Genomic DNA, 223639 nt, shown 5'->3' on the forward strand with positions numbered 1-223639 from the left:
CGCTGCAGCGTCCCGCCGCCAAGATCCTCGTCGCCGGCGGCCTGACCCTGGCGGGCTGGCTGCTCAGCGGCGCGCTGTCGGGCAGCACCGCGGCAGCGGCCGAGGCGCCGGCGTGCCCCGGAGCGCCCGTGGTTTCCACTGTGGACCATGCCGCTGTGGACCATGCCGCTGCAAACCGTGCCGCGAAGCCGCTCTGGCACGCCAGGCACCGCAAGAGCCACCACGAGACCGGCGCCGCCGCGTGCGCGGTGCAGCCGAAGACCGACAGCGCCGAAGCGCCGCAGGCGGAGGACACGCAGGCGGACGTGCCTGCGGTGGCCGAGACCACAAAGGACACCTCGGCCGCCGGGGAGCAGGCCGCGACCACGCCGGACAGCCCGGCCACCGAAGCCACGCCGGACAGCCCGGCCGCCGACGAGCCCGTGGCCACCACGAAGGCCACCACGAAGGCCACCACGAAGGCCACCTCCTTCGCGGCGAGCTCGTCCGCCGAAGCGCCGAAAGCCACCTCCGCCGGCGGGAACCTGCTGGGCAACCTCGTCGGCGGCACGCTCGGAGCCGTCACCGGAGCGACCACAAAGGACACCGCCGCGGCGCCGGCCAAGACGACCTCGGCCGGCGGCGGCCTGATCGGCGGCCTCGTCGGTGGCGTTCTCGACGTGGTCGGCGGGACGCTCTCGACGGTCACGGGCACGCTGGGCACGGTCACGGGCACGCTGTCCCACACCGTGCTGGCGCCCCTGACCCAACCGCTCTCGGGCAACCCCGGTGCGCCGGCGCTGCTGCCCCTCGACGACGTCCTGAGCCCCGTGCTCGGCGGCAGCTCGAACGCCGGCGGCGGCATCACCACGGTCCCCGCGGCGGCGGCCGTCGTCACCCAGGCCCCGGCCACGGTTCTCGAGGCCGCCCCGGCCGCGGAGCCCACGACGGCGGACCAGCAGAGCACCCGGGTCGCCGTCGCGCGCCCGGTCTTCCGGCACGCGGAGACGCTGCCGGCGGTCCAAGAGCAGCCCCGCGACTCCGGCGCCCACGCCACGAACGGCGGCGGCGGCGATTCCCCGCCCGGCCTCCCCGGTGGCACCACCGCGCCGAGCGCGCCGGCCCCCACCGCGGCCCCGGGCCACGACGGCTCCGGCGGCGCCCGCCACGCGTTCGCCGTCCACACCGACGACGTCACCACCACGCAGCTCAAGCTGATCGGCACCAGCCGCGGCCACGATGCCGACGGCGCAGGCAGGGAAGCCGCCCTGCCCACCACCTCCCCAGACTGACCCCGGACCGGGCCGCCGGGGACAAGTGCGCCCGTTTCCAGCTCGTCCGAGCGCACCCGCACGCCGTTGATGCGTGACGAATCCCCTGCTCCAGCTGCAAATCCGTGGCTCTTTCACGTCTCGTGACGCCGCTTGCGCGCGTCCGGCGTACCCCAGGGGCGAAACCATGCGAACCCACGAACTTTCCGACCGGCCGACCGCGCCCGGCCGGGTCGGATCCCGGTCCCGGCGCCGCGCTGCCCCCGCGGCGCCGGGACCCACACCGGGTGCCCTCCGGGAGCCCTCGCTCACCGCGCCGAGCGAGGACTCGCAGTACCGCGAGCGCACCTGAGCCGCCGGCTTCCCGGCACGTCGAGGGGCTGTGCCGGGAAGCCGCGGCACCCGTGAACGGGGTCACGTCCGTGAACGGGTGTGTGGAACGACGGACCGGTGCGCTGGATGCACATGAACGCCGCCCATCCCTGGGAGCAGGCTCGCATCCAGCGCACCGGTCCGTTCTTTCTAGGCGATCGGCGCGTCCAGGGAAGCCGGGGTGCCGCGCACCGACGCTTCGGCCGCGCTCAGCCGCCGCACGGCTTCGTCGATCCGGTCCGGCGGCAGGGAAAACGGCAGCCGGATCCAGCGCTCCAGCCCGCCGTGGACGCCGAAGCGCGAGCCCGGGGCCACCTGGACGCCGTGGCTCGCCGCCGCCACCGCCAGCCGCGAGCTCACCGGCTCCGGCATCCGGCACCACAGCGACAGCCCGCCGTCCGGCAGCGTGAACGTCCAGTCCGGCAGGTACCGGTGCACCGCGCCGGCCAGCGCGTCCCGGTAGCCCCGCAGTTCCGCGCGCCGCCGGTCCAGCACGGTTTCGTCGGCCATCAGCTCGGTGAGCACGAGCTGCTCGAACACCGGCGACCCGAGGTCGACGGCGTAGCGGGCCGAGACCAGCCGGCCGAGCAGGTCCTCCGACGCGCGGATCCAGCCGAGCCGCAGCCCGCCCCAGTGCGTCTTCGACGCCGAGCCGACGCAGATGACCAGGTCACCGGCGAACGCGGCCAGCGGTGGCGGCCCGTGCCGCGGATCGCCCGCCAGGTCCAGCTCGACGAGCGTCTCGTCCACCACGACCGGCGTCCGGGCGCGGGCGAGGACGGTCCCGAGCCGGGCGCGGCCTTCGGCGTCCAGGCGCAGGCCGGTCGGGTTCTGGAAGTCGACGACGAGGTAGGCGAGCCGCGGGGACGCCTGGCGCAGTGCCGCGTCGACGCCGGCGATGTCCCAGCCGCGCGCCCCGCTGGGGTCGAGCGCCACCGGCACCGGGATGGCGTGCGCGGCCCGGATCGCCTCCAGGGCGTTCGGGTACGTCGGCTGCTCCACGAGCACGCGGTCGCCGGGACCGGCGAGCATCCGCAGGACCAGCACGAACGCGTGGTGTGCGCCGTTGGTGACCATGATCTGCGCCGGTGTCGTCGGCAGCCCGCGCTCGGTGTAGCGCTGCGCGATCTGCTCCCGCAGCGCGAGCAGGCCGCGCTCCTGGTAGCCGTGGTCACCGAGGTGCGCGGCGAGGCGGACACGGGCCGCGTCGACCGCCGCGGCCGTACCGGGCACCGCCGGCGAGGACGCGTGGGTGAAGTCGATCGAGCCCTCACTCGCCGGCGCCAGCGGCCCGCGGCGCCGCCGCCCCGGCGCGGCGATCCACGAGCCCGCGCCGCGGCGGCTCGCGACGAACCCGTTCTCCCGCAAGCGGTCCAGCGCCGCGCCGATCAGCGTCCGGCTGGCGCCGAGCGCGTCGGCCAGCTCGCGCTCGGCGGGCAGCCGGGTGCCGAGCGGGAGCTGGCCGTCCAGCACCTGCAGTTCGATGGCCGCGGCCAGGTCGGCCGCGCCCTGCCGGGAGCCGCCTTGCCGCCACGAACCCAGCATGACGGCCAATCGCGGTCCTGAGATGCGTCCACCTACTGGGAGTCCGGCGTCCATAAGGCCAATATCCTGGAATTGGCTATGGTTTACAAGGCCACTTTGCGTCGATAGTGGAGACGTGGCTCAGATCGATCTCCGGCCCGTCCGGATCACCCGTGACCCCGCCCGGCGCAGCGTCCAGTTGCTCGCGGGCCTCGCCCTCTACGGCACCAGCGTCGCCCTCGTCACCCGCGCCGGCCTCGGCCTCGAGCCGTGGAGCGTGCTCGCCGAAGGCGTGCTGAAGCACACCGGCCTGACGTTCGGCACGGTCACCGGCCTGATTTCGGTGGTCGTGCTGCTGCTGTGGATCCCGTTGCGCCAGCGGCCCGGCATCGGCACCATCGCGAACGTCGTGGTCATCTCGGTCATGGTCGATGTCGTCCGGGCGTTCCTCCCCGATCAGCACGACCTGGGCTGGCAGATCCTCCTGCTGGTCGGCGGGGTGGCGCTCAACGGCGTCGCCACCGCCACCTACGTCGGCGCCCGCTTGGGCCCCGGCCCCCGCGACGGCCTGATGACCGGCCTCGCCGGGCGCACCGGCCGGTCGGTCCGGCTGGTGCGCACCGCCATCGAGGTGACCGTGGTCGCGGCCGGGTTCCTGCTCGGCGGGACCGTCGGGGTCGGCACCGTGCTCTACGCCCTGGCCATCGGGCCGCTCACCCAGGCGCTGCTCCCCCTGACGACCTGGCGGGAAAAGCAGCAGCCGCAGGAGGGTCACTAACCCGCCTTGCGCTGCACCACCGTGCGGCGCAGCGTTTCGTAGTCGACGCCGCGCCGGGCGAGCAGCTCGTCCGTGCCTTGCTGCCGGGCCAGCGCGAGCAGGATGTGCTCCGCCCCCAGGAAGTCGTCCCCCAGCCCCTTGGCTTCCCCGAGGCTCAGCTCCAAGGTCTTCTTCGCCCGGTCGGAGAAGGGGATGTGCCCACGCCGGGGGCGCGCCCGGCCGACGGCGAGCGCCCCCTGGCCGTGGGTTTCCTCGATGCGTTCGACGATCCGGTCGACGTCGATCCCGAACTCGGTCAGCGCGGCCGCGTCCGCGTCGCTGACGCCGCCGCGGCGCCGGATCCGGTCGATGTCGGCGTCGATGTCGGCGAGCGTGACCCCGAGTTCGGTCAGCAAGCGGGCGCCCTCGCCGGGCGCGACGTTGGCGATCCCGGCCAGCAGGTGCGGGGTGTCGATCTCGTCGGCGTTGGTGGCGCGGGCCCGGATCTGGGCCTCGACGACGGCCATCCGGGCGTCCTGGGTGAACTTCTCGAACATCAGTGCCTCCCGTACTTCTTGTGCACGGCCTGCCGGCTGACCCCCAGCTCGGCGGCGATTTCCTGCCACGACCAGCCGTGCACCCGCGCGCTGCGGACCTGCACGGCCTCCAGTTGTTCCAGCAGCTGCCGGAGCGCAGCGACCGCGCGCAGCCCCACCCGGGGATCGCGATCACCCGCCCGGGCGGCCAGATCCGTTGCTTCCGTCATGCTTGTCAACCTACGTTGACGTCTCGCCGGTGTCAACTCGGGTTGACACGCTCAGCGCGAACACCCCGGACGGGCGACGTACAGTCGGGTGATGCCCGAGATCGCCATCGCCGAACGGGCCGGGGTGGGCGCCGACGGCCACCCACGCCCCACCGAGGACCACGTCGTCGTGCTGGACAACGCGGTGCTCGTCCTGGACGGCGCCACCTCGTCGGACCCCGCGCAGCCCCCGGGCGGCTGGTACGCGGAACGGCTGGCCCGGCGCCTCGCCGACGACCTCCGCGCGGCTCCCGAAGCCGACCTGGCCGCGGTCCTGACCAGCGCCATCGCCGCCGTCACGGCCGAACACCGCCTGCGGCCGCAGCGTTCGCCGTCGAGCACGGTCGCGGCCGTGCGCTGGCTCGACGACCGCGTTGACGCCCTCGTCCTGGCCGACAGCCCGGTGGTCGGCTTCGGTGACTTCGGCGTCGACGTCGTCTCGGACGACCGGCTCGCGCGGCTGCGGCGGCGCGGGCTGCTCCAGACCGGCGCCGACGTCCGGCGCCGGCGCAATGCCCACGACGGCTTCTGGGTCGCCGAAGCCGACCCGGGCGCCGCCGCGCACTCGGTCCGGCGCAGCTGGCCGCGGTCCGGCGTCGAGGCCGTGCTGCTCGCCAGCGACGGTGTGTCGATCGGTGTCGACCAGTACGAACTCTTCGACTGGCGCGAGGTGCTGGCGATCACCCGGGCCGACGGACCCGACGCCGTCCTGGCCGCCGTCCGCACCGCGGAGAAGCAGGATCCGGACGGCGAACGCTGGCCACGGCCGAAGCGGCACGACGACCAGGCCCTGGTCCTCGTGGACTTCGAATCGGGGATTGTTCAGGGTCTTCCCTGATCACTCCGGTCGCGTTTGCCGACACCCTGGTCCAATGGGGACGGAAACGGGGAAGCGCACGAGACCGTGGCGGCTCGTCGCGCTGGGGGCGATCGGGTGGGGCCTGTTCACCGCCGTGGTGCTGCACGTGATCAGTTCGCGGAACCCGGTGTACGACACGCTGTCGAGCTACACGGTGACCGACCGCGGCGAAGGGATGCTCGCGGCGAGCGTGCTGTCGCTGGCCATCGGGTCGCTGGCGGTGCTCGGCGCGCTGCAGGTCGCCGGGGTGCCGCTGTCGCGGACGACCCGGCTGCTGCTCGCGTTGTGGGCGCTCGGGCTGGCCGCGGCGGCGGTCTTCCCGGCGAGCTACCCCGAGGCGCCGGACCCGGTGAGCGGCGAAATCCACCTCTACGCGTGCCTGGTCGCGTTCTGCAGCCTCCCCGGCGCGGCGATCTCGCTGCTGGAGCCGCTGCGAGGCCGTCCGGAGCGCGTCGCGCTGGTCCGCGCGATCCGGCTGTCCGCGGGGGCGTTCGCGCTGTTCGCCCTGAGCTTCGTGTTCGTTCGGCTGAGCGAGGCCGGGATCGAGCCGTTCCGCGAGGTCTCCGACGCGTTCCCGATCGGCGTCATGCAGCGGCTGCTGCTGCTCGCCGACATCGCGTTGCTGGGCACGCTGCTGTGGCTCGCGAGCCGGCTGGAGTCAGCCTTCGACGGCCGCGGCGAATTCGGGCGCGTAGCCGTACAGGCCGGGCAGCCCGCCGGTGTGCAGGAACACCACGTGGTCGTCCGGGGCGAAGTGACCGGCCCATTCGACCAGCGCGGCGGCCACTTTGCCGGTGTAGACCGGATCGAGCACCACCCCCTCGGTGCGGCCGAAGAGCCGTAGGGCGTTCCAGACGGCGTCGGTCGGGATGCCGTAGCCGGGACCGAGCGTCGAATCGCCCAGCTTCGTGTGGGCGAGCGACGGCGGTTCGACGCCGAGGAGCCCGGCCGCACCGCCGACGAGGTCGCGGAGGTTCTCCGTGGCCTCGTCGAGCGGGTGGCTGACGCAGGCGATGCCGACCCCGAGGTTCCCCAGCAGCGCGGAGGCCAGGACCACCCCGGCCGCGGTGCCGCCGCTGGCGTGCGGGACGACGAGGTGGGCGCGCTCGATACCGCGTTCTTCCAGCTGCTGCGCGAGTTCGCGGGTGGCGCGGACGTAGCCGAGGGCGCCGAGGGCGTTCGAGCCGCCGACGGGGACGGTGAAGACCTGCCGGCCTTCCTTTTGTGCTTCGGCGACGAGGCGGTCGTAGGTGCGGCCGGTCTCCTCGCCGTCCGCGCAGACGTGGACGGTGGCGCCGAAGAGCTTGTCCAGCGGGACGTTGCCGCCGCGTTCGTAGGCGTCGCCGTCGCGCGGGACCTTCGCGGTGAGCACGAGTTCGCAGCGCAGGCCGAGCTTCGCGCACGCGGCGGCGGTCTGGCGGCCGTGGTTGGTCTGGAGCGCGCCGAAGGTGATCACGGTGTCGGCGCCGGCCGCCGCGGCCGCGCCGAGGTGGTATTCGAGCTTGCGGAGCTTGTTGCCGCCGGCACCGAGCGGGTGGACGTCGTCGCGCTTCAGCCAGAGGTTGCGCAGGCCGAGGGCTTCGCCGAGCCGGGGGGCCGCCTGCAGCGGGGTCGGCCAGCCGCCCAGGTCGACCCGGGGGATGGCGGCCAGCGCGGCGTCGGGGAATCCGGCGAAGTCGAACGTCATGGGCCCACTCTAAAGCGCCCCGAGGTGGCCTTGGAGCGCTCGGGAGCGCCGAAAACCGCCGGTATCCGGTATCGTTCGTCCGAACGAACGAGAACTCCGCGAGGTGCCATGACCGCCATGAGCCTGGACTTCACCGGTCTCGCCGCGCAGGCCGCGCAGCTCGCCGCGGGTGAGGTCACCTCCGCGGCGCTCACCGCGGCCGCGCTCGGCCGTGCGCACGCGAGCCAGCCGACGCTCAACGCCTTCCGCTCCCTGCGCGACGACGCGGCCCTCGGCGAAGCCGCGGAAGCGGACCGGCGCCTGGCCGCCGGCGACCGCGCGCCGCTGCTCGGCGTGCCGATCGCGATCAAGGACGACGTCGACCTCACCGGCCTCCCCACGGCGTTCGGCTGCTCCGGCGAGTTCCCGTGCGCGACGGCCGACGCACCCGCCGTCGCGCTGCTGCGCGAGGCCGGTGCGGTGATCATCGGCAAGACGAACACCCCCGAGCTGGGCCAGTGGCCGTTCACCGAAGGCCCGGCCTTCGGCGTGACGCGCAACCCGTGGCACCCCGGCCACACCCCCGGGGGTTCTTCGGGCGGGAGCGCGGCCGCGGTGGCGTCGGGGGTCATCGCGGCCGCGCTCGGGTCCGACGGCGCCGGTTCGGTGCGCATCCCGGCCGCGTGGACCGGGCTCGTCGGCATCAAGCCCCAGCGCGGCCGGATCCCGACCGAGGGCGAGCTGTTCCACGGCCTCACCGTGCTCGGCCCGCTGGCCCGCACGGTCACCGACGCCGCCCTCCTGCTCGACGCGGCCGCGGGGGCGTCCGGTGTGTTCCGGGCGGCCGCCGCGCGCGAGCCGGGAAAGCTGCGGATCGGCCTGTCCACCCGGATCCCGTTCACCGCCACCCGGACCCGGCTCGACCCGGTCGTCGAGGCGAACGTGCGGCGGCTCGCCGAGTCGCTGGCCGGGCTGGGCCACGAGATCGTCGAGGTCGAACCGGACTACGGGCTGATCGGGCTGACGTTCCTGCCGCGGTCGCTCACCGGCGTCCGCGACTGGACGCTGCGGGTGCCCGACCGGGCCGGGCTCGACCCGCGCACGCGCAGCAACGCCGGCCACGGCCGCCTGCTCGCCGGGCCGGCGCTGCGGCTGGCCCGCGCGCTGGAGCCGGGCCTGCACCGGCGGATCGGCTCGGTGTTCGGCCGCGTCGACGTCCTGCTGACCCCGACCACCGCGACCCCGCCGCCGCCGGTCGGCACGTTCGACGGGCTGTCCGGCTGGGAGACCGACCAGGCCATGATCGCCGCCTGCCCGTACGCTTGGCCGTGGAACGTGCTGGGCTGGCCGGGGGTCAACGTCCCGGCCGGGCAGACGGCGCAGGGACTGCCGCTGGGGGCGCAGCTGCTCGGCCCGTCGCACGCCGAGGAGCGGCTGATTTCCCTTGCCGCGCAACTGGAAGAGGTCGAACGGTGGCCGGAGCGGCATCCCGCGGCAAGCTGGTGAGCACCCGGGAGGCCATCCTGCGCGGCGCGCTGACCGTCGTCGGCGAGCACGGCGTGGGCGGGCTGACCAACCGCCGGATCGTCGCCGCCGCCGGCGTCTCGCTGGGCACGCTGACGTACCACTTCCCGAGCCAGACGGCGTTGCTGCGCGAGGCGATGCTGCTGTTCGTCGAGGAGGAGACGGCGAAGCTCGGCGCGATCGTCGACGGCTACCGGGCGGCGGGGCTGAGCGTGGAGCAGGCCGCGTCGGTCGTGGAGCACGTGATCGCGCAGCTGCCGTTCGGCGCCGACGAGCTGGGCGCGCACGAGCTGTACCTCCAGTCCGCCCGCGACCCGGAGCTGCACGAAGCTTCGTCCCGCTGCTTCGCGGCGTACGACGAGCTGGCGGTGACGATCCTGACCGCGTTGGGCGTCCCGGACCCGCAGCGGCTGGCGGGACCGGTGGTGGCGCTGATCGCCGGCCTGCAGCTGCGCCGGCTGGCGACGGGCGAGACGGACACGCCGGTGGCCGAGCCGTTGATGATGCTGATCCGCGGAGCTTGATGGCCCGCCCGATCGTCCGCGGAACGGCGGCGTGGAAGTACTTCGGCGACTTCCGCGACGCGCTGCTGGCCGAGCAGGTCCTGGTGCTGCAGGTGGCGCACCCGGTCGTCGCGGCGGGCGTGCGGGACCATTCGGACTACACGTCGGACCCGTGGACGCGCTTGCTGCGGACGGTGGGATCGCTGTCGATCTACGTGTACGGCGGCGCGGCGGGAGCCCAGGTGGAAGCGGCGCGGCTGTGGTCCCTGCACCGGACGTTCACGGGGGTGGCGGACGGACGCCGTTACAGCGCCCTGGATCCGGCGGCGTACGCGTGGGTGCACGCGACGCTGGTGAAGGCTCCGGTTGACGCGCAACGGTTTTTCGGTGTGCCGTTGTCCGAAGTGGAGCTCGCGGAGTACTACGCGCAGATGTGCGACGTCGGGCGTCTGCTCGGAGTCCGGGAGCGGGATCTGCCGCGGGATTGGGCGGCGTTCGAGCGGTATTACGCCGAGATGGTGGCCGGTTTCGGGCCGAACCAGGCGATCGGGACGTTGTTCGAGACGATCCGGACGGTGGCGAAACCGGGGCGGTGGCTGCCGGATGCGTGGTGGCGGGGGTTCGGCCGGGGGCAGATGTTCTTGGTGCGGGCCACGTTGCCGCCGTCGTTGCGGGAGTCGCTGGGTCTGGAGTGGACGGACGCGGACCAGCGGAAGTTCGATCGGTTCGCGACTTGCGTGAGATGGGTGAGCACACCGATCCCGGCGGCGCTGCGGACGGCCCCGATGCGCTGGGTCGGAAGGCTCAACGTGTGGTTCCGCGCGCACCCGAAGGTGTACCGGGCTTTGACCCGCGGCGACGGCCCGGGCGCGAAGCCGAGCCCCTGAGCGAGTTCGCGGGGTCGCACGCGTGATTGGAGAGGCATCTCGCGTGATCAGAGGGGCATCTCGCGTGATTGGAAGCGGATCTCGCGTGGCTGAAGGCGGATCTCGCGTGACTGGAGGGTCATCACGTGTGATTGGGGGGTCGACACGCGTGACTGGAGGGTCGACACGCGTGACTGGAGGGTCGACACGGGTGATTGGGGGGTCGACACGGGTGGTGGGTCAGTCTCGGGTGAGGGTTCGGGCGTAGTGGGCGCGGGCCTTGGCGCGGTTGCCGCACCGGGACATCGAGCACCATTGGCGGTTTCGCCGCGGTGAGGCGTCGCAGAACCGGAGGCCGCAGTCGTCCGCCGCGCAGATGCGGACCTCGGCGTCGCTCGTGGCCAGGTCGATCGCGTCCGCCGCCAGGGCCGCGAACGCCGCCGCCACCGGGTCCTTCGGGGCCGGGACCTCGCGCCGCAGCACGCCGTCCGCCAGCGCGAGCCGCGGCGGGGGCGCCGGTGCCGAGGCGGCCGCGTTGTTGACCAGGTCGACGTCCATCTTCGACAGCTCCTCCGGCGGCAGCAGCACGCGGTCGATCGCCTCCCGCAGCGCCTTCGCCGCCAGCACGTTCCCCGCCGTCACCGGCACCGGGCCCGTCGTGAACCCCGCCAGCGAAAGCCACTCGGCCAGCGCGTCCGGCCCCGTCAGCAGCTCCACTCCCTCGTCGTGCCGGCTGCGCAGCGTGTTGACGAGGTCGAGGCACGGCCGTCCGCCATCGAAGACCCACTCCATGTTCGTCATTCTAACCCTTGAAGACAGTTAGAAGCAGCGCTACCGTCTAACCCTATGAACCGGTTAGAGAACATGGCCACCGTGAACGGCATCCGCCTGCACTACCTCCGCGCCGGCGACGGCCCGCCGCTGTTCCTGCTGCACGGCTGGCCGCAGACGTCGCACTGCTGGCGCAAGGTCCTCGCCCCGCTCGCCGAGACGCACACCGTGATCGCCCCCGACCTGCGCGGCTACGGCCGCAGCGACAAACCGAAGAACGGCTACGACAAGCGCACGATGGCCGCCGACATCGCCGCACTGGCCGACCACCTGGGCTTCGCGAAGACCGCCGTCGCCGGGCACGACCGCGGCGGCCGCGTCGCCCACCGCTGGGCCCTCGACCGCCCGGACCAGGTCGACCGCCTGGCCGTGCTGGACATCGCCCCCACCCGCGCGATGTGGCAGCGCATGGACACCGGCATCGCCAAGGCGTACTGGCACTGGCTCTTCCACCTCCAGCCCGACCTGCCGGAACTGCTGGCCGGCCGGGACATCGCCGCCTACCTCGGCTACTTCTTCGAACGCTGGACCCACCAGCGCCACGCGCTCGACGCCGAGGCGCAGGCCGAGTACGTCCGCGCCTTCTCCCAGCCCGGCGCACTCCGGGCCGGCTTCGACGACTACCGCGCCTCCTTCCCGGACGACGCCGAACTCGACGACGCCGACTTCGCGGCCGGAAAGCGGCTCACCCGGCCCCTGCTCGCCCTCTGGGGCGCGAACGGCCTGCTCGGCACGCTCCCCACCCTCGAGATCTGGCGGGAGTACGCCGACGACGTCACCGGCGTAGCCCTCGCCGAGTGCGGCCACTTCCTCCCCGAAGAGCAGCCCGGCGAAGTGGTCGCCCACCTGGGGAAGTTCCTCGATCCCTGAGTCTCCCGGGGGTTCCGGTCCCCCGAACTGGGGACCGGAATTCCCTCGCCGCCGTGACGCCCGCCACCGGCCGCACCGGTTAGGTTCGGCCCACAATGGGGAGCAAACCGAAAGCGGCACTGCTGATGCTGCTGGTCGCACTGGGGATCGCGGCCGGCGGCGGGACCGCCCACGCCGACGGCGCACCGAGCGGCACCGACATCCAGATCGCCCAGACGCTCGGCGCGCGCGAGCTCACCGTGATCATCCGCCGCGTGGACACGACACCGTCGCCGCTGCGGGTCGACGTCGTGACGCACCAGGGCACCGCGCCCGGCACGCTGCACTTGGCCGTCGCCGCCGGCGGCGTCCCGAGTTCGCGCACCGACGTGGTCCTCGGCGCCGCACCCGGGGTCTACGCGGGAAATCTCCAAGTCGACAAACCGGGACCGTGGGAACTCTCGCTGAGCGACGGCACCGGCGCACCGGCGACGATCCCGTTCGTCGTGCCCGCGCGGGTGGTCCCGCCGTGGGAGCGGGCGACCTACGGCGGGTTCGTCGCCGCGGGCGCCTTCCTGCTCATCGCCCTCGTCGTGGGGGTCCGGGCCAAGCGGACGGCGTTCGCGCTGGTCCCGGCGGGTGGTGCGGTCGCGGCGATCGCCGTCGCCGTCACCGGCGCACTGCTGTCGGCGAGCACTCCCCCGCCACCGGCGCCCGGCAGCCAACTGGATCCGACGTTCGACAACGTCACCGACCCGTACGGAAGCGCTCCGCTGTCCACAGTGGATTACTCGCGGCCGCCGGTGAACCTCGCGGTCCGCCCGGCAACCGACGGCCTGGCGCTGGGCTTCACCGACGGCGCCACCGGCCGCCCGGTCGACGACCTGCTGGTCCACGACAACGCCCTGGTGCACCTGGTGCTGGTCTCGCCGTCCGGCCGGCTGAGCCACCTGCACCCGGTGCGCGTCGGGCCGGGGGACTACCGGGTGCACCTGGCCGACCCGGAGCCGGGCACGTACGCCGTCGCCGCGGAACTCGCCCGGCGCGGCGGCGGGGTCCAGCTGGCCCGGTCCACTGTGGACCTGCACGGCACCGCCGCGCCGGCACCCGAGCCCGCCGGCGCCGGGCCGCGGACGATCGACGGCACCCCGGTGGACCTGACCATCACCCCGGGCTCGCCGTCGACGATCACCGCGCACTTCCGCACCGCCGACCTCCAGCCGTGGCTGGGCATGCTGGGCCATCTGATCATCGCCGGGCCGATCACCGGGCCGGTCGGCGAAAGCGCCGCGAAGGCACCGACGTGGGCGCACGTCCACGCGATGCTCCCGCCCGTCGCGGGCCGGCTCGACCGTCCGGATGAGACGGTCGCCGCCTACGGCCCGGCCGTCGGCTTCACCTACACCTTCGCCGCGCCGGGCCGGTACCGGATCTGGCTGCAGGCCGAACGCGGCTATCGGGTGCTCACCGTCCCCGCCGTGGTCGACGTCCCGACGACCGGAGCCGGCCGGTGAACCGCCCGACGTTGCTGATCGCCGTGGTCGCCCTGGTCGTCGCGGCCGGCGCCGCGTGGCTGCTGTGGGGCGGCGGCACCGCGAAACCCTCGACGCAGCAGGCGGTTTCCGGGCCGTACACCGTCCAGTTCTCCGCGGACCGGCCCCGCATCGGCGGCAACACGTTCGCCGTCGCGGTGACCGGGCCCGCGCCCGAAGCCGTCACGGTCGCCCCGGTCATGGCCCAGATGGGGCACGCGCTCACGCCGGTGCCCGCCGGGCCGGACGGGCCCGGCCGCTTCCGCGCCGCGGACGTCGCCCTGCCGATGGCCGGGCAGTGGGAGATCACCGTGTCACTGCGCGGCCCCGGCGGGCCCGCGCAGGTCGTCTTTCCGTTGTTGGTCAAGTAGGAGGAGGGGGAATGGACCTCACCGCATCCGGCGTGCGCACCACGTCGGTCGCGAAACAGGCGCGCACGGGGTTGCTGCCGGCGAACGTCGTGCTCGGCGGTTCGCTGCTGTCGCTGGTCGGGCTGACCTGGGACATCCAGTGGCACGACGACGTCGGGCCGGACACGTTCTTCACGCTGCCGCACCTGTTCCTGTACGCGGGCAGCGCGGTCGTCGGCCTGGCGAGCCTCGCCGTCGTGCTGCTGACGACGGCGGCGCGGCGCGCGGGACGGCCGGTCGACCCGCGGGTCGGCGGGCGCGTGGTCAACGTGTTCGGCCGGACCTTCGCGGCCCCGCTCGGCTACCTGGTCTCCGGCGTCGGCGCCGCGATGTTCCTGCTCTACGGGCTGTGGGACCAGTGGTGGCACGGGCTGTACGGCTTCGACGCGGTCATCGACTCACCGCCGCACATCGGGCTGCTGCTGTCGGTCACGGTGTCGCTGATCGGCACGACCGCGGTGTTCGCCGCGGCGCGCGAGCACCGCTGGGGCCGGCTCGGGACGCTGGCGTCGCTGACCGTGCTGCTCACCTTCGGGCCGGTGCTGGCGCTCGGGCTGCAGCAGGTGCCGGACGACTACGCCGACGCCGTGGCGGTCGGGACGTCGATGATGGCGGTGCTGCTGGTCGCCGTCGGGGCCGGGTTCCTGCGCCGCCCGGGCGGGGCGGTCGGTACCGCCGCGCTGGTCGCGGCGGTGCAGGCGGTGTTCTGGTGGTTCTCGCCGTGGGCGGCGAGGGCCTACGCCGACCTGGTCGGCCTGCCGCTGCGCGACGCGGTCGCCGGTGTGCCGGCGATGCCGTCGCTGACGCCGATGGCCCTGCTCCCGGTGGCCGCGCTGATGGAGCTGGGGTACCTGGCCGCCCGGCGCCGCGGGTGGCGCGCGGGCCGCGTTTCGGTGGTCGTCGGCGGGCTCGCCGGGCTGCTGATCGGCCTCAGCCTGCCGCTGCAGCGGGCGCTGCTCTACACCGGCGCGCACGTGCCGCCGGCTTGGTACCTGGCGACGACGGCCGTGCTCAGCGGCCTGCTCGGACTGCTCGGCGGGTTCGCCGGCTGGCGGTTCGGCGGGATGCTCTGCCTGCTGGCGCCCGCGAAGAAGGGGGAAACCGCTGATGCGTAAGACGCTCTTGGCCCTGGCCGCCGTGGCCGGGCTGCTGTTCGGGACGGCGGCGCCGGCGAACGCCTACGAGCCGGTCAACATCGTGCACACCGAGCGGGTGCAGGCCGGGCCGTACGGGCTGACCATCGGGTTCAGCACGTGGCCGCTGAAAGCCATGCAGTCGCTGGACTTCACCTTCATCCCCGACGGCGGCATCGGCGACAAGACCGGCACGCTCGCCATGTTCGGCCCCGACGGCGCGCAACGGCGGGCCCAGCCGCTGGTGCGGCACCCGCGCAAGCGCGAGGTCTGGGGCCTGGACGTCCGGTCGATGCCCCGGGCCGGGGACTGGACGTTCCGCTTCACCGTCAACGGCCCCGCCGGCTCCGGCACCGGCGAGCTGCGCGCCCTGCCGGTCCTACCGCAGCCGGGGCCGCCGATGGCCGTGAGCTGGGCGATCAGCACGCTGCCGCTGATCGGGCTCGTGGTGCTCGTCGTGGTGGCCTGGCGCCGGACCCGCGGCCGGTTGCGCGGGGGCGAGCTTCCGGCAACCGGGTGAGATTCCCCTCACATTCGGCACCCGGACGTACTCGGGCCGTCGCGAAGGCCTCCTTCACCACAGAGGACGGGGAAGGAGGCCTTCGCCATTCGCTTTCCGGGGCACGGCGCTTCCGCGGCACGACCGGGCGCGGGACGGGGATCAGGCGGGCAGGTCGAACTGCCCGGCCTTGACGGCGACCAGGAACGCTTCCCACTCGGCGGTGTCGAACACGAAGACGGGGCTGGTCGCGAGCTTGGTGTCGCGGACGCCGATCAGGCCGTCCCGGCCCAGGTTGACCTCCACGCAGTTGCCGCCGTTGGGCTCACTGGCGAACGACTTCTCCCAGGCGGCCTCTTCGAACAGGGTCACGGCCGTGTTCGGATCGTAATCCGCGAACGACGGATAATCCGCCATGGGTCGTACCTCCGAGGATTGATGGGGTCGCGGCCGCGAACTGGTCCGATGGCACCTGCTCCCGGCTACTCAGTGTCTCAATGGCCCAACGCACAGGGCCAAGCGGGTGATCAACTAGTTCCGGCCTCGACATGAAGATTATTCCAGGAGTAGGATTAATCGCATCGGCCGGGGCGCTGGTGTCGGTGAACGACTCCCTGCCCGCGGCAGACGGTCGTCGGCGCGGGCCGAAGTGCCGGAGTGACCGGAACCGGTGTTGACAAACCGAGCCGCACGACCTCATGGGGGATGATCAGCGTGATCGTCGAGGACCGGCCTCCCGTCTTCCGGACGGGCAGCCGCCACGGCCACCACCGGCTGATCCGCACGCACGCGACCGGCGGCGAACCCGTCCGGTCACCGCGACGAGAGCAGGGGGTGTAGACGAATGGCCGTCCGGGTGAACTCGCTCTTCCGCCGCGAAGACGAAGCCCACCGTGGCCGCCGGGGCATCGGCGACGAGCTGCGGAACCGCTTCGGCTTCAGCCTGATCCAGGCGCCGCTGCGCAAGACGACGACGTGGGCGACGGACCAGGACCTCCCGCTGCGGCGCCACGCCGACGGGGTCCGCACCACCCGCCCGCTGGAAGCTTCGATCGACCTGGCGCCGCTGATGCGCGGTCGCATCGGCTCGCGCGCCTGAACCTGTCGTACCACCGCGAAAGAGCCCCGGTTTCCTGCGGAACCGGGGCTCTTGCCCTGCCGGGCTACGGTTTCCGCAGCAGCAGGCAGCCGTGCCGCATCGGGCGTTCCCCGGCGCCCGGCTCGCGATACATGCGCCCCACTTCGGTGAACCCCGCCGCGGCGGCGAGCCCGGCCAGTTCGTCCAGCGGCCAGCTGTAGGCCGTCGTCACCTTGTGGTCGAACGGCACCAGCGGGCCGCCGCCGGATTCGAAGCACCCCAACAGAACGTGACCGCCGGACGCCGACGTTCGGGCGAATTCGGCGAAGCAGCCCGGAATTTCCGCCGGCGGCGTGTGGATCAGCGAGTACCACGACAGGATCCCGGCGAGCGACGCGTCCGGCAGGTCCAGCGCGGCCATCGAGCCCACTTCGAACCGCAGGTCCGGGTGCGCGGCCCGGGCGAGGGCGATCATCGCCGGGGACAGGTCGACGCCGAAGCTGTCGAGGCCGAGGGACCGCAGGTGCGCCGTCAGGTGCCCGGGCCCGCAGCCGAGGTCGGCGACCGGGCCGCGGCCGCGCACGGAATCCGCGAACGCCGTCCACACCGCCCGTTCCAGCGGGTGCTTGTCCCAGGCCTCGGCGGCGAATTCGGCGTACTGGACGGCGATCGCGTCGTAGGCGGCGGCGGTCACGGCTTGCGGCCCAGGCCGCAGAGGTGGCCGACGAACGACGGGTCGTTCGCGAGCTTCTTCGTCGCCTTGGACTCGATTTCTTCGGGGTGCCACTCCGGCAGGTAGACGATGCCCGGCTCGACGAGTTCCAGCCCCTCGAAGAACGACGTGAACTCCGCCCGCGTGCGCAGGTGGATCGGCGTGCTGGACCGGTTGTACTGCTTCATGATCGTCTCGCGGCTGTCCGCGTCGGCCATCTCCTGCAGGCCGTCGCTGGTCAGGTGCGAGGACAGGAAGTACGAGCCGGACGGCAGCAGCGACAGGTACTTCCGGATGGTCTGGGCCACCGGCTCGTCGGCGCCGAGGAAGTACAGGACACCCACCATGATCAGGCCGATCGGGCGGTTCGGGTCGAGGACGCCGGTGTCGAGCGCGCGCTTCCAGATGTCGGCCGGGTCGCGCAGGTCGCCCTGCAGCACCGCGTGCCGCCCCGCGACGCCTTCCCGTTCCAGCAGGATCTGCGAGTGGGCGACGGCCACCGGTTCGTTGTCGACGTACACGCACCGGGCGTCCGGGTTCACCGCCGTCGCGACTTCGTGGACGTTGCCGACCGTCGGGACGCCGGAGCCGAGGTCGAGGAACTGGTCGACGCCGTTGCGCGCCAGGTAGCGGACGCCGCGGCCGAGGAAGTCGCGGCCGGCGCGCGCGACGGTCTTGATCATCGGGAAGGTCTTGACCGCCTGCTCGCCGAACTGGCGGTCGATGGCCCAGTTGGCGTCGCCGCCGAGGAACCAGTCGTAGATGCGCGCCGCGTTCGGCCGGTCCAGGTCCACGCCTTCAGGGGCTTCGGGGTCCTGCGTCGTCATTGCGTCCTCCAGGCTTGCGGCCGACACCGCCGACCACGCTCGCGAGGGGGACCGTGGCGGCGCCGGGCTCGGGGCGCCACTCTCCCACAGGCACGATCCCGGGCTCGACGACGTCGAAGGTACCGAAGAACGCGGCGATCTCGGCGAGAGACCGGGAGACCGCGGGCGAGTTGGAGCTTTCCGAGAGCTTCACGAGCCGCCGGATCTGCTCCAGCTCTTCGCCTTCGACGCCGGACTCGGTCGCGTGCGAAAGGACGTACGCCGAACCGGGCGCCAGGAGGGTCCGGTAGTCGCGGATGGCTTCGCGGACGCCGGTGGCGTCCGGCAGGAAGTGCAGCACCGCCACGGTGAGCAGGCAGATCGGCCGGTCCGGGTCGAGCACGCCGGTGGCCAGCGCGGCGTCCCACACCTCGCCGGCGTCCCGCAGGTCGGCGTGCAGCACGGCGTGCCGCTCGGGGTCGCCCGCCTCTTCGAGCAGCATCCGCCCGTGCGCGACCGCGACGGGCTCGCAGTCGACGTAGACGCACCGGCTGTCGTCGGCGTAGTCGTCGGCGACCTCGTGCACGTTGCCCGCGGTCGGGATGCCGGAGCCGAGGTCGAGGAACTGCGTGATGCCTTCGGCGAGGCAGTAGCGGACGGCCCGGCCGAGGAAGTCGCGGTTGGCGCGGGCCAGGGTCTTCGCCAGCGGGAACACTTTGAGCGCCTGCTCGCCGTACTGCCGGTCGATCGCCCAGTTCGCGGTGCCGCCCAGCGCCCAGTCGTAGATGCGCGCCACGTTCGGGCGGTCCAGATCGATGACATCGGGCAGGAAGTCGGGGTCCACGACGTCCCCTTCGAGCGGCAACTTCCGGTGGATTCGGGCGTAGTGGAGTGACTCTACCGAAAGTTGTTCACCGGCCGGGACAGTTCACGCGGCCATTCGCCCTATTGGAGCTGCTGCATCTGCGCGCGGTAACCCTCCGCGAGCTCCTTCAGGAACTGCCGGGTCTCCTGGCGCTCCAGGGCGGCTCCGCGCAGCCTGTCCCACGAGTCGACGAAGATGTTGAAGTCCTTGACGTCGTCGAGGTAGAGACCGCCCGCCGAGTGCTCGATGTAGACGAAGTCCCGCGTGCGGTCCGGGAACCGCATGATCGTGAAATCGTTGGGCACCGCGGCCAGCCGCGCGCCGAACGGCAGTACGTGCACGTAGACCCGCGGGTGCTTCTCGAGCGAGAGCAGGTGCTCGACCTGGTCGAGCATCACCGCGGGCGCGTACCCGCCGGGTGCCCGGCGCAGCGCGCCTTCGCTGATGATGAACCGGTAGTACGGCGGCTGCTGCTGCTCGAACACCGCCTTGCGGTCGAGGCGGTTGCGGACCAGCGACGTCACGTCCGTCGCGCCGGCCTCGGTGAACTGCTTGAGCATGTAGTGCTCGGACTGCAGCGGCCCCGGGATGCGCTCACCGTGCCAGGTGAGGATCTCCGCGGCCGCGGGCTCCAGGTCGGTGAAGGTGCGAAACCAGTGCGGTACCACCGACCGGTAGCCGGACCAGTGGCCGCGTTGCCCGGCGGCGGCCCGCGCCAGGTTCATCAGCGTGTCGGCTTCTTCGCCGTTGATCCCGAACGCGTTCAGCATGGATCGCACATCCCCGAGCTTCACCCCGACGGCACCGGACTCGATCTTGTTGACCTTGCCCTGGGTGCAGCCGAGAACCTCGGCGACCTGCTGCTGTGTCATCCGCGCCGCGGTGCGGGCATGCCGGAGCTCGTTCCCGAGCTGCTTCCGGCGCGAGGTGACGGTGCTGGCCATCGCCCTGCTCTCCCGGACCACTACCAAGCAACGGCGGCCACCGGCCGCCGTCGCACGCGAACTATCGAACCCACCCAGGCTAGTGCTTCACCTTGCGGATCTCGATGATGACATCGCGCAGCGTTCCAGGAAACGTCGCGGAACGCCAGTCACCTGCGCTATCACTCGGCTGGACCAGTGAAATTCGGAATTATTCCGCCAACCGGCGGAGCCCCGTCTCGGGCATAGTGACGCCGTGACCGATCGTTCCCCCTCCGCCGCCGCCGTCACCCGGCTGGCCGACCACGCCCACGGCTACGTCCAGCCGGACGGCTCCTGGTACATCAACAACTGCGGGCTGGTCGACGCCGGCGACCACACCGTGCTGATCGACACCTGCGCGACCGAGCGCCGCACGCGCGCCCTGCTCGCGGCGGTCGAGGGCGCCACCGGCCGCCCGGTGACCACGCTGGTCAACACCCACCACCACGGTGACCACACCAACGGCAACTACCTGGTCGAGGGCGCTACGGTCATCGGCCACCGCAGGACCCGCGAGCTGATCGCCGCCGAGGGCATCCAGACCTACGAGGGCGTCTTCGTCGGCAACGACTGGGGCGAGTTGCGACCGCGGCCGCCCGAGATCGTCTTCGACGACCGGCTCACGCTGTACGCGGGCGAGGTAGAGATCCAGCTGATCCACCCCGGCCACGCGGCCCACACGACCAACGACGTCCTGGTCTGGCTGCCGCAGCAGCGCGTGCTCTACGCCGGTGACCTGGTGTTCCACGGCGGCAGCCCGTTCGCGCTGATGGGTTCGGTCGCGGGGTGGCGCAAGGCGCTGGACGTGATCCGGGAGCTGTCTCCCGAGGTCATCTTGCCTGGCCACGGCGGTCCCTGTGGGCTGGACGTGGTGGACAAAGTGGACGAATACCTGGCCTTCGTCCAGCGGACGGCCGAGCGCGGGAAGGCCGCCGGGCTGTCGCCGCTGGAGGTGGCGAAGGAGACGGACCTGGGCGAGTTCTCGGCGCTCTCCGAGCAGGAGCGGCTGCCGGGCAACCTGCACCGCGCGTACGCCGAGCTCGACGGCGCCGAGTGGGGCGCCGACATCGACCTGGTCGCGGCGATCACCGACATGCTCGCCTACAACAAGGGCCCGATCCGCTGCTTCTCCTGAACTAGGTGAGCTCCTCCTCCGTGGCCTCCCTTAGTGGCTCGATCGGACTAGTCTCTGAATCGAGAGAGTCGTTGGAAGGATGCGGATGAGCAAGAAGGCGAGCATCGGGGTCACCGGCCTGGCGGTCATGGGCCGCAACCTGGCCCGCAACCTGGCCCGGCACGGGCACACGGTGGCCCTGCACAACCGGTCCGAGGAGCGGACCCGCGCGCTGGTGGAGCAGTTCGGCGACGAGGGCGACTTCATCCCGGCGTACTCCGCGCAGGAGTTCGTCGACGCGCTGGAGCGGCCCCGGCAGGTCGTGATCATGGTCAAGGCGGGCGGCCCGACGGACGCCGTCATCGAGGAGTTCGCGCCGCTGCTCGAAGAGGGCGACGTCATCATCGACGCCGGCAACGCGCACTTCGCCGACACGCGCCGCCGCGAGAAGGCGCTGCGCGAGCGCGGGTTGCACTTCGTCGGCAGCGGCGTCTCCGGCGGCGAGGAGGGCGCGCTGCACGGGCCGAGCATCATGCCCGGCGGCTCGAAGGAGTCGTACGAGTCGCTCGGCCCGCTGTTCGAGGACATCTCGGCGAAGGTCGACGGCGAACCGTGCTGCACGCACATCGGCGCGGACGGTGCCGGCCACTTCGTCAAGATGGTGCACAACGGCATCGAGTACGCCGACATGCAGCTGATCGCGGAGTCGTTCGACCTGCTCCGGCACGCGGGCGGCTACTCCCCCGCCGAGATCGCCGACGTGTTCCGCACCTGGAACACCGGGCGGCTCGACTCCTACCTGATCGAAATCACCGCCGAGGTGCTGGCGCACGTCGACGCTTCTTCGGGCAAGCCGTTCGTCGACGTCGTCGAGGACGCCGCCGAGCAGAAGGGCACCGGCCGCTGGACCGTGCAGATCGGCCTCGACCTGGGTGTGCCGATCTCGGGCATCGCCGAAGCCGTCTTCGCGCGTTCGCTGTCCGGGTCGAAGTCGCTGCGCGCGGCGGCCCGCGGGCTCGGCGGTCCGTCGGCCGCGCCGCTGTCCGGCTCGGCGCTGGAGCGCTTCGCCGACGACGTGGAGCAGGCCCTGTACGCGTCGAAGGTGGTCGCGTACGCGCAGGGCTTCAACCAGATCCAGGCCGGCGCGACCGAGTACGGCTGGGACATCGACCTGGGCAAGGTCGCCTCGATCTGGCGCGGCGGCTGCATCATCCGGGCGAAGTTCCTCAACGACATCACCGCGGCCTACGCCGACGAGCCGGAGCTGCCGACGCTGCTGACGTCGGGCGGCTTCCGCAAGGCGGTCGAGGACGCGCAGGACTCGTGGCGTTCGGTGATCTCGACCGCGGTCAAGCTCGGCATCCCCACGCCGGGCTTCTCGACGGCGCTGGCCTACTACGACGGCCTCCGCGCCGACCGCCTGCCGGCCGCGCTGGTGCAGGGTCAGCGGGACTTCTTCGGCGCCCACACCTACCGCCGCGTGGACCGCGAAGGCTCGTTCCACACGGCCTGGGCCGCCGACGGCCGCCCGGAGTCCGACGCCTGAGCCGGTGCTGCTCTGATCGGGAAGACCCCCTGGTCCCGCCCGGTCAGAGCAGCGTCACCAGCAGCACCGCGAGAAGCACGGCGGCCACGAGGAGTCTCACTGCCCCCGGGCGGCGAGGATCTCCGCCAGCACCTCCAGGATCTTCGCCTCGGCCTTGTCCTTCCTGACGCCGAGGCCGTCGAGCACCTCGAAGCCGGTGCCTTCGCCCTGTTCCAGCAGGGCCAGCAGGATGTGCTCGGTGCCGATGTAGTTGTGGCCCAGCCGCAGGCCTTCGCGCATGGTCAGCTCGAGGGCCTTCTTGCCCGCCGCGGAGAACGGGACCACGTTCGGCACCGGGTCCACCGGCTCGGGCAGCCGCGCTTCGGCGGCTTCGCGGACGGCGTCCAGCTGCACGCCCTGGGCGAGGATCGCCCCGGCCGCCAGTGCCGCGGGCTCGGTCAGCAGGCCCAGCACGATGTGCACGGTGTCGATCTCCGGGCTGGCGTGGTCGACGGCCGCCTTCTGCGCCTCGACGACGACGTGCCGCGCCCGGTCGGTGTAGCGGCCGTAGACGCGCTCGATGGCGCCGCTCGGGTCGCCGCCGGGATCGACCTTCGGCACGAACCGCTTCTGGGCGGCCTGTTTCGTGACGCCCATGCTGGCGCCGATCTCGGTCCAGGACGCCCCGGACCGGCGGGCCTGGTCGACGAAGTGGCCGATCAGGTGGTCGGCCACTTCGCCGAGGTGCTGGCCCACGTAGACCGCGTCGGTCAGCTGGGCCAGTGCGTCCGTCTCGTGGTTGCTCTTGATCGCGCTGATGAGGTCGTCGAGCTTGATGTTGGTCGGTAAGGTCATGCGTCAACTGTAGGTTGACGATCTTCTGCCGTCAACCATGAGTTGACGATCAGGCGGCGCGAGACTTCAGGTGTGCCTTGAGGTCGAATTCGCTGGCTTCGAGGTCGGCGTACGCGGGCTTCGGCTCGGCGGTGAACAGGCGGCGCGCGGCGATGTGGTCGGCCGGCTTGTTCACCGACTCGACCGCGATGAGGACGTCGTCGCGGAACGACAGCACCGAGAACTTGCCCGCTGCCTGGTCACCCGCGACCACCGTCCGGTCGGCCCCCGAAAGGATTCCGGCGATCTGCAGTTTCGCGCCCGCCTGGTCGGTCCAGAACCACGGCAGGCTCGCGTACGGCTCTTCGGTGCCGGTGATCGCCGCGGCCACGCACCGGGCCTGGTCGACGGCGTTCTGCACGGACTCCAGCCGGGTCGCCGCGCCCGCCTGCACGCACGGGAAGTTCGCGCAGTCGCCGATCGCGAAGATCCGCGGGTCGGCCGTCCTCAGGTGCTCGTCGACGACCACGCCGTTGTCCACCGGCAGCCCGGCTCCCTCGGCCAACGTCGTCTCCGGCACGACACCGACGGCCACGACGACCAGGTCGGCGGGCAGCCGCCGGCCGTCGGACAGTTCGGCCTCGCGCACCCGCGAGTCGCCGTGGAACGCCGTGACACCCTGGCCGAGCACTACCGTGTGCCCGGCTTCGCGGTGCAACGCGGCGAAGTAGGCGGAAATCTCGGGTGTCGCGACCCGGTTGAGGAGCCGGTCCTGCGCCTCGACGATCGTCACCGGACGACCGGCGTGCGAGGCGAACTCCAGCCCGATGAACCCGCCGCCGGCCACGACGACGTCCCGCGCCTCCGGAAGGGCCTCGCGCAGCCGGTCGGCGTCGTCGCGGGTCCGCAGGGTCAGCACGCCCGGCAGCTCGGCACCGGGCACGGGCAGCGTCCGGTTGCGCGCGCCGGTGGCCAGGACGAGGTGGTCGTAGGCGAGCTCGGTGCCGTCTTCGAGGCGGACGCGGGAGTTCGCGCGGTCGATCTTCGCGACCCGCCCGGCAAGCAGTTCGATGTCCTTCTCGGCGAAGAAGTCCTCGCCGCGCAAGTGCAGCTGCTCCAGCCCGGCCGTGCCGGCCAGGTAGGCCTTCGACAACGGCGGCCGCTGGTACGGCACGCCGGGCTCGTCCCCGATCAACACGACCCGGCCGGCGAACCCGCGGTCCCGCAGCGACGCGACGGCCTGGAACCCGCTCTGCCCCGCCCCGACGACGAGAGCCGTGTTCTGTGCACCCATGGCCGCCATCCGATCACAGAAGGCGCAAACCGTCGAGGAGCCCCGTCAGAGTTCGTCGTCCGGCAGCAGCGGGCGCATGAACGTGCGCCGGTACCGCACCACGCACCCGCTCTCGTCGCGGATCTTGTCGGCCTCGATGAAGTCCGGGTCGACGCCGAACAGCGTCCGGTAGCGCTCGTACGCGGCCAGGCTCTCGAAGCTGAACAGGGCCCGTGCTTCGTCGCTCGCCCCCTCCGCCGGCAGGAAATAGCCGTGGTGGATGCCTCCTTCGCGCTGTACCAGGCGCATCCACGCGGCGGCGAAACGTTCGAAGTCGGGCAGCTTCGCCGGGTCGATGACGTAGTCGACGACGCAGGTGATCATCAGTGGCCGCCCCAGACTCGGTCGGCCGTCGCGACGATCAGTTCCAGTTTGCGCAGCTGGTCGTCGGGGGTCAGGTCGTTGCCCTCCTCGGTCGAGGAGAACCCGCACTGCGGGGACAGGCAGAGGCGGTCGATGTCGACATAGCGCGAAGCCTCTTCGATCCGCCGCACCAGGACGTCCGGGTCCTCCAGCTCCGGCCGCTTGGTGGTGACCAGGCCGAGGACGACCTTCTTGTCCTTCGGCACGAACCGCAGCGGTTCGAACCCGCCGGAGCGTTCGTCGTCGTACTCCAGGAAGAACCCGTCGACGGCGAGCTCGCCGAAGAGCGCCTCGGCGACGAACTCGTAGCTGCCCTCGGCGGCCCAGGAGGACCGGAAGTTGCCGCGGCACAGGTGGGTCGTCACCGCGAGGTCCTCGGGACGGCCCTCGAGTGCCGCGTTCATCGTCGCGATGTTGCGCAGGTGCTGGGTGTCCGGGTCGCCGCCCATCCGTGCGACGAGCTCCCGCTGCGCCGGGTCGTTGAGGTAGGCGAGGCTCGTGTCGTCGAGCTGCAGGTACCGGCAGCCGAGCCCGTGCACCGCGCTGACCTGCTGCCGGTAGGCGGCGCTGAGGTCGGCGAAGAACTCCTCGAGGTCCGGGTAGACGCTCTCGCTGACCGCCGCCCGGCCGCCGCGGTAGTAGACCATGCTCGGCGACGGGATGGTCAGCTTCGGCGTCACGCCCGGGTCCACATGGGACTGCAGGAACCGGAAGTGGTCGGCGAAGATCGGCTCCTCGAGCCGCACCTTGCCGTCGACCTGCAGGCCCGGCGGGCTGAACTCGAGGTCGCCCGCCAGGTTGTGGAACTTGACGTGCAGCCGCTGGTCGCTCTGGGAGATGCCGCCGAGCGCGTAGATGAAGTCCATGTGCCACGACGCCCGGCGGAACTCGCCGTCGGTCGCCGAGCTCAGCCCGGCCGCCTTCTGCATCTTGATCACGTCGCGGATCGCGTCGTCCTCGACCGCGCGCAGCTGCTCCGCGCCGATCTCACCGCTTTCGTGCCGCCTCCGTGCGTCGCGCAGCACCGGGGGCCGCAGCAGGCTCCCCACGTGATCGGCGCGGAACGGCGGGCCCACCTGGGAAATGCCACCCGAAGTCATGCACCGATGGTCACACATTCCCGGCCTTCGCGCCGCCCCTCGAAACCTGATCATCACGCCCGGGACTTGCCACCGTCACCGCTACCGCGTTGGCTGTGGCACCGGCGCGTTCGACGAACGGGGGCACTCATGACGGAATCCGCGGTCCACCCGGTCGACCGGGGCCTGCCCGCCGGGCGGCTCGCCCTGCTCGGCCTCCAGCACATGGCGATCATGTACGCGGGCTCGGTCGCGGTGCCGCTGATCGTCGGCAGCGCGCTGAAGCTCGACCCGGCGACGATCGGGCTGCTCGTCAACGCGGATCTGCTGGTCGCGGGCATCGCGACGCTGGTGCAGGCGGTCGGGATCGGGAAGCTGCTGGGCATCCGGCTGCCGGTGGTCGCGGGCGCCACGTTCACCGTCGTCAACCCGATGATCCTGATCGCGTCCCAGTACGGCCTGCCCGCGGTCTACGGCGCGATGATCGCGTCCGGGGTGTTCGGGCTGCTCATCGCGCGGCCGTTCGCGAAGCTGATCCGGTTCTTCCCGCCGCTGGTCACCGGAACGCTGCTGCTGGTCATCGGCGTCTCGCTGCTCGGCCCGGGCGCGGCGATGATCGCCGGCCACGACAGCACGGCCCCGGACTACGCGGCGCCGTCGCACATCGGGCTGGCGTTCGGGGTGCTCGCGCTGCTCGTGCTCTTCACCCGGGTGCTGCGCGGGTTCGCCGGCCAGGTCGGGCCGCTGCTCGCGCTGGCCATCGGGCTGGTCGTGGCGATCCCGATGGGGCTGGTGCACTGGGACGGCCTGCGCGCGGCCGGCTGGTTCGGGCTGGCGTCGCCGTTCCACTTCGGCGCGCCGACGTTCCCGGTCGCGGCGATCCTGTCGATGTGCGTGGTCATGCTGGTGACGTTCACCGAGTCGACGGCGGACATGATCGCCGTCGGCGAGATCACCGGGCGCCCGCCGACCGACGCCGACCTCGCGCGCGGCCTGGCGACCGACGGCGTCTCGGCCGTGCTCGGCGGCGTGATGAACTCCTTCCCCGACACGGCGTTCGCGCAGAACGTCGGCCTGGTGCGGATGACCGGCGTGCGCAGCCGCTGGGTCGTCGCGGTGACCGGCGGGATCCTCGTGCTGATGGGCCTGGTGCCGAAGGTCGGCGCGTTCATCGCCGCCATCCCGGAGCCGGTGGTCGGCGGGGTCGCGGTCGTGATGTTCGCGATGGTCGCCGCCGTCGGGGCGCAGAACCTCCGGACGGTCGAGTTCTCCGGGAACCACAACACGTTCGTCGTCGCGGTGGCCCTCGGCGTCGGCCTGCTGCCGGCGTTCGCGCCGGACTTCTTCAAGCACTTCCCGGCCTGGCTGCAGACGATCTGCGGCAGCTCGATCACGGTGGCGGCGGTGCTGGCGTTCGTGCTGAACCTGCTGTTCAACCACGCCGGCCGGCGGGCGGAGCCGGACCTGCTCAGCGCTCCTTGAGCAACCGGCCGACGAGCTGGGCCGCCGTGCCCGGCTCGATCGGGCGCCGGAACAGCACCCGCAGGTAGAGCGGGGCCAGCACGAAGTCGAGCACCTCGTCGACCGACGGCACCGGTTCGCCGCGGGCCGCGGCCCTGTCGAGGCTTGCCTGCAGGTCTTCGCCGCGGGCCCGCAGGTATTCGATCGGCTTCTCGTCCGGGCGCAAGGTGGCGACGAGCGCGCGAAGGAGGATCTGGCCGTACCGGTCGCGCATCGCGCGTTCGACCCCCTCGGCCCAGCCGAGCAGATCACCCCGCAGCGAACCGGTGTCCGGGATCGGGGACGTCGACCGCAGGCGCGTCACGGCCGCGTCGATCAGCAGTGCGTCCCGGCTGCCCCAGCGCCGGTAGATGCTGGTCGGGTTGACGCCGGCCCGCTCGGCGATCTTCGGGATCGCCGCGTCGATCTCGCCGGCGGCGAGCAGCTCGACGACGGCGTCGTGCACCGCGTCGCGGACACGGGCGCTGCGGCCGCCGGGTCGGGTCATCCGCCCATCCTAAAGCGAAGGCACTTGCCTTTGCGGCCGTCCTCTGGCTAGCGTTAAGGCAAATCGAATGGCTTTAGGGAGACTGAGATGGCCCGCAAGATGACCAGGGACGAGCGCGAAGCTTTCCTCGCCCAGCCGCAGGTCGGCGTGCTCAGCGTCGCGGCCGAGCCCGGGCGGGCGCCGCTGACCACGCCGATCTGGTACCGCTACGAGCCGGGCGGCGACGTCGTCGTGATGACGTCACCCGGCTCGCGGAAGGCCCGGCTGATCGAGGCGGCCGGCCGGCTCGCGCTGTGCGTCCAGCAGCAGGAGGGTGTCTACAAGTACGTCTCGGTCGAGGGCCCGGTCGTGGAGTCGTGGCCGATGACCAAGGCGGAGCGGCACGAAATGGCGGCCCGCTATCTGCCGCCCGGCGTGAGCGAGGCCTACACCGACGCGACCGACGAAGCCCACGGGAACAACATCGCCATCGTGATGCGCCCGGAACGCTGGAACACCTCGGACTTCAGCGACCTCACCGAACAGCTGGGCTGATCACCAGCAGATGATCAGGAAGCACGACGTCGGCCGGGGCGGCGCCCGCGTGGTGGCCGGGGCCGATGGGTGACCGGCGGACGGCGGTGCCGGGTTCCCCGGCGGCGTCGTCGTCGGATTGCCCGTCGTCGAGGGGACGGAACCGGACGACGGGGCCGTCGGGGTCGTGGTCGCGGGGGTGCTGCTCCCGGTGGCCGGGGCGCGGCCCGGCACCTCGGTGACGGTGCCGCGGTGTTCGTTCGACGCCGTGACGACGTCGCCGCCGGTGCCGCCGCCGATCCCGCCGTCGGGCGGGGAGTCCGTGGCCTGGTCGGCGCCGCCCAGGCCGGTGGTGCGCTGGGGGAACGGGATGACCTGGATCTGATCGACCGGGGAGGCGTCCTGGCGTTCCTTGCCGCTGAAGGCGACCAGCGCCGCGGCGGCGCCGCAGCCCACGATGACGGCGAGCATCACCGCGACCACGCGCCAGCGTGACTGGCCCGGTCCCGGACGGTCGCCCCAGCCCTCGCGCACGAGCAGCTCGGCAACCGATACCTCGTCGTTCACCCCGACAGACCTTCCCGAGAGGCCTTTCGGCCGACATCGTGGCCGTATTATTACCGTAAAGGGCCCCCGAACGGGTGAAGGGGCGGCAAAAATTCGTCACGTAATGCAAAGTCTGACGGTGAGTGACATCCACAGCGTTTTCTAAGCCGACGCTGGTGATACTCCCAGCATGACGACCGAAGCTCAGTCCATGCTGCTGAGAGCCGAACGGCCGATCCCGCCGATCGCCGTCGCGCGCCGCCGCAGCGCTCGGTCGTTGCTCCGGTACGTCCCCACCCCGAAGACCACGCCGTTCACCTTCGGCTACCTGGTCGTCCTGCTGAGCACGACGCTGGTGCTCGTCTTCGCCGACCCGGCGGTGACGGCCCGGCTGCTCCAGCTGTCCAGCACCGACGCCCACAACCTGGGACGACGACCCCTGACCTCGTTGCTGAGCAGCGCGATCTGGCTGCCCGGCGAAAGCTGGCTGCCCTACGCCCTGATCTTCGCGGTCGCCGTCGCGCCGCTGGAGCGCCGGTTCGGCGCCCGCCGCACGGCGCTGGTGTTCTTCGCCGGCCACATCGTGGCCACGCTCGTCACCGAACTGCCGGTGATGGCGCTGATCAGCGCCCACGTGCTGCCGAACTCGGCCGGGCACTGGCTCGACATCGGCGTCAGCTACGGCTTCTTCACCACCGCCGGCGCGCTGGTGTTTCTCCTGCCCGCCCGCGCGCGCCTGGCCGCGCTGGCCGTGACGGAGGCGTTCATCGCGGCGATCTGGCTGAGCGACGACCCGGCGAGCCTCGACTCGGTCGTCACGCTGCTCGGCCACGCGTTCGCCGCGCACTTCGGGCTGCTGGTCTGCGGGCCGTGGCTGCGGGAAAGCATCCGCAGGCCGGGCGCGGATTTCGCCGGGTAGGCACGGGCCGGAGTCGGTGGTGTAATCGACGGGCCACACGCCGACTTCACGGGGGACGGGACGCACATGGAGGCCGACTCGCTCGCCGAACTGGTCGAGCTGGGTCCGGACGCGATCTGCGTGCACGAGCACGGCGTGCTGACCTACGCCAACCGCGCGGCCCTGGAGGCGTTCGCCGCGCGTTCGGCCGACGAGGTCGTCGGCCGCCGGTTCACCGACTTCGTCGCCGAGGACGCGCGGGCCGCGCTGCTCGGAAAGCTGGCGGAGCTGACGAACCCGGGGCAGGCCGGCGAGCCCGTCGAGGTGCTGATGTCCCGGCTGGACGGCAGCAAGTTCGCCGTCGAAACGGTGCTGGTGCGGCTCGGCGGGGCTGCGTACCAGGTCGTCATGCGCGACATCACGGCGAAGAAGGCCGCCGCCGACGCCCTCCGCTACCAGGCCGCGCTCGTGTCGCACGTCAGCGACGCGCTCATCGCGACCACCGGCGAAGGGGTCGTGACCAGCTGGAACCCGGCCGCGGAGGCGGTGTACGGCTGGACCGCGGCCGAGGCCGTCGGGCGGCGGGCGAGCGAGCTCGTCGGCGCGCCGCTCGACCTGCCGGCCATCCGGCGCGGCGGCGGCGTCGCGGAAGCCGTGCACCGGCGGCGCGACGGCGCTCCCCTGGCGGTCCGCGTGTCGGCCGCCGAGATGCACGACGGGTACGTGCTCGTCTGCGCCGACGAAACCGCGCGGCGGCGGGCCGAGCGGAACTACCGCACGGTCGTCGCGTCCCTCGACGAAGGCGTGCTCGTGATGGGCGCCACCGGGCTCATCGAAGCGGCGAACCCGGCGGCCTGCCGGATCCTCGGCGTCGCCGAAGCCGACCTGATCGGCGTCCCGTGCCACACGCTCACGCTGTTCACCGAGTCCGGGCAGTGGATCCCGCCCGACGAGATGCCGTCGGTGCAGACGCGGCGGACCGGTGTCACGCACAACGGCCTGGTCGTCCGCCTGCGCCGGCCGGACGGCCGCGACGTCTGGGTGTCGCTGACCTCGCGCCTGCTCGACGCGGACGACCCGGCGGCGATGGCCGTCGTCACGTCGTTCACCGACATCACCGAGACCCGCGCGATCAGCGCGCAGCTCGCGTACGACGCCACGCACGATCCCCTGACCCGGCTGGCGAACCGGACCCTGGTGCTCGGCCGGCTCGACGCCCGCGAGCGGGGCGCGGTCACCGTGCTGTTCCTCGACCTCGACAAGTTCAAGGTCATCAACGACTCGCTCGGGCACTCGGTCGGCGACCAGGTGCTGCGGATCGTCGGGGAGCGCCTGCGCCGCGGGTCCGGGCGGGAGGACCTGGTCGGCCGGCTGGGCGGCGACGAGTTCGTCGTCGTCACCGCCGAGGTCACCGACCCGGCCGAGGTCCGCGCGCTGGCCGAGCACCTGCGGGCCGCGCTGGCCGAGCCGATCGGCGTGCTGGGCCGTCAGCTGCACCTCGACGCGAGCATCGGCGTCGTGCTCGTCGGCCGCGACGACCGCCGCAGCGCCGAAGACCTGCTGCGCGACGCGGATGTCGCGATGTACCAGGCGAAAGCGCTCGGCCGCGGGCGCCACCACTTCTTCGACGTCGGCCTGCGCGAGCGGATGCAGCGGCGGCTGCGGATGGAGCAGGACCTGCGCGACGCCGTCCACGAGGGCCAGCTCTGGCCCGCCTACCAGCCGGTCGTCGACCTGCGGACCGGCGAGATGGTGGCGGTGGAGGCGCTGCTGCGGTGGACGCACCCCCGGCACGGCGCGATTTCACCGGCGGAGTTCATCCCGCTCGCCGAAGAGAGCGACCTGATCAACGTGATCGGCAAGGAGATGCTGCGCGCGACGACCCGCGAGCTGGCCGGGCGTCGCGTTCGCCAGGGCCTGGACCTGACGCTGAAGGTCAACCTCTCGACGCGCCAGCTCGACGACCCGCACCTGGTCCCCGCGGTCCAGGACGCGCTGGCGAGCACCGGGCTGCCCGCGAGCGCGCTGTGCCTGGAGGTCACCGAGAGCGCGTTGATGCGTGACCAGGAGGCGGCCGGGGAAGTGCTGGCGGCCCTGCGGTCCTTGGGGGTGCTGCTGGCGATCGACGACTTCGGCACCGGGTATTCGTCGCTGGCCCAGCTGCGCCGGCTGACGCTGGACACGCTGAAGATCGACCGCTCGTTCATCACGGGGATCGCGGAGTCCCGGGACGCGGAGGCGATCGTCACGAGCATCATCGCGATGGCGCACGCGGTGGACCTGACGGTGATCGCCGAGGGCGTCGAGTCGGCGGACCAGGTCGAGCTGCTCCGCCGGCTCGGCTGCGACCAGGCGCAGGGCTACCACCTCGGCCGTCCGGTGCCGGCGGCCGAGCTGTTCGGTCAGTAGACCTGCTTCAGCCGCTCGAGTTCGTCCGCGGTCAGTTCGACGCCGAGATCCTTGAGGGTGGCTTCGAGTTCCTCGGGCGCGACGGTGGTGGTTTCGCGGCTCCCGTCGGGCATTTCGACGGTGAGTTCGCGGCCGAGGAGCTTGCGGCTGACGCCGGGCTCGATCGTCATGATCACCAGCCGTCCGGTGAACGGCGACTTCGGGTGCGTCGACGTGTAGTGGTGGTAGACCTCGTAGTCGATGGGGTGCATTTCGTTGAGGCGGAACTCGAGGATGTCCTCGTCGCCCTTCTGCAGCGTCCACCAGTCGCCGGTGCGGGTGACGCGGTGCGGCCAGCCGGCCTGGTCGGTCTCGTGGCCGTCGACGAGCGGCATCGGGTCGAGGATCCCGGCCCCGAACCCGACGTCGGCGAGGAAGCTTCCGCCGTCGACGTCCACGACGAGGGTCATGTGCGTGTAGGGCCCGGGCCGCCGCGGCTGCACGCGCGCGGAAAGCCGGTGCACGGTGTAGCCGAGTTGTTCGAGGACGGCGGCGAAGAGGCCACTCTGTTCGTAGCAGTAGCCGCCCCGCCGCCGTCCGACGAGCTTGGCGTGCACGACGTCGAGCGAAATCCCTTGGTGCTGCCCGAGAACGACGTCGACGTTCTCGAACGGGATGGCGCGGGCGTGCGCCCGCATGAGTTCCTTCAGCGCCGCTTCGGACGGCGCCCGCCGGGGTTGCCCGACGCGCGCGAGGTAGGCGTCGAGGTCGACGGCGCCGATCCCCCATTCCCCAGGTGTGGTCATGGGGTCCAGGATGGACCCTCGACCTTGCTGGAGGTCAACCTTCGTGGACGACCTTCCGCACCTCGACGGCGGTGTACTGGGCATCGGGGATCTTCGCGGCCAGCTCGACGGCCCGGGCTTCGCTCTCCACCTCGACGACGTAGTAGCCGCAGAGGAACGCCTCGGACTCGACGAAGGCGCCGGTTTTCGTCTGCGCGACACCGTTTCGGACCTGGACGACGGTGGTCTCGGCGGGTTCGGCGAGCGCCTTGGTCCCGACCATTTCCCCGGACTCCGTGACGAGCTTGATGAAGTCCCCGTGCCCTTCGTAGACGGCGGTCTTCTGGTCGTCGGTCAGGGTGGCCCAGAGGGTGGGGTCCATGTGGAGGGTGAGGAGGTAGCGCATGGTCCGGCTCCCGTGTTCGCGGCAGCCCCGGATGGGCGGCCTTTCGCCGGGTGGTCGGCGCCGGCTCGCTCGACCGGACACGGGCGCCCGCGGTTCACTCGTTCGGCCTAGCCCGGCTCAACTCCGGCTGACGAGCACGTACCGCTCGTCCTCGATCGGGCCGCCCCACAGGGCCGGGTCGTCGAGCCGGGTCACCGTCGCGGTTTCCCGGTGTGCCAGGACGAGCTGTTCGCAGTCCGCGGCCGGGATCCCGGCGCCGGTGAACCACCGGCCTTCGACGAGCACCAACTGGCCACCGGGTTTCAGCAACCGCACCCAGGCCCCGACCGCAGCGGCCGGATCGGCCATGGCCCACAGCACGTGCCGCACGAGGACGACGTCGTAGGCGCCCGGCTCACAGGGCGGGTCCGCGGCGTCCGCTTCCCGGAAGTCGACGCCGGCACCCTTTCCCTGCGCTACGGCGAGCATCCCGCGCGAGGAATCCACGCCGTGCACGACATGGCCGGCCTCGGCGAGCAGCACGGCGAGACTCCCGGTCCCACACCCGAGATCGACGACGGCCGCGGGAGGCGGTGGCAGCAGCGGCAGCAGGAGATCCGCCCAGGCGGCCCGCACGGCGGGGTCCCGCAGGCCGTGGTCGGGCTGCTCGTCGAAGGAGACGGCTTCGGCGTCCCAGATGTTCGTCACAAAGCCATGGTGCCGGTGACCACCGACAGTTCCGCGCACACAAGAAAGCCGCCTCGACCGGAGTCAAGACGGCTTCTTCGTGCGTGGCCAGGGCCGGGGTCGAACCGGCGACCTTCCGCTTTTCAGGCGGACGCTCGTACCAACTGAGCTACCTGGCCGGGAACGCCGGCAAGGAGCCGAACGATCTTGCGACCCTGACGGGACTCGAACCCGCGACCTTCGCCGTGACAGGGCGACGCGCTAACCAACTGCGCCACAGGGCCTTGCTTTACTACAGTACTGCGTACTCCCAACGGGATTCGAACCCGCGTTGCCGCCTTGAAAGGGCGGAGTCCTAGGCCGCTGAACGATGGGAGCCCGGTCGGTTTCGGGTGACCGACCGACCGCGCTCTCAGGTTCCCCTGGGAGCGATTACAAGCATAGGGCACGCCGCCACCGCTTTGCACAGGGGGTTCCTTAAGCCCCCGGCAAAGCTCAGACCTGCGCAAACTCCGCCAGATCCGCCAGACGGCGATCGAGCTCGGCTTGCTCCGGTTCCGTCAGCGCCGACGCCAGCAGTTCGCCGATCCGCTCGTCGGTCAGCGCCTCGGCGCGCCGCCACCGGTCGCGCAGGTCCGGCTTGCGCTCCGCCGCCGCGATCAGCTCGTCGGCCGCGTCCTCGGGCCACGCCGTGCGCAGCAGGCGCGCGCGGCCGCCCTCCGGGTCCGCGATCACCGCCTCCGGCACCGGCAGGCCCACCGCGCGCAGGGCCGCGAAGTGGAGTCCGCCGCGCAGTTCGCGGAAGACCATCAGTGCGAATCCGAGGCGTTCGACGTCCACCGACGGGCGTTCGGCGTTCTTCCACCCCGCGAACAGCGCCAGCCCGCTGGCGTCCGCGGCGTCCACCACGCGGAACAGCAGCTCCGCCAAGCGGCCGGGCTCCGGTACGGCCGAAAGACTGACGCGCGACCACCGCGCCGATGACTCGGCGTAGGCACGGACCGCGGCCGGCGCGTCGAGGGCCGCCGTCGCCGGCGGCAGGACGAACTCGAACAGCCAGTGCGGGAAGATGCCGAACAGCTCCGCGGCCACCTTCGGCGGGACGTCCCCGAGCACCGCCGACCGCCCCCGCACGTACAGCGAACGCGGCGGCAGCCCCACCTCGGCCTCGACCGCGGCCAGCTCCGGCGACGTCATGAACTTCCCGCCCAGCACCTGCACCACCGGCCGGATCCGGTGGGCCAGGCCGGCCGCACCCTCGATCGTCGTCATGTCGGTCCCCTTTCGGCACCGCAACCGTAACACTGTTACGAAACAGGCGTCAAGGCGACGGCAACCGACTGCCAACTATTGCCGGGAACCCGGCACAACCTGCGGAAATATCACGAGCCGGGCCCAGTGGAACCCCACCGGGCCCGCCCGCTCAACGCTGAACCGGCGCCTGCCCGTCCTCATCCAGGTTCAGCCCCAGCATCTCCAGCAACTGAACACAGTCCTCGACCCCCAGCGCACCATTCGCCACCGCCAGCCGAGCCCGCCGGACCTGATCATCCGACACCCGCTGCGCATCCGCCGCCCCGCTCCGCTGCGCCGGCAACGCCCCGGCGAACGGTGCACTCCCCCCATCGGCACCTTCGTACCGAAGGAGGAACTGCCGCACTTCAACAGACCCGCTCATAGCTCCTCCACACGGCTCACAACAACTTGGCCGCGAGGCTAACCAGCACCGGCCACCACACACAGCCCCCCGGAGAGTGAACCTGAGGCCACGCTCCGCTCAACGCAGCGCAATCGGCAACCACGGAGAAGAACCCCACCCGAACGAACGTCACCCCCACGGCAAAGTGACACCACACGGGGAAATTTCCCGCTCCGCACTCGCCCAACCACCCAACTCGTGCAACAATCGAAGTGCTGACACACCCCCGGTCAGCGCCTGTGGAGATCCCCTCCGACCCCCGCGTTCCTCCCCCTGGCGCGGGGGTCCTCCATTTCTTGGCCCTGCTCGGGCTTCGCCCTCCGCGGGCTCTTCATTTCGGCGTGCTGACCCGGGGGGCCGAGCCCCCCGGACCCCCCACGGTGCCTTCTGCGGCGGTCCCAGCGTGGTCCCGTTTTCGCTTCGGGCGCTGCGCGCCCTGGCGAGTGGGCGCGTGTCCGCGGCGTGGACGCCTTCGTTGCCCAGTTCCCTCGCCTCCGGCGTTCCCTCGCCCTGCGTCGCTCGGCGCTCCTCGTGCTTGGTTCTGCGGCCATCGGCGCGTCAGGGCTTCGCCCTTGCCGCTCTGGGGGGCTTTGAACCCGTGCCTTCGGTCCGTGCTTGCGGCGGGGCTTGATCGACTCTCTTTGTTAGTGGGGGGTTGCTCTGGGTTGTGGGGGGTTGGGCTGAATGGGTGGGGAGTGCGCTGAATGGGGAAGGTTGGCGGCGTGTTGTGGCTCACAGTGGTTTGTGTGGCGAGATGCAAACGTTATCGTGGCGTTCGTGCCTCTTCCCTCCCTTGGCCGCTTGAGCAGCCGCACGAACCTGAAAGCCGCCGCGTCTTCCGGGCGTCATCGTGGTGCCGCGAAGCCCGCGGACGACGGTGTTGTCGAGGACAGCGAGCTCACGTCGTACCTGGCCGCCCTGGCGCCCGAGAACGACCTCGAGAGCACCGGATCCGGCAAGCGGTTCGGCGAAGCGCAGGTCTACCAGCTGCGGATGAGCCTCGTCGCCAGCCAGCAGCTCAAGGACATCGCCGCCGAGCGGCAGATCTCTCCGCAGGCCCTCGCCCAGGAATGGATCCTCGAGCGGCTCAACTGGGAGGGCCAGGCCTCCTCCGCGCAGGACCAGCGGCAGCAGGCCGGCGCCGCCGGGCTCACCGACCTCACCGACGAGTTCCACTTCCCCGCCGACGCCTTCGACACCCCGGCCGTCGCGCACCGCTGAGCCGCACCCCCGGCGTCTCGCACTACGAAGACACACGAGAAAGGGCCCCCGGCGGGATCGCCGGGGGCCCTTCGCTCAGGCCTTAAGACGCGCAAAAGGGCCTGTGAGGCTTCTTCAGCCTCAGTTTCAGATCGCGCGGACCTTCTGGGCCTGCGGACCCTTCTGGCCCTGGCCGACCTCGAACTCCACTCGCTGGTTCTCCTCGAGGGTGCGGAAGCCGCGGCCCTCGATCTCCGAGTAGTGAACGAACACGTCGCCTTCGCCGCCGTCCTGCGCGATGAAGCCGAAGCCCTTCTCCGCGTTGAACCACTTCACAGTGCCTTGCGCCACCGCTGTACTCCTCGTTACACAGATCCGCTTCGAATGCCACCGAAGCGGCACCCCGACCGTCCCGGGCGGTTCCAACGAGTCGAGTCAAGAGCGGGTCGGCTCCATGGCTCGCGTCAGAAGTTCCGCGAGTGTGAAGCCACTAACACGCAAAACGACGGCCTGAGAGCAGACTACCGGGATCTGGCCAAAGTTGAACCCCGTGATCGAGGCGAAAACCGGCTCTGCGCACCAAGGTCACCGGAACGTCGTAGGGCTCGCGGCCCGTTCTGTCGTACCCCGCGGCTAGTCTGGCGCAGCACAGCGGCACCGTGATCACCGGATACGGCTCGGAGTCGGCCGTGCCCCCTCCGTGAAAGCTCCGCCCGAGTAGTGTGACGCTCGTCACGCCAAGGTTGCTCAACGTACTCGGTCTACGGGGCGTCTCGAAGGGTGAGGCACCAAATGGGGCAAAGGGGAATAGGTGTGACGGTGAGGATCTCCACGCGGCGCCGGGGCGCTGCGGTGGCACTGGGCTTGGTCGCCGTGCTGACGCTGGGGGCGTGCAGCAGCGAACCGACGGTCTCGGCGAGCGGTTCGTCCGGCGGGGGCCCGACCAGCTCGCCGGCACCCACCGCGCAGCCCGCGAAGCTGACGGTGACGCCGGCGGGCGGCGCCCAGGACGTCGCACCCGGCGAACCGGTGGGCGTCCAGGTCACCGACGGCACGATCATGGCCGTCACGCTGACCAACCCGGACGGCAAGCAGGTCCAGGGGCAGACGTCGGCGGACAAGAAGACCTGGAACACGACCGAGCAGCTCGGCTACGGCAAGACCTACACCTGGTCCGGCCAGGTGCAGGGCGCCGACGGCAAGAACGTCGCCGTCGGCGGCTCGTTCACCACCGTCAAGCCGAGGCGCCAGCTGTCGGCCAGCCTCAACGTCGGCGACGGCCAGACGTACGGCATCGCGATGCCGATCGCGCTCACCTTCCCCAGCCGCGTCACCGACAAGGCCTCCGTCGAGAAGGCGCTGTCGGTCGAGACCACGCCGAAGACCGAGGGGTCGTGGGCCTGGCTGAACGGCGACACCACCGTGCACTGGCGGCCGAAGGAGTACTTCAAGCCCAACACGCAGGTGAAGGTGAACGCCAAGGTCTACGGCGTCAAGATCGGTGACGGCGTGTACGGCAAGCAGGACGTCTCGGCCAGCTTCGCCATCGGCCGCTCCCAGATCGTCAAGGGCAACACCCAGCAGCACACCATGCAGGTGATCCGCGACGGCCAGCAGATCGCGGACTACCCGGTGAGCTACGGCCTCGACGCCGACCCGGGCCGCGTCACCCACAGCGGCGTGCACGTCGTCATGGGCAAACAGGCCACGTACGCGATGAGCAACCCGAAGTACCACTACGAGAACGTCGTGGTGCCGTGGGCGGTCCGGATCTCCAACAACGGCGAGTTCATCCACGGGCTGGCCGCCTCGGTCTGGGCACAGGGCAAGAAGAACGTCTCCCACGGCTGCCTCAACCTCTCGCCCGCCCGCGCCAAGGAGTACTACGACGGCGTGCTCACCGGCGACCCGGTCGAGATCACCGGCAGCACGCAGACGCTGACCGCGAAGGACGGCGACTACAGCGACTGGACCTACGACTGGGCGAGCTGGCAGAAGCTGTCGGCGCTCGCCGGCTGACCATCACCGAACACCGGGCGGCCGGGAAGTCCACTGCGGGCTTCCCGGCCGTTCGCGTCTTCCGGCAAACCCGCGAGATCCGGTGCAACCCCGGTGCTCGGCCGCCGCATGAGTACGGGCAGAGGCGCGGCGATCCCGGCCGCGCCCGCGAGAATGAGGAGCTGTCTTGCGTATCCGCATCGCCCTGACCCTCGGCGCGCTCGTGCTCGCCGGTGGCGCCCTGACCGGTGGCATCGCGCTGGCTTCGGAAGCGCAGGCGCCGGCCGCCCCCAGCCCGACCCAGGCCACCCGGCCCGGCGAGCCGACCGTGGCGCCGGTCCCGGCCACCAGCCGGCCGGCGCGGCCGTCCGCGACCCTCGCGCCGCGCGAGACGACCGCGCCGCGCACCGGGCCGGCCCCGCGCGTCCCGCGGGCCGTCCCGGCCGGGCCGACCGGTGACCTGCACCTGCCGGCCGTGTGGGAGACCCGGTAACCCGGTGATCTCCCGCTCCCGTCCGTCGACCGGGCCGGGCTCGCCGTGGGACGGCGAGTTCGCCCGGTACTTCGGCGAGCGCGCGTACAGCCTGCGGTCGACCGCCTTCCTGCTCTGCGGGGACTGGCACCAGGCCGAGGACCTCACGCAGGCCGCGCTGCTCAAGCTCTACCTCGCCTGGCCGAGGCTGTCGCGGCACGACGCGCTGGACGCCTACGCGCGCAAGGTCGTCCTGCGCACGTTCCTCGCCGAGCACCGGCGCAGCAGGTGGAAACGGGAGCGGCTCACCGACGCTCCGCCGGAGCTCCCGGCGGAGCCCGCCGCGAGCGACCAGGACGCCCTGGTCCGGCAGGCACTGGCCGTACTGGCTCCGAAGCAGCGCGCCGTGCTGGTGCTGCGGTACTTCGAGGACCTGAGCGTCGAGGACACGGCGCGGGCCCTCGGCTGCAGCACCGGCACGGTGAAGAGCCAGGCCTCCCGCGGCCTGGCCACGCTGCGCAAGCGGCTCGGCCCGCACTACGGTGCGCTGAGCTTCAGCGCCCCCGAGGAGAGGAGGTGACGAACATGGACCCCGAAGACGACGTCCGCGCGTTCCTGACCGGCGCGGCCGGTGGCCCGCAGCCGCCGATGCGCCTGGAAGCCACCGACGTGATCGAGCGCGGCGGCCGGGTACGGCGACGACGCAAGCGCTTGGCCGTCGCGGGCACTTCGACCGCGACGGCGGTCGTCCTGGCGGTGGCCGGTTTCCTGGCCGGCCACCGGGCCGGGCCGCCGGAACCCGTGCAGCCGGCCGGGCCAGGGCTGTCCACGATCGGCACCACATCCCCCTCACCCACGGAGCTGCGCGTGCCGGCGACGTCGATCGCCCCGGCGCCGCCGTCGGCCGAGCCGGACCAGCCCCGGTCACGTCCCCAGCGGACGTCGGCTCCCCAGCTGCCGTCGGCAGGCCCCCGGGAGACATCCCGCTCGACGCCGATGACCACGCCCACCTCGACTCCGGTCGCGAGCCGGCCGGGAGCGCCGACGCGGGGGGCGACCACGCATTAGCGCGGCCCGTCGACGAAGCACCTGGTGCGCAACGCACTGCTCGTCGCCACGAACCGGCTCCACGCGCGCGTGTGCCCCGCCCGGTGATCCGGACGGGGCACACGCGTTTTCCGAGCCGCTCAGTGCCGAGCGGACGCGAGGGGCCGGTCCTCGGTGTCGATCTGCTCCATCGGCACCCGCGCCGTCTCCGGGATCCGGATGATGGGCAGGATCGCGATCAGCGCCGCCGCCATCAGGTAGTACGCCGGCCAGTCCTCGTTGCCGGTGTTCTTGATCAACGCCGTCACGATGACCCCGCAGGTCCCGCCGAACAGCGACGTCGAGATGTTGTAGCCGATGGCGAACGAGCCGTAGCGCACCCGCGTGGGGAACATCGCGGGGAACGTCGAGCCGATCACCGCGAGCATGAACACGAGCAGGATCGCCACGACCAGGAACCCGACGAACAGCCACAGGATGCTGCCGGACTGCATGAGCTTGAGGCAGGGCCAGCTCAGCACCAGGAACCCGATGGCCGCGGTGAGCAGCAGCGGCTTCCGGCCGATCCGGTCGGACAGCGCGCCGAGCGGGACGATGATCGCCATCTGGATGACCTCGACCGCGATGATGATCAGCGTCGAGGTGTTGTCGTTGATCTTCAGCGTGTCGGTGAAGTACGTCGGCATCGTGGTCAGCAGCAGGTAGTCCGCGACGTTCAGCAGCAGCACGATGCCGATCAGGTTGAGGATCATCCGCCAGTTGCGGACGAAAATCTCCTTGAGCGGCGCCTTCTTCGGCGCTTCGCCGGCGGCCTCCATCCGGCGGAACTCGGGGGTGTCCTCGAGCTTGTTCCGCAGGTACAGCCCGATCAGGCCGAGCGGCAGCGCGACGAAGAACGGGATCCGCCAGCCCCAGGCGTCGACCTGCTCGGGCGACAGCGACAGCGTCACCGACAGCACCACGAGGTTGCCGAGCACGTAGCCGGCCAGCGTGCCGAGTTCGAGGAAGCTGCCGAAGAAGCCGCGGCGCTTCGTCGGGGAGTACTCGGCGATGAACGTCGCCGCGCCGCCGTACTCGCCGCCGGTGGAGAAGCCCTGGATGATCCGCAGCAGCAGGATCGCGATCGGCGCCGCGATGCCCATGCTGTAGCTGCCGGAGTACGTCGGCAGGACGCCGACCAGGAAGGTGCACCCGGACATCAGCAGGATGGTGATGGCGAGCACCCGCTTGCGGCCGAGCTTGTCGCCGAGCGGCCCGAAGAACGCCCCGCCGAACGGCCGGACGATGAACCCGACCGCGAGCAGCGCCAGCGACTTCAGGACCGCGTTGCCCTCACCGGGGAAGAACAGCGTGCCGATGCTGGTGGCGATCGCGCCCGAGGTGAAGACGCCGTAGTCGTACCACTCGGTGGCGTTTCCCATGGCCGACGCCCACACAGCGCGCTTCACGGTTCTCTCGTCCGCGGACGGCTTGCCCGTCGTAGCTGCTTCGCTCATGCCGGCGACGACCTCCTCCGTGCAGTGCCCTTCGGGCCGTTCGAGCTCATCAGCCCAGTGTTGACCGGTCGTCGCAGGTCGGCAGGCTGAGCCGGGGATCGGCTACGGTGGGGAACTTTCCGGCTACCGAGAGAGGTGGGCGGTCCGGCAACGTCCCGGGTCGCGCGCGGCCGCCGGCTACCGGCCGGTTAACGTCAGCGCATGAGTCGTGTTTCTCAACCCTGGCCGCCGGTGGCGGTGGAGCCCGCGGTCCCGCACCCGAAGGCGCCGGCGCCGGGCACCGAGCTCGGCGTGCACTTCGCGGAGTGCTTCGGCTGCGGCGACGAGGCCGACGCCGGGCTGCACCTGCGCTCGACCGTCGGTGCGGGCCAGGTCGTGCATTCGCGGTTCACCGTCACCGCGGCCCACCAGGGTGCGCCCGGGCTGGCCCACGGCGGCCTGCTGGCCTGCGCGTTCGACGAGGCGCTGGGATCGGCGGTCGGCAACCTGATGCGCCGCCCGGCGGTGACCGGCAAGCTCGAAACGGACTTCCGGCGGCCGGTGCCGGTCGGTTCGACGCTGTTCATCGAGGCCCGGCTGGACGGCGTTGCGGGCCGCAAGATCTACGTCAGCGCGGACGGGCGCCTCGACGCCGAGGACGGCCCGATCGCGGTCAGCGCGCGGGCGTTGTTCGTCGTCGTCGGGTTCGAGCACTTCAGCACGCACGGCGATCCGCAGGCGCTGGAGAAGCTGGCCGCGCAGCACGAGAAGAACCAGCGGGAGCGCGGCGAACGCGACTGGGAGATCAACCCCTGACCACCGCCGAAGCGGGCACTTTCCCGTGAAAGTGCCCGCTTTTGGGGCTTAGGTGAGGGTGCGGGGGCGGATGGCGTTGGCCCGGTCGACCAGCTCGATGCGCTGCTCGAGCGTGTCCGCCAGCCGCGCCAGGGCCCGGTAGCACCGCTCGAGGCCGAACCGCAGTTCACGTTCCTCGAGCGAGCACCCGAGCACGCGCGCGCCCGGCGTCGGCTTGCCCTCCTTGAGCCACTCGTGCGCGGCTTCGAGGACACCCGCGGACAGGCGCGTCTGGCGTTCGACGTCCAGCCGGAGCCGCTCGAGCCGGGCCGACGCGTCGAGCAGGTCGTGTTCGGTGACCGGCGTCTCACGACCGTTGGCCTTGGTGACCGTCGTCTTGATCTTGATGGCGGCGACCTGCGCGTCGACGTAGTGCGTCGAGGACGGCGGCACGGTTTCGAGCACCTCGACCGCGCTCGAGCGCGCGCCCTGCGCGAGGTACACGCGGGCGAGGCCGAACGCGGCGCTGACGTAGTTGCGGTCGGTGCGCCAGACCAGCTCGTAGAACCGCGCGGCGGCGAAGTAGTCGCCGACGCCTTCGGCGCTGACGCCCAGTGCGAGCTTCGGGGCGATTTCGCCCGGCAGGTCGTCGTACACCGCCTCGAACGCCACGTGCGCCACGCGCGACCGGCCGCCCGCGAGTTCGATCAGGCCGCGGTACCAGTCGATCCGCCAGTCGTGCGGGTAGCCGTTCTTGATCGCCAGGTACTGCGCGGCCTGCAGCTGCCGCTGCGCCTCCGCGAACTCGCCCAGCTCGATCCGCGCGCGCACGATCCGCAGCCGGACCTCGATCGACTCCCGCGGCGCGCCGGCCAGCGCCTCGATGGCGGCCCGCGGGTCGAGCGCGGTCGTGGTGGCGAGCACGCCCGCCGCCGGGTCGTCCGTGTCCACCTGCGGGATCGGCAGGCCGGCGACGACCTCGTCCGCGCCGGGCAGCGGCACGCTGGCGCCGGCCTCGGGCACGACCAGCTGGACGCCGAACGTGCGGCTCTCCGGGCCGAACACCGTGGACACGCCGGGCCGCGGCTTGCCGGTGCCGAGCGCCATGATTTCGCGCAGCACGCCGGTGAGCTGGTCGGCCATCTCCTCGGCGGAGAGGAAGCGGCGGTCCGGGTCGGTGTGCGTCGCGCGGCGCAGGAACCGGTAGTACGAACCGAAGAGCGCGAACAGCGGGACCGCGTCCGGGCCGGGCAGGGTCGTCTTGAACTTGGTGGTGTAGCCGGTGAACTCGAAGCTGAGCACGGCGAGCGTGCGGCCGACGGTGAAGAGATCCGACGCCACCGACGCGCCCTGCGTCGGCAGTTCCGGTGCGCTGTAGCCGGTGGTGAAGAACAACGGGCTCTCGTAGTCGTCGATCCGGCGGACCGCGCCGAGGTCGATCAGCTTCAGCTGCTCGTTGGTCTGGATGACGTTGTCCGGCTTGAGGTCGCAGTAGAGCAGGCCCTGGCTGTGCAGGTAGCCGAGCGCGGGCAGGATCTCCAGCCCGTAGGCGATGACCTGGCCGATCGGCAGCGGCTCCGGACGGCGGCTTTCCCGGTGGTGCGCCAGCGCGAGCTGCCGCAGCGACTGGCCGCCGACGTACTCCATGACGATGTAGCCGGTGGTCGTGCCGCTGTGCGCGTCCGGGTGCTGCACGAAGTTGTGGATCTTGACGATGTTCGGGTGCTCGACCTCGGCGAGGAACCGCTGTTCGTTGGCCGCGGCCGCCATCGCCGTCGCGTCCCCGGTGTCGATCAGTCCTTTAAGGACGACCCAGCGGTCGCTGACGTTGTGGTCCTGCGCCAGGTAGATCCAGCCGAGGCCGCCGTAGGCGATCGCGCCGAGGACCTCGTACTGGCCGCCGACGAGCTCGTGCGGCTGCAGCTTCGGGACGAACGAGAACGGCGCGCCGCAGTTCTCGCACTTCCCTTCCGGCGAACCGGGTTCGCCGTCCTTGCCGCGGCCGACCTTCGCGTTGCAGGTGCCGCAGAACCGCTTTTCCTCCGACACCACCGGGTTCGTCAGCACCGCGGACGCGGGGTCGCGGGCCGGCACGGGCGGAACCTCGACCAGACCGGCGCCGAGGCGGCCGCGGCGGGACCGGGACGTCCGCGACGACGTCCGCCGCGAAGTGCCGGGGAACGCGCCGGACCGGGAGTCCGAGCCGCTGCCGGTCCCCGTTCCGGTGCCGGTGCCCGTCTGCCGTCCTTCGCTGGTGCGCTCGGGCAGGACGCTTTCGGTGCCCGGGTCCGGCAGCGGGTCGCCGGGGCCGGTGTCCGGCCGCGGGGCCGGTGGCATGATGCTCTGCGTTTCCGGGGCCGGCGAGGCGAGGACGCTCGTCGGCTGCGGTGCGCCGGGGTCCGGGCGAAGGGCCTGCGTCGGCGGCGCGACGGGCGTGATGCTGCCCGGCGGCCGGGTCGGGTCTTCGGCACCCGCGATCGGCGGGCGGGCGGCGGACGGCTGCCCGCGCGGCGGTGTCGGCGGGCGGCGCAGCGGGGCCGGCCGGCCGGAGAGCTCGCCGTCGTCGAGGCGGCCCGAGATCGACGGCTCCGGCGTCTCCCACCGCACCGGTGGCGGCGGCTGCCAGCTCGGCGTGGCCACCGGCTTCGGCTCGTCGTCCGGCGCGGCGTGCCGAGGACGGCGCGGCTCCTCCGACACTGCTACCTCCCAGATCCCCGACGACGTACGGGAATCGATCCTAGTCGCGACCGGCTCACTGGTACTGCGGCTGCGGCGGCGAAGCCGGCCCCAGCGACGGCTCCACCCAGTGGTGGTAGCTGTTCTGCCAGGACCCGCTGGTGCGGATCTGGTCCAGCACGGCGTTGACGAACTTGACCATGTCCTCGTTGTCCTTCGGCACGCCGATGCCGTAGTTCTCCTGGGTGAACTGGTCGCCGACCACCTGCAGCGTCGGGTCCTGCGCGGCCATCCCGGCGAGGATGGTGTCGTCGGTCGACACCGCCTGGACCTGGCCCTGCTGGAGCATCACCAGGCAGTCCGACCAGTTGTCCACCGAAACCGCCACCGGCTTCGCCGGGTCCGTCGCGATCTTCGCCAGCGACGTCGACTTCTTCGCCGCGCACACCTTCTTGCCGCTCAGGTCGGCCAGCTTCGTCGCCTTCGACTCCTTCGTGACCAGCAACCGCTGCCCGGCGACGTAGTACACGGAGGAGAACTGGACGTCCTTCTTGCGCGCGCAGGTGATGCTGTAGGTCCGGACCACGATGTCGACCTGGTGCTGCACCAGCACGTCCTGGCGCTGCGACGAGGTGATCGCGCGGAACTGGACGCGGCCTTCGGGCGAGCCGAAGATCGAGCGGGCGATCTCGTTGACGAGATCGATGTCGAAGCCCTCCAGGTTGCCCGAGGTGGGGTTGCGGAAGCCGAACAGGTAGGTCGTCTGGTCGACGCCGGCGATGAGCTTGCCGCGTTCCTTGATCTTGGCCATGGTCGAGCCGCTGGGGATGGCGGTGCCCTTGTCCGGCGCCAGGCTCGCCAGCGGGTTGCAGCTGGTGTCGCTGCCGCCGCCCGCGGCCGCGTCCGGGCCGCCGACGTGCGCGGGCTGCGGCCAGGCCGCGTCGCCGACCGGGGCCGGGTCGACCGGTTTCCCGGGGCTGCCGCAGGACGCCGCCAGCAGCGCGACGACCGCCAGCACGCCCGCCCGGACCGTGATGCCCCGCCTGTTCACCGGTACTCCCTCAGTCGCTCCCGGATTCCCATGGTGACACCCGCGGCGGCCACGAGGGCCAGCACGGCGAGGCCGGGCGCGAGGAGCGTCAGCGCGCGGTCGCCGTTGTGGGTGTCGTCGAGGAACTCCTGCCTGCCGACGTCGATGGCGGCCTGGAGGCTGTCGTCGAGCTGCCGGAACGCCGGCGCGGAGCCGTCGGCCTTGTCTTCGAGCACGGCGAAGTCGACGGCCTCCTGGTACTGGCCGGCGTCGTCCTGGGCGCGGACTTCCTTGTGCGCCTTGAGCCAGTCCTTCGCGGCCTTCTCGGCGTCGGCGACCTTCGCGACGCCGGCGCCGTCCTTGATCAGCCCGCGGGCTTCGCCGAGCAGGCCGCCCTGGCCGTCCGGGCCGACGAGCCGGGCCGCGTTCGTGCCGAAGTCCTTCTCGTACGCCGCGCCGTCGCCGCGGGCGACCAGCGTCAGCGTTTCGTCCGCGCGGGCCTGCAGCGCGGCGATCCGCGCCCGGACCAGCACGTCGACGCGGTGCGAGCCGTCGTCCTGGCCGCTGCCGACCAGGCTGCCCTGCACGATCAGCGCGACCGCGCCCCACAGCAGCGAGACGACGACGGCGGCCGTCGCGACGACGAGCCCGACGTTGAGCAGCCGGTTGGTGCGCCGGGTCAGGTAGACCTGGGCCGCGATCAGCGCGGCCAGCAGGGCCACCACGAGGATCGTGGCGAGCCAGGGAAAGCCGGTGGCGCTGTCCTGCTCCTCGACCAGCCGCTCGGTGTCGACGCGGTAGAGGTCCTGCGCGGCCGGGAGGATCTTCGCCCGCATCAGCTCGGACGCCTCGCGCAGGTAGGACGCGCCGACCGGGTAGCCGAGCCGGTTGTTCGCCCGTGCCGTTTCGATGAGCCCGGTGTAGACGGGCAGCGACTGGTTGAGGACGTCGACCGGGCCGGCCGCGTCGGCGACGTCCGTGGCGTCGGACGCGGCCTTGGCGAGCGCGGCGCCGGCTTCGGCGACGTCCCGCTCGTAGCGCTGGCGGAGTTCGGGGGGCTCGGTGCCGATGGAGAGGAACGCGCTCGCGGCGGTCGCGTCGGCGTCGGAGAGCGAGCGGTAGACCTGCTGCGCCGCGGCGGCGAGGGGCTCGCGGTGGTCGATGACGCCGCTGATCGTGTCGTCGCGGTCCTGCACCGAAAGCGTCGCGGCCAGCCCGGAGACCAGCGAAAGCAGCACCAGCCCCACGGCGATCACGGTGAGCCTGCCGGGCGTGGTCGCGGCGGACCGGACGACCGCGCGGACGCCCTGTCCGGGCAGGTCGAGCAGCCCCAGCAGGCCGCTGCGGCCCGCGGCGCGGTCGTGGCCGTCCGGTGGCGACGGTGGGGGTCCGGGCGCGGGCGCCGCCGGCCCCGGGGCCGTCGCAGTGCTGGTCATCCCCGAGTTCCTCCCCCTGCCATCCGGGGTATCACCACCCGGAGCCCCCGAAAAGATCGCTGTGAGCCGTACCCGCAGAAGGTAGCCGAGTCGCCGCGTGCGCAGCCACCGACACCGCCCGCTGTCATCAGCACGTGATCTGCGCGGATGTGGTCCTGGGCACACGCATGATCAGGTCCGGACCTCCGGCGGCGCGCGCCGGTGGCCGTCTTCAGCGTGGGCGAAGCTGCCGTCCGTCCACCTGACCGGGTGAACGCCTGGCGGGTGCGCCACCGACCGTCCACATTGGATCATTCGGTCGGCAGGGCCCTCGGTGAGCTCGAGCGTCAGCCTCGGATGGCGGGGGCGAGCGAGTGCGGGAGCACGGCACCGGGGTCCGGCGGGCGCCGGACCACCACCTCGACGTCGTCGGCGAAGCGGTACGGCTTGGCGCCGAGGATGCCGCCGAAGTGCCGGCGCAGCCGGGACATCTCGGCGCGGACGGTGACCGTGCGGCCGGCGTCGCCGAACAGGTCGGCCGACAGCTCCGACGCGGACCGGCCGTCACGGTGGCTGGCCAGGACGTACAGCACCTCGGCGTGGCGTGGGCTGAGCCGGTGCGTCCAGGTCCCGGCCGCACTGGCCACGGTGAGCTCGGGCTCGCGCGGCGACCGGACGTCGAGCACGACGCGGGTGGGCGGGGCGGCCTCGTTGCCGGTCAGCCGGAGCAGCCAGCCGCCGGGGACGGGCTCGGCCGTGCAGCCGCCGTACGTCGGCAGGCGGACCCGGCCGGGGCCGAGCCCGGTGGGCAGCGCGACCCGGTCGACCGGCGGGAGCCCGGCGGCCGCGGCGACCCAGCCGTGTTCGTCCACCACCATCGCGCGCTCGCCGACCTTCGCGAGGACCGGGACGGCGAAGCCGCGCAGCCGTTCGAGCTCGGCGAGGTGGGTGGTGCGCAGTTGCGCCTCGGCGAGCCGCGTCACGGCGTCGACCAGCGCCAACGTGGTCGCGTGGACGGTCGAGGCCGGCCCCGAGAGGTCGACGACGCCGAGCAGCCTGCCGTCGCGCGGGTCGTGCAGCGGCGCGGCCGCGCACGTCCAGGAGTGCTGGGCGCGGACGTAGTGCTCGGCGGAGTAGACCTGCACCGGGCTGCGCGCTACGAGCGCGGTGCCGATCGCGTTGGTGCCGACGGATTCTTCCTGCCAGTCGACGCCTTCGATGAACCCGAGCCGGTCGGCGCGGCGGCGGACCGCGGCGCTGCCGTCACGCCAGAGGACGGCGCCACCGGCGTCGGCGATGACCATGATGTGCGCGGCCTGCTCGGCGAGGCTGATCAGGCCGCCGCGCAGGACCGGCAGCGCTTCGGCCAGCCCGCTGGCGCGGCGGCGTGCTTCCAGCTGTTCGAAGGTCAGGACGGGCGCGGCGGCCCGGCTGTCCGGGTCCAGGCCCAGGCGGCGCATGCGCTGCCAGGACGCGCCGATGACCGGCCGCAGCCGGCTGGGCAGCACCTGGCCGTTCAGGGCCGCTTCGTGCACCTGCGCGAGGACACGGGCGTGCCGCCGGGGATCCACCCCCGCCGGCAACGCCGCCTCGAGGTCTCGCTGCCCCAACCGCCGCTCCTTGTGCTGTACCTCCTGGGAGTCTGCCGTTTCGGCCGGATGATCGGTAGGTGGCGCACGTCGCGGTTCGCCGCGGTTCGTCCTGGGGTCGTCGTGCTGTTCGTCCTGGGTTCGTTCGCTCAGTAAGAGACGTAGACGTCGGTCTCCGGCTCGACGGCGGCGGGTTTCGGCGCGGAAACCGACATTTCGACGAGCTCCGCGACTTCGGCGTCGATGGCGTCGAGGACGTGTTCGCGCAGCTCACCGCTGTCGGTGACGCGGGCGCGGAACCGCTGGAGGCAGTCGTCGGCGTACCGCGGGAAGCCGGCCTCGATCAGCGTCGGGCCGCCACCGCGACGCGCCCGGCCGACCGCTTCCCCGGCTGCTTCGTGCACGGCGAAGAAGTCGGATCCGTCGACGACGATCCCCGGCACGCCGAGCCCGGCCACCCGATCGGCGTAACCGGCGTTCTCCGTGACGAAGATGGCGGGCAGGTGCCAGGCCGACGCGAGGTTCAGCGCCTCCAGCGTCGTCCCCGGGCCGTCGCCGAGGAAGGCCACGCCGACCCCGCCGGTTTCCTGCTGTTTCGCGGCGACCGCGGCTCCGCAGATGAGCAGCGGGACGCCGCCGAGCGTGTCCGTCGCGACCAGTCGCTGTTCGCGGATCTCGGCGATGACGGCCCGGACGTCGACGCCCTTCGCGATGCGCTGACCGTGCCGGCGGTGGGTGCCGGCGATCGCGTCGCGCCCGTCGAGGTGGAGGCAGACGCCCGCGGCCAAGGCCTCCTCGCCGCCGTACGGGTGGTCGCCGGTCGGGCGTACTCGCTCTTCGACGGCCCGGATGGTCCGCATCACGCGGTACGCACCCCGGAGGGCGTCCGTCATCTCCGGCGCTCCTTCCCGAGATCGGTTTCCGTGCGCAGGAGCCCTTTTCGCGCGGCCTCCGCCATCGCCGCCCGGACGTCGACGACCCACGGTCCTTCCGGCTTGAGCTCGACGAACGCGCTCTCCCCGGTTTTCAGCTCCAGTTCCCGCTCGCCGTCGAGCGCGATGACCCCGCCGGCTGCGGCCAGCTCGACGCGCACGCCGGGCCGCAGCAGCCCCCAGCCGCGCACGCCGACCGGGCGCACGAGCCCGGGCGCGATCGGCGCGTGCACGACGTACGGCGTCTCCCCCACCGGCCCGAGCTGCAGCGCGACGCCGTCCGGGCTCGACCGCGGGCTGGGACAAAGCTGGCCTGGAACGCTCGAGAGGCCGATACCGTCCGGTTCGGCGAAGGTGCAGTACAGCTCGGTGAGCGACGACGGGTCCCACAGCGCCCGTGCCCCGATGTGCCTGCTCAGCGACACGCAGACGTCCACGAGCGCGATCTCGCGGCGTGCTTTCGTGACGACTTCGAGCACGTTGACGCGGTGCGTGACGAGGTCGGGATCGATCTGCCCGGTGGCGATCAGCCCGGCGGCGAGTCCGGCCACGGTCGCCTCCCGCACCTGCGGGAACGCGTTGTTGGTGCCGGTGGAGAGAGCGAGCAGCGGCACGTCTTCGCAGGCCGCGGCGGCGACCCGGGCGGTCCCGTCCCCGCCGAGGACGACGATGACACCGGCGCCGGCCTCGACCATCCGCCGCACCGCGTTCGTCGTGTCGGCCGCGGTGCCGGTGAGGGGATCGTCCTCGCAGAAGTCGACTTTCGGCCAGGAGCCGCCCCGGCCGAGGGCGCGCAGGACCGCGGCCGAGATCCCGCCGAGGTCGGTCGAGACGAGGGCGCGGTCGAGCCCGGTGACGGCGAACGCGGCCAGGAGCCGCTGGACCATGTTCGCCTTTTCCGCGGTGGGGAACACCGACGCCTGCGCGACCAGCCGGCGGATGTCCCGCCCCGATGCGGGGTTCGCGACGATCCCCGCCACCGTTTCGCCCACCTGACCTCCCGTTCTGTCACCGGAGAACAGGAGACTCCGCAATCGGGCGGAGGGGAAGGGTTGCAGGGCGTTGCAGTGTGGGCACGGAAACGGCCCAAGCGACGTAGATCACAACTTGCGTCTCACAATGTGATCTTCAGTGGACTGTCCAACGTGGAAGCGCCAGTTCCCACCGGGACGCGATCCCGGCGAACGCCTACGGGACCAGGTCGGCGACGCCCACGTAGGTGAAGCCCGCTTCCGCGACCGCGGCCCGGACGTCGCCTTCCACCAGCGCGGTCCCGGCCCGCACGACCACCCGGCCGGCGGCGACGTCGACGTCCACTTCGGCCACTCCGGGCAGCGCCGCGATTTCTTCGGTCACCGACTGGGCGCAGTGCCCGCAGCTCATCCCGGAAACGGTGTATCCGTGCTCGATCATGGTGCGCAGCGTACGAAAAGGGCCGCCACCCCAACCGGGTGACGGCCCTTTCCCAAGATCAAAGTCAGATCACGGTGACCGACGTGGCCTGCGGGCCCTTCTGGCCCTGGCCGATCTCGAACTCGACGCGAGCGTTCTCTTCCAGGCTCTTGAAGCCGTTACCCTGGATCTCGCTGTAGTGAACGAAGACGTCGCCGCCACCGTTGTCGGGGGTGATGAAGCCGAACCCCTTCTCGGAGTTGAACCACTTCACAGTGCCCTGAGTCATAAAAAAATCTCCATGTGTAACACCAAAAAAACAGGAAGCCACTTCGGCGACCCGGGTCAGCACCCGGACGGTTTGCTTCCTCGGTGAGGAGACACTACGCCCGCTGGATCTTGCGAGCGTGACTCAACACGAACACAAAAATCGAGACCTTAAGTAGTAAAGCACATCTCGACCAGGGTGGACAAGCGGTCTTCACCCGGGCGGGGTGAGCTATTCGCCACTCGCCGGGCGCAGTCCCTCGCTCGCGAACGGCGAACGCCAGGTCGCGTCCAGGTCCGCAGCCACCACAGCGTCGTCGTGAGCTTCTGCGCTGGCGCTGAACAGCACCGGTACGACGCCAGAGGCCTTCCCCGCCGGTTCGGATGCGCGCTGGTGATCGGTCACGTCGAAACTCCCCTCGTTCCCTGCCCGCTTCGGCGCGGGTCATGACCGTGATGGTGCCAGGTGGCACCGACAGAAACCGGTTGTCTCCCGCCGGGAGCCGGCCGGGAAGGTTCAGCGGCGAACCACCACCGGAACACCGTCAGGCTACCCGAGCCAACGCCCTGCTACCACACGACATTCCCAGCTTTTCCGGAACGAAACAGAGCAAAACCGTTACTGGGCGGGCGGTTGCGGGCGCGCTTGGCCGAGCAGGGCGGAAAGCCGCACGTCCGGGGTCACGACGTCGGGATCCGTGCGCACGTCGATGACGCACGGCCGCTGCCGCACCAGAGCGCTCGCGATGATGGGCTCGAGCTCTTCACGATCGTCCACGGTGTACCCGGCCGCGCCCAGTCCACGCGCCCACGAAGCGAAGTCGGTCAGCGGGATGGAGACCCCGGTGAGCCGGCCGTACGTGCGGGCCTGGTGCATCGCGAGCGCGCCGTGGACGCCGTTCTGGAAGACGACCACCATCACGGGCGCCCGGTACCGGACGGCTGTTTCGATCTCCTGGCCGGTCATGAGCGTCCCGGCGTCCCCGACCATGGCCACGACGGTCCGCCGCGGCTCGGTCAGTTTCGCCGCCACGGCGGCCGGCACGGCGTACCCCATCGCGGCGTTGCTCGGGCCGAGCTGGCTGCGCGGGGCCGTGAAGCACCAGTAGCGGTGCATGAACTGCGCGAAGTTGCCCGCGTCGCTGGTCACGATGGTGTCTTCGGGCGCCAGCTTCCGCAGCGCCCGGACGACGTCGACGGGGTGCACCCGCGTGTTCGCGCTGGTGTCGGGCGGGGTCATGAAGGTGTGGACGGCCGCGTTCGCCGCCGAAGCCCGCCGCGTCCGCGGCGCCGCCACCTCCCGCAGCTCCCGCAGGAACGGCTCGACCTCGGAGTCGACGCGGAAGGTGAGCCCCCGCCGCTTCGGGCTGACATCGATGCCGGTGCCGACCATGACCAGCGTCTGCTGCGCGGTCGGGTAGCGGTAGGCCTGGGTGGTCACCTCGTCCAGCTGGGTGCCGAGCGCGAGCACCAGGTCCGCGCGCTCAAGGGCGTCCAGCTGCCGGGCCGGGATGCCGAGCCCGAGGTGACCGGCGTAGCGGGCGTGGTTTTCCGGGAAGGCGTCCTGCCGCCGGAAGGCGTTGTAGACGGGCAGCGCGAGTTCGTCGGCGACGGCGATCAGTTCGTCCCGCGCCGACCGCGCCCGGCCCCCGACGATGACCACCGGGTACTTCGCCTCGTCCACCAGCTGTGCCACGGCATCCGCCGAACGGCCCAGCGTCCCGGACGCCGGCGGCCGCACCCGCGCCATCGGTTTCGCCGCGTCGTAGGGCATCCCCCAGATGTCGCAGGGCACGCCGAGCACGACCGGCCCCGGTCGTCCTTCCTGCGACGTCGTCAGTGCGTGCGCCAGCAACCCCGGCAGCCCGTCCGGGTCGGTCACCCGCAATGTCGACTTGGCGATCGACTCGAACATGGCCGTGAGGTCGGAAGTCGGCAGCTCGCCCGAGGACAGCGGCACCGGCTCGGTCGGCGGCGTCTCCAGCAGCACGACCATCGGCGTCTCGTCCTGGTACGCCGTTTGGACGCCGATGGCCAGGCTCGCCGCGCTCGGCCCCCGGCTGGCGAGCAGCACGGCGGGACGTTCGGTGAGCTTCCCCTCGGCCTCCGCCATGAACGCCGCGCCGGCGTCGTGACGCGCCGAGACCAGGGTGATCTCGCGCTCCCGTTGCAGGGCGTCGAGCAGTTCCAGGAACGACTCACCGACCACCGCGTACACGCGGCGGACACGCGCCTCGGTCAGGATCCGCACGGCCGTCTGGGCGACGGTCGCTCCCAGTTGGTATCTAATGAGGAGAGCTTAGGCGGGCACCGTTCAGTGCAGTCAAGTGATCTTCACCGAAACCGGACAAGGATACGCCGAATGTCCGCTTTGACCGACTGCGAGCCGATCAAGGGAGCGAGGACCACCAACTTGGCCGCCACCGAACATGAAACTGTTTTTACTTACGGCGCACCGGCGTTGAAGTACGGCACCGGCGCCAGCGACGAGATCGGCTACGACCTCACCCAGTACGGCGCCCACCGCGTGCTCGTCGTGACGGACCCGCAGGTGGCCGCCACGGGCTGGCCCCGCCGCATCGCCGACGGCATCGCGGGCTACGGCATCGAGACCGAGATCTTCGACGGCGTACACGTCGAGCCCACCGATGTCAGCATGCAGAAGGCGGTTGACTTCGCCCGCGGAACGGGTCCGTACGACGCGTTCGTCGCCGTCGGCGGCGGGTCCGCCATCGACACCGCCAAGGCCGCGAACCTCCTGACGAGCAACGACGGCGACCTGATGGACTACGTCAACGCGCCCGTCGGCGGCGGCCGCGCCCCGGACCGCCCGCTGAAGCCGCTGGTCGCGGTGCCCACCACCACCGGCACCGGTTCCGAGAGCACCACCGTCTGCGTCCTGGACGTGTTGTCGCTGCGCGTCAAGAGCGGGATCAGCCACCTGCGGCTACGCCCGACTCTGGCCGTCGTCGACCCGCGGCTCACCGTCAGCCAGCCGCCCGGCGTGACAGCCGCCAGCGGCATGGACATCCTCTGCCACGCCGCGGAGAGCTACACCGCCAAGCCGTACACCGACTTCGAGCGCAAGCGCCCGGAGCAGCGCGTGCCGTACTGCGGCTCGAACCCGCTGGCCGACATGTTCGCCGAGCAGTCGCTGCGCCTGCTGTCGTGGGCCCTCCCGGCGGCCGTGCGCGACGGTTCCGACCTCAAGGCCCGCGAGGCCATGGCCCTGGCCGCCACGTTCGCCGGCCTCGGCTTCGGCAACGCCGGCGTGCACATCCCGCACGCGAACGCCTACCCGATCGCCGGCCAGGTGAGAGATTTCCACCCGGACGGCTACCCAGGCGAAGAACCCATGGTCCCGCACGGCATGGCGGTGTCGCTGACCGCGCCCGCCGCGTTCCGCTTCACCTTCGACGCGGCACCGGACCGCCACCTGCGCGTCGCACGCCTGCTGGCGCCCGACTTCGAGTGGCCCGGCGACTTCGCCGACCACCTGCCCGCGGTGCTGATCGACCTGATGCGCCGGATCGGCATCCCGGACGGCATCGGCGCCGTCGGCTACACGGAGTCCGATGTGGACACCCTGGTCGAGGGAACCCTCAAGCAGCAGCGGTTGCTGGCCACCGCACCGCGCGAGGCGTCCACGGAAGACCTGTCGGCCATCCTGCGCGAGTCGGTGTCCCTGTGGTGAACGGGTACCCCCACTGGCAGACGATTCCGTTGCGCTGGAAGGACAACGACGTCTACGGACACGTCAACAACGTCGTCCACTACTCGCTGATGGACACCGTGATCAACACGTGGCTCATCGAGCAAGGCGGCCTCGACATCGAAGCCGGGGCGGTGATCGGGCTGTGCGTCGAGTCGCATTGCGGGTATCACTCATCGGTGTCCTTTCCTGGTTCGTTGAAGGTCGGCTTGCGGGTGGCTCACCTCGGTAAGTCCAGCGTCCGCTACGAGATCGGGATGTATGCCGCCGACGAGACATTGGTCGCGGAAGGACACTTCGTGCACGTCTTCGTGGACCGCGAGTCTCGCCGGCCGACACCGGTCGCCGGTAAGCTGCGCGAGGCGCTGGAGGCGCTGCAACCTGGATGACGTGCACCGCAGCCGTACCACCTCCTTGTCTGGCGGCGCCCGATCCGTGCTGTGTTTCTCCTGTACCTCCGATGATGCACGACGCCACCGACAACTTCGGCCGACCGGCCGAAGTTGTCCACAGGCACCCCGCACATCGGCGAGTTGTCCACAGATTCGTCTCGAGGGGTTCCGCGCCCCTCGACGGCGATAAGCTGAAGGCACATCAGAGAGAGGTCCACAGTGGACGAGCTGTTGCCTCGCCGGATCGGCCAGTAACACGGATGGCGACCTAGGCGTCAGTCCGGTTGCGGCGGCAGAGTGGTGAGCCGACAGCTCGAGAGCGGTCCCGGACCGTAGCCGGCAGGCGTCCCTGCGACGGTCACGGCACCCGAGCACGAAGTGGACCGAAACAGTGGTCGCGCGTCCGCTCCCGGCAGACGCCCCGGGGGTGAACGCGCCACTGCCCGCATGCGCCCTGGTGAAGAGTGCGGTCGCCGTCGGAAGACGTTCCGCCGGCGATCGCACCACCGCCCACAGCAGGACAGGTGGAGTTTGCGGACCCGCCGCCGGAAGGCGTCCCGCCGACGGCCCGCACCCCCACCACAGGAAGCCGCCGCCCGATACTGGGCGGCGGTGGCTTACACCGGCTGAAGTGGCGGTTTCCGGTCAGCGACCGGTAACGGGTGAAGACGGCGCGCCGCCCAGGAAAGGCAGCGCCTCCTTGCCGTCAAGCAGAGCAGCGAGAGAAAGGAGGATGCCCGCGCTACCGGTCTTGACGTCCATCGAGAGGCGCAGCAGCCCGTGGCCCGGAAACGCAAGGCCGCCCTTGTACGGCACCGCGTACCAGGCGAGCCACGCCAAGTGCTCGTCGATCGCCTCGCGGATGGGCTGTACCGCGTCCGGATTCGCGGCCAGGGCGACCGCGATTCCGCACCGGCCGTTGAGCAACCCCGGGTGCGTGACGAACTCGCCCAGGCACGACTCGCGCAGCGCAGAGAGGCTCTCGCCGACCTCCGCATCCGGGCGGTGCCGCGCCAGCTGTTCGGCGACGAGCAGAATCCCGGCGCTGCCGACACCGGCGTAGGGCAACGTGCGCGCGGCGCCGTCGCGTACCTGCAGGGATCCGTCGTCGGCCTCGACGCATTCTTCGAGGTCACGGCACAGCGCCTGGTCGGCAAAGGAAAGCCAGGCCGGCTCGCCAGTGCGCTCGAACAGCCGCACGAACAGCAGCGCCGGCCCGGACCAGCCGGACAGCAAGCCGGCGCGCGCGGAGTTCCCCGGCGGCGCCGCGGTCTCCAGCGCCTCGGCGAGCCGGACGGCCGTGGTCAGCGCCTGGCGGCCGAACTCGTTGTCCTGGCGGACGGTCGCAAAGTGCAGCAAGGTCAGCCCGATACCGGCCAGACCGCTCTCCAGGGAGTGGTCGGTGGTCTGCTCGACGAGCCTCGCGGACGACGTCAGCAGCCTGCCCGCCACATCGCGGTACCCGAAGTTCTCCAGCACGTACGCGATACCGGCGCTGCCGTCGTAGAAGCCCGGCCGGTTCGGCGGGTCACGACGGACTGCTTCGATCAGCCAGCGTTCGTGCTCCGGAAAGCGACCGGCGCCGGCGACGTCCAGGGCGTGCAGGACGCCCGCGGCACCGACCCCGAAACAGGCGCCGCCAACTTGAAACTGCTCGACGTCGCCAGGGAACAGCCGGTCCTGGCGTGTGGGGGTCGCGCTGGCGAGGATCGCCTCGGTGATCTGCTTGCGGACCAGTGACCAGTCCGGTTTGCCGTGGTCGAGGTCCGTGTGGGCCGGTGCCGGCTCCGCGGGGTCATCACGCGGAGCCAGCACCGCGACTGCGGCGTCGGCGTACCCCTCGGGCAGCGGGAACCGGCGTTCGACGAAGTCGGCGATCGGACGCAGCTTCGCTGAAACGAGTTCTGCGAGCGGTGTGAGCGGCAGGAAGATCCACAGTCGCAGTGCGGCGATCGCGTACTCGTCGATGTCGAAGCCGATGCGGTCGGCCGGCGCGCGGAAACCGGGCGTGCCCGGTGCCGGGCGGTCACCGGACTCGGCGTCGAATGCCGTCCCGAAGTCGGTCAGCGAAATCCGGTCGTGGTTGTCCTCGTCGATCACGATGTTCAGCGGCTGCAGGTCACCCACGACGATGCCGCGAGCGTGGACTTCCGCGATCGTCTTATCCAGTCCCGCGACGATGTCTAGCGCTCGTCGCGCATACGCCGCGAGGTCGGCGGCCGTCGCGCTGCGCCTGGTCAGCGGGTGGTTGCGGGTCAGCCAGTCAGCCAGCGGAATACCTGGCATGCGTTCCATGGCCAAGTAGCGGCGTTCCGCGACGGTGAACTCCTCGAAGACACGCGGCACTCCCGGGGCGCCGATGAGCTTACCCAGAATCTCGTGCTCACGGCGGAGCCGTTCGACGGCGTCGGTCCCTGCCTCGTCCAGACCTGCGTGCGGACGGGCCTCCTTCAGGACGACCTGGTCACCTCCCGCTTTGGGGTCGGCGAGGTAGCTGCCACCGCCGTTCGAGACGTGCAGTGGCTTCACCAGCCGATAGGGGAACTGTGCCTGGGCGGCTCCCCTGCTCGCGGCAAGGCTGCTGTGCAAACAGGTCGGGATCTGTACCCAGTCGGGCACCGAAAACAACGGCCCCCGCTTCTGGGGCACCAGTCTGCCGTCCGGCTTGCGGATCGCCGGGACTCGGTGGCCGTTGTGTTCGACCCACTGCTCGGCGAATCCGCCGTAGCGCACGTGAAGGGGTCCATCGCCGTAGCGCAAGGCGCTCGGAATACCAGAGCCGCGCTCACCTTCGAGCCGCGCTGACAGGGCTGTGAGTGCGCGTTCGAGCTCGATGTGGTCGGCCGGGTAAATGGTCGCCGGCTGCAGCCCGTCGATGTCGGGCGAGTATTTCGAGTTCCACGTGAGTAACGCTGATCGCGAGCGCACGTACCGATAAGCGATCTGGTGTTCGGTACACCATTCACTCACGTGCGTGAGCACCCGGCCCGCATTGTCCAGACCGGCGGAAACGTGGATCTGCCAGCCTTGAGCCGGAACGACACGGCCTTCGGGGCACATCGCGCGCCAGGCTCCGCGGTCGGTGGCACTCCAGTCCGCGGGCGGCGCCGGGAGCGCCGTCGCAAAATCTTCGACCGGCGCGGCATTCTCCTGCTGTTCGTCGTAGAACAACGGGTCGGCGAAGCAAAACGCTTCGTAGCGCAGGTCCATCGAGATTCCCCTCCGTGCGAACCCAGGGCACACGGCCCCGGACGAGAATATTCCCCCACGCCGGACAGCTCTGGGCCAATCCGCCAACCCGGCGGTTCAACTGGGCTATCCGAGGTAGGGAAAAAGGACGTCTACCGCCCAGTAGACGAACTCAGGGTGATTTTGTCCAGTCCGACCACCACACCATAGTGTTGTAACATGAAGATCTTTCCCGCGTTTCCGCAGGTCCACCGACAAACCTGGCACGATAGCGCGTCGAATTGGCAGAATGCCATCAAGTCTCAGCTCGTGATCAATTTTCATGATCGACGCCATCTCCGTGAGTCGCTTTGACCCCCTGGAACCACCTGGGTGGTCTGCGCCACGCCCGTGGCACCTCGCCGGACGGGCCCGGCGGTACCACGGAGTAAGTTGACGACCGGCGGACCGGAAGGAGGAACGGGTGATCTTCGGATTCGCCGTGACGGTCGCCGTGGCTGCCACGGTCGTCGCGCTCTGGAGCTTCGTCCAGTCGGCTCGCAACCGGCTTCCGGACAACCCGCTCCTCGTCGCGCTCGCGGTCATCGAGCTGCTGTTAGTCGTGCAGCTGGTGATCGGGATCGTCCTGCTCGCCGGCGGTGACCGGCCCGGCAGCCTGGCCACCTACCTGGCCTACCTGATCGGCTGCCTGGTCGTGCTGCCCGTCGGCGCCGCCTGGGCGCTGGCCGAGCGGAGCCGGTCGAGCACCGCCGTGCTCGGCATCGCCTGCCTGGCCATCCCGGTGATGGTGCTGCGACTGAACGAGGTGTGGAGTGGAGCAACAGCGTAGGACGGCCAGCGGCCCCGGACGGGTGCTCGTCGCCGTGTACGCGATCTTCGCGCTGGCCGCGACGTCGCGGGCCGGCGTCCAGATCGGCACGAAGTTCCACGAAGCCCCGCTCGCCTACCTGCTCTCGGCGTTCGCCGCCGTCGTCTACATCGTCGCGACGATCGCGCTGGCCCGGCGCGGTGACGGCTGGTGGCGCGTGGCCCTCGTCGCCTGCTCGATCGAGCTGCTGGGCGTGCTGACCATCGGCACGCTGAGCCTCGTCGACTCCGCCGCGTTCCGGCACCCGACCGTCTGGTCCGTCTACGGCGAGGGCTACCTCTTCATCCCGCTGGTGCTGCCGGTCATCGGGCTGTACTGGCTGCGGAAGACCGCGCCCGCGAAGATCGCCGCCTGACCGCCGGTCCCCACGGACAGCCGGCGCGCGCACCGCGGGAACAGTACGGGAACTGCACGTAGCCCACTCCGGGAAATAAATACGGAACCGTCCGGCGACTTTCGTCGGTTCCGGACATTCGCCGTGAACTCGGACAATCTTCGAGTTCGGTCCCCACCGGCTTTCCCCACGCGGTTCTCCTGCCGCGTGAAAAGGAGTGAGCGTGAAATTCGGCAAGTTCGTCCTGCTGGCCGCGAGCACCGCACTGGCCGTCGTCGGCCTCGGCGGTCCGGCGGCCGCCGACAGCACCCCGCAGGCCCAGCCGTCGATCATCGGCGGCAGCACCGCCACCAGCGGCCCCTGGGCCGCCCGGCTGTTCGTCAACGGTCAGCAGAACTGCACCGCGACGATCATCGCCCCGCAGTACATCCTCACCGCCAAGCACTGCGTCAGCAGCTCCGGCACCTACACCTTCCGCATCGGCAGCCTCGACCAGTCGAGCGGCGGGACGACGGCCACCGGCTCCACCATCACCCGCTACCCCGGCTCCGCCGACCTGGCGATCGTCCGCCTCACGACCTCGGTGAACGCCACCTACTCGCCGCTCGGCAACGTCGGTGACGTCTCGGTCGGCCAGAACGTCTCCGTCTACGGCTGGGGCGCGACCAGCCAGTGCGGCTCCGAGATCAACTGCCAGTCGCGGTACCTGAAGGTCGCGACCGTCCGGGTGAACTCGATCAGCTGCAGCGACTACACCGGTGGCGTCGCCGTGTGCGCGAACCGCGTCAACGGCATCACCGCCGGCGGCGACTCCGGCGGCCCGATGTTCGCCTCCGGCCGCCAGGTCGGCGTCGCGTCCACCAGCGACCGCTCGAACAACACCGCCTACACGAACATCACGCGTTATCGCAGCTGGATTTCGCAGGTGGCGGGCGTCTGATTCCGACCGGAAAGGGCCCGGCCGCGAAAGGCCGGGCCCTTTTCCGTCAGGACGTCGAAATGTCGTCGAGCTGTTCGGCGGCGGGCCGCACCGGGTAGAGGTCTCCGCCCGGCTCCACCGGCACCCGCGGCAAGGCCGTCCGCGCGGCGCGGTCACCCGCGTCCGCCGCCGCGTGCAGGACGTCCAGTGCCGCGTACGGCCGGAAGTCCAGCTCGGGGTACGGCCAGGCGGACGGCCCCTGCGTCGCGCCCGGGATCAGGAAGTCGACCGCGGCGAACAGCGTCGCCCCGCTCGGCGCCGTGTAATGCCACAAATCGACGCCGACGTGCCGGCCGATCTGCGCGAGCCGGGTCAGCGCGACCAGGTTGAACGCCGAGTAGTGCCAGCTGCGGGTCCGGCTCGTCTCCTGCGGCTGCAGGCCGCCGGCCTGGATCTGCGGCGCGATCCGGCCCGGGCCGGCGGCGCGCGCGATGGTCGCGGCCAGGTCCCGCTGCCCCGTGCCCAGCGCGAGCGAAGCGGCGAGCATGTCGTAGAAGCTGCCGTGGTTGTTCTGGGCCTTGGCCTCGTCGGTCCCGTTCTTGCTGGTGCGCAGCCAGTCGAGGAACTGCGTGTACCAGCCGGTCATGCCGGCCTGGTCGGTCTTCGTCCACCCGGGCGCGCCGGTGGCCAGGATCGCGGTGGCATCGACGACCTGGCTCAGCGTGTACGAGAACTCGATGATGCCGATGCCGCGGCCGTCCACCTTGCACGGGATGCCCTGGGCGAAGTTCATGTTCGGGTTCATCTTCGTGTCCGCGTCGAGGAACCACGTACGCAGGTCGAGGGCCGCGCGCCGGGCGTACCGCGCGTCGCCGGTGTAGTACCAGGCGAGCGCGAGCCGGTAGATCGCCGCGAACGCCTCGCCGCGGTAGGCGTGGTCGGTGATCTCGTCGACGATCGGGTTGCGCTGGCCGTCGCGCTGCACGAACGGGCAGCCCCACGGGTTTTCGGCGGTCGGCTGCGTGGTCGGCCACCAGTAGGGCGCCAGGCTGAGGTAGTCGTGCTTGTCCCCGCTGGGCGGGACCTGTTTCTTCGACGTGACGCTCCACGGCCCCGCCGTGAGGTCGGTTTTCGCGGCGGCCAGCAGGTTGTTCAACGCGGTACGGGACGTCTTCTCGCCGACGAGCGCGGCGAACTTCGAACGCAGCAGCTGATCGCCGTCGAGGACGGCGGTCTGCGGCGCGCAGACCGGCCCGATGACCGGGACGGTGCAGCCGGTGGGCCGCGACGCAGCCTCGGCCGGGGTGGCAAGGGAAGCGACGAGGCCGACGGCGGCGAGCGCAGCCACGACGGTGTGGCGGAAAACCATGTCCGCTCCATTCACAAATATGAACAACAGACCCGTGAGTGAATGGAGAGTACGCACGTGAACACGACGGAAGCAATGCTTGCTTCACACATCCAGGCGTCAACCGGCGAAGTCGCGCGGCCGGAAGAAGGCAATGAGCCTGGCGCTGCGGAGTGCGTCCCACGGATCCGTGGTGGCGAGCACGGCCGCGGCACCCGTCGGAAACTTGGTCTGGACCTGCCGGGTCTCTTCACCGAGACCGGCGAGGTGCAGGGTCACGTCGCTGACCCCGGGCTCGTGCGCGACGAGTGCGAGCGTGGTGACTCCGGATGGCGTCCGGCGGGCGGCGGTCAGCAACTCGGGGACGTCGGCGCCGTAGAGGTCGTCGTCGTACTCGACCAAAGGTGGGGACGGAAGTTCGCCGCTCACGCGCGCCCAGGTTTCCCGGGTGCGACGCGCGGTGGAACAGACGACCCGCTCGGGAACGTGCCCTTCCTCCGCGAGCCACCGGCCGAGCCGTGGCGCGTCACGAAGGCCGCGTGGCGCGAGGGGCCGCTCGTGGTCGGGCAGGTCGTCCGACCAGTCCGACTTCGCGTGCCGGACAACGATGAGCCACCTGGTCGCGTCCATGCCCGCCACCTTAACGGCGAAGGGCCTTCCGGACGCACGCCCGAACATGGCTGCGGATACGACTCGGGGCCGGAAGCAGATGTGCTTCCGGCCCCGAATGTGGAAATGCTGTTACCCGCGCGTGAGTGCGGTCGCCGCGTCGGCGGGGGACGCAGGCCCGTGCTGGGCCAGCGGCCCTCCGGCACCCTGGGCCAGCGGCGTGCTTCCGATCAGCTCGGTCAGCCCACCCAGCGAAAGCAGCCGGGTCACGTCGGGCACGCCGTTCAGCGTCGGCGCGTGCGTCGGGAGGAGACCGCTGGCGCTCGGCAACAGCCCACCCACCAGCGGAAGCCCCGCCGGCGCGGCCGTACCGCGGCCACGGACCGGCGCCGCGACGGGCTGAGCCAGCTGCGCCGCCTGGGGGACGGCCTGCAGACCGGTGACCCTGGTGCCCGCCTCCGGGTTGACGTGGTCAGGGGAGATGGTCCGGGCGTCGACCGGCGCGACCGTCGGCAGCCCTTGCTGCGTGTCGGCCGCCGGCGTCAGCGGCAGAGCGGCCGGGAGCGCAGGCAGTTCGGTGGCCGCGAGCTCACTGCCCACCGGCGCGTTGAGGTTGTACTCGGGCTGCTCGCCGTCAGCCTCGGCGCTGGGTGCGACGTACTGCTGCAGCAGCTGCAGCGGCACCGCGTGCAGGACCGGCGCGAGGACACCGGCAGTGGTGGCCTGCTGCACCGCGGGCAGGACCGGCGAAAGGATCTGACCCGGCTGCTGGACGTCCGCGGCCGTCGGGGGGTGCACCGTCTTGAGGTCCGCGGTGACGCCGTTGACGGTGTCCGCGAAGTTGTGCATGCCGGGGTTCGTGGAGAGCTGCCCGAGGACGGCGTCGGTGACACCGGGAACGATGGACTCGGCGGAGGCGACGCCGGAGCCGACCGCCAGCAGGCCACCGCTGGCCAGCGCGACCTGCAGGATTCGCTTCGTCTGGATACGCATGACAAATACTCCTTCGATCAACATCAATAAGGCAATAGAATGGTTTGCGGATACCGATTCGGTGCCGCCGGAAATGCAAGGAAGATGATTTGCCGGGTGAGATTTCTCCGGCAGGTTCCCGCGCGCGTCGGCGAAATACCGACGTGGCCAGAAGGCCGCAGGACGTCAGTCCGGCGTGACGCCGGGCTGGATTTCCGCCGCTGTCACGGCGTGGCATTGCACGCGAGTCCAACGGCGCGAGGACTGCAGACGCGCCACCTGAGGACGAGGCTGCACGACATCACCGCAGCCGCGATCGTGCCCGCCGGCGAATCCGGCACCGGCCGGGATCACGCATGACTGCAAGCCCGATCGTCCGCCGGCCCCGCCCACACCCTGGTCGGAACCAAGGTCGACGTCCGGCTGACCGCCGATCGAAGTCGTGGTTTTGCGAAGCTGAGTACCGGCGGCGGAGTCGGCTGATGTGTCTCGCGAGTCGGTGTTCGCCGGTGCAGGCAGGGCGTCGTGCGGCTCCGCGGTGACGGAATCGACGGTCGCGCTTCCGACGGACGCGAGAGGACTTTCGGGCGGCGCGAAGAAATCCTTCAGTTCGGTCAGGCGGCCGAGCGTGAGAACGGTGGCCGGAACTGCCGTCACCTTGCGGATTGCGCGGGTATCCAACACATCGGGCAAGAGGGGCGTGCGAGTGACCGCTTCAGACAGGCCGCGCACACGCGCCAGGGCAGGCGTTGCTACGTCGTTGACGCGCTCTGCCGCGCCCAGCTGCGGCAGCAAGGAAGGCTTCGGGTCGCCGATGGCCGACACGACCGTCTGAACGCCCGACCCGATCGGCTCGTCCGCGGCGTCGGTGAGAGTGCTCGCTGACGCCGTAGCCATCAGCCACGCGACGGCGGAGACAGCGGCAGCGCCGCCGATCACGACCAGCGCACGAATCAGGGCTCGACCGGCATGGATCATGCCGTCTTCCCGCCCTGTCCGATTCATCACGCTCGCGATCCCGCCTGCTCATCGATTCTCTACGTCGTCGGCGATCATCCCGACTCGCCCGCTCCACCATAACCACACCCCCATTCCCCGAGCACGCAATACCCACTCTCAGGCCCGATCCAGGTCGAATCCGCCCGATTCGACGGCGACGACGAAGCCGTCGACCAGCGGAAACCCGGCCGCAAGATCGCGCGGGCACTTCCCCGAATGCCGCGTCGGCAATTCACCCGATATAGCTACAACACCACCGGATTTCGCGAACGTTCGGTTACACGATCGGGGGTCTTAGGCGTGAACCGGGATCGCGGTGTGCACCCTGCCCACCGACGACCACCATCGTCGATTCCCTGTTTCGTTCTCACCCGAGGAGATCTCCATGATCAAGAAGGTCGGTCTGATCACTGCTGCCCTCGCCGCCGGCGCGTTCCTCACCGGCGGAATCGCCTCCGCCGACACCCCCGGCTACGACGGCGACAGCCACGAGAACCAGGTCGGTCTGGTCAACCTCGGCAACACCGACGTCCTGCACAACGTGAACGTCACCCCGGGCGTCTGCGGCAACGACATCAACGTCCTCGGCGTCCAGGTCCCGATCCACGACTCGCTCAACGGCATCGGCGTGCCGATCCTGTCGCCGGGCGAGCACGAGGCCGAGGGCGAAAGCCCGTACAACTGCGCCTCCAGCACGGTCGCCGACGGCGGCACCAGCCAGGGCAACTGACCCACGTGCCGGGTGGCGGGGCCCCCGCCACCCGGCAGGGTGCCCGGAGACGAGCCTTCCGCAGTTCTGCTCCACTGAGGACAGACGTCAGCCAGTTCCGGTCGACCGGAACAGGCTGACCTGGGCTTTTGGTGGGCCGCCTGGGGCTCGAACCCAGAACCTACGGATTAAAAGTCCGCAGCTCTACCAATTGAGCTAACGGCCCGCGCCATCAGTCTAGCCAGGCCCCCGCCTGCCTCTCGCACGCCGGGTGCGGCTGACGCGCAAGCGAAGGTCAAGACCGGTCCTCCGCCGGTCGGGTCGGCCATGATGCCTCATGCCTGGATCCCTGCTGATCCTCACGGGCCGCTCAGTGCGACGCGTTGGAACTCACCGCCGTCGAGCCACTGAAGTGGATGCACGCCGCAGACTGTTGACGCAGTACGCCGGGCGCGCGGTCGGCGGCCTTCGCCCTCTGAACGGACGCGCGGGGCCCGGAGACCCCGCGCGTCACGTCGTCAGCACTGGACGACCAGGCCCGTGTAAGCCGTGCACTTCTTCGACGCCTTGTCGTTGGCCGCTTCCGGGTCGGCCGGCGTGCTCGCCGCCCGCTCCGCCGTGGCCGTGAACGCGCCCCACGCGAAGAAACCGCCCTCCGAGGAGAACTTCGCCGTGGCCGACGCACCCGGGGCCAGGGTGCCGATCGCGCACGTCAACACCGCGCCCGAGCGGGTGCAGCCGGTCGTCGAGACGATCGTGCGGCCCGTGCCCGGGTTCGCCGTCACGCGGACGCCGGTCGCGGTGGCCGGGCCCGTGTTCGACACCTTGACCACGTAGTCGACCCGGGCGACCAGGCCGATGCGCGGAGTGGCGGTCAGCGCCAACTTGACGTCGGCCTCGTCCGGCGGCGCGATCGTGACGACCGGGCCGTCTTCCACGCCGAACGCGTAGTTGTCGCCGGCGAACTGGTGCTGGAGCGTGAACCGGCCCGGCTCGACGTCGTCCTTGACGCGCAGGGTGAACGTCACCGTCCGGCTCTCGCCCGCGCCCAGGTCGCCCACCCCGCCGCGGAAGCTGCTCAGGTACGGCGTGCACGGCGCGATCGCCCCGGTGCAGGAGACCAGGTCCACCACGTCGGCGATCGGCTTCTCCTTCACGTAGAGCGCCGCCTTCGCGCCCGTGACCGTGAAGTCAGTCGGGTTGTTCAGCTGCTCGGTGACCGTGACCGTGGCGCCCGCCCGCACGGTGGTGGCGCTGACGTCGATCGCGCTCGCGGGCGGGGCCGCGGAAGCGACGGCCGGGGCCGCGCACAGGACCGCCGTCGTCAGGGCGGCCAGAACAGCGGTTCTTCGTCCGGTTCGCTGCATGTTCGTGATCTCCTGGTTCCGAACCGAGGGGTGCCGCTCCGACCGGTGAAACTGGCGTGCGCAGCAGGGGTGACGAAGATCAGATCGGCGCACTCCAAGATTCGTTACCGGGTTCGCCAAACCGTGCTTGAACTGGGGTTTTGCCGCGGTTGCCCGGTCACTGACCGCCGAAGCGACCCGAAATTGTCGGACCCCTGTGGGACGCTCCGCGCATGACCGAACACAGCACGCCGGTGGTGTCTCCGCTCCGCCTGACCGGCCCCAGAACCGACCCGGCGCCGATCGCGGACGAGCGCCGAGCGCTCACCGAGAGCCTCGAGTACTACCGGCGCACCTTCGAGCTGAAGTGCGCCGGTTTGGACCCGGCGCAGCTGTCCGAACGCTCGGTACCACCGTCCACATTGACCCTGCACGGGCTGCTGCGGCACCTCACCGGCTGCGAACGCTGGTGGTTCCGCATCCAGTTCACCGGCGAGGACGTTCCGAACCTCTATTACTCCGACGACGACCCGGAGCAGGACTTCACGGACCTGGGCGGCGACGTCGAGGAGGCGTTCTCGTTGTGGCACGCCGAAGGCGCGCGCTCACGCGAGATCGTCGAGGCCAGCTCGCTGGAGCAGACCGGCACCCGCCGCAGCACCGGCGAACCGTTCACCCTGCGCTGGCTGATGTTGCGCATGATCGGCGAGTACGCGCGGCACATCGGCCAGGCCGACCTGATCCGTGAGCGGATCGACGGCGCGACCGGCGAATGACGGCTCAGGCGCCGGCCGTCCGGCGGCGGAAACGGGAAAGGAGGTTCACCACGAGCGGGACGACGATCCAGCACGCGTAGGCCCAGCGCGTCAAGAAGGCGACCGGGATCGAGACGGCGAACGCGGCGATCATCACGCTGATCCCGCGGTAGACCGCGCCGAACAGCTCCGGCGGGGTGTCCGCGCGGTGGAGGTGGTTCCGCTGGATCTGCCAGGCCATGAGGAGGAACAGCGTCAGCGCGACGAGCTGCACGGCGGCGTAGAAGACGAAGCGGAATTCGAACGCTCCGTCTTCGGCGATCACCTTGGTCGCGAACGGCATGATCACCTGCATCAGGAGCCAGCCGAAGGTGAGCCGGGCGAGCCCGCCGCCGAGCGTGGTGACGTAGTTGAACAGGCGGTGGTGGGCGCGCCAGTGGCTGCCGATGACGACGAAGCTGATCAGGAAGGAGAGGTATTCGGGCCGGTGATGACCGAGTGACCGCAGCAGTTCGGCGCTGGTGGCGCCCTCCGGCAGCGGCAGCTCGAGCGCGAGCAGCGTGATCGCGATGGCGACGACGGCGTCCGAGAAGAAGGTCAGCCGCTCGGCGGCGATACCCCGGGGTTCGTCACTGACGGTGTCCTCCGTGGACGGGACGCTGGTCATGGCCGATGAGCGTGCCAGACGCGGCGGCGCGGCCGTCGCCGAGGTCGCGTGCGTGCGATGCTGACGGCATGACCGTCGACCCCGATTCCGGACTGCTGTCCCCGGTGCGGGCCGGTACGCCGGCCGAAGCGTCGACCGGAGACGAGGCCTGGCTGCGCGCGATGCTCGACGCCGAGGCGGCGCTCGCGAGGGCGCAGGCGAAGCTCGGGACGGTGCCGCCGGAGGCCGCGGACGCGATCACGGAGGCCGCGGGCAGCGTGCGGATCGACGTCGTCGAGCTGGCGCGCGGGGCGCGGGCGACCGCGAACCCGGTGGTCGGCCTGGTGAAGGCGCTGACGTCAGCCGTCGGCGAGCTCGCGCCGGACGCCGCCGAGTACGTGCACCGCGGCTCGACCAGCCAGGACATCTTCGACACCGCGATGATGCTGGTCGCCGCCCGGACGCTGCGTCCGCTCGCCGACGACCTCGACGCCACCGCCGAGGCGCTGGCCGCGCTGGCCCGCGCGCACCGGGACACGACCATGGCCGGGCGGACGCTGACGGCACACGCGGTGCCGACGACGTTCGGGCTGAAGGTCGCGGGCTGGCGTCAGTTGGTGCTGGACGCGGCCGTGCGTGTCCGGCGCGTGCTCGACGGCGGGCTGCCGGTCTCGCTGGGCGGCGCGGCCGGAACGCTGGCGGCGTACGTCGAGTACGCGCGCCTCTCGGACGAGCCGGCGGGCCGGGACGTGGGCGGCTACGTGGAACGGCTGACCGCGGCGTTCGCCGAGGAGACCGGGCTGGCGGCACCCGTGCTGCCGTGGCACTCGGTGCGGACGCCGGTGGCCGACCTCGCCGGCGCGCTCGCGTTCACCGCGGGAGCGCTGGGGAAGCTGGCCGTCGACGTCGAGACGCTCAGCCGGACCGAGCTGGGCGAGGTCGCCGAACCGGCCGCCGACGGGCGGGGCGGTTCCTCGGCGATGCCGCACAAGCGGAACCCGGTGCTCGCGACGCTGATCCGGTCGGCGGCGCTGCAGGTGCCCGTGCTGGCCGCGGGGGTCACGCAGTCGATGCTGGCCGAGGACGAACGCTCAGCCGGGGTGTGGCACGCCGAGTGGCAGCTGGTGCGCGAGTGCCTGCGGCTGACCGGGGGTGCCGCGCACACGGCCGCCGAGCTGGCGCGCGGGCTCACCGCGGAGCCCGCGCGGATGCGGGCGAACCTGGGGTCGACGCACGGGCTGATCGTCTCCGAGCGGTTGTCCGCCGTGCTCGCGCCGCTGCTCGGCAAGGCGAAGGCGAAGGAGCTGCTGGGGGAGGCGTCCCGACGGGCGGTGCAGGAGGACAGGCCGCTCCGGGAGGTGCTGGACGAGCTGCCCGCCATCACCGGCACGCTGACGCCGGCGGCGCTGGACGAGCTGCTCGACCCCGCCGCGTACACCGGCGCGGCGGCCGCCCTGGTCGACCGCGCCCTCGGCACGGGCGGCGCCGTTGGGAGCCGCAGCAGCAACGCGAGCAGCAGCGACGCGAGCAGCAGGGCCACGAGCAACGGCGGCTCGGAGTAGCGGAGTCCGGCAGGGCGCGGCCGGCGCCTGCGGCTCAAGCGCACCGGTCGAGGCGGCGCTCGGTCGTGCCTGGCGGCGACGACACTGCCGCCCGGCCGATGCCGCCTCCAGTCGGGGCTGCCCACCTCGCCAGCCGGGCCCGAACGGCACAGCCCAGCGACGCCGCCTCCGGTCGGCGCTTCCCCACCGCGCCGACCGGGCCCGATCGGCGCTGCCCGCCGGCGCCAGCCACGCCGGTTGGCGCGGCCCCGCCGGGACGAGCCAGGCCATCGGCGCTGCCCGCCGGCGCCGGCCACGTCGGTCGGCGCGGCTCCACCAGCCCGAGCCAGGCCATCCGCGCTGGCTGTCGGCGCCCCTCGAGCCGGTCGTCGAACTCGGGGAAAGTTTTTTGAACCGCCCTCGGCGGGGGTCCGTGTAGTGGGTATCAGGCAGCCGCACCGAGCGGCGGGAAAACCCAACGGACACAAGGAGAACTTCCATGCTTCGCACGCGCATCGCCGTCTCCGTCGCCGCGGCGGCAGCCGGGCTGGCAGTGCTCACCGCTTGCTCGGGTGCCGAGACTGCCCAGCCGGTTGTCGCTCCTGCGGCGGCCGGGGGCACCGGGGGCGGCCAGGCCGCCAACGGCCAGGTCGGGAACGCTGCCCCGGCGTCGAACGAAGGCAAACTCGTCGTCGCCGACGTGGCCGACATCGGGCAGGTGCTCACCGACCAGAACGGCATGACCCTCTACCGCTTCGACAAGGACACCGCGAAGCCGCCGAAGTCCAACTGCGACGGTGACTGCGCGAAGGCCTGGCCGCCGATGCTGGCCACCGGGGACGTCCAAGTCCAAGGTGTCGACAAGAACATGGTCGGGAAGGTGACGCGCTCCGACGGGACCGAGCAGATCACCGTCGGCGGGTGGGCGCTCTACCGCTACGCCAAGGACACCAAGCCCGGCGACGCGACCGGCCAGGGTGTCGGCGGCGCCTGGTACGCGGCGAACGCCAAGGGCGGGAAGGCCGGGCAGGCCGCTGCGGCCGGCTCCGAGGCCGGTGTCGTCAAGCTCAGCGCCAGCAAGATCGACGGCCTCGGCGACGCGATCGTCGACCAGAACGGCATGACGCTCTACCTGTTCCAGAAGGACACCAAGAAGGCCAAGACGTCCGCCTGCAACGGTGACTGCGCCAAGACGTGGCCGCCGGTCCTGTCGGGCAACGGCAAGGTGGAGCTGCAGGGCATCGACTCGAAGCTGCTCGGCAGCATCAAGCGCCAGGACGGCACCGAGCAGGTGACCATCGGCGGCTGGCCCGTCTACAACTTCTCCAAGGACCTGAAGCCGGGCGACGCGAACGGCATGGGCGTCAACGGCACCTGGTTCGTCATCGAGCCCAACGGCTGCAAGGTCGGCACCACTCCCAGCACCGCCAGCCAGGCTCCGGCGGCCAACAGCGGTACTGGGAGCAGCAACGACAACTCGGGTGGCACCGGCACCACCTACTGAACTCCTGCTAGTGGGCGAGGCCCGGCGGACGCTCTTCGCGAGTGACCTCCGGGCCTCGCTCCTTGTGGTCACGACGCAGGAACGACCGGCGGCGCGGCTCCTCGACCACCTCGTCGGTGCGGTGGACGTCGGTGCGGCCGACATCCGTGCGGCCGACATCCGTGCGGTCGACGTCGGTGCGGCCGAGGTCCGTGCGGCGGCCGCGGTCGATGACCTCGGTGCGCTCGCCGCGGTCGATGACCTCGGTGCGCTGCTCGGCCACCGCCGGCTCGTCGGCCGTCTCGTCCTCGGGCAGCAGGATGGTGCGGCGGGCCGGCAGGACCGCGATCAGCAGGCCGAGCGCGGCGACGCCGAGGTGCAGCCACGTGTCGGCGCGGCCGAGGTCCATCGGGTTGCCGGCGTTGGCGAAGGGGTTGGTCGAAATGAGGCCGTCGATCATCAGGCCCCACACGAACAGCAGGCCGTAGCCGATGAACAGCAACCAGCCGAACGCCCGCGCGCGGCCCGAGCCGAACGCCAGCAGCAGGCCGACGACCCCGGTCACGACGCGGACCAGGCTCATCAGCGGGTTGGCGGAGAACCGCCAGATCCCGGCGTCGTGGTGCCCGGCGAAATTGCCGAAGCCGGTCCTGGTTAATCCGATGATGCCGACGACGAGGAACGCGATCCCAGCCAGTCCGGCCAGCACCTGCGCCGGCTGCAGGCCTCGGACCCGGATGCGGGCGCCTTTCGCGTGAACCATGACTCCAGTCCTTCCCAGCGGGTGGTGACGACCGTCACCGCGCTGGAGTACCCCGCGACCACGGGCAGTGAAACGACGGTGCTTGCCCGCAGCGCCCCTCCGCGTTCCCGGTTCGGGCCCCCTTCGAGAGCTATCCCACAAAGCGGCCCGTTCGGGCGAACAGCGCACCGCCTTCCCGGCAATCCAGGTCATGCGCAAGCTGAGCGGGATCTTCCTGGTGGGGCTGTGTCTGGGGGCAATCGGCGCGGTGGTGGTGACGGCGGCGCACGGCAACGCCGCGGCACCCCAGCCCATCGCGGTCACCGGGATCGCGGTGATGTCGGCCACCCCGGCGCCGGTGTCCGTGACGCAGGCCACGCCGACGCCGAGCAAGAGCCCGGCCACGACTCCCGAGCGCAAGGTGGACGCCGCCGCGCTGGCCGAGATCGTGCGCGACGGCAAAGTCAGCGCCGTCGTCTTCGACCGGGTCCACCGGGTCGCGACCGTCTCCGTGGGCGCGGACCGCGGGTACACCTCCGCGTCGGTCGTGAAGCTGCTGATCGCGCTTTCCGTGCTCGAGCAGGACGGTCCCGTGGCGGACGTGCAGCGGATGCTGTCCCGCAGCGACGACGACCTCGCGAGCCGGTTCTGGATGGCCTACGGCGGAACGGCGATCGTCACGCGCTGGGCCGGGAAGCTGGGCCTCACCGGCACCCGGCCGCCGGCGGATCCCGGCCGCTGGGGCGACACGCGCATCACCGCGGCGGACATCGTGAAGGTCTACCAGCACCTGCTGGACCACAAATCCACCGCGATCCTGACCGCGCTGCGCAACGCGACCGAGCGGGGCTCCGACGGGTTCCGGCAGTACTTCGGCATCCCGGACGCCGCCGCCGGGCGGCCGTGGGCGGTGAAGCAGGGCTGGTCCTGCTGCCGGCCGGCGCGCACGCTGCACACCACGGGCGTGGTCGACGAGGACATCGTGGTGGTGCTGACCGAGCACCCCGCGTCGGTCGACTACACCACCGCGGCGAAGCGGGTCACGGAAGTCGTCACCACGCTGCTCGGGTGAACGCGGTCACTGGTCGGTGTCCGCCAGCGCACCCGGCGCGCCCGAGCGCGGCAGCGGCCACGGCTGCACCCCGCCGGTGGTCTCGACCTGCCGCCCCGGCTGGGCGGGCGGAACCGTGTGGGCCCCGATCCAGACGAGGATCTCGGGGATCTGGGACTTGAAGGTGTTCATGTTGTGGCCCGCGTCCGGGACGCGCCACGACTGGAAGCGGACCGGCGGCCGGACGGCGGCGCGGATCAGGTCGGCGGCCGCGCCCTCGAACTTCTCCTTCTCGCCCCAGATGGCCAGGATGTCCACCGGGGACGGGTGGAGGCGGACCGTGATGCCGACGTTGTTGGCGTCGTCGACGTCCTGGCGGCCCTTGTAGAGGTTCTCCGTCTCGGCGTCCACCTGGGCGCGGTCGTAGCCGCTGACGCTGACCGCCTGGCCGTACCACTGCGGGTGCCGGGTCACCAGGTTCAGCGCGCAGTAGCCGCCGGACGACCAGCCGGCGAAGGTCCAGGCCTTCCGGTCCGCCGCCACGCCCAGCTTCTGCAGGGCCCACTCCCGCAGGTCCGCCGTCAGGTACGTGTCGTTCGCGGTGCCGTTGACCTCGTCCACGCATTCGGTGTCGTGGCCGATCTTCGGCACGCCGGTGGGGTCCGGCATGATCACGACGACCGGGGGCAGCACGCGCTTGGCGATCGCCGCGTCGAGCTGTTCCGGGAGCTTGTACCCGTCGGTGACGACCTCGGGGCCGGACGGGTAGTTCGGGATCCACTCGACGGCCGGGAACCGCAGGCTCCGGTACGCCGCGTCGAAGTACTGCGGCGGGAGGTACACCGTCACGTCGCGGGTGAGCTTGGTGCGCCGGCCGGTCACCTTCAGGTGGACGACGGTTCCCTTGCCGTCCTTGGCGTGCGCGGCGCCGACGTCCCGGACGACCTCCAGGTTCTCGCCGTTCTGGGTCGTCTCGGCGTCGATGCTGTCGGCCGCGTAGACGCCGGTGCCGAGCAGCGAGCCGAGCGTCGGGAAGAACCCGCCGATCATGTTGCCGGCCAGGCCCGTGGTGACCACGATCGAGACGACCGCGCAGAGGATGGTCACCGTGCGCCACACCAGCTTCCGCTTCCACCGCTCCCAGAACAGCGGGATGGCGATGATCGCCAGCAGCGTCACGACGATCACGATGGCCATCGTGATCGGCGAGTCGAGCCGGATGCGGCTGAGGTGCATGACAAGGGTCCTTCCGGGCGGGCAGAAGTGCGCGCCCGGATCGCGGGACTCGCGTATATATCACGTTTGAGCCCCCTTGCACGTTGCGGCCCTGTGACCTCCGTCTCAAGACCGCAACGTGTTGCGCACTCAGCGTTCTCTCAACTACTTCGCCAGCGCGCGGGAAAGCACCGTGACCGCCTGGGTGATCGCGGCCTCGGCGGCGTGCGTCTCGCGGAGCGCGTTGACCATCACGAAGTCGTGGATGATCCCCTGGTAGCGGACGGCCGTGACGGGCACACCGGCCTGACGCAGCTTCGCCGCGTACGCCTCACCTTCGTCGCGGAGCACGTCGGCTTCGCCGGTGATGACCAGGGCCGGCGGCAGCCCGGCGAGCTCGTCGAGCGACGCGCGCAGCGGCGACGCCGTGATCTCCGCGCGCTGGGCGGGGTCGGTCGTGTACTGGTCCCAGAACCACTTCATGCCTTCGCGGCCGAGGAAGTAGCCCTCGGCGAACTCCAGGTACGACCCGGTGTCGAAGTTCGCGTCGGTGACCGGGTAGAAGAGCACCTGCTGCTTGAAGGTGACGTCGCCGCGCTGCTTGGCCAGGATGGTCAGCGCCGCGGTCATGTTCCCGCCGACGGAGTCGCCGGCGATCGCGATGCGCGAGGGGTCGAGCCCCTTCTCCCCGCCGTGCTGCGCGACCCACTTCGCCACCGCGTAGCTCTCCTCGATGGCGATCGGGTAGCGCGCCTCGGGCGAACGGCTGTACTCCGGGAAGACGACGGCCGCGCCGACACCCGCGGCCAGTTCGCGCACCAGCCGCTCGTGGGTGTGGAAGTCGCCGAACACCCAGCCGGCGCCGTGGATGTACACGATCACCGGCAGCGGACCGGAAACCCCGGCCGGGCGGACGATCCGCGTCTCGACGTCGCCGTTCGGGCCGCCGGGGACGGTGAGCACCTCGATCTCGGCGGCGGCCATGGCGACTTCGCCGTCCTGGACGCCGTCGACGGCCTTGCGCCCCTCCTCGGGGGCCAGCTGGAACAGGTACGGCGGCTGGTCGGTGGCCTCCGCGAAGGCCTGTGCGGCCGGTTCGAGGGCCAGGTTGTGCGGGTTGGCGGTCATGTCGTCCTCCTGGGGCTGGAAGCTGCTGTCTCGAAGGTAGCTCGCAACTCAGTTGTGCACAACTAATTTGACCCCAATGAGATACAGGGCACTTAAGTTGCTGGCCAGGGGCAAGTCGGGGACCATGGAGAGTTACGGGAAGAGGGAGGCGCCATGGCATCGCTGCGGTTGGACGACCAGCTCTGCTTCGGGCTGTACTCGGCGTCGCGCGCGGTGACGTCGCTGTACCGGGTCGTCCTGGACGACCTCGATCTGACCTATCCCCAGTACCTCGTCATGCTCGCGCTCTGGGAGCAGGACCACCGGCTGGTGAAGGAACTCGGCACCGAGCTGAACCTCGACTCGGGCACGCTCTCGCCCCTGCTCAAGCGGCTGCAGACCGCGGGGCTGGTGGTCCGGGAACGGCAGGCCGACGACGAGCGCTCGGTCCGCGTCAGCCTGACCGAAGCCGGGACGGCGCTGCACGAGAAGGCGCGGGGCATCCCCGACGTCATCGGGGCGGCGATGAACCTGGACGAAGCCGGGCTCGCCCGGATGCGCGCCGAGCTGGACCGGTTGACGGAGTCCGTGAACGCCTATCGGGAGGCGTTGGCCCCGGCGTGATCGCGGCCGTGGCAGCATGGGCGCCGAAGGGGTGGCCATGATCAACCACGACGACGCGCTCAAGGCCGTCGAAAGCAGTCTCGACCGGCCGTCGGCGGCGCGGATCTACGACTACTTCATCGGCGGGGACACGCACTACGCCATCGACCGCGAGTTCGCCGAAAAGGTCCGCGCGCGGCTGCCGCTCATCGGCGACTACTGCCTGACCAGCCGGCAGTTCCTGGGCCGCGCGATCCGGCAGTGCGTCCGCGAAGGCATCCGGCAGTTCGTCGACGTCGGATCCGGGCTCCCGACCGCGGGCAACGTGCACGAGGTCGCCGACGAGGCCCGGCCCGAACTGGACACGCGGGTGCTCTACATCGACAACGAGCCGATCGCGCTCGCCCACTCGACGTTGCTGCTCGCCGACACCGCCGATCCGGAGCGCCACCACGCGATCGCCGCGGACTTCCTGCAGCCGGACGACCTCTGGGAGCGGGTCAAGGCCTCGGCGATCATCAACGTGCGCGAGCCGGTCGCGCTGGTGATCAACGCGGTCATGCACTTCGTCAAGGACGAGCAGAACCCGGACGCGCTGCTGGCCTTCTACCGCGAGCGGGTGGCGCCGGGTTCACTGCTCGTGCTTTCGCAGATGACCAACGAGAACCCGGTCAACGAAGACGAGCGGCAGGCGCTGCTCGACCTCCTCGAGTACTACGAGACGACGACGAACCCGGGTTTCCTGCGGACGATGGCCGAGTTCGAACGCTTCTTCGGCGGCTGGCCGATGCTCGAGCCGGGGCTGGTCTACGCGCCGGCGTGGCACCCGGACGAGCACACCGTGTTCGCCGGTTCGCCGTCGGAGTCGCGGGTGATCGGCGGCGTCGCGCGCAAGCCCTAAGACGCTTCGCGCAGGCTGTCCAGCACTTCCAAGACCGCGCTTTTGCCGAGTTCGACGGCTTTGCGCAGCACTTCGGGGTCGCGTTCCAGCACGGCCACGTCCGGCGCGCCCCCCGGCGGGCGGACGCTCAGGACGCGCGGATCCGACGCCAGGGTCTCCTCGTCTTCGACGTCCCGCCGGTAGGTGTCCTGCCAGGCCGGGATGGCGCCGGGCGCCTGCCGGCGCAGGAACCGCGGCACGACGACGTCGTGCACGCGCGGCGGCCGCACCGGTAGTTCGTCGGCGCGGCGGGTGCGCAGCACCAGGACGTCGGTCGCGCCCTGGGCCAGCGCGGTGCGATACGGGATCGGCTCGGCCACCCCGGCGTCGACGAACCGGCGGCCGGCCATCGGGATCGGCGGCCCGGCCAGCACCGGCATGCACGACGACGCGGCGAGCGCGACCTTGATCGCGGCGACGTCGTCGAGGAAGGGGTGCAAGTCGGTCGACTCGCCCGTGTCGGCGTCGGTGGCCAGCGGGTGGAACGTCACCGGATTGGCCAGGATCGCCGGGAAGTCCATCGGCTCCAGCACCGAGTACACCTGGTGGACGAGGTACTCGAGGTCGATCACCGCGCGGCCGCGCAGGGTGTGCAGCGGGTTGATGATCCGGCGCATGACGACGGGGTTCCACCAGGTCCGGACGCCGGTCGACGAGCGGCCGCAGAGCAGCCAGGCGCCGTTCAGCGCGCCGGCCGAAGAGCCGTAGACGGCGTCGAAAGCCGGTGTGACACCGAGTTCGTCGAGCGCCAGGACCATGCCGCTGGAGTACGTGCCGCGGCTGCTGCCGCCTTCGATGGCGAGCGCGAGCCGCCGCCCGTCGGTGCGTTCGCCCGGGACGCTGCCCGCCGCCATCCGTTCGGAGATGAGTTCGAGTACCGGGTGCACTCCTCCCATCCTGGTCGTTTCCCGCGCGGAGTCGACCCGATTTATCCCGCCTCCCGGGTGGCGTGATGCGCGCCTCGTTGCACTGCAACTCGTTGCATAGCACCCTCGCACCATGGCACTGGAGCACGCGATCCTCGTCTCGCTGTCCGAGCGCGCCGGCTCGGGCTACGAGCTCACGCGCCGGTTCGAGAAGTCGATCGGGCTCTTCTGGAGCGCCACCCACCAGCAGATCTACCGCGTGCTGAAGCGGATGGAAGAGGCCGGCTGGGTCGCCGTCGACGTCGTCGCGCAGTCGGGGCGGCCGGACAAGAAGGTCTACACCGTCAGCGACGCCGGACGCGCGGAGCTGGTGCGCTGGCTCGCCGAACCGGATCCCTCCGCCGGACCGGTGGAGCTGGCCGTGAAGATTCGCGGCGCGACCTTCGGTGATCCGGTGAAGGTCGCGGAGGAGATCGTCCGGCACCGCGCGCGGCACGCCGAACGCCTCGACGTCTACCGCCGGATCGAGAAGCGCGACTTCGCCTCACCCGCCGCGCTGACCGGCCAGGACCTGCACCAGTACCTGGTCCTGCGCGGCGGCATCCGCGTCGAAGAAGGCCAGGTCGAGTGGTTCGACGAAGTGCTGGCCGCCCTCCACCACCCCAAGGACGCCCGATGAGCCCGTACCCGCACCTGCTGTCGCCGTTGGACCTCGGCTTCACGACGCTGCGCAACCGCGTCCTGATGGGGTCGATGCACACCGGCCTGGAAGACAAGGCGTCACACTTCCCCGAGCTGGCCGAGTACTACGCCGAACGCGCTCGCGGCGGCGTCGGGCTCATCGTCACCGGCGGGTTCGCGCCGAACCGCACCGGCTGGCTGCTGCCGCTCGCGTCGAAGCTGACGACGTCCGCGGAAGCGCGACAGCACCGGCAGCTCACCGCGCCGGTGCACGAAGCCGGGGGCAAGATCGCGCTGCAGATCCTGCACGCGGGCCGGTACGCCTACCACCCGCTGAGCGTGTCGGCGTCGAGCATCAAGGCGCCGATCAACCCGTTCCGGCCGCGCGCGCTGACCGGCTACGGCGTCCGCAAGCAGATCGACGCCTTCGCGAACTGCGCCGCGCTCGCGCGCGAGGCGGGCTACGACGGCGTCGAGATCATGGGCTCCGAGGGCTACCTGATCAACCAGTTCCTCGCCGAGCGCACCAACAAGCGCACCGACGCCTGGGGCGGCACACCGGAGAAGCGCCGCCGGTTCGCCGTCGAGATCGTCAAGCGCACCAGGGAAAAGACCGGCGACGACTTCATCATCGTCTACCGGCTTTCCCTGCTCGACCTCGTCCCGGGCGGCCAGCGCTGGGAGGACGTCGTCGCGCTCGCCCAAGAGGTCGAGGCCGCCGGCGCCACGATCATCAACACCGGCATCGGCTGGCACGAAGCCCGGGTGCCGACGATCGTGACGTCGGTGCCGCGCGCCGCCTTCACCTGGGTGACCGGGAAGCTCAGGCCGCACGTGGGCATCCCGGTCGTCACCTCGAACCGGATCAACATGCCGCAGGTCGCCGAGGAGGCCTTGAGCAGCGGCGACGCCGATCTCGTGTCGATGGCCCGGCCGTTCCTCGCCGACCCCGAGTGGATCCGCAAGGCCGAGAGCGGCCGCGAGGACGAGATCAACACCTGCATCGCGTGCAACCAGGCCTGTCTGGACCACGCCTTCCAGCGCAAGCTCGTGTCCTGCATGGTGAATCCGCGCGCCGGCCACGAAACCACGCTGACGCTTTCGCCGACGCGGCGGTCCAAGCACGTCGCGGTCGTCGGTGCCGGGCCCGCCGGGCTGTCGGCCGCGACCGCGCTCGCCGAACGCGGGCACAGCGTCGAGCTCTTCGAAGCCGACGACGAAATCGGCGGCCAGTTCGGCATCGCGCGCAAGATCCCCGGCGAGGAGGAGTTCGCCGAAACCATCCGCTACTACCAGCGGCGGCTCGAAGTGACCGGGGTGAAACTGCACCTCGGAAAGCGCGTGACGGCGGCCGACCTGACCGGCTTCGACGAGGTTGTGCTGGCCACCGGGGTCGCGCCGCGGGTGCCGTCGCTGCCCGGGATCGACCACCCGAAGGTGCTCTCCTACGTCGACGTCGTCAAGCACGGCAAGCCGGTCGGCACGCGGGTCGCGGTGATCGGCGCGGGCGGCATCGGCGTCGACGTCAGCGAGTTCCTCACGCACGCGGGCTCGCCGGCCTTCAACCTCGACGCGTGGCTGGCCGAATGGGGTGTCACGGACCCGGAACAGGCGGCGGGCGGGCTCGGCACGCCGCGGCCCGCGCCGTCGCCGCGGCAGGTGTACCTCCTGCAGCGCAAGAAGTCCGGGATCGGGGCCGGGCTCGGGAAGACGTCCGGCTGGGTGCACCGGGCCGCGCTCAAGGCCAAGGGTGTCGAGCAGCTTCCCGGCGTCACGTACGAGCGGATCGACGACGACGGCCTGCACATCACCGTCGACGGCACACCGCGGCTTCTCGAAGTCGACACGGTCGTCGTCTGCGCCGGTCAGGAACCGGTGCGGGAGCTCGCCGGCGACCTGCGGGCGAAAGGCCTGCCCGTGCACCTGATCGGCGGGGCCGACGTGGCCGCGGAACTCGACGCGAAACGCGCGATCGACCAGGGGACGCGGCTCGCGGCCGCGCTATAGCCCGCTAGGCGTCCGGCACTGGCAGGATGGGCCCCGTGCGAGACGTATGCGTGATCGGGCTCGGGCTGATCGGCGGGTCGCTGCTGCGCGCGGCGGCCGCCAGCGGCCGCACGACGTGGGGTGCCGCGGTATCCGAAGTGGACGCCGACGCGGCCAGCAGAGCGGGTTACGACGTCACGACCGACGTCGAAGCGGCCCTGCACCGGGCCTCGGCCCAGGACGCGATGGTCGTGCTCGCCGTGCCGCTGCCGGCGGTCGAGGACCTGCTGCGCCTGGTCAACCAGCACGCGTCGCACTGCCTGCTCACCGACGTGACCAGCGTGAAAGCGCCGGTACTGGACGCGGTCCGCCGCCGGGTGCCGTACACGCGGTACGTCGGCGGGCACCCGATGGCCGGGACGTCGAACTCGGGCTGGCTGGCCGGGGACGCCGCGCTGTTCCAGGGCGCCGCGTGGGTGGTCGCCGTCGAGGAGGACACCGACCTCGAAGCCTGGGCCGAAGTGGCGAAGCTCGTGCTGGACGTCGGGGCGCACGTCGTCCCGCTGCCGGCGGAGTCGCACGACGAGGCCGTCGCCCGGATTTCGCACCTGCCGCACCTGCTGGCGGCGATCCTGGCCACCATCGGCGCCGAGGGCGGCCCGCTGGCGATGTCGCTGGCCGCCGGGTCCTACCGCGACGGCACGCGGGTCGCCGGGTCGAACCCCCAGCTGGTCCGGGCGATGACCGAAGGCAACCGGGACGCGCTGCTGCCGATCGTCGACGAAGCTCTCGGCCGGCTCGGCGCCGCGCGCGGCTCACTGGCGTCGACCGGCGGGCTCGCGGCCACGATCAACGCGGGATACGAAGGCGCGCAAGCGCTTGCCGCCAGTCTCGACGTCGAACGGGCCGGGGTCCGGATCAGCCTGTCCGCGCCGGACGCCCGGCAGGGCCTGATCGCGCTCGGCGAGCGCGGGGGCCGGATCACCGGGCTGTCCGACGGGATCGCGACCGGCGAGGTCCAGTAGTCACCGATCGGGCGTGTCGTCGAACTTGTTGAGGAAGTCCTTCGCCTTCTCGACGCCGGTGTCGATCTGGCTGTCGTGTCCGGCGAACTTCGACTTCGCGAAGTCGGCGGCCTTGTCGAGGCCTTCCTCGATCTTGTCGTTGTGCTCGCGCAGGGCCTCTTCGGCCTTGCCCTTCAACGCTTCGAAGTCGATTCCCATGGGTGCATTGAACAGCACGCGCGTCACGTGCGCCGGTGGTAGGGCAGGAACCGCCGGACGAGCCCCAGGGGCGCGCGTTCGGCCAGGTCGGGGCCGCGGACGGCGTCGAACGCCGACTCCAGCTGGTCGACCACCCCGGACAGCTGCGGCGCGTCCGGCAGCGGCATCGACCGCGGCTCCCGCTGCTCCCGCACGGCCGAGGCGAGTTCCGCCAGCGCGTCCGTGAGCAGCTCGACGTCGGCCGGGTCCGGCGGCGGCACGCCTCGCCCGATCGTCACGCCGACCTCGGTGACGGCGTCCGCGACGCGCTCCTGCGCGGCGATCACCGGCCACCACGCCACCGCCTGGCGGCCGTGCGCCGAGGGCTCGACCACGGCCTGCTGGAACGCGGTCCGCAGGTCGGCCAGGGCCCGGTAGGCCCCGCGCCGCGCCCGTGACCGGGTCAGCCGCGCCTCCCCCGACGACGCCTCGACCAGCGCGTGCGAGACGTACTTCGCGACCGTGTCCAGGCTGTCGGCCAGCCGGCCGCCCACCCGCGGCCGCCGGCTGCCCGGCCACAGCAGGTAGCCGAAGACGAGCACGATCACGCAGCCCAGCACGGTGTCGACCAGCCGCGCGAGCACCACGCTCCAGTTGCCGGTGTGCGCCAGCCCCATCTGCAGGATGATCAACGGCGTCACGAAGGCGCTTTGGATGCCGTAGTTGCGCACCTTCCCCACCGCGATGCCGCCGGCGAAGACCGCGCTGAGCACCACCAGCACCCAGCCGTTCGCGCCGAGGCCGAGCACGGCGGCGCCGATCCCGACGCCGATGACCGTGCCGATCCCGCGCAGCACCGCGCGGCCGAAGACGGACCCGAAGTCGGGTTTGAGCACGATCCCGACGGTCAAGGTGATCCAGTACGACCGCTCGAGCGGCACGAGCAGGCCGACGACCTCGGCGATCGCGACGCACAACGTCAGCCGCAGGGCGGCGATCCACGTCAGCGGGCCGGACGCGAGCGAGCCCGCCCACCCCCGCAAGCGCCGGTGCCACGGCGTCGGCTGACGGCGCTTGCGGTCGTCGCCCTTGCCGATCCGGACCAGTCCCGCGTAGAGCGCGGCGAGCACCGGGTCGGGGTCGCCGGGCGGCGGTGGTGGCGGGGGCGGCAGCGGCTGGCCGGCCAGCACGGCCGCCGACAGCGCGACGAAGTGGTCGATGACCTCCGCGGCCGGGCGGCGGCCGGCGTTGACCATCGCCACCGACGCCTCGACGGCGGGCGTCGTGGCCGAGAGCAGGTTGAGCAGCTGCCGGTAGGCGGCATCGCGTCCGGACAGCCAGGACCGCGCGGTCAGCAGCTGGTCGTAGGCGGTGTTCATCGCCGTGGTCAGCCGGTGGCGGGCCACCCGCGAAACGGCTTCGTCGGTCGCGGACAGCATCGCGGCCAGCTCGACGTAGACGTGCGCGACGGCGGTGCGCTCGGGGCTGGTCGCCCGGACCGTCCAGGTGAGGAGGGCGACCAGGTAGCTCCACGCGGCCCCGAGGCAGAAGCAGCCGAAGAGCACCTCGACGCGGACGCCGGTCGCGTGCTGCCCGGTGGCGAGCACGCAGAACACGAACATCTGCAGCCCGGCGACGGAGGCGTTGCTGCCGGCCGCGCTGATCACCGCGGACACCGCGGCGACCAGGACCACCGCGGGCACCGACAGGGCCGGCGTGCCGCCGGTGAGCAGCCCGGCGAGGTAGCCGGCGGTCGCGGCGAGCGTCGCTCCGCCGAGCCGCCGGGCGCGGTAGCGGTAGGGCCCGGCCGATTCGGACAGCACGGCGGGCAGCGCGCCGGTCGAGACGAGCGCGCCGACGGCGATGTCCCCCGCCGCGTACGCGACCGCGAGCGGCACGGCCAGCGCGAGCACGGCCCGCGCGACCATGTTCCACGGCACCGGGACCGGCGAGCTGCGCAGCAGCTGGACCAGCCAGTGCGGTGCGGCGAGGTCGGGGCGCGGCGTGCTCACGCCCTCATCTTGACCTACGCTGCCGGAGACGATTAATTATCCGTCTGTCAACAACGTGGGAGGTTCCGGTGGGCCGCAAGTACTCGTACGAGGTCAACCGCACGAGCACCGCCCCGCCGGAGGCGCTGTTCGCGCTCGAAGCGGACGGCCCGCGCTGGGCGGAGTGGGGAAAGCCACTCATCGTGCAGGCCCGCTGGGCGCGGCGGGGCACCGAAGAGCCCGACGGCGTCGGCGCGGTCCGCGAGGTCGGCCTGTGGCCGGTGCTGATCCGCGAGGAGACCCTCGAGTACGAGCCCGGCCGCAAGCACGTCTACGGCTTCGCCGGCGGCAAGCCGATCGGCGACTACCGCGCCGAAGTGCTCTTCACCCCGGCTCCCGGCGGCGGCACACACCTGCGGTGGACCGGCTCGTTCACCGAACCGGTGCGCGGCAGCGGGCCCCTGCTGGCCGCCACCCTCCGGACCGTGATCCGGCTGTTCTCGGCGAAGCTGGTCAAGGCGGCCGAAACCGGGCGCTGACCTGGGTGGCCCGAGCCACACAAGATCGCCCCGCGCAACGTTTCCGCCCCCTGCCGCGTCACCCTTTCAGGTAGTACACGAAAGGGGGAAAGCGTGAGGAAGCGCTTGACAGCCGTGATCGCCGCGGCGGCATTGACCTTGACCGCGTGTTCGGGCCCCGACACGGACCAGCGTGAGCCCGGCACGAGCCAGCCGAACCCGGCGCCCCAGGGCGCGAACCCCGACGTGAAGACGTCGGCGCCGTACCCCTTCGGCACGGTCCAGCAGAAGGTGCCGCCGATCGAGAACGGCCAGGTCCCGCTGATCCGCCGGATCACCACCGACAAGCCGTACGTCTTCCTCACCATGGACGACGGCGCCGTGCCGGACCCGGGCGCGCTGAAGCTGATGCAGCAGAACCCGACGCACCCGGTGCTGTTCCTGAACCAGAAGTACGTCAAGGGGCACGAGGCCTACTTCAAGCAGATCCTGGACGCCACCGGCGCCACGCTCGGCGACCACACGGTCGACCACCCGAACCTCAAGGGCAAGCCGTACGAGTTCCAGCGCAAGGAGATCTGCGACGACGCCGACGACTTCCAACGCGGGCTGGGCGTCCGCCCGTCGCTGTTCCGCCCGCCGTTCGGCAACTACGACCAGAACACGCTGAAGGCGGCAGCGGCGTGCGGCATGCGCGCCTCGGTGCTGTGGACGGCCGCGGTCAACGACGGGGTCGTCCAGTTCCAGTCCGGCGACAAGCTCAAGCGGGGCGACATCGTGCTGATGCACTTCCGCAAGACGTTCACCGAGGACTACACGGCGTTCGTGGAGCGGGCCAAGAAGGACGGGCTCACGCCCGTCCCCCTGGCCGACTTCCTCGGTTAAAGCACAACCGTCTTGGCCGGTCGGCGGATGGGGCCGCGGCTGCGGGCCACCGATCGGCTCGGCCGCCACCGTCTTCTGCGCGGCGATGACCCGGCGAGCCGCGAGGGCTTCCGGAGGGCACTTTCCCGAGCAGGCCGATGCGGGCGGGCTTACCCCGTCCGCCAGGGACGACTGACCGGGAGGAGGCCGCGGCGGCAGGCCACCGATCGACTCGGCCGCCCACAACCGCGACCCGTCTTCCGCGCGGCGAAGACCCCGGCGAGCCGCGAAGGCCATCCGGCCGGAGCGGCTTCCGCAAGCTCACATCTCGAGCAGGCCAAGAAGGACGGGCTCACGCCCGTCCCCCTGGCCGACTTCGTCGGTTAAAGCACGACCGTCGGCGTCACGATGGTCCGGCGGCATGACACGTCCCCCAGGTGCACGAGGATCTGCGTCGTCCCGCGCGGCACGTTGTCCAGCACGAAGCGGCCGCCTTCGTCGGCCGTCGTCGACGATGTGCCGTGTTCGGCGACCCGCACCTCGACGCCGTACTGGCCGGCCGGGACCAGCCAGCCGTCGATGCGGTGGAGCTTGCCCATCTTGGTCAGGTTGATCATCACCGTCAGGTCGCTGACGGTGAACGTGATCGTGCCCGTGCCGCCGCCGCGGACCCCGGCGAGGTTGTCCAGCCGCTCCCAGCGGGCGACCTCGACGTCGAGGTCTTCGAGGGCGAGCGCGAACTGGACCCGCTGCACCAGATCACCCGGTGGCGGGTCCAGTTCGTCGAGGAAGCGGCCGACGCCGGCCAGGATCAGGTCATCGGAATAGGCCTCGCCCGGCGCTCCGAGGTCGTTCATCGGCTTCCCCCTTCACTGGCGAGGAGATCGCGCATCTGGTCGAGGCAGCGCCCCCTGGTCGGGCCGACACTGCCGCGCGGCATGCGCAGCGCCTCGGCGACGAGCTGGTACTCCGCGCGGCCCGCGAGCACGGTCAGCCGGAGCAGTTCCTGACAGCGGTGGGGCAGCCGGACGAAGGCGCGCCAGACCCGGCGGTCGCGGTCGGCGCGGACGGCTTCGTCTTCGGGTGCCGGCTGGGTGCTCGGCATGGCCTCGGCGACCTCGTCGCTCAGCGGCACCGGCTGCATGCGACGGCCGAACGGGTGGGTGGCCTCGCGGCGGGTGGTCGTGATCAGCCAGGCGGCGAGGGCCTTCGGGTCGCGGAGCTTGCCGAGCTGGCTGAAGAGCGCGAGCCAAACGGTCTGGACGACGTCTTCGGCGACCGAGCGGTCCAGCCCGTTGGCGCGGGCGACGTGCCAGACGAGCGGGGTCAGTTCTTCGACGAGGCGGGCCATCGCCCGGCGGTCACCGTCTCTGGCGGCCTGCATGCACGCAGCGTGCAGCTCGGCGCCGGTCAGGCCCTCCCAAGGCGGATCTACCTCTGTGGTTTGCACGTCGGTCACCGTATCTGCCCCTCTTCGGAAGAGTCTTCGAGTCGGCATTGGCAGTATCGCGGGTCCTTCGGGGGGAAGGAGCGTGCAGGTGGATCTCGGATGCATCAAGGTCACTTACTTCGTCGGTCGTGCACTACCGGACAGTGGCGAATCGTCTGGCGAATCGTCTGGCGAATCGTCTGGCGAATCGTCGAGGTACCGGCCGGCGCGGGCGGGTGGTCCCCCACCGGCCGGTACTCCCCTCCCTCAAGGGCCCGCTCCCCAACGGACCCCGCCGGATGTCCCCTCCCCCGAAGGGCACCCGGCCGACGGTGTCCGGCAGCCCCCTCGGCTCCCGGCCACCGCGTTCACTCCGAACCCGACACCCCCTGTCGTGTTCCTCCGTGCTTGGCTGCTCCACAGGACGCAGTGGGGGCACCGCCAGATACACGAACCGGCGAAAAAATTCGGAGATCGACGCAGCGCGGCTAACCGAGCACGGCCTGTGCCAGCGTCCCCGCCCAGCGGGCGTAGCCGGCGGGCCCCGGGTGGAACCGGTCGCTCGCGAAGGCGGCCGGGTCGAGCAGCGCCGGGTCCATCGGAAGGTGCCGGACGCCGGGAAGGCGGCCGAGCGACGCGGCCGCGTTGTCCAGAGCGGTCGAGCGAGCCGAAAGGACGTCACGCAGGGGGCGCGGCAGGGCCGGGAAGCGGGACATCGGCGGCACCCCGGCCAGGAGGACGTCGACCGGGCCCAGCCGACGGCGCACGTCGAGCACCAGCCGAAGGAGGTCACGGCGGTACGCCGGACCCGTGCGGAGCTCGATCGTGTCGTTGACGCCGAGCGCGATCACGACCAGGTCGGCGGGGCGGAGCAGCGGAACGAGTTCGGTGCGGGCCACCCGGGCGTTGGCGCCGGTCCGGCCGACCGCCTGCCAGCGGACCGCCCGGCCGTCGCGGGCCAGTTCCCGGGCGAGACAGCCGGTGAGCGATTCCCCGTGGTCCGCCGCACCGACGCCGTCCACTGTGGATTCGCCGAGCACGGCGAGCCGGAACGGGTCGCCGTCACCCGGGAGCAGTCCCTCCGTCGGTCCCGCCGCACCCGGGAGCCGCGGGGTCTTGCGTTTGACGTACAGAGCTTGAGCGAGGAGGACCATGGCTCGACGTTAGCCGTGGGCGATCGAGACCTTGGCCCCGATCAGCGTGGGATCCGCCACGGCGTCGAGCAGGTACGCGGCGACGTCGGCGCGCCGGATGGTGAACGTGCGGACGTTGCCGTCGAGCCGGCTCGCGACCTTGCCCGTGCGCGGCCCGTTCAGCAGCATCGGCGGCCGGACGATCGTCCAGTCCACGTCGCTGGCCGCGACCACCGCCTCCATGGCGAGCATGTCCGCCCAGCCGTGCTTGAGGAAGGTGTTGAGCAGCGGCTTGACGAGCGTCCGGGTGAAGAAGCCGTCCCCCTCGGTGTGCATGCCGCTCACGCTGACGACGAGCAGGCGCTTCGCCCCGGCGTCGATCGCCGCACGGGCGCCGTCGACGCAGACCGTGGTCGGCCCGCGGTCGCGGGAGCCGACCGCCGAAATGACCGCGTCGCGGCCCTCGACCGCGGCCGCGAGCTTGTCGTGGTCGGTGAACCCGGCGACCACGACCTCGGCCGGCGACCGCAGCTTGGCCGGGTCGCGCACGACGGCGGTGACGTGCCAGCCCCGGCCGAGGGCCTGCTTGACGACCTCGCCACCGACGCCGCCGGTGGCTCCCAGCACGGTGATCCGCATGGTGTCTCCTTCGTGGTTAGTGAACACTCACCAGGTAGGGTGAGTGTTCACTAACCGAGCTGAGAACGCACTCAGGGAGCCGCCATGGGAAGCCGCGAAGAGATCATCGCCGCGGCCGCGAAGGTGATGCGCGAACAGGGCTACGCCCACGCGACCACCAAGGTCATCGCGCAGACGGCGGGGTACTCGGAAGCAATGCTCTACAAGCACTTCCGCGACAAGACCGACCTGTTCCGCAGCGTGCTGGCCGAGGAACTGCCCGCGCTGGGTGCCACCCTGGCCGAACTGACCGCGGACCCCGGCCGGGCGCCGCTGCGGGACAATCTCGTCCAGGTGGCCCGGCTCGGCCTGGCGTTCTACGTCGACAGCTTCCCGATCGCCGTCTCGATGTTCTCGTCGCGGGAACTGCTGCGCTCCCACCGGGAGCGGCTGCGCGGGCACGGTCCCCACCTGCCGCTAAAGGGGGTTGCGGACTACCTGCGCGCCGAGCGGGCGCTGGGCCGGCTCAAAGAGGACACCGACGTCGAAGCGGCCGCGTCCCTGCTCCTCGGCGCGTGTTTCCAGCAGGCGTTCCTGGCCACGTTCGAGGAACGGGAGCCGGCCGATCGCGCCGAGCGGCTCGCGGACGTCCTGCTCGCCGGCCTCTAGGCGTTCTTCGCCTCGCGGAGCTTGTGCCAGCGCTCGTACATGCTGTTCACCTCTTGGAGCATGAACGACAGGAAGTCCCGCATCTCGGCGAGGCGCTTGCCCGACGGGGTGTCTTCGCCGAGGGCTTCGATGCCGTTCTCGGCCGCGTCACGCCACATCATGATCATGCGGTCGCGCTTCATGAAGGTGGCGTACCAGAGATCGTCGTAGAGGCGGTAGTGGTCGCGGCGCTCGCCGGGCTCGCGCTCCTTGGTCACCAGGCCGATCTGCTCGAGGTAGCGCACCGCACCGGACACGGCCGCCGGGCTGACCGACAGCTGCGCGGCCAGGTCCGCCGCGGTCAGGCGGCCCTCGTCGGTGGTCATCAGCGCGGCGAACACCCGCGCGGGCATGCGCTGCATGCCGATCTGCGAAAGCACGAGCCCGAGGTTCTCGACGTACCGGCGGACGGCGTCTTCATCCCGCTTAGTGTCAGGCGTCGTCATCGGTCCATCCTCCCGTACCCGTCCCCGGCGATCACTTGATCTAGACATTTTCTTAACTTCACAACTTCGTGAACCGAGTGTAGCTTCCGAACCATGGAAAACGCCATTTCGGTCACCGGCCTGCACAAGTCGTTCGGCCGGACCAAGGCCCTCGACGGCCTGGACCTGCAGGTACCCGCTGGGGAGGTGCACGGTTTCCTGGGCCCGAACGGCGCCGGGAAGTCGACCACCGTCCGGGTCCTGCTCGGCCTGCTCCACGCGGATTCGGGGGACGTCCGGCTGCTCGGCGGCGACCCCTGGAAGGACGCCGCGACCCTGCACCGCCGCCTCGCCTACGTGCCCGGTGACGTCAACCTCTGGCCCAACCTCTCCGGTGGCGAGGTGATCGACCTGCTCGGGCGGCTGCGCGGTGGCCTGGACGAGCAGCGCCGCGCCGACCTGATCGAGCGGTTCGACCTCGACCCGAAGAAGAAGGGGCGGACGTACTCGAAGGGCAACCGGCAGAAGGTCGCCATCATCGCGGCCCTCGCCTCCCGCGTCGACCTGCTGATCCTCGACGAGCCGACGTCCGGGCTCGATCCGCTGATGGAGGCGACGTTCCAGTACGCCATCCAGGAGGAACGCGAGCAGGGCCGGACCGTGCTGCTCTCCAGCCACATCCTCGCCGAGGTCGAGGCGCTCTGCGACAAGGTCAGCATCATCCGGAACGGCCGCACGGTCGAGTCCGGCACGCTCGCCGAGCTGCGCCACCTGACCCGGACGTCGATCACCGCCGAACTCGCCGGGCCGCCGAACGGCCTGGCGAACCTGGCCAACGTCCACGACCTGAAGGTCGAGGGCCACCGCGTCCGGTTCGACGTCGAGACGCGCTCGCTCGACGAAGCCCTGCGCCGGCTCACCGAGGTCGGCGTCCGCAGCCTGGTCAGCCAGCCGCCGACGCTGGAGGAGCTGTTCCTGCGCCACTACACGACCGAAGCGAGCGCGAAATGACCGCGACGCTCTCGCGCGCCGAAGCCGCCGTGGCGCCCGCGCACGAACTGGCCGGCACCTGGCACCTCACCCGGCTCGCGCTCCGCCGCGACCGGGTGATCCTGCCGATCTGGATCGTGCTGCTCAGCGTCGTCCCGGCGAGCACCGTCAACACGTTCACGCAGTTCTACCCGACCGTCGCCGACCGGCTCGCCCTGCAAGCGGGCGCGAACGCCAACCCCTCGTACGCGCTGCTCTACGGCCCGCCGTTCGACCTCACCACGGCCGGCGGGTTCATCGCCTGGCGCATGTGCGGGTTCCTGGCGCTGCTCACCGGGCTGATGGTCGTCTTCGCCGTCACCCGGCACACCCGCGCCGAGGAGGACACCGGCCGCGCGGAGCTGCTCGCGTCCGCGGTGGTCGGCCGGTACGCGGCGCTGACGGCGGCGCTGCTGGTCGCCGGCGGCGCGAGCGTGCTGACCGGGCTGGTCCAGGCGGTCACGCTGGTCGGCGCGGGCCTGCCCGCGGCCGGTTCGCTCGCCTTCGGCGCGGCGGAAGCGCTGACCGGACTGGTCTTCACCGCCGTCGCGGCGGTGGCCGTCCAGCTGGCCGAGTACTCCCGGACGGCCAACGGCATCGGGACCGCCGTGGTCGGGGCCGCGTTCCTGCTCCGCGGCGCCGGGGACTCCACTGTGGACGCCCGATGGCTGTCCTGGCTGTCGCCGATCGGCTGGATGCAGCAGGTGCGCGCGTTCGCCGGGGAACGCTGGTGGGTGCTCCTCCTGCCGGCGGTCTTCACGCTGGTCACCGGCGCCGTCGGGTACTGGCTGCTGCCCCGCCGGGACGTCGGCGTCGGCATCCTGCCGCCGCGGCCGGGCCCGGCGCGGGCCGCGGCGAGCCTGCGGTCGCCGCTCGCGCTGGCGTGGCGGCTGCACCGCGGCCCGCTCCTCGGCTGGACGATCGGCACGGCGGTGGTCGGCGCGGTGTTCGGCTCGATCGCCAGCGGGATCGGCGACCTCGTCGGGTCGAGCCCGCAGGCCCAGCAGATCTTCGAGCGGCTGGGCGGGAGCCACGCGCTGACGCAGGCGTTCCTCGCCGCGATGGCCGGGATGTTCGCCATGGTCGCGTCGCTGTACGGCGTCCAGGCGGTGCTGCGGATGCGCGGCGAGGAGACCGCGATCCGGCTCGAGCCGGTGCTCGCCACCAGCGTGGGCAGGCTGCGCTGGGCGGGCAGCCACCTGGTGTTCGCCTTCTTCGGCACGGCGGCGCTGCTGCTGTCCGGCGGGGTGTTCATGGGCCTGGCCAACGGGCTGCGCACCGGCGACGTCGGCGGCTCGCTCGCGGACACACTCGCCGGGATGCTGGTCCAGCTGCCCGCGGCCTGGGTGGTGGTCGCGCTGGCGGTGGCGATCTTCGGGCTGGTACCGGGCTTTTCGGCCGCGGCGTGGGCGATCGGGGCGCTGGCGCTCCTGCTGAGCCTGTTCGGCCCGGTCCTCGACCTGCCGCAGGCGGTACTGGACGTCTCGCCGTTCCAGCACCCGCCGAAGCTCCCGGGTCAGGAGTTCACCGCGACGCCGCTGGCCTGGCTGCTGGCCGTCGCCGTCGTCGCCCTGGTGGCCGGCCTGGCCGGCTGGCAGCGCCGGGACGTCGGCTAACGCACCCGCAGCTCGTGGCCCGGTCCGGCCACGAGCTGCGCCTGCGGGCCCGCCTTGCCGCACGCGGGGCCGTTCGGCTCGGTGAAGGACGGCGTCACCTCGACGCTGTGCGGTTTCCCGTCGTCGAACCGGACGGTGACCCGGACCGGCTCGGCGGGCAGGCCCGGGAGGTCCGCGAAGCCGTGCAGCCCGCCGGTCGGGACCATCGACGTGCCGCACGAGCTGTCCGGGCCGGTGCCCGTGCAGGTCGTCGCACCCGCCGACGTCTCCGGGTACAGGCCGACGTCGCGCGTGACGCACTGGCCGCGCCAGCAGGCTTCGAGCGTCGCCCGCGAGATGCCCTGCGGTGACTGGATGGACAGGCCGATGCCGACCGCGAACCCGATCGCCGGGCAGGCGACCTCCGGCCCGGTACAGCCGGCCGTCACGGTGGCGAGGATCGCGAACCCCAGTACGCGGTGCATACCGCCCGGACGGGACCGGCGGCCGCCGGGTTGCACCGTCAGTCGCGCCAGATCGAAGTCAGTGGCAACGGGATCGAGGTCGGGGTCGGCGTGACCGGGGTGACCGAGGTCGTCGACGGCACGGTGACCGCGACGACGCTGGTGGTGGTCGTCGGCGGCGGAGTGTCGACCGAGGTGACGGTGCCCGGCGGCACGGATTCGGTGACGGTCACGGGCACCGCGGACACGGTCCGGGTCGGCGGCGGCTCGGGGGTTTCGGCGGGGCGCGGCGGAGTCCGCCCGGCGACGAGCATCGCGGCCAGGAGCAAGCCGGCGGCGAACCCCGCGAGTCCGGTGACCGCGGCGGAGCCCCAGGTAGGTCGGCCACTCATCGGGCACCCCCTCGCCACGCGCAGCGCAGGTACGAGGACTGACTCGCGTTGATCTTACGTCTTGTTACCCGATGAGCAGATAGAGTCTGTATGACTCAACTTTCTTGCGTCCGTTCCGCGCACGTGCCAGTTTGGAGAGATGGGGGTACTGCAGAACCGGGACTTCCGGCGGCTGTGGGTCGCCGACCTCGTGAGCCAGCTCGGCAGCCGGATCGACGTCCTGGCGGTGCCGTTGCTCGCGGTCACCACACTCGGTGCGCCGGTCTTCGAGGTATCGCTGCTGCGGACCGCGGCGACGCTGCCGTACCTGGTACTCGGCCTGCAGGTCGGCGTCTGGTGCGACCGGATCCGCCACCGCCCGGTGCTCATCGCCGCCGACGCCGGACGGGCCGTCCTGGTCACCTCGATCCCGGTCGCGGCACTGTTCGGGGTGCTCGGCATGGCCCAGCTGCTGGCCGTGGTCTTCGCCGTCGGCGTGCTCGGGGTCTTCTTCGACGTCGCCCACCAGACCTACGTCCCGCAGCTGGTCCGGCGCGAGCAGCTGCCGGAAGCCAACACCCGGCTGCAGACGAACCGGTCGGTGGCGGCGGTCGCGGGTCCCGGCCTCGCCGGGGTGATCGTCCAGGCGCTCGGCACCGCGGCGGCACTGGCCGTCGACGCCGTCAGCTACCTGTGGTCGGCCCTCTGGCTGCGCCGGATCGAAACGCCCGACACGCGGCCGGAAGCGCGGGAGCGGCGGCTGCTGCGCGAGATCGGCGAGGGGCTGCGGCTGGTCCGCGGCGACCGCGTCCTGCTGGCGATCAGCGCGCACGGCGCGGTGTCGAGCTTCTTCCAGTCGGCGCACCTGGCGATCGTGATCGCCTTCCTCGCCCGCGACGTCGGGCTCTCGCCCTGGGTGATCGGGGTGCTCGGCACGGCGTCGCTGACCGGCGCCCTCACCGCCGGGCTGACGGCGCGGTGGCTCGGCGACCGGATCGGCCAGGCGCGGGCCCTGTGGGGTGCGGCGGTGCTGTTCGGCCTGGCGTACCAGCTCTACCCGTTCACCGGCCGCGGCTGGGCGCTCGCGTGCTACGTCGCCGCGGGGTTCTTCACCAGCTACAGCGTGATCGTGCTGAGCGTGTTCGGCGTGAGTTTCCAGCAGGCCGTCACGCCACCGGCGCTGCTGGGCCGGGTCAATGCCATCTCCCAGACGCTGGTGTACGGCGTCGTGCCGCTGGGCAGCCTGCTCGGCGGCACGCTGGCCGGCGTGCTCGGCATGCGGGCCACGCTGCACATCGCGGCGGCCGGCGTCCTGGCCTCGGCGGCGATCATGGTGTGGTCGCCGCTGCGGAAGCTGCGTGACCTGAGGCCCGCAGACCGTCGATGACGACCCGGACCAGGTGCGCACTGCCCGGCGCGTACCGCTCGACGGCCAGGCAGCCGACGATGAGCGCCCGCAGGTCGTCCCCGTCGATGTCGGGCCGGACGGCCCCGGCGGCCTGCGCGCGGGCGAGCAGCTCGGCCAGCGCGGCGCGGAACTCCTCACCGGCACCGGCCTTGAAGGCGTGCCCGCTCGACTCGGCGAGGGCGTCGCAAATGGCCCGGTTGAGTGACGCCTGCTTGACGACGCGGACGAAGTAGTCGACGAAGACCGCCCCGGGGTCGTCGGCGGTCGCGAGCGCCCTGGCCTCCTCGGCGAACTGCTGGAGCCGGTCGAGGACGACGGCCTGGAACAGGGCTTCCTTGCTGGGGAAGTGCCGATAGACGGTCCCGGCCCCGACCCCGGCGAGCCGCGCGATGTCATCGAGCGGCACGGCGAGCCCGTCGAGGGCGAAGGCCTCCTCGGCGGCGGCCAGCACCTTGGCCCGGTTGCGCCGCGCGTCGGCGCGCATCTTCTCCATCACGTCTCCTCGTTGACAACCGGAGTGGTTGCTCCGTATCGTCGTAAGCGGGCCCACCGTTCCGATTGAACGCCCAGTCTGGCAGGAGATTCCGATGCCGACCACCGTGTCCCCGGCCCGTGCCGTGTTCGACCGGTTCCTCGCCGCCTCGGTGGAGAACCGCTGGGACGACCTCGCCGACCTCTACGCGGAGGACGTCACCCTCGAAATGCCCTTCACCCTCCCGGGCGTGCCCCGCGTGACGAAGGGCCGGGAAGAGCTCCGCCGCCGCTTCCGCGCGGCCGCGGGCTCGCGGCGAATCGTCGAGGCCGGCAACGTCGTCGTCCACGAAACCACCGACCCTTCGGTGCTGGTGGCGGAGTTCGACCTGCACCAGGAGGAACGCGGCGAGGCGTTCGCCGTCTCCTACGTCATGGTGCTGACCGTCCGAGACGGCCGCATCGCCCACTCCCGCGACTACACCGACACCGCCGCGGCGGCCGAACGGATCAAGGCGTGGTCGCGCGCTGGCTCGACGGCGGGATGAACAGCCGCTCGAACGTGCTCACCGCGTGGTCCCACACCCCCGGCACCAGCAGCACCCCCAGCAGCGCGAACACCGGGAAGATCAGCCGCTTCTCCACCTTCTTGCCCGTCCGGAAGCGCAGCACCTTCGGCGGCCGGATCTCGTACCACGTCTCGCCCGCGATCGGGATCGGGAACAGGAACGGGCAGCCGGCCTCGGTCAGGGCGTCGCCCAAGCAGTGGGTCAGGCAGCCGGCCGCGACCGCGATGCCGAGCCAGCCCGAGATCGACTCCAGTTCGCCCGCGCGGTCGGGCGGGGCCGTGAAGAACCACCAGGCCACCGCCGCTCCGCTCACCGGGAGGAGCCAGTCGCCCAGTGCGCCCTCGGCCAGCATCAAGCCGAACACCACCACGCCGACCACCGCCCACGGCCCGCCGTCGGCCGTCCCCCACGACGTCAGCAGGCCGAGGCCGGCCGCGAACAGGACCGTGTGGGACAGGTGGCGGTGCTTGCCGGAGACCTTCTCGTCGCGAGGGCCCTTCGTCAGGGCGTAGAACCCCGCCGAGACGCGGCGCAACACCCAGGACAACGCGCCCGTCAGCCAGCCGAGGAGGCGGGAAGCGCTCGCGCCGGGGTGGTCCAGGTCGGGCAGCAGGGCGAAGCCCGCCGTGGTCGCCGCGAAGACGACCGCCTGGTGCACCGAACCCACCCCGACCGCCGGGGCCAGCGCCAAGCCCGCGCACCAGCCGGTCAGGGCATGCGTGCGCCCCATCATCGTGCCGCCCCCCAGGTCCGCGAACAGAAATCAGTCCGCGGAACCGTAGCGGGCGGTCAGGCTTGGGGGTCTTCCGACACGCTCAGGTGTTCGGCCACGCCGGTGAGCTCGATCACCCGGCTCACGGCGGGACTGGGGACGACCGCGAGTTCGACGTCCTGCTCGCCGGCCTGGCGTTGTGCGCGGAGCACCACGTTCAGCGCGGAGGAATCGAAGAAGGTCACCCCGGACAGATCGGCCACGACCCGCTGCGCGCGCTTGTCCGCGATCAGCCCGGCCAGGGCCTCCTGCAGCTGCGGACTGGTGAGCAGGTCGAGCTCGCCGGTGACCACCACCCGGGGCTCCGTCGCGTCGGTGTCCAGCGTGATGCCGAACCCGGGCGGGGTGGCGTTCTGGTCGGCTGCGGGCATGCAGTTTCTCCTCGTCAGGCGCTGCTCCTGCGCCGGGTACGCGCCTGTTGTCTCAAGCGGCAACCGTGTCACCGTGCCTTTCCAAGCTTGCGCCGGGCACGGTCAAGGCAACTCCGGGGCCAACCCTAACCCAGGATGCGGCCGCGCCCGCCACGGCCGCCGCCCTTTCGCGTGCACTGCTCAACGACGATCAAATCCTGCCTGCTCAGCGCGCTGCTCAGTGCGCACTCATCGCCTTCCGGGCCGCCCTGCGCTGGCGCAGGAACAGCTGCCGCCGCTCGATCTCGCCGAGGCCGCCCCAGATGCCGTACGGCTCCTGTACGGTCATCGCGTGCTGACGGCACTGGGCCAGGACCGGACAGGTCTGGCAGATGGCCTTGGCCCGCGACTCGCGCCGCTCCCGCGCCGAACCCCGCTCGTTGTCCGTGTGGAAGAAAAGGCTGCTGTCCGCACCCCGGCACGAGCCGCGCAGCTGCCATTCCCACTCTTCAGCAACCACGTTGGGCAGCCGGCTCACGTCAGCCATGTCGTCCCTGCCTTTCCCAGGATCACCCGTGTCGACCGCTACATGCCCGCCGGTGGAGGGGATCAAACCCGGGTTTGGTTTGCTCACCCCACGGGCATCTCGCTGACCGGGCGTGGAAGACACCGCCGATCCCCTGCAGCGCGAGTGCGGAGAAAGGAACAAACGTGGAGGACAACGCCCCGCTCGTCCCGGAAGGCGCGCAGGTCATCGAGGTGCGGACCGCAGCGATCCCGCACGTCGTGCCCACGCTCCGGACCATCGTGGCCGACATCGCGATGCGCCAGGACTTCGACCTCGACGCCGTCGAGGATCTCCGGATGGCGGTGGACGAAGCCTGCTCGCTGCTGCTGCCCGCCAGCTCGGACGGCCGCCTCACCTGCGTCTTCTCCTGGAACGGGCCGCGGATCGAGGTCTCGGTCTCGGTGCTGGCCGACAGCGCCGAGCACGAGGACGACGCCGGCCTGTCCTGGCAGCTGCTGACCGCCCTCGCGACGACGGCCGAGCGCACGATCACCCCGGAGAACGGCCGCTACCTGTCCCGGGTGGACCTCGTCCGGGAGAGCCAGGCGGCGGACTCGTGACCGATCCCGCCGGGAACAGCGGGAGCGACCTCGACGTCAGCGCGCTGTTCACCCAACTCGCCGCCCTGCCGGCGAACTCGCCCGAGCGCGAACGCATCCGTGACACCCTCGTGCGCGCGCACCTGGAGCTGGCGCGGAACCTCGCCCGGAAGTTCCGCAACCGCGACGAGGCGATGGAGGACCTGGTCCAGATCGCCACGGTCGGGCTCATCCACGCCGTCGACCGGTTCGACCCCGAACAGGGGACGGACTTCCTGGCCTTCGCCGTGCCCACCATCTCCGGCGAGCTGCGGCACCACTTCCGCGACAACAGCTGGTCGGTCCGGGTGCCGCGGCGGCTCAAGGAGCTGAACGCGAACATCTCGGCCGCGCGCGAGGAGCTCACCGTGCAGCTCTCGCGGGCCCCGAAGCCGAGTGAGATCGCTGCGCGGCTCGGGGTGCCCATCGAAGACGTCTACGAAGGACTCCGCGCCGGTCAAGGCCGCTACGGCGCTTCGCTGGACCACCTGCTGGAGAACGCGGCGCACACCCGCTTCGGGGCGCCGGACGCCGAGCTGGGCCAGGCCGAGCTGCGCGAGGCGCTGCGCCCGATGCTGGAAAGCCTGCCGGAGCGGGAGCGCAAGATCGTCGCGCTGCGGTTCGGTTCGGGGATGAGCCAGTCGGACATCGCCCGCCGCGTCGGGGTGTCCCAGATGCAGGTGTCGCGGCTGCTGGCCGCGACGCTGAAGAAACTGCGGTCCGGCCTGGACGAATCCGAGCTGGCCGACGGCACCTGATTAGCCCATCCGCCGCCTGGGTACTTGCCGGGCGGTACCGAACTCACTGGGAGGGGGACCGGATGACGACGTCGCAGACGCCGAAGACACGGCAGACGCCGCAGCGCGCAACCACGGCCGCCGCCCCGCTGAGGGTGCTCCTCCCGGCCGACGTCACGGCGCCGGCGCGGGCCCGGCACGAGGTCCGCGCGGCGCTGCTGCGGCTCGGCGTGGGGGAACGGCAGCTCGAGGACGTCCTGCTGGCCACCTCGGAGCTGGTCACCAACGCCTTCGAGCACGGCGAACGTCCCCAGCGGCTCGAGCTGGAGTACGCCGGTGGCCGGTTGACGCTGCGGGTGCACGACACCGGCCGGATGCTGCCCGAGCTGCGGGCGCCGTCCCCGGCGGAAGCACGCAGCCGCGGGCTCGTCCTGGTCCAGGCGCTGTCGCTGGACTGGGGCTTCGAACGCTGCCCGGGCGGCAAGTACGTCTGGGCGGTCTTCCAGCTGCCCGAGGCCTGATCAGCGCAGTTCCCGCGCGGCCGCGGTCTCCCCGATCCGCTGCCGGAACGGCTTGCGCTCCAAGGCCTCGACGATGGCGTCCAGCAGAGCGCGCAGCGAGTACGGGAGCTCCGCCTCGAGTGCTTCGGCCGCTTCGGTCGTCGCCGTCCACTCCGCCTCGATCAGCGGCAGCAGGTCGCGGGTCTTCGCGGTGAGCGACACGATCCGCTGCCGGGCGTCGGCGCCCGGCTCGAGGCTCACGAACCCGGCCCGGCTCATCTGCGCGACGGTCTGGCTGGCCGCCGAGTGCGTCACGCGCATCTCCGCGGCGAGGTCGCGGATGGCCAGCGGGCCGCGGGCGAGCAGCGCCCGCACCACCGGGGAGTACCGCGGCCGGTAGTCGTCGAGGCCGATGTCGGCGAGGAACCCCGCGACGTCGCCCTCGAGGATCTCGAGGACGTGCCGCATCCGGGTCCCCAGCCCCTCCGGACCCGAAGTCATGGCCATGACGGCCGATCATAGGCGCCGGTCGTGTGCTTGGATCGGGACATGGAGAACCGGAAGATCGCCCGGCTGGGCCGTGAGGTGTCCGTCGTGGGGCTCGGCTGCTGGCAGCTCGGGGCGGACTGGGGCGAGGTCGACGAGAACGACGCGCTGGGCGTGCTGCACGCGGCCGCCGACAACGGTGTCACCTTCTTCGACACCGCCGACGTCTACGGCGACGGCCGCAGCGAGCGGCTGGTCGGCCGGTTCCTCGCCGAGCGCGGGAACGTCTTCGTGGCGACCAAGATGGGCCGCCGGGTCGAGCAGGTGCCGGAGAACTACGTCGCGGCGAACTTCCGCGAGTGGAACGACCGGTCGCGCCGCAACCTCGGCGTCGACACGCTCGACCTCGTCCAGCTGCACTGCCCGCCGACGCCGGTGTACTCCTCCGACGCGGTGTACGACGCCCTCGACGCGATGGTCGACGAAGGCCGCATCAGGGCGTACGGCGTGAGCGTCGAGACGGCCGAGGAGGCGCTGACGGCGCTGGCGCGGCCGAACGTCGCCTCGGTGCAGATCATCCTCAACTGCCTGCGGCTCAAGCCGCTCGAGCGCGTGCTGCCCGCGGCGGTGCAGGCGGGCGCCGGGATCATCGCGCGGGTGCCACTGGCGTCCGGCCTGCTGTCCGGCCGCTACACCGAGGACACGAAGTTCGCGGAGAACGACCACCGCAACTTCAACCGCCACGGCGAGGCCTTCGACGTCGGCGAGACCTTCTCCGGCGTGCCGTACGAGGTCGGGCTGCAGGCCGTCGAGCGGCTCCGCGGGCTGGTGCCGTCCGGGCAGACGCTGGCGCAGTTCGCGCTGCGCTGGATCATCGACCAGCCGGGCGTGAGCACGGTGATCCCGGGCGCCCGCAACGCGGAGCAGGCTTCGGCGAACACCGAGGCGGCGTCGCTGCCCCCGCTGTCGGAAGAGGCGCTGGCGGGTGTCCGCGAAACCTACGACGAGCTGATCCGGCCGCTGGTGCACGACCGCTGGTAGGCCCGGCATGATGGGCCGATGATGACGCCCGAAGAGCTCCTGACGACGACCAGGACCGTCCGCAAGCGCCTCGACCTCGAACGCCCGGTGCCGCTCGACCTGGTCAAGCACTGCGTGCAGGTCGCGCTCCAGGCGCCGAGCGGTTCGAACACGCAACGGTGGCAGTGGCTGCTCGTCACCGACGCCGGGCAGCGCGCCGCGCTCGGCGGGATCTACCGGCGGGCGTGCTCCGAGTACCTCGAGTCGTCGCGGGCGGCGGGCAAGCTGTTCGCCGACGACCCCGAGCGGTCGAAGGTGCAGCAGCGCGTCGGCGACAGCGTCGCGTACCTGGCCGACCGGATGGGTGACGTGCCGGTGCTCGTCGTCCCCTGCCTCGAGACGGAGTCGGCGGAGTTGCCCGCGGGCAACCAGGCCGGGCTGTGGGCCTCGCTGCTGCCGGCGGTGTGGAGCTACATGCTCGCGGCGCGTTCGGTGACGCTGGGCACGGCGTGGACGACGCTGCACCTGAAGTACGAGCAGGAGGCGGCGGAAGTGCTGGAGCTGCCGAAGAACGTGCACCAGGCGGCGTTGATCCCGACGGCGTTCTACACGGGCGAGACGTTCAAGCCGGCGGCCCGGCAGCCCCTGGAAGAGGTCCTGCACCTCGACCGCTGGTGACCCCCGTGAAAGCCCCGCGCCATCCGGGGCTCCGCCCCGCGCCGGGGGCTCCGCCACCCGGACCCCCGTGAAAGCCTCCTTGCCGGGGCAGTTGGGGGACGTCGGCAAGGAGGCCCGCACGGCCTTTCGGCGGCCAGGTGGTCTAGCGGACGGTGAGCGTGAGCCGCTGGATGCCCCAAGCGTCGGCCTGGGCTCCGGGCAGCCAGACGTCGACGATGTCGTCTTTGATCCAGCTCCCGATGTCGGCCGCGTAGCACTCGCCGTAGCCGGGCACGGAAAACCGCGTGCCCCACGGGATGTTCCGGGCGTCGACCGCGCAGAACCCCGGCCCGGCGCGGTAGCCCAGGGCCGTCTGGGCGACGTCGTTGTACGACGTGACGCGGTAGTTCAGCGTGGTGCCCGCGGGGATGCGGTAGGCCGCGAGCCGGTTGGCGCCGTCGAGGCGGTAGGCGGTCGAGATCTGGCCGAGCGAACCCGGGGAGTTGTCCTCCGCCGTCATCGCGTAGAGCTGGTAGTTCGCGTTCTGGCAGGGGCTCGCGTCGGTGACGGTGAGGACCGGCTGACCCCAGTCGCTGATCCACTGGAGCGCTTGACCGTTGCGGAAAGCGCGGTAGGCCTTCGCGCCGGCGACCCGGGCGAACGTGAAGGTGACCTTGTCGTCGGCGCCCAGTCCCCCGCTGACCGAGCCGGGAGCGGGCAGGCGGTTGGTCACGTCGACGGCGCCGACGAGCGTGCCCGGCCCGTGCCCGCCGGTGACCGGGCGGTCGGGGATCGGACCGGAGTAGAAGTGCTGACAGGCGGGCAAAGCCGCGGCGGAGGCCGCCGGAGCGACGAGCACGCTGCCGGCCGCGAAGGCCGCCAGCGCGAGGACGCGGGCAAGACGCATGGCGGGGGAAACCTCCGTGGTGGGGACCGGGTGGAGGTGACGCGAGCGGGTTCGCCGCTGAACAAAACGGTAAGTGGCCTGGACCACTCAGTCAATAGGTCTAGACCTTTAATCGCCGATCGGCGCAGTCAGAGGTAACCCACCAGGCGCTCGGCGAGCGCGGCCGGGTGGCTGAGGGGCACGCAGTGCGGGCCGTCGATCTCGTCCGGCTCGATCCCGAGCCGTTCGCGCGCCACCCGCCGCTGGAAGTCCGGGACGAAGAACCGGTCGTCGCGGGCCAGCAGCACCCGGGTCGGGACGTCCGGGTGGGCGGGCAGCGGCCACGGCTCGTCCCACTCCTTGCTGACCTGCTCGCGCCCGCGCGCCTGGCACTCCTCGGCGAGCGACGCCGGGACGCCGTTGAAGAACTGCTCGGTCTCGCTCAGCCCCTTCGGCGCCGCGAAACCCGTGTTGCCCCACCACTGCCCCGGCGGCTCCCCCGGCGCCGGGATCATCCCGGCCAGGTACACCAGCAGCCGCGCCCGGACCTTCGCCGCGACCAGCGGCGCGGTGAACCCGCCGTACGAATGGCCGACGACGGCGACGTCCGTGCGGTCGCCGAGCGCGGCCAGCACCGTCTCGGCGAACTCGGCCAGCCCGGCCGCGGGGTCGGTGATCGGCAGGTCGGGGGCGACGGCGTCGTGCCCGCGGGCCTCGAGCTCCGGGATGAGCAGGTGGAAGTCCCAGCCGCTGCCGCCACCGCCGTGGATCAGCGCGAAAGTCGTCACGCCGACCAGCTCAGCAGCGGCGCAGCATGTCGGTCAAGGCGGTTTTCTCGGCCTGCGTGATCGTCAGCCCGTAGTAGTGCTTCACGACGATCCAGTCGGTCGCGTAGGTGCACCAGAACGCCACCAGCGGCGGCTTCCACTGGTCGGGTGCCTTGTCGCTCTTCTGCTGGTTGAGGTTGTCGGTCACGGCGAACAGCTGCGGGCGGGTCAGGTCGTTGGCGAACTGCTCGCGCTTCTCGGTCGTCCACGACTTCGCGCCGCTGACCCACGCCTGCCCGAGCGGGACCATGTGGTCGATGTCGAGGTCGGTCGGCTCGGTCCAGGTCTCGTCGTCGTAGACGCTGGTCCACGTCCCGGAGATCGCCTTGCAGTCCTTGTCGGTCTTGACGTCCTTGCCGTCGCGCTTGAGGACGACTTCGCGGGTGTCGCAATTGGACCCCTGGCTGTCCCAGTGCGGGAACTTTTCACGGGAGTAGCCGTCCATGGACGTCCGCGTGGCGATGGAGAGTTCGCCGAGCTGCTTCTGCGCGTCGGCGGCGCTGACCGGCAGCGGTGCCCCGGACGTCGGCGGGGCCGCGCCCGCGCCCCGCGTCGCCCAGTACCCGAAGAGCGCGAGGGCCAGAATCGCGATTACCAGCAGGGTTCGCTGCGTCACGCTCAGCCGAAAGCGGCGGGCCGCCACGATTTTCTCCTCTCACCTGCGCGGGTGCGCGGCGTAGTGTCACCTCTGCCGGCACGGGACAACCGCGCCGACACGACGACCTGGCGCGAATGTGACCTCGCCCACCCACGGCGGAGCTGTCACACGGAGCCGATCTTCTGCGACTACCGGAGCAGGACCCTTCCGGAGGGAGCAGCCGATGCCCGGCCGGCTCAAGAAGTTCGACGAGTTCTTCCAGCGCAAAGCCGCGGAAGGCGGCAACGTCGTCGCCATGGCCCGGATGGGGCTGGCCATGCGCGAGCGCGGCGAGCTGGCCGAGGCCGAGTCGTGGTACCGCAAGGCCGCCATGGGCGGCGACCGCGTCTCGATGACGGCGCTCGCCCACCTCCTCGCCGAGCGCGGCGCGCGGGACGAGGCCGACCGCTGGTACCACGAGGCCGCGCTGGCCGGCGAGCCGCACGGGATGCAGTACCTCGCCAAGTCCTGCGAACGGCGTGGCAAGCGCGACGACGCCCGGCACTGGTACGGCGAGGCGGCCCGCACCGGCGACCTGCCTTCGATGGCCGCGCTCGGACGTCTGCTGCGCGAAGACGGGAAGCGCGAAGAGGCCGAGTCGTGGCTGAGACAGGCCGCCGAGGCCGGGTTCACCGGCGCGATGATCGACCTGGGGATCGTGCTGCGCGACCGCGGCCAGGCCGCCGAAGCGGCCCGCTGGTGGCGGTCCGCCGTGCAGGCCGGCGACCTCGCGGCCACCTGCCAGCTCGGCAGGCAGGCCGAACGGCTCGGCAGGCCGGCCGACGCCGAATCGTGGTACCGACAGGGCGCGCGCGGCGGCCACGTCGAGGCGATCACCCGTCTCGGCCTGCTGCTGCACCGCCGCGGCGACGTCGAAGAGGCCGAGAACTGGTACCTGGAGGCGGCCGAGCACGGCGACCCGGCGGCGATGACGAACCTCGGCGTGCTGGCCCGCAACCGCGGCGACGAGGGCGAGGCGGCCGCCTGGTACCGCAAGGCCGCTGAGCACGGCAGCATCCCCGCGCTCACCAACCTCGGTCACCTCGCGGAACACCGCGAGGACTTGGCGCAGGCCGAGCAGTGGTTCCGCCGGGCCGCCGAGACGGGCGACGTCCAGGGGATGCTCAGCCTGGCGCGCATGCTGCGGGCGCGGGGTGCCGCTCACGAAGCCGATTTGTGGCTGGCCCGGGCGGAGACCGTGCAGGACGAACGCGAGTACCAGCACTGACCGTGTTGCGGGGTCCGGGTGGCGGAGCCCCGGCTCGGGGCGAGGCCCCGAGCGTTACGGCTATTGTGTGATCTAGTTCACAGTTCTAGCCTGAGAGCGCACCCCAGGAGGTTGCGCAATGAGGCCACGTGTCCTGGTCGCGAGCATCGGCAACGTCTTCCTGCACGACGACGGCTTCGGTGTCGAAGTGCTCCGGGAACTGGACCGGGCGGGCCTGCCCCCGTGGGTGCAGATCGCCGACTACGACATCGCCACGGTCCACCTGGCGTACGACCTGACCGGCGGCTACGACACGACGATCCTGCTCGACGCCACCCCGCACGGCGCCCCGCCGGGCACCCTCTCCCTGACCTCGGCCACGGACGCGCACGACCTGCCGGGCGAAGCGGTGGTCCGCCTGCTGCGCCTCCTGGGCGGCGACGCGGGCCGCGTCCTGGTGCTGGGCTGCGAACCGGCGTGCGTCGACGGCGGGATCGGGTTGTCCCCCGCGGTCGGAGCCGCCGTGCCGGCCGCGGTGCGGGTGGTCACCGAACTGGCGTGGGGCGCGAGCCCGGAGCTGCCGGTCAAGGCGAAGACCGAGGTCTGACCCACTCCCCGAGGTCCGGCAGCTGCCGGAGGGCGTCGAGCACCACGTTGACCGCCGCCCGGGGAGGGGAACCGCGGCGGACGACCGCCGCGATCGTGCGCGTCACCGGGGTCGCCAGCTCGCGCGTCGCCACGCGGTAGCGGCGGTCCACCGCCAGCCCCGGCAGCAGGGCGATCGACAGGCCGGCCTCGACGTGCTGCAGCGTCATCAGGTAGTTGCTGAAGCGGCACACCACCCGCGGCTCGAAGCCCGATTCGCGGCACAGCCGCAGGGTCAGGTTCGCCATGTACGACTGGGGCATGTCGAGCGCCCAGGACGCGTCCGCGTAAGCCGACAGGACCGCGGGGCCGCGGGGCGCGTCCGGCGGTGTCACGAGCACGATCGGGTCCGTCGCCAGCGGGACGATGTCGAGGTCGGGGCCCAGCGGCAGCTCGACGAAGTCGGTCGTGGTGATGATGACGTCGGCGTCGCCGCCGCGCAGGGCCGGGATGCTCTCGTGCGGCTCGAGCTCCAGCAGCTGGACCTCGAGGTGCGGGTGGGCCAGCCGGGTCACCGCCGGGACGGCCAGGGTGTGGATCGCGCTCTGGAACGCGCCGAGCCGGACCAGGCCGGCCGGCTCCTCGCCGAGGCTGCGCAGCTCCGCCTCGACCGTCTCCAGGTGGTCGAGGATCCCCCGCGCCCGCCGGGCCAGCATCAGGCCGGCGGGGGTGAGCCGGACGCGGCGGCCGGTGCGTTCCAGCAGCTGGGTGTGCGTTTCGGCTTCGAGCACGGCGAGCTGCTGGGACACGCTCGACGCGCTCAGGTTGGCGTCCTGCGCGACCGCGCGGACCGTGCCCAGGGTGTCGAGCCGGCTCAGCAGCCGCAGGCGCCACGGGTTCAGCATCCCGCCATTGTTGTTCGGCAAAACCGAACAGGGAAGCCGGAATCGTGAGATGGACGTGTCGCTCGGTGCGGATTTACCGTCGAAGCCATGGCTGACTCCTTCTGGGCCGACGTCGACCGGCACCTCGTGCGGTACGGCGGCGCCTTCACCCGCGAGATCATCGACCACGCCGAAGGCAGTTTCGTCTTCACCGAAGACGGCCGCCGGATCCTCGACTTCACGTCCGGCCAGATGAGCGCCATCCTCGGGCACTCGCACCCGGAGATCGTCGAGACCGTCCGGCGGCAGGTGGGCAAGCTCGACCACCTCTTCAGCGGCATGCTGAGCCGCCCGGTCGTCGACCTGGCCCGGCGGCTGGCCGAGACGCTGCCGGCGCCGCTGGAGAAGGCGCTGCTGCTGACCACGGGTGCCGAGTCGAACGAGGCCGCCGTCCGGATGGCGAAGCTGGTCACGGGCAAGCACGAGATCGTCTCGTTCGCGCGGTCGTGGCACGGGATGACGCAGGCGGCGGCGAGCGCGACCTACAGCGCGGGCCGCCGCGGCTACGGCCCGGCCGCGCCCGGCAACTTCGCCATCCCGGCGCCGAACGCGTACCGGCCGGACTTCACCGACGCGTCCGGCGCGCTGGACTGGCGCCGCCAGCTGGACTTCGGGTTCGAGCTGATCGACGCGCAGTCGGTCGGCAGCCTGGCCGCGTGCCTGGTGGAGCCGATCCTCAGCTCGGGCGGGATCATCGAGCCGCCGCCGGGTTACTTCGCCGCACTGGCCGAAAAGTGCCGTGAACGCGGAATGCTGCTGATCCTCGACGAAGCCCAGACGGGGTTGTGCCGCACGGGGAACTGGTACGCGTTCGAGCGCGACGGCGTCGTCCCGGACATCCTGACGCTGTCGAAGACGCTCGGCGCCGGGCTGCCGCTGGCCGCGGTGCTGACGAGCGCCGCCATCGAGCAGGAAGCGCACGACCGCGGGTTCCTGTTCTTCACGACGCACGTGTCGGACCCGCTCCCGGCGGCGGTGGGCAACACGGTGCTGGACGTGCTGACCCGCGACCGCCTCGACGAGCGGGCGCGTTCGCTGGGTTCGTTCCTGCGCCGGGGCCTCGAGGACCTCGCCACCCGCCACGAAGTGGTCGGCGACATCCGCGGCCGCGGCCTGCTGGCGGGGCTCGAGCTGGTGGTGGACCGCGAAACCAAGCGGAGTTCGGACGAGCTCGGGGCGCGGGTCACCCAGCGGTGCCTGGAACTGGGGCTGCACATGAACATCGTGCAGCTGCCGGGGATGGGCGGGGTGTTCCGGATCGCGCCGCCGCTGACGGCGTCCGAAGAGGAGATTTCGCTGGGTCTGTCTATTTTGGACCAGGCGATCGGCGACGCGGTGAAGCTGCGGTGACCGAGCCGGCGGTCGTGCTCGTCACGGGCGTCCCGGCGGCCGGGAAGTCGACGATCGCCCGGCTGCTCGCCGAGCGGCTGCCACGGTCGGTGCACGTCCGCGGGGACGTCTTCCGCCGCATGGTGATCGGTGGCCGCGCGGAGATGACGCCGTCACCATCGCCGGAAGCGGTCCGGCAGCTGCGGCTCCGCCACCGCCTGACCGCGACCGTGTGCGACGAGTACGCCCGCGAGGGCTTCACCGTGGTGGCCCAGGACGTGATCCTCGGCGAACACCTCGCGGAGATCGCCGGCCTCATCGCGCACCGGCCGCTGCTCGTGGTGGTCCTCGCGCCCCGGCCGGAGGTGGTCGCCGAGCGGGAGCGGGCCCGTTCGAAGAACGCGTACGACGAGTGGACGATCGAGCCGCTGGACAAGGCACTGCGCGAGGAGACACCGAGACTGGGGCTGTGGCTCGACACCTCGGAGCAGGCACCGGACGAAACCGTGGCCGAGATCCTCGACCGGGCCTGGACCGAAGCAAGGATCTCCTGACGCGCGAAGGCCTCCTTGCCGGCCCGGGGAGCCGGCAAGGAGGCCACTCACGACAGCGTCAGAAGCCCGCCGTCACCTTCGTGAAGTCCCAGTCGTTCTGGGCGATGCCGCTGCACGTCGACTGGACGCCGCCGCCGGGGCAGCCCCGGTCGCGGTTGACCGACCAGAACGCCAGGCGGGCGATCCTGTTCGACTTGGCCCAGTTCGTGATCTGGGTCCACGTCGACAGGTCCGTCACCTCCTGCTGGTCGGACAGGCCGTTCATGCCCGAGATCCCGACGTGGGCGTACGCCGTGGCGTCCGACCACCCGAACGTCGACTTCAGCTTGTCGCGCAGGCCGTTCGCCGCGCTCACCGTGCTGTTGTACATGTTCGCGCCGCCGCCGAAGTCGAACGGCATGATCGTGTACACGTCCACGTTCGCGCCCAGGGCCTTCGACTGGTCGATGAGCCGGTTCCCGTAGAAGTTGGGGCCGGTCGTCGACGTGCCGAAGGTCAGGATCGTCTGGATCCCGGGGTTGTTCTGCTTGACGATCTTCAGCGCGCTCAGGATGCGGTCCTGCACGGCCTCGTTCTCGAACTCGTCGGAGTTCTCGATGTCGATGTCGATCGCCTTGAGCCCGTACGCGTTGATGACCTGCTGGTACGCGCCGGCCAGCGCCTCCGGGGTCGAGCAGTTCGGGCCCAGCTTGTTCCCGCTCCAGCCGCCGAACGACGGGACGACCTGACCGCCCGCCGCCTTGATCTGCGCGATCGCGGTGGCGTCGGCGCTGCCCGAAAGCGGACGGCTGCTGTCCCACGCCGGGTTGCAGCCACCGGAGGCGTTGACGAACGCCATGGTGAACCACTTGATCCCGGTCGCGTTCATCACCGTCTGCGGGTTGGGCGGGCTGCCCCAGCCCATGTACAGGTACGGCGCGCCGCGGCCACCCGGCGGGGGCGGGGTCGTGGTGGTCGGCGGCGTGGTGGTCGGTGGCGTGGTCGTCGTAGGCGGCGTCGTGGTCGTGGGGGGTGTGCCCCCGGCGGAGCACGCACCCCCGTTCAGCTTGCAGTTCGACGGCGCGGCGTACGCACCGGAGTACGTCACGTTGAACCCGAAGCTGGCGCTACCGCCGTTGGCGACGTTGCCGTTCCACGTGTTCTTCACCGTGACGTGCTGACCGGACGCCGTGTAGCTGCCGTCCCAGAGCGACGAGATCTTCGCGCCGCTCGGCAGGTCGAACTCGACGGTCCAAGCGGCGAGCGTCGAGCCCGAGCCGTTGGCGATCGTGTACTTGCCCTCGTACCCGGTGCCCCAGTCGGAGCCCTTGCTGAAGGTCGCCGAGACCCCGCCGGCCGCGCTGGCCGGGGCGATCACGAACATCGCGCCGATCGTCGCGGCCGCGGCCGCCAGCCCGAGTGCGGGCAACCACCGGCGCCTCATGACAGGCCGTTCTTCATCGCGGTGATGAGCTCACCGTTGGTGGTGTCGCCGGTCAGCTCCCAGAAGAAGGCGCCGCCGAGACCCTGCTGCTTGGCGTAGGACATCTTGCCGTTGATCGTCGACGGCGTGTCGTAGCTCCACCAGTTGCTGCCGCACTTGGCGTACGCGGTGCCGGCGATGGTGCCGGTCGACGGGCAGGTGTTCTTGAGGACCTTGTAGTCCTCGATGCCCGCTTCGTACGTGCCAGGCGCGGCGCCGGTCGCGGTGCCGCCCGGCGCGTCCTGCGTGACGCCGGTCCAGCCGCGGCCGTAGAACCCGATGCCCAGCAGCAGCTTGCTCGACGGGACACCCTTGCTCTTGAGCTTCTGGATCGCCGCGTCGGAGTAGAAGCCCGGCGTCGGGATGCCGTTGTAGCTGGTGAGCGGCGAGTGCGGGGCCGTCGGGCCCTGCGCGGCCCAGGCACCGAAGTAGTCGTACGTCATCACGTTGTACCAGTCGATGTACTGCGCCGCGCCGCCGTAGTCGGCGACGTCGAGCTTGCCGCCGTTGCTGCCGTCCGCGGAGATGGCCGCGGTGATCAGGAACGACGAGCCGAACTTCGCCCGCAGGGCCGACATCAGGTTCTTGTACGCCGCGGCACCGCTGGTGTCACAGGAAAGGCCGCACGCGTTGGGGTACTCCCAGTCGATGTCGATGCCGTCCCAGATGTCCGCCCAGCGCGGGTCCTTGAGCAGGTTGTAGCAGGACTGCGCGAACGCGGCCGCGTTCTGCGACGCCTGCCCGAAGCCGCCCGAGTAGGTCCAGCCGCCGAACGACCAGATCACCTTGAGGCCCGGGTGCAGCTTCTTCAGCTTGCGCAGCTGGTTGAAGTTGCCGGCCACCGGCTGGTCCCAGGTGTCGGCGACGCCGTCGACGCTGCCCGCGGCGTCGTAGGTCTTCTGGTAGTCGGCGTACGGGTCGTCGTTCGCGGTGCACTGGCCGTTCTTGACGTTGCCGAACGCGTAGTTGATGTGCGTCAGCTTGCTGGCCGAGCCCGACGTCTCGATGTTCTTGACGTGGTAGTTGCGCCCGTAGACGCCCCACTGCACGAAGTAGCCGACGTTCTTCAGGCCGCCCGGCGGAGGCGGCGTGGTCGTCGGGGTGGTGGGCGTGGTCGGCGTCGTCGGGTTGGTCGTCGGCTGCGTCGGGGTCGTCGGCGTCGTCGGCGTGGTGGTCGGGGTGCCGCCGCCGGCGTCACAGGAGCCGCCGTTCAGCTTGCAGTTCGCCGGCGCCGAGTAGGTCCCGGAGTAGCTGACGTTGAACCCGAAACTGGCGCTGCCGCCGTTGCCGACGTTGCCGTTCCAGGAGTTCTTGACGGTGACGTGCTGGCCGGCCGCGGTGTAGCTGCCGTCCCAGAGCGAGGCGATCTTCGCGCCGCTCGGCAGGTCGAACTCGACGGTCCAGCTCGGCAGCGTCGAGCCGGAGCCGTTGGTGATCGTGTACTTGCCCTCGTACCCGGTGCCCCAGTCGGAACCCTTGGTGAAGGCGGCGCCGACGCCACCGGCGGCGCTCGCCGGCACGGTGACGAGGCCGACCGCGAGCGCGCCGACCGCGGTGCAGAGACCGAGGAGGTGCCATCTCTTTCTGGACATCGCTCTCCCTTGAGCCAGGTGCAGGACGGCGGAAACCAACACCGCCGGCGGGGACCAGGGGCGGTGTTTTGCGCCGTTTGCGCAAACGTTACGTGGTCCAGACCAATTACGGAAGGGTCACCACGGAGCGTGGTTGGTGGTCAAGACCAATGCTGGGCGCGGGCGCCGAAGTGGTCCGGCTTGGTCACGCAGCGCACACGAAAGGGGCGCGACCGTGACCAGCGTCCCGGACGGTCGCCCGCCGTCCCGGCGGCGTTTTGGTGGATCGATCACCGGGTAGCAGAGAGTCAGGAAAGTTCTCACTGGGGAGTGATGCCGATGCAGCGGAAAAGACTGTCCAAGGGGAGTGCCGTGGGCACCGCGGTGATCTTCGTGGGCGCCATCATCGCGGTACTGGTCAAGTTCCCGTTGAACGAGCCGTTCGTGTGGCTCTGGCTGGGGGTCGCGACGCTGGTCGTGCCGTTCGTCCTCTGGCTGGCGTTCTCCAAGCGCGGCGCGAAGGTCCCGATCAAGGAAGGCCCGCCGCCGGGTCCCTGACCGGCCGCCGCCTCGCCGAGGGGCCAGCCGAACACTCAGATCAAGATCATCGAGACCTCGGCTCAGCAGCCACCGCGAGTCAGCGCCGATCTCTGCTTCGGCTGGAGGTGGGCGCTCAACCTGTCACTCACAAGTAGGGATAACTCCAGTTCAGCGAAGGTTGCCGATGACGGCTTCGGCCATTTTCGCGACCCCGCCGCAGCGGTCGTTGGCCCAGTAGTTGCCGGGCAGGTCCTTCCCGACGATCTCGAAGGTGAGCATCTGCCGGTCGGTGGCTTGGACGGCCACCGAGCAGTCGTCGGTGCTGCCGCGTTGGTGGTAGACGATGGCGGGCAGGCCGTCGATCGAGGTTTCGGTCCACGGTTCGAACATGTCGGCTTTCCGCGCCGGTGACTCCGCCAGCTCGGTGAGGGTTTGCGGACGCTTCGCCGGTTTCGAAGCGGTGGCGTTCGCGCCGAGTGGTGCGACCCAGGAGCAGCCGTAGATAGGCGCGGTGGCCTTCCTGAACGCGTTCACTTCGCCGGGCGGATCGGCCACGACGGCGGCTACCTGGTCTCTTGTCAGCAGGCTGCACGGGTCGGCGTCGACTTGGCCAGGTCGAGGGGTTTGTCGACCTGGTCGAGTGGCAGTGGCGCACCGGTCTGGGCCGGGGCCGGCGGCTGGGCCAGCACGCGTTCGGGTTTCGACGGGCCGCACCCGGTGAGGAGACCCGTCGACACGAGCACGGCACAGCCGAGCACTCGCGTCCTCATGCGGGAGCCGCTGACGGGTCGATGCGCCATTGCTTCTCGTTGTCCATTCCGGAGTTCGCGGGCATTGGGGGCAGGTCGGGGAAGTTGGTGTCGCCCTGCACGATGGCGGTGGCTTGCGCGCGGAAGCTGCCCAGTGTGGAGATCGTCTGGTCGAACAACCCGGTGATGGCAGTGGTGACGGTGGCGAACGCATCCACGACCGCGTCGACGACTTCCTTGGACGTGAAGACGTCGTGCAGCGCCCGGTCGTCGATCCGCAGGTCGAGCAGCCTCCCCTGGCCCGTGACTACGGCGGTGACCCATCGGTCGTCCGAACCGGCCGTGTGCCGGGCGGCGGCGAGCCGGGCGTCCAGCTCTCCCGCCTGCTGCTGCATCAGCCGCAGATCCCGCTTGGGTGCGGTCATGACAGCATCACGAAGCAACGCATCCATCCCCCTACTGCCGGTCCCGTCAACGTGACGGAACGTGCCCCATCCGGCACCCTACTGCGCCCGGAGACGACGCAACAACAGCCCGCACCGACAGACCCGGCTCATCCTGATCGCCAGCCGAGCGCGCTGAACTGACTCCTCAAGGCTCTACACGGCGATGAACAGCTGCGGCAGCGCCGATAGGGAATCCCGGACCTCGCGGTGGCGCTGCCGTCGGGCGAGCTCCTCGTCGACGACGCTGCGGTAGTCAGCGAAGAGCTCCTCGATGCTGTGCTCGCCGAGCTCCTGCTGCAGTACGCGCGCTGGCCTCGTCCAGGTGCTGCTTAGCTTGCTCCAGGCGCTCCGCCGCGTATGCGGGATCGCTTGCCTCGCGGTGCAACAGCCCCGGCAGGCCGACGCACGACCAAGCCCGCGCAGCGAGGCGCGATCAGCCGATTACCGGTTCTGCAGCCGCGGAGAGGTTGATCAAACGAACCTGGAAGTCGCCGCACGGGCCCTCGCTCGCGGCCGCGCTGATACGGAATGCCGCATTGAGCCGACCGGTCACGCTGAATCCCGAGACGTCGTGACGCGATCCCAGCTGCAGCTCGGTGGTCGCGCCGCCGGCGGGCCCGCCCTCGATGCTCAGCATGATCTTTCGGCAGTGTGCGCTGGTCACGGTCGCGTCGCCCCAGAGCCGAAAGGGCCGGGCGACAATGCGTAGATACGTCCCTGATGCGGGCGGGGTGTCAGGTAGGCGACGGATTCGGGCAAGAGTGTGAGCGCCGTTTCGCCGGTGGATCAGCCCTGCACGAGCCGCCGGGTGCGGCGGCCACCGACCATGCTGATGATCCCGGCGACGAAGGCCAGGATCAGGCCGACGGACATCACGACATTGCCCGCGACGGTACCGGTATTCGAGGACACGAGGTTCGGGGTGAGCTGTCCGGACATCCCTCCGACCCCGACGATCCAGAAGGCGATGAACACGCTGAACACCGGGTGCCACCACCAGCGGGCTGTGGCCAGTGACAGCAGGCCGGCTACGAGGATGAACAGGATGCCGGGCGGGAACGCGAGCCCGAAGAAGCCTTGCGCTGCCGCGAACTTCGCCGGGTTGGCTGCCCACTGCACGAGCAGCCCGACGATGCCGATCAGCAGGCCGGCGAACGCGAGCACGGTGTTGCGGTTGAGACTGCGGAGCATGTCGGACTCCTTCACACGGAAAGTTGACGGGACGGGCGCGCGGTGACGACCGCGGCCACCGCGCACATCGCGGCGACGGCGAAACCGGCCATTTGCCCCCAACCGGCCACGAAATCACCGAGGTGGCCCGGGTCGAGCAGCCGGTGCACGAACACCGGAGAAGCGACGCCGCCGATGACGAAGAACGCACCCATGGCAGTGGCGATCAACGGTGTGAACCGCCCGGGAACGAGCGCCACGAGCAGCGCGAACGCCGGGTAGATGAACGGCCCCGGTCCGTCGTAACCGGTGGCCTCGTCCCCGATCGCCGCCACCAGCAGCGCGACGCACGTGGCGACGAGGTATGCCCGGTGCCGGCCGCGGGCACGGCCGAGTGCGGTACGGGCCGGATGGCTTTCTGCGGACACCGGACTGTCCTCCTCGCTGTTGGAAGCGGCTTGGTGCCCAAGTGTCGGGGTGTGGACGCAGCGCACGCATCGGTCGGGAAGCGACACTGTGGCGGCAGGAAATACGTCACCGGACGTACTCGCGTTGTCGGCGCGGCGTGGCATGGAAACGTTCGCCGGCAACCAAATGTCATCGGCACGCTGTGGGCCGTCACCGACCGAGCCGCCCGCGACGCCTGATCGCCCTCACGCGACGGCAGCGCGCCACCCGGGATGCAAGTTCGCGCGGCGACTGTCGGTAGCTGGCATCTCGTTCTCTGCGTTAGCGCCGACCGGGTCCCCTGCCCTGCGCCGACGGCGTCCTCATACGCCCGTGAACGCTCGCCACGCGTGCCTCGCCGCGGCATGATCGTTACTGTCCGACATTCCTATTCGCCCGTTCATCCCTACACCAATAGAGCTGAAGCAGGGGTCAGGCTGAACGCACAGCAGGTCCAGCGCCTCTCGAAAGAGGCACTGGACCTGCGTATTGCTGTCTCAACCAGACGTGCCTGGCCGGTGTCGACCTCGCCGGCGTCCGCGATCGTCACCGGCGCCTCATCCGGGATCGGCGCGGAAACCGCGCGGGCGCTGGCCGCCTCCGGAGCCGAGGTGACCCTGGCCGTCCGGAACACCGCCGCCGCGACCGCAGGACCCCGTTCGCGGGTCGCCCGGCTCGACCTCGCCGACCCGGAGTCGGTCCGCCGGTTCACGCGGGAGTGGGTCGGGCCCCTGCACCCGCTGGTGAACAACGCGGGCATCGTCACCGGCGGACCGGCCTACACCGCGGAAGGCTGGGAACTACAGTTCGCCACGAACCACCTCGGCCACTTCGCTCTGGCCACCGGTCTGCACGGCGCCCTCGCCCGCGGCGCCGCCGACCGCGGCGAAGCGCGGATCGTCTCGGTCAGCTCGACCGCGCACATGCGCTCCGGCGTCGACTTCGCCGACCTGCACTTCACCCGCCGCGCATACGACCCCCAGATCGCCTACGCCCAGTCGAAAACGGCGAACGCACTGTTCGCGGTGGAAGCAACCCGCCGCTGGGCGACCGACGGAATTTACGCCAACGCCGTCAACCCCGGCGGAGTCGCGACCGGACTGCAGCGGAACTTCACCCCGGCTCAGCGGGAATCCCTCGCCGCGGCCGAAGCCGCGGGCATCTTCACCTACAAGACGGTCGAACAGGGAGCGGCCACGAGCATCGTCGCGGCAGTCGCACCGCAGTTCGCCCACACCGGCGGCCACTACCTCGACGACGCGCAAGAGGCGTACCGAGTGTCGGACGACGCCGAACTCGCCGACCACCCGCACGGGGTGAAGGAATGGGCTCTCGACCCCGCCACCGCAGAACGCCTCTGGACGGTGTCGGCGAACCTGATCAGAGACTGACCGCTGCGCCGACAGCAGCCGGTCGCAAGGCACAGCCGCCGAACCGGACGCAGGCCCGGGCCAACGTCCTGTCATGCCAAGCAGATCGTCGATTCGGGTCACCACAGCGCCGCGCCGCGTGTCGGTCACCCCGGGACAGGAGTGCTGCTACGAAGCGGTCACCACACCAACGAGGTTGCCGGTGCCGTCGCCACCCGCCCGCCGGCGTCACCCTTGCAGGCGTCGCCACCGTTGTCGCCGCTCATTGGCAACGTCGGACCCGTGACCGTCTCGACCGTGAACGCCCGCCGAATACGGCACTTCGGGAATCCCGCGGTCGCACCGGCCCTGGTCACCGGACCGCCCAGCGACCACAGCAGAGCGGCCTTGGACCGAACGATCCCATCGACCGTCTCGGTCGAGGTCGACGCAGCCTGCTGACGGACCGTCACGATGCCCGCCACCAGCAGTACTTGTCGCCAGCAGGCGTGGAAGGTACGAGCGAATCCTGGTCGCGGACATCGCGCCTCCCCTGACTAGTTGGCCGAGGTGGAGATCACCTTGGCGCGGGTACCGCTCCAAGTGCCGGGCGGGTTTTCCCAGCCCACGTAGGAAAACAGCGGCGTGACGATGCCGTTGGGGCCGCCGTTGGCCACGAAGATCCTGGTCAGGCCGCCGCCCGGGTAGTCGTAGAACGCGGCGATGTCGGTCCGGCCGTCGCCGTTGACGTCGCCGGCGACGAAGGTGGCCAGGTTGTTCTCCCAGTTGCCGGCGCCGCTGCTCCACTTCTGATCTAGGGTGAAGCCGGTGCCAGAGGAGGTGAATGCCCAGTATCCGGTCTGACCGCCGTCGTAGTAGTAGAAGGCGCCGATATCGGTCTTCCCGTCGCCGTCGAAATCACCGGCCACATACTTCGCCCGACCGCTGTCCCAGTTCCCGAAGCCGCTGTTCCACTTTAGGTCCAGGGCGAACCCGGTGCCGTTGGACGTGAAAACCCACAGTCCGGTCTTACTGCCGCCGTAGTCGTAGAACGCGGCGACGTCGGTCTTCCCGTCGCCGTTGAAATCGCCGGCCACGAACCGCGCCAGGTCGTTCTCCCAGTTGCCAGGACCGCTGAGCCAGTTGTCGCTACGGGTGAAGCCGCCGCCGGTGGAGGTGAACAGGAACAGCCTGGTCTGGCCGCCGCCGTAGTAGTAGAAGGCGCCGATGTCCGTCTTGCCGTCACCGTTGAAATCACCGGCCACGTACTTCGCCTGGCCACTGTCCCAGTTGCCGACCCCGCTGTCCCATTTCAGGTCGAGGTTGAATCCGGTCGAGGTGGCCGTGAAGACCCACAACCCGGTCCGCCAGCCCCCGTAGTCGTAGAACGCGGCGACGTCGGTCTTGCCGTCACCGTTGAAGTCGCCGGTGACGTACCGGGCCCGGTAGTTCTCCCAGTTGCCGGCGCCGCTGCTCCACAACGAGACCGGGTTGCCGCTGATCCGGTCGGGCGCGCCGCGCCAGCTGAACAGGGCCATGTTGGCGTCGCCCTGGTCGTAGCTGACGACGATGTCGTCGCGCCCGTCGCCGTTGATGTCACTGCCGTCGGCGGAGCGCGGGACGGCCTTCTGCTTGATCCAGTCGGCCAGGTCGTCGACCCGGGTCTCGATCGCCCCGTTGCGCGTCTCGGCCTCGCCGAAACACCCGTGCTGCCAGGAGGTGCTGGAGATCGCGACGAGTTCGACCCGTCCGTTCGCCTCCCGCAGCGCGGGTCCACCCGCGTCGCCCTTGCAGACCGCGGCGTCGCTGGTGGCGCCGGTGACGGACACGGTCGAGGCCTCGACGGCCTGCACCGTGAACGCCGCCGCGTGAAGCTGGTTCGGGACCCATTCGGTGGCAGTGCGCCCGTAACCCGCCACCCGCAGCGTGTCACCGGCTGCCGGGGCCGTGGTCCCGATGGCGACGGGTGCGATGTCCACCCGCGTCTGCAGCCGGGCCAGCACCAGGTTCCGATTCTCGTGCGGCACCAGCTCCACCACACTGACCACGCGCCCCTTGGTGCTGGACAACACGGTCTGGCCAATTGTCGCCGTCGTCACCTGCTTCGGCGCACCCGGCGTGACCGTTCCGCCCGCCTCGGCGAAGCAACTGCTGGCAGTGAGCACCCACTGCGGCGTGACCAGCACGCCCGTGCACGCCCGCCCAGCAGTCTCGATCTTCGCTACGAACGTCAGGGAATCCTCCGTGACCGGGGCTCCGGCGACTGCACCGGCCGGCGCACCGGTCGCCAATATCACGGTCGCGGCGAGCAGACCAGATGTCCACACCGCACGCGCGCCTCTGTAAGGCATAAGACAGCCCTTCTACTGGTCGGAGTAACAGCACGACAAACGATGGCCGACCAACACTGGACGGTATGGTGCGAGCGGGCGGACACCCGCCCGCACCATACCGTTGAAGGAGTACCCCGACCGGAATTAGGTCAGTCCTCGATCACGGGTCGGCACGGTGATAGGAACGGATCCAACCTGACTTCGATTCGCCCCCTCGACATGACCTTGACCCGAAAGGCGTTGTCACCCGGTGGATTGAAGTCGGCGGGGTCATCGGAGCGCTCGTACAGCACGCCGTAGCTACCCGGAAACCGCGCCGCGACGTGATCAAGGAGCGCGACCAACTCCTCTGCCTCATCGCGCCAACGCTTCACCAACCCGTTCGCCATCAGGTAGTGCTGGCCGTTGTACAGGGCAAGGCGAACCTCACCGGTCGCCCACCCCGACCTCGCCACCCTGGCCCGCAGCTCCGCAATACCTGCCGCCAGAGTGCCTTCATCCATCTCTTCGGTTGATTCCGCTATACCGAACCAGCCATGAAATTCGTACATACTGTCACCCTAGCGGCTCAAGGTCGATGACCGGCTCAATCCCGTACCTGTCAGCATACCGCTGAAGGAGCTGAAAAACTTCCTCGGTCGGTGGTCCCTCGAAGTGGAAGTACGGCGTTCGCCCTGATATTCGAGCACGTTCGAAGGTCTTCCGCGCCTGGGCTCGAAACTTGGAACCTTTGCTCTGGCCAGCAGGCTTAGTTTCGGCGATATATCGCTCACTAACCGCATCGACTTCGCCGTCCAGGTTCATCTCTTTTTCGTTCTCGAAATGGACCCGGGACTCACCGCCGATCCGCTCGGCCAGTTTGTCGGCCTGCGCATCCGGATCGTTCGACTTGATCAGCCTGCCCAGCCCGCCATTGATGCATTCTTCGCCCTCGACGCACTGCGGTATCGAGGACGCCTCCTCAGCGTCCGCCGCGAGCTCCGCAGCCTCGGCGTCAGCCTCGGCGGCCAGCGTCTCCGCCTCACCCAACTCGGCGGCAGCCGCAGCCGACGTGAGGCCATCGGCGCTGGCCGCGGCGGCCGCAGCGGCCGCCTCCTCAGCGAGCGCGGCGTCGGTCTCTGCCGCCCCGATCTCAACCTCGCCGCCCAGGAATATGTCCAGCAACTCACACTCGGGACAGGCCAAACCGATGCCGATGCCGAGCAAAGCACCGACCGTGACCTCGATCCACTTCGGCATGGGCCCGGGCACCCTGGTGTGGAAGTTCGGGTCCATCAGGTTGCGCGGATCGAGGCACTTCGCCAGCTCGTCGCTACCCTCGGGATTGGCGGCGCGGCACAGCTTCTGGAGATGGTCGAGCACGGCATCGCGCTCTTCCTTAGTGCCAGAGAACAGTTTGATGCAGTCGTCGGTGCTGTAGATGTTGATGACCCAGGCACCACGGACGCCGTTCTGGCACGCCCTCTGACGGTTCTCGACGGCGTGCTGCTTCTCGGCCTTGGCCTTGTCGGTGACGCTCAGCCACGCCTGCTTCGCCGCCTCGGCGGCATCGGCAGCGTCCTTGCCCGCCTGTACCGACGCCTCGTGCGCCTGATGGGCAGACAGGCTGGCCTGCTGGGCGAAGCTCGCGGCCTGGTCGGCCGAGTACTGGGCCGATGCCGCGGACCTGGTCGCCCGGTCAGCTGAACCGGCAGCCGCTGCGGCTGCCCGGGCAGCGGAGTCAGCCGAGGCGCGGGCCTGCTGCGCCGAGGCAGCCGCAGCAGCCGCCGCAGCCGCGGCCTTGTTGGCGCTGGTGGCTGCCTCATCAGCGGCGATATCGGCCTGGCGCGCATAACCGGCCGCTTCGTCGGCGGCGTTGCGCGCCCGCGCCGCGGCGGCCTGAGCCTCGTCCGCGTCGTGCAGCGCGGACGACGCCGCGCTGGCGGCCCGGGACAGCAAGCTGTCTACCGCAGCGTTGTGGGCGGCTGTGTTCTGGTCTCGACGCGCCGCACTGAACTGGCCGACCGTAAGGAACTCGTGCAGCAGCAGCGGCGGCCCGTCCAGCGCTGCCTGTGCACCCGCGGCGAGCTCGCGCGCTCCGGACGCACGGGCCCCGGACAGGACCTGGTTGACCTTCACCTCGTCGTCGATGCTCAGCGCGGTGTACTGCCCGGAGGCGATGAAATCACGCAAGGCCTGGTCGGTGCCGGCGTCCAGGGCTCGCTGTGCCGCCTGCACCACCAAGGTCTGCCCGGCGCCACGTGCCGCGGACATGATCTGGTTTACCGAGATGGTGTCGTCCTGCTCCGCCTCCGGGTACGTCCGGGTGCGGAGGAAGTCGCGGACGGCGCCATCCGAACCAGCCAGGGCGGTCGTCGCGGCCCGCTGCAACGCTGGCGTGCCCTTGCCGCTCACCTGATCGAGGACGACGCGGTCGTCCTGTCCGGCGGCGGCAGTCAGACCGGTCTTGATGAAGTCGACGGCTTCATCGTCGGTACCGGTCAGGGCGGCGTCCGCGGCGGCGGCCGTCCATGGTCCGGCGGACGCCACGAGGGTGAGCGCCACCTTGCGGGCATCCGCCACCTGTGTGGCCCGCGGTGCGCCGGCTGCGTTCGCTTCGGCGACCAGCCGATTCGTCTCGGCGTCCCAGGTACTGGCTTGGTCCCGATCGGTGCGCCGGGATCCCGGCGCGGCGGGATGCTGTGCCAGCGCCGCCTTGGCAACGTCGTCGGCCTGCTGCCCGGCGAGGCCGATTCTGGCATCGTCGGCGTCGCGTGCGGCCTTCGCGATCTGCGCGGCCTGGGTCGCGGCCGTTGCTGCTGCGGTGGCCGCAGCGGTCGCGGCGTTCGCGTGAGCTGTTGCCTTCTGGGCCGCATCGGCCGCCTCGCCGGCGTGCGCTGCCGCGTCATCAGCCGCCGCTGCCGCGGCATTCGCGTCTGATGCCGCGGCCGCTGCGGCATCCGCTGCCTGCCCGGCCGCGTCGCTGGCCTTATGGGCCCACGACTTGCTTGCGTTCGCGGCGGCCGATGCGCGTGCCGCCTGCGCACGCGCGGTCGCAGCCGCCGCCTGTGCCTGACTGGCGTCAGCACCCGCTGCGGCAGAGTTGTTGGCCGCGTCGGTCGCCGCCGCGGCCGCGGCATTCGACTGCGCCGCCGCGTCGAGGGCGGCCGCACCGGCTGTCTCCGCCTGCTGCGATGCCGTGCGGGCCGACCGGGCCGCGTTGGCAGCCGAGTTGGCGCTGATGGCCGCGTCCCGGGCCGTCTGCGCGGCCAGCTTCGCGTCACTGGCCTTGTTCTTGTCGCCGACGGCGGCTGCGGCCGCATCATAGGCATGGGAGGCCGCCTGTCCTGCACGTGAAGCAGCACCAGCCGCGCGGGTCGCTGCGGCGGCCGCGTTGTGCGCCGCACTCGACGCCGCATTCGCGGCACCGATCGCTTGCTGGGCCGTCGTGGCGGCCTGGTTCGCCGCATACGCCGCCTTGGCCGCGGCATCCGTGGCTTGATCCGCATGGTCGTGCGCGGCTGCCGCCGCGTCCTTGGCCGCCTGCGCAGCACGTTGCGCGGCCGCCGCCGCCGCGACTGCCCGATCGGACTCCTGCTTCGCTGCCTGGGTTTCGGCGGCGGCCTGGTCCGCAGCGGCCTTCACAGTCGACACAAGGTCAGTGATGCTGGCCGTTTCCGCGTCCCGCGCTTGCGCTACCGGCAGGTCGATGGCAATGAACTGGCTCAGCGCCTCGACCGTGTCGGCGTCAAGGGCCTGCTGCGCAGCCTGCCGCACTTCCGGGCCGCCAGCCGACATCAGCTGGTTGACCTTGACCGTCTGATCGACCTCGAACGGCCGCTGCCATCCGCTGTCCAGGAACGCCTGCAGCGCGTCCTCAGTGCCGGCGTCCAGCGCGTACTGCCCGGCCTGCTTTACCTGCTGGCCACCGGCCGACATCACCCGGTTGACCCGCAGGCTCAGGTCGTTGTCGTGCGGGGTCTCCCATCCGTCGGCCAGGAACGCGATGAGAGCGGCGTCGCTGCCGGCGTCAAGGGCCTGCTGAGCAGCCGTCTGCGTGGCCGGACCGCCGGATGACATCAGTCGGTTGACTGCGATGTCATGGTCGATCACGAGATCCGTGGCTTTGACCCGGTTCAGGAAATCGGCGACATCCGCGTCCGTGCCGAGCAATGCGGCGGCCGCGTCTCGTTTGGTGGCAGGGCCGCCCAGGCGCCACAGCAGGAGCGCCTTGGTCCGCGCCTGGACACTCGGGCTGCCGGTTGTCGCAGTCACGGCCTGCTGCGTCGGACCGGCGACCGCAGAAGGTGCGGCCGGAACCAGTCCCGCGGTGACCGCCACCGTAAGAACCAGCGCGAGAGCCGTTCTCAGCCGGCCCGTGACCCTTCGCATAGTCATCCCCCTCGTAATTGACACAACAGTGGTTCCAGAACGCTCGGATCCGTCGACTCAGGACGACGCGTCGAGGCGGAGCAGAGTCGTTGGGTCACCCGGCGGAGTGGTGGCGATGCCCACCTGCGTCGTGCCGCTCGGGCTAACGTCCACGGTGGACTCAGCACCGGCACTGGTGGTCAGCTTGGCCTTCAGTCTGTGGCCCTGGCCCGGCTGCAGGCCGTCGCCGCGGATGGAGAACACGTTGGGAATCTGCATGGTGAGCCAGCCGGTGCCGCCGAGAACGTGGAAGCAGATCTTGCCGTCATGGTTGGTGCCGATCAGATCGGAGGAGCGAACCTGGATCAGCCCGACGGTGTCGGGCCCGTTCGGGCAGGAGGCGAACAGGACGTGTCCGTCACCGGAGACCAGCTTTACGCCGGTGTCACCCAGAATCTGAGTCGCGCCGGGATAGCTGAAATCCTCCACGACCGACGGCGGCTGGTCGGTGCCGCCATCGGCGCTGGCGGTCGCGATACAGCCGGCGGTCGCCGCCGCGGCGACCACGGTGACGAGCAAAATCGATTTGATATGACGCCTCATTGGTTTCTCCAGCTACTTGTCGTCACACGAACGGGAAGTGGCGTCGCAGTCCAACTGCACCGCGGCCGCACCGGCCGCGCCACCGGTCGCCCCAGACACCGGTTCGTCGCTCGGTTCCGGATCTGCACGCCATCCTTGGCCGTCACCAGATCCCACAACTGGTCACCGCGGCGGCGCCACAGACGGCGACGACCATCATCACCACCACCACTGCGATGACGACCCATCTCGGGCCGTGCAAAGACTGTCCCCACTCTGGCCTCCCCCTTGGCCGCACCCCTGCGCATCGACGTTAGCGATCGGCGGGAACGCCGCAGGGCCGCTGGAAAGACTGCGGTGAAGGGCGGTGGTCAACACGTAGACCAGCCGCAACGCCTCCAGCGGGACCCGCTGAGCCGAATCAGAGCGGCAATTCTGCCGCTACCGGTGGTACAGCGAGACCGTGCAGCGTGCAGCGGTTACGCCTATCGGCGGATTCCCGGCCGTGGCTCGGACAAAAACGGTGAGTGAGGGCACTATTACTGTCAGGAGGAGACCGGGGGATCGCGGGGGGACCGGATGGATGTGGATCCGGCCGCGCTGTCGGCACAGGTGCGACGGCGGCGCGGCGAATTGGGCATCACGCAGTCCGAGTTGGCACGGCGAGCCGGGATCGGCGTCCGCACCTTGCGCGATCTCGAGCAGGGCATCGTCCGCAACCCACGGACGGCGTCCGTCCGCCAGCTGCTGGCCGCACTGGCGGAGCCGGCACCCCGCGCGCTGCGGATCGGTGTGCTCGGGCCGCTGACCGTCGAGTGCGACGGCCGGCCGCTGGCGCTGGGCGACACCCGGGAGGCGAGTCTGCTCGGGCTGCTGGCGTTGACCGCGAACCGGCCGCTGGCGCTTGCCGACGTCGTCGAAGCGCTGTGGGACGGCCGTCCTCCCGCGTCGCACATGGGGCTCGTGAACCGGTATGTACGGCGGCTGCGCCAGGCACTCGGTCCCGCGGTGCGCCTGGCCACTGTCCGCCGCGGCGTCTACCAACTCGACCTCGACCCGAATCAACTGGACCTCTTGCAGTTCGACGAGTTGACGGCGCAGGCACGAGCGGCCCACGACGCCGGCGAGCTGGACGTCGCGCACGACCGCTATGGGCGCGCCCTGGCCTGCTGGCGTGGGTCCGTGCTCGCCGGGCACGACCAGATGGCCTGGGGTCCCGTCGCAGCGGCGGTGTCGCGCCGCCGCCTTTCGGCGACCTTGGCTTTCGCCGACGTCGGGCAGCTGCTCGGCCGACACGAACAGAGCATCACCCAGCTCGAGGCCGTCCGCGCCGACGAACCACTGCACGAAGGCTTGCACGCGCGGCTCATGACGGCCTTGACGGGCTCCGGGCATCAGGCGGCCGCATTGGAGCTGTTCGACGACCTGGCCGCCCGCTTGGCGGCAGAGCTGGGTGTGAAGCCCGGTCCCGAGATCCGGGCCGCACAACTGACGGTATTGCGGCAGGAGATACCCGCCGTATCGCCGGTCCGGACGGCCGGCCGCAACTTCCTGCCCCGCGACGTGCCCGATTTCGTCGGCCGGGCGGGCGAGATCGACCGTCTGGCCGACACGCTGCGTACCGCGAGCGGCCCCGGGGTGCAGGTGCTCTGCGGGATGGCCGGGATCGGCAAGACCGCGCTCGCCGTGCGGCTCGGGCATCGTCTCGCAGATGGGTTTCCGGACGGCCAGCTGTTCGTCGACCTGCACACGCACAGCGGCAGGCACGCGCCGCTCACCGCGCGAGCGGCGCTGGACGCGCTGCTGCGGCAGCTCGGCGTCAACGGACACCGCATCCCGGACGGGATCGACGACAGCGCGGCACTGTGGCGCTCACTTCTGGTCGGCCGAACCGTTCTTGTGGTACTCGACGACGTCGCCGACGCCAACCAAGTCCGTGCCCTGCTGCCTGGAGGCGGCACCAACTGCCAGTTCCTCATCACCAGCAGAAACCACCTGACCAGCCTGGACGCGGTCGGCATTCTGTCGGTGGACGTGCTGTCGGACGCGGAGGCGGCTGACCTGTTCGCCCGGGTGGCCGGCGCCCGGCGGGTCGGCGGGCAGGACGCGCAGGTGCGCGAGGTCTGCCGGTTGTGCGGGTTCCTGCCACTGGCGATCCGCATCGCCGCGGCCCGGCTCCGGGACCGTCCCTTGTGGACGATCAATCATCTGTTGTCGCTGCTGCGGGATGAGCACCGCCGGCTGCCCGCGCTCAGCGCCGGCGACCGCAGCGTCGGCACCGCGCTGACGCTGTCGTACCGGCAGCTCACGCCCACGCAACAGCGGCTGTTCCGGCTGCTCGGCGACTTCCCCGGGATCGACGTCGCCCCGGGCGCCGTTGCTGCGATCACCGGCTCGGGGACCGAGGAAACCACCCGTGTTTTGGAGGACCTCGTCGACGTGAACCTGTTGGTCCAGCCGGCGCTTCACCGGTACGGGTTCCATGACCTGGTCCGGGATCACGCCCGTGAGACCGCCAAGATCGAATCGACCGACCTGCGGAGGGCGGCGACCGCCCGAACCTACGGATTCTACATCCACACCGCCGCGCTGGCCGCGGACCTGTTGGAGCCGACCCGGAAGCGGTTCCCGATCACCTCCGCCCGACCCGCACGGCTGCCTGCCATGAGCACGGCTGCGGACGCGCTGAAGTGGTTCGAAGCTGAACGACTCAATCTGTCCGCGATCGTGGCCGCCGCGGCCGCTCGTGGGCACCACGAGCAGAGTTGGCAGCTCGCGCAGACACTGTGGCGGTACTTCTTCATTCGCGGGCATCTGCACCTGCTGATCGAAACCCACCGCATCGCACTGAACTGCACCCAGGTATTAGGCGACACTCCGGCGGAGGCGGAGATCCGCAAGAGCCTCGGCCTGGGCTACTGGCGGCTGGGACGTCCGGACGAGGCGATCGATCAGCACCACCGCGCACTCGAACTGGACCGCGCCGACCACGACGTCTGGGGCGAGGCCAAGACCCTCAACCACCTCGGGTTCATCCACGCCCGGGACGGCGACCACGCCACGGGCCTCGCCCACCACCAGCTGTCCGCGCAGCTGTACGAACGGGCCGGCGACCGCTGCGGCACCGCGCGAGCACTCGTCGGAATCGGCGACCTGCACTACCACGCAGGCCGCGGCACCGAAGGCGCCGCCCGGTTCCGCGAGGCCCTTCGGCTCGCCCGTGAGGTGGGCGACCGCTGGGGCGAAGGGCTGGCGTCCATCGGACTGGGCTTCACCAACCCGCCACCGCAGAGCCGACAGCACTTGGAGCACGCCCTGCGGCTGACCCGCGCAACCGGCGACCGCTGGGGTGAATCCATGGCACTGACCGGACTGGGCATGACCCTGACCGACCCCGACGAGGCCATCAACCACTACCGCCAGGCGATCAACCTAGCCCAGGAAGTCGGCGACAAATGGTGGGAGCAAATGGCCGCCGCCGGCCTCACCCGCCTCCGCCGGCACCTCAGCCACCACACCCCGATCGGGCACGCCTGACCAGTCACACGTCCGCCGCCCTCCGCCTGGCTGAGCTGCTAGCAGACGAGGGGCGGCTTGCGGAGCTGGAACGGGCGGTATTTGCGGGAACGGCAGGTGTCGTCGCTCAGCGTCGTGTACCGACCCGGACTGTCCACCCACGGCAATTGACGGACCTCGTCCGGCGCCACCGCAACCGACCGAACTGACAGGCCACGCCCGGCTCGCACCCGAGCCGCCAACCCAGCTGGGGTCTTCTGAGGTTGGGGCCGGACGCGGGGGAGCTGCCAAGCCCCTTGAGGCAGCGTCCCGCGTCCGTTCGAGGCTGACAAAGTCCTCGCCCGGCATCGTAGCGACCAGCACCGACAGAAACGGCCGCGCGTCGCCGCGCAGCGTCACCACCACCGGTTGCTGACCCCAGCATGCCCACCGGCGTCTCGCACCTCGTCACGACGGCTCGCGAGTTTTCCAACAAGACCCGACCAGCGATCAGCGCGGCCTTCGCCGACACCGCGTGACGAGTTGCTGTCTAGTTTTGGCGGAGGTTGCCGATGACGGCTTCGGCCATTTTCGCGACCCCGCCGCATCGGTCATCGGCCCAGTAGTTGCGGGGCAGGTCCTTTCCGGTGATCTCGAAGGTGAGCATCTGCTGGTCGGTGGCCTGGACGGCGACCGAGCAGTCGTCGGTGCTGCCGCGTTGGTGGTAGACGATGGCGGGCAGGCCGTCGATCGAGGTTTCGGTGACCATGTCTGCCGTAGCCCACCGATGTGCTCGCCGAGCTGGGCGAAGCGCAGGTCGTACTAGTTTACTTGCATCGGCGCACCAAAAAGCTGCTTGCGACGAGACCGTGGGAAGGGTAGCTGTAGCGACGTTGCCAGCCGCGCCGGCCGGGGTTGGGTTCGATGAAGTACGACAGCGTGACCCGCAGGCGGACGGGTGGGTCTCGACAGGTGGGGTCCTGAAGTGCAACTCGCGTAAATTCGGTTAGAACGGACGCCACCGCAGCCGCCAAGAGTCCACGCAAACGGGCTGACCTCGCGGAGCTGCATTCGGGTGAAAGCAGGCGCAGGCGACAACCTGGCCTTCGACGTCGGCGTGTGGTGTTGCGGGTCCGGAATTCCGGATGCTGAATTAACAGGAGGGGTTTCTTGTTCGCCATGCTGAAGTCCACACCACACACCAGGCCGACAACTAGCCGCACCCGACGCCGCCGCACCGTCGCAGCAACCGGCGTAGCAGCTCTCGGGCTTGTTCTCGCAAGCGCGCCCGCCGCCACGGCTGCGCCGGCGTCTGTCGCCCGGCACTTCCACGTCCCCTACGGAGCAAGCTACGTCGACGGCACCGCCACCTTCACCAACCGGCAGGTGATCCTCACGGGCACCCTGCACGCCGTCGGATGTGGCCGATATGTGTACGGCCTCGCCTTCGCAGGGAACAACCCTCTCGGCGACGGCGCGACTTCGACTCCGCGCTGCGACGGAAACTGGCCGATCGACGTCCCCGTCCCGGCAGACGTGGTGGGCGGTGCGGACAACGTTTACATCGCGCTGTACGCCCCCGACGGCCACAACTACGGGTTTGTATACCGCTGGTCGGATTCTGACGGTAGGAAGCGCGATCGTGTGGGAGGGCCCGGCACGGCCAGTCTTCCCGCGCGATCGCGCTTCTGCGGTATCGCGTCGGCCACGCCGATCCCGGCAAGTTCGCCAAAACGCGGTAGCAACGTCGGCACCGTTCCCGAACCACCTCGAACTCAAATCCGGCTACTACCCCGGCATGCGTGAAAAGGGCCAGATACAACGACCATCGGCACGCTGAACTGGTCGCCTTACCTGGCCGGCCGCTGGTCAGCGCCCGCGGCCGGGCCAACTCCCACGCCGTCGGACACATGACTGTCGGCGGGCAGTGAACCTGGCGCGGGGTCACTCGAACTGGCACGAAGGTGGCCCGGCGGTCAAACGACCTGGTCCGGTCCCCATCGATATCAGCTTTCACCCGCGGCCTTCGAGCGCTCACGAGGCCCAGCTCTCAACGCGGAAGGGCGGGTGCGTCGCTGTCCGTCGAGCGCAGCCGGTGGTGCCGCCGCTGTGGATCACTCTGCCGATAATGCTCCGCTATCCGGTAGCTGCCTGGTAGGCAGCGTCGTGGTTCAGGTGTGGTCGAGGTCGTCGAGTTGGTGTTGGACGCGCTCCGCGTCGGCGTCGCGACCTTGGTCCCGGTACAGCTGCAGCGCCTCCCGCCACACCGCGCGGGCCTGCTCGTGCCGGCCGAGCGCGGCGTGGGGATGGCCCACGCGGTCGAGGGTGCCCGCGACCGCGTAGGTGTTGCCGAGGCCGCGGCGCAGGGTGAGGGCGTGGTGGTAGTGGTCGAGGGCCTGGTGGTGGTCGCCGGTGTGGTGGGCGATGTAGCCCAGGCTGTCCAGGGTGGCCGCCTCGCCCTGGAGGTTGTGGTGGTGTCGAGTCAGGGTGAGGGCGGCCTGGCAGTGCTCGCGGGCGCTGTCGAACCGGCCCAGGCGCGCGGCGTACCAGCCCACCTGGTTGAGCGCGCCGGCTTCTAACACTGGCAGGTCGAGGGCGCGGTAGAGGGCGACGGCGTGCCGGGCGTGCTCCAGGGCCTGCCGGTCGTCCCCCCGCTGTCCCCAGGCGAGCGCGAGTGCCCGGTGGGTGTGGGCCTGGTCGGTGGGGTCGTGGTGGCGCAGGGCCAGGTGCAGGGCCTGCTCCAGGTGGGTGGTGGCCTGTTCGTGCAGGCCCAGCCGGGAGTAGGCACGGCCGAGGTTCCGGTGGGTGCGGCTGCGGGTAGCGGGGTCGGGCAGGTGGTCGGCGGCCTCCAGTGCGGCCTGCCACGTGGTGACCGCGTCATGCCGGTGTCCCCGTCGGAGGTGGAAGGTGTTCAGGTTCCAGGCCAGGTGCCAGACGGTGTGGTGGTGGCCGAGGGTGGCGGCGGTGCGCTGGGTGGCCAGCAGGGTGGCGTGCTCGGCGTCTAGCCAGTCCATCGCCGCGTCGGTGTCGGGCAGCGGGTGCGGGTGCACGCCGGGCGCGGGCGGCTCGGGAGACAGGAGCAGGCGGTGGGGGTCCAGGAGGCGGTCGGCGGCGTGGGCGTTGTGCAGGTGGAAGTCCCCCACCCGGGTTAAGGCCGCTGCCCGCACCTGCTCGGGCAGGGTGGTGTGGGCGGTGTCGGTGGCGTAGCGGCGGATCAGGTCGTGCATCGCGTAGCGGCCGCCCGGCCGCCGTTCCAGCAGGGAGGCGTTCTCCAGCCCGTTCAGCGTCTTTCGGGCGGAGCGGTCGGGCAGGCCGGTGAGGGCGGCGGTGGCGGGCGGGGTGGTGTCGGGACCGGGGGCGATGCCCAGCAACGCGAACACGCGTCGTTGCTCGTCGGTGAGGTAGCGCAGGGACCAGGACAGCACGGTGGGCAGGCTGGCGGCCGGGTCGGTGTCGTGATCGAGCGCCTCCAGGCCGAGGTCGCGCAGTTCGGCGGCGGCCTCGGCCAACGCAGTGTCGGGGCGGGTGCCGGCGGTGCGCGCGGTGATCGACAACGCCAGCGGGTGGCCCCCGCACAGCCCGATCAGCTCGTCCACCGCCTCGGGTTCGGCGGCGACGCGGTCGGCGCCCAGGCGGGCGGCCGACAGGTCGCGGGCCTCCTCGGGGGACAGGACGTCCAGGGGCAGGTGGCGGGCGCCGTGCCGGTCGATCAGCGAGTCCAGCCGGTGCCGGCCGGTGACCAGCACCGTGCAGGACGGCGAGCCGGGCAGCAGCGGTGCGACCTGGTCGCTGGTGGCGGCGTTGTCCAGCACGATGAGCATCCGCCGCCGGGCCACCCGGCTGCGGTAGAGCGCGGCTTGGGCGTCGAGGTCGGTGGGGATGCGGTTCGCCTCGACGCCCAGGGCGTCGAGGAACCCGCGCACCGCCACCGTCGGCTGCACCGGTTTATCGGTGGGGCTGAAGCCGTGCAGGTCGACGAACAGCTGCCCGTCGGGAAACCGCTCCAGGTGGCGGTGTGCCCAGGCCAGGGCGAGCCAGGTTTTGCCGATGCCTCCGGCGCCGCCGATCGCCGAGACCAGCACCGTCGCGCCCTGCCCCTGCCGCTGCCCCTGCGGTGCAGGGGTCAGGGCGCGGTCCAGGCGGGCCAGTTCCGCGGTCCGGCCGGTGAACAGTCCCGGTGCGGCGGGCAGCTGCTGCGGGATGGCCGGTGTGGGTCGCGGTGGTGGCGGGTGCAGGTTCAGGTTGCCGTGCACCACACCGACGGCGGCACCGTGATCGGTGGCGACGAGGTCACCGTGGATGCTCGCGGTCACCGCCGTACCGGCGTCCGGGGTAGTGCCGGGGTCGGGCGGGTCGGCCGCCGACGTGGTGTGCCCGTGGTCCGCGTCGGCTAGCGAGGGTTGTGCGCCTGCTGCGCAGGGGGCGGTGGTGTGCCGATGGTGAAGTGGTCGCCGGTGGCCGCACCGATCGTGATTCCGGCTCCAGTGCCGTGCACGCCGCCGGTGACGTTCACGCCGCGCGGCCCGGGAGCGTCAGTGATCGTCGTGTCCGGGGCGCTCGGCGCGCTTGAGGCCGCCAGGGCGAGTGTCGGCTCGACTTCACACAGCTGGTGGATCAAGACGTTGACGTCGAAGCGGGTATGACGCCGGCGCACGGTCACAGCCTGGCAGCGCGCGAGTGCCTGCAGGTCGGCGGGCAACTGCCCCTCGGTGGGCGTGTCCGTGTCGTCGACCAGAACTGGTACCACTCGAACTCCGGCGGCGAATGCCTCGACGATCTCGCCGCGGATCCAGTCAGCAGGATCGTCGATTCGTCGACCGCCGGCGGGTGTAGTGACGGTTAGCCAGTCGCGGTCGATCACGACCAGCAAAACCCGGCAGCACCGGACCCGTGTCATCAGTTCTTGGACGAAGTCGGCACCTGGCGGGATCGAGTAGCAGTCCAGGAACACCTGCTCCCGGCCGAACGTCGCAGCGAGATCGCGGTCGAGCAGCTCGCCCATGGCGCGGCTGTCGTCGCCGCGGTAGTTGATGAACACCCCGCCCACAGCGGCTCCCATCCGTACCTGTCCTGTCTTGGCCAGCTGCCGACGATCAGGATGCCCTACCACACATGCATACGCCGCTGAGCAACCTCGGCGGGTAGGAACTGTCCACTATTTGACCAACAGCTGACGGCTATCTACATGCGGCTACGAGGCGTCGAGGACAGCCCGGCCCCCAGCGAGGACCTCGATGAAAAGGCCAGATAGTTTGACGCGACCGGCGGAAGTTCGCGTCAAACTATCTGGCTTGTCGCAGCTCGCCGTGTCGCAGCAGGCCAGCCTTACTGTCGGTCGACAGGCCGCGTCCGGCTGAACGCCACCCAAGTGCGACTGAACGGTGACAGCTCCCCGCGCGGCGCCCACGGCGTCCAGCCGGCGAAGTCAGCGGCCGCGCCGGTCATGGAGTCCAGTTCGGTGTACGCGCCGACAGCCAGGACATTCCACGCCTGGGCCGGGTCCTCCACCGGTTCCAGGTCGCTGCGGTCCAGGTGCTCGTCACCGGGATTCCAGGACCGCACGTTGCCCGCCGACACGACGAACAACCGCTTCGCGTCCTGGTCGGCATCGTCGAGGAACACCAGCCCGTCCTCGCCGGCGAGGACACTGCGACCGGCGGCGAGCGCATCGAGGCTGGCCGACCAGAACGACGGCTGTCCCGCTGCGGAAGCAGAAGCCGCGCCGTCCGTCGATGTCGTCGCGGGGGCGGTGACGGCGAGCGAATAGACCCGCCGGCGATCCGGTGCCTGAATCTCAGCGCGGCTCGTTCCGGCGGCGGTGACCGCGCGGTAGAGGTCGGGAGCGTTCTGCAGCGGCGGCTGGAGAAGCTTGACCGAGACTCAGCCGAGCTCGCTTGCTTGCCCAACTAAGAGGAGGGAAGGAAGCGCGTGTCGGTGCCCCCTTCGAGGGACTGCGACCGCTCTACTAAGGGTGCTAGCCCTGTGCCCCGACTGCAGTCGAGGCAGCACTCTGAGCTTTGGCTTCGAGTGGTGCCCCGTACTGCAGCCGAGGCAGCACTCCGAACCTCGGCTCCGTCAAGCACCCGCTCGACGGCCGTGCCCAAACCTGACCTGCTACCTCACGACCATGAACAAGGCCGCCGGTGTCTTCCTCGCCGAGCTGCTGTGGACAGCCCCGAACCGCGCACCGACCGCGGCAGGGTCAAGCCCGCGGGGCCGACGCGCCCCCTCCCCCTCGGCGCGTCGGCCCCGCGCCCGCTACCGGACGGCCGCCGAGCTCGCGAACGCCGTCAGCACCTCGGGGTGCACAATTAGGACCGTCGCGGCCAGGGCCGCGACACTCACCACCGTAGCGGCCGCGATCAGGGCGAGCTTCTGCAAGCCCGGCGGCGGGTTCGGCCCGCTCAGCAGGGCTCCGAGTGCCCAAAGCCACCCGTCTCGGCGACCCTCTACGTCATCCTCTGGGCCACGTCGAGTGTTAAGCTGCTTCATGAATCAACTCCTGCAGGCCATGTTGGTTTTGATTCTTCGGCGCCTGGACTGCTCCAACAGTTCAGGCGCCACCTTTTTCTTCGGCGCGCGAGTAAGTACTCATCTGCGCGCTACGTAAATACTTACCGCCCCTTCTATACGAACCAACGACCCCGGCGCACTAAGTCCGAGGTCGTTCTTCCTATCGGGCGCGGGGGTGAGACCCGTCGCCATTCGGTCGTTCAACACCGCTGTCCTGCACCGTGCTCCCGGACGCAGAGCAGCGAAGCACGTGAACGGCGGCAGGTCGGCGAAGACGTGCCGTGACACGCCGAATTTCACCCGGTCGTGTGGTGTGTCGGTGCTTGCAATCGCCTCCACTCGGTTAAGTGAATCTCGGCCCCCTGCTGCAACTGGAAGGCCTTCATCTGCGACGAACTTTGCGTGAACTGTGTGCCCTCAAGCCAGAAGGTAGTGACTCGCAGGCGGCACGGTTGGGAGGTGCCCGGCCCGTTCCCCCGAGTTCCGCGACGCGGTCGCCGACGCGATCCGCCGGACCCCCAACCCCGACACAGCGCGCCATCGCGTGCGAGTTCGGCGTATCCGTCCCCAGCGTGTACCGGGTCGCCGCCGACTACGACCTCGCGGTGGTTGACTTTGATCTTCGGGCGATGCACGACACCCTTCTCGATTGATCGTCGACGCTCGAATCTGGTTACGACTCGTCGTCGTCGGGGTCACAGAACGTCATCCGCTGCTTGTGCCCGACGAATTCGATCACCGCCGCCACCTCCCCGCCCAGATCGAGGAGATGGTACGGCTGCGACTGCCGGCCGCCACCGTGACAGGCCGCAGGCAAGGCTGGTGCTCCGCAGTATCAGGTTGTGGCGGGTGGTGATTGTGGACGCGCTCATGGTGCCGGTCTCCGTCTCCGCTCCCTTGCCTGACCAGGAGCCGCACCGAGCATCAGGCAACCGGGCGGACAGTGAAGCGGACACACACCCAGACACGGCACCGACACCGTGTCCACCAGCCAGGTGAATCCGGATCCGAACCGAACGACGTCTGAGCAGGTCACCCGAATGACACGAAAACGAAATGGACGTCGCATCCGGTGACGACGTATCCGGCGGATTGAGGGGCGGCCCGTCACGGCGGAGTGACGAGTCGATGGAGTTCCTCTGCCGGGGCGTGGAGAGCGGCACACTGGGTGTATGGCGCCGGGGAGCGTGGGGATTCAGCTGCTGGGACCGGTCGGATTCCGCACTGGCGACTGCGAGTTGATCAGGCCGCAACGGTCGGCGGTGGCACGGCTGCTGGCACTGTTGGCCGTCGAAGCCGGCAAACCGGTCACCGGAGACGTTCTGATCCAGCGCGTGTGGGGCGACGATGATCCACCCGGATCAAGCGCGGACCCCGCCGACGACGAAACCGGACGAAGCCAGAGAAGGTTGCGGCGCAATCTCGGCTGGCTCCGCGCCGAGTTCGCCGCCGCTGGCGGCGACCGGAATGCCATCCGCTGGGAACGGTCAACCCGGTCCTGGACCCTTGCGGTCAGCCCCATGATGGTGGACTACCACCGCTTCTTTGACGAGATCACCCTCGCCCGCGCCGACACCGACTGGGACCGGCTTCAGCGCATCCTGACCACCTGCCGCGAGCGGCCATTGTCCACCGTGAACGGCCGCTGGGCCGACGGCATCCGCTACACCCTCGGTCTGCACCGCCAGGCCGCACTGAAATCCCTCTTCACCCACCTGCTCGACACCAACCGCTGCGACGAGCTCATCGCTATGCTCGGCCCCTGCGAAGACGACCTCGTGCACGACGAAGACCTTCTGCTGCTCGGGGCTAAGGCGCTGGCGGCGGCGGGGCGGCACGCCGAGATCAGTGCCTGGGCCGCCCGCCTCGACGCGCGTGCCCACGACGAACTCGGCGCGGGCCGCTCCGCGACTGCCTACCTCGGCCTCCAGAACCTGATCGCCGACCCGCCCGGGCCCACCACCGGCCACCCCGCAGGCCCCGAAGCGTTGGCGCTGCCCCGCGACATCACCGACTTCACCGGCCGCGAACCCGAACTCGCCACCCTCACCGCCGCCGTCGACAACGCCGCCGACACCGGCACCACCACCATCGCCATCCACGCCATCGACGGAATGCCCGGCATCGGCAAAACCACCCTCGGCATCCAGGCCGCCCACCGCCTCGCCCACCGCTTCCCCGACGGCCAGCGCCTGCTCCCCCTGCACGGCCACACCCCCGACCAGAAACCCACCGCCCCGTTCGACGCCCTGCACTCCCTGCTCACCGCCCTCGGCGTGCACGGCCAGGTCCTGAGCGCCCACCGGGACATGGAACAGCGGGCACGGCTATGGCGCAGCCTCATGGCCGGACGCCGGATGCTGCTGATCCTCGACGACGCCGCCACCCACGACCAGGTCGAACCCCTGCTCCCCGGCACACCCGGCAGCCTCGTCATCATCACCAGCCGCAACCGCCTTCCCGAACTCGACGACATCCACCCCATCTCCCTCGACATCGTCAGCCCCGATGAAGGCGCGGCACTGCTGCTGCGGCGCGCCCGTCGCGACCCCGGTACCACCAACGCCGAGCAGGTCGCCCGCATCGTCGAACTGTGCGGCTACCTGCCGATCGCCATTGCCGTCGCCGGTTCCCAGCTGCGTACCCACCCCGCCTGGAGCGTGCGCTACCTCGCCGACCTGCTCACCAACGCCTACGACCGCCTCGACGAACTGCAGGCCGGGGAACGGTCCGTCCGCGCCGTGTTCGACACCTCGCTACACGACCTGCCCGCCGAGCAACGCGACCTGTTCGTCCTATTGGGCGTGCACCACGGCCCCGACATCGACCCCCACGCCACCGCCGCCCTCACCGACACCACCCCCACCCAGGCCCGCCACCTCCTGCGCGCTCTGTACATCCGCAACCTTGTCCAGGAAACCGGCCCCGACCGCTACGGCCTCCACGACCTGCTCCGCCTTCACGCCCGCACCCACGCCGACACCCTCAATCCCGGCCACCGCCGGCACGCCACCACCCGGGTCCTCGACTACTACCTGCACACCACCCACTGCGCCACCAGCCACCTCCCCGTCGACCGCACCCCCAGCGGCCCCACCAGCCCCGTCTCGACCCGCCATCCCCAGCTCATCACGGGCTTCGATGACGCCATGGCCTGGCTCACCACGGAACTGCCGGTCCTGGCCACCGCCATCGACCACACCCACACCACTCACCCCACCCATACCCTCCAGCTGTCCACCACCCTGCACCCCTACCTCCGCACCGCCGGGCAATGGCACCACGCCCACACCATCCACCACACCGCACTCACCACCGCCACCCACGCCAACAATCCCCCTGCTCAAGCCACCGCCCTCCACGATCTCGGCGCCCTGTATCGGTTCCGGGGTGATTTGGGGGCGGCGATGGACGCGCAGACCCGTGCGCTGCAGCTGTACACCGACATCGGCGACCGGCTGGGCCAAGGCAACGCCCTCAACGAGCTCGGGCTCGTGTGTCGGATGCGGGGTGATCTGGGGGCGGCGATGGACGCGCAGACCCGCGCACTGCAGCTGTACACCGACACCGGCGACCGGCTGGGCCAAGGCATCGCCCTCACCGACCTTGGAGGCGTGTATCAGCTGCAGGGTGATCTAGAGGCGGCGATGGACGTGCAAACCCGCGCACTGCAGCTGTACACCGACACCGGCGACCGGCTGGGCCAAGGCAACGCCCTCACCGACCTTGGAGGCGCGTATCAGCTGCAGGGTGATCTAGAGGCGGCGGTAGACGTGCAAACCCGCGCGCTCCAGCTGTACACCGACACCGGCAGCCAGCTGGGACAGGGCTACGCCCTCAAAAACCTTGGCATCGTGTACCGGCTGCGGGGTGATCTGGGGGCGGCGATGGACGCACAGGCCCGAGCGCTGCAGCTGTTCACCGACATCGGCAGCCGGCTGGGACAGGCCAACGCACATCTGCAACTCGGCATCGCCCACCACCAGAACAGCGAACACGACCTTGCTGCGACACGACTCACCGCCGCGCTGGCACTCTTCACCCAGGTCGACGACACCGACGGCCGAGCCGAAACCCACAACGCACTCGGCGACCTCACCCTCGACCACCCCGACGCCGGCGACCCGAACACCCACTTCACCACCGCATTCACACTCGCCCGCGCCTGCGAAACCAAACTCCACGAAGCCAACGCCCTCGCCGGCCAAGCCCAATGCCTCCACCGCGCCGGAGACACCGCACACGCGATCACCCTGGCCCGGCAGGCCCTCGCCATCCACCAGCAGATCCACGCCCCCGAAGCGGCCCGCACGGCCGCCCTACTCCGCACGATCGAATCTCATAACTAGGTCGTGTCTGACAATTGGGCGTGTCCGACAAACATTTCGCTGGCTGCTGGGATGCTGCTGGTGTTTCCGGCGCCAGCGTGGCCGATGGCAGGGGCGTCGACCTGGTCAGTCTTGCGGCCGTGCCCACTGGTCAGTTGACGCACCCGCTGCTGAGCTTGGACGGCACGTCCAGGAAGGTGCTGCCATCGTCGATCAGTCGCTGTGCCAGCGGTCGCCCGTGGCCGTTTGCCGCCTTCGATCGCCCTGCAAATGCCCGGCCAGCGCGGGTTGGACGACGCAGTTCAGGTGTTCCCGCGTGACAGCACTACCTCAAGCCGGTGACCGCCATGATGCTCCTCCCCGGCGGCCACGGAAGACTCCTCGGTGGCTGATCAAGCTCCACAACCTGCTGTCTTCTGAGGTTGGGCCGGACGCGGGGGAGCTGCCAAGCCCCTTGAGGCAGCGACCCGCGTCCGTTCGAGGCTGACAAAGTCCTCGCCCGGCATCGTAGCGACCAGCACCGACAGAAACGGCCGTGCGTCGCCGCGCAGCGTCACCACCACCGGTTGCTTGACCCCAGCCCGGGCGAACGAGCCGCACGTAACCAGGAGCTGTTGCAGACGCCGAGGTCAACCGACAGGTACAAGCTTAGGCAGCTGCCATTCGACGGCAGCAGCGCAGCGTGCCTTGGGTTCGCTCAATGCGAGCTCGATGGTCAAGGTCGACTCGTCGGTGATTGTGGGAAGACTCCCCGGCAGGTAGAGCGTTTCGTACTGGAGACGGCCACTCTCGCTGATGCTGCGTCCTCCGATGGTTGCAGTAAGCGTGATGTTGCCGCAGGAGCCGTTGCTGTTGAAGGCGAGTTGGCCGCTAACCGCGAAGGGTGTGGAAGGGTTCGCGGGTGCGGAGGCGACGAAGGTGGTGCTGGTGTGACGGCGCTCGGAGTCGAGCTCCCAGTAGTCGCTGACACCATCCATCCCCACTCCTCGTCGCGTGGTCGGAAAGGACAAGGACGTCGGTGGCACAGGCGGCCAGCCCCGCGGCGCGACGAGCGCGGCATGCACGATCACCCCAGGGCGGTCGCCGTTGTGGACGCGGACGAGCTGGTCACCGGACTTGTACCGCAACTCCATCGACGGCTTCGGCGCGACCGAGCTCGTCGTTGTCGCGGTGAGGCTCGGCCCCATCCTCACGGTTCCCGGCTGCGCGTTGTCGGAAGTGCTCGCGACATTGGTGGCGATGAGGACCACGGTTGTGATCGCCGCTGCTCCGGCGAGCGCAGTCGCCGCGGCGCGATAGCGCCACAGCCCGCGGGGTACGGAGGCGTCCGGGGGTGGTCCGGTGGTCTTCCGCTGGAGAGGCTCAGCGTCAGGGCCAGGCGCAGGTGCTGTGGCGGTGTGTGATGCCTGAGCGGTGAGCTCGCTGGCCTCAGGAGCTGCTTGCGTGGAAAGTGGTGGTGTGTTGTGGGCAGCTTCTGCCTCTGCGCGGCGATGTTCCCAGGTGGCGACGTCGGCGCCGCAAGCGCTGGCCAGCGCCTTGACAGTGCTGGCGGACGGCAACTTCTCCCCGCCGAGGGCCTTGCTCACAGTGGAGGGGTGGACGTGAGCGCGCTCGGCCAACTGCGCGTTGGTCAAGCGCCCACCGTCAGGCAGTACGACGCTGTCGCGCAGCGCACGCAGCGCCGTCGCAAACTCGGCCACCGGGCCGCCGCCGGCCGGGATCGGCTTCTGCGGCGCGGGGCTCATGAGCGGTCCTTAGCGCGCCGCGCCACCGACTCGGCCGGCAGGGGCCCGAGAAGCCGGGTGGACACCTCGGCCGCAAGCAAGCCGATCGCACCGAGGACCGCCACCGCCGTCTGGGGTGACACTCCGGACGCGATCAGGACCAGCATCGCGGTAACCAGTACCACTAGCACCCCGACCCGGCGCGCCGGAGAGGACATTGGTTCCCTTGCTGGTGGTCTCGAGCACATCGGTGAACGGGCGCGTCGCATGGGGATTTCCCCTTCTTCGTGTGGTCCGGACAAGCCTGCGGGTCTGCTGCACACGACCTGAACATCGGAACAGTGAATCCTTCTCACTGCCGCGGTAGGTGGCCTGCGACGTCACCCACCGGTTCACGCTGTGTGCTCCACCAGATCTACTACCGCACGCCAGTGATCGCGAGGTCATCAACTTGCCCATCTCCTACAGGCAACAAGCCGCCGTTGCTCTCGCACCCGTTACACCGATCACCGAACGCCGGCAATAACTGACCACTTCCGGCGCACCGGCGAGGCCGCCTCAGACTGACGGCGCCGACACGCCTGGCGACGAAGATGTGGGCGTAACTCATATTGCCGCAGGTCAAGCCAGTGGAGGGGTTGTTGCCGACTGAATGGGCAACATCAACTGCTTGGTTATTGCGACCCCTCGGCGCGACACTGGTACACGAGGAAGCGCCGATTGGTGCGTCCTCGCCGAGGTCGTTGTTCGTTGGTCCGGACAAGCCCTCACCGGAAGCAGGCCGGTCGCTGCGAACCGGCCGGCCTGCTCCACCAGCTCGTTCCGCATCGCCAAACCTCAGTTGGCGCAGCCGGAGCCTCGACTATCGTTGTCTGTGCCGCCAGCCGGCCTACCACCGTTGTCGGCGAAAGGGCACAGTACCCGGGCAAGGTCCTTGACCTGCGCCTATTCGGCCAGATGCGAAGTCGACTGGCGAGCGGCACACTGGCGGGCGACTTCGCGGCCTCGGCGCAGTGGCCGTGGCTGCGGTTCGGCGACCGCTCCGAAGCTCTAGGCTCCTCGGCCGACCTCCGACCGTTCGCGGACGACCGGGACGGCGCTCAGAACCGCGCCAGTTACCTCACGTCTTCGGAACCTGGTCTTAAGGGCGGTGGTCACTGTCAGTCTGGTGGCGCGCCGGGGGGTGGTCGTGGCGGTGGATCAGGGCGCGGATGCCCGCGAGGCAACTCAACACGGCGCTCGCGGCGCGCAACCCGATGGTGATGGCCGGCAGGTGCGTCCAGATCACCCGCGCGGTGTGCTCCATCAGGGTGATCGTGGTGATGACGTCGGGTGCGGTAACGACGAAGGCGATACAGGTGCCCATAGCGCGGTCTCCTGGTAGCGGTTGTTGCTGCTGACGTAAACCAGGACACCGCGGACGCGGGGGGCGTGGGACACGTTCGGAAAATTGGCGAAATTTGGTTCGCCACCAGCGAGGGGTATAGAGACGTGCGAGACGGTGACGACCAGAACCGTGCCCGGCAGGCGGCCCGCGAGCGCGGCGCGAAGGTGCTGAAAGATCTGATGACGCGCGCCGGGGTGGCCAAATTCGCGGATCTGGAGCGCCGAAGCAAACTGGCCGAGGTGAAGCTCTCGGACCAGACGATCAGCAACGCGCTGAACGCCAAGGTCACCATCCGAGACTCGACCGTGCGGAACTTCATCGACGCTTGCCTGTACGAACAGTCCGGCAACCCGCGTCTGGCGGGAGACCGGATGACCGTGCCGTTCTGGAAGGCCCGCTACGACCATGCCGTTGGCCGGGACTCGGCAGCCGGGCTGGTACGGATCGGGCGCGAGGAGCTCCCACCCGCGCCGGTGGTGTTCGTGGACCGGCCGGACGTGGAGCAGCTGGCGGCCGCGGTCGACGCCGGCGAGTCGGTCGTGCTCACCCCCCACCAGCCCCGGACGCCTGACCCCGGCACAGCGAACAAGGCCGACGGCGCCAAAAGCGCGAACCCGGGCGGTGGGGGCAAAGAGCAGTCTGCCGGCGTGCGGGTGTTATCCGGCATGGGCGGGGTGGGCAAGTCCCAGCTGGCCGCCCACTACGCCCGCCAGGTGTGGGACGACGAGTCCCTTGATCTGGCGATCTGGGTCTCTGCGCGCGATGCCTCCGCGGTCGTCACCGCCTACGCCGAGGCCGCGGCGCGGGTGCTGGGCGCCGATCCCCGTCGACCCGAGCAGGCCGCCGGGCGGTTGATGTCCTGGCTGTCGACCACCACGTGGTCGTGGCTGATCGTGCTGGACGACGTGCAACTCCCCAGCCAGGTTCAACAGTGGTGGCCCGACCCGACCGCGGCCGGGCAGGTCATCGTGACCACTCGCTACCGTGGCGAGGGCCTGAACGGGCACGGCCGGCGCATCGTCGAGGTCGGCCTCTACACCCCGGAGCAGGCCCGTGACTACCTGCAACGGCGTCTCGCCGACGTGCCGCACCTCTACTCGGGCCCGGACGGCCGGACCCCGGCGGTGGAACTGCTCGACGGGCTGGCCGCGGATCTGGGCTGGTTGCCCCTGGCGTTGGCGCACGCCGCGGCGTACCTGCTGCTGGAGCAGGATCTGTCGGTCCAGGACTATCGCGACCGGTTTCAGGACAACCGCACCGCGTTGAGCACGCTGTTTCCGCACCTGGACGAGTCGCCGGACCCGTATCTGGGAACCGTGGCCACGACCTGGCAGATTTCGATGGACCTGGCCGCGCGGCTCGCCCCCGGCGGGCTGGTGCCGGTGGTGATGTTGCTGGCCTCGCTGCTGGACCCGAACGGCATCCCCCGCGCGGCGTTCACCGCGAAGGCCGTCACGTGGCTTTTGGAGCACATGCTGGAGCGGGACGTGCCCGAACGCGAGGTGTGGTCGGTGGTGCGGAAGCTGCACCGGCTGTCCTTGCTCACCGTCGACCTCGATACCGCGCACAGCGCGGTGCGCGTGCACGCCCTCGTCCAGCGGGCCACGCGCGACAACATCCACAACGCCGACAAGCTGGCACCGACCGCATGCGCTGCCGCAGTTGCGCTGGTGGAGATCTGGCCGTCAGAGGACCGCGACCTCAACCTGGCGGCCACGTTGCGGTCCAACACCCAGGCTCTCGAGCATGTCGCCGCACCAGTCCTCTGGGCATCCCCGGGGTACCACGTTCTGCTTCGCGCCGGCCGCAGCATGAACGACGTCGGGCCGGTTCACGACGCGGTCAACTACTCCCGCCGGCTGGCCACCGACGCACACACGCATCTCGGCCCGGACCACCCGGACACCCTCATCGCCCGCGCCAACCTCGCCGTTGCGCGCAGGGCAGCCGGTGACCCGGCCGGGGCCGCGACCGCGTTCGCCGAACTTCTCACCGACCAGAACAGAGTGCTCGGCCACGACCATCCACACACTTTCACCGTCCGCAACCACCTTGCGGTCTCGCAGGCAGAGGCCGGTGACCCGGCCGGCGCCGCCACCGCGCTCGCCGAACTCCTCACCGACCAGACCCGGGTGCTCGGCCCGGACCACCCGGACACGCTAACCACCCGCAACAACCTTGCCGTCTTGCGGAGGGCAGCCGGCCAACCGGCCCGGGCTGCCGACGCTCTCGCCGAACTGCTCACCCAGCAGATCGAGGTGCTCGGCCCCGACCACCCGAACACCCTCGCCGCCCGAGGCAATCTCGCCATCTCGCAGGCACAATCCGGTGACCCCGCAGGCGCCGCCACGGCATTCGCCGAACTGCTCATCCAGCAAATCAAGGCCCTCGGCCCCGACCACCCGAACACCCTCACCGCCCGCAAACATCTCGCCCTTGCCCGGGCAGAAGCCGGTGACCCCGCCGGCGCCGCCACCGCGCTCGCCGAACTCCTCACCGACCAGATCAGGGTGCTCGGCCCCGACCACCCAGACACCCTCGCCACCCGCAACCACCTCGCCGTTACGCGGGCAAAAGCCGGTGACCCCGCGGGCGCCGCCACGGCGTTCGCCGAACTCCTCACCCAGCAAATCAAGGCCCTAGGCCCCGACGACCCGGACGCCCTCACCACCCGCAGCAACCTCGCCATCGCGCGGGCAAAAGCCGGTGACCTCGCCGGCGCGGCCGACGCGTTCGCCGAACTTCTCACCCGGCAAATCAAGGCCCTCGGGCCCCTCCACCCGGATACCCTCGCCACCCACTACGACCTCGCCGTTGCGTGGGCAGAAGCCGGTGACCTCGCCCATGCCATGGAAACACTCAACGCACTGCTCCCCGCGCAATCCGCAGTGCTGGGCCCCAAGCACCCGGGCACCCTCGCCACCTACAACTACCTCGCCAATTGCCTGGAGAAGATTCGCAGAGGGGAAACATAGGGCACGCAGCGCAGGTCCGAGGGCAGACAACTACCCCACGGGGGGCAGACTCTGCCCCCGAACCGTCCCTGAACCACCCAGGGACCATCCCGCGCGAGCCGAGCGCACGGCGACGCCCCGGTGGCTTTGACTGCGTGAGTTGACCGCAGATGTTTGTCGGTTATGACCGCACTCGCGGGTGGACGTCATGATCAATGTCGGCGAGAAGTGACCGCGCTCGAGGGTGCCGGGGCAGCTGGTGTCAGCGGTTGATCCAACTGCGCATGATTTCGGTGGCGAGCGAGCCAGTGCCGGCCAGGCAACCGAGCCACCCTTCATTCTCGGCGATCTCGGATCTCGCCGAGCGCTGCCTGGGTGATCGGGACGTCGTCGATCAGGTCGTAGCTGTCATCGCCGCTTCGCGGGCTTGGCTTGTTGTTGCTGGTCATAGTGGTCACGTCGGGGAAAAAGGTAGGCGAGCTCGAGCGACCAGCCAGGTTACCTCGCAAGGTGGCACCATCCGCCGCCTGATCGGGGCACGTGGGCAACTGGTGTGCATGTCTAGGAGCCTGCTAGCAGAGATCGAAGCCGGACTGAGCACACTGCCGCTCATCGACCTGCTGAACAAGTGCATCCTGCTGGGCGGCCGAGCCGGGTCAGAGAAGATGCGCGACTGGGCCCGCGCCGAGCTCGACGGTTACTCAGCCCTCGACAGCATCCCCGACTACCGACAACTCCGCGCCCAGACCAACATCGTCTTCAGCAACCCAGCAGGCTACAACCACCGAGTAGACCCGTTTTCAGCCGCAGACCTGCCACCCCAAATCCGAGAGATGATCGCAGCAACCGGGCGCCCTCTCGACCTGGTTCCGCTGGGAGCACCAGTGGGACAGATTGAGGCGATGGCGGCCGAAGGCAAGGCCGAGCACCGGTTGCGCCCGTACTGGTCCGACACACTGTTGTCGGTCATCAACGAGCACTACGTCAATCCTGAGACGACCCGGGCCCGCCAATTCTACTGGTCAGTAGCCAAATCGCAGCTCAACGGCGTCTTGGCACAGATCCGCACCAAGCTCACCGAATCGGTCGCCGAGTTGATCGCAGTCACCCCGAAGGACCAGCAGCCCACCAAGGAGGCCGCCGACGCCGCCGTTGTCTACGTCGTCACCGGTGACCGCCACCAGTTCCACACTATTCTTCAGAACGCACCCGGAGCAACCGCCGTGACCGCCCCAAACAGCTCGAGCCCGGTCACCGTCGCGACCGGCGCGTCGACCGCCAACTCGACGACCAACACCGGGAACACGACGGTGCATGGCGACGTGACCGGCCAGCTCGCCACCCACAGCAACCGCGTTACGCAACGACAGCACAACAGCAACACCGGCCACCAGGAGATGGCCGAGCTGCTGCGCAAGATCCTGGCCGAACTGCCCGATCAGCACGGCCTCGACGACGCCGACCGCGACGACATCGACGGCGCCGCTCAGGACGCCCTCGACGAAGTCACCGAAGATTCTCCCGAACCCGGCAAGATCAAGCGCCGGCTGAGCTACCTCGCCCAAACCCTTGGCCGCATCGCCACCCCGATCGGAACGGGCCTCGCTGAAGGAACGCACCACGCAGCCAGCGAGTGGGCGAGCGGAGTGCTGCAGCAGGTACTGGACACCGGTGTCATCGGCCAGTGAGGGGCGTGGGTGTTGCTGTGACTCCGGCCCAACGGATCAGCCACGCGGCATGATCGTGGTCGACGAGCGGCACGGGCCGCCGCTGATCGGCCGCCCGTACGTCGCCACCGCGATCGACGTTGCCAGGCGCTGTGCGGTCGGCCTGGTGACGTTGGAGGGCCCGTAGGCGACCTCGGTCGGGTTACACCTGGCGCACATGGTCAGCGACAAGCGGACCTGGCTAGAAGCGACTCGGCGCGGCCGCGGTATCGCCGATGTCCGGCAGGCCCGGCGAGCACTAGCATCTGGCTCGGCAGGACCGCGACGAGCACAGCCGAGGATCACGAGTGATAATTCAGCCCACCTTCTACATTCCGCCAGAGATTGAGGCGCGTCTACTCACCGGTGACCTAATCCGCTACGGCGGCGTGGTGCGTAACAAGGCTGGACGCCTCGTAGTCCACCTCACCGAGATCTCCGCTCGCAAGCCGAACGAGGATGCGGTTGGAGCGGCAGTCTGGATGCTCAAGAAGCCAGTAGTCCTAGCGGGGCTCGCCACGCTGGCTGTCGTCGGGACAGCCACTACGGCCATCGCGATCGCCCGCAAGCGGAAGAGGGCGCTACCGGAGAGCGTCGAGAACTACAACGACTCACTTCGCGCCTACCTCCAGGCGGTCCGCAGCCGGAGCCTCGAGGCCGAGATCATCGGCCGCCTCATCGCCGATCTTAATGCGGTTAAGGCGTACTCCGAGAACGGCAACACCACGGTCGACTTCTCTACGGAGCAGTCCGAGACCCTGGTCCAGGTTGTCATCGACTACACGCGGCATCTGGCCCAGGCGAACTCGATCGATCTGGATGAGTTGCCGGAGTCGACCCCGAGTTCGACGGACGCTCCCGTCATGGACCTGCGTCGCTACCTTGGTGTCCAGCAGAGGATTTTCAACGACGCAGCCTGATCGGACTCAAGCCCCAGGCCGGCCGATCCGCAGCTCTCAAGCCACACTGCTCCCGCTAGCCAGCACCGCGGTCGGGCGCACCGACCCGGACCCGCTGCCGAAGGCCCCGGCCTGTCCGTACTCGCCGACGGCAGTGGATCAGCCCCGGACGGGGTACGGCATCGACTCCGTACCGACCTGGACGACGCCGCAGGGCCGCCAGCACACAGCGCGGTCTGGCCAGAAAACCTGGCGCCGAGAATCGGGACCAGATGACGTAGATTACGATAATGCAAGCTACTTCACCGCTCTGGATGACGATCTTCCTGGCCGTACTCTCGCCAGTGCTGACGCTTGTCGGTGTCCTATGGACTCAGCGCAGGGCAGATCGGCGCGCCCTGACCGAAGCAGCGAAACGAGAGAAGCTCGAACGGGAAACCCTTTACGCACAACCCAAACGAGAAGCGTATGTCAACTTCCTGAGCGCAACAAGCGCTTGGGGTGACGCCGCAGAGTCTTGGGATCCATCCGATCAAAGCACGCAAGAAGCGGTCGACAAGGCGCGTCATGAACTATGGACAACCCGAGCCGCAATTAATCTCCTAGGGTCACTCGAGGCCGCGGCCGCGGCCGAAGAATACTCAAAGGCGCTAATGAAAGACTTCCGCGGCAAGGGCGATTCCCGCATTGGACTTAGCTGGGACAGCCGAAAGTCATTGAGGTCGACTTTCGAACGGGCCGCACGAGCCGACTTACCATCTGCATAGTTGACCTAGAACTTCGACGAAGGAAGCGAATGGAACCCGCCTGGATCGCAGGAATAGCCGCCATCGTCAGCTCTGGAGCGGCAATCTGGTCGGCGACGAACGGTAACCGCACACTGAAGCGAGCCGACCGCGACAGCCAGGCCCGCACTCGGCCAATGGTGGCAGCCCAACTGGAACGACGCCCCCACGTTCCCAGAACCCAGTTTCTCTTGATCAAAAACTACGGGCCAACGATCGCCCGCAACGTGGCAGTGACCTTTGAGCCGCCGCTACAGGACCCGGCGCCAGCCAAGGAGCCCCAGAGCGTTGCACCGTTCCTCAAACGCCGCTACAGCAAGCCAATCCCCGTTCTTGTGCCGGGAACAGAGTTAGATAACGTTTACTTCTGGACGACCGATGGCCGCACGAACCAAGAACCGTTTCCAGATCAAGTCAGGGTGGCGATTGACTTCGACGGCCCGGACGGGGAGCATTATCGTGACTACTTCGACCTTGACGTCATGCTGCTACGCTCCCGAAGCGACAGCGTTTCCAGCACACACCCTGATCAGGTCCTAAAGGAGGCAGTCAAGCAACTAACTGCAATCAGGAGCGCGCTCGATTATATTGCGAGTTCACTCCCGGACGAGCCCACAAATCAAACTGGAGGCGCCCGCAAGGAACACGAATGACGAAGGGGCGATACACCACCTCGGCTTCCATTGCGCCATTGACATTGATGTCAATGGCTGACAATGCAAGAACCGAGAGAAGAGAGTCGCTCTTAGGAGCTGGCAATCGAGTCTCCTATAGCAGACGAGTAATCGCCGGGCCGTTAAAGAGAATGTCGAGCTCGTCGGCGGCGCCCTCATCGTCCAGAGGTAGCGCGTCGGCGTAATTGCGCAAGGTCGTGGACGGGTCCCGGTGCCGCTGCCGAGCTGCGGCTTTCAGGATCTTGCCCTGAGCCACCAGATGAGTGCCCACAGTGTGCCGGAGCCGATGCAGCGTCGCATCAGGCAACTCTGCCGCGTTCCGCAGCCGCTCGAACCGGTGCCCGAGGCTCGGCCGGCAGAATCGGCGTCTGCCGGTCGGGCCGCGCGACAAACAGCCACGGCCCTGCCGCGTCGCCGGCCAGAGGATGGTGCTGCCATGCCTGGACATGGTTGTGCCAGCACCGTGCCGTGGTAGATCCAAGGGTGAGACGGCCACGCGAGTGGGTCTTGGTCGGACCGATCACCCCGTCCTTCGCGGCGCGCTCGATCAACAGCACCCGCCCGTCCAGATCCTCCACCCGCAGCGCCGCCAGCTCACCGCGACGCGCGCCCGAATCAGCGCCAGCCGCACCAGCAGCTCATTCCGCTCCGCAAGAAACAAATCCAAAGCCCGCTGCCGCGACGCCGGCCGCTCGAGCAGCCGAGCTACGGCAGCGAGCCGTCGCCGCTCCGCCACGGCGAACAGCTGCCGCACCTGCGGCGGGGGCAGGTGTTTGCGGGGATACGGCCGCGGCGGCGACCGCATCCCGACCAACGGATCCCAACCCAGCAGCCGCTCGCACACACCCCAGGTGATCGCCGAATGCAGCACGTGAAACCGGCCGGACAACGTCGACGGCGTCGCCCCAGCCGCCGCCCACCGCGCCAGCGCCACCCCCAGCACCGCCGGCGTCAGCCGATCCAGGCAGCAACGCGCCAGCCGATCCCGCCGCAAGTCCCGAAGCACGCCACCGTAGGACCGCAGCGTGGTCGGGCTCCACCGATGCGGCGCCGCCTCGAACCGATCGAGCAGCTGCTCCACCGTCAGCCGATCGCCACGGTCGGCGTACACGCGGCGGACGCCGTGATCGGCGACCAGTTCGGCTTGCCGCGGCGCGGCGTACTCCCCGTCCCCGTGGACGGTGAACGACCTCTGCTTTCTCCGGCCGGTCAGCGGGTGGGTGCCGACGACGACGCGGATCTCCCACACGCCCGGTAAACGCTCGCGAAGCGTGCCCTCGTCGCGGCTTATCGTTACTGTCCGGCATCCCTATTCGCCCGTTCATCCCTACAGCAATAGAGCTGACGCAGGGGTCAGGTTGAACGCACAGCAGGTCCAGCGCCTCTCGAAAGAGGCACTGGACCTGCGTATTGCTGTCTCAACCAGACGTGCGCCCGAAGGGATTCGAACCCCTGACCTTCTGATCCGTAGTCAGATGCTCTATCCAGCTGAGCTACGGGCGCGTGTTCAGTTGTAACCTAGCACCCGGCGAACCGAGTACCAGCGGAGGCTCCGGGATTTGAACCCGGGAGGGGGGGTTACCCCCAACCGCATTAGCAGTGCGGCGCCATAGACCAGACTAGGCGAAGCCTCCTGGGCCCAACGACCACTGCTCAGATAGGTTACACACCCCCGGACACCCCCCGGATGGCACCCCCCTTAAGCCCGCTGCAGCAGTCTGAGCAGGCGCGGAGAGCGCCCACCCAGTCCTTCGGCCTCGAACGTCGCGATGCCGACCCGCGGGAGTTCGCGCACCCCCGGGTACACCAGGTACCGGGGCACCCAGCGCGGCTGGAACTTCGCGTTGAAGCGGTACAGCGTCTCGATCTGGATCCAGCGCGAGAAGAAGTGCAGGACCTTCGCCGACATCCGGGCCACCGGGCCCGCGCCGATCCGCTGGCCCTGCTCCATCAGGGCGCGGAACGCCGCGAAGTTCAGGGACACGTGCTCGACGCCGTGGCGGCCGGCCGCCAGCAGGAGCTCCGAGATCATCAGCTCGTTGACGCCGTTGTCGGCCGTGCGGTCGCGGCGCATGACGTCCAGGGACAAGCCCTTCGTGCCCCACGGGACGAACTGGAGCACGCCTCGGACGCGGCCGCCCTGCTCGGCGGTCACCAGGACCGATCCCGGGTCGCCCATGCGGCCCAGCGCCATCGAAAAGCCGCGTTCGGTGTCCGTGCCGCGCCAGTTGGCCGCCAGGACCTCCAGCTCTGCCAGTTCGCCCGGGCGCAGGTCCTCGGCCCGGCGCACAAGGACCTTGTAGCCCGCCCGCTTGGTGCGGGCCGCGGCCTGGCGGACGCCGCGCATGGTGCGGCCCTCCAGGGTGAAGCCCGCCGCGTCGACGACGGCTTCGTCGCCGATCTCCAGGACCTCCAGGCCGAACCGGGCCCAGACCGTGGCCCCCAGCTCGGAGACGCCCATCGCCGCCGGGACCCAGCCGCCGCGGCGGCAGACCTCCAGGTACTCCTCGATCGCGCCGGGCCAGGCCTCGTGGTCGCCCAGCGGGTCGGCCGAACAGAGTGCGACCCCGGCGATCACGCGGTAGGTGACCGCGGCCTTGCCCGTCTTGGAGAACACCGCGAACTTGTCCCGCCGCAGCGCGAAGTAGCCGAGCGAGTCGCGCTCGCCGTGCTCGTCCAGCAGCCGGCGCAGCCGCGCGACCTCCTCGTCGGTCAGCCGCGGGGCCGGCTCGGCCGAGCGCAGCAGGAAGTAGGCCGACACGAGGACGGCGGCGAGGCCGAACAGCAGGCCGACGGCGGCGGTGAGGTCCTCCAGCCACATCTGGTGGAACACCGCGGGCCCGCTGGCCGCGACCAAGGCGAGCGCGGACTCCGCGAGCCGGTCGCCGAAGCCCAGCGGCTCGAGGAACGCCCGCGGCGCGACCGACAGCAGGATGACGTTGATCACGAATCCGGCCAGCGCGAGCTGGACGAACACGCGCACCGCCCGCCAGCGCCCGACCACCGGGTCGGGCTTCGCGACGAAGTAGCGCCGGTTCGCGATCAGGCCCACCAGCAGCACCACCGACACCAGACCGGCTCCGAAGACGTGCTTCAGCCCGAGGTGCGACATCGTGAGCAGCACCGTCGCGCCGACCGCCAGCTGCCAGGCCCGGCGCTTCCGGCGCCGCAGCCCGGCGGCCAGCAGCACCAGCAGCACGCCCATGACCAGCGCCACGGTCGCCGCGGCGACCGTGGCCTCCTGCGGCAGCTCCAGCCACTCGGCCAGGTGCCCGCGCAGGCTGCGCCGGCCGGCCGGGACGAGGATCGAGACCAGGGTCATCAGACCCGCCAGCCGGGTCACCCAGGTGATCACCCCGACCGTGGTGGCCCCTGCCACCTTCCAGGTGATCTGCGCGCGTGTCCCCGTCACCACCTGTACAACCTGCCGTGGCCGATCATGCTTCCCCCATCCACCCCCCGGCGAGCTCCACGAACGGCGCCAGTGCCGCCGGGTTGGCCAGCGCATCACGGCTGACGGCCCGGTCGGGAGCCACACCGGCGAGGATCTTCTTCACCGGTACCTCACACTTCTTACCGTTCAAGGTACGAGGTATCTCGGAAACCACGACGAACCGATCGGGTACATGGCGCGGTGACAGCGCGCTACGGAGCTCCTTGCGCAGCGCCGGTTCGACATCTTCGAGCTCGACACCGCCGGCGAGCACCACGAAACAGATCAGCTGGCCGTCCTCGTTCCCGGCCGCCGAAGTGTCCACGACCAGGGAATCCGCGATCTCGTCGTAGCCCTCGACGACCCGGTAGAACTCCGCCGTGCCCATCCGGACGCCGCCGCGGTTGAGCGTCGAGTCGCTGCGGCCGTAGATCACCGCCGAGCCGCGGTCGGTGATCCGGATCCAGTCGCCGTGGCGCCAGAGCCCGGGGTACATCTCGAAGTAGGCCTCACGCAGCCGCGAGCCGTCCGGGTCGTTCCAGAAGAACACCGGCATCGACGGCATCGGCTTCGTGATGACCAGCTCGCCGACCTCCTCGACGACGGCCTTGCCTGCCTCGTCGAAGGCGTTGACCGCGGCGCCCAGCGCCGGGCAGGACAGCTCGCCGAGCCACACGGGCACGTCGGGCGCCGACGCGACGAACGCCGCGCACAGGTCGGTGCCGCCGGAGACCGAGCAGATCTGGACGTGCGCCCCGACCTCGGCCACGATCCACCGGAAGCCCTCGACGCTGAGCGGCGCCCCGGTCGAACCCAGGGCGCGCAGCCCGGTGAGGTCGTACCGCTCGGCCGGCTTGACGCCGGCCTTGAGGCAGCTCTGGATGAACGGCGCCGACGTCCCGAAGTAGGTGACGCGGTGCTGCTCGGCCAGGTGCCAGAGCGCGGTCAGGTCCGGGAACCCGGGGCTGCCGTCGTAGAGCACGATCGTCGTGCCGACCAGCAGGCCGGAGATGAGGAAGTTCCACATCATCCAGCCGGTGGTGCTGAACCAGAAGAACCGGTCGCCCGGACCGAGGTCGGTCTGCAGCGCGAGGGCCTTGAGGTGCTCCAGCGTGATGCCGCCGTGCCCGTGCACGATGCCCTTCGGCAGGCCGGTGGTGCCCGACGAGTAGAGCACCCAGAGCGGGTGCGCGAACTCGACCGGCTCGAACAGCAGCGGCGCGCCCGCGTGCTTCGCGAGCAGCTCGTCCCAGTCGAGCGCGCCGTCCATCCGGCCTTCGCCGACGTACTCGACCAGGACGGTGGCCGCCAGGGACGGCAGCTGGGCCTGCAGGTCGGTGATCGTCGTGCGGATGTCGAACCGGCGGCCGTTGTAGGCGTAGGCGTTGACCGCGAAGAGCACCTTCGGCTCGATCTGGACGAACCGGTCGGCGACCGCGCGGACGCCGAAGTCCGGCGAGCACGACGACCAGATGGCCCCGATGCTCGCGGCGGCGAGGAACGCGACCAGCGTCTGCGGGCAGTTCGGCGCGAGGGCGACGACCCGGTCGCCCTTGCCGACCCCCAGCTCCAGGAAGGCCGCCCGGGCCGCGGCGACCTGCGCGCGAAGCTCGCCGTACGTCAGGTGGCTCGCGAAGCCGTCTTCGCGGTGGAAGATCACCGCGGTCTCGTCGTCGCCCTTCGCGGCGCCCGCGACGCCGGGGGTCAGCGCGTGTTCGGCGTAGTTGAGCGTGCCGCCTTCGAACCAGACGGCGTCGGGCATCCCACCGGAGAGCACTTCGCCGGGCTGGTCGTGCCAGCGGACGCCGAGGAAGTCCGCGACCGCCGCCCAGAACTCCGGGCCGCGCTCGACGGAGAACTCCCAGAGCGAGCGGTAGTCGTCCACCTCGACGCCGCGCTCGGCGCGCAGCCACCGGCGGAAGGCTTCGATCTTGGTGTCTGCAACGTGGCCCGGCTCGGGGCGCCAGAGCACTTCGGGGGCGTCGGCGGTGTGCTTCACGCCCCGAGCCTAATCCCTCGGATCGGGAAGTCACCGTGGTCGGAACCGACATGGGAGTCCGGTTCGCCGTGGTGCCCGCCCACACCTGCACAGTGGCGCGCAGCGCCTCGATCGAGGGTGGCGGCGGGGTGTGGATGGACTACCGCAGGTGCGCGTCGAACCAGTTCAGCGTGCGCTGCCAGGCTTCCGCGGCCGCGCCCGGGTCGGCGTCGAAGCGGTGGTTCGCGCCCGGGTAGTGCACGACGTTGGTGGCGACCTTCGCCGACGCGGCGGCGTCCCGCAGGCGCTCGACGTCGGCGCCGCCCGCTTCGTCACCGGCGTCGCCGTACATGCCGAGCCACGGGCTGGTGAGCTTGCCCGCGATCTCGACCAGCGCGGGCAGTTCGGCGACCTGCTGCCCGCCGACGCTGACGGCCGCGCCGAGCCTGCGGTGCGACGCGACGACGAGGGCCGCGGTGCCGCCGAGGTCGAAGCCCATCACGCCGAGCAGGTCGGCCTGGACACCTCGCTCGACCAGCCAGGCGAGGGTGAGGTCGGTCGCGTCGAGCAGGTCCTGCTGCGTGAGGCGGTCGTTCTCCAGGTGCGGGGTGACGGTCAGCCAGCCTTCGGTGGCCAGGCTCGCGAGCAGCAGTTTCACGCCGTCGGTGACGCCGTCGGCCTCGTGCAGCACCACCAAGCCGCCGCGTAGCGCGCCTTCGGGTTCGGAGAAGGTCAGGCGCAGGGTGCGGCCGTCGGTGCGCTGGTAGTCCGCGGTGGAGGTCGACGTCATTGGTTCACTCAATCACTTCGAGGTGAACGGGAGGAAGCCCGGTGGCCCCCCGCACGGTCCGCCGGAAGGGAGTCGCGGGGCGGCGGACGGAAAAGATACGGTGAGCGGGTCGTCCCGTCGAATTCCAGGAGCGCCGAAGATGCCGTCCGTGTCCCCGCGTGCCGATCTCGAATCGTTGCCGAAATACATCCCTGGCCGGACGATCGAAGGCGCGATCAAGCTGGCGAGCAACGAGGTGCCCGGCGGTGCGCTGCCGAGCGTCGCGCGGGCGATCGCCGAGGCCGCGGCCGGCATCAACCGCTACCCGGACACCGGCTCGCAGGCGCTGCGCGAGCGGCTGGCGCGCGAGCTGGACGTGCCGGTGGAGCACGTCGCGATCGGCTGCGGCTCGGTGTCGCTGTGCCAGCAGACGATCCAGGCGGTGTGCGCGCCCGGCGACGAAGTCATCTTCGGCTGGCGCTCCTTCGAGGCGTACCCGATCGTCACGCAGGTCGCGAACGCCGTGTCGGTGAAGGTCCCGATCACCGAGGGCCAGGAGCTGGACCTCGACGCGATGCTCGCGGCGATCACCGACCGGACACGCGTGGTCTTCGTCTGCAACCCGAACAACCCGACCGGGACGGCCGTGCGCCGCGCGGAGCTGGAGCGGTTCCTGGCCGCCGTGCCCGAGCACGTGCTGGTCGTGCTGGACGAGGCCTACAAGGAGTTCGTCACCGACCCCGAGGTGCCGGACGGCGTCGAGTACACGCGCAGCCGCTCGAACGTCATGGTGCTCCGGACGTTCTCGAAGGCGTACGGCCTCGCGGGCCTTCGCGTCGGCTACGCGGTCGCGCCGGAGCCGATCGCCGACGCACTCCGCCAGGTGTACGTGGCCTTCTCGGTGAACATGCTGGCCCAGGTGGCCGCGCTGGCGTCGCTCGACGCGGCCGGCGAGCTGCTGGAGCGCTGCAAGGAGATCGTCGCCGAGCGCGGCCGCGTGCGGGACGCGCTGCTGGAGGCGGGCTACCGGGTGCCGGAGACGCAGGCGAACTTCGTCTGGCTGCCGCTCGGTGACCAGGCCGTCCCCTTCGCCGAGCACGCGCTGGACCGCAAGCTGGTGGTGCGCCCGTTCGCCGGCGACGGCGTCCGCGTGACCATCGGCACCCGCGAGGAGAACGACCTCTTCCTGGCCGCGGCGCGCGAATTCACTTCGCGAACTGCTTGACCACCAGCTGGATGACGGCGGCGACGCCGATCACCACGATCACGCCGCGCAGCACCGCCGGCGGCAGCTTCCGGCCGATCTTCGCGCCGAGGAAGCCGCCGGCGGTCGAGCCGACGGCCAGCCACAGCACGACGGCCCAGCTGACCGGCGCGACGAAGGCGTAGATCAGCCCGGCGACGACGTTGACGACGGCGGCGAGGACGTTCTTGACGCCGTTGAGCTTCTGCAGCGGCTCCGACAGCAGCATCCCCATCACGGCCATCAGCATCACGCCCTGCGCAGCGGTGAAGTACCCGCCGTAGACGCCGATGAGGAAGATGAAGAACATCAGCAGCGGCCCGGGTTTGTGCTCTTCACCGTTCTCTTCGCGGCGCTTGGCGACCCACTGGGAGACCTTCGGCTGCACGATCACGAGGATCACCGCCAGCCCGACGAGCACCGGCACGACGGCCTCGAAGGCGTCCTTGGGCAGCGAGAGCAGCAGGATGGTGCCGCCGATGGCCCCGAGGAACGAGGCGACGCCGAACTTGACGACCTGGGGCCAGTAGCCCTTGAGCTCGTGCCGGTAACCCCAGGCCCCGCTGAGGGTCCCGGGCGCGAGGCCGATGGCGTTCGAGGTCGTGGCGGTCACGGGCGGGTACCCGAGCGCGACGAGCACGGGGAAGGTGACGAGCGTCCCCGACCCCACGACGGCGTTGATCGTCCCCGCCCAGACCCCGGCGACCACGACGATCAGGGCGTGCCACCACGTCATGAAGCATTCACGTGCGGAGCCTAAGCACCGTGGCCCGCTCCCGCGACGCAGATGTGTCAGGTCAGACAGTCACCGCGGGGCGAAGACGCAGAACTCGTTGCCCTCGGGGTCGGCGAGCTGGTCCCAGTCCACATCACCGCCCCGCTCGCGGATCAGGGTCGCCCCCATCGCCACCAGCTCCGCCGGGTCGCCGAAGACGTCGAGGTGCATGCGGTTCTTGACGGTCTTCCGCTCCGGCACGGGGTTGAGCCAGATCAGCGGCCCTTCCCCGGCGGGGTCGACGATCGGGACCGGCCAGCCGTCCGGCCGCGTGTCACCGGTCAGCGAGTCGCGGCGGACGTAACCGAGCGCGCGGCACCACCAGTCCGCCAGCGCCTGGTGGTCGTTCGCGTCGAGGGCGAGATCCTTGAACCGCGCTGTCATGCCGCTCCTTCCTCCGGGACGTGTGCCGGGACGACGTCGGAGACCACGCGCCAGCCGAGCGAGGCGTACAACCCGCGCCCGGCCTCGGACGCCAGCAGCACGCTCGAACCCGCGCCCGCCGCCTCGCTCAGGCGGTGCATCACCACGCGGCCGAGGCCGCGGCGCCGGTGCTCCGGCTCCGTCTCGATCTTGTCGAACACCGCGACACCGTCCGCCACCGCGACCTGGCCGCGAGCCGCCGGGGTGCCGCCGGCGGTCAGCCGCACCTCCCAGGCCGGCCCGTCGCCGCTCACCGTCACCGCGTACCCCGGCGGGACGGCCGCCGGCGGGACCGGCCCTTCGACCGCCATCAGGTACTCCGTCTCCCCCGCCGTCCACTCCGGTGTCAGGCCCGCCAGCACCGCGGCACGCGAGCCGCACGTCTTCAGCCACGTGCCCGGCGCAGCCACCGTCCGGGCCCGGTCGGGGACCGACGCCGGCGAGCGCAGCAGGTACCGCACCCGGTGCCCGGGCAGGCCGACGTCGATGCGGTAGCCGTCCGGCTCCGGCACGGGTGGCGGCGTGGCCCGCGAAACCGCCCAGCCGCGCACCCAGGCCTCCAAGATGTCCATGCCGGTGATCATGGCAGCCACCCCCGACAGTTCCGGGAACTGAGAGGATGAGCGCGTGGACACCGAGCAGGTCTGGAGCGCGACCGTCGACCGGCTGCGGGCGCGGATCGACGCCGGCGACCTGCCGCCCGGCTCACGCCTGCCCGCCGAACGCGTGCTGTGCGAAGAGCTCGGGATCAGCCGCGGGTCGCTGCGGCAGGCCCTGCGCGTCCTCGACTCCATCGGGTACGTCCAGATCCGGGCGGGCTCCGGCACCTACGTCCGCGAGCAGCAGGAACAGCCGCTGCGGACCTGGTTCACCGAGCACGACCAGCTCGTCGAGAAGCTCTTCGACCTGCGGGCGACCGTCGAGCCCACGCTCGCCGAACGCCTGGCCCGGCACGCCACCGCCAAGACCGTCAGCCGGCTCGAGGACAACGTCGCCGAGATGGCGCAGGCCGCCGAAGCCGGTGACATGCTGCACGTCATCGCCGCCGACGCCGAGTTCCACCGGGTGATCGCGCAGAACGCCGGCAACGACGACGTCGCCGGGCTGCTGCGGTCGGTGCTCGCCCTGGTCGGCGCGGAGCGGCGGGCGGCGCTGCGGCTGCCCGGCCAGATCCGCAAGGCCGTCGCCGACCACCGGGCCATCCTCGACGCCATCCGCCGGTCCGATCCGGCCGCCGCGCGCGAACTGACGCTCAAGCACCTGGTCGACGCCAAGACGTACGCGCACGACTACGCCGCCGAGGAGCAGTCCACTTAGGACGTCACTGCGGCTCCAGCACCCGCGCCACGAACTTGTGCAGCTTCTCTTCCAGCCGTGCGGCGCGTTCGGCCACCGTCAGCGATTCGTACGGCTGCGGCACGTCCGGCTTCAGCTCACCGCGGACGTACTGGCTGCAGGCCAGGTCGCCGCACGCGTAGGTGCCCAGCGTGTTGCCCTCGCGGCCGGCCTTGCCCGCGCGCCGGGCCGAGAACAGCGTGATGTCGGCGAGGCCGTGGGTCGTGGTGCAGAAACCGCAGATGTTGCTGCGCAGCCGCGACTTCGGGGGCGTGGCCGCGCGCAGGGCGAGGCCGATCACCTCGCCGCCGTAGGGCAGCACGAGGTAGGCGCGCGCGGGGGCCTTCGGGTCACGCCAGCCGAGGAACTCCCGCCGCTCCCAGGCGATTTCTTCGGGGCGGGCGGGCAGCGTGACGCCCTTGGCTTCGCCGCGCGTGCAGTTGACGAACGAGGCCCGGATCTCGTCCTGGCCGAGTGGGTCCATGCTCCGCACGGTAACCACCGGACACGCGCGGTGGCCACGCATTTTCCGCCGTACGATCGTCGCTGTGCGCAAGATCGCCGTGAAGAACTTCCGGGTGGTGTTGCGCACCAGCCTGGGCTTCGCCGGGCTGGGCGTCGGCTCGAGCGTCGCCGGGTCCGCCGTGGTCGCCCTGCTCCTGGTGCTGCAGGGCCTGCCGGGCGACGTCGGTGACCGCGGCTGGGTCCTCGGCCTCACCGCGGCCGGCATCGTCGCCGCGGCGCTGCTCGCCGGGACGCTGTGGACGGCGTGGCTGCAGCGGCGCACCGCGATCTGGTTCGTGCTCGGCCGCCCGCCGTCGGAAAGCGAGGCGCGCCGCGCGCTGCGGCTGCCGGTCGACATGGCACTGGTCAGCGGCACGCTGTGGCTGATCGGCACCGTCGTGCTGGCCGTGCTCGCCGGGGTGCTCGGCTCGGCGGACGACGCCGTCGGCATGGCGACGGTGATCGGGCTCGGCGGGCTCACCACCGTCGGGCTCACGTACCTCGCAGCCGAGTGGGTGGCGCGGCCGGTGATGACGATCGCGCTGGACGTCCTGCCGCCGCGCGGGTCGCTGCCGGTCACCGTACTGACCCGGCTGGTGGTCTCCTGGGCACTGGCCAGCGGCGTTCCGCTGGTGGGGGTGCTGCTCGTCGCCACGCCGCCGGAGCTCGGCTCGGGTGACCACACCGCGAGCCTGATCATGCTGTCGGTGATCGGCCTCGGTGTCGGCGCGATCGGCACGGCGCTGCTGGCCAGGGCGGTCGCGGCCCCGCTGCACCGGCTGCGCGTGGCGCTCGACGAGATCGCGCGCGGCAACAACGACGTCACCGTGGACGTCGACGACGCCAGCGAGATCGGCAGGCTCCAGACGTCGGTGAACCAGCTCGCCGCCGGCCTGCGCGAACAGGCGCGGATGCGGGACCTGTTCGGCAGGCACGTCGGCGCCGACGTCGCCCGGCACGCGCTCGAGTACGGCGCTTCGCTGTCCGGGGACGTCCGCGAGGTCACCGCGCTGTTCGTCGACGTCGTCGACTCGACCGCGCTGGCCTACCGCACCCCGCCGGAGGAGCTGGTCGGCAAGCTGAACCGGCTGTTCGCCGCGGTCGTCTCCGCGGTCGGCGCACGCGGCGGGCTGGTCAACAAGTTCCAGGGCGACGCCGCGCTGTGCATCTTCGGCGCGCCGACGCGGCTCGCGGACGCGCAGACGGCCGCGCTGGCCGCGGCCCGCGCGATCCGGGACGCGGTGCGCGAGGCCGGCGAGCTCGACCTCGGCATCGGCGTCTCTAGCGGCCCGGTGTTCGCCGGGCAGCTCGGCTCCAGCAGCCGGCTCGAGTACACCGTGATCGGCGACGCGGTCAACGAAGCCGCGCGGCTCACCGAACTCGCCAAGGCCGTCCCGTCACGGGTGCTCGCCAGCGACGCCGTCGTCTCCGCGGCCCTGCCGAGCGAAGGCGCGTACTGGGAGAAGCACGGCGAACTGGAGCTGCGCGGGCGCCAGGAAGCGACGCCGACCTGGACGACCGCCGCTCAGGACGGCTGACCCAGCTCCGGCCAGCGCAGCACGGTCGACCCCCAGGTCAGCCCGGCGCCGAACGCGCTGAGCAGGACGCGGTGGCCGGGCACGAGGGTGCCGTCGGCGCGGGCGTCGGCCAGGGCGAGCGGGATGGACGCGGCGCTGGTGTTGCCGACCCGGTCGATGTTGGCGACCACGGCGTCGGCGGGCATGCCGAGCTGCTTCGCCGTCGCCTGCAGGATCCGGATGTTCGCCTGGTGCCCGACGAAGCGGTCGACGTCGCCGACCATCCAGCCCGCGCGGTCCAGGACCGTCCGCGACGACTCGGCCATGCGCGCGCAGGCGTGGCGGAACACCGCCGTGCCCTGCATCGCCAGGAAGCGGTCGCTCGGCTGGTCGGAGAGCCGCCGCCGGGCGCCGCCGGCCTCGACCCACAGCAGCTCGGCGTGCTCGCCCTCGCTGTGCAGGTCGAACGGGCCGAAGGCGCCGGGCTCGTCCGGGTCGCCCGCCCGCAGCAGCACGGCGCCCGCGCCGTCGCCGAAGATCGGCACGGTGGTGCGGTCGCCCGGGTCGATGAGCGTGGTGAAGGTGTCGGCGCCGATGACGAGCACGCGCTCGGCCAGCCCGCCCGCGATGAACCCGGCCGCCGTGGCGAGGGCGTAGACGAAGCCGCTGCACACGGCGTTGACGTCGAACGCCGCGGCCGTGCCGAGCCCGAGCCGCGCGGCGACCTGCGGTGCGCTGGCCGGGCAGGGCTGGTCGGGGGTCGACGTGGCGAGGACGACGGCGTCGGCGTTGCCGCCCGCGAGCGCTTCGCGGCCCGCCCCGACCGCGAGGTCCACAGTGGACTCTTCCGGTCCGGCGACCCGGCGCTCGCGGATCCCGGTGCGGGTCCGGATCCACTCGTCCGAGGTGTCGAGCCGGGCGGCGATTTCGTGGTTGTCCAGGACTTTCGTCGGCAACCACGAACCGAGACCGGTCAGCACGGCGGCAGGTGCGGGCACGGGAGAGCCTCCCCACGCCGGCGGGTTGGCGGAGCGACCGGCTGGTCTTCCACTTCTATGGGCTACCCCCTGGTAGACCGGCCAGTTGTGTTCCAGCTCACCTAAAAAGTTGTTTCATCTTCACCCCGGACGGAGTAGTGAGCGACGTCACGGAGGAGTGACGCCCGGCGAATTGTCGGGGGTGCCGGTTAGCCTGCTGGGGTGCCCACACCCGACCTCGACCCGCTGGACATCGCCATCCTCGCCTGCCTCCAGGCGGACACCCGCACCATCGCCGAAACCATCGGCGCGAAGGTCGGGCTCTCGGCCGCGGCCGTCCAGCGGCGGATCAAGCGACTGCGCGAGGCCGGCGTCATCGAGCGTGAGGTGGCGGTGCTCTCGCCGGAGGCGCTCGGGCTGCACATGACGTTCGTGGTGACGGTCGAGATGGAGCGGGAGAACCTCGCGGTCTTCGACGGCTTCCGCCGCCAGGTCCTTGCCGAGGACGCCGTGCAGCAGTGCTACTACGTCACCGGCACGGCGGACTTCGTGCTGATCGTGACGTGCCCGGACATGGCGGGCTTCGAGGCGTTCACCCGGCGGATGTTCCTGGACAACCCGAACGTCCGGCACTTCACGACGAGCGTGGCGATGGATCGCGTGAAAGTGGGGCTGGCGCTGCCGCTCGACCCGTAGGCTGGGCCGCTGGGGGAAAGGCATGCTCCGGATCTTTCTGGCGGCGACGCTGATCGACGCGCTCGGCAGCGGGCTGTGGGTCCCGTTCGCCCTGCTGTTCCTGGTGCACGGACAGGGCATGAGCCTGGTCGACGCGGGCACGTCGCTGACCACCGGCGCGCTGCTGGCCCTGATCACCGGCCCGGCCACGGGAGCGGCGATGGACCGCTTCGGGCCCCGGGCGCTGCTCATCGCGGGCAACGTGGTGCGGCTGGCCGCCTTCGCGGCCTACCCGCTGGCGCACACGAGCTGGCCGGTGGTGGCGGTGTCGGCGGTGGCGGGTTTCGGCGACCGGCTGTTCTGGACGTGCAACGCACCGATGGTGGCCCGCTTGACGGCGGGAGCGGACACGGACCGGGTGCTGGCGACGCAGACGGTGGGCCGGTTCGCGGGAGCGGGACTGGGCGCGGCGGCGATGGCCCTGCTGCCGACGATCACGAGCCCGTGGGCGTTCCACGCACTGGCGTACGCGAACGCGGCGAGCTTCGGGGTGGCGGCGGTCCTGATCCGGCTGCTCCCGCGGGTCATGGCAGACGGCCCCGCCGGAGGCGGTCGGCCGGCAGCAGCCCACCCCGGCAGCGGTCGGCCCGCAGCCGAGGCGACCTCCCCCACGACAGTCGGCGGCGAACCAGCCGCAACCTCACCGCCAACCCACCCCAGCAGCGACGAGACCCCCGCCGAAGCGGCCGCCGCCACGGGAGCCGGCGGCGAACCGGCCACCGCCCCGCCCGCAGCTCGGCGCGGCAGCTGGCGGGCCGTGCTCGGGGATCGGGCCTTCACCGGGTTCTGCGTCACCCACATGGCGTTCACCCTCGCCAGCGCCAGCAAGTTCTCCGTGCTGCCGATCGTCGTCCGGGATCTGCTGCACGGTCCACAGTGGATCGCCGGGACCGCCATCACCGCCGGGACCGTGGTCGTCGTCACCGGGCAGCGGCCGATCGTCGGGCTGCTCGCCGGGCGGAGCCGGACCGGCGGGCTCATCGGGGCCGCCGTTCTCTTCTCGTTCTGCTTCGCGCTGCTGATCCCGCTGGAGGCCGTCTCGCTGCCCGTGGCCACCGCCCTGATCCTGCTCACCAGCCTCGGCTTCTCGGTCGCCGAGGCCCTCTTCGGGCCGACCGCCACCGCCGCGGCCGCCGCGGCCGCTCCGGCCGGGGCCGAAGGGCGGGCCAGCTCGATCTTCCAGCTCTCCTGGGGCCTGCCCATCGCGCTCGCGCCGGGCCTGCTGGCGACCCTGCTCAGCGTGAGCAACGCGCTGACCTGGTCGATCCTGGCCCTGACCTGCGCGTCCGCCGTTCCCGCGCTGCTCGTGCTGCGGAAGAAACTGCCCGGAGCCCTGCGCGAACCGTCACCACCCGTGGCCGCCTGAGCGCAAGGGGTATGTGCCCGGTGTTACACCACAATGGACGGATGCAACCGATCAAGTGAACGTGAGAGTTCCTCCGTCATGACCGTAAGCCCTGGTCATCTCCTTGCCGAACAGTTCGCGCCGCGCGAACCGACCGCGAGACTCCAGGAGGGGCCGTGCACACCGACGCCGTACACCAGAGCCAGTTCGTGCTGCTGAACGAGAGCACCACGCCCGTCCTGTCGCGCCTGTCCTACCACGCCCACGAACCCTTCGCGGTGACCGTGGCCTTCCGGACCGAGCGCGGCCGGTGGATCGAGTGGACCTTCGCCCGCGACCTCCTCGTGGCCGGGCTCGACGAGCCGGCCGGCCTCGGCGATGTCCGGATCCGCCCGGACCTGTCCGATGACGAAGACTTCCTCACCCTGGAAATCGAGTCACCGGACGGCTATGCGTCGTTCGAGCTCGAGGTCGAAGACGTCCGGACGTTCCTGGACGCCTCCATCGAACTCGTGCCGCTGGGCGAGGAGAGCGCGCACTTCGACGTCGACGGGCTGATCGAGGAGATCAGCAACGTCTGACCCCCGGAAAACCTCCCATTCCCGCGGCGAGGACGAAGGGCGGGTTCCGGGCGCGCTGGAGGCGCCCGGAACCCGCCCTTCCGCGTACCGGGATCAGCTGGTCTTGAGGGTGGTGCCGGTGCCGGACAGCGCGCCGGCGATCGGGTAGAAGTACGTCACGGACGAGTTGCCGCCGGACAGCACGCCCTGCGCGTAGTTGCCGGCGATGAAGCCGCCGCCGGAGTCACCGGCCGCCGAGTAAACATTGGTCGCGGTCATGCCGTTGACCGTGCCCTCGGAGTAGCGGACGCTCTGGTTCTTGGCGCCGATGGTGCCGCAGGTCCACCCGGTGGTCGAGCCGGCCTTGCAGACCGACGTGCCGGTCGCGGCGTTGGACTGGCCGCGCACCGCGGTGCCGTTGTTCATCTGCGCCACCGGGGTCCAGCTGCTGTTGGTCCGGACCGCCGCGTAGTCGACGCTCGGGAACCGGTAGGTGATCCAGGTGCCGAGCGCGGCCCCGTTCGACCCGGTCAGCGAGCCGCCGCCGGTGAGCGCGCCGCAGTGGCCGGCGGTGACGAAGCCGGTCGTGGTCGCGAAGCCGACCGAGCAGCGCGACGAACCGCCGATGTAGTAGGGGTCGCCACCGCGGATGTTCGCGAAGGTGGCAGGCTTCGACGCCGTCTCGCGGATCGCCACCGCCGAACTGTCCACACCGGACTTGGCGAGGAACGCCACCGCGGCCGCGCGCTGGCCCTGCAGGACGTCGAGGGTGACGCGGTTGACGGTGTCGTCGACACCCCAGCCGGTGACCGCGGCCGGTGCGGACCGGTCGGCCGCGTTCAGCCGGTCCACAGTGGAATTGAGCTGCCGGGCGCTGAACCGCACGACTTCCGCTTCCGCGCCCGCTTCGCGGATCTTGCCGGCGAGCGCGGCGTTCGTCGTGGTGACGTGCGCCTTGCCCGTGACGGCGTTGTAGGTGGCGCCGCCGAACGCGTCGCCGAGGGCCGCGGTGAGCGACTCGGTGACCTTCGTCGCGACGTCTTCGCTCTTCAGCCGCGCGATCGCCTGGTCGTGGGTCAGGCCGAGGTCCCGCTGCATGGCGGGCACCATGTCGGGGTTCAGCAGGTCCTGGCCCGACGCGGGAACGGCGGTAGCGGCCAGCGCGCCCGTCGCCATGACCGCGGTGGCAGCGGCACCGAGAAGTCTCGCGATCTTCATGCTTCTCCCTAGATGGTTACGCGCGGCTCCACACCGGCCACGCAGTGGTACTCCCCCGGGTGAGCGTCCCCGCAGTGGGCGTTACGGTGCAATCCGGGCACCCGGCGAATGGGTATACGCATTCCCCGCGGACGAATCCCCTGCTCCAGCCGGACCCAGGCGCCCGGTGTCACCCGGTCGGACAGGTCCGTAAGTAGGGTTTCCGTGAACTACTTTCAGTAGTCGCTCACACCACTCGAACGCGTGAAGCGCCCTTCGAACGTGCGATCGGCCCGCATTTCGCACGCTGGGTGACCCGATCGCGCCGGTTCCCGCAGCAAACCGGTGACGGTCGGTAGGCGGACGTGTGACGACAGCGCCGGCCCCGTATTCGGTGAAAGGTTTACGGACGGATCAGCGCTGCTTAGGCTCCGCGCACCAGTTCTTCGGTGCGCGTCGAGGAGGGTCGTATGTGGCTGACCACCCCCCGCCCCACCTCGGTGTCCGTCCGGTCCGGACCCGCCCGGCTGACCGGCCGGGACACCGAGCTCGACGCCATCGTCGCCGTGCTCCGGAGGCGCCCGGCCGCCGTCCTGATCGAGGGCGAGCCGGGCATGGGCCGCACCCGGCTGCTCGCGGAGCTCGGGCGCCGCAAGGAGTTCGACGGCGGCCGCGTGCTCACCGGGGCCTGCCAGCCGCTGCGGGAACCCTTCCCCTACGGGCCCGTCCTGGAAGCGCTTCGCGCGGTCGGTGACGCCCCGCTCGGGCCGCTCAGCCCGGTCGCCGGCGTGCTGCGGCCGTTGCTGCCGGAACTTGCGGAAGCGCTTCCCCCGCGGCCCGAACCCCTCGCCGACCCGGTCGCCGAACGCCACCGCGTCTTCCGCGCGGTCCGGGAGCTCCTCCGCGCCTGCGGCCCCACGCTCGTGCTGATCGACGACCTGCAGTGGGCCGACGAGGACACCCGTGACCTCATGCGGTTCCTCGCCGGCTCGATGCCGCCCGAGCTGGCGGTGGTCGCCACCTACCGGTCGGCCACCGATGTCCGGCCCGGCCCGCTCGGCGCCCCGTTCCGCACCGACCCGGCGGTGCACTCGGCCCGCGTCGCGCTCGGCGCCCTCGACGTCGCGGCCGTGCGCGCGCTGGCCGCCGAGATCCTCGAAATCCCCCGCGTCACCGACGAATTCGCGGCCAAGCTGCACGAGTGCACCGCCGGGATCCCGTTCGTCGTCGAGGAAACGCTGCGAGCGCTGAAGGAAGCCGCCGAGCGGCTGCCGGTCGGCGAAGTCCTTTCCGACCGCTTGCTGGAGAACCTCGAAGTGCCGGTGCTGCTGCGGGAAGCCGTGACGGAACGGCTTTCCGCGCTGCCGGGGCCGGCGGTGCGGCTGGCCGGCGCGGCCGCGGTGCTCGGGGTCGGCGCCGAAGCGGCCGTGCTGGGCGAACTGGCCGGACTCACCGACGACACCCTCCGCACCGCCTTGCTCGACGCCCTCTCGGGTGGGGTGCTCGGCGAGGTCGGCGACGGCAAGTACGGCTTCCGGCACCCGCTGGCGCGCAAGGCGGTCTACGACACCGTGACCGGGCCCGAACGCGCGTTGCTGCACGCGCAGGCCATCCGCGTGCTCGCCGCGCAGCCGTCCCCGCCGCTCACGCTGCTGGCCCGGCACTCCCGCGCGGCCGGCCGCGTCGACCAGTGGCGGCACTACGCGGAGGCGGCCGCCGACGAGGCGATCACGCGCGGCGAGACGTCCCGCGCCATCGACCTCCTGCAGTCGGTGCTCGCCGAGCCCGGACCGTCGCAGGCCGACATCGGGCGCGTGGCGGGCAAACTGAGCCAGGTCGCGCTGCGCGGGTTCCGCCCCGAAGTGCTCGGCACGCTGCAGCGCGTCCTCGAGGAAGTGACCCTGCCGCCGTCGGTCCGCGGGTCGATCCGGCTCAGCCTCGGCATGCTGCTGGTCCGGACCATCGGCGGGCTCGGCCGCGGCCGGCTGGAGGTCGAGCGGGCGATCGGCGAGCTGACCGACCGGCCCGACCTCGCCGCCCGCGGGATCACCCTGCTCGCCCAGCCGATCGACGGGCTGACGCCGTTGTCGTGGCACGAATCCTGGCGCGCCCGCGCGGGCGAGGTGTACGAGCGGCTCGACGACCCCGAGCTGCGGCTCGCGCTGACGGCCGACCGCATCGCGGCCGCCTCGCACGTCGGCGACGGCTCGGCGTGGGCGGAGTTCGAAGCGCTGTCGGACACCGTCGGCACGGTCGCCGAGCGCGTCCAGCTGGCCCGGCTGTGGTGCAATCTGGCCGACGGCCAGTCCTGGGCCGGGCACCTCGACCGGGCCGAACGGCTGGTGACCGAGGGCGTCCGGCGCGCGACCGACGCCGGCGCGCTGTACGCGATCGGCCTGATCCAGGGCACCCGCGTCCGGCTGGACTGGGTCCGCGGGCGCTGGACCGGCCTGGCCGAGGCCGCCGAGCAGCTGCGGGACAGCTACCCGGAACTCGGCCCGATCGTCATGGAGTCGTCGCTGGTGCTCGGCGGGCTCGCGGCCGTCCGCGGAGAGTTCGCCGCCGCGCAACGGCACCTGACCGCGGCGAGCGTGCACGCGCCGGACCACGGCCCGATCCCGGTGGTGCTCTCGGCCGCCGGGGTGCTGATCTCGGTGCTGCTGGCGACCGACGACGTCGACGGCGCCTGCGCGGCCGCCGACACCGCGGTGGCCGCGGCCGGGCGCAAGGGCGTCTGGATCTGGGCGGCGGCGCTGGTCCCGGCGGCGGCGCAGGCGTACGCGCGCGCCGGACGCTGGCCGGAAGCCGACAACGTCGTCGAGGCGTTCGCCCGGGGCATCGAAGGCCGGGACGCACCGGTGGCCGCGGCCGCGCTGGTGGCGGGCCGCGCGGTGCTGCTCGAAGCACGCGGCAAGCACCTGGCCGCGGCGACGTTGTTCGACGAAGCCGCGACCGGCTACGCGGCCCTGCCGATGCCCTACCCCGCGACGGCCATGCGCGAACGCGGGTCGATGTGCCGCCTCGCGGCGGGCAACCGGTCGGCCGTCGACGAGCTGACCGCGGCGGCCGAGGCGTACGAGCAGCTCGGGGCGACCCGGGACGCGGGACGCTGCCGTCACCAGCTGCGCGAGCACGGCGCGTGGGCACCATCGCAACGCGGGCGGCGCGGGTACGGGAGCGAACTGTCGCCGCGGGAGCGCGAAGTGGCGCGGATGCTCGCGGAAGGCCGGACTAACCGGGAGATCGCGGACGGGCTGTTCCTCTCGCCGCGGACGGTGGAACAGCACGTGGCGAAGGTCCTGCGGAAGCTGGGCGCCCGCTCCCGCACGGACGTGGCGAGAAAGCTCCCCGGCGAGGTGACGACCGCCCCGGCTTCCTGACAAGACGCTGAGTGCGCAGCATTGGCGGCCGGCGCACCGCCGTCCTACGTTGAGCGCGTGAACGAAGAGGCCCTTCCCGCCTGGCGCCGGCGGACTTCCGGGGAGACGCGCTGGCCCGCGATGGGCGTCGTCGCCGCGACCCTCGTGCTGCAGGTCGCCCTGCCCGACGACATGGCGCTGGACCCGTGGTGGCTGCTGCCCGCCGTCTCGGGGCTGCTCGTCGTCGCGCTGCTGCTCGCCAACCCGGGGCGGATGACGCAGTTCAGCGCCGTCGAGCGGGTCATCTCGCTGCTGCTCGTCGCCGCGGTGACCGCCGTGAACGCCTTTTCCGCCGTCTCCCTCGTCTACCGCATCGCGAGCGGCTCGATCGGCGACCGGGCCGGGGCCGTGCTCGTCACCGGCGGGATCGTCTACTGGACGAACATCGTGGCCTTCTCCCTCTGGTACTGGGAGTTCGACCGCGGCGGCCCGGGCCGGCGGGCGGCGGGCCGGGCCGAGTACCCCGACCTGCAGTTCCCGCAGATGGCCGACCCGGGCCTGGCGAGCCGGAACTGGGAGCCGTCCTACCTGGACTACCTGTACTTCTCCTTCACCAACGCGGCGGCCTTCAGCCCCACCGACGTCATGCCCCTGCGGATCTGGGCGAAGATGACGATGATGCTGCAGGCCGCCGTGTCGCTGGTGCTGGCGGTGATGGTCGTCGCCTGGGCGATCAACAACCTGAAGTAGGTCAGTGCCGCGAGATGGTGAAGCTCTGGCCGTCCGAGCCGATCGCGCCCGGGATCCACGTGTAGCTGCCGCGGTCGTCGGCGTCGAGGGCGGACGGGTTCGTCGAGGCCAGGTTCGTCCCGTTGAACCTGACGCCGGTGAACTGCACCCCGCCCGAAATGCTCGGGTAGGAGTCGGTCGGCGACTCGATGATCGCCTCCGCCGACGCGTGCCTCGACGTCAGCGACTTCGTGGTCGACTTGGACCAGCCCTTGGTCGTGTCGGCCAGGTCCAGCCGGTAGGTGTTCGTGGCCGTGCGCGTCACCGTGGCGGTGATGTGGTCGCCCGCGCTGACCGACACGCTGTAGTACACCGGCGCGGCCGGGTACATCTCGTACCAGGCCGAGTACACCGGACGCCCGCTGGAGCAGTCCGTCTCGACACCCGTCTGCTCCACAGTGGACGAGCCGTCGCCGTCGATGCCGACCCAGGGCGCGAACAGGTCGTTGGTGGAGTTGCAGGTCACCGCCGGTTCGGTCCAGCTCGCCGTCGCCGTCGTGAAGCTGCCGAAGCTGACGTAACCACCCCAGTTCCCGCCCGCGAACTGGTGGCCGTGGAAGTGGGAGCCGTACTCGACCGCGGCGTGCGCGGTGCCGGAGACGGCGAGACCGGCGGCTGCGGCGGCGACCGCCGTGAGGACGCGGAGGGTTTTGGACATGCGGGGACTCCGTTCACCGATGGGGACCGGGAAAGCGTGTGTCCAAGTGTTGGATTCGCGCCGACGAGAAGGTAGCTACTTTCGAAGGGTCTTCACATTCCGGGAACCACTCACCAATTTGCCGGAATTGCGCAGAAAAGACCCGCGAAGGCCGCCGCGGGGGAAAAGCGGCCTTCACGGGTCCATGTCGCTCACCCACCGCCCGGTCAGGTGAGCGGAGCCAAGCTACTGCCGGGCCGGCGCGTGGGCGGCGTCCACGAACCGGGTCGTGTACGTCTTCGACAGGTCGATCCGGTCCTTCTTCGGCTTGACGTTGCTCGACGACGCACCGAGCACCTTCAGCACGTTCTGCGCCCCGGCCGGGTCCATCCGGCCGTCCTTGGTGAACATCGGCAGGCTGTCCCGCAGCGACTTCACGTACAGCGCCTTGTCCCCGCCGGCGAACGACGGCGGCATCATCGCGGCCACCTGTTCCGGCGTGTGCGCCGAAATCCACTTCAGGGTCTCGACGTAGGCATTGGCCAGTTTCTGCACGATGTCGGGATAGCGCTTCACGATTTCGCAGCCCATGTACAGCGAGCTCGCGGGGTACAACCCGCCCAACGCGGCTTTCGTCCCTTCGACCGTGCGCATGTCGTAGAGCACCTTCGCCTGGCCGGTGTTCGTCAGCTGCGCGATCGTCGGGTCGGTCGTCATGCCGGCGTCGATCGAGCCCTGGTTCATCGCCGAGATGAACGTCTGCCCGGCGCCGACCTTCACCGGCGTGTACTCCTTCGACGTGACGCCGCCGCGCAGGGCCAAAGCCTTGGTCAGGAAGTCCGTCGACGAACCCAGCGACGTCACACCGAGGTTGCGGCCCTTGAAGTCCGCGCCCGACTTGACCTCGCCCGCCTTCTTGGCCGCGACCATCTCGGCCTCACCCGGCACGTTCGCGAACTGCACGACGCTCTCGATGCACTGTTCCTTGGCCTGCAGGTCGATCGTGTGGTCGTAGAACCCGACGACCGCCTGCACCTCGCCGGCCAGCAGCGACGTCTCGGCGTTCGCGCCGGACGGCTGGTCGAAGAGCTCGACGTCCAGGCCCTGCCGCTGGTAAGCGCCGATCTGCTGGGCCAGCTGCCCGGGCAGGTAGATCACCTTCGACAGGCCGCCGACCATGATCTTGAGGTGCGGCTGCCCGGTGGTGCCGAGCGCGATCTCCCGCGAATCGCGGCAGGCGGTGAGCCCGGCCGCGGCGACCGCGACCGCGGCCACCACGCCGACTGTCCTCTTGAGACGCATGTCAGACCGCCTTGATCGCGGCTTCGGAGGCGGACGGCGGGCGCCACCGCAGCAGCCGGCCCTCCAGCGAGCTGATCCCCCACTCGGCCAGCAGCGCGACCACGGTGATGATCAGCATCCCGGCGTACACGCCCGCGGTGTCGAACGTGCCCTGCGCGTTGGCGATGAGGAAACCCATGCCGGCCTTCGCGCCGGTGTACTCGCCGACCACCGCGCCGATCAGCGCGAAGCCGAACGCCACGTGCAGCGACGACAGGATCCACGAGGTCGCGCTGGGCAGCACGATCGACTTGAGCACCTGGCCGCGGGTCGCGCCGAGGATGCGGGCGTTGTCGATCAGGTTGCGGTCGACCTCGCGGGCGCCGGTGAAGGCGTTGAAGAACACCGCGAAGAACACGAGCACGACGACGGTGGCGACCTTCGACGACAGGCCGAGCCCGAACCAGATGACGAACAGCGCGGCGAGCACGATGCGCGGCAACGCGTTGGCGGCCTTAATGAACGGCGCCAGCACCTGCGCCAGGTACGCGCTGCGGCCGAGGATCACGCCGAACACCACCCCGGCGATCGCGCCGATGACGAAGCCGATCGCGGCCTCCTCGACGGTCACCACGATCTGGTACCAGATCGAGCCGAAGTCGGTGCCGGTGCTGAACCACTCGACGAGCCGTTCCCAGATCTTCGACGGCTTCGAGTAGAAGAACGGGTCGATCCAGTAGGTCGCGGTCAGCTCCCAGCTGCCCAGCCAGACGACGACGATCGCCAGGCGCAGCAGCCAGATGTTGCGCTTGCGCTTCGCCGAAGCCTGCTTGGCACGGGCGAGGATGTCCTGCTCGGTCTCGAGCACGGGAAGAGGCGCGGACGTCGCCGCCGGAGTCTCAAGCGACATGGCTCGCTCCCTTCTCGCGGGCCTTGTCGACCTCGCTGCGCAGTGATTCCCAGATGTCGGCGTAGAGCTTGCGGAACTCCTCGGTCAGCCGCAGCTCCTCCACCTTCCGCGGCCGCTCGAGCGGGATCTCGAAGACGTCCTTCACGGTGGCCGGCGACGTCGTCAGCACGACGACCTTGTCCGCCAGCGCGATGGCCTCGTCGAGGTCGTGCGTCACGAAGATCACCGCGGCCCCCGAACCGGACCACAGCCGCAGCAGCTCGTCCTGCATCAGCGCCCGTGTCTGCACGTCGAGCGCGGAGAACGGCTCGTCCATCAGCAGGATCTTCGGCTTGGTGACGAGCGTCTGGGCCAGCGCGACGCGCTTGCGCATACCGCCGGAGAGCTGGTGCGGGTAGTACTTCTCGAACCCGGCGAGCCCGACACGGGCGATCCAGTCGACGGCCTGCGCGCGGGCCTCGGCCTTCGGCACCCCGCGGAACCGCGGGCCGGAGGCGACGTTCTCCAGCACCGACCGCCACGGCATCACGGCGTCGGTCTGGAACATGTACCCGACACCGTCCGGAATGGACCGCACGTCCTCGCCGTTCACCCGCACCCGGCCGGCGGACGGCGGCTGCAGGCCGGAGACCAGCGAGAGCGTCGTCGACTTGCCGCAGCCGGTGGGGCCGACGACCGCGACGAACTCGCCGGGCTGGACGGTCATGGTCAGATCGCGGACGGCCGTGTGCACGGAACCGGACCCGCTCGGGAACCGTTTGGTGGCTCCGGTGAGTTCGATCAGTGGGGGAACCATGGTGGAGGTGACTCCTTCGTCACGTGGTGGGGCTCACGTTGGGAAGGGACGTTAAGTACGCGCGTCGCCCAGGTGAAGCTTGTCGACGTTCTCCGCGCGAGCGGTGCGTTCTGAATGTTTTGCTCATTTAGCGCACTGCCGTGACCTGGGGGTATGTTCCCAGCCATGCCAAAGTGGGCGCTCTTCCCGCGGATGCGGTTCAGCAGGCAGGTGCTGCTGCTGCAGATCGGCGTGGTCGTCCTCGTCGTCGGGATCGGGGTCGCCCTGGTCAGCGTGCTCCTGCGCCAGACCCTCACCGACCAGTACGGCCGCCGCGCGCTCGCCATCGCGAAGTCCGTCGCCGCGGACCCGGTCGTGGTCGCGAACGCCGCCGCCAAGCTCCCCGGCGGTCCCCTCGAAGAGCGGGTCCTGGCCGTCACGAAGGTCAACGAAGCCCTCTTCGTGGTGATCACCGACGACAAGGGCATCCGGCTCGCCCACCCCACGGCGAGCCTGATCGGCCAGAAGGTGAGCACCTCTCCCGATGTCGCGCTCGCCGGTCAAGACGAGGTCAGTGCGGTCCAGAGCGGCACGCTGGGCCTGTCCGTGCGCAGCAAGACCCCGATCTGGCAGGGGCAGCGCGTGGTCGGTGAGGTCAGTGTCGGCTTCGAAGTCGGCGATCCGACGGGCGACTTCAACCGCCTGCTGACGATCACGCTGCTGTTCGCGGGCGGCGCGCTGCTGCTCGGCGCGGGGGCGTCCGCGCTGCTGAACCGGCGGCTGCGACGAGTCACGCACGGCCTCGAACCGCACGAACTCACCGAGCTGCTCTACGAGCGCGAGGCCGTGCTGCACGGGATCGGCGAAGGCGTCCTCGCGGTCGACGAAGCGAACCGCGTCTCGGTGCGCAACGACGAAGCCGAACGCCTGCTCGGCACCGAACTCCCGCTCGGCGCGGCGCTGTCCGAACTCGAACTCAGCCCGCGGCTGCACAAGGCCGTCGCCGAGGGACGGCCGGTCGACAACCTCCTGGCCGTGGCCGGGAACCGGGTGCTGGTGATCAACTCCCGCGCGGTGCGCCTGGACGACCGCCCGATCGGCACGGTCCTGACCTTCCGCGACCGCACCGACCTCGACACGCTCACCCGCGAGCTCGACGGCATCCGCGCGCTGTCGGACGGCCTGCGCGCCCAGCGGCACGAGTTCGCCAACCGGCTGCACACGCTCTACGGGCTGCTGCAGCTCGGCCACCACACCGAGGCCGTCGAATACCTGCAGACGCTGACGGACTCGTCGTCGGCGCGGCCGAGCGAGCTGGGCGACGCGGTCGCCGACCCGTACCTGCAGGCGCTGCTGGTCGCCAAAACCGAACAGGCGCAGGAAAAGGGCCTCACCCTCAACCTCGCCGAGGACACCTGGGTGCCGACGACGGTGACCGACCCGATCGCCGCCAACACCGTGATCGGCAACCTCGTCGACAACGCCCTGCACGCCGCCCGGATGGGCCCGCGGCGCCCGGCGACCGTCGAGGTCGGCCTGCTCGCCGAGGGCGGCACGCTGCACGTGTCCGTTGTGGACAGTGGACCCGGTGTCCCCGCGGACCTGCGGCGGACGTTGTTCGACGAGGGCGTCTCGACGAAGATCGCGCCCGGGCACGGTCTCGGCCTCGCACTCGCCCGGCAGGCCGCCCGCGCCCGCGGCGGCGACGTCTGGCTGGCCGACCCCGGCGCGGGCGAGACGGGTGCCCTGTTCGTCGCCAAGCTGCCCGGAATGCTGACGGAGGACGGATGATCCGCACGCTCATCGTCGACGACGACTTCCGGGTCGCCGGGGTGCACGCCGGGTTCGTCGAGGAGGTCGAGGGTTTCGCGGTGGTCGGCACCGCGCACACCGCCGCCGAAGCCCGCGCCCGCGTCCGCGAGCTCGCCCCGGACCTCGTCCTGCTCGACGTCTACCTGCCCGACGAGTCCGGTCTCGCCGTGCTCCCGGAACTGCAGACCGACACGATCGTGCTGTCCGCGGCAACGGACACCGCGTCGGTGGCCGCGGCCATCCGGGCCGGCGCGCTGAACTACCTGATCAAGCCGTTCACCACCCGGCAGCTCGCGGAACGGCTGACGTCGTACGCGCGGTTCCGCGGGTTGCTCGCCGAAGACCGGGCCCTGGCCCAGGACGACGTCGACCGGGCGTACCGCGTGCTGCACGACCAGGACCGCACGAGCGCGCCGAAGGGCCAGTCGACGGCGACGTCCCGGCTCGTTTCGGAACAGCTGCGACGTGCCGGGCGGCCGCTGTCGGCCGCGGAGGTCGCGGGCGAGCTGGGCATGGCGCGGGCGACGGCGCAGCGGTACCTCACCGCGCTGGCCGAGTCGGGCACGGTCCAGATGCGCCTGCGTTACGGCGCCACGGGCCGCCCGGAGCACGAATACCGCTGGTCGGGAGCCTGAGTCACCGGCCGCCGTAGCGCTGCATCATGCTCTCGGCGATGTCGACCCACGCCTGGACGGGGTTGGTCGACGGCGCGGTGGACGACGGCAGGTCGACCCGCGCCTCGGATTCGTCGTCCGGGGCCGGCTTCTTCGGCTGCGGTTTGGCCTGCGCCTGCGCCTGCACCTGCGGCTGCTTCGGCGCCGGCTTGACGGGCACCGGCACGTACACGGTCGTCGGCGCGGGCGTGACGACGACCGGCGCCTGCGGGGCCGGCGCCTGCGGCGCGGGTGCGGGCGCCGCGGCCACGGCCGGGCGCGCGTCCAGCTGGGCGACGTCGCGTTCCGGCGCCGGGGAGAACAGGCCGCCGGTGACGAGCCCGCCACCGAGCCAGCCGGCCGCGACGAGCAGCACCGCCGCGCTGCCGCCGAGCCACGTGCGGGCCCGCCGCCGGATCACCACCGACTTCGGGCGCAGGTCCTGGTCGCACACCGGTGGCCGCGTGTAGATCGGCTCGTCCCCCCGGTTCGCCTCGTCGCCGGTGCGGCGGCGCCGGGGCAGGCTCGCCGCGACGATGCCGGTGCGATCCAGCAGTTCCACCGCGGCGCGGTCGCGGGACGAACGGGTCGCACTGCGCGGTGCGGTGCGAAGCATCGGGGACCTCCGTGGCGGGGGCTGGCGGACCCTCCGCATTCTGGACCATTTCGGACGGCGCTGTCCGAAACGCAACTCGATTGAGTGAACGAGCCGGCTGAAACGGATTCGGCTTTTGCGTCACGACTTGAGCCCGAGCCGGGCGAGCGCCGCCAGCGGCCGCTGGTAGGCCGAGCCGAGCACCCGTGGAATGGCGTCGATGACGTAGGCGTCCGGTCCGATGAGGATCCGGGCCGACTTCCGCTCGATGCCGCGCAGGATCGTCTGCGCCGCCTTTTCCGGTGTGGTGCGGGCGATCCGCTCGAACCCCTGCGCGGCCTTCTCCTGGTTTTCGGCGCCGCTGCGGGAGTTCCGCACGATGTTGGTCTTGATCCCGCCCGGGTGGACGCAGCTCACCGCGACCGGGTGGCGCGCGATCAGCATTTCTTCGCGCAGGGCTTCGGTGAATCCGCGGACCGCGAACTTCGCCGCGTTGTAGGCGCTCTGCGTCGGCACGCCGACGAAGCCGAAGACGCTGGAAATGTTGACGACGTGCCCTTCGCCGGAAGCGATCAGGTGCGGCAGGAACGCCTTCGTGCCGTTCACGACGCCGCCGAGGTTGATGCCGATCAGCCAGTCGTAGTCCTCGAACGTCATTTCCTCGACGGTCGCGCCCAGCGCCACGCCCGCGTTGTTCACGACGACGTTGACCGCGCCGAACTCGTCGGCGACGTCGTCGGCGTGCGCGAGCACGGCATTGCGGTCGGCGACGTCCAAGGTGTACGCCCGGGCGTTGTCGCCGGCCAGCTTGGCCGTCTCCTCGGCGTTCGCGGTGACGACGTCGGACAGCGCGACCCGGGCCCCGCGGCGGGCGAACTCGCACGCCAGCGCGCGGCCGATGCCCGAGCCCGCTCCGGTGATCACCACGACCTTGTCCGCGAACTGCTTCATCGGCCCTCCCGACCGGTTGGTGCTACTCCCGAGTAGCCGATGCTAGCGGCTGTGAGCTTGCTGTGGGTGTGCTCGTTGTGCCCGTGCGTCGTCCTATGGTGGCATCGTCGGCAGCACCGAGACGAGGAGGCGATGTTCGTGCGGCGGCCCGCCGTCCTGCTCATCCTCGCCGCGGTCGTGCTGCTCGGCCTCACCTACGAGGTGGTCGTCGCGGCCCGGCAGCCCGAACCGGCGAACGCGACGACGACACCCCAGCTCACCACGGCCGAGGCCGCGCCGGCGCGCGACCTGCCCGCGGTGTCGAGCCCCGCGGTCGGGGCGCTGTTCGCCGAAGGGCAGCACTACTGCACCGCGAGCGTCGTGCACAGCGAGCGGGGTGACGTGCTGCTGACCGCGGCCCACTGCATCCACAACGGCGAGGACGGCGGCTACCTCACCGGCGTCACGTTCGCCCCGGGCTACCACGACGGCATCGCGCCCTTCGGCTACTGGACGGTGGCGGACGAGCTCGTCGCGCCGGGCTGGATCACCTCGTCGGACCCGGACCTCGACGTCGGCTTCGCCACCGCGCACCAGGCGGGCACCACGAAGTCACTGGAGAGCCTGGTCGGCGCGAACCTGCTGGCCACCGGCACGCCGTTCGAGCAGCCCATCACGCTCACCGGCTACCCGGACGACTCCGAGGTCCCCGCGGTCTGCCAGAACACCACCAGCAGGCAGGACACGTTCCAGCTGAGGGTGGACTGCGCGGGCTTCCCGACGGGCACGAGCGGCGGCCCGTGGGTGACCGGCCAGAACCCGCAGACCCGCCTCGGCACGGTGATCGGCGTCATCGGCGGCTTCGAGTTCGGCGGCGACGACGCCGACACGTCGTACTCGAGCTATTTCGACACGGACGTCCTGGCGCTCTACCGGCAGACGACCGCCCGCACCTGAGGCGGCATGATGCGGGCATGAGCGAGCCCGTCGACGTACCCATCACCGGAGAGCCGATCCGGCTCGGCCAGTTCCTCAAGCTGGCCGGCCTCGCCGAAGACGGCACCCACGCAAAGGACCTGATCGACGCGGAGGAGGTCACGGTCAACGGCGAGGTCGAGACCCGCCGCGGCCGCCAGCTGACCAACGGCGACATCGTGGCGGTGGGCTCCCACCGCGGCAAGGTGGTCCTGGTCCACTGACTGTCCGGGCAGGGAGGTCGTCCCTGCGCAGGAACCGCTTCACCCGCCGGAGGCGTTCACGTCCGGCGGCCGGCAACGCAAGCCGACCACGACGTCACCAGACCTCCCCCGCCCCTCATCCCAGCCTTCCCTTCAGCCGGCGGTCGGGTTTGTCAAGGCACGCTTTCCCGCCTTGACAAACCCGACCGTCGGCTGAAAATCCCCCCGGAGGGGCGGGGGAGGTCGGACCCGCCGCTTGGCGCGGCAGGGCTCGGCCGCGGCAGGGCTCGGCCGCGGCAGACCTTGACCGCGGCAGACCTTGACCGCGGCAGACCTTGACCGCGGCAGACCTTGACCGCGGCAGACCTTGACCGCGGCAGACCTTGACCGCGGCAGACCTTGACCGCGGCAGACCTTGACCGCGGCAGACATCGCCCACGGCAGGACAGCGAACAGCCGAGCTACCCCGCGCTGGCCAACGGCGGCAGCCCGAGGGAAGCAGCCAGGGCGTCCAGCTCCCGGCGCACCGGACCCGCCAACGGCACACCCAACGCACGGCACTGCTCGAGGTGCTGGGCCTCCCGCCAGCCGGGGTAGCGGATCGGGGCGCCGCCGTCCCAGCCGAGCATGCTGCCGAACAGCGCGCTCGCCGCGCGGTAGAAGCCGTCGGCGCTGCGCAGCGTCGTCGGGGCGATGGCCAGCACCAGCAGGCCCGTGTCGTGCTCGTGGTCGGCGACGCCGGAGAGCACCCCGGCGAGGACGTCGACCAGCAGCGTCAGCCCGGCCGCTTCCGAACCGGGGCGGTCCATGTCGAAGACGAACTCCGGGTACGCGCCGCCCGGGGCCGCCATGCCCAGGGGGTTCATCGGCTGGCCGGGTTCACCGCCCGCGGCCAGCACCAGCCCGATCATGGCGTGCGGCAGGGCGCGCGCGGCGTGGTGCCCGGCGCGGCCGAACGGCCCGATGCCGCGCAGCGAGACGAGCCCGACGCCGAAGCGGCCGGCCCGCGCCACCGCCCGGTCCATGGCGTCGCCGACGGCCCAGAGCCCGGGCGCGCGGCGGTAGTCGATCAGCGCGGCGGCCCCGCGGTCGGCGATCATCAGCGGCTCGGCGTGCGGCACGACGAGGCCGTTCTTCAGCAGCGGCAGGTGCACGCGGGTCAGGTCGGCGACCCCGGTCTCCGGCGAGCCGGTCAGATCGCCGTGGCAGAGCGCCTCGGCGGCGATGCGGGCCCGCGCTTCGGGGACGCCGTGCGCGGCGAAGACGTGGGCCACGAGATCGACCAGTTCGTCGGCCCGCACGCGGGGCCAGGCCTGTTCCGGGATCGGGGTTTCCGGGACCTCTTCTTCGAGGATGCCGGGTTCGGGGCGGGCGGAGCGGAACGGGCGCGGTCTGAGGGGCACTTCCCCGACCTTGCCCAGCGCCGGTTCGGGCGTCAACGACGCGGGGCCGGGCCTACCCGACCGTGTGATCGACGCCCGCGAAAGCCGTACGCTGAGCGGCATGTGCCGAAACATCACCACCCTGCGAGGGCTCCAGCCGGCCGCGACGGGCGAGGAGATCGAGGCCGCGGCCCGCCAGTACGTCCGCAAGGTGACCGGGGTGCAGTCGCTCTCGGACGCGACGCGCGAGCCGTTCGAAGCGGCGGTCGCCGAGATCACCGAGATCACCACCCGGCTGCTGGAGCAGCTGCCCGAGCGCCGCCAGCCGCCGGCGACCGTGCCGCCGCTGCGGCGCCCGGAGGTGCGGGCGCGGATCGCCGCGAAGGCCCTGCGCCAGCCCTGAGTCAGCGCACGCGCTGGGCGAACCCCGGCTCACCGGTGTGGTCGACGCCCTTCGCCCGGCTGTAGCGCCGGATTTCGGTCGGGGTCGTGGATGCGGACCATCCAGCAACCCCACCGGACGCCGTCGATCGTCCCGGCGACCCCGCGCACGACGCCGTCGCCGTCGGGGAACTCTCGGCGGCCGAAAACTGTCGGACCCGCTCGCTAGGCTGCCCGTATGGGCGGACAGGCTTTGGTTTTGGGTGGCGGCGGGGTCGCCGGGATCGCGTGGACGACGGGGCTGCTGGCGGGGCTGGCCGAACACGGCCAGGACCTGACGGGCGCGGACCTGCTCGTCGGGACGTCGGCGGGTTCGGTGGTGGCCGCGCAGGTGGCGAGCGGGGTGGCGCTGAGCGAGCTGTACGCGCGCCAGGTGGACCCGGCGCGCCAGACGCCGGAAATCCCGGCCGAGATCGACTTCGAGAAGTTCGCCGCCGACTTCGGCGGCGCGATCACCGGCGCGAGCGACCCGGCCCAGGTGCGGCGGGCGGTCGGGAAGCTGGCGCTCGAGGCCGAAACGGTGCCGGAGGCGGATCGGCGGGCGGTGATCGAGGCGAGGCTGCCGGTGCACGACTGGCCGTCGCAGCGCGTGGTGATCGTGGCGGTGGACGCGGAGACCGGCGAGCCCCGCCGCTTCGACCGCGAGTCCGGCGTCCCGCTGGTCGACGCGGTGGCGGCGAGCTGCGCGGTCCCGGGCGTCTGGCCGCCGGTGACGATCGACGGCCGCAAGTACGTCGACGGCGGCGTCCGCTCGGCCGAGAACGCGGACTACGCGGCCGGCGCCGAGCGCGTGACGGTGGTTTCGCCGCTGGGCGTGGACGCTCCCCTGCCGATGGAGAAGCCGCTGCTGCAGGTGCTGGACGACCTGCGCGCGGCGGGCGCGCAGGTCGCGCTGATCACCCCGGACGAAGCTGCGCAGGCGGTGATCGGCGAGAACCCGCTGGACCCGGCGAAGCGCACCCCGGCCGCCGAGGCGGGCCGCGCCCAGGGAGCGGCCCTCACACTGACCTGGACCTGAGCGGACGGGCGCGCCCGGACGGTCCCGGCGGGGCCCAGGTCGCCCCGGAAGGCGTCGGCTACCCTCGTGGGCGGGGGTAGCGTGTCCGAGCGGCCGAAGGAACATGTCTTGAAAACATGCGAGGGGGCAACCTCTCCGTGGGTTCGAATCCCACCGCTACCGCACTGACCACCCGGGCGCACTGACCACCAGGGCGTCCGGGTTTCAGCTCTCCGGCGCCAGCAGGTGCGCCTGCACCCGCTCGAACGCCGCGGCGATCGTCGCCTGCTCCTCGGGGCTCAGCAGGTCGATGAGGTGCTCGCGGACGCCCTCCACGTGCGTCGGCGCCGCCTTCTCCAGCAGCGCCAGGCCCTCGTCGGTCGCCTCCGTGATCACGCCGCGCTTGTCCTCCGGGTCACGCGCCCGCCGGACCAGGCCCGCCTCCTCCAGCTTGGCCACCTGGTGCGAAAGCTTGCTCTTCGTCGACCCCATGTACATCGCCAGCTCGGACATCCGCATCCGGCTGCCGGGCTGGGACTGCAGGCAGACGAGCACCTCGTAGTCGGTCAGCGACACGTCGTGCGATTCGGTCAGTTCCCGGTGCAGCCGCTGGCGCAGCAGGAGGGTCGCCACGATGTAGGAGCGCCACGCCGCCATCTCGGCATCGTCCAACCAACGCACAGGCCGCTCCTCGCTCATAAGGCAGCGTAGAACGTTGATCAACCGATTGCGCGTTCCGAGTCCGATCTGTCTGCCGGTGAAAATGCCGTCGCAACATCGCCCGAAGGTGGGGTTACGAAAAGGTTGAGACTCGGCGGGGAAAGGCGCATTCTGCTTGTCGGCGGACGTCGGCCAGGGTAGACGGCGCGGCGACGGCGACGTGCCGGCCCGGCTCCCCGCCAGGAGAGGTCAGGTGGTTGCGTGGCGGGTGATCCTCGCGGTTGACCGCCAGCTGCGTTCCCGCGACCGGAACGGACATCTACCGGGTTGGTCGCGACTGTGAACAGCTACGAGCGGGCTTCCATGCGCATCACGCATACGGCGTCGATCGGGCCTGGCTCCGGTCACGGCCTCGGAAGCCGTGATGACAGCGCCTGAACGCCGGCCCCGAAGCGGCCAGCCGCGCTACGAAGACATACCTCGGTACCAGCCTGGGTGCGCCGTCAGCGCGACGAGCGCACCCAGGCTCGTTAGTATTTTGCGGGTGAGATTCGACGACAACGCCGGGCTGGACGCTTCCGAAGTCCAGGACCTGCGCGGAAGCGGTGGAGGCGGCGGCGGGATCGGCGGCCGCGTGGCGCTCGGCGGCGGCGGGCTCGGGGTCGTCGGACTGATCATCTACTTCGTACTGTCCCAGCTCGGCGGGGTCAGCACGGGCGGCAGCGGCCTGAGCGGCGGCGGCCTCGGCAGCGTCGGGTCCGGCCAGCAGGTCGACAACTCGAAGCTGTCGAGCGAGTGCCGGACCGGCGCGGACGCCAACAAGAACCACGACTGCGCCATCGTCGCGATCGTGAACTCCGTCCAGGACTACTGGACGCAGCAGTTCGCCCGCTCGGGCTCGACGTACCAGAAGGCGCCGACGAGGTTCTTCAACGGCGGCGTGCGCACCGGCTGCGGCAGCGCGACCTCCGACACCGGCCCGTTCTACTGCCCGGCCGACTCCGACGTCTACATCGACCTGTCCTTCTTCAACGAGCTGAAGACCCGCTTCGGCGCCCAGGGCGGCCTCTTCACCGAGGCGTACGTGCTCGCCCACGAGTACGGCCACCACGTGCAGAACCTGCTCGGCACCTCCCGCAAGGGCACCGGCACCGGGCCGTCGTCCGGTTCGGTGCGCCTGGAGCTGCAGGCCGACTGCTACGCCGGCGTCTGGGGCAACCACGCCTCGACGACGCCGACCGAGAGCGGCAAGCCGCTGATCACCGACGTCACCCAGGACGACATCAACTCCGCCCTGGACACCGCGTCCCGCATCGGCGACGACTACATCCAGGAGAACCTCGGCGGCGGCCAGGTCGACCGCTCGAAGTTCACCCACGGCACGTCCGCGCAGCGCAAGAAGTGGTTCACCACCGGCTTCCAGACCGGCGACCCGGCCCGCTGCGACACCTTCGGCACCGACAACCTGGGCTAGGCCCGGGCACTGAGCGCACGACGGAGGGGCCGCCCCGGCAACGGGACGGCCCCTCCGGTCTGTCGTCAGGCAGTCAGCGCGTGCGGGTCACCGGCCACGGCGCGGGCGGAGAAGTTCCGCTGCGCACCGCGTTCGGCGGCCTTCTGCTTGGCCGCCTTGGCCTTGCCCGGCTGGACGCCGTTGACGCTCTCGGTGCTCGTCGCGTAGACGCCCAGGGCCCAGGCGACGCCGTCGGCGTTGCGGTCCAGCGCGACCCGGTCGATGTTGCCCAGGTTGTCGCAGGCCTGGTGGTAGCACGGGTCGTACGCGATGCCGGCCGTGCCGCCCCACTTCGCCGCCTGCGCCGGGGTCTTCAGCCCCTCGGCGCCGGTGTCCAGACCGCCGGCCGGGATGCCGACGGCGATGAACTCGCCGTAGTCCGAACGCCCGGTGAAGTCCGTGCCCTCGAGGGACACCCCGCGCGCGGCCTGCATGAAGTCGACGAAGGTCTTCTCGATCTGCGCCGAGCCGTACGGACCGGGACCCGCGCCGACGCCGTCGGAGTTGTCCCCGTCGTAGGCGAAGTAGCCGGCGTTCGGCGAGCCGATCATGTCGAAGTTCAGGTACAGCGCGATGTCGAGCTGCTGCTCGAAGGTCAGCTGGTCGACGTAGTAGGTCGAGCCGATCAGGCCGAACTCCTCGGCGCTCCAGAAGCCGAAGCGGACGCCGTTGTTGACCTTCGGGCTGCTCCCCAGCTGCAGCGCGGTCTCGAGCAGGGTCGCCGAGCCGGTGCCGTTGTCGTTGATGCCCGGGCCGGCCGGGACGCTGTCGAGGTGCGACCCGAGCATCACGACGTTGTCCTTGCGGCCGGTCTTGGTCTCGGCGATGACGTTGTAGCTGGTCCGCGCCTCCTGGAAGGCCCGCAGCTCCAGCGTCACGTTCTGCCCGCCGAGCGTGGCCAGCTGCGCCCCCGCGGCCGCCGTCACGCCCCCGGTCGGGATCGCCGCGTTCTCCGGGCCGCCGAGCGTCCCGTTCAGGTCGCCGTCGGTGTTGTTGTAGACGATCGCGCCGATCGCGCCCGCCGCCGCGGCGGTCTGCTGCTTCTGCGCGAACGAGCAGCCACCGCGCTTGATCAGCGCGATCTTGCCCGCGACGTCCGCGGTGTAGTCGGTGGCCTCGCAGCCGCTGGTGTCGTCGACCGCGACCACCGACAGCGGCGCGGTGATGCCGCCGACCGGCGTCGACTTCGTGTACTCCATGGCGATGACCGGGACGTTCGCGCCGCCCGCGGTCAGCTTCTCGGCCAGGGTCTCCGAGTAGGTGAACGGGAACTCCTGGCGGGTGACCTGGAAGCCGGCCGCCTCGAGCTTCGTCGCGATGTACTCGGCGGACTTCTTGTGGCCTTCGGTGCTCGCCGCCCGGGTACCGCCGTTCGTGTCGGCGATGCGCTGGAGGGCGACCAGGTGCCGGTTGACGCCGTTGACGTCGACCTTCTTGACGAGCTGCTTCGCCAGGGCGGGACCGTCGGGGACCGTGTTCGCGGCGGCGGCCGGGGTCAGGCCGAGCACCAGCGTCGCGCCGGCGGCTATCGCCACCGGCGGGAGGATTTTCGTTCTGAAGAGTGACATGGTTGCTCACCTTTGTTCGATATGCGAAGTCCGTCAATGCGCCTTTCGGCGGGACCTTTCGCCGCGGTATACGGTCGACGCATGTACGCGATCACCATCCGTGAACCAGGTGACCCGGACGTTCTCGAGTGGGCGGAGGTCGCGGATCCGCGGCCCGGTCCCGGCGAAGTGCTGCTGGAGGTTGCGGCGAGCGCGGTGAACCGCGCGGACCTGCTGCAGCGCCAAGGCCACTACCCGCCGCCGCCCGGAGCGAGCGAAACCCTCGGCCTCGAATGCTCGGGCACGATCGCGGAACTCGGCGAAGGTGTCGAGGGCTGGAACGTGGGCGACGAGGTCTGCGCGCTGCTCTCCGGCGGCGGCTACGCGGAGAAGGCCGTCGTCCCCGCCGGGCAGCTGCTGCCGGTACCGGCCGAAATCGACCTGCTCACCGCGGCCTCGCTGCCCGAGGTGGCCTGCACGGTCTGGGCGAACGTCGTGATGCACGCGAACCTCACCGAGGGCGAGGTGCTGCTGGTCCACGGCGGCGCCGGCGGCATCGGCACGCACGCGATCCAGGTGGGCAAGGCCCTGGGCGCCACGGTCGCCGTCACCGCGGGCTCGCCGGAGCGGCTCGAACGCTGCCGCCAGCTCGGCGCCGACATCACGATCAACTACAAGACGGCCGACTTCGTCGAGGCGCTCCGCGAGGAGACCGGCGGCGCGGACGTCATCCTCGACAACATGGGCGCGTCCTACCTGGGCCGCAACGTCGACGCGCTGAAGCAGGACGGGCGCCTGGTCATCATCGGCATGCAGGGCGGGGTCAAGGGCGAGCTGAACGTCGGCGCACTGCTCGGCAAGCGGGCTTCGGTGTTCGCCGCGGGCCTGCGGTTCCGGCCGCTGGACCAGAAGGCGGCGATCGTCGCCGACGTGCGCGAGCGCCTGTGGCCGCTGGTCGCCGAGGGTCTCGTCAAGCCGATCGTCGGCCAGGTCGTGCCGATGGCCGAAGCCGCGACCGGGCACCGCGTCCTGGAAGAGGGCAGCGTGTTCGGCAAGGTCCTGCTCGCGGCGAAGTCCTAGCTCGCAGCGACGTCAGCTGCCTCAACGTATTTCGTCGAGGACCCGCACCAGCTGGTTGATTTCGAAGACGTTGGAGTAGTGGGCGAGCCCGATCCGCACGGCGCCGCCCACTTCTCCGACGCCGAGTGACGCGAAGACGCCGCTCGTGCCGTCGTCGGCGAAGGCGCACAGGCCCTGCGTCGCCAGGTACTCGGCGACCTCGGGCGCCTTCTTGCCGGCCACGGCGAAGGCGAGCGCCGGGATGCGGCGCATGGCGTTGCCGATGACCATGATGTGCCGCAGCGACAGCAGTTCCGTGCACAGCTGCGCGAGCAGCCCCGCGTGGTAGGACTTCGCCGACCCGAGCGAGGTGACCAGCCGCTCGCGCCGGGAGCCGGTGGCGGCGTCGTCGAGGCCGGAGAGGTAGTCGATCGACGCGATCAGCCCGGCCAGCAGCGGGTAGGCGTGCGGGCCGAGTTCCAGGCGGGCGGCGCCGCGGGCCATCGGGTCGAGCGAGGCCGACGGGATCCGCTCGATCAGCTCGGGGTCGCGGAAGACCAGCGCGCCCACCGAGGGGCCGCCCCAGGCCTGCGCGGACACGACCATGACGTCGGCGCCGAGCGCGTTGATGTCGAGCGGCAGGAAGGGCGCGGCGTAGGTGGCGTCGACGACGACGAGCGCGCCGACCCGCTTGGCGAACTCGATGATCGTCGGCACGTCCGGCCGCGTCCCGACGGACCCGGACGCGAGCGTGACGGCGACGGCCTTGGTGCGCGCCGACACGAGCTGCTCGTACTGCCACGCGGGCAGCTCGCAGGTCTCGATGTCGATCTCGCCCCAGCGCACGACGGCGCCGACGCGCTTGGCGGCACGCTGCCAGGGCGCCAGGTTGGCCTGCTCGTCGAGCCGGGACACGACGACTTCGTCGCCGATGGTCCAGCGCTCGGCGAGCGCGTCGACGAGCCGGCGCAGCATGACCGGCGCGCTCGGCCCGAGCACGACGGCAGCCGGGTCGGCCCCGACCAGGTCGGCCACGGCCCGGCGGGCCGCGGTCACGATGCTTTCCGCGCGTTGTGAGGCCGGAAACGCTCCGCCCGGCCCGGACACCGGGGCGCGCATCGCCGTGGAAACGGCCGAAGCGACCTGTTCCGGGACCAGCATTCCGGCGGCGCCGTCGAAGTGAATCCAGCCGTCACCCAGCGCGGGAAAGAGCCCACGGATACGAGCGACGTCGAACGCCATGGGGACACCGTACGGACGTGCGGTTTCGCCCTGCGTCCGGGGTTGGGTGGAGAGCCACCGGGAACCCCCGGAGCCGCTACGCTCGGAGACGGACACCCCGTGGGTGTCGCGGAGCGTGGCGAACGCAAGCCAGGATGGAGCACATGACCGAGCCGAACTTCACAGCGGGTGACCCGGGCCAGGAATCTTCCCCCCAGGTGGTGGTCGTCGGGCCGGACGGCACGCCGGTCGGCGCGGCCAAGCTGCCGACCGAAGAACACCCCGAGTCGGTCGGCGACCTCGTCGAAGAGCCGGCGAAGGTGATGCGCATCGGGACCATGATCAAGCAGCTGCTGGAGGAGGTCCGCGCGGCTCCGCTGGACGACGCGTCCCGCACCCGGGTGCGCGAGATCCACCAGACGTCGATCCGCGAGCTGGAGAAGGCGCTGGCCCCGGAGCTGCAGGACGAGCTGGAGCGCCTGGTGCACCCGTTCACCGACGACTCGACGCCGTCGGACGCCGAACTGCGGATCGCCCAGGCCCAGCTGGTGGGCTGGCTGGAGGGCCTGTTCAGCGGCATCCAGACGGCCCTGTTCGCCCAGCAGATGGCGGCACGGGTGCAGCTGGAGCAGATGCGCCGCGGGCTGCCGGCCGGCCCGTCGGGCGCGGTCGGTCCCGGCCACGAGCACGGACCGGGCATCTCGGGCACGGGCCAGTACCTCTGACGGGCAGTTGTCCACAGACCGGAGGGCCTGTGGACAACACCTGTGGACAACTCAGCGGCGGGCGGCCAGGCAGTCCAGGACGCGGTCGACGCCGCGACCGTCCACGGTGGCGGCGGCCGTCGCGGACAGCGAGTCGCGCAGCCGGGCGTCCGACAGCAGCGAGCGCAACACCGCCGTCACCGACGGCAGCCGGGCGGCCAGGGTCTCCGCCGGGCCGAGGCCGGCCGCGAGGCCGAGGTCGAGGGCCGCGCGGTAGATCGTGTCCTGGTTGTCCACCAGCCGGACCGCCGCCGTCGGGACACCGAGGCAGCACAGCTCCGTGAACGTCACCCCGGCCGCGCTGACGGCGACGTCCGTCGTCGCCAGCAGCTCGGGCAGCGCGGGACTCGGCGCCGCGACCCGGATCGACTGGTCCGGCCGCAGGGCCGGCAGCTCGGGTTCGCCGCGCACCAGGGCGTCCGCGGCGAAGGGCAGCTCCGTGTCGCGAAGCGCGCGAAGCAGCAGTCCGACCGTCTCCGCCCACTCGGCGCCGCCGCCCAGCACCACCGTGACGTGCAGCGGCGAGCTGGAACGCACCCGCCGCGTCCGGCGCACGGCGTCCCGAAGCGGCGCGTACTCGATGCCCCGGAGCAGGACGCCGGAGCCGTCGTCCGGGCGCGGGCCCGGCGCGAAGCCCGCGTCCACCACGATGTCGGCCGGGCGGCGGCCGAACACGTCGTCCTCGATCGAGACGAGCAGCGCGCCGGCCGCGTTGATCTCCTCGCGCACGTCACCCAGGCCGTAGTGGTCGACGATCACCGCATCGAACCCAGCAGCGTCCAACCCAGAAGCGTCGAAGGTTTCGAGCCGCGGCACGCCCAGTTCGCCGAAGCGCGCCGCCAGCCATTCGGCGTTGTCGACGCGGCCGCGGAACGCCACCGGCCAGCCGCGCGCCACCGCCCGCTCGGCGTAGGCGACCATCCGCGCGATGTGCCCGGCGCCGATCGAGGCCGACGAATCCGCGCGCAGCAGCAGCCTCACCGGCCGACCTTCTTCTGCTCGACGTGCGCGTTCAGCGCCACCAGGTCCGGCCGGGACCGCAGCAGCGCGACCACCGCCCGCCAGTCGCCCACACCGTCACCCAGTTCGGCCACGAGCGCGGACAGCAGCGCCCAGTCCTCGGCGGTGTCGAGCGTCACCCGCAGGTCGTCGGCGGCCGGGCTCACCACCACCCCGGCGCACGAATACCGCGCGGGCTGCGAGTAGACGCCCGAGGTGACGTGCTCGCGGTCCGCTCCGGTGGCGGTGGAAACCTGCTCGCGCAGGACTTCGGCGCGCACCAGCTCGGCGTCGAAGCCGCGCGGCAGCGTCCGGACGAGCGTGGTGCTCACGTAGTCGAGGGCCGGCTGGGCGCGCCACAGCGCAGCGAGCTGGCCGATCAGCGCCGGGTCCAGCAGCGGGCAGTCGGCGGTGAGCCGGATCACGGCGTCCGCCGGGTGCTCCCGCAGCGCCCCGGCGAACCGTTCGAGCACGTCGTCGAGCGGGCCGCGGACCACGGCGGCGCCACAGCGAGCGGCTTCGGCCGCGACGTCGTCGTCGGAGGGATCCACCGAGGTCGCGACCACCACCCGGTCGACGCCGGGAGCGGCCGCCGCGGCCCGCACGACCCAGCCCAGCACGCTGCGGCCGCCGAGCGGGCGCAGCACCTTGCCGGGCAGCCTGGTCGAGCTCGACCGGGCCTGGATGACGGCGTTGACCACGGGCGCTGCACGCATGGGTGACATGATGGCCGACGGCCACAGTCCCCGAAACGCGGAGGTCAACGATGTCCGAGCTGGATGGCTCCAGCATCCTGCTCACCGGCGGGACCGGTTCCTTCGGCAAGGCGTTCATCGCGCACGCGCTCGCCGAACTGAACCCGAGCCGGCTGGTCGTGCTCTCCCGCGACGAGCTGAAGCAGTACGAAGCCCGGCAGCTGTTCAACGACGATCCGCGCCTGCGCTGGTTCATCGGCGACATCCGGGACCGGCGCCGGCTCGAGCGCGCCATGCACGGCGTCGACTACGTCGTGCACGCCGCCGCGCTCAAGCAGGTCGACACCGGTGAGTACAACCCGTTCGAGTTCGTCCAGACCAACGTCATGGGCTCGCAGAACGTGATCGAGGCGGCGATCGACACCGGCGTCAAGAAGGTCGTCGCGCTGTCGACGGACAAGGCGTCCAGCCCGATCAACCTCTACGGCGCCACCAAGCTCTGCGCCGACCGGATGTTCATCAGCGGCAACCACTACGCGGCCGCGCACGTGACGCGGTTCTCGGTCGTCCGCTACGGCAACGTGATGGGCTCGCGCGGCAGTGTCATCCCGTTCTTCCGCAAGCTCGCCGAGCAGGGCGAGTCGCTGCCGATCACGCACAAGGAGATGACCCGGTTCTGGATCACGCTCCCCCAGGCCGTGCGGTTCGTCGTCGACTCGTTCGACCAGATGCACGGCGGCGAGCTGTACGTGCCGCGGATCCCGAGCATGCGGCTGGTCGACCTGGCCCAGGCCATCGCGCCGGGCAGCGAGATGCACGAGGTCGGCATCCGCCCGGGCGAGAAGCTGCACGAGGAGATGATCGCCCCCGACGACGCGCGCCGGACGATCAAGCTCGAGGACCGGTACGTCGTCCAGCCGCACCTCGCCGGCTGGGGCTACCAGGAGCCCGAAGGCGGCACGCCGATGCCGGAAGGCTTCGCGTACCGCTCGGACACGAACGACCTGTGGCTGAACCCCGAGGAGCTGCGCGAGCTGGTGGAGCAGCATGGGTGAGTTCCTCCCGTACGGCCGCCAGTCGATCAGCGAAGCGGACGTCCAAGCCGTCGTCGACGTCCTGCGCGGCGACTGGCTGACCACCGGGCCCGCCGTCCAGCAGTTCGAAGCCGACCTCGCGGCGCACACCGGTGGGACGCCCGCGGTCGCCGTGACGTCGGGCACCGCGGCGCTGCACGTCGCCTACGCGGCGGCCGGGATCGGGCCGGGTGACGAGGTCGTCACCTCGCCCATGACGTTCGTGGCGACCGCCGCCACGGCGGCCCTGCACGGCGCGAAGGTCGTCTTCGCCGACGTCGAGCCGGACACCGGCAACCTCGCCGTCGACGCAGCGGCCGCCGCCGTGACCGAGCGCACGAAGGTCGTCGCCGCCGTCGACTACGCCGGCCACCCCGCCGAACTGGACGCGCTGGCCGAAATCGCCCACCACGCGGGCGCGCTGCTCCTGGAGGACGCGGCGCACTCGGTCGGCGGGTCCTGGCAGGGCCGTCCGGTGGGCTCGATCGCCGATCTGACGACGTTCTCGTTCTTCCCGACCAAGAACCTCACCACGGCCGAAGGCGGCGCCGTCGTCACGCCCCGGGCGGACCTGCTCGACCGGGCGCGCAAGTTCCGCAACCACGGCCTGGTCCGCGACCGCGCCGAGCAGCGGTACCCGGACGAAGGCGGCTGGCACCAGGAAGTCCACGAGTTCGGCCTCAACTACCGCCTGCCGGACGTCCTCTGCGCGCTCGGGTCCAGCCAGCTCACCCGGCTCGCGGAGTTCAAGAAGCGCCGCGCCGAAATCCACGCGCGGTACACCGCGGCGTTCGCGGACGTCGACGGCGTGGCGACGCCGCCGAGCCGCCCGGGCGCCGACCCCGTGTGGCACCTCTACCCGCTGCGGGTCCTCGAGGGCCGCCGGAAGGCGCTGTTCGAGCACCTGCGCGGCGCGGGCATCGGCGTCCAGGTCAACTACATCCCGGCCTACTGGCACCCGGTGTTCGAGGACCTCGGCTACCGGCGCGGCCTCTGCCCGAACGCCGAGGCCTACTACGAGCAGGAGCTCTCGCTGCCGCTGTTCCCGTCGCTGACGGACGCCGACGTCGACCGCGTGGCCGACGCCGTGCGCGCGTTCTTCTAGAGCAGGTCCCAGGTCAGGGGCGTGCCCTTCGCGGCGTCGACGCGGAAGGTGCGCCCCGCGACCTTGGTGATCTCGGCCGGGGCCAGGCCGCCCGCGGGCCGGATCGACCGGACGTTCGCCGCGGTGACCTCGTCCCCGGCGCGGACGTCCTCGACGACGTAGAGGGACCGGCGCAGCCGCAGGCCCTCTTTCTCGCTCTCGCGCGGGCCCAGCACGGGCTCGCCGAGGGCTTCCCACGCCCGGTGCGTCTCTTCGACCAGTGCGGCCAGCTCGGCGGGCTCCAGGGAGAACTCGGAGTCGACGCCGCCGTCCGCGCGGGCCAGCGTGACGTGCTTTTCGATCGCCACCGCACCCAGCGCGACCGCGGCGACCGGCGCACCGATGCCCGGGGTGTGGTCGGAGAGCCCCACCAGCGACTGGGTCAGGCCCGCCAGCAGCGGCAGGCCCCGCAGGTTGCTCTCGCGCGGTGACGCCGGGTAGCTCGCCGTGCAGCCGAGCACGATCAGCTGGTCGTTGCCCGCTTCGCGAGCGGTGCGCACCGCCGCGTCGATCTCCGCGACGTTCGCCATGCCGGTGGAGATGACCAGCGGCTTGCCGGTGCGCGCGCACAGCTCGATCAGCGGCAGGTCGACGATTTCCGAAGACGCGATCTTGTACGCCGGCGCGTCCAGTGACTCCAGCAGCTCGACCGCCGTCGGGTCGAACGGGCTGGAGAAGATCTCGAGGCCGCGGGCCCGGGCGCGCTCGAACAGCGGCGCGTGCCACTCCCACGGCGTGTGGGCCTTTTCGTACAGTTTGTACAGGTTCTCGCCGCCCCACAGCTCGTGCGAGTCACCGATCCGGAACGCCGGGGTGTCGACGTCGATGGTGATCGTGTCGGGGCGGTAGGTCTGCAGCTTGACCGCGTGCGCGCCGGTTTCCGCGATCGCGTCGACGATCGCGAGCGCGCGGTCGAGGTCGCCGTTGTGGTTGCCGGACATCTCGGCGATCACGAACGGCGGGTGGCCGGGGCCGACCTCGTGCGCGCCGATGCGGATGTCTGCGGTCATGGTGCCTCCCCGGGGTGGACGGTTCGGGTCACTGCAGAGTCTTGCGCAGGTGCCGGAAGCCGCCGACGGCAGGCGCGGCTTCGACGTACCCGGCCCGCTCGAACAGCTTCGCCGAAGCCGCGTTGTCCTGGTGCACGGCGGCCAGCACGACCCGCACGCCGAGGCGCTCCCGCGCCGTCCGCTCGCCCTCGGCGAGCACGGCACCGGCCAGCCCCCGGCCGCGGTGCCCGGGGGCGACGGTGATGCTGACCTCCCAGCCGTCGCCGTCGCGCCGGTCGAACCGCACGGTGCCGACCGGCTCGTCCTCGTGGTCGACCACGAGCAGCAGCCGGCCGGGATCCGCGCGGACCCCGCGCAGCCAGGCGAGGTGCTCGTCGAGGGCGACGACCGTCGTCGACCGGGACGCCTGCCGGGTCCGGGGGTCGTTGCGCCAGCCCAGCAGCAGCTCGGCGTCCGCCTCGGTGGCCTCGCGGGCGCGCAAGTTACCGGGCGACGGACTGCTCGGCCTGGTCCTCGAGGCGCCGGAGCCGGTCCTCGTAGCGGGAGATGCCCGCGAGCCGGACGCGGATCTGCGCGTGCTGCCGCTGGATCTCCTCGATCAGCGTGCGCGCCTCGGCGACCTGCGGGGTGTCGCTGTTCGGGACCAGCGACATCGACTCGCGCAGCGTCTCCAGCCGGCCTTCCTGCGCCGCCACGTGCGGGATCAGGCGGTCGAGCTCCGCGCGGATCCAGCGCAGGTCACCGTGGGCCCGCTCGAGGCCGTGCTCGGCGTTGTCCAGCCGTCGCCGGTGGTCGGCGGTGGCGTGCTCGAGTTCGGTGACGCGCGAGACGAGCCCGCGGGTTCGGTCTTCGACCCGGAAGTCGATGACCTTCACGAGCCGGTCGATCAGGTTTCGGCCGAGCTTCGGCACTGCCATGGTGATCCTTCGCGTGGGTGGGACGTGCGCCTAGCGTAGGAGGGTCGTGTCGCCGGTCTTGGTCCAGGAGTCCAGCAGCCGCCCCTCGGCGGCGATCTGGTGCTCGGGCCCGACGATGCAGGAGTCGCCCGCCGCGTGCTCCCAGGAGGTCTGGTCGGGGTCGTCGATGAACGAGAACCCGGTCAGCACGAGGTGCGCGGTCGGGAACGACGTCCGCGCGATCCACGCGGCGAGCGTGCCGGTGGTCGACCACGTCGGCTCGGTGCGGGTCGGCAGGCCGAGCGCGTCCGACAGCGGCAGCACGACCTCGCGGTTCGGCACCGGGACCGCACCGAGGTCGGTGGGCCACCAGCCCGGCAGGTCCTCCGGCTCCCAGTGCATCCGGCCCGGCTCGACCAGCAGGTAGAGCCGCTTGCGGTAGTCCTGGAAGACGTGCTTGGTCGCGCGGATCGCCCGGTTGAACACCACGACGTGGGTCCGGGACCCGACGATCTCCTCACCGGGCTCGTCGACGACGAAGCCGTTGACGCGGACCACGAGGTCGCACGTGTCGATCGCCTTCGCCCGCTGGGGGTCGGGCGGGAGCGGCTGGTTTCCGACGACCGCCACCGAACGGGGATCCGGCCGGTCGGCGTAGGCCGCGAGCAGGTTGACCATCAGGCTCGCCGCGTCGAGAGCAGCAGTCATAAGCGGAGAAAGTACCAGGACAGGTGATCCGGCCCGGCGCGTAGCGGCCCCCGGGCACTACCACACCGGCGGGGTGGCCCGGGCGCCGCGCATCCCATCGGTACCCTCGTCCACGTGCATGCCACCAGCACGGTTCAGGCCGCGGACTCACCCGTAGCGACCTCGGCTCCGCCGACGTCGGACAGCAAGACGTTCTCGCGTGCCTTCGCCGACATCAAGGCCGGTTTCAGTGCTCGCGAGCTGTGGGGTCACCTCGGCTGGCAGGACATCAAGCAGCGGTACCGCCGCTCGGTGATCGGGCCCTTCTGGATCACCATCAGCCAGGCGGTCCTCGCGCTCGGGCTCGGACTGCTGTACTCACAGCTGTTCAAGCTGCCCGTCGAGGTGTTCCTGCCCTACATCTCCACCGGCTTCATCATCTGGGGCTTCATCAGCGGCTGCCTGTCCGAGGGCATGGAGACGTTCATCACGAACGAGGGGCTGATCAAGCAGCTCCCGGCGCCGCTGAGCGTGTACATGCTGCGCACGGTGTGGCGGCAGACGCTGATGCTGGCCCACAACATGATCGTCTACGTGGCCGTGCTGGCGATCTTTTTCAGCGCGCTCGACAAGAAGTACTCGCTGCTGGGCAACGGCGCGTGCATCCCCGACCACATCTGCCACCCGGGCCTCAGCTGGACCATCCTCCTGGCCATCCCCGGTTTCGTGCTGCTGGCGCTGAACGCCGGCTGGGTGACGCTGCTGTTCGGCATCATCTCGACCCGCTTCCGCGACATCCCGCAGGTCGTCAACTCGCTGATCCAGCTGCTGTTCTACGGCACGCCGATCGTCTGGCCGGTGGACCAGCTGATGTCCGGCGGGGCCCGGGAGGGCGTCTCCTGGATCCTGCCGATCGTCAAGGCCAACCCGCTCTACCACTTCATGCAGGTGGTCCGGGCGCCGCTGCTGGGCCAGGAGTTCTCGCCGGAGAACTGGATCGTGGTCGGCGCCATCACCGTCATCGGTTGGGCTCTCGCGCTGGTCGCGATGCGCAACTACCGTGCCCGCGTCTCCTATTGGGTGTGACACATGGTCTCCATTGACGTCCACAACGCCTTCGTCGACTTCCCGATCTTCGACGCGAAGACGCGGTCGATGAAGAAGAAGGTGCTCGGCAAGGTCGGCGGCAAGATCGGCACCGACACGAAGGTGCCGATCATCGAAGCCCTGCACGACGTCACCCTCAACCTGCGTGAAGGCGACCGCGTCGGCCTGGTCGGGCACAACGGCGCCGGCAAGTCCACCCTGCTGCGCCTGCTCGCCGGGATCTACGAGCCGACCCGCGGCTCGTCGCGGATCAACGGCAAGATCGCGCCGGTGTTCGACCTCGGCATCGGCATGGACCCGGAGATCTCGGGCGTCGAGAACATCATCATCCGCGGCCTCTTCCTCGGCATGACCGCCAAGGAGATGGAGAAGCGGGTCGACGACATCGCCGAGTTCACCGAGCTCGGCGACTACCTGCAGATGCCGCTGCGGACGTACTCGACCGGCATGCGGGTGCGGCTCGCGCTCGGCGTCGTCACCTCGATCGACCCCGAAATCCTCATCCTCGACGAGGGCATCGGCGCGGTCGACGCGGCGTTCCTCAACAAGGCCCGCGACCGCCTCAAGGACCTCGTCAAGCGCTCCGGCATCCTGGTGTTCGCCAGCCACTCCGACGAATTCCTGTTCGAGCTGTGCGATTCGGCCATCTGGATGGACGAGGGGCACCTCAAGCAACAGGGTTCGCTGCGAGACGTCCTCACGTCGTACAAGGGGCGGGACCCCTTCGAGAACATGAGCCAGGAAACCTTGGAGCGCTTCGGCATCGAGCCGGTGGCGACGACGAACGGCGGGGAATGATGGCGAGCGAGACTCCGCAGCTGCCCGACGGCGCCGTCGTCGGCGTGGTCGTCACGCGGCACCGGCGCGAGCTGCTCGCGGACTCGCTCAAGGTCATCGCGGCCCAGACCCGGCCGGTCGACCACCTCGTCGTCGTGGACAACGGGCCGGACGACTCCGCGCGCGAAGTCGTCGAGAACTACCCGCTGCCGCACACGTACCTGCCGTCGCACCGGAACCTCGGCGGCGCCGGCGGGTTCGCCCTCGGCATGCTGCACGCGCTGTCCCTGGGCGCGGAGTGGATCTGGCTGGCCGACGACGACGGGCGCCCGGCCGACGAGAACGTGCTCGCCATCCTGCTCGAGGAGGCGGAAAAGCGGGGCCTGGCGGAGGTTTCGCCGGTGGTGTCGAACATCGAGGCCCCGGACAAGCTGGCGTTCCCGCTGCGCCGCGGCCTGACCTGGAAGCGGTCGCAGGCCGAACTGGGCGCCGACTTCCTGCCCGGCATCGCGTCCCTGATGAACGGCGCACTCTTCCGAGCTTCCACTTTGGACGTCGTCGGCGTGCCGGACCTGCGCCTGTTCTTCCGCGGCGACGAGGTGGAACTGCACCGGCGGCTGGCCCGCTCGGGGCTGCCGTTCGGCACGTCGCTGAAGACGAAGTACCTGCACCCGGACGGCTCGGACGAGTTCAAGCCGATGCTGGGCGGCAAGTTCCACGCGCAGGACCCGGAAAACGAGGTCAAGCGCTACTACACCTACCGCAACCGCGGCTACCTGCTCTCGCAGCCGGGGATGCGGAAGATCGGCGCGCTGGAGATCGTCCGGTTCGGACTGTACTTCGTGGGCGTGAAGCGGGACCCGAAGGCGTTCCTGCAGTGGCTGAAGCTGGTGCGGCAGGGCCGCGCCGAGAAGTTCTACCGGTACTGAAAAGGGGCCCCGCGGGGCCCCTTTTCCGTTCGCCTTATTCCCCGATCACCGGCGGCGCGGTGCGGAGGTCGGTGCCGAAGACCTCGTCGGGGTCTCCCTCGACCAGGTAGGTCGGGCGCGAGTGCTCGGTGTCTTCGTCGCCTTCGCCCTTCTGGCCGCGGCCCACGCCGCCCCCGCCGGGGCCCACACCCCCGCGACCGGCGGCACCCGAACCGAGGCCGCCCATCCCGCGACCCGCGGCCGCTTCCGCGGCGCCGATCCCGCCGGGCCGGGCCGCCCCGGACGCGGCACCCGCACCCGTCGCGCCGCCGGCCGCGCTCGACCCGCCGGGGCCGAAGCCCCCGCCGCCGCGTCCACCGCCACCGCCGCCGACCTTGGAGTTGTAGGCCTCGTCGCCGCCGAAGTTCAGGCCGCCCATCGGCATCGGGCTCATCGGCGGCATCCCGCCGAACTGCTGGTTCGGGTTCGACGTCGACGCCGCCGGGAGCGACCCGGGCGTGAAGCTGGACGGCGTGGTGGTGCCCGCGGGCACGAACCCGGAGCCGGTCGTCGAGCCGGGCCCGGAGATGGTGTGCCCGGCCGGCCCGCCGAGGGGTCCGCTGGGGTTGCCGGACGAGAAGCCCTGCGTGCTCGCACTCCCCCCGGGGAGGTGTACCGAACCGGAGCCCGGCGGGTTCACGCTGGAGGGGTTGTTGATGCCGTTCTTGTCGCCGGTGCCGCCGGGGTCATCGCTGCCCCCACCGGTGCTGAAGCTGGGCGGCGGCGCGAAGGCGGGCTGCTTGGAGGCGGCCTCGTAGAGGTTCTTGTCGTAGGTCGCCATGACACTGGCGGCCTCGTCGTGCGCGGCCTGGCTGTCCTTCTGCTTCTGGATGGACTTCTCGACGTTGTCGGCCAGGTTGAGCGGGTTGGAGGTGGCCCAGCCCTTGAACTCGTCGGTCCAGCTGAAGGGAATGGGGGCCGGCATGGAGTTCTTCGCCGTGGCGGCGGCCTGGCCCTGCTGGTAGATGGTCTCGGAGGCCAGCTTGGCGTTCTGGGAGTTGGCGTCGGACCACTTGCTCAGGCTGGTGAAGTACTGCTGCGCGTTCTCGGCCGCGGAGCCTTCCCAGGTGCCCTTGGAGGCGTTGACGGCGGTGGTCATCGACTGGGCGAACTTGTCGAAGACCTGGTGGACCTCGTGGTAGGCGGTCGAGACCTGGGACACCTGGTCGACGTCCAGATTGCTCTGGAGGTACGCCTGCAGCTGGGTGTGTTCGTTGCCCTTGTAGTCGGCGTTCGGTGCGTGCAGGCCCTGCACGTACTCGACGTCACGCCCCCGGGTGGCGTCCTTGACGTTCTTGGCGCCCATCTCCCGCGACTGGTTCTTCGCCTGGGCGCGCGCGAGGTAGTCCTGGACCCACCCGAACAGCCAGTTGTCCGGATCGACGCCCTCATCGGCCTTCCGCTGCAGGTAGGCATCCCGATCGGCGGGCGCCATGTTCTGCACTTCCTGCGGCGACTTGTCCGCGGTCTTCGGCGGGCGGGCCTGTTGCGTGCTCATCTGAACTCCCCTTACGCCTTGGGCAGCCGCGGTTCGACAGCGGCCTTGGCGACCGCCTCGGCGATCTGGCAGGCCTCGTCCGAAGAGGCGACCGCCGTGACTTCCACGTCGACCCGGGACGAGTCGCCGACCGCCAGTGCCAACGTGCACCCGGGGGCGGCGCCGTCGGGCGATTCCTTCGCCTTCCGGCCGTTGATGTCCTTGTCCACCACGCCGCGGCCGGTGTCCCTGACCTGATCGATCGAGGCGTCGTCGCGGACGTTCGCTCCGATCAGCATGGACTTGTCGCTCGCCGAGGCGATCTGCTTCTGGTAGCTGCACGAACGCGCGGAGCCGATCTTGCCGTTCTCCGGCGGATCGAACTGGCCGTAACTGGTCAGGTCGTTCATTTCGAGGAGCGAGCAGGGATCGGTGATCGACTGCGTGCCTCCGCCGCCCGAGGACGAGCTCTCCGGTGCCTTCGACTCGCTCGCCGCCGGGGATTGCGCTGGTGAGGCGGTTCCGCCTTGGGTGGTGGTGCACCCGGTCAGGAGGGCTCCGCCGGCGAGGAGCGGGAGAACGACCCGAACGAGGAGTTTCGTCATGACCTCAGCCCTGCTTGTTCCGGAACGCGGCGAAGGCTTCGTCTTCGGTTTGGTTGTAGAGGCTGGTGGCCCGTTCCAGCGCTTTGTCGGTCTGCGTGGCGATTTCCCGCAGCTGCCCCAGCACCGCCCGCGCCGAACCTTCGCTTTCGGTGGCGCTCTTCTGGTCGTGCGAGGCGACGGTCTGCCCGTACGGGTGGCTCCCGAGCCGGGGCGCCTGATCCAGCGCGTACACCTTGTACCCGAGGCGGTCGAGGTCCTTGACCAGTGCGGTCAGCGCGTCCCGGATCGGCTTCACGCCCTCCGGGGTGATCCTGAAGCCGCCGCTCGCCGCCGAGGCGACCAGTTTGTCGGTCTCCGCCTTGACGCTCTGCACCGCCTCGGCCATCGCACCGGAGGAAAGCGGATTCACGATGTCCGACATCGATCCGCCACCACCGTCGGCAATCAACATCGCTGCTCCCCGATCATCGCTTCGCCCGTGCGTGTGCACCCGGAAGTCTACTAGCCGGACACCCAGCGCAACCGCTGTTCACCGATCTCCCCCTCGGACGCACCACCCGCGCCACCGGTTCCGCGGCGGTCAGAACTGGCCTTCGAGCTGGGCGTACAGCTGCTGGGCCAGGCGGGCGTTGTCGGCCGGGGCGTAGGTGATCCAGCGCTGGCCGTCGGCGGCCGCGCGGGAGGACATCAGCCAGCGGCCGCTCGGGGTGTCGAACCAGGCCAGCGGGGGGAACGCACCCGCTCGGGTCTGGGCCGTGAACTGGCCGATGCGCTTCTTCGGCTCCTGGAAGACGCGCTCGATCATGCGCATCTGGGGGCCGCCGCCGCTCTGGGAACGCGGGCCGGTGACGCCCGCGAAGGGGTCGTACGCCTCTTCGCGGCGCTCCTGGCGGGGCTGCTGGGCCGGCCGGGAGATCGTCACCGACTGGCCGGGGGCCGCCGGGGTCAGCGGGAGGAGGTCGACGATCGCCGGCACGATGCCCGTCGGGCGGACCTCCTCGAAGACGAGCAGGTTCTCCTGCTGGCGGGCGAGCACCGCGAACTGGCCGTCGGAGGCGACGCGGGCGAACAGGTGCCGGTCGCCCAGCTCGGCGGCCGCGTTGATGGTCACGCTGCCCCGCACGAACGTGGCCAGCGCCAGCTCGGCGTCCGGGTCGAGGCGGCCGCGGCTCCACAGGCCGCGGCCGGTCAGGTCGCGGACCACGGCGTCGCGGATCATCGCGCGCTGCTCGACGGTCGTGCCGACGTGCGGGACCTCGAACGGCGTCGGCGCGCGGCCGAGCCCGAGCTGTTCCAGCAGGATGTCCACCGCTGCCAGTGACAGCGAGAACGAGTGAGGCATCGCGTCCGTCCCCCCGAGGGTCTTCCGGCTTCGCGAAAACGGTAGTCCACCGCCGTGACAACCGGGGGTTCGCCCCGGGCCGGGGCTCCGCCACCCGGAGCCCCCGAACGAAAGCTCCGCCCTCAGCGAACCCGCTTGCCCGGCGAAGATCGCCGCTGGTCCGATGGACGCATGGCCGACTCGAAACCCGCCCTCGTCCTGCACCTCGCCACCGGCGGCGAACCGCTGCTGTTCGCCCTGACCACCGAAGAATCCGGGAAGCTGGCGGGCAGGCTCCCCCAGCTCGTGAAGGCCGGCGCCGTCGAAACCGTGACCACCAAGGACGACTCGGTGGTCGCGGTCAACTTCGCGCACGTCGCCGCCGCCTACATCGACGACCTCACCCGCAAGAGCAAGGTCTTCGGCCTGCACGCCTGAGACGGCGAAGGCCGCCTCACGACGTGCGTGAGACGGCCTTCGCGCGAAGAGCGTCAGAGCTTGTACAGGCGCTTCCAGTTCTCGCGCGAGGTGAGCTCCGGCATGGCCCGCTTGTACTGCTCCTGCACCGCCGCGCCTTCCTTGCGCAGCCGCTGGATGACCCGCGCGCCCTGCTTGGCCAGCGCGAACATCTTCACCCGGTCGTAGGACCGGACGCGGACGCCCTCCTGGCTCGCGTCGGTGACGACGGCCGTGTCGAACAGCGCGATGTGCCACCAGTTGGCCTCGTCGATCGGCACCGCGCCGAGCCCGAAGCGGCTGCGGCCGAGCACCCGGTCGAGGACCCGCTTGATCAGCACCAGGCGCTGCATGCTGGGCCGCGGCGCGCTGTTGATGATGCCGATGTCGTTGGACGCGATGCCCGGGACGTCGGTCGCCTTGTGGCGCTTGGTCTCCGGGTAGTCGTCGCGGATGCGGCGGATCTCCTTCATCGCCTCGACCCCGCCGTCACGCAGGATCTCCGGGCCCTTCAGGAAGTCCTCGACGGCCTTGATCAGCGTCGCCGACAGGCCGTACTGCATGCCGAGCAGGTAGCGGACCAGCTGCGCGATGAGCACCCGCGAGAGCAGGTTCAGGTTGAACGGCGAGTGCAGCGCCGCGGTGATGATCGAGTTGCGCAGGTTGAAGTACCGGTGCCACTCGTCCCAGTCCTTCATGTGGAAGTCCGCGTGCCACACGCCCGCACCCGGCAGGGTGACGGTCGGGAAGCCGTGCGCGCGGGCCCGGTAGGAGTACTCGGCGTCGTCCCACTGGAAGAAGAACGGCAGCGGGTAGCCGGTGGCCTGCACGACCTCGTAGGGGATCAGGCACGACCACCAGCCGTTGTAACCGGCGTCGAGGCGGCGCTCCTGGCGGTTCGGCTTCAGCGTCTCCTCGTCCACGCCGAGCAGGTCGGCGGTGGAGAGCGAGTGCTCCACCGGCTGGCCGGGCTCGAGGGTGTTGAGGCGGGCGTACTCCGCGCCGACGTGCAGCTGGTTCGGGTGGAACAGGTTGAGCATCTGGCCGCCGACGATGATCGGGTTGGCGGCGCGGTTGGAGAACGCCGTCATCCGGATCACGAGGTCCGGCTCGAGCAGGACGTCGTCGTCCATGAACAGGACGTTCGCGTGCTCGGTGGCGGTGTGCCCGGCCACCTCGAAGAGGCCGCGGGTGAAGCCGCCGGCGCCGCCGAGGTTCGGCTGCTTGATGTAGTGCAGCTTGTCGCCGAGGTCCTTGGCGACCTGCTCGAAGCCGTCGCGGGACTCGACGAGGTCGGTGCCCTGGTCGGCGACGTAGATGGCGTCCAGGGTTTCCAGCGAGGAGACGTCCGCGGCGAGGGCCTGGAGGTTCTTGAGGCAGTCGTCCGCGCGGTTCATCGTGCAGATGGTCACCGCGGTCGGGCGGATCTTCTCCGGGGCGTCGACCGTCCAGCGGACCTGCTCGACGCGCAGCGTCTGGCCGCCCTCGGTCTCGAGGTCGAGCCAGAGCGCGCCGCCGTCGTAGAACTTGTCGAGCTTGCCGGTCAGCGACACCTTCGCCTGCTTGGCGTCCTTGACCTGCTCAGCGGCCACCACGCGCGGCTCGCCCTCGACGTCCGAGGCACCCATCGTCAGCAGGCCGGTGCCGGTGACGACCGCCTCGACCGAGACCTCGGTCACCGTCGTCCAGCGCTGCCAGTAGCTGGCCGGGAACCGGCCGAAGTAGGTGTTGCCCGACACCTTGGAGGCGGGCTCGAGGCTGATCGACGCGCGTTCCCGCACGGCGGCGCCCCACTCGAGCTCGGCGTACAGGTCCTTGCTGACGATCGGCGCCGGGCCGGCGTAGAGCCCGCGCTGCGCCGTCAGGCGGCCCTGCGGAGTGTGCTCGGTGAACCGCGTCTCGGCGGCCGCGCCGGCTGTGGTGGTCGGCGCCGGGGTAGCTGTTTTACCGGGCATTGGTTCCTCAGTTCTCCTCAGTCGACGGCTCGCGGAAGACGACCCACTTCAGCATCACGAAATTGATCACGGTGGCGGTGGCCTGCGACACGGCCCAGCACAGTGTGTGCTGCCACGCGGACTCCGGCAGCACCTGCAGCATGAGCTGGTTCACCCCGACCGCGACGAAGAACGTCACGGTGTAGAGCAGGACGAACGAGCCGACCTGCGCCTTCCCGTCGCGGCGCCCGCCGGCGAAGGTGAACTTCCGGTTCAGGAAGAACGCCGTGGTCGTGCCCACGATGAAAGAGATAGCGCGGGCGATGTCGACCCACGGTGAGGTGGCCATCCCGGCCACCTGGGTCAGCAGCGTGTAGGTGCCCAGGTCGACGAGGGCGCAGAAGCCCCCGATCAGGGCGAAGCGGATGAGCTGGCCCAGCAGTCCAGGAGAGGACTGCCCACTCGCCGTTGGGGGGTCCAGGGGGGCCCGCCCCCCGGCCGGGGTCCGGGACTCGGCCCCGGATGCCACAGCCGCTACGTCGGCTTGCGGATCGGTCGCCACCACTGCTTTACCTCGTCACCTGAGTCATGGTCACCCGCGCGGGCGCTTGTACCTTGATGCGCAAAGTGTAGAGATGAGCACTTCAGGGTCACGTCTCGGGCGTGGTTGGGCGTGGCTACCCTGGTCGGGTGACCCACGTACCCAACACACAGCGTCGCACGCTCATGGGCTGGGCGCGGACCGCACCGACCACGGCCGACGTGCTGACCACGGCCGACGTGGAAGAGATCGCACGCGCCGTCGCCCAGGCGGGTGCACGCGGCGTGATCGCCCGCGGCCTCGGCCGATCCTACGGTGACCCGGCGCAGAACGCCGGCGGCCTGGTCGTCGACATGACGGCGCTGAACCGGATCCACTCGATCGACCCGGACTCCGCGCTCGTCGACGTCGACGCCGGCGTCAGCCTCGACCAGCTGATGCGCGAGGCCCTGCCGTACGGCCTGTGGGTCCCGGTGCTGCCGGGCACGCGCCAGGTCACCATCGGCGGCGCGATCGCCAACGACATCCACGGCAAGAACCACCACAGCGCGGGCAGCTTCGGCAACCACGTCGTGTCGATGGACCTCGTCACCGCCGACGGGCAGATCCGCACGCTCACGCCGGAGGGCCCGGACGCCGACCTGTTCTGGGCGACCGTGGCCGGCATCGGCCTGACCGGCATCATCGTCCGGGCGAAGATCCGGATGACGAAGACCGAGACCGCGTACTTCATCGCGGACAACGAGCGCACGAACAACCTCGACGAGACGCTCGAGCTGGTCAGCAACGGCTCCGACGACAACTACACGTATTCGTCGGCGTGGTTCGACACGATCTCCACCGGCGCGAAGCTGGGCCGCGCCGCCTTCGGCCGGGGCTCGCTGGCCAAGCTGGACGAACTGCCGCCGAAGCTGCGCGCGAACCCGTTGAAGTTCGACGCCCCGCAGCTGGCGACGCTGCCGGACGTCTTCCCGAACGGCCTGGCCAACAAGCTGACGTTCGGCGCCATCGGCGAGCTGTACTACCGCAAGACGCCGAAGGCCGCCCGCGGCGTGATCCAGAACCTGACGGCCTTCTACCACCCGCTCGACATGTTCGGCGAGTGGAACCGGGCGTACGGCTCGAACGGTTTCCTGCAGTACCAGTTCTCGACACCGCTGAACGCGCACGAGCCGCTGCGCAAGATCGTCAAGAAGATCGCCGAGTCGGGGCACGTGTCCTTCCTCAACGTCTTCAAGCGGATGGGCGAGGGCAACGCGGCGCCGCTGTCGTTCCCGCACCCGGGCTGGATGGTCTGCGTCGACTTCCCGATCAAGGCCGGCCTGAGCCGGTTCTGCCAGGAGCTCGACGAAGACGTCCTGGAGCTGGGCGGGCGGCTGTACACGGCGAAGGACTCGCGCACCTCGCCCGAGACGTTCGCGAAGATGTACCCGCGGCTCGAAGAGTGGCGCAAGGTGCGCGCGGCCATTGACCCCGAAGGCGTTTTCGCCTCTGACATGAGCCGGAGGCTCGAACTGTGATCGACGCGGTGGGCAACCCCCAGTCCCTGCTCCTGCTCGGCGGCACGTCCGACATCGCGCTGGCGATCGCCGAGAAGTACCTGGCCGAGAAGCCCCTGCGGGTCGTGCTGGCCGCCCGGCCGTCGCCCCGTCTGGACGCGGCGGCGCAGCGCCTGAAGGACCGCGGTGCCGAGGTGTCCACAGTCGACTTCGACGCGAAGGACACGGCGTCCCACCCGGCCGTGCTGGCCAAGGCGTTCGAGAGCGGCGACATCGACGTCGCGGTCGTGGCGTTCGGCCTGCTCGGCGACCCGGAGGAGGTCTGGCAGGACCACGCGAAGGCGGTCGAGCTGGCGACGGTGAACTACACGGCCGCGGTGTCGGTCGGGGTGGCGCTGTCGGAGAAGCTCAAGGCCCAGGGCCACGGCACGGTGATCGCCCTGTCGTCGGTGGCGGGCGAGCGGGTCCGCCGGTCCAACTTCGTGTACGGCTCGACGAAGGCCGGCTTCGACGGGTTCTACCTCGGCCTCGGCGAGGCGCTGGCGCCGTTCGGGGTGAAGGTGACGGTGGTCCGCCCGGGGCACGTCAAGACGAAGATGACCGAGGGCCTGAAGGACGCCCCGCTGGCGCAGACGGCCGAGCAGGTGGCGGAGACCGCGGTGAGCGCGGCGCGCGCGGGCAAGGACCTGGTGTGGGCGCCGGCGCAGTTCCGCCTGGTGATGTCGGCCCTGCGGCACGTCCCGCGGCCGATCTTCCGCAAGCTGCCGATCTGATTCAGGTTTCGCCGAAGGCCCGGACCGCGAGGGCCGGGTCTTCGGCGACGAACTTCACGACGCGCACGGGCTCGGTCCGGCCCAGCGGCGCGCGTGCTCGCAGCGCCCGTTTTCGGTACTGACCGGCGGCCCCACCCAGACCTGGCCCGTCAACCGCCCGTGGCGTGGGCGGGGATCAGGTACAGGTTCTGGCTGCCCACCCACGGTGAGTCGATGTGCCAGGTGGCCAGCGCCGCCGGTGGTGGGGTGCGGCGGGTCGTCGCCAGGACCAGGTCCGGGCTGATCGGGGCCACGCTGTGGTCGAAGTTGTGGAAGTTCGCCTCCAGCAGGGCGCGGCCGAGGTCGTCGCTGCGGCGCTTGGTCTCGGTGATCGCCGGGTCGACCGCTCCGCGGTCGGAGAACTCGTCGACCAGCTCGCAGTCGCACGCGTAGGCCAGTGCGCCGACCTCGCCCGCCGTCTCGACCTTGCGGCCGTGCGCGATCGCCGCGAGCTCCTGGCCGATTTCGCGGTACTCCGTCGTCGAGGCGTGGTTGCTCGTGATCGGCGCGAACTGGCGGGGCAGTCCGGGCAGCGCATACACCGCGACGCTCGCCGCGAGGACCGCTCCGGCCGCCGTCCACGCGCCGCGGCGCACCCACTCCGGGACCGCTGAGGCGCAGGCGGCGAGGAAGATCGTCGCGCCGATGATGCTCGGCGCGTAGTACCAGTGGTAGGGCGGCACGCCGAGCTGGCTGTAGGCCAGGTAGTGCAGCGCACTGGCGACGGCCAGCGCCGCGAACGGTGTCAGACGGCGGGCCGTCTCGGAACCACGGTGGCACCGGACGAGCCAGGCCACTCCGGCGAGGGCGGCGAGCAGCAGCGGCAGGAACGACAACGCGGCCGCCGCCGGGAAGTTGCGCCAGTACAGCAGCGGGCCGTTGGTGAAGCTGAACGGACCCCACGACTGCTGACTGATCTTGATGACGAGCGTGTCCGGCACGGCCGAGCCGAGCACCAACCAGCTGAACCCGAACCACGGCAGCGTGACGGCGAGGGCGGCGAAGGCCGTCCGCCAGATGCCGGTCCAGAACTCGCGGCGGGCGGCGAACAGCACCGCGGCGAGCAGCAGCAGGTCGATCCGGACGAGGGCGAGCAGCCCGATCACCACGCCCAGGCGGCCCGGCCGGCGCTCCCCCGCGTAGACCAGCGTCCAGACGACCCCCGTGGCGCCGAGCGCGACTTCCAGCCCGATCGAGGACAACAGCAGCGGGTTGACCAGCAGCAAGGCGAACGTCAGCGGCGCGAACGTCGCCGGCAGGCCGGAGCGCTCGCCGAGGCGGCGCAGGCCCAGCACGAACAGCACCTGCGCGGCGACGAACACGACACCGGCGGCCAGCACGGCGTCGCGCACGACGAACGTGACCGCGCCGAGGAGGAGGACGTTCAGCGGCGACGTCGCGGTGTTCGCCGTGCCCTGTTCGATCAGGCCCCAGTGGCCGTGGAAAGCGAGGTTCTTCGCGTAGGACAGCGTGATGTAGGTGTCATCGATGAGATGGCTGCTGACCAGGGCGAACACAAAGGCGGAGGCGGCCGCGGCGCCCGCCGGCAGGGCCCAGGACCGGGCGACGGGGATGGCCGCTGGGAGCGCGCGGACGGCTTTGGGGAGTTCTGCGGAGGCGCTTCGCATCCGGAATACCGTACCCCGCTCGTGATGATTCTGTGATCTGAGCGGGGTACGGGTGGCCCAGGCCACAGTGTCGGATCAGATGCCGTCCCCGGTGCCGGAGCCGGTGTTGCCGCGCCCGCCGAAGCCGGGACCGCGGTCGTCGAAGCCCTGGTCGGGGCCGTGGTACTGGCGGTGGATGCCCGGGCCGCCGTAGCGCGGGCCGTGGTGGGACGCCGCGGCGATCCCGCCGACGACGCCGCCGCCGACCAGCAGGCCGAGCAAGCCGGCGCCGACGAGCTGGGTGGCGCGGTGGCCGACGAACCGCCGGAACCCCCCGAACGGCCGCGGCGCTGGTTGAGCAGGACCCCAGGCGGCGTAGTGCCGGCCGGGGCCGGGCTGGGACAGCTGCGGAGTGGGCGGTGGCTGCTGGCCGTGAACGGCGGTCCGGTCGGCCGGTGTGGCGCCGGACGCCTGGCCAGGCCCGGCAGCGCCCTGTGCGGCGGCCGCCGCTTGGCCGGGATCTACGGGCTCGGCCGCACTCTGCGCGGCGGCCGCTCCCGCGGCCGGGGCTGGCGCTGCCGCCGCTTGGCCGGGATCTACGGGCTCGGCCGCGCTCTGCGCGGCGGCCGCTCCCGCGGCCGGGGCTGGCGCCGCCGCTTGGCTCGAATCTGTGGGCTCGGCCGCGAACGCGGCGGTGGGAGGCGCCTGCGCCGCGACATCCCCTGAGGCCGCAGGAGCAGGTTGGCTCGGCTCGCCGGTCTCGGCGGAGGCGGCAGGCGCGGTGGGCGCTGGAGCCGCCGGTCGACTCGGCTCGGCAGGCCCGGAAGCGGCGGCCGGCTCGCCGGTGGCCGCGGGGCTTCGGTGGACCGCCGTCGGCTGGTCGGCCTGGGTCGGGTGCTCGACGGTCGGCTGCTCGGTCGCGTCCGGGGCCTTCTCCTCGCGCGGCTGGTCGTTCATGGTCGCTCCTGTGGTCACGGGGCCGGGCGCAGTGCCCGCCCCCACCACCTCAGGGTGCGTCGCTCAGCTGTGCGTCACCTGAAACGAACCTGTCGATCCGCCATGAGAACTCACAGGTAGAACGCCAGGAACAGGGTGATCACCCAGGACGCGCCCAGCACCTGCAGGATGCGGTCCTTGAGCGCGATCTCCTCCGGCTCGCCAGCGATGCCGCCGTCGACGTCCACCGCGTACCGGAGCACCGCCACCAGGAACGGCACCATCGAGATCAGCGCCCAGACCGAGTTGTGCTCGGTCTGGCGGATCTCGAACGCCCACAGGCAGTACGACATGATCAGGATCGCCGCCGACGTCGCCCAGACGAACCGCAGGTAGCTGGCCGAATACTTCTTCAGCGACGAACGGATCTTCGCGCCCGTGCGCTCGAACAGCATGATCTCCGCGTAGCGCTTGCCCGCCACCATGAACAGCGAGCCGAACGCCGTGACCAGCAGGAACCACTGGGACAGCGCGATGCCGCCCGCGACACCGCCGGCGATCGAGCGCATCAGGAAGCCCGAGCCGACGATGGCCAGGTCGACCACCGGCTGGTGCTTGAGGCCGAAGCAGTAGCCGAGCTGGACGGCCTCGTAGACGCCCAGCACGACCGCCAGCTGCCAGCTGGCCAGGAACGACACGCCGAGGCCGGCCAGGAAGAACACGACCGCGGCCCCGTAGGCGACGGGGACCGGCACGATCCCGGCCGCGATGGGCCGGTTGCGCTTGGTCGGGTGGGCGCGGTCGGCCTCGACGTCGATGGCGTCGTTGATGAGGTAGACCGAGCTCGCCGTCAGCGAAAAGGCCACGAAGGCGATGATCGCGTCGATCAGGAGACCGGTGCGGTCGGTCGACTTCGAGAACGCGAAGAACGGGGCCGCGAAGACCAGCACGTTCTTCACCCACTGCCGCGGCCGCGCCGTCTTGATGACGCCGCCGACCAGGCCGAACGGCCCAGGTGACGCCGTCGGCTCGACAGCCCCGGGAGTCACGGCAGTTTCGTCGCTGTTGCGCTGCTCGGTCGTCTCGCTCATGGGTTCTTTTTCAGCTTCCGTCGTATCAGACCACCGACGAGCCCCCCGAGGGCCGCACCGGCCAGAACGTCTGTCGGATAGTGAACGCCGAGCACGAGCCGCGAGGCGAGCATCGGCGGTACCAGGGCGGGCACCAGGTTACGCCCGGTCAATCCGGAGTAGAGCACCGCCGCCGCCGTGGTGGACGTCGCGTGCGACGACGGGAAGCTCAACTTGCTCGGCGTGCCGACGAGGACCTCGACGCTCGGGTGGTCCGGTCGCGGCCGCCTGACCACGCGTTTCACCGCGATCGACGCGGCGTGCGCGCCGACGACCCCCGCCGACGCGACCAGCCAGTCCTTGCGCCGCTTCTTGTCGACGACCGCGCCGAGCACGCCCAGGCCGAACCAGCCGATGGCGTGCTCACCGAAGTGCGACATGCCGCGCGCGGCCTTCACCGAAGCTTCACTCTTCAGAAAGCCCTGGGCCTTCGCGAGGACCGCCACCTCGCCGGTGGGCTGTCCCTTCTCAAGCATCGAGGGACCCGTCGAGCGGCGCGCCGTCGGTCAGGTGCGGGGCGATCTTGTTGTCGAACGCCGACAGCGCCGAGCCGATGGCCATGTGCATGTCGAGGTACTTGTACGTGCCCAGCCGGCCGCCGAACAGGACGTTCTTCTCGCGCGCCTCGGTCTTGGCCAGCTCCCGGTAGGCCTCGAGCTTCTCGCGGTTGTCCGGCGTGTTGATCGGGTAGTACGGCTCGTCGTTCTCCCCCGCGAACCGGGAGTACTCGCGGAAGATGACCGTCTTGTCCTTCGGGTAGTCCCGCTCCGGGTGGAAGTGGCGGAACTCGATGATCCGGGTGTACGGGACTTCCTGGTCGTTGTAGTTGACGACCGAGGTGCCCTGGAAGTCGCCGGTCTCGGCGACCTCGGACTCGAAGTCGACCGTGCGCCAGGTGAACTTGCCCGCCGAGTAGCCGAAGTAGCGGTCCAGCGGCCCGGTGTAGACGGTCGGGGTGCCCGCCGGGATGTGCTCGCGGACGTCGAAGTAGTCGACGTTCAGCCGGATCTCGATGTTCTCGTGCTCGGCCATCTTCTCGAGCCACGCGGTGTACCCGTTGACGGGCAAGCCCTCGTAGGTGTCGTTGAAGTACCGGTTGTCGAAGTTGTAGCGGACCGGCAGGCGCGTGATGATGTTCTCGCCCAGGTTCTTGGGGTCGTTCTCCCACTGCTTCGCGGTGTAGCCCTTGATGAACGCCTCGTAGAGCGGGCGGCCGATCAGCGAGATCGCCTTTTCCTCGAGGTTCTGCGCGTTGGCCGTCTCGAACTCCGAGGACTGCTTCGCGATGAGCTCGCGGGCCTCGTCCGGGGTGTGCGACTTGCCGAAGAACTGGTTGATCAGGGCCAGGTTCATCGGGAACGAGTAGACCTGGTCCTTGACCCGCGCGAAGACGCGGTGCTGGTAGCCGGTGAACTCGGTGAACCGGTTGACGTACTCCCACACGCGCTTGTTCGAGGTGTGGAACAGGTGCGCCCCGTACTTGTGGACCTCGATGCCGGTCTCCGGGTCGGGCTCCGAGTACGCGTTGCCGCCGATGTGGCTGCGTCGCTCGAGGACGAGGACCTTCTTGCCCAGCTCGGCCGCGGCCCGTTCGGCGACCGTCAGGCCGAAGAAGCCGGACCCGACGACGACGAGGTCGTAACCTGCGAAATCGTCTTCAGTAATGTTGGCGGGGTTCGTGTGCGCGCTCACGGGCGTCGAGGGTACGGGGGTCGCTGACCCGGCCCGCACCCACCTATCACATTTCGGCCTACGACACACCTGGAAAGCAGTGCCTGCACCCGAGGACTTCTGGAGCTACTTCGGCGCGGTGGCCACCTACCTGGCCGTGCTGGCGGTCCCCGGCGGGGTCGTCGGGTGGGCCGCCGGCCTGCGCGGCTGGGCCCTGGCCGGGCTCGCGCCGCTGCTCAGCTACGCCATCACCGGCCTGGCCGGGCCGTGGCTCGCGATCGCGCACATCCCCTACGGCTCGCCCAGCGTCGCCGCGGTCACCCTGCTGCTCGCCGCCGTGCTCTACGGCCTGCGCCGCCTGGCCACCGCGCGCGGCTGGCTCACACCGGGCGCCGAGGAGCCGGCGGTGCCGTGGACCCGGCGGGCGCACCTGGCCGTCGGGGCCTGCGTCGCCATCGCCGTCGCGGTGTCGATCGTCGTGGTCGTCACCGGCCGCGGCGGGACGACCGCGGTGTTCCAGCGCTGGGACACCGTGTTCCACGCGAACGGCATCCGCTACATCGCCGAGACCGGCGACGGCTCGCTGACCGGCATGGGCACCATCAACTGGTACCCGGACGGCTCCTTCTACCCGAACGCCTACCACCTGGTCGGCGCACTGGTCTACGAGCTGTCCGGGACGTCGATCCCGGTCACGCTGAACGCGATCACCATGCCGATCGCCGGGCTGTTCGCGCTGGCCATGGCCGCGCTGGTACGCCAGCTCGGCGGCCGCGCGGTGTTCGCCGGCAGCGCCGCGCTGGTCGCGGGCGGCGCGACGACCGGGGCCTACGAGTCGGTGTCGAGCGGCCTGCTGCCGTTCGCGCTCGGGATCGTGCTGACGCCGCTGGCGGTGATCGCGCTGCAGCGGTTCGTCGTGCGGCCGGGGGTGGACACCGGCGCGGTGCTCGCGCTGACCGCGACCGGCCTGCTCGCCGCGCACTCGAGCGCGCTGTTCGGGGCGGTCCTGTTCGCGTTCCCGCTGGTGGTGCAGCGCTGGTACCGGGCGCTGCGCGGCCGCCGCGTCGACGGCGTCCCCGAAGGCCGGGGGGCCGGGCGGGTCATCGGCGGCGACGTCCTGCGGATGCTGCCGGTGATGGTGGTCGCCGGCCTGCTGGCCGCCCCGATGATCCTCGGCGCGATCGGCTTCACGGCCGGCTCGTACCCGTACCACGCCTGGGGCTCGCACATGCCCGTGTGGAAGGCGCTGGCCATGCTGGCGACGTTCAAGCAGGTGCTGCCGGTGCCGCAGATCTGGCTGACGGTGTTCCTGGCGATCGGCGTGCTCACGCTCGTGGCGCTGCGGCGGATGCGCTGGCTGGTGCTTTCGGCGCTCGGGCTGTCGGCGTTGTTCGTGGTCGTCGCCTGCTTCGGCGGCGAAGACTGGGTGATCAGCCTGTCGCGGCCCTGGTGGAACGACCGGTTCCGGCTGATGGCGCTGGCGTCGATCCCGCTGTGCCTGCTCGCCGCGCACGGCATGAGTGAGACCCAGCGGTGGCTGGCGAAGGTCGCGAGCGGCCGCGCCTGGGTGCGCGCACGGCCGTGGCTCACCGGCCGGATCGGCCTGGCGACGGCGGTGCTGCTGGTCGTGGCGATGGGCGTGCTGACCGGCGGGTTCTACCGCTCGGCCAACGCCAAGACGGTGTCGCTGCTCTACTACAACGGCCTGCCCGGCGAGGTGGTCCCGCCGGTCAGCCGGGACGAGATCGACGCGATGGACCACCTCGGCACGCTCGGCATCCCGGCCGGGCAGAAGGTGCTCAACGACCGCATGGACGGCACGGCCTGGATGTACGCGCTGACCGGCGTGCACCCGGTGGCCGGCCACTACGACGCCGGCGTGGCCCCGCCGGACGCCCTCTACCTGGCCGAGCACTTCGCCGACTACGACAGCGACCCGCAGGTGCGCGCGGCCGTCCGGCGGCTCGACATCCACTACGTGCTGATCGGCAGCGGCACCATCCGCCGGGACACGCCCATCGCGCGGGGGCTGCAGCACCTGGACGGGCACGACTTCCTCAGCGTCGTGTACCGGAACCCGGGTGCGGTCATCTACCGGATCGTGAAGTAGAACGCCCTCGTGGCCGCGGCGCCCCAGCCGCGGCCACGAGGGCCCCCGCACCCCCGGGGTGATTCCGGTCGTCTGGAAACAGAGACGCCCGGGAACCGGCAAACGGTTTCCCAACCACCCCGATGTCACCCGATCGGACTAGTGGAGCTCCGGCAGGACGTCGCTCGCGAGCTGCTCCAGGACGGCTTCCCGGCCCTCGTACGGCGACGACGACCGCGGCCAGTGCGAGATGACGTCGGTGAAGCCCAGCTCCTGCGCCCGGCCCACGGCGTCGCGGAACGCCTCCACGCTGCTCAGCGAGAACACCGGCGACGCGTCCAGGCTGAGGTACCGGTGGATGCTCGCCCGCTCGCGGCCCGCGGCGTCCAGCCGCTGGTCGAACACCTCCGTGAGCTCCCCGATCCCGCGCCACCACTCGCCGGCGGTCTCGCCGCCCTTGCCGGTCGTGACCCAGCCCGCGCCGAAGCGCGCGGCGAGGGTCATCGTGCGCGGGCCGTTCGCCGCGACGACGAACGGCAGCCGGGGCCGCTGGACCGGGCCCGGCAGGTTGCGGGCCTCGCGGGCCCGGTAGTACTCGCCGTCGAAGTCGAACTTGTCGGTCATCAGCAGCCCGTCGAGGGCCTCGACGAACTCGGTGAAGCGGTCGACGCGCTGCTTGGCCGTCAGCTCGGGGCCGCCGAGCACGGCGGCGTCGTAGCGGAGGTGGTCGACGCCCGCACCGACGCCGAGGACGAACCGGCCGTCCGAGATGTCGTCGAGGGTGTTCAGTTCGCGCATGAAGGGCACGGGGTGCCGGGCCACCGGGGACGCCACGAACGTGCCCAGCCGGATCCGCGACGTCACCATCGCCGCCGCGGTCAGGGTCGGGATCGCGGAGAACCACGGGCCGTCGACCAGGGTGCGCCAGCCCAGGTGGTCGTAGGTCCAGGCGTGGTCGAAGCCGTACTCCTCGGCGGCGCGCCACTTCGGCTCGGCGGCCCACCAACGATCTTCCGGAAGAATCACGATGCCTACTCGCACAGGACGGAAAGTAACAGTGCAGCGAAGCTTCTCCGTTGAGGGTGGTGGCGGGGAGGAAGGCGGAGCGATCGGTCGCCACCGGCTGTCGCACGGACGGGAACGGCTTCCCCCGAACGAGTCAGGGACAATGGGTGGGTGGAGAGACCCCAGTTGATCGCGTCCGACGTCGACGGCACCCTGCTCGGCCCCTCCGAATCCCTGTCCGACCGCACGATCGCCACCGTCCGCCGGGCGATCGAGGCCGGCGTCCCGTTCGTGCTGGCCAGCGGCCGGCCGCCGCGGTGGATCGCCCCGATCGCGAAGCCGCTCGAGCTCACCGGGTACGCGGTGTGCGCGAACGGCGCGGTGCTCTACGACTGCGGCCGCGAAGAGATCGTCGAGGTGCACGGCCTGCTCCAGCCGACGCTGCTGCACGACATCGCGCACGCGCTCGACAAGGCGCTGCCCGGCTGCCGGCTCGCCACCGAGCGGGTCAGCACCGGCGCGGTCGACCACGACATGCGCAACTTCGTGATCGAGCCGGACTACCACAACCCGTGGGGCGACGGCGAAGGCCGCACCGGGCCGCGCGCCGAGGTGCTCGGGCACCCCGCGATCAAGCTGCTGGTCAGCCACCGCGGCATGGCGTCCCAGGAGATGGCGGACGCGGTGAACGCGCTGTTCGACCGGGACGTCGACGTGACGTACTCGTCATCGGGCGGGCTGGTCGAGCTGTCCGCGCACGGCATCACCAAGGCGACGGGCCTCGCCGACGTCGCCAAGCGGCTGGACGTCGATCCCGAGCGGGTGATCGCCTTCGGCGACATGCCCAACGACGTCGAGATGCTCCGCTGGGCCGGGCACGGCGTCGCGATGGCGAACGGGCACCCGCAGGCGCAGGCCGTGGCCGACGAGATCACCGGGCCGGCCGGCGAGGACGGTGTCGCGCAGGTCCTCGAGCGCTGGTTCTAGCGTTCTATCCGTCTTGCGGGGGTCCGGGTGGCGGAGCCCCCGGCCGGGGCGAAGCCCCCGGTGTCACCGCCGGTCGAGCTCGGCCGCTTCGGCCGGGGTCGGGGCCGTGCCGCCCAGGTGCGCGGGCAGCCACCAGCGTTCCTCGTCGGACGCGGGCTGGTCGGGGTACTCGGCCTGGGCGCGGTCCAGCAGCGCGCTCATCCGGGTGCGCAGCTCCTTCGTGACGACGTCCCAGTCGTCGCCCTTCGCCGGGTGCATCGGCTCGCCGACGAGGATCGAGACCGGCACGTGCCGCCGGGTCAGGTCCTTCGGGCGGCCCTTGGTCCACAGCCGCTGGGTGCCCCACAGCGCCATCGGCACGACCGGGACGCCGGCCGCCGCGGCCATCCGGACCGCACCCGACTTGATGTCCTTGACGGTGAACGACCGGCTGATGGTGGCCTCGGGGAAGACGCCGACGACCTCGCCGGCCTGCAGCTTTGCCAGCGCCTCGCGGTAGGAGGCGAGCCCGGCGGAGCGGTCGACGGAGATGTGGTGCATCCCGCGCATCAGCGGCCCGGCGATCTTGTTGTCGAAGATCTCCTTCTTCGCCATGAACCGCGTCAGCCGCTTGGCCGGACGGGCGCCGAGGCCGCAGAAGATGAAGTCCAGGTAGCTGATGTGGTTGCACGCGATGACCGCGCCGCCGCGGCGCGGGATGTGCTCCGCGCCCTCGATCCGGATGCGGTTGTCGAGTACCCGGAACATCGTCCGGGCCGCCGCGATCACGGGCGGGTACACCAGGTCGGCCATCCGGCAAGGTTACGGGACCGTAGGTTGTTGACCGCCGTTCAGCGGGGAAGAACACAACGCGGGCGAACTCACACGGGGGACCCGAGGGATGGCCAGGACCACCGCGACCAGGATCGCGAACAGCGCGACCGACTGGTGCTTGATGCCCTCGATGCCGTCGCCCAGCGCCGCCGCGCCGAACTGCGTCACCGAGACCGCGAGCAGGAACGCCGCCGCGACGCCGGGCGCGGTCCGTCGCCGTGACCAGGCGCGGGCCAGCACGAACAGCCAGATCGGCACCAGCGCGAACAGCCCGAGCGGGGCGATCAGGCCGGTCAGCCACGACACGACCGGCACCCGGTGCTCCTGCGCGTGCGGCGGGAACCCGGCGTTCTCGTCGAAGCTGCCGAGGTAGTCCGGCCGCGCGGTGAGCTGGTCGGTCGCGGCGCGGTCGAGCACTTCCAGGGTGCGGCCGGGATGGGTCGCGAAGTAGGTCACGACGTTCCGGCGGCTGATCTGGTCGCGGTACCGCGGGTACAACGGGTCCATCGTGGCCGGGTGCGGGTGCCACCAGCCGTTGCCCGCGTACTGCGCGAACGACGGCGGCAGCCCGAGCTCGGCGAGGTCGGCCTGCGTGTCGTGCCTGCCGTCGACGATGTTGAGGAAGATCGAGTTGAAGACGTTGATCTCGCGGGAGTCGTCGCCCGGGAAGCCGCTGTACGTGCCGTCGGGCGCGCGGGCGGGCTCGACGCTCTGCTGCGCGTAGAGCGTGACGGCCCCGATCGCGCCGATGACCAGCGCGGCCGACGCCCACCGCCGAGCACCCCGCAGCGTGCCCGGCCGGACCAGCAGGATCGCCACCGCGAGGATCGGCAGGATGGTGAGCGTCTGCACCTTGGCGTTGACCGCCAGGACGCCGCCCGCGAAGGTCACGGCCATGCCCGCGTAGCTCCACGGGCCCTCGCGCGCGGTCAGGAGCAGGCCGCCGACGGCGAGCAGCAGGCCGAGGAAGGCCGCGCCCTCGCCGAGGATCGCCGCGAAGTACCCGAAGAAGGCCGAGTCCGCGACGACCAGCAGGAGCCCGGCGGCCACGAACAGCCGCGTCCGGCGCGGGTACGGCAGGCCGAGCACGATGGCCGTGACCGCCGCGGCCGCGATGACGCTGCTCAGCAGGCCCAGGATGACGAGGCTCAACGTGCCCGGCAGGCCGGTCAGCCGTCCGATCCGGACGGCGAGGTCCGCGAGCCAGCTCTGCGTCAGCAGGTACGTCGGGCGGCACGGCGCCGCCGGGGTGGGCGCGTAGGTCAGGTGGACGAACGGCTCGGGCAGGCCCTTCCAGGTGATCCCGGCGCCGCACAGCACGCGGCCGCCGTCGCCGTTGTTGGACATCGCGATCGGCCGCGGCACCAGGAACCGCACCACGAACAGCGCGAGCGACGCGCCGAACACCCCGACCCCGAGCCGCAGTGGGACGCCCAGCTGCCGGTCGGGGGCCTCGAGCTTCACGAAGGACAGCGTACGTAGCGGAAGTCCGGACCCTTGTCGAGGTCGGCGACCAGCGAATTCGCCTGTTCGGCGCGCGGGTACACCGAGACCCAGTACGGCGTGCCGACGCGGCGGAAGGTCGCCACCTCGTACCTGCCCGCGTACACCGGGTCGATCGCGCAGTGCTGGCTGTCGGCGTAGCCGCCGTCGGCGGGCACGGCGACCGTCGGGCGGCGGCCGTTGACGACGTAGTCGTAGTCGGTCGCGACCCCGCCGTCGTGCCGCCCTTCGCGGGCGATGTGGTCGTCGGTGCGGCCGAAGACGTCGATGATGAGCAGCTGGCTGCCCTGGGCGGCGAGCGCTCCGGGCGCGGCGGTGCTGACCACCGACCCGGGCGGCAGGTAGTCGCCCAGCCAGCCGCCGATCTCGGCGAGTTCGGTGCCGTGCGCGTGCCAGTCGCGCACCCGGTCCAGCATTTCGGGGCTGAACACCGAGACGAGGATCGCGACGCCGGCCACCCCGCACGCGGTCACCGGCACCAGCCGCGTGCCGGCGGGCCACGGCTTCGGCCGCGGTGACGGCTTCTCCGCGACCCCGGCGGTCAGCACGCCGTACGTCCCCGCCGCGGCGACGGCGAGCAGCGGCGGCAGCGGGGCCAGCAGGCGCCACGACGGGCCGGGGTCGCCGCCGATGAGCACCGCGGCCGCGGCCAGCCCGGCCGCCATCGCGAACAGCAGCCAGAGCAGTGCCCGGGTCTCGAACGCGGTGGCAACCGGGGCCTCGCCCCGGGCCGGCGGCTCCGCCACCCGCAGCGCGCGCACCGTGGCCCCCGGAGCCTCACGGAATGCAGCTGCGCCGACCGGGGCCTTGGTGCGGCGCAGCACCAGCGCGACCGCGGCGACCAGGCCTAGCAGCAGGAAACCCTGGTGCGCCAGCGCGAACCCGGACAGGTAGGGCCAGCCGGCGGCGAGGTGCTCGCCGAACGGGCCGCCGAGTTTCGCGGCCAGCGGCGCGGGCACGAAGTGCTGGTAGAACGTGGCTCGCCAGGCCAGCCGCGGGATCAGGAAGACCAGCGCGCCCAGCGCGTACCCCACCGGCGCCCACCAGCTGTGCTTTTCCCCGGCCGCGGCGCCGGCCAGCCACAGCCCGGCCAGCACGGCGACGACCAGGCCTTCCGGGCTGGTCATGACGGCGAAGGCGACGAGCACCCCGGCCACCACCGGGCGGCGCGCGGCGAGCGAGTAGCCGACGGCGAGGACGAGCAGCACGAACAGCGGGACTTCCGAGCCCGACGCCCCATACGTGGCGAGCCCGCCGGCGCCGGCAGTGAGGACCGCGGCGGCCACCCCGATCGCGGGCCGCGGCTCGGCGCCGGCCGGTGCGGCCGCGGCGGCGATCCGGTTGGCCAGGAAGCAGGACAGGAGCACGCAGCCGAGCGCGGCGAGCACCCCGAGGAAGACGGCCGTGGCGCGGATGTCGGCGCCGAACGCCGCGCGCGGCAGGGCGACCAGCACGAGCCAGAGGAAGTTCGTGTACCCCTCGACGCGTTCGCCGGGGTTGAAGACCGGGCCGTTGCCGTCGGCGATGTTCTGCGCGTAGCGGAAGGTGACGAGCGCGTCCTCGGTGACGGTCGCGAACAGCAGCTGGTGCAGCAGGGAGAGGCCGAGCGTGAGAGCGAGGACGACGCCGCGCCAGCCGCGGTCGGTGTCCAGGCGGGGCCAGGTCAGCACCACGATCGCGGCGACGACCAGCCACGCCACCACGACCGCGTAGACCACCCGGCCCCCTCACGTCGTCACCGCACCTGTCCGCCCGCGCCAGGTTATCGACCAGCGGCGGCGGGGCGTTTCCCGTGGGCCGGCCGCGTGCCCCGATCGGGAGGGATCGCCTCGCCGGCGACAGTCAAGCAGCCCGGTCCGCTCGTCGACATAACCCGATCGAGTGTTGTCCACAGGGGCACCCCACTTGTGGACAACTTGTGGACAGTGCGGAGCCGGTTTCTCAGGCGGCGGGGACCGCCGGGCGGGCCGAGCGGGCCACGACGGCCGCGAAGCCCGCCGTCAGGAGGTCGGCCACCGTGAACATCACCCGCGAGGCCACCGCGAACGCCGTGGCCTGGCCGACCGTCAGGCCGCTGGCCGTCAGGACCGCGACCTGGGCCACTTCGCGGACGCCGACTCCGCTCGGGAGGATGAACGCGAACGTGCCGACCGTCATCGCCACGGCCATCGCGCCCACGCACAGCACGAACCCGCCGAGGCCCGGCGTACCCACCGAGTTGGCCAGCAGCCACAGGTGGACGCCCTGCAGGCACCACGCCGCCGTCGAGGCGCCGAACACCTTGCCGATCACCTTCCAGCCCAGCGGGTGGGCCAGCGGCGGGCGGCGGAGGATCCGCAGGACCAGCGAGGTGCCCCAGGTGAGGATCTTCGGGTGCAGCATGGCCAGGCCGAGCGGGATGAGCACGAACAGCCACAGCGCGCGCGGGCTGTTGCTGAACACCGCCGGCGCCGCCAGCAGCGACACCACCAGCGCCGAGACCACGCCCACGCCGAGCTGGATCAGCGAGCCGGTGAAGATGCGAGCGCGGGCCAAGCCCGCCTTGCGGCCCAGCTCCATCTGCAGCAGGTACGCCCAGACCGAGCCCGGCACGTACTTGCCGAGCGAGCCGACCAGGCAGATCTGGGCGCCGCGGGCGTAGCCGATCGGCTCGCCGAGGTCGTCGACCATCATCTGCCAGCCCCAGGTGGACACGAGGATGGCCGCGACCAGGGCGACCAGGCTCAGCAGGGACGACTGCCAGGCGACGTCACGCAGGGTGTGCCAGAACTCGCCCCAGTTGGCCGCCAGCTGCTTCGCCGCGAAGCCGATGACCAGCACGATCGCGACCCACCGGACGACGTCGAGGATCTTCGCCCGGGTGGTCTTCGGCTGCTTGCCGGCCGCCGGCGGGTCCTCAACGGTCGTCATCGACGCTCTCCTCAGGCCTGCACTGTGACCAGGCGGCTGAACTCGGAGAGCAGATCGTAGCCGTCCCAGACCGCGGAGAAAGTCAGGGCGGAGCCGAACGGCACGATCCGGTCGACGCCGCGGCCCGCGAGCTCGTGCGCGAACGTCGTCAGCTCGTCGGCGGTGAAGCCGAACTGGCTGACCGTCTGGTCCTTCCGGAGCACGATCGGCACCAGCTCGGCCAGCGAGGACACGCGCGCGTTGGCGAACGTGCCGGCGCCCAGCCACTCGCGCGGCAGCACCGCCGGGTCGGCCAGCTCGAGCGTCGCCAGCCCGTTGCCCTGGAACGCGATCTCCTTGACCAGCCCGTCGACCGCCGCGCCGTAGGCCGAGACGCGCTTCTGGACCGCCATCGCGGGCTCGGTGACGTGCTGTTTCGTCTCCAGCACCGCCGCCAGCAGCGTGCGGAATTCCTGGCCCGCGGCCCGGGCACCGGGCTCGTCGCCGACCCAGAACACCGCGCGCGGCGACGAGCAGGCGGCCTGGTCGAACCAGTACGAGTCGTTGTAGAAGCCCTCGGCGGCCGCGCGCCGCTCTTCGGCGGACGCGCGCTGCCACCCCGCCACGGACGCGACGGCGAAGGAGGAGCGGTCCGGGAAGGTCAGGTCACGCGCGTGCGGGGCGAGGGGGTACTTGCGCAGCGCCGCGACCGAGGCGTCGCCGCCCCAGATGACCCGCAGGTCGGCGGCCAGGGACAGGGCGCCGCTCACCTCGTCGCTGCGGTCGTAGGTGACCATCCGCTGGGTCGCCGTGATGGCCGCCGCCGTGTCCGGGTCCACCTCGGACAGCGCCGCGTTCAGCGCTTCCAGCACCGCCTCGGCGGCCCCGGCCGAGCGCGACGAGACGCGCACGACGTTGTGGTTGCCCGCCAGCGCGGACAGCGCCCAGGAGTAGACGAAGATCGTGTCGACGTTCGCCGGCGGCACGTGGAACACCAGCCCGCGCGGGAACCGCAGAGCGTGCCCCGAAGTGTCCAGTGTGGACAACGCCTTGGCGATTTCGCCCTTGCGGAGGAAGAAGCCGAGCGACGCCAGCTCCGGGAACCGGCGCGCGGTGGCCGGGGCCAGCAGCTTGCGGGCGAACTTCGTCACGAACTCGACGATCCGCGGGTCGCCGACGCGCAACCGGCCGCCCGGCGGTTCGGCGCGCAGCCGGTCCACCAGGTCCGTGACGGAAACCGCCGGAGCAGCGGGGAACCGCTGGGTCAGGGAAGTCACGCCGCCGCTCCCGAGAACGTGTCCGAGCACCCGCGGGCCTCGGCCTTGGGCAGCCGGCCCAGCACGGAAAAGTGCTTGCCCGGCCAGTCACCGTCGTCGATGCCGTTGTAGACACCGAGGTCTTCGGTCAGCAGCACGTGCCCCGGGTAGGACCGCGGCAGCGTCGAGACGACCTCGATCACGCCCGGCTCCCCGACCGGCTGCTCTTCCCACGTCTCCGGGTTCCGGATCACGACGTCGGCGAAGTCCGGGCAGTACAACGAGTTCCCGGACGGTCCTTCGAGGAACACCGTGCCGATCTGCTCGATCATCCCGTAGTAGTTGTGGATCCGGGTGAGCCCGGTGTCCTCCTTGAACCGCCGCCGGAACTCGGTGTTGTCCACCGCCCGGTCGATCAGCTTCTTCCAGCCGCCGCTGTGGATCAGGATGCCGTTCGACAGGTCGAGCCCGTGGTCCCGCGCGACTTCGTAGAGGTACAGCCACACCATGAACGTGAAGCCGAAGATCAGGAAGGGCTTGTCGCCGTACTCGGCCAGGAACTTCTTGACCGCTTCGACGTCCGGCTGGTCGTTCTCGTCGAGCACGTACGTGTGCTTGCGGCCGAAGTTCGCCATGCCGAGCACGCCCGCACCGCGCGCGGAGAACGAGCGGCGGTTCTTGATGATGCCGATCGTGTCCACCATCAACATCGGCAGGCGCTCGCCGCCGAGGACCTCCTGCAGCGTCGCGCCCAGCTGCTTGGTCTGCGCGCCCGCCGCCTCCTTGTCCAGGTAGATCCGGGACGCGCCGGCGCCGGTGGTGCCCGACGACGTCAGGGTCTTGAAGACCTCGCTGTCCGGGACCGACTTCAGGTCGTGGGTCTTGAACATGCGCACCGGCAGCCACGGCAGCTCGGCGATCGAGCCGAACGCCGCGTCCGGCGCGATCCCCAGGGACGACAGAATCCGCTCGTAGCCTTCGGAGTTCGCCCGGTGGTGAGCCGTGAGGTCCACGAGCTCGGGCAGCAGCAAGGCCTCCCGGTCGGCCTGCGACCGTGTGAACACGCTCATACCCGCCCCTCCAGGGTCCGGTAGTCGATCTTGCCGCTGGCCAGCAGCGGCACGGTGTCGATCGGGCGGACGTCGAACCCGCTGGCGTGCAGGTGCAGCCGCTCGGCCAGCGCCCGCGAGGCGTCCTTGCAGATGCCGGAGTCCGCCCCTTCGGCGAACAGCACGACCTTGTCGCCGGCGGCCACCGCGGCCACCACGTCGATCCCCACCGCCGCCGTGCGCACGGCCTGCTCGAGGTCGTCGAGGCTCACCCGGTTGCCGAACACCTTGCCGATGCGCTTGAGCCGGCCGGTGATGAACAGGTACCCCTCTTCGTCGAGGTACCCGAGGTCACCGGTGGCGAGCACGCCGCCGTGTTCGTCGCCCTTGGCCAGTCCGGACTCGTCGTCCGCATAGCCCATCATCACGTTGGGCCCACGGTAGACGACCTCACCGACGATTTTCGGGTGCGTGGTCTCCGAGCCGTCGTCCCGGCGCACCGAGAACTTCCCGCCGGGCAGCGCCGGCCCGGCGGAACCGAGCTTTTCGGCCAGCCGTTCGGCGGGCACCGTCGTCATCCGCGGCGACGCCTCGGTCTGGCCGTACATCACGTACATCCGGCCGCCGACGGCGAGCATCTTCTCGTTGAACTCGGCGATCAGGTCGTCGCGCAGCTTCCCGCCGGCCTGCGTCAGCGTCCGCAGCGTCGGGTACTTCGCGGGGTCGAACTTGAGCCGCCGCAGCATTTCGTAGTGGTACGGCACGCCCGAGAGGGACGTGACGCCGTAGGTGTTCACCGCGTCCCAGAAGCCGCGGCCGAGCACGCCGGACGGCTCGATCACGACGGTCGCGTCCCGCACCAGGTGCGAGTTCAGCACCGACAGGCCGTAGCTGTAGTGCAGCGGCAGGCAGGTCGGCGCGACCTCGTCGGCGTCGATGTGCAGCACCTGCGCGATGGCGTCGGCGTTGGCCAGGATCGCCTGCCGCGACAGCCGGACGAGCTTCGGGTTGCCGGTCGATCCGCTGGTCGGGAGCAGGACGGCGAGGTCGGGGTGCGGAGGCACGCCCTCGGCGGCGTCCCGGACCCAGTCGGAACCGCGCAGCGAATAGCCCTCCGGCGCGTCGCCCGAAGCCGACAGCACGGCCGCCGGGCGGAAGCGGGTGACCAGCCCGGCGAGCACGTCGGCGTCCAGCGCCGGGTCGATCAGCGCGATCGCCCGGCCGGACTCGAACGCGCCCAGGTAGGTCA

Annotated in this window: 216 protein-coding genes, 7 tRNA genes and 2 pseudogenes (2 of these 225 only partly in view); 93 read left to right on the forward strand and 132 right to left on the reverse strand. The window is 70.8% G+C overall.

Translation table 11 applies throughout. The annotated features are described in order from the left end of the window. Positions 1-1271, forward strand: partial view of a hypothetical protein gene (locus tag ACLJOU_RS00850; protein WP_410562019.1) — the 3' portion only. It extends 100 nt beyond the left edge of the window; the window shows 1271 of its 1371 coding nt (coding positions 101-1371); its start codon lies off the left edge, out of view; the stop codon is at positions 1269-1271. A 501-nt stretch (positions 1272-1772) separates the two neighbouring features. Here the strand turns inward: ACLJOU_RS00850 and ACLJOU_RS00855 are convergent. Further along, positions 1773-3221: a PLP-dependent aminotransferase family protein gene (locus ACLJOU_RS00855; RefSeq protein WP_410562021.1), complete on the reverse strand. Its 1449-nt coding sequence runs from the start codon at positions 3219-3221 to the stop codon at positions 1773-1775. A 61-nt stretch (positions 3222-3282) separates the two neighbouring features. Between ACLJOU_RS00855 and ACLJOU_RS00860 the strand changes: the two genes are divergently transcribed. Then, positions 3283-3924, forward strand: coding sequence for a YczE/YyaS/YitT family protein (locus ACLJOU_RS00860; RefSeq protein WP_410562022.1), 642 nt, complete (start codon positions 3283-3285; stop codon positions 3922-3924). Here the strand turns inward: ACLJOU_RS00860 and ACLJOU_RS00865 are convergent. Beyond that, positions 3921-4460, reverse strand: coding sequence for a Clp protease N-terminal domain-containing protein (locus ACLJOU_RS00865; RefSeq protein WP_410562025.1), 540 nt, complete (start codon positions 4458-4460; stop codon positions 3921-3923). The genes ACLJOU_RS00860 and ACLJOU_RS00865 overlap by 4 nt on opposite strands. Beyond that, complete coding sequence (locus ACLJOU_RS00870; RefSeq protein WP_410562027.1) at positions 4460-4669, reverse strand: sigma factor-like helix-turn-helix DNA-binding protein; 210 nt, start codon at positions 4667-4669, stop codon at positions 4460-4462. Before ACLJOU_RS00870 ends, ACLJOU_RS00865 begins: the two co-directional genes overlap by 1 nt. 91 nt (positions 4670-4760) lie before the next feature. On the opposite strand from ACLJOU_RS00870, the gene ACLJOU_RS00875 reads away from it, so the two are divergent. Next, positions 4761-5546: a protein phosphatase 2C domain-containing protein gene (locus ACLJOU_RS00875; protein WP_410562030.1), complete on the forward strand. Its 786-nt coding sequence runs from the start codon at positions 4761-4763 to the stop codon at positions 5544-5546. 34 nt (positions 5547-5580) lie between these two features. After that, positions 5581-6147: pseudogene (locus ACLJOU_RS00880) on the forward strand (DUF998 domain-containing protein); the annotation flags it as partial. A gap of 78 nt (positions 6148-6225) precedes the next feature. Here ACLJOU_RS00880 and ACLJOU_RS00885 read toward each other — a convergent pair. Further along, the gene (locus ACLJOU_RS00885; protein WP_410562033.1) at positions 6226-7254 is read right to left on the reverse strand and encodes a D-cysteine desulfhydrase family protein; all 1029 of its coding nucleotides are present in this window, start codon (positions 7252-7254) and stop codon (positions 6226-6228) included. Between the two features lie 108 nt (positions 7255-7362). Between ACLJOU_RS00885 and ACLJOU_RS00890 the strand changes: the two genes are divergently transcribed. The 3 genes from ACLJOU_RS00890 to ACLJOU_RS00900 are packed head-to-tail and all read left to right on the forward strand — an operon-like array spanning position 7363 to position 10147. Beyond that, entirely contained in the window at positions 7363-8739 is a 1377-nt protein-coding gene (locus ACLJOU_RS00890; protein WP_410562034.1) for an amidase, read from the forward strand. Then, a complete protein-coding gene (locus ACLJOU_RS00895) occupies positions 8706-9281 on the forward strand; it encodes a TetR/AcrR family transcriptional regulator (protein ID WP_410562037.1) in 576 nt (191 codons plus the stop codon). Before ACLJOU_RS00890 ends, ACLJOU_RS00895 begins: the two co-directional genes overlap by 34 nt. Beyond that, positions 9281-10147 carry an oxygenase MpaB family protein gene (locus ACLJOU_RS00900; RefSeq protein WP_410562039.1) on the forward strand — a complete coding sequence of 289 codons (867 nt, stop codon included), beginning with the start codon at positions 9281-9283 and terminating at the stop codon, positions 10145-10147. Before ACLJOU_RS00895 ends, ACLJOU_RS00900 begins: the two co-directional genes overlap by 1 nt. A gap of 219 nt (positions 10148-10366) precedes the next feature. Here ACLJOU_RS00900 and ACLJOU_RS00905 read toward each other — a convergent pair whose 3' ends face one another. Then, positions 10367-10918 (reverse strand): CGNR zinc finger domain-containing protein, encoded by a 552-nt coding sequence (locus ACLJOU_RS00905; RefSeq protein ID WP_410562040.1) that lies wholly within the window; start codon positions 10916-10918, stop codon positions 10367-10369. 54 nt (positions 10919-10972) lie between these two features. Between ACLJOU_RS00905 and ACLJOU_RS00910 the strand changes: the two genes are divergently transcribed. The 5 genes from ACLJOU_RS00910 (at position 10973) to ACLJOU_RS00930 (ending at position 15401) form a co-directional block, all read left to right on the forward strand. Then, complete coding sequence (locus ACLJOU_RS00910) at positions 10973-11827, forward strand: alpha/beta fold hydrolase (RefSeq protein ID WP_410562042.1); 855 nt, start codon at positions 10973-10975, stop codon at positions 11825-11827. Positions 11828-11922: 95 nt separating this feature from the next. Continuing rightward, positions 11923-13320, forward strand: a complete 1398-nt coding sequence (locus tag ACLJOU_RS00915; protein ID WP_410562044.1) for a hypothetical protein — start codon at positions 11923-11925, stop codon at positions 13318-13320. Beyond that, on the forward strand, positions 13317-13709 hold the full coding sequence (locus tag ACLJOU_RS00920; protein ID WP_410562046.1) for a FixH family protein: 393 nt from the start codon (positions 13317-13319) through the stop codon (positions 13707-13709). The genes ACLJOU_RS00915 and ACLJOU_RS00920 overlap by 4 nt, the downstream gene beginning before the upstream one ends. 11 nt (positions 13710-13720) lie before the next feature. Then, positions 13721-14863: a hypothetical protein gene (locus ACLJOU_RS00925; RefSeq protein WP_410562047.1), complete on the forward strand. Its 1143-nt coding sequence runs from the start codon at positions 13721-13723 to the stop codon at positions 14861-14863. Beyond that, positions 14856-15401 carry a hypothetical protein gene (locus ACLJOU_RS00930; RefSeq protein ID WP_410562048.1) on the forward strand — a complete coding sequence of 182 codons (546 nt, stop codon included), beginning with the start codon at positions 14856-14858 and terminating at the stop codon, positions 15399-15401. Before ACLJOU_RS00925 ends, ACLJOU_RS00930 begins: the two co-directional genes overlap by 8 nt. A 141-nt stretch (positions 15402-15542) precedes the next feature. Here ACLJOU_RS00930 and ACLJOU_RS00935 read toward each other — a convergent pair whose 3' ends face one another. After that, positions 15543-15797: a DUF397 domain-containing protein gene (locus tag ACLJOU_RS00935; RefSeq protein ID WP_410562050.1), complete on the reverse strand. Its 255-nt coding sequence runs from the start codon at positions 15795-15797 to the stop codon at positions 15543-15545. 427 nt (positions 15798-16224) lie between these two features. On the opposite strand from ACLJOU_RS00935, the gene ACLJOU_RS00940 reads away from it, so the two are divergent. Beyond that, positions 16225-16479, forward strand: coding sequence for a hypothetical protein (locus ACLJOU_RS00940; protein ID WP_410562053.1), 255 nt, complete (start codon positions 16225-16227; stop codon positions 16477-16479). Between the two features lie 64 nt (positions 16480-16543). Here ACLJOU_RS00940 and ACLJOU_RS00945 read toward each other — a convergent pair whose 3' ends face one another. The 4 genes from ACLJOU_RS00945 to ACLJOU_RS00960 all read right to left on the reverse strand — a co-directional run bounded on the left by ACLJOU_RS00945 (position 16544) and on the right by ACLJOU_RS00960 (position 19785). Beyond that, positions 16544-17152, reverse strand: a complete 609-nt coding sequence (locus ACLJOU_RS00945) for a class I SAM-dependent methyltransferase (protein ID WP_410562055.1) — start codon at positions 17150-17152, stop codon at positions 16544-16546. Next, the gene (locus ACLJOU_RS00950; protein ID WP_410562057.1) at positions 17149-17997 is read right to left on the reverse strand and encodes an SAM-dependent methyltransferase; all 849 of its coding nucleotides are present in this window, start codon (positions 17995-17997) and stop codon (positions 17149-17151) included. Before ACLJOU_RS00950 ends, ACLJOU_RS00945 begins: the two co-directional genes overlap by 4 nt. Beyond that, on the reverse strand, positions 17969-18820 hold the full coding sequence (locus ACLJOU_RS00955) for an SAM-dependent methyltransferase (RefSeq protein WP_410562059.1): 852 nt from the start codon (positions 18818-18820) through the stop codon (positions 17969-17971). Before ACLJOU_RS00955 ends, ACLJOU_RS00950 begins: the two co-directional genes overlap by 29 nt. Positions 18821-18921: 101 nt before the next feature. Then, positions 18922-19785, reverse strand: coding sequence for a helix-turn-helix domain-containing protein (locus tag ACLJOU_RS00960; protein ID WP_013222333.1), 864 nt, complete (start codon positions 19783-19785; stop codon positions 18922-18924). Positions 19786-20020: 235 nt separating this feature from the next. Here ACLJOU_RS00960 and ACLJOU_RS00965 point away from each other — a divergent pair, with 235 nt between their 5' ends. Beyond that, positions 20021-20941 (forward strand): MBL fold metallo-hydrolase, encoded by a 921-nt coding sequence (locus tag ACLJOU_RS00965; RefSeq protein WP_410562061.1) that lies wholly within the window; start codon positions 20021-20023, stop codon positions 20939-20941. Positions 20942-21026: 85 nt separating this feature from the next. Continuing rightward, positions 21027-22466 (forward strand): NADP-dependent phosphogluconate dehydrogenase, encoded by a 1440-nt coding sequence (gene gndA / locus ACLJOU_RS00970; RefSeq protein ID WP_410562063.1) that lies wholly within the window; start codon positions 21027-21029, stop codon positions 22464-22466. Positions 22467-22562: 96 nt separating this feature from the next. Here gndA and ACLJOU_RS00975 read toward each other — a convergent pair whose 3' ends face one another. From ACLJOU_RS00975 to ACLJOU_RS00990, 4 genes are read right to left on the reverse strand one after another with little or no spacing between them, the layout of a single operon-like run. Beyond that, positions 22563-23300, reverse strand: a complete 738-nt coding sequence (locus tag ACLJOU_RS00975; RefSeq protein WP_410562066.1) for a Clp protease N-terminal domain-containing protein — start codon at positions 23298-23300, stop codon at positions 22563-22565. A 49-nt stretch (positions 23301-23349) separates the two neighbouring features. Further along, complete coding sequence (locus ACLJOU_RS00980) at positions 23350-24573, reverse strand: NAD(P)/FAD-dependent oxidoreductase (RefSeq protein ID WP_410562068.1); 1224 nt, start codon at positions 24571-24573, stop codon at positions 23350-23352. A gap of 45 nt (positions 24574-24618) precedes the next feature. Continuing rightward, positions 24619-24936 (reverse strand): NIPSNAP family protein, encoded by a 318-nt coding sequence (locus ACLJOU_RS00985; protein WP_410562071.1) that lies wholly within the window; start codon positions 24934-24936, stop codon positions 24619-24621. Then, a complete protein-coding gene (locus tag ACLJOU_RS00990; RefSeq protein WP_410562074.1) occupies positions 24936-26075 on the reverse strand; it encodes a 5-methyltetrahydropteroyltriglutamate--homocysteine S-methyltransferase in 1140 nt (379 codons plus the stop codon). The genes ACLJOU_RS00985 and ACLJOU_RS00990 overlap by 1 nt, the downstream gene beginning before the upstream one ends. A 129-nt stretch (positions 26076-26204) precedes the next feature. On the opposite strand from ACLJOU_RS00990, the gene ACLJOU_RS00995 reads away from it, so the two are divergent. Further along, on the forward strand, positions 26205-27536 hold the full coding sequence (locus tag ACLJOU_RS00995; RefSeq protein ID WP_410562076.1) for a nucleobase:cation symporter-2 family protein: 1332 nt from the start codon (positions 26205-26207) through the stop codon (positions 27534-27536). Here ACLJOU_RS00995 and ACLJOU_RS01000 read toward each other — a convergent pair. Continuing rightward, on the reverse strand, positions 27523-28062 hold the full coding sequence (locus ACLJOU_RS01000; protein WP_410562079.1) for a TetR/AcrR family transcriptional regulator: 540 nt from the start codon (positions 28060-28062) through the stop codon (positions 27523-27525). The two genes, ACLJOU_RS00995 and ACLJOU_RS01000, sit on opposite strands and share 14 nt — an antisense overlap. A gap of 87 nt (positions 28063-28149) precedes the next feature. On the opposite strand from ACLJOU_RS01000, the gene ACLJOU_RS01005 reads away from it, so the two are divergent. Next, on the forward strand, positions 28150-28596 hold the full coding sequence (locus ACLJOU_RS01005; RefSeq protein WP_410562081.1) for a pyridoxamine 5'-phosphate oxidase family protein: 447 nt from the start codon (positions 28150-28152) through the stop codon (positions 28594-28596). Here ACLJOU_RS01005 and ACLJOU_RS01010 read toward each other — a convergent pair whose 3' ends face one another. Further along, on the reverse strand, positions 28597-29142 hold the full coding sequence (locus tag ACLJOU_RS01010) for a hypothetical protein (protein ID WP_410562083.1): 546 nt from the start codon (positions 29140-29142) through the stop codon (positions 28597-28599). A gap of 169 nt (positions 29143-29311) precedes the next feature. Between ACLJOU_RS01010 and ACLJOU_RS01015 the strand changes: the two genes are divergently transcribed. Next, positions 29312-30040, forward strand: a complete 729-nt coding sequence (locus tag ACLJOU_RS01015) for a rhomboid-like protein (protein WP_410562086.1) — start codon at positions 29312-29314, stop codon at positions 30038-30040. 66 nt (positions 30041-30106) lie between these two features. Beyond that, on the forward strand, positions 30107-32428 hold the full coding sequence (locus tag ACLJOU_RS01020; protein ID WP_410562089.1) for an EAL domain-containing protein: 2322 nt from the start codon (positions 30107-30109) through the stop codon (positions 32426-32428). On the opposite strand, the gene ACLJOU_RS01025 is transcribed toward ACLJOU_RS01020, so the two are convergent. The 8 genes from ACLJOU_RS01025 to ACLJOU_RS01060 form a co-directional block, all read right to left on the reverse strand. After that, the gene (locus ACLJOU_RS01025; RefSeq protein WP_410562092.1) at positions 32422-33213 is read right to left on the reverse strand and encodes an arylamine N-acetyltransferase family protein; all 792 of its coding nucleotides are present in this window, start codon (positions 33211-33213) and stop codon (positions 32422-32424) included. The genes ACLJOU_RS01020 and ACLJOU_RS01025 overlap by 7 nt on opposite strands. Positions 33214-33247: 34 nt before the next feature. After that, a complete protein-coding gene (locus ACLJOU_RS01030; protein ID WP_410562095.1) occupies positions 33248-33598 on the reverse strand; it encodes a YciI family protein in 351 nt (116 codons plus the stop codon). A 117-nt stretch (positions 33599-33715) separates the two neighbouring features. After that, positions 33716-34285, reverse strand: a complete 570-nt coding sequence (locus ACLJOU_RS01035) for a class I SAM-dependent methyltransferase (protein WP_410562098.1) — start codon at positions 34283-34285, stop codon at positions 33716-33718. An 84-nt stretch (positions 34286-34369) separates the two neighbouring features. Next, positions 34370-34443, reverse strand: a tRNA-Phe gene (locus ACLJOU_RS01040). Positions 34444-34474: 31 nt separating this feature from the next. Further along, positions 34475-34548: transfer RNA gene (locus ACLJOU_RS01045), tRNA-Asp, on the reverse strand. 21 nt (positions 34549-34569) lie between these two features. Then, positions 34570-34642 (reverse strand) — tRNA-Glu (locus ACLJOU_RS01050). A gap of 117 nt (positions 34643-34759) precedes the next feature. After that, the gene (locus ACLJOU_RS01055) at positions 34760-35536 is read right to left on the reverse strand and encodes an SCO6745 family protein (protein WP_410562100.1); all 777 of its coding nucleotides are present in this window, start codon (positions 35534-35536) and stop codon (positions 34760-34762) included. Between the two features lie 151 nt (positions 35537-35687). Beyond that, a complete protein-coding gene (locus tag ACLJOU_RS01060) occupies positions 35688-35942 on the reverse strand; it encodes a hypothetical protein (RefSeq protein ID WP_086838175.1) in 255 nt (84 codons plus the stop codon). A 798-nt stretch (positions 35943-36740) separates the two neighbouring features. Here ACLJOU_RS01060 and ACLJOU_RS01065 point away from each other — a divergent pair. Beyond that, positions 36741-37184 (forward strand): hypothetical protein, encoded by a 444-nt coding sequence (locus ACLJOU_RS01065; RefSeq protein WP_410562103.1) that lies wholly within the window; start codon positions 36741-36743, stop codon positions 37182-37184. 126 nt (positions 37185-37310) lie between these two features. On the opposite strand, the gene ACLJOU_RS01070 is transcribed toward ACLJOU_RS01065, so the two are convergent. Further along, a complete protein-coding gene (locus ACLJOU_RS01070; protein WP_003097368.1) occupies positions 37311-37514 on the reverse strand; it encodes a cold-shock protein in 204 nt (67 codons plus the stop codon). Positions 37515-37955: 441 nt separating this feature from the next. Between ACLJOU_RS01070 and ACLJOU_RS01075 the strand changes: the two genes are divergently transcribed. The 4 genes from ACLJOU_RS01075 to ACLJOU_RS01090 all read left to right on the forward strand — a co-directional run bounded on the left by ACLJOU_RS01075 (position 37956) and on the right by ACLJOU_RS01090 (position 40701). Then, positions 37956-39182, forward strand: coding sequence for a L,D-transpeptidase (locus tag ACLJOU_RS01075; RefSeq protein ID WP_410562108.1), 1227 nt, complete (start codon positions 37956-37958; stop codon positions 39180-39182). 166 nt (positions 39183-39348) lie between these two features. Next, a complete protein-coding gene (locus ACLJOU_RS01080; protein WP_410562110.1) occupies positions 39349-39654 on the forward strand; it encodes a hypothetical protein in 306 nt (101 codons plus the stop codon). 4 nt (positions 39655-39658) lie between these two features. Further along, positions 39659-40213, forward strand: coding sequence for a SigE family RNA polymerase sigma factor (locus ACLJOU_RS01085; protein ID WP_410562113.1), 555 nt, complete (start codon positions 39659-39661; stop codon positions 40211-40213). A 5-nt stretch (positions 40214-40218) separates the two neighbouring features. Beyond that, complete coding sequence (locus ACLJOU_RS01090) at positions 40219-40701, forward strand: hypothetical protein (protein ID WP_410564646.1); 483 nt, start codon at positions 40219-40221, stop codon at positions 40699-40701. Positions 40702-40820: 119 nt separating this feature from the next. On the opposite strand, the gene ACLJOU_RS01095 is transcribed toward ACLJOU_RS01090, so the two are convergent. Beyond that, the gene (locus ACLJOU_RS01095) at positions 40821-42176 is read right to left on the reverse strand and encodes an MFS transporter (RefSeq protein WP_410562116.1); all 1356 of its coding nucleotides are present in this window, start codon (positions 42174-42176) and stop codon (positions 40821-40823) included. A gap of 201 nt (positions 42177-42377) precedes the next feature. Here ACLJOU_RS01095 and ACLJOU_RS01100 point away from each other — a divergent pair, with 201 nt between their 5' ends. Next, the gene (locus ACLJOU_RS01100; protein ID WP_410562119.1) at positions 42378-42971 is read left to right on the forward strand and encodes a PaaI family thioesterase; all 594 of its coding nucleotides are present in this window, start codon (positions 42378-42380) and stop codon (positions 42969-42971) included. 48 nt (positions 42972-43019) lie between these two features. Here ACLJOU_RS01100 and ACLJOU_RS01105 read toward each other — a convergent pair whose 3' ends face one another. The 10 genes from ACLJOU_RS01105 to ACLJOU_RS01150 all read right to left on the reverse strand — a co-directional run bounded on the left by ACLJOU_RS01105 (position 43020) and on the right by ACLJOU_RS01150 (position 54529). Continuing rightward, the gene (locus ACLJOU_RS01105; protein ID WP_410562122.1) at positions 43020-45647 is read right to left on the reverse strand and encodes a tetratricopeptide repeat protein; all 2628 of its coding nucleotides are present in this window, start codon (positions 45645-45647) and stop codon (positions 43020-43022) included. A gap of 55 nt (positions 45648-45702) precedes the next feature. Further along, positions 45703-46677: a glutamate ABC transporter substrate-binding protein gene (locus ACLJOU_RS01110; RefSeq protein ID WP_410562124.1), complete on the reverse strand. Its 975-nt coding sequence runs from the start codon at positions 46675-46677 to the stop codon at positions 45703-45705. Then, complete coding sequence (locus tag ACLJOU_RS01115; protein ID WP_410562126.1) at positions 46674-48092, reverse strand: hypothetical protein; 1419 nt, start codon at positions 48090-48092, stop codon at positions 46674-46676. Before ACLJOU_RS01115 ends, ACLJOU_RS01110 begins: the two co-directional genes overlap by 4 nt. A 326-nt stretch (positions 48093-48418) precedes the next feature. Beyond that, positions 48419-49681 (reverse strand): GAF domain-containing protein, encoded by a 1263-nt coding sequence (locus ACLJOU_RS01120; protein ID WP_410562129.1) that lies wholly within the window; start codon positions 49679-49681, stop codon positions 48419-48421. Positions 49682-49809: 128 nt separating this feature from the next. After that, positions 49810-50553 (reverse strand): thiamine pyrophosphate-dependent enzyme, encoded by a 744-nt coding sequence (locus tag ACLJOU_RS01125; RefSeq protein WP_410562130.1) that lies wholly within the window; start codon positions 50551-50553, stop codon positions 49810-49812. Then, positions 50550-51584 (reverse strand): ATP-NAD kinase family protein, encoded by a 1035-nt coding sequence (locus tag ACLJOU_RS01130; RefSeq protein ID WP_410562132.1) that lies wholly within the window; start codon positions 51582-51584, stop codon positions 50550-50552. Before ACLJOU_RS01130 ends, ACLJOU_RS01125 begins: the two co-directional genes overlap by 4 nt. Before the next feature lie 196 nt (positions 51585-51780). Beyond that, positions 51781-52005: a heavy-metal-associated domain-containing protein gene (locus ACLJOU_RS01135; protein ID WP_410562134.1), complete on the reverse strand. Its 225-nt coding sequence runs from the start codon at positions 52003-52005 to the stop codon at positions 51781-51783. A gap of 64 nt (positions 52006-52069) precedes the next feature. Next, the gene (locus tag ACLJOU_RS01140; RefSeq protein ID WP_013222289.1) at positions 52070-52273 is read right to left on the reverse strand and encodes a cold-shock protein; all 204 of its coding nucleotides are present in this window, start codon (positions 52271-52273) and stop codon (positions 52070-52072) included. A gap of 210 nt (positions 52274-52483) precedes the next feature. Beyond that, entirely contained in the window at positions 52484-52657 is a 174-nt protein-coding gene (locus tag ACLJOU_RS01145; RefSeq protein WP_410562136.1) for a hypothetical protein, read from the reverse strand. A 213-nt stretch (positions 52658-52870) separates the two neighbouring features. Continuing rightward, on the reverse strand, positions 52871-54529 hold the full coding sequence (locus tag ACLJOU_RS01150) for a thiamine pyrophosphate-binding protein (protein ID WP_410564648.1): 1659 nt from the start codon (positions 54527-54529) through the stop codon (positions 52871-52873). A gap of 84 nt (positions 54530-54613) precedes the next feature. Here ACLJOU_RS01150 and ACLJOU_RS01155 point away from each other — a divergent pair, with 84 nt between their 5' ends. Then, positions 54614-55945, forward strand: a complete 1332-nt coding sequence (locus ACLJOU_RS01155) for a hydroxyacid-oxoacid transhydrogenase (protein ID WP_410562138.1) — start codon at positions 54614-54616, stop codon at positions 55943-55945. Next, entirely contained in the window at positions 55939-56352 is a 414-nt protein-coding gene (locus ACLJOU_RS01160) for an acyl-CoA thioesterase (protein ID WP_410562140.1), read from the forward strand. Before ACLJOU_RS01155 ends, ACLJOU_RS01160 begins: the two co-directional genes overlap by 7 nt. Positions 56353-57000: 648 nt before the next feature. Here the strand turns inward: ACLJOU_RS01160 and lanKC are convergent. Then, the gene (gene lanKC / locus ACLJOU_RS01165; protein WP_410562142.1) at positions 57001-59565 is read right to left on the reverse strand and encodes a class III lanthionine synthetase LanKC; all 2565 of its coding nucleotides are present in this window, start codon (positions 59563-59565) and stop codon (positions 57001-57003) included. 442 nt (positions 59566-60007) lie between these two features. Between lanKC and ACLJOU_RS01170 the strand changes: the two genes are divergently transcribed. The 3 genes from ACLJOU_RS01170 (at position 60008) to ACLJOU_RS01180 (ending at position 61686) form a co-directional block, all read left to right on the forward strand. Further along, positions 60008-60373, forward strand: a complete 366-nt coding sequence (locus ACLJOU_RS01170) for a hypothetical protein (protein ID WP_410562145.1) — start codon at positions 60008-60010, stop codon at positions 60371-60373. Positions 60374-60395: 22 nt separating this feature from the next. Beyond that, positions 60396-60767 (forward strand): hypothetical protein, encoded by a 372-nt coding sequence (locus ACLJOU_RS01175; RefSeq protein ID WP_410564649.1) that lies wholly within the window; start codon positions 60396-60398, stop codon positions 60765-60767. A gap of 202 nt (positions 60768-60969) precedes the next feature. Beyond that, positions 60970-61686 carry a S1 family peptidase gene (locus tag ACLJOU_RS01180; RefSeq protein ID WP_176173555.1) on the forward strand — a complete coding sequence of 239 codons (717 nt, stop codon included), beginning with the start codon at positions 60970-60972 and terminating at the stop codon, positions 61684-61686. A gap of 46 nt (positions 61687-61732) precedes the next feature. Here ACLJOU_RS01180 and ACLJOU_RS01185 read toward each other — a convergent pair whose 3' ends face one another. The 4 genes from ACLJOU_RS01185 to ACLJOU_RS01200 all read right to left on the reverse strand — a co-directional run bounded on the left by ACLJOU_RS01185 (position 61733) and on the right by ACLJOU_RS01200 (position 65572). Beyond that, the gene (locus tag ACLJOU_RS01185) at positions 61733-63034 is read right to left on the reverse strand and encodes an alginate lyase family protein (protein WP_410562148.1); all 1302 of its coding nucleotides are present in this window, start codon (positions 63032-63034) and stop codon (positions 61733-61735) included. A gap of 99 nt (positions 63035-63133) precedes the next feature. Beyond that, a complete protein-coding gene (locus tag ACLJOU_RS01190; RefSeq protein ID WP_410562150.1) occupies positions 63134-63643 on the reverse strand; it encodes a SixA phosphatase family protein in 510 nt (169 codons plus the stop codon). A 111-nt stretch (positions 63644-63754) separates the two neighbouring features. Then, complete coding sequence (locus ACLJOU_RS01195) at positions 63755-64615, reverse strand: hypothetical protein (RefSeq protein WP_410562151.1); 861 nt, start codon at positions 64613-64615, stop codon at positions 63755-63757. Positions 64616-64780: 165 nt separating this feature from the next. Continuing rightward, the gene (locus ACLJOU_RS01200; protein ID WP_410562153.1) at positions 64781-65572 is read right to left on the reverse strand and encodes a hypothetical protein; all 792 of its coding nucleotides are present in this window, start codon (positions 65570-65572) and stop codon (positions 64781-64783) included. Between the two features lie 406 nt (positions 65573-65978). On the opposite strand from ACLJOU_RS01200, the gene ACLJOU_RS01205 reads away from it, so the two are divergent. Continuing rightward, entirely contained in the window at positions 65979-66323 is a 345-nt protein-coding gene (locus tag ACLJOU_RS01205) for a hypothetical protein (protein ID WP_410562155.1), read from the forward strand. Positions 66324-66452: 129 nt separating this feature from the next. Here the strand turns inward: ACLJOU_RS01205 and ACLJOU_RS01210 are convergent. Together ACLJOU_RS01210 and ACLJOU_RS01215 are read right to left on the reverse strand one after the other, a co-directional pair. After that, positions 66453-66528, reverse strand: a tRNA-Lys gene (locus ACLJOU_RS01210). 292 nt (positions 66529-66820) lie between these two features. Beyond that, positions 66821-67669 carry a hypothetical protein gene (locus ACLJOU_RS01215; RefSeq protein WP_410562157.1) on the reverse strand — a complete coding sequence of 283 codons (849 nt, stop codon included), beginning with the start codon at positions 67667-67669 and terminating at the stop codon, positions 66821-66823. A 212-nt stretch (positions 67670-67881) separates the two neighbouring features. Between ACLJOU_RS01215 and ACLJOU_RS01220 the strand changes: the two genes are divergently transcribed. Continuing rightward, positions 67882-68424, forward strand: a complete 543-nt coding sequence (locus ACLJOU_RS01220) for a DinB family protein (RefSeq protein ID WP_410562160.1) — start codon at positions 67882-67884, stop codon at positions 68422-68424. A gap of 4 nt (positions 68425-68428) precedes the next feature. On the opposite strand, the gene ACLJOU_RS01225 is transcribed toward ACLJOU_RS01220, so the two are convergent. After that, positions 68429-69070: a TMEM175 family protein gene (locus tag ACLJOU_RS01225; protein WP_410562162.1), complete on the reverse strand. Its 642-nt coding sequence runs from the start codon at positions 69068-69070 to the stop codon at positions 68429-68431. A 68-nt stretch (positions 69071-69138) separates the two neighbouring features. Here ACLJOU_RS01225 and pcaB point away from each other — a divergent pair, with 68 nt between their 5' ends. Together pcaB and ACLJOU_RS01235 are read left to right on the forward strand one after the other, a co-directional pair. Further along, positions 69139-70611, forward strand: coding sequence for a 3-carboxy-cis,cis-muconate cycloisomerase (gene pcaB / locus ACLJOU_RS01230; RefSeq protein ID WP_410562165.1), 1473 nt, complete (start codon positions 69139-69141; stop codon positions 70609-70611). A 478-nt stretch (positions 70612-71089) separates the two neighbouring features. Beyond that, positions 71090-72094 carry an SCO0930 family lipoprotein gene (locus ACLJOU_RS01235; protein WP_410562168.1) on the forward strand — a complete coding sequence of 335 codons (1005 nt, stop codon included), beginning with the start codon at positions 71090-71092 and terminating at the stop codon, positions 72092-72094. 7 nt (positions 72095-72101) lie between these two features. Here ACLJOU_RS01235 and ACLJOU_RS01240 read toward each other — a convergent pair whose 3' ends face one another. Next, on the reverse strand, positions 72102-72836 hold the full coding sequence (locus ACLJOU_RS01240; protein ID WP_410562170.1) for a DUF4383 domain-containing protein: 735 nt from the start codon (positions 72834-72836) through the stop codon (positions 72102-72104). 190 nt (positions 72837-73026) lie between these two features. Here ACLJOU_RS01240 and ACLJOU_RS01245 point away from each other — a divergent pair, with 190 nt between their 5' ends. Further along, complete coding sequence (locus ACLJOU_RS01245; protein WP_410562172.1) at positions 73027-73887, forward strand: hypothetical protein; 861 nt, start codon at positions 73027-73029, stop codon at positions 73885-73887. Between the two features lie 6 nt (positions 73888-73893). Here ACLJOU_RS01245 and ACLJOU_RS01250 read toward each other — a convergent pair whose 3' ends face one another. Both ACLJOU_RS01250 and ACLJOU_RS01255 read right to left on the reverse strand, forming a co-directional pair. Beyond that, a complete protein-coding gene (locus ACLJOU_RS01250; protein WP_410562174.1) occupies positions 73894-75102 on the reverse strand; it encodes an alpha/beta hydrolase-fold protein in 1209 nt (402 codons plus the stop codon). 144 nt (positions 75103-75246) lie between these two features. Next, positions 75247-76209: an alpha/beta hydrolase gene (locus tag ACLJOU_RS01255; RefSeq protein WP_410562176.1), complete on the reverse strand. Its 963-nt coding sequence runs from the start codon at positions 76207-76209 to the stop codon at positions 75247-75249. Between the two features lie 153 nt (positions 76210-76362). On the opposite strand from ACLJOU_RS01255, the gene ACLJOU_RS01260 reads away from it, so the two are divergent. Continuing rightward, complete coding sequence (locus ACLJOU_RS01260) at positions 76363-76812, forward strand: MarR family winged helix-turn-helix transcriptional regulator (RefSeq protein ID WP_410562178.1); 450 nt, start codon at positions 76363-76365, stop codon at positions 76810-76812. Between the two features lie 37 nt (positions 76813-76849). Then, the gene (locus ACLJOU_RS01265; RefSeq protein ID WP_410562180.1) at positions 76850-77692 is read left to right on the forward strand and encodes an SAM-dependent methyltransferase; all 843 of its coding nucleotides are present in this window, start codon (positions 76850-76852) and stop codon (positions 77690-77692) included. On the opposite strand, the gene ACLJOU_RS01270 is transcribed toward ACLJOU_RS01265, so the two are convergent. After that, positions 77689-78627, reverse strand: coding sequence for a patatin family protein (locus ACLJOU_RS01270; protein WP_410562183.1), 939 nt, complete (start codon positions 78625-78627; stop codon positions 77689-77691). The two genes, ACLJOU_RS01265 and ACLJOU_RS01270, sit on opposite strands and share 4 nt — an antisense overlap. Positions 78628-78730: 103 nt before the next feature. Here ACLJOU_RS01270 and ACLJOU_RS01275 point away from each other — a divergent pair, with 103 nt between their 5' ends. The 3 genes from ACLJOU_RS01275 to ACLJOU_RS01285 are packed head-to-tail and all read left to right on the forward strand — an operon-like array spanning position 78731 to position 82289. Further along, complete coding sequence (locus ACLJOU_RS01275) at positions 78731-79276, forward strand: PadR family transcriptional regulator (protein ID WP_410562184.1); 546 nt, start codon at positions 78731-78733, stop codon at positions 79274-79276. Beyond that, on the forward strand, positions 79273-81285 hold the full coding sequence (locus ACLJOU_RS01280; protein ID WP_410562187.1) for an FAD-dependent oxidoreductase: 2013 nt from the start codon (positions 79273-79275) through the stop codon (positions 81283-81285). Before ACLJOU_RS01275 ends, ACLJOU_RS01280 begins: the two co-directional genes overlap by 4 nt. Before the next feature lie 50 nt (positions 81286-81335). Continuing rightward, on the forward strand, positions 81336-82289 hold the full coding sequence (locus ACLJOU_RS01285) for a prephenate dehydrogenase (protein WP_410564650.1): 954 nt from the start codon (positions 81336-81338) through the stop codon (positions 82287-82289). Here ACLJOU_RS01285 and ACLJOU_RS01290 read toward each other — a convergent pair whose 3' ends face one another. After that, positions 82290-82487: an antitoxin gene (locus ACLJOU_RS01290; protein ID WP_043788515.1), complete on the reverse strand. Its 198-nt coding sequence runs from the start codon at positions 82485-82487 to the stop codon at positions 82290-82292. It abuts the gene before it with no gap. A 23-nt stretch (positions 82488-82510) separates the two neighbouring features. Next, positions 82511-84478 (reverse strand): FUSC family protein, encoded by a 1968-nt coding sequence (locus ACLJOU_RS01295; RefSeq protein ID WP_410562188.1) that lies wholly within the window; start codon positions 84476-84478, stop codon positions 82511-82513. A 68-nt stretch (positions 84479-84546) separates the two neighbouring features. Between ACLJOU_RS01295 and ACLJOU_RS01300 the strand changes: the two genes are divergently transcribed. Together ACLJOU_RS01300 and ACLJOU_RS01305 are read left to right on the forward strand one after the other, a co-directional pair. Further along, positions 84547-84996 (forward strand): SRPBCC family protein, encoded by a 450-nt coding sequence (locus tag ACLJOU_RS01300; RefSeq protein ID WP_410562190.1) that lies wholly within the window; start codon positions 84547-84549, stop codon positions 84994-84996. A 114-nt stretch (positions 84997-85110) separates the two neighbouring features. After that, positions 85111-85860: a polysaccharide deacetylase family protein gene (locus ACLJOU_RS01305; RefSeq protein ID WP_410564652.1), complete on the forward strand. Its 750-nt coding sequence runs from the start codon at positions 85111-85113 to the stop codon at positions 85858-85860. Between the two features lie 362 nt (positions 85861-86222). Here the strand turns inward: ACLJOU_RS01305 and ACLJOU_RS01310 are convergent, their stop codons facing one another. The 4 genes from ACLJOU_RS01310 to ACLJOU_RS01325 form a co-directional block, all read right to left on the reverse strand. Beyond that, on the reverse strand, positions 86223-86696 hold the full coding sequence (locus tag ACLJOU_RS01310) for a carboxypeptidase regulatory-like domain-containing protein (RefSeq protein WP_410562193.1): 474 nt from the start codon (positions 86694-86696) through the stop codon (positions 86223-86225). Beyond that, positions 86693-87298, reverse strand: coding sequence for an RNA polymerase sigma factor (locus ACLJOU_RS01315; protein ID WP_043788522.1), 606 nt, complete (start codon positions 87296-87298; stop codon positions 86693-86695). Before ACLJOU_RS01315 ends, ACLJOU_RS01310 begins: the two co-directional genes overlap by 4 nt. A 458-nt stretch (positions 87299-87756) precedes the next feature. After that, positions 87757-88422, reverse strand: coding sequence for an SGNH/GDSL hydrolase family protein (locus ACLJOU_RS01320; RefSeq protein ID WP_410562195.1), 666 nt, complete (start codon positions 88420-88422; stop codon positions 87757-87759). Positions 88423-88431: 9 nt separating this feature from the next. Next, on the reverse strand, positions 88432-89040 hold the full coding sequence (locus ACLJOU_RS01325; protein WP_410562197.1) for an NAD(P)-dependent oxidoreductase: 609 nt from the start codon (positions 89038-89040) through the stop codon (positions 88432-88434). An 84-nt stretch (positions 89041-89124) separates the two neighbouring features. On the opposite strand from ACLJOU_RS01325, the gene ACLJOU_RS01330 reads away from it, so the two are divergent. Then, positions 89125-89688: a TetR/AcrR family transcriptional regulator gene (locus ACLJOU_RS01330; RefSeq protein ID WP_410562199.1), complete on the forward strand. Its 564-nt coding sequence runs from the start codon at positions 89125-89127 to the stop codon at positions 89686-89688. Here ACLJOU_RS01330 and ACLJOU_RS01335 read toward each other — a convergent pair. Next, positions 89685-90173 carry a GbsR/MarR family transcriptional regulator gene (locus tag ACLJOU_RS01335; protein ID WP_410562202.1) on the reverse strand — a complete coding sequence of 163 codons (489 nt, stop codon included), beginning with the start codon at positions 90171-90173 and terminating at the stop codon, positions 89685-89687. The two genes, ACLJOU_RS01330 and ACLJOU_RS01335, sit on opposite strands and share 4 nt — an antisense overlap. A gap of 93 nt (positions 90174-90266) precedes the next feature. Between ACLJOU_RS01335 and ACLJOU_RS01340 the strand changes: the two genes are divergently transcribed. Beyond that, positions 90267-91163, forward strand: coding sequence for an ATP-binding cassette domain-containing protein (locus ACLJOU_RS01340; protein ID WP_410562204.1), 897 nt, complete (start codon positions 90267-90269; stop codon positions 91161-91163). After that, complete coding sequence (locus ACLJOU_RS01345; RefSeq protein ID WP_410562207.1) at positions 91160-92797, forward strand: ABC transporter permease; 1638 nt, start codon at positions 91160-91162, stop codon at positions 92795-92797. The genes ACLJOU_RS01340 and ACLJOU_RS01345 overlap by 4 nt, the downstream gene beginning before the upstream one ends. Here the strand turns inward: ACLJOU_RS01345 and ACLJOU_RS01350 are convergent. Both ACLJOU_RS01350 and ACLJOU_RS01355 read right to left on the reverse strand, forming a co-directional pair. After that, a complete protein-coding gene (locus tag ACLJOU_RS01350; protein ID WP_410562209.1) occupies positions 92794-93261 on the reverse strand; it encodes a hypothetical protein in 468 nt (155 codons plus the stop codon). The genes ACLJOU_RS01345 and ACLJOU_RS01350 overlap by 4 nt on opposite strands. Positions 93262-93299: 38 nt before the next feature. Next, on the reverse strand, positions 93300-93632 hold the full coding sequence (locus tag ACLJOU_RS01355) for a hypothetical protein (protein WP_410562211.1): 333 nt from the start codon (positions 93630-93632) through the stop codon (positions 93300-93302). A 139-nt stretch (positions 93633-93771) separates the two neighbouring features. Between ACLJOU_RS01355 and ACLJOU_RS01360 the strand changes: the two genes are divergently transcribed. Then, positions 93772-94998, forward strand: coding sequence for an MFS transporter (locus ACLJOU_RS01360; RefSeq protein ID WP_410562214.1), 1227 nt, complete (start codon positions 93772-93774; stop codon positions 94996-94998). Here the strand turns inward: ACLJOU_RS01360 and ACLJOU_RS01365 are convergent. Beyond that, on the reverse strand, positions 94940-95512 hold the full coding sequence (locus tag ACLJOU_RS01365) for a TetR/AcrR family transcriptional regulator (RefSeq protein WP_410562216.1): 573 nt from the start codon (positions 95510-95512) through the stop codon (positions 94940-94942). The two genes, ACLJOU_RS01360 and ACLJOU_RS01365, sit on opposite strands and share 59 nt — an antisense overlap. Positions 95513-95606: 94 nt before the next feature. Here ACLJOU_RS01365 and ACLJOU_RS01370 point away from each other — a divergent pair, with 94 nt between their 5' ends. Continuing rightward, on the forward strand, positions 95607-96038 hold the full coding sequence (locus ACLJOU_RS01370) for a nuclear transport factor 2 family protein (protein ID WP_410562218.1): 432 nt from the start codon (positions 95607-95609) through the stop codon (positions 96036-96038). On the opposite strand, the gene ACLJOU_RS01375 is transcribed toward ACLJOU_RS01370, so the two are convergent. From ACLJOU_RS01375 to ACLJOU_RS01385, 3 genes are all read right to left on the reverse strand, one after another. Next, positions 96001-96789: a metal-dependent hydrolase gene (locus tag ACLJOU_RS01375; RefSeq protein ID WP_410564654.1), complete on the reverse strand. Its 789-nt coding sequence runs from the start codon at positions 96787-96789 to the stop codon at positions 96001-96003. The two genes, ACLJOU_RS01370 and ACLJOU_RS01375, sit on opposite strands and share 38 nt — an antisense overlap. A 59-nt stretch (positions 96790-96848) precedes the next feature. After that, the gene (locus tag ACLJOU_RS01380) at positions 96849-97202 is read right to left on the reverse strand and encodes an STAS domain-containing protein (RefSeq protein WP_410562220.1); all 354 of its coding nucleotides are present in this window, start codon (positions 97200-97202) and stop codon (positions 96849-96851) included. Between the two features lie 217 nt (positions 97203-97419). Next, the gene (locus tag ACLJOU_RS01385; protein ID WP_091305403.1) at positions 97420-97728 is read right to left on the reverse strand and encodes a WhiB family transcriptional regulator; all 309 of its coding nucleotides are present in this window, start codon (positions 97726-97728) and stop codon (positions 97420-97422) included. Between the two features lie 164 nt (positions 97729-97892). Between ACLJOU_RS01385 and ACLJOU_RS01390 the strand changes: the two genes are divergently transcribed. From ACLJOU_RS01390 to ACLJOU_RS01400, 3 genes are all read left to right on the forward strand, one after another. Further along, complete coding sequence (locus ACLJOU_RS01390) at positions 97893-98309, forward strand: anti-sigma factor (RefSeq protein ID WP_410562223.1); 417 nt, start codon at positions 97893-97895, stop codon at positions 98307-98309. Continuing rightward, positions 98306-99085 carry a SigB/SigF/SigG family RNA polymerase sigma factor gene (locus ACLJOU_RS01395; protein WP_410562224.1) on the forward strand — a complete coding sequence of 260 codons (780 nt, stop codon included), beginning with the start codon at positions 98306-98308 and terminating at the stop codon, positions 99083-99085. The genes ACLJOU_RS01390 and ACLJOU_RS01395 overlap by 4 nt, the downstream gene beginning before the upstream one ends. Positions 99086-99147: 62 nt before the next feature. Continuing rightward, positions 99148-99585 (forward strand): ATP-binding protein, encoded by a 438-nt coding sequence (locus tag ACLJOU_RS01400; RefSeq protein ID WP_410562226.1) that lies wholly within the window; start codon positions 99148-99150, stop codon positions 99583-99585. Here the strand turns inward: ACLJOU_RS01400 and ACLJOU_RS01405 are convergent, their stop codons facing one another. Next, on the reverse strand, positions 99586-100065 hold the full coding sequence (locus ACLJOU_RS01405) for a MarR family winged helix-turn-helix transcriptional regulator (protein ID WP_410564655.1): 480 nt from the start codon (positions 100063-100065) through the stop codon (positions 99586-99588). 48 nt (positions 100066-100113) lie between these two features. Between ACLJOU_RS01405 and ACLJOU_RS01410 the strand changes: the two genes are divergently transcribed. Beyond that, positions 100114-101091: an aldo/keto reductase gene (locus tag ACLJOU_RS01410; RefSeq protein ID WP_410562228.1), complete on the forward strand. Its 978-nt coding sequence runs from the start codon at positions 100114-100116 to the stop codon at positions 101089-101091. 18 nt (positions 101092-101109) lie between these two features. Beyond that, positions 101110-101748: a nitroreductase family protein gene (locus ACLJOU_RS01415; protein WP_410562230.1), complete on the forward strand. Its 639-nt coding sequence runs from the start codon at positions 101110-101112 to the stop codon at positions 101746-101748. Positions 101749-101890: 142 nt separating this feature from the next. Here the strand turns inward: ACLJOU_RS01415 and ACLJOU_RS01420 are convergent, their stop codons facing one another. The 3 genes from ACLJOU_RS01420 to ACLJOU_RS01430 form a co-directional block, all read right to left on the reverse strand. After that, positions 101891-102634 (reverse strand): 3D domain-containing protein, encoded by a 744-nt coding sequence (locus ACLJOU_RS01420; RefSeq protein WP_410562232.1) that lies wholly within the window; start codon positions 102632-102634, stop codon positions 101891-101893. A gap of 128 nt (positions 102635-102762) precedes the next feature. Beyond that, positions 102763-103401, reverse strand: coding sequence for an alpha/beta fold hydrolase (locus ACLJOU_RS01425; RefSeq protein ID WP_410562234.1), 639 nt, complete (start codon positions 103399-103401; stop codon positions 102763-102765). Between the two features lie 10 nt (positions 103402-103411). After that, positions 103412-104083, reverse strand: a complete 672-nt coding sequence (locus ACLJOU_RS01430) for an HNH endonuclease family protein (protein WP_410562236.1) — start codon at positions 104081-104083, stop codon at positions 103412-103414. 178 nt (positions 104084-104261) lie between these two features. Between ACLJOU_RS01430 and ACLJOU_RS01435 the strand changes: the two genes are divergently transcribed. Both ACLJOU_RS01435 and ACLJOU_RS01440 read left to right on the forward strand, forming a co-directional pair. Continuing rightward, complete coding sequence (locus ACLJOU_RS01435; protein WP_410562238.1) at positions 104262-105305, forward strand: tetratricopeptide repeat protein; 1044 nt, start codon at positions 104262-104264, stop codon at positions 105303-105305. Positions 105306-105423: 118 nt separating this feature from the next. Beyond that, a complete protein-coding gene (locus ACLJOU_RS01440; RefSeq protein ID WP_410562239.1) occupies positions 105424-105891 on the forward strand; it encodes a hydrogenase maturation protease in 468 nt (155 codons plus the stop codon). On the opposite strand, the gene ACLJOU_RS01445 is transcribed toward ACLJOU_RS01440, so the two are convergent. Next, positions 105869-106774 (reverse strand): LysR family transcriptional regulator, encoded by a 906-nt coding sequence (locus ACLJOU_RS01445; RefSeq protein WP_410562242.1) that lies wholly within the window; start codon positions 106772-106774, stop codon positions 105869-105871. The genes ACLJOU_RS01440 and ACLJOU_RS01445 overlap by 23 nt on opposite strands. An 87-nt stretch (positions 106775-106861) precedes the next feature. Between ACLJOU_RS01445 and ACLJOU_RS01450 the strand changes: the two genes are divergently transcribed. Beyond that, positions 106862-108163: an aspartate aminotransferase family protein gene (locus ACLJOU_RS01450; protein ID WP_410562244.1), complete on the forward strand. Its 1302-nt coding sequence runs from the start codon at positions 106862-106864 to the stop codon at positions 108161-108163. Beyond that, positions 108160-108696: an AAA family ATPase gene (locus tag ACLJOU_RS01455; RefSeq protein ID WP_410562246.1), complete on the forward strand. Its 537-nt coding sequence runs from the start codon at positions 108160-108162 to the stop codon at positions 108694-108696. Before ACLJOU_RS01450 ends, ACLJOU_RS01455 begins: the two co-directional genes overlap by 4 nt. Before the next feature lie 58 nt (positions 108697-108754). Here the strand turns inward: ACLJOU_RS01455 and ACLJOU_RS01460 are convergent, their stop codons facing one another. Further along, positions 108755-110119 carry a cellulose binding domain-containing protein gene (locus tag ACLJOU_RS01460; protein WP_410562247.1) on the reverse strand — a complete coding sequence of 455 codons (1365 nt, stop codon included), beginning with the start codon at positions 110117-110119 and terminating at the stop codon, positions 108755-108757. Then, the gene (locus ACLJOU_RS01465) at positions 110116-111750 is read right to left on the reverse strand and encodes a glycosyl hydrolase family 18 protein (protein WP_410562250.1); all 1635 of its coding nucleotides are present in this window, start codon (positions 111748-111750) and stop codon (positions 110116-110118) included. Before ACLJOU_RS01465 ends, ACLJOU_RS01460 begins: the two co-directional genes overlap by 4 nt. A 318-nt stretch (positions 111751-112068) precedes the next feature. Between ACLJOU_RS01465 and ACLJOU_RS01470 the strand changes: the two genes are divergently transcribed. Then, complete coding sequence (locus ACLJOU_RS01470; protein WP_410562253.1) at positions 112069-112287, forward strand: hypothetical protein; 219 nt, start codon at positions 112069-112071, stop codon at positions 112285-112287. 150 nt (positions 112288-112437) lie between these two features. Here ACLJOU_RS01470 and ACLJOU_RS01475 read toward each other — a convergent pair whose 3' ends face one another. The 5 genes from ACLJOU_RS01475 to ACLJOU_RS01495 form a co-directional block, all read right to left on the reverse strand. Continuing rightward, positions 112438-112983, reverse strand: coding sequence for a DUF3558 domain-containing protein (locus ACLJOU_RS01475; RefSeq protein ID WP_410562256.1), 546 nt, complete (start codon positions 112981-112983; stop codon positions 112438-112440). A 52-nt stretch (positions 112984-113035) separates the two neighbouring features. Next, the gene (locus ACLJOU_RS01480; RefSeq protein WP_410562259.1) at positions 113036-113470 is read right to left on the reverse strand and encodes a YbaB/EbfC family nucleoid-associated protein; all 435 of its coding nucleotides are present in this window, start codon (positions 113468-113470) and stop codon (positions 113036-113038) included. 427 nt (positions 113471-113897) lie between these two features. Further along, positions 113898-114101, reverse strand: coding sequence for a hypothetical protein (locus ACLJOU_RS01485; RefSeq protein ID WP_410562262.1), 204 nt, complete (start codon positions 114099-114101; stop codon positions 113898-113900). 149 nt (positions 114102-114250) lie between these two features. After that, positions 114251-114655: a hypothetical protein gene (locus tag ACLJOU_RS01490; protein ID WP_410562263.1), complete on the reverse strand. Its 405-nt coding sequence runs from the start codon at positions 114653-114655 to the stop codon at positions 114251-114253. An 11-nt stretch (positions 114656-114666) separates the two neighbouring features. Continuing rightward, entirely contained in the window at positions 114667-115062 is a 396-nt protein-coding gene (locus ACLJOU_RS01495) for a hypothetical protein (protein ID WP_410562264.1), read from the reverse strand. A gap of 537 nt (positions 115063-115599) precedes the next feature. Between ACLJOU_RS01495 and ACLJOU_RS01500 the strand changes: the two genes are divergently transcribed. Further along, positions 115600-116472 carry an SDR family NAD(P)-dependent oxidoreductase gene (locus ACLJOU_RS01500; protein WP_410562265.1) on the forward strand — a complete coding sequence of 291 codons (873 nt, stop codon included), beginning with the start codon at positions 115600-115602 and terminating at the stop codon, positions 116470-116472. Positions 116473-116630: 158 nt separating this feature from the next. Here the strand turns inward: ACLJOU_RS01500 and ACLJOU_RS01505 are convergent, their stop codons facing one another. From ACLJOU_RS01505 to ACLJOU_RS01525, 5 genes are all read right to left on the reverse strand, one after another. Further along, complete coding sequence (locus ACLJOU_RS01505; RefSeq protein WP_410562266.1) at positions 116631-116915, reverse strand: hypothetical protein; 285 nt, start codon at positions 116913-116915, stop codon at positions 116631-116633. 72 nt (positions 116916-116987) lie between these two features. Beyond that, complete coding sequence (locus ACLJOU_RS01510; RefSeq protein ID WP_410562267.1) at positions 116988-118781, reverse strand: FG-GAP-like repeat-containing protein; 1794 nt, start codon at positions 118779-118781, stop codon at positions 116988-116990. Between the two features lie 131 nt (positions 118782-118912). Continuing rightward, a complete protein-coding gene (locus tag ACLJOU_RS01515; protein ID WP_410562269.1) occupies positions 118913-119314 on the reverse strand; it encodes an Imm7 family immunity protein in 402 nt (133 codons plus the stop codon). 4 nt (positions 119315-119318) lie between these two features. Further along, positions 119319-123083, reverse strand: a complete 3765-nt coding sequence (locus ACLJOU_RS01520) for a restriction endonuclease fold toxin (protein WP_410562271.1) — start codon at positions 123081-123083, stop codon at positions 119319-119321. A 108-nt stretch (positions 123084-123191) separates the two neighbouring features. Then, a complete protein-coding gene (locus tag ACLJOU_RS01525) occupies positions 123192-123716 on the reverse strand; it encodes a hypothetical protein (protein WP_410562273.1) in 525 nt (174 codons plus the stop codon). A 564-nt stretch (positions 123717-124280) separates the two neighbouring features. Here ACLJOU_RS01525 and ACLJOU_RS01530 point away from each other — a divergent pair. After that, the gene (locus ACLJOU_RS01530; protein WP_410562276.1) at positions 124281-127232 is read left to right on the forward strand and encodes a BTAD domain-containing putative transcriptional regulator; all 2952 of its coding nucleotides are present in this window, start codon (positions 124281-124283) and stop codon (positions 127230-127232) included. A 508-nt stretch (positions 127233-127740) separates the two neighbouring features. Here ACLJOU_RS01530 and ACLJOU_RS01535 read toward each other — a convergent pair. The 4 genes and pseudogenes from ACLJOU_RS01535 to ACLJOU_RS01550 all read right to left on the reverse strand — a co-directional run. Continuing rightward, entirely contained in the window at positions 127741-128181 is a 441-nt protein-coding gene (locus tag ACLJOU_RS01535; RefSeq protein WP_410562278.1) for a DUF3558 family protein, read from the reverse strand. Between the two features lie 1180 nt (positions 128182-129361). After that, a complete protein-coding gene (locus tag ACLJOU_RS01540) occupies positions 129362-131503 on the reverse strand; it encodes an ATP-binding protein (RefSeq protein WP_410562280.1) in 2142 nt (713 codons plus the stop codon). Between the two features lie 77 nt (positions 131504-131580). Continuing rightward, entirely contained in the window at positions 131581-132237 is a 657-nt protein-coding gene (locus ACLJOU_RS01545) for a toll/interleukin-1 receptor domain-containing protein (protein ID WP_410562281.1), read from the reverse strand. Positions 132238-132515: 278 nt separating this feature from the next. After that, a pseudogene (locus ACLJOU_RS01550) lies at positions 132516-133055 on the reverse strand (S8 family serine peptidase); the annotation flags it as partial. Between the two features lie 1820 nt (positions 133056-134875). On the opposite strand from ACLJOU_RS01550, the gene ACLJOU_RS01555 reads away from it, so the two are divergent. After that, positions 134876-138052 carry an AfsR/SARP family transcriptional regulator gene (locus ACLJOU_RS01555; protein WP_410562284.1) on the forward strand — a complete coding sequence of 1059 codons (3177 nt, stop codon included), beginning with the start codon at positions 134876-134878 and terminating at the stop codon, positions 138050-138052. A gap of 608 nt (positions 138053-138660) precedes the next feature. On the opposite strand, the gene ACLJOU_RS01560 is transcribed toward ACLJOU_RS01555, so the two are convergent. Beyond that, on the reverse strand, positions 138661-139776 hold the full coding sequence (locus tag ACLJOU_RS01560) for a helix-turn-helix domain-containing protein (RefSeq protein ID WP_410562286.1): 1116 nt from the start codon (positions 139774-139776) through the stop codon (positions 138661-138663). A 1120-nt stretch (positions 139777-140896) separates the two neighbouring features. Then, complete coding sequence (locus tag ACLJOU_RS01565; RefSeq protein WP_410562288.1) at positions 140897-141121, reverse strand: hypothetical protein; 225 nt, start codon at positions 141119-141121, stop codon at positions 140897-140899. A 125-nt stretch (positions 141122-141246) separates the two neighbouring features. Between ACLJOU_RS01565 and ACLJOU_RS01570 the strand changes: the two genes are divergently transcribed. The 5 genes from ACLJOU_RS01570 (at position 141247) to ACLJOU_RS01590 (ending at position 148139) form a co-directional block, all read left to right on the forward strand. Further along, positions 141247-144117 (forward strand): tetratricopeptide repeat protein, encoded by a 2871-nt coding sequence (locus ACLJOU_RS01570; RefSeq protein WP_410562291.1) that lies wholly within the window; start codon positions 141247-141249, stop codon positions 144115-144117. Positions 144118-144365: 248 nt separating this feature from the next. Further along, positions 144366-145784, forward strand: a complete 1419-nt coding sequence (locus tag ACLJOU_RS01575) for a hypothetical protein (protein ID WP_410562293.1) — start codon at positions 144366-144368, stop codon at positions 145782-145784. Positions 145785-146110: 326 nt separating this feature from the next. Next, positions 146111-146722 carry a hypothetical protein gene (locus ACLJOU_RS01580; protein WP_410562294.1) on the forward strand — a complete coding sequence of 204 codons (612 nt, stop codon included), beginning with the start codon at positions 146111-146113 and terminating at the stop codon, positions 146720-146722. Between the two features lie 293 nt (positions 146723-147015). After that, on the forward strand, positions 147016-147468 hold the full coding sequence (locus ACLJOU_RS01585) for a hypothetical protein (protein WP_410562295.1): 453 nt from the start codon (positions 147016-147018) through the stop codon (positions 147466-147468). Between the two features lie 29 nt (positions 147469-147497). Beyond that, a complete protein-coding gene (locus ACLJOU_RS01590) occupies positions 147498-148139 on the forward strand; it encodes a hypothetical protein (protein WP_410562297.1) in 642 nt (213 codons plus the stop codon). 115 nt (positions 148140-148254) lie between these two features. On the opposite strand, the gene ACLJOU_RS01595 is transcribed toward ACLJOU_RS01590, so the two are convergent. The 7 genes from ACLJOU_RS01595 to ACLJOU_RS01625 all read right to left on the reverse strand — a co-directional run bounded on the left by ACLJOU_RS01595 (position 148255) and on the right by ACLJOU_RS01625 (position 154361). Then, positions 148255-148608, reverse strand: a complete 354-nt coding sequence (locus ACLJOU_RS01595) for a tyrosine-type recombinase/integrase (protein WP_410562300.1) — start codon at positions 148606-148608, stop codon at positions 148255-148257. Positions 148609-148707: 99 nt separating this feature from the next. Further along, positions 148708-149409 carry a hypothetical protein gene (locus tag ACLJOU_RS01600; RefSeq protein ID WP_410562302.1) on the reverse strand — a complete coding sequence of 234 codons (702 nt, stop codon included), beginning with the start codon at positions 149407-149409 and terminating at the stop codon, positions 148708-148710. A 180-nt stretch (positions 149410-149589) separates the two neighbouring features. Then, a tRNA-Arg gene (locus tag ACLJOU_RS01605) sits at positions 149590-149663 on the reverse strand. Positions 149664-149704: 41 nt separating this feature from the next. Then, positions 149705-149794 (reverse strand) — tRNA-Ser (locus ACLJOU_RS01610). 65 nt (positions 149795-149859) lie between these two features. Continuing rightward, complete coding sequence (locus ACLJOU_RS01615; RefSeq protein WP_410562304.1) at positions 149860-151575, reverse strand: phosphatidylglycerol lysyltransferase domain-containing protein; 1716 nt, start codon at positions 151573-151575, stop codon at positions 149860-149862. Positions 151576-151597: 22 nt separating this feature from the next. Next, positions 151598-153592: an acetoacetate--CoA ligase gene (locus tag ACLJOU_RS01620; protein WP_410562307.1), complete on the reverse strand. Its 1995-nt coding sequence runs from the start codon at positions 153590-153592 to the stop codon at positions 151598-151600. Positions 153593-153731: 139 nt separating this feature from the next. Continuing rightward, a complete protein-coding gene (locus tag ACLJOU_RS01625) occupies positions 153732-154361 on the reverse strand; it encodes a dienelactone hydrolase family protein (RefSeq protein WP_410562309.1) in 630 nt (209 codons plus the stop codon). A gap of 139 nt (positions 154362-154500) precedes the next feature. Here ACLJOU_RS01625 and hisC point away from each other — a divergent pair, with 139 nt between their 5' ends. After that, positions 154501-155565: a histidinol-phosphate transaminase gene (hisC, locus tag ACLJOU_RS01630; RefSeq protein WP_410562311.1), complete on the forward strand. Its 1065-nt coding sequence runs from the start codon at positions 154501-154503 to the stop codon at positions 155563-155565. Here the strand turns inward: hisC and ACLJOU_RS01635 are convergent. From ACLJOU_RS01635 to ACLJOU_RS01645, 3 genes are all read right to left on the reverse strand, one after another. Further along, positions 155546-156319, reverse strand: a complete 774-nt coding sequence (locus ACLJOU_RS01635) for a sulfite exporter TauE/SafE family protein (RefSeq protein ID WP_410562312.1) — start codon at positions 156317-156319, stop codon at positions 155546-155548. The two genes, hisC and ACLJOU_RS01635, sit on opposite strands and share 20 nt — an antisense overlap. 69 nt (positions 156320-156388) lie before the next feature. Next, positions 156389-156742, reverse strand: coding sequence for a VOC family protein (locus ACLJOU_RS01640; protein ID WP_410562315.1), 354 nt, complete (start codon positions 156740-156742; stop codon positions 156389-156391). Beyond that, positions 156739-157365 (reverse strand): GNAT family N-acetyltransferase, encoded by a 627-nt coding sequence (locus ACLJOU_RS01645; RefSeq protein ID WP_410562317.1) that lies wholly within the window; start codon positions 157363-157365, stop codon positions 156739-156741. Before ACLJOU_RS01645 ends, ACLJOU_RS01640 begins: the two co-directional genes overlap by 4 nt. Before the next feature lie 43 nt (positions 157366-157408). Here ACLJOU_RS01645 and ACLJOU_RS01650 point away from each other — a divergent pair, with 43 nt between their 5' ends. Further along, positions 157409-158098 carry a FadR/GntR family transcriptional regulator gene (locus ACLJOU_RS01650; protein WP_410562319.1) on the forward strand — a complete coding sequence of 230 codons (690 nt, stop codon included), beginning with the start codon at positions 157409-157411 and terminating at the stop codon, positions 158096-158098. A 4-nt stretch (positions 158099-158102) separates the two neighbouring features. Here ACLJOU_RS01650 and ACLJOU_RS01655 read toward each other — a convergent pair whose 3' ends face one another. Then, positions 158103-158600: an FBP domain-containing protein gene (locus ACLJOU_RS01655; protein WP_410562321.1), complete on the reverse strand. Its 498-nt coding sequence runs from the start codon at positions 158598-158600 to the stop codon at positions 158103-158105. A 64-nt stretch (positions 158601-158664) separates the two neighbouring features. Between ACLJOU_RS01655 and ACLJOU_RS01660 the strand changes: the two genes are divergently transcribed. Continuing rightward, complete coding sequence (locus tag ACLJOU_RS01660) at positions 158665-160158, forward strand: adenylate/guanylate cyclase domain-containing protein (protein ID WP_410562323.1); 1494 nt, start codon at positions 158665-158667, stop codon at positions 160156-160158. Here ACLJOU_RS01660 and ACLJOU_RS01665 read toward each other — a convergent pair. Next, on the reverse strand, positions 160146-161135 hold the full coding sequence (locus ACLJOU_RS01665) for a beta-ketoacyl-ACP synthase III (RefSeq protein ID WP_410562325.1): 990 nt from the start codon (positions 161133-161135) through the stop codon (positions 160146-160148). The two genes, ACLJOU_RS01660 and ACLJOU_RS01665, sit on opposite strands and share 13 nt — an antisense overlap. 201 nt (positions 161136-161336) lie before the next feature. Between ACLJOU_RS01665 and ACLJOU_RS01670 the strand changes: the two genes are divergently transcribed. The 3 genes from ACLJOU_RS01670 to ACLJOU_RS01680 all read left to right on the forward strand — a co-directional run bounded on the left by ACLJOU_RS01670 (position 161337) and on the right by ACLJOU_RS01680 (position 163775). Beyond that, the gene (locus ACLJOU_RS01670; protein ID WP_410562327.1) at positions 161337-161810 is read left to right on the forward strand and encodes an Lrp/AsnC family transcriptional regulator; all 474 of its coding nucleotides are present in this window, start codon (positions 161337-161339) and stop codon (positions 161808-161810) included. A gap of 22 nt (positions 161811-161832) precedes the next feature. Next, positions 161833-163215, forward strand: coding sequence for an MFS transporter (locus tag ACLJOU_RS01675; RefSeq protein WP_410562328.1), 1383 nt, complete (start codon positions 161833-161835; stop codon positions 163213-163215). 155 nt (positions 163216-163370) lie between these two features. Beyond that, positions 163371-163775: an SsgA family sporulation/cell division regulator gene (locus tag ACLJOU_RS01680; RefSeq protein ID WP_410562330.1), complete on the forward strand. Its 405-nt coding sequence runs from the start codon at positions 163371-163373 to the stop codon at positions 163773-163775. Positions 163776-163868: 93 nt separating this feature from the next. On the opposite strand, the gene ACLJOU_RS01685 is transcribed toward ACLJOU_RS01680, so the two are convergent. Beyond that, a complete protein-coding gene (locus ACLJOU_RS01685; RefSeq protein ID WP_410562331.1) occupies positions 163869-164972 on the reverse strand; it encodes a S1 family peptidase in 1104 nt (367 codons plus the stop codon). A 449-nt stretch (positions 164973-165421) separates the two neighbouring features. On the opposite strand from ACLJOU_RS01685, the gene ACLJOU_RS01690 reads away from it, so the two are divergent. Together ACLJOU_RS01690 and ACLJOU_RS01695 are read left to right on the forward strand one after the other, a co-directional pair. Next, complete coding sequence (locus ACLJOU_RS01690) at positions 165422-168331, forward strand: ATP-binding protein (RefSeq protein WP_410562332.1); 2910 nt, start codon at positions 165422-165424, stop codon at positions 168329-168331. 120 nt (positions 168332-168451) lie between these two features. Next, a complete protein-coding gene (locus ACLJOU_RS01695; RefSeq protein WP_410564656.1) occupies positions 168452-169060 on the forward strand; it encodes a hypothetical protein in 609 nt (202 codons plus the stop codon). A gap of 1 nt (position 169061) precedes the next feature. Here the strand turns inward: ACLJOU_RS01695 and ACLJOU_RS01700 are convergent, their stop codons facing one another. The 4 genes from ACLJOU_RS01700 to ACLJOU_RS01715 form a co-directional block, all read right to left on the reverse strand. Beyond that, positions 169062-169757 carry a G1 family glutamic endopeptidase gene (locus ACLJOU_RS01700; RefSeq protein ID WP_410562335.1) on the reverse strand — a complete coding sequence of 232 codons (696 nt, stop codon included), beginning with the start codon at positions 169755-169757 and terminating at the stop codon, positions 169062-169064. A gap of 225 nt (positions 169758-169982) precedes the next feature. Continuing rightward, positions 169983-171038, reverse strand: a complete 1056-nt coding sequence (locus tag ACLJOU_RS01705) for an ABC transporter substrate-binding protein (RefSeq protein WP_410562337.1) — start codon at positions 171036-171038, stop codon at positions 169983-169985. Position 171039: 1 nt separating this feature from the next. Beyond that, on the reverse strand, positions 171040-171927 hold the full coding sequence (locus tag ACLJOU_RS01710; protein ID WP_410562338.1) for an ABC transporter permease: 888 nt from the start codon (positions 171925-171927) through the stop codon (positions 171040-171042). After that, entirely contained in the window at positions 171917-172723 is an 807-nt protein-coding gene (locus tag ACLJOU_RS01715) for an ABC transporter ATP-binding protein (RefSeq protein WP_410562340.1), read from the reverse strand. Before ACLJOU_RS01715 ends, ACLJOU_RS01710 begins: the two co-directional genes overlap by 11 nt. Positions 172724-172915: 192 nt before the next feature. Between ACLJOU_RS01715 and ACLJOU_RS01720 the strand changes: the two genes are divergently transcribed. Both ACLJOU_RS01720 and ACLJOU_RS01725 read left to right on the forward strand, forming a co-directional pair. Then, a complete protein-coding gene (locus tag ACLJOU_RS01720; RefSeq protein WP_410564658.1) occupies positions 172916-174493 on the forward strand; it encodes an ATP-binding protein in 1578 nt (525 codons plus the stop codon). Then, positions 174490-175149 (forward strand): response regulator, encoded by a 660-nt coding sequence (locus ACLJOU_RS01725; protein WP_410562342.1) that lies wholly within the window; start codon positions 174490-174492, stop codon positions 175147-175149. The genes ACLJOU_RS01720 and ACLJOU_RS01725 overlap by 4 nt, the downstream gene beginning before the upstream one ends. Before the next feature lies 1 nt (position 175150). Here the strand turns inward: ACLJOU_RS01725 and ACLJOU_RS01730 are convergent, their stop codons facing one another. Both ACLJOU_RS01730 and ACLJOU_RS01735 read right to left on the reverse strand, forming a co-directional pair. Continuing rightward, positions 175151-175783: a hypothetical protein gene (locus ACLJOU_RS01730; RefSeq protein WP_410562344.1), complete on the reverse strand. Its 633-nt coding sequence runs from the start codon at positions 175781-175783 to the stop codon at positions 175151-175153. A 120-nt stretch (positions 175784-175903) separates the two neighbouring features. After that, complete coding sequence (locus ACLJOU_RS01735) at positions 175904-176713, reverse strand: SDR family NAD(P)-dependent oxidoreductase (RefSeq protein ID WP_410562347.1); 810 nt, start codon at positions 176711-176713, stop codon at positions 175904-175906. 132 nt (positions 176714-176845) lie between these two features. Between ACLJOU_RS01735 and ACLJOU_RS01740 the strand changes: the two genes are divergently transcribed. Continuing rightward, complete coding sequence (locus tag ACLJOU_RS01740) at positions 176846-177649, forward strand: trypsin-like serine peptidase (RefSeq protein WP_410562349.1); 804 nt, start codon at positions 176846-176848, stop codon at positions 177647-177649. Between the two features lie 17 nt (positions 177650-177666). Continuing rightward, positions 177667-177891 (forward strand): RNA-binding S4 domain-containing protein, encoded by a 225-nt coding sequence (locus tag ACLJOU_RS01745; RefSeq protein ID WP_410562352.1) that lies wholly within the window; start codon positions 177667-177669, stop codon positions 177889-177891. 440 nt (positions 177892-178331) lie between these two features. On the opposite strand, the gene ACLJOU_RS01750 is transcribed toward ACLJOU_RS01745, so the two are convergent. Then, on the reverse strand, positions 178332-179273 hold the full coding sequence (locus ACLJOU_RS01750; protein WP_410562354.1) for an Ldh family oxidoreductase: 942 nt from the start codon (positions 179271-179273) through the stop codon (positions 178332-178334). A gap of 100 nt (positions 179274-179373) precedes the next feature. Here ACLJOU_RS01750 and ACLJOU_RS01755 point away from each other — a divergent pair, with 100 nt between their 5' ends. The 3 genes from ACLJOU_RS01755 (at position 179374) to ACLJOU_RS01765 (ending at position 180873) form a co-directional block, all read left to right on the forward strand. Next, positions 179374-179655, forward strand: a complete 282-nt coding sequence (locus ACLJOU_RS01755; protein WP_364279061.1) for a DUF2277 domain-containing protein — start codon at positions 179374-179376, stop codon at positions 179653-179655. 216 nt (positions 179656-179871) lie between these two features. After that, positions 179872-180711 carry a patatin-like phospholipase family protein gene (locus ACLJOU_RS01760; protein WP_410562357.1) on the forward strand — a complete coding sequence of 280 codons (840 nt, stop codon included), beginning with the start codon at positions 179872-179874 and terminating at the stop codon, positions 180709-180711. A gap of 75 nt (positions 180712-180786) precedes the next feature. Further along, positions 180787-180873 (forward strand) — tRNA-Ser (locus ACLJOU_RS01765). Positions 180874-180915: 42 nt separating this feature from the next. Here the strand turns inward: ACLJOU_RS01765 and ACLJOU_RS01770 are convergent. Then, a complete protein-coding gene (locus tag ACLJOU_RS01770) occupies positions 180916-181389 on the reverse strand; it encodes a MarR family winged helix-turn-helix transcriptional regulator (RefSeq protein WP_410562358.1) in 474 nt (157 codons plus the stop codon). A gap of 505 nt (positions 181390-181894) precedes the next feature. On the opposite strand from ACLJOU_RS01770, the gene ACLJOU_RS01775 reads away from it, so the two are divergent. Beyond that, positions 181895-182824 (forward strand): neutral zinc metallopeptidase, encoded by a 930-nt coding sequence (locus ACLJOU_RS01775; RefSeq protein WP_410562361.1) that lies wholly within the window; start codon positions 181895-181897, stop codon positions 182822-182824. 65 nt (positions 182825-182889) lie between these two features. Here the strand turns inward: ACLJOU_RS01775 and ACLJOU_RS01780 are convergent, their stop codons facing one another. Beyond that, positions 182890-184431, reverse strand: a complete 1542-nt coding sequence (locus tag ACLJOU_RS01780; protein ID WP_410562362.1) for a M28 family metallopeptidase — start codon at positions 184429-184431, stop codon at positions 182890-182892. Positions 184432-184512: 81 nt separating this feature from the next. On the opposite strand from ACLJOU_RS01780, the gene ACLJOU_RS01785 reads away from it, so the two are divergent. Beyond that, positions 184513-185490 (forward strand): NAD(P)H-quinone oxidoreductase, encoded by a 978-nt coding sequence (locus ACLJOU_RS01785; RefSeq protein WP_410562364.1) that lies wholly within the window; start codon positions 184513-184515, stop codon positions 185488-185490. A gap of 21 nt (positions 185491-185511) precedes the next feature. Here ACLJOU_RS01785 and ACLJOU_RS01790 read toward each other — a convergent pair whose 3' ends face one another. Then, entirely contained in the window at positions 185512-186711 is a 1200-nt protein-coding gene (locus tag ACLJOU_RS01790) for a cysteine desulfurase-like protein (protein ID WP_410562366.1), read from the reverse strand. A gap of 134 nt (positions 186712-186845) precedes the next feature. Between ACLJOU_RS01790 and ACLJOU_RS01795 the strand changes: the two genes are divergently transcribed. After that, complete coding sequence (locus tag ACLJOU_RS01795; protein ID WP_410562368.1) at positions 186846-187415, forward strand: bacterial proteasome activator family protein; 570 nt, start codon at positions 186846-186848, stop codon at positions 187413-187415. 51 nt (positions 187416-187466) lie between these two features. On the opposite strand, the gene ACLJOU_RS01800 is transcribed toward ACLJOU_RS01795, so the two are convergent. Next, the gene (locus ACLJOU_RS01800; protein WP_410562370.1) at positions 187467-188435 is read right to left on the reverse strand and encodes a spore coat protein; all 969 of its coding nucleotides are present in this window, start codon (positions 188433-188435) and stop codon (positions 187467-187469) included. Continuing rightward, positions 188432-189178, reverse strand: coding sequence for a cytidylyltransferase domain-containing protein (locus ACLJOU_RS01805; protein WP_410562372.1), 747 nt, complete (start codon positions 189176-189178; stop codon positions 188432-188434). Before ACLJOU_RS01805 ends, ACLJOU_RS01800 begins: the two co-directional genes overlap by 4 nt. A gap of 41 nt (positions 189179-189219) precedes the next feature. Between ACLJOU_RS01805 and pseB the strand changes: the two genes are divergently transcribed. Together pseB and pseC are read left to right on the forward strand one after the other, a co-directional pair. Then, positions 189220-190203 carry a UDP-N-acetylglucosamine 4,6-dehydratase (inverting) gene (gene pseB / locus ACLJOU_RS01810; RefSeq protein ID WP_410562374.1) on the forward strand — a complete coding sequence of 328 codons (984 nt, stop codon included), beginning with the start codon at positions 189220-189222 and terminating at the stop codon, positions 190201-190203. Further along, on the forward strand, positions 190196-191326 hold the full coding sequence (gene pseC, locus ACLJOU_RS01815) for a UDP-4-amino-4,6-dideoxy-N-acetyl-beta-L-altrosamine transaminase (RefSeq protein ID WP_410562376.1): 1131 nt from the start codon (positions 190196-190198) through the stop codon (positions 191324-191326). The genes pseB and pseC overlap by 8 nt, the downstream gene beginning before the upstream one ends. Here pseC and pseI read toward each other — a convergent pair. Genes pseI through ACLJOU_RS01835 form a run of 4 tightly spaced genes read right to left on the reverse strand, consistent with a single transcriptional unit; the run spans position 191323 to position 193949 of the window. Further along, a complete protein-coding gene (gene pseI / locus ACLJOU_RS01820; RefSeq protein WP_410562379.1) occupies positions 191323-192375 on the reverse strand; it encodes a pseudaminic acid synthase in 1053 nt (350 codons plus the stop codon). The two genes, pseC and pseI, sit on opposite strands and share 4 nt — an antisense overlap. Positions 192376-192403: 28 nt before the next feature. Beyond that, complete coding sequence (locus ACLJOU_RS01825; protein WP_410562380.1) at positions 192404-192856, reverse strand: GNAT family N-acetyltransferase; 453 nt, start codon at positions 192854-192856, stop codon at positions 192404-192406. A gap of 1 nt (position 192857) precedes the next feature. Next, the gene (locus tag ACLJOU_RS01830) at positions 192858-193292 is read right to left on the reverse strand and encodes a hypothetical protein (RefSeq protein WP_410562383.1); all 435 of its coding nucleotides are present in this window, start codon (positions 193290-193292) and stop codon (positions 192858-192860) included. Positions 193293-193322: 30 nt separating this feature from the next. Next, positions 193323-193949, reverse strand: a complete 627-nt coding sequence (locus tag ACLJOU_RS01835; RefSeq protein WP_410564660.1) for a hypothetical protein — start codon at positions 193947-193949, stop codon at positions 193323-193325. Between the two features lie 144 nt (positions 193950-194093). On the opposite strand from ACLJOU_RS01835, the gene ACLJOU_RS01840 reads away from it, so the two are divergent. From ACLJOU_RS01840 to ACLJOU_RS01850, 3 genes are read left to right on the forward strand one after another with little or no spacing between them, the layout of a single operon-like run. Beyond that, a complete protein-coding gene (locus ACLJOU_RS01840; protein WP_410562385.1) occupies positions 194094-195044 on the forward strand; it encodes an ABC transporter permease in 951 nt (316 codons plus the stop codon). A 3-nt stretch (positions 195045-195047) separates the two neighbouring features. After that, positions 195048-195863, forward strand: coding sequence for an ABC transporter ATP-binding protein (locus tag ACLJOU_RS01845; protein WP_410562388.1), 816 nt, complete (start codon positions 195048-195050; stop codon positions 195861-195863). After that, positions 195863-196771: a glycosyltransferase gene (locus tag ACLJOU_RS01850; protein WP_410562391.1), complete on the forward strand. Its 909-nt coding sequence runs from the start codon at positions 195863-195865 to the stop codon at positions 196769-196771. Before ACLJOU_RS01845 ends, ACLJOU_RS01850 begins: the two co-directional genes overlap by 1 nt. A gap of 34 nt (positions 196772-196805) precedes the next feature. On the opposite strand, the gene ACLJOU_RS01855 is transcribed toward ACLJOU_RS01850, so the two are convergent. The 4 genes from ACLJOU_RS01855 to ACLJOU_RS01870 all read right to left on the reverse strand — a co-directional run bounded on the left by ACLJOU_RS01855 (position 196806) and on the right by ACLJOU_RS01870 (position 200234). Continuing rightward, positions 196806-198308 carry a hypothetical protein gene (locus tag ACLJOU_RS01855; protein ID WP_410562394.1) on the reverse strand — a complete coding sequence of 501 codons (1503 nt, stop codon included), beginning with the start codon at positions 198306-198308 and terminating at the stop codon, positions 196806-196808. A gap of 11 nt (positions 198309-198319) precedes the next feature. Next, the gene (locus ACLJOU_RS01860; RefSeq protein WP_410562396.1) at positions 198320-198892 is read right to left on the reverse strand and encodes a DUF3558 family protein; all 573 of its coding nucleotides are present in this window, start codon (positions 198890-198892) and stop codon (positions 198320-198322) included. A 4-nt stretch (positions 198893-198896) separates the two neighbouring features. Further along, entirely contained in the window at positions 198897-199382 is a 486-nt protein-coding gene (locus tag ACLJOU_RS01865; protein ID WP_410562398.1) for a hypothetical protein, read from the reverse strand. A gap of 90 nt (positions 199383-199472) precedes the next feature. Further along, positions 199473-200234 carry an ESX secretion-associated protein EspG gene (locus tag ACLJOU_RS01870; RefSeq protein ID WP_410562400.1) on the reverse strand — a complete coding sequence of 254 codons (762 nt, stop codon included), beginning with the start codon at positions 200232-200234 and terminating at the stop codon, positions 199473-199475. A 171-nt stretch (positions 200235-200405) separates the two neighbouring features. On the opposite strand from ACLJOU_RS01870, the gene ACLJOU_RS01875 reads away from it, so the two are divergent. Beyond that, a complete protein-coding gene (locus tag ACLJOU_RS01875) occupies positions 200406-200651 on the forward strand; it encodes a hypothetical protein (RefSeq protein ID WP_410562402.1) in 246 nt (81 codons plus the stop codon). A 53-nt stretch (positions 200652-200704) separates the two neighbouring features. Here the strand turns inward: ACLJOU_RS01875 and ACLJOU_RS01880 are convergent, their stop codons facing one another. Both ACLJOU_RS01880 and ACLJOU_RS01885 read right to left on the reverse strand, forming a co-directional pair. Beyond that, positions 200705-202624, reverse strand: a complete 1920-nt coding sequence (locus ACLJOU_RS01880) for a glycosyltransferase (RefSeq protein WP_410562404.1) — start codon at positions 202622-202624, stop codon at positions 200705-200707. Between the two features lie 7 nt (positions 202625-202631). Beyond that, a complete protein-coding gene (locus ACLJOU_RS01885; protein WP_410562406.1) occupies positions 202632-203168 on the reverse strand; it encodes a GtrA family protein in 537 nt (178 codons plus the stop codon). Positions 203169-203329: 161 nt separating this feature from the next. On the opposite strand from ACLJOU_RS01885, the gene ACLJOU_RS01890 reads away from it, so the two are divergent. Both ACLJOU_RS01890 and ACLJOU_RS01895 read left to right on the forward strand, forming a co-directional pair. Further along, on the forward strand, positions 203330-204664 hold the full coding sequence (locus tag ACLJOU_RS01890; RefSeq protein ID WP_410564662.1) for an FAD-binding protein: 1335 nt from the start codon (positions 203330-203332) through the stop codon (positions 204662-204664). Next, entirely contained in the window at positions 204661-205416 is a 756-nt protein-coding gene (locus ACLJOU_RS01895; RefSeq protein ID WP_410562408.1) for a decaprenylphospho-beta-D-erythro-pentofuranosid-2-ulose 2-reductase, read from the forward strand. Before ACLJOU_RS01890 ends, ACLJOU_RS01895 begins: the two co-directional genes overlap by 4 nt. A gap of 149 nt (positions 205417-205565) precedes the next feature. On the opposite strand, the gene ACLJOU_RS01900 is transcribed toward ACLJOU_RS01895, so the two are convergent. From ACLJOU_RS01900 to glf, 5 genes are all read right to left on the reverse strand, one after another. Then, entirely contained in the window at positions 205566-207083 is a 1518-nt protein-coding gene (locus tag ACLJOU_RS01900) for a hypothetical protein (RefSeq protein WP_410562410.1), read from the reverse strand. 75 nt (positions 207084-207158) lie between these two features. After that, positions 207159-208019: a hypothetical protein gene (locus tag ACLJOU_RS01905; protein WP_410562413.1), complete on the reverse strand. Its 861-nt coding sequence runs from the start codon at positions 208017-208019 to the stop codon at positions 207159-207161. A 110-nt stretch (positions 208020-208129) separates the two neighbouring features. After that, positions 208130-209089: a decaprenyl-phosphate phosphoribosyltransferase gene (locus ACLJOU_RS01910; protein ID WP_410562414.1), complete on the reverse strand. Its 960-nt coding sequence runs from the start codon at positions 209087-209089 to the stop codon at positions 208130-208132. Further along, positions 209086-209604, reverse strand: coding sequence for a phosphatase PAP2 family protein (locus ACLJOU_RS01915; protein ID WP_091305309.1), 519 nt, complete (start codon positions 209602-209604; stop codon positions 209086-209088). Before ACLJOU_RS01915 ends, ACLJOU_RS01910 begins: the two co-directional genes overlap by 4 nt. Then, positions 209597-210820, reverse strand: a complete 1224-nt coding sequence (gene glf, locus ACLJOU_RS01920; RefSeq protein ID WP_410562416.1) for a UDP-galactopyranose mutase — start codon at positions 210818-210820, stop codon at positions 209597-209599. The genes ACLJOU_RS01915 and glf overlap by 8 nt, the downstream gene beginning before the upstream one ends. A gap of 79 nt (positions 210821-210899) precedes the next feature. On the opposite strand from glf, the gene ACLJOU_RS01925 reads away from it, so the two are divergent. After that, positions 210900-212909 (forward strand): DUF6541 family protein, encoded by a 2010-nt coding sequence (locus tag ACLJOU_RS01925; RefSeq protein WP_410562417.1) that lies wholly within the window; start codon positions 210900-210902, stop codon positions 212907-212909. Positions 212910-213047: 138 nt separating this feature from the next. On the opposite strand, the gene ACLJOU_RS01930 is transcribed toward ACLJOU_RS01925, so the two are convergent. Beyond that, complete coding sequence (locus tag ACLJOU_RS01930) at positions 213048-213929, reverse strand: LLM class flavin-dependent oxidoreductase (protein WP_410562419.1); 882 nt, start codon at positions 213927-213929, stop codon at positions 213048-213050. 150 nt (positions 213930-214079) lie between these two features. On the opposite strand from ACLJOU_RS01930, the gene ACLJOU_RS01935 reads away from it, so the two are divergent. Then, entirely contained in the window at positions 214080-214880 is an 801-nt protein-coding gene (locus ACLJOU_RS01935) for an HAD family hydrolase (RefSeq protein WP_410564663.1), read from the forward strand. A gap of 63 nt (positions 214881-214943) precedes the next feature. Here ACLJOU_RS01935 and ACLJOU_RS01940 read toward each other — a convergent pair whose 3' ends face one another. The 7 genes from ACLJOU_RS01940 to ACLJOU_RS01970 all read right to left on the reverse strand — a co-directional run. Further along, positions 214944-215672 carry a lysophospholipid acyltransferase family protein gene (locus ACLJOU_RS01940; protein WP_410562421.1) on the reverse strand — a complete coding sequence of 243 codons (729 nt, stop codon included), beginning with the start codon at positions 215670-215672 and terminating at the stop codon, positions 214944-214946. A 9-nt stretch (positions 215673-215681) separates the two neighbouring features. Further along, entirely contained in the window at positions 215682-217157 is a 1476-nt protein-coding gene (locus ACLJOU_RS01945) for a hypothetical protein (protein WP_410562424.1), read from the reverse strand. Beyond that, the gene (locus tag ACLJOU_RS01950) at positions 217154-218914 is read right to left on the reverse strand and encodes a hypothetical protein (RefSeq protein ID WP_410562426.1); all 1761 of its coding nucleotides are present in this window, start codon (positions 218912-218914) and stop codon (positions 217154-217156) included. Before ACLJOU_RS01950 ends, ACLJOU_RS01945 begins: the two co-directional genes overlap by 4 nt. A gap of 223 nt (positions 218915-219137) precedes the next feature. Further along, positions 219138-220106: a lysylphosphatidylglycerol synthase transmembrane domain-containing protein gene (locus ACLJOU_RS01955; protein ID WP_410562428.1), complete on the reverse strand. Its 969-nt coding sequence runs from the start codon at positions 220104-220106 to the stop codon at positions 219138-219140. 11 nt (positions 220107-220117) lie between these two features. Next, the gene (locus tag ACLJOU_RS01960; protein WP_410562429.1) at positions 220118-221362 is read right to left on the reverse strand and encodes an acyl-CoA reductase; all 1245 of its coding nucleotides are present in this window, start codon (positions 221360-221362) and stop codon (positions 220118-220120) included. Continuing rightward, positions 221359-222411 (reverse strand): acyl-protein synthetase, encoded by a 1053-nt coding sequence (locus tag ACLJOU_RS01965; protein ID WP_410562430.1) that lies wholly within the window; start codon positions 222409-222411, stop codon positions 221359-221361. The genes ACLJOU_RS01960 and ACLJOU_RS01965 overlap by 4 nt, the downstream gene beginning before the upstream one ends. After that, positions 222408-223639, reverse strand: the 3' portion of a protein-coding gene (locus tag ACLJOU_RS01970; RefSeq protein ID WP_410562432.1) for an AMP-binding protein. 163 nt of this gene lie beyond the right edge of the window; 1232 of the gene's 1395 nt are visible here — the last part of the coding sequence; its start codon lies beyond the right edge, outside the window; the stop codon is at positions 222408-222410. Before ACLJOU_RS01970 ends, ACLJOU_RS01965 begins: the two co-directional genes overlap by 4 nt.

The organism is Amycolatopsis sp. cmx-4-61, from assembly GCF_046548775.1.
In the GTDB taxonomy this organism is placed as follows: Bacteria; Actinomycetota; Actinomycetes; order Mycobacteriales; family Pseudonocardiaceae; genus Amycolatopsis.

Coding starts and splice junctions, on each gene's coding strand:
- ACLJOU_RS00855 (WP_410562021.1), bottom strand. CDS start 3,221: ATGGACGCCGGACTCCCAGTAGGTGGACGCATCTCAGGACCGCGATTG.
- ACLJOU_RS00865 (WP_410562025.1), bottom strand. CDS start 4,460: ATGTTCGAGAAGTTCACCCAGGACGCCCGGATGGCCGTCGTCGAGGCC.
- ACLJOU_RS00870 (WP_410562027.1), bottom strand. CDS start 4,669: ATGACGGAAGCAACGGATCTGGCCGCCCGGGCGGGTGATCGCGATCCC.
- ACLJOU_RS00875 (WP_410562030.1), top strand. CDS start 4,761: ATGCCCGAGATCGCCATCGCCGAACGGGCCGGGGTGGGCGCCGACGGC.
- ACLJOU_RS00885 (WP_410562033.1), bottom strand. CDS start 7,254: ATGACGTTCGACTTCGCCGGATTCCCCGACGCCGCGCTGGCCGCCATC.
- ACLJOU_RS00890 (WP_410562034.1), top strand. CDS start 7,363: ATGACCGCCATGAGCCTGGACTTCACCGGTCTCGCCGCGCAGGCCGCG.
- ACLJOU_RS00900 (WP_410562039.1), top strand. CDS start 9,281: ATGGCCCGCCCGATCGTCCGCGGAACGGCGGCGTGGAAGTACTTCGGC.
- ACLJOU_RS00905 (WP_410562040.1), bottom strand. CDS start 10,918: ATGGAGTGGGTCTTCGATGGCGGACGGCCGTGCCTCGACCTCGTCAAC.
- ACLJOU_RS00910 (WP_410562042.1), top strand. CDS start 10,973: ATGAACCGGTTAGAGAACATGGCCACCGTGAACGGCATCCGCCTGCAC.
- ACLJOU_RS00915 (WP_410562044.1), top strand. CDS start 11,923: ATGGGGAGCAAACCGAAAGCGGCACTGCTGATGCTGCTGGTCGCACTG.
- ACLJOU_RS00925 (WP_410562047.1), top strand. CDS start 13,721: ATGGACCTCACCGCATCCGGCGTGCGCACCACGTCGGTCGCGAAACAG.
- ACLJOU_RS00930 (WP_410562048.1), top strand. CDS start 14,856: ATGCGTAAGACGCTCTTGGCCCTGGCCGCCGTGGCCGGGCTGCTGTTC.
- ACLJOU_RS00935 (WP_410562050.1), bottom strand. CDS start 15,797: ATGGCGGATTATCCGTCGTTCGCGGATTACGATCCGAACACGGCCGTG.
- ACLJOU_RS00940 (WP_410562053.1), top strand. CDS start 16,225: ATGGCCGTCCGGGTGAACTCGCTCTTCCGCCGCGAAGACGAAGCCCAC.
- ACLJOU_RS00950 (WP_410562057.1), bottom strand. CDS start 17,997: ATGACGACGCAGGACCCCGAAGCCCCTGAAGGCGTGGACCTGGACCGG.
- ACLJOU_RS00960 (WP_013222333.1), bottom strand. CDS start 19,785: ATGGCCAGCACCGTCACCTCGCGCCGGAAGCAGCTCGGGAACGAGCTC.
- gndA (WP_410562063.1), top strand. CDS start 21,027: ATGAGCAAGAAGGCGAGCATCGGGGTCACCGGCCTGGCGGTCATGGGC.
- ACLJOU_RS00975 (WP_410562066.1), bottom strand. CDS start 23,300: ATGACCTTACCGACCAACATCAAGCTCGACGACCTCATCAGCGCGATC.
- ACLJOU_RS00980 (WP_410562068.1), bottom strand. CDS start 24,573: ATGGGTGCACAGAACACGGCTCTCGTCGTCGGGGCGGGGCAGAGCGGG.
- ACLJOU_RS00985 (WP_410562071.1), bottom strand. CDS start 24,936: ATGATCACCTGCGTCGTCGACTACGTCATCGACCCGGCGAAGCTGCCC.
- ACLJOU_RS00990 (WP_410562074.1), bottom strand. CDS start 26,075: ATGACTTCGGGTGGCATTTCCCAGGTGGGCCCGCCGTTCCGCGCCGAT.
- ACLJOU_RS00995 (WP_410562076.1), top strand. CDS start 26,205: ATGACGGAATCCGCGGTCCACCCGGTCGACCGGGGCCTGCCCGCCGGG.
- ACLJOU_RS01000 (WP_410562079.1), bottom strand. CDS start 28,062: ATGACCCGACCCGGCGGCCGCAGCGCCCGTGTCCGCGACGCGGTGCAC.
- ACLJOU_RS01005 (WP_410562081.1), top strand. CDS start 28,150: ATGGCCCGCAAGATGACCAGGGACGAGCGCGAAGCTTTCCTCGCCCAG.
- ACLJOU_RS01015 (WP_410562086.1), top strand. CDS start 29,312: ATGACGACCGAAGCTCAGTCCATGCTGCTGAGAGCCGAACGGCCGATC.
- ACLJOU_RS01020 (WP_410562089.1), top strand. CDS start 30,107: ATGGAGGCCGACTCGCTCGCCGAACTGGTCGAGCTGGGTCCGGACGCG.
- ACLJOU_RS01025 (WP_410562092.1), bottom strand. CDS start 33,213: ATGACCACACCTGGGGAATGGGGGATCGGCGCCGTCGACCTCGACGCC.
- ACLJOU_RS01030 (WP_410562095.1), bottom strand. CDS start 33,598: ATGCGCTACCTCCTCACCCTCCACATGGACCCCACCCTCTGGGCCACC.
- ACLJOU_RS01055 (WP_410562100.1), bottom strand. CDS start 35,536: ATGACGACGATCGAGGGTGCGGCCGGCCTGGCCCACCGGATCCGGCCG.
- ACLJOU_RS01060 (WP_086838175.1), bottom strand. CDS start 35,942: ATGAGCGGGTCTGTTGAAGTGCGGCAGTTCCTCCTTCGGTACGAAGGT.
- ACLJOU_RS01075 (WP_410562108.1), top strand. CDS start 37,956: ATGGGGCAAAGGGGAATAGGTGTGACGGTGAGGATCTCCACGCGGCGC.
- ACLJOU_RS01090 (WP_410564646.1), top strand. CDS start 40,219: ATGGACCCCGAAGACGACGTCCGCGCGTTCCTGACCGGCGCGGCCGGT.
- ACLJOU_RS01095 (WP_410562116.1), bottom strand. CDS start 42,176: ATGAGCGAAGCAGCTACGACGGGCAAGCCGTCCGCGGACGAGAGAACC.
- ACLJOU_RS01100 (WP_410562119.1), top strand. CDS start 42,378: ATGAGTCGTGTTTCTCAACCCTGGCCGCCGGTGGCGGTGGAGCCCGCG.
- ACLJOU_RS01115 (WP_410562126.1), bottom strand. CDS start 48,092: ATGACCAGCACTGCGACGGCCCCGGGGCCGGCGGCGCCCGCGCCCGGA.
- ACLJOU_RS01125 (WP_410562130.1), bottom strand. CDS start 50,553: ATGACGGACGCCCTCCGGGGTGCGTACCGCGTGATGCGGACCATCCGG.
- ACLJOU_RS01135 (WP_410562134.1), bottom strand. CDS start 52,005: ATGATCGAGCACGGATACACCGTTTCCGGGATGAGCTGCGGGCACTGC.
- ACLJOU_RS01140 (WP_013222289.1), bottom strand. CDS start 52,273: ATGACTCAGGGCACTGTGAAGTGGTTCAACTCCGAGAAGGGGTTCGGC.
- ACLJOU_RS01155 (WP_410562138.1), top strand. CDS start 54,614: ATGTCCGCTTTGACCGACTGCGAGCCGATCAAGGGAGCGAGGACCACC.
- lanKC (WP_410562142.1), bottom strand. CDS start 59,565: ATGGACCTGCGCTACGAAGCGTTTTGCTTCGCCGACCCGTTGTTCTAC.
- ACLJOU_RS01185 (WP_410562148.1), bottom strand. CDS start 63,034: ATGGTTTTCCGCCACACCGTCGTGGCTGCGCTCGCCGCCGTCGGCCTC.
- ACLJOU_RS01190 (WP_410562150.1), bottom strand. CDS start 63,643: ATGGACGCGACCAGGTGGCTCATCGTTGTCCGGCACGCGAAGTCGGAC.
- ACLJOU_RS01195 (WP_410562151.1), bottom strand. CDS start 64,615: ATGCGTATCCAGACGAAGCGAATCCTGCAGGTCGCGCTGGCCAGCGGT.
- ACLJOU_RS01200 (WP_410562153.1), bottom strand. CDS start 65,572: ATGATCCATGCCGGTCGAGCCCTGATTCGTGCGCTGGTCGTGATCGGC.
- ACLJOU_RS01205 (WP_410562155.1), top strand. CDS start 65,979: ATGATCAAGAAGGTCGGTCTGATCACTGCTGCCCTCGCCGCCGGCGCG.
- ACLJOU_RS01215 (WP_410562157.1), bottom strand. CDS start 67,669: ATGCAGCGAACCGGACGAAGAACCGCTGTTCTGGCCGCCCTGACGACG.
- ACLJOU_RS01220 (WP_410562160.1), top strand. CDS start 67,882: ATGACCGAACACAGCACGCCGGTGGTGTCTCCGCTCCGCCTGACCGGC.
- ACLJOU_RS01225 (WP_410562162.1), bottom strand. CDS start 69,070: ATGACCAGCGTCCCGTCCACGGAGGACACCGTCAGTGACGAACCCCGG.
- pcaB (WP_410562165.1), top strand. CDS start 69,139: ATGACCGTCGACCCCGATTCCGGACTGCTGTCCCCGGTGCGGGCCGGT.
- ACLJOU_RS01235 (WP_410562168.1), top strand. CDS start 71,090: ATGCTTCGCACGCGCATCGCCGTCTCCGTCGCCGCGGCGGCAGCCGGG.
- ACLJOU_RS01240 (WP_410562170.1), bottom strand. CDS start 72,836: ATGGTTCACGCGAAAGGCGCCCGCATCCGGGTCCGAGGCCTGCAGCCG.
- ACLJOU_RS01245 (WP_410562172.1), top strand. CDS start 73,027: ATGCGCAAGCTGAGCGGGATCTTCCTGGTGGGGCTGTGTCTGGGGGCA.
- ACLJOU_RS01250 (WP_410562174.1), bottom strand. CDS start 75,102: ATGCACCTCAGCCGCATCCGGCTCGACTCGCCGATCACGATGGCCATC.
- ACLJOU_RS01255 (WP_410562176.1), bottom strand. CDS start 76,209: ATGACCGCCAACCCGCACAACCTGGCCCTCGAACCGGCCGCACAGGCC.
- ACLJOU_RS01260 (WP_410562178.1), top strand. CDS start 76,363: ATGGCATCGCTGCGGTTGGACGACCAGCTCTGCTTCGGGCTGTACTCG.
- ACLJOU_RS01265 (WP_410562180.1), top strand. CDS start 76,850: ATGATCAACCACGACGACGCGCTCAAGGCCGTCGAAAGCAGTCTCGAC.
- ACLJOU_RS01270 (WP_410562183.1), bottom strand. CDS start 78,627: ATGGGAGGAGTGCACCCGGTACTCGAACTCATCTCCGAACGGATGGCG.
- ACLJOU_RS01275 (WP_410562184.1), top strand. CDS start 78,731: ATGGCACTGGAGCACGCGATCCTCGTCTCGCTGTCCGAGCGCGCCGGC.
- ACLJOU_RS01280 (WP_410562187.1), top strand. CDS start 79,273: ATGAGCCCGTACCCGCACCTGCTGTCGCCGTTGGACCTCGGCTTCACG.
- ACLJOU_RS01290 (WP_043788515.1), bottom strand. CDS start 82,487: ATGGGAATCGACTTCGAAGCGTTGAAGGGCAAGGCCGAAGAGGCCCTG.
- ACLJOU_RS01310 (WP_410562193.1), bottom strand. CDS start 86,696: ATGAACGACCTCGGAGCGCCGGGCGAGGCCTATTCCGATGACCTGATC.
- ACLJOU_RS01320 (WP_410562195.1), bottom strand. CDS start 88,422: ATGGTCCTCCTCGCTCAAGCTCTGTACGTCAAACGCAAGACCCCGCGG.
- ACLJOU_RS01325 (WP_410562197.1), bottom strand. CDS start 89,040: ATGCGGATCACCGTGCTGGGAGCCACCGGCGGCGTCGGTGGCGAGGTC.
- ACLJOU_RS01330 (WP_410562199.1), top strand. CDS start 89,125: ATGGGAAGCCGCGAAGAGATCATCGCCGCGGCCGCGAAGGTGATGCGC.
- ACLJOU_RS01335 (WP_410562202.1), bottom strand. CDS start 90,173: ATGACGACGCCTGACACTAAGCGGGATGAAGACGCCGTCCGCCGGTAC.
- ACLJOU_RS01340 (WP_410562204.1), top strand. CDS start 90,267: ATGGAAAACGCCATTTCGGTCACCGGCCTGCACAAGTCGTTCGGCCGG.
- ACLJOU_RS01345 (WP_410562207.1), top strand. CDS start 91,160: ATGACCGCGACGCTCTCGCGCGCCGAAGCCGCCGTGGCGCCCGCGCAC.
- ACLJOU_RS01350 (WP_410562209.1), bottom strand. CDS start 93,261: ATGCACCGCGTACTGGGGTTCGCGATCCTCGCCACCGTGACGGCCGGC.
- ACLJOU_RS01355 (WP_410562211.1), bottom strand. CDS start 93,632: ATGAGTGGCCGACCTACCTGGGGCTCCGCCGCGGTCACCGGACTCGCG.
- ACLJOU_RS01360 (WP_410562214.1), top strand. CDS start 93,772: ATGGGGGTACTGCAGAACCGGGACTTCCGGCGGCTGTGGGTCGCCGAC.
- ACLJOU_RS01365 (WP_410562216.1), bottom strand. CDS start 95,512: ATGGAGAAGATGCGCGCCGACGCGCGGCGCAACCGGGCCAAGGTGCTG.
- ACLJOU_RS01370 (WP_410562218.1), top strand. CDS start 95,607: ATGCCGACCACCGTGTCCCCGGCCCGTGCCGTGTTCGACCGGTTCCTC.
- ACLJOU_RS01375 (WP_410564654.1), bottom strand. CDS start 96,789: ATGGGGCGCACGCATGCCCTGACCGGCTGGTGCGCGGGCTTGGCGCTG.
- ACLJOU_RS01380 (WP_410562220.1), bottom strand. CDS start 97,202: ATGCCCGCAGCCGACCAGAACGCCACCCCGCCCGGGTTCGGCATCACG.
- ACLJOU_RS01385 (WP_091305403.1), bottom strand. CDS start 97,728: ATGGCTGACGTGAGCCGGCTGCCCAACGTGGTTGCTGAAGAGTGGGAA.
- ACLJOU_RS01400 (WP_410562226.1), top strand. CDS start 99,148: ATGACGACGTCGCAGACGCCGAAGACACGGCAGACGCCGCAGCGCGCA.
- ACLJOU_RS01405 (WP_410564655.1), bottom strand. CDS start 100,065: ATGACTTCGGGTCCGGAGGGGCTGGGGACCCGGATGCGGCACGTCCTC.
- ACLJOU_RS01410 (WP_410562228.1), top strand. CDS start 100,114: ATGGAGAACCGGAAGATCGCCCGGCTGGGCCGTGAGGTGTCCGTCGTG.
- ACLJOU_RS01415 (WP_410562230.1), top strand. CDS start 101,110: ATGATGACGCCCGAAGAGCTCCTGACGACGACCAGGACCGTCCGCAAG.
- ACLJOU_RS01420 (WP_410562232.1), bottom strand. CDS start 102,634: ATGCGTCTTGCCCGCGTCCTCGCGCTGGCGGCCTTCGCGGCCGGCAGC.
- ACLJOU_RS01435 (WP_410562238.1), top strand. CDS start 104,262: ATGCCCGGCCGGCTCAAGAAGTTCGACGAGTTCTTCCAGCGCAAAGCC.
- ACLJOU_RS01440 (WP_410562239.1), top strand. CDS start 105,424: ATGAGGCCACGTGTCCTGGTCGCGAGCATCGGCAACGTCTTCCTGCAC.
- ACLJOU_RS01445 (WP_410562242.1), bottom strand. CDS start 106,774: ATGCTGAACCCGTGGCGCCTGCGGCTGCTGAGCCGGCTCGACACCCTG.
- ACLJOU_RS01450 (WP_410562244.1), top strand. CDS start 106,862: ATGGCTGACTCCTTCTGGGCCGACGTCGACCGGCACCTCGTGCGGTAC.
- ACLJOU_RS01460 (WP_410562247.1), bottom strand. CDS start 110,119: ATGAGGCGCCGGTGGTTGCCCGCACTCGGGCTGGCGGCCGCGGCCGCG.
- ACLJOU_RS01465 (WP_410562250.1), bottom strand. CDS start 111,750: ATGTCCAGAAAGAGATGGCACCTCCTCGGTCTCTGCACCGCGGTCGGC.
- ACLJOU_RS01470 (WP_410562253.1), top strand. CDS start 112,069: ATGCAGCGGAAAAGACTGTCCAAGGGGAGTGCCGTGGGCACCGCGGTG.
- ACLJOU_RS01480 (WP_410562259.1), bottom strand. CDS start 113,470: ATGGATGCGTTGCTTCGTGATGCTGTCATGACCGCACCCAAGCGGGAT.
- ACLJOU_RS01485 (WP_410562262.1), bottom strand. CDS start 114,101: ATGCTGAGCATCGAGGGCGGGCCCGCCGGCGGCGCGACCACCGAGCTG.
- ACLJOU_RS01490 (WP_410562263.1), bottom strand. CDS start 114,655: ATGCTCCGCAGTCTCAACCGCAACACCGTGCTCGCGTTCGCCGGCCTG.
- ACLJOU_RS01510 (WP_410562267.1), bottom strand. CDS start 118,781: ATGCCTTACAGAGGCGCGCGTGCGGTGTGGACATCTGGTCTGCTCGCC.
- ACLJOU_RS01515 (WP_410562269.1), bottom strand. CDS start 119,314: ATGTACGAATTTCATGGCTGGTTCGGTATAGCGGAATCAACCGAAGAG.
- ACLJOU_RS01525 (WP_410562273.1), bottom strand. CDS start 123,716: ATGAGGCGTCATATCAAATCGATTTTGCTCGTCACCGTGGTCGCCGCG.
- ACLJOU_RS01555 (WP_410562284.1), top strand. CDS start 134,876: ATGGCGCCGGGGAGCGTGGGGATTCAGCTGCTGGGACCGGTCGGATTC.
- ACLJOU_RS01560 (WP_410562286.1), bottom strand. CDS start 139,776: ATGAGCCCCGCGCCGCAGAAGCCGATCCCGGCCGGCGGCGGCCCGGTG.
- ACLJOU_RS01565 (WP_410562288.1), bottom strand. CDS start 141,121: ATGGGCACCTGTATCGCCTTCGTCGTTACCGCACCCGACGTCATCACC.
- ACLJOU_RS01585 (WP_410562295.1), top strand. CDS start 147,016: ATGACGATCTTCCTGGCCGTACTCTCGCCAGTGCTGACGCTTGTCGGT.
- ACLJOU_RS01590 (WP_410562297.1), top strand. CDS start 147,498: ATGGAACCCGCCTGGATCGCAGGAATAGCCGCCATCGTCAGCTCTGGA.
- ACLJOU_RS01595 (WP_410562300.1), bottom strand. CDS start 148,608: ATGTCCAGGCATGGCAGCACCATCCTCTGGCCGGCGACGCGGCAGGGC.
- ACLJOU_RS01625 (WP_410562309.1), bottom strand. CDS start 154,361: ATGACGTCGACCTCCACCGCGGACTACCAGCGCACCGACGGCCGCACC.
- hisC (WP_410562311.1), top strand. CDS start 154,501: ATGCCGTCCGTGTCCCCGCGTGCCGATCTCGAATCGTTGCCGAAATAC.
- ACLJOU_RS01635 (WP_410562312.1), bottom strand. CDS start 156,319: ATGACGTGGTGGCACGCCCTGATCGTCGTGGTCGCCGGGGTCTGGGCG.
- ACLJOU_RS01640 (WP_410562315.1), bottom strand. CDS start 156,742: ATGACAGCGCGGTTCAAGGATCTCGCCCTCGACGCGAACGACCACCAG.
- ACLJOU_RS01645 (WP_410562317.1), bottom strand. CDS start 157,365: ATGATCACCGGCATGGACATCTTGGAGGCCTGGGTGCGCGGCTGGGCG.
- ACLJOU_RS01655 (WP_410562321.1), bottom strand. CDS start 158,600: ATGGACCCACTCGGCCAGGACGAGATCCGGGCCTCGTTCGTCAACTGC.
- ACLJOU_RS01675 (WP_410562328.1), top strand. CDS start 161,833: ATGCTCCGGATCTTTCTGGCGGCGACGCTGATCGACGCGCTCGGCAGC.
- ACLJOU_RS01685 (WP_410562331.1), bottom strand. CDS start 164,972: ATGAAGATCGCGAGACTTCTCGGTGCCGCTGCCACCGCGGTCATGGCG.
- ACLJOU_RS01690 (WP_410562332.1), top strand. CDS start 165,422: ATGTGGCTGACCACCCCCCGCCCCACCTCGGTGTCCGTCCGGTCCGGA.
- ACLJOU_RS01695 (WP_410564656.1), top strand. CDS start 168,452: ATGGGCGTCGTCGCCGCGACCCTCGTGCTGCAGGTCGCCCTGCCCGAC.
- ACLJOU_RS01700 (WP_410562335.1), bottom strand. CDS start 169,757: ATGTCCAAAACCCTCCGCGTCCTCACGGCGGTCGCCGCCGCAGCCGCC.
- ACLJOU_RS01705 (WP_410562337.1), bottom strand. CDS start 171,038: ATGCGTCTCAAGAGGACAGTCGGCGTGGTGGCCGCGGTCGCGGTCGCC.
- ACLJOU_RS01710 (WP_410562338.1), bottom strand. CDS start 171,927: ATGTCGCTTGAGACTCCGGCGGCGACGTCCGCGCCTCTTCCCGTGCTC.
- ACLJOU_RS01715 (WP_410562340.1), bottom strand. CDS start 172,723: ATGGTTCCCCCACTGATCGAACTCACCGGAGCCACCAAACGGTTCCCG.
- ACLJOU_RS01720 (WP_410564658.1), top strand. CDS start 172,916: ATGCGGTTCAGCAGGCAGGTGCTGCTGCTGCAGATCGGCGTGGTCGTC.
- ACLJOU_RS01725 (WP_410562342.1), top strand. CDS start 174,490: ATGATCCGCACGCTCATCGTCGACGACGACTTCCGGGTCGCCGGGGTG.
- ACLJOU_RS01730 (WP_410562344.1), bottom strand. CDS start 175,783: ATGCTTCGCACCGCACCGCGCAGTGCGACCCGTTCGTCCCGCGACCGC.
- ACLJOU_RS01735 (WP_410562347.1), bottom strand. CDS start 176,713: ATGAAGCAGTTCGCGGACAAGGTCGTGGTGATCACCGGAGCGGGCTCG.
- ACLJOU_RS01740 (WP_410562349.1), top strand. CDS start 176,846: ATGTTCGTGCGGCGGCCCGCCGTCCTGCTCATCCTCGCCGCGGTCGTG.
- ACLJOU_RS01745 (WP_410562352.1), top strand. CDS start 177,667: ATGAGCGAGCCCGTCGACGTACCCATCACCGGAGAGCCGATCCGGCTC.
- ACLJOU_RS01755 (WP_364279061.1), top strand. CDS start 179,374: ATGTGCCGAAACATCACCACCCTGCGAGGGCTCCAGCCGGCCGCGACG.
- ACLJOU_RS01760 (WP_410562357.1), top strand. CDS start 179,872: ATGGGCGGACAGGCTTTGGTTTTGGGTGGCGGCGGGGTCGCCGGGATC.
- ACLJOU_RS01770 (WP_410562358.1), bottom strand. CDS start 181,389: ATGAGCGAGGAGCGGCCTGTGCGTTGGTTGGACGATGCCGAGATGGCG.
- ACLJOU_RS01780 (WP_410562362.1), bottom strand. CDS start 184,431: ATGTCACTCTTCAGAACGAAAATCCTCCCGCCGGTGGCGATAGCCGCC.
- ACLJOU_RS01785 (WP_410562364.1), top strand. CDS start 184,513: ATGTACGCGATCACCATCCGTGAACCAGGTGACCCGGACGTTCTCGAG.
- ACLJOU_RS01790 (WP_410562366.1), bottom strand. CDS start 186,711: ATGGCGTTCGACGTCGCTCGTATCCGTGGGCTCTTTCCCGCGCTGGGT.
- ACLJOU_RS01795 (WP_410562368.1), top strand. CDS start 186,846: ATGGAGCACATGACCGAGCCGAACTTCACAGCGGGTGACCCGGGCCAG.
- ACLJOU_RS01805 (WP_410562372.1), bottom strand. CDS start 189,178: ATGTCACCCATGCGTGCAGCGCCCGTGGTCAACGCCGTCATCCAGGCC.
- pseB (WP_410562374.1), top strand. CDS start 189,220: ATGTCCGAGCTGGATGGCTCCAGCATCCTGCTCACCGGCGGGACCGGT.
- pseC (WP_410562376.1), top strand. CDS start 190,196: ATGGGTGAGTTCCTCCCGTACGGCCGCCAGTCGATCAGCGAAGCGGAC.
- pseI (WP_410562379.1), bottom strand. CDS start 192,375: ATGACCGCAGACATCCGCATCGGCGCGCACGAGGTCGGCCCCGGCCAC.
- ACLJOU_RS01830 (WP_410562383.1), bottom strand. CDS start 193,292: ATGGCAGTGCCGAAGCTCGGCCGAAACCTGATCGACCGGCTCGTGAAG.
- ACLJOU_RS01835 (WP_410564660.1), bottom strand. CDS start 193,949: ATGGTCAACCTGCTCGCGGCCTACGCCGACCGGCCGGATCCCCGTTCG.
- ACLJOU_RS01845 (WP_410562388.1), top strand. CDS start 195,048: ATGGTCTCCATTGACGTCCACAACGCCTTCGTCGACTTCCCGATCTTC.
- ACLJOU_RS01850 (WP_410562391.1), top strand. CDS start 195,863: ATGGCGAGCGAGACTCCGCAGCTGCCCGACGGCGCCGTCGTCGGCGTG.
- ACLJOU_RS01855 (WP_410562394.1), bottom strand. CDS start 198,308: ATGAGCACGCAACAGGCCCGCCCGCCGAAGACCGCGGACAAGTCGCCG.
- ACLJOU_RS01860 (WP_410562396.1), bottom strand. CDS start 198,892: ATGACGAAACTCCTCGTTCGGGTCGTTCTCCCGCTCCTCGCCGGCGGA.
- ACLJOU_RS01870 (WP_410562400.1), bottom strand. CDS start 200,234: ATGCCTCACTCGTTCTCGCTGTCACTGGCAGCGGTGGACATCCTGCTG.
- ACLJOU_RS01875 (WP_410562402.1), top strand. CDS start 200,406: ATGGCCGACTCGAAACCCGCCCTCGTCCTGCACCTCGCCACCGGCGGC.
- ACLJOU_RS01880 (WP_410562404.1), bottom strand. CDS start 202,624: ATGCCCGGTAAAACAGCTACCCCGGCGCCGACCACCACAGCCGGCGCG.
- ACLJOU_RS01890 (WP_410564662.1), top strand. CDS start 203,330: ATGGGCTGGGCGCGGACCGCACCGACCACGGCCGACGTGCTGACCACG.
- ACLJOU_RS01900 (WP_410562410.1), bottom strand. CDS start 207,083: ATGCGAAGCGCCTCCGCAGAACTCCCCAAAGCCGTCCGCGCGCTCCCA.
- ACLJOU_RS01905 (WP_410562413.1), bottom strand. CDS start 208,019: ATGAACGACCAGCCGCGCGAGGAGAAGGCCCCGGACGCGACCGAGCAG.
- ACLJOU_RS01910 (WP_410562414.1), bottom strand. CDS start 209,089: ATGAGCGAGACGACCGAGCAGCGCAACAGCGACGAAACTGCCGTGACT.
- ACLJOU_RS01915 (WP_091305309.1), bottom strand. CDS start 209,604: ATGCTTGAGAAGGGACAGCCCACCGGCGAGGTGGCGGTCCTCGCGAAG.
- ACLJOU_RS01940 (WP_410562421.1), bottom strand. CDS start 215,672: ATGGCCGACCTGGTGTACCCGCCCGTGATCGCGGCGGCCCGGACGATG.
- ACLJOU_RS01955 (WP_410562428.1), bottom strand. CDS start 220,106: ATGACGACCGTTGAGGACCCGCCGGCGGCCGGCAAGCAGCCGAAGACC.
- ACLJOU_RS01965 (WP_410562430.1), bottom strand. CDS start 222,411: ATGAGCGTGTTCACACGGTCGCAGGCCGACCGGGAGGCCTTGCTGCTG.